Source organism: Tessaracoccus yangjingae (assembly GCF_055326235.1).
The window spans coordinates 1-226621 of sequence record NZ_JBUZNN010000001.1; the positions used below are offsets into that span (position 1 = coordinate 1).

The 226621-nt window shown below is 71.1% G+C and carries 205 protein-coding genes, 4 tRNA genes, 1 other RNA gene, 2 pseudogenes and 1 riboswitch; of the genes and pseudogenes, 123 read left to right on the forward strand and 89 right to left on the reverse strand.

Translation table 11 applies throughout. The features are described 5' to 3' along the window. Positions 1-247 precede the first annotated feature (247 nt). Positions 248-1726, forward strand: a complete 1479-nt coding sequence (locus tag ACZK5D_RS00005; protein WP_463663838.1) for a DUF6544 family protein — start codon at positions 248-250, stop codon at positions 1724-1726. A 60-nt stretch (positions 1727-1786) separates the two neighbouring features. Here ACZK5D_RS00005 and ACZK5D_RS00010 read toward each other — a convergent pair whose 3' ends face one another. Both ACZK5D_RS00010 and ACZK5D_RS00015 read right to left on the reverse strand, forming a co-directional pair. Next, entirely contained in the window at positions 1787-2887 is a 1101-nt protein-coding gene (locus ACZK5D_RS00010; protein ID WP_463663839.1) for an alkene reductase, read from the reverse strand. Positions 2888-2918: 31 nt separating this feature from the next. Next, the gene (locus ACZK5D_RS00015; protein ID WP_463663840.1) at positions 2919-3329 is read right to left on the reverse strand and encodes a DUF6069 family protein; all 411 of its coding nucleotides are present in this window, start codon (positions 3327-3329) and stop codon (positions 2919-2921) included. 96 nt (positions 3330-3425) lie between these two features. On the opposite strand from ACZK5D_RS00015, the gene ACZK5D_RS00020 reads away from it, so the two are divergent. Then, complete coding sequence (locus ACZK5D_RS00020; protein ID WP_463663841.1) at positions 3426-3851, forward strand: MarR family winged helix-turn-helix transcriptional regulator; 426 nt, start codon at positions 3426-3428, stop codon at positions 3849-3851. 24 nt (positions 3852-3875) lie between these two features. Here the strand turns inward: ACZK5D_RS00020 and ACZK5D_RS00025 are convergent, their stop codons facing one another. Beyond that, complete coding sequence (locus ACZK5D_RS00025) at positions 3876-4928, reverse strand: LacI family DNA-binding transcriptional regulator (protein WP_463663842.1); 1053 nt, start codon at positions 4926-4928, stop codon at positions 3876-3878. 146 nt (positions 4929-5074) lie between these two features. On the opposite strand from ACZK5D_RS00025, the gene ACZK5D_RS00030 reads away from it, so the two are divergent. The 7 genes from ACZK5D_RS00030 to ACZK5D_RS00060 all read left to right on the forward strand — a co-directional run bounded on the left by ACZK5D_RS00030 (position 5075) and on the right by ACZK5D_RS00060 (position 14993). After that, on the forward strand, positions 5075-6391 hold the full coding sequence (locus ACZK5D_RS00030) for an extracellular solute-binding protein (RefSeq protein WP_458994905.1): 1317 nt from the start codon (positions 5075-5077) through the stop codon (positions 6389-6391). Continuing rightward, positions 6388-7317: a carbohydrate ABC transporter permease gene (locus ACZK5D_RS00035; protein WP_458994904.1), complete on the forward strand. Its 930-nt coding sequence runs from the start codon at positions 6388-6390 to the stop codon at positions 7315-7317. Before ACZK5D_RS00030 ends, ACZK5D_RS00035 begins: the two co-directional genes overlap by 4 nt. After that, complete coding sequence (locus tag ACZK5D_RS00040; protein ID WP_458994903.1) at positions 7314-8135, forward strand: carbohydrate ABC transporter permease; 822 nt, start codon at positions 7314-7316, stop codon at positions 8133-8135. Before ACZK5D_RS00035 ends, ACZK5D_RS00040 begins: the two co-directional genes overlap by 4 nt. A 13-nt stretch (positions 8136-8148) precedes the next feature. Then, the gene (locus tag ACZK5D_RS00045; RefSeq protein ID WP_463663843.1) at positions 8149-10119 is read left to right on the forward strand and encodes a right-handed parallel beta-helix repeat-containing protein; all 1971 of its coding nucleotides are present in this window, start codon (positions 8149-8151) and stop codon (positions 10117-10119) included. Positions 10120-10483: 364 nt separating this feature from the next. Further along, a complete protein-coding gene (locus ACZK5D_RS00050) occupies positions 10484-12268 on the forward strand; it encodes a glycosyltransferase family 2 protein (protein WP_463663844.1) in 1785 nt (594 codons plus the stop codon). Continuing rightward, positions 12265-12999 carry an HlyD family efflux transporter periplasmic adaptor subunit gene (locus tag ACZK5D_RS00055; protein ID WP_463663845.1) on the forward strand — a complete coding sequence of 245 codons (735 nt, stop codon included), beginning with the start codon at positions 12265-12267 and terminating at the stop codon, positions 12997-12999. Before ACZK5D_RS00050 ends, ACZK5D_RS00055 begins: the two co-directional genes overlap by 4 nt. Continuing rightward, entirely contained in the window at positions 12999-14993 is a 1995-nt protein-coding gene (locus tag ACZK5D_RS00060) for a glycosyl hydrolase (protein ID WP_463663846.1), read from the forward strand. Before ACZK5D_RS00055 ends, ACZK5D_RS00060 begins: the two co-directional genes overlap by 1 nt. A 7-nt stretch (positions 14994-15000) precedes the next feature. Here ACZK5D_RS00060 and ACZK5D_RS00065 read toward each other — a convergent pair whose 3' ends face one another. Together ACZK5D_RS00065 and ACZK5D_RS00070 are read right to left on the reverse strand one after the other, a co-directional pair. Then, on the reverse strand, positions 15001-16527 hold the full coding sequence (locus tag ACZK5D_RS00065) for a DUF1593 domain-containing protein (RefSeq protein ID WP_463663847.1): 1527 nt from the start codon (positions 16525-16527) through the stop codon (positions 15001-15003). A gap of 51 nt (positions 16528-16578) precedes the next feature. Then, on the reverse strand, positions 16579-17478 hold the full coding sequence (locus ACZK5D_RS00070; RefSeq protein WP_463663848.1) for an alpha/beta hydrolase: 900 nt from the start codon (positions 17476-17478) through the stop codon (positions 16579-16581). 190 nt (positions 17479-17668) lie between these two features. Between ACZK5D_RS00070 and ACZK5D_RS00075 the strand changes: the two genes are divergently transcribed. Next, positions 17669-18121 carry a hypothetical protein gene (locus tag ACZK5D_RS00075; protein WP_463663849.1) on the forward strand — a complete coding sequence of 151 codons (453 nt, stop codon included), beginning with the start codon at positions 17669-17671 and terminating at the stop codon, positions 18119-18121. A gap of 38 nt (positions 18122-18159) precedes the next feature. After that, on the forward strand, positions 18160-18531 hold the full coding sequence (gene trxA, locus ACZK5D_RS00080) for a thioredoxin (protein WP_458994895.1): 372 nt from the start codon (positions 18160-18162) through the stop codon (positions 18529-18531). Between the two features lie 83 nt (positions 18532-18614). Here the strand turns inward: trxA and ACZK5D_RS00085 are convergent, their stop codons facing one another. Then, positions 18615-19460, reverse strand: coding sequence for a DUF2231 domain-containing protein (locus tag ACZK5D_RS00085; RefSeq protein WP_463663850.1), 846 nt, complete (start codon positions 19458-19460; stop codon positions 18615-18617). Between the two features lie 99 nt (positions 19461-19559). On the opposite strand from ACZK5D_RS00085, the gene ACZK5D_RS00090 reads away from it, so the two are divergent. After that, positions 19560-20618 (forward strand): LCP family protein, encoded by a 1059-nt coding sequence (locus ACZK5D_RS00090; RefSeq protein WP_463663851.1) that lies wholly within the window; start codon positions 19560-19562, stop codon positions 20616-20618. A gap of 26 nt (positions 20619-20644) precedes the next feature. Continuing rightward, positions 20645-20992: pseudogene (locus tag ACZK5D_RS00095) on the forward strand (VanZ family protein); the annotation flags it as partial. A gap of 45 nt (positions 20993-21037) precedes the next feature. Here the strand turns inward: ACZK5D_RS00095 and ACZK5D_RS00100 are convergent. Then, complete coding sequence (locus ACZK5D_RS00100; protein WP_463663852.1) at positions 21038-22405, reverse strand: MFS transporter; 1368 nt, start codon at positions 22403-22405, stop codon at positions 21038-21040. A gap of 90 nt (positions 22406-22495) precedes the next feature. On the opposite strand from ACZK5D_RS00100, the gene ACZK5D_RS00105 reads away from it, so the two are divergent. Continuing rightward, positions 22496-23104: a beta/alpha barrel domain-containing protein gene (locus ACZK5D_RS00105; RefSeq protein WP_458994891.1), complete on the forward strand. Its 609-nt coding sequence runs from the start codon at positions 22496-22498 to the stop codon at positions 23102-23104. A gap of 6 nt (positions 23105-23110) precedes the next feature. Here the strand turns inward: ACZK5D_RS00105 and ACZK5D_RS00110 are convergent, their stop codons facing one another. After that, positions 23111-24301 (reverse strand): hypothetical protein, encoded by a 1191-nt coding sequence (locus ACZK5D_RS00110; RefSeq protein ID WP_463663853.1) that lies wholly within the window; start codon positions 24299-24301, stop codon positions 23111-23113. A 168-nt stretch (positions 24302-24469) separates the two neighbouring features. Here ACZK5D_RS00110 and ACZK5D_RS00115 point away from each other — a divergent pair, with 168 nt between their 5' ends. From ACZK5D_RS00115 to ACZK5D_RS00130, 4 genes are all read left to right on the forward strand, one after another. Further along, positions 24470-25540, forward strand: a complete 1071-nt coding sequence (locus ACZK5D_RS00115) for a VldE C-terminal domain-containing protein (protein ID WP_463663854.1) — start codon at positions 24470-24472, stop codon at positions 25538-25540. 20 nt (positions 25541-25560) lie between these two features. Beyond that, a complete protein-coding gene (pgi, locus tag ACZK5D_RS00120) occupies positions 25561-27234 on the forward strand; it encodes a glucose-6-phosphate isomerase (RefSeq protein ID WP_463663855.1) in 1674 nt (557 codons plus the stop codon). A gap of 7 nt (positions 27235-27241) precedes the next feature. Then, positions 27242-27907 (forward strand): SanA/YdcF family protein, encoded by a 666-nt coding sequence (locus tag ACZK5D_RS00125; RefSeq protein WP_463663856.1) that lies wholly within the window; start codon positions 27242-27244, stop codon positions 27905-27907. Positions 27908-27997: 90 nt separating this feature from the next. Next, positions 27998-28723: an L-ribulose-5-phosphate 4-epimerase gene (locus ACZK5D_RS00130; protein ID WP_458994886.1), complete on the forward strand. Its 726-nt coding sequence runs from the start codon at positions 27998-28000 to the stop codon at positions 28721-28723. A gap of 21 nt (positions 28724-28744) precedes the next feature. On the opposite strand, the gene ACZK5D_RS00135 is transcribed toward ACZK5D_RS00130, so the two are convergent. Next, positions 28745-30088 (reverse strand): UDP-glucose dehydrogenase family protein, encoded by a 1344-nt coding sequence (locus tag ACZK5D_RS00135; protein ID WP_463663857.1) that lies wholly within the window; start codon positions 30086-30088, stop codon positions 28745-28747. Positions 30089-30283: 195 nt separating this feature from the next. Between ACZK5D_RS00135 and ACZK5D_RS00140 the strand changes: the two genes are divergently transcribed. Next, positions 30284-31879: a xylulokinase gene (locus ACZK5D_RS00140; protein WP_463663858.1), complete on the forward strand. Its 1596-nt coding sequence runs from the start codon at positions 30284-30286 to the stop codon at positions 31877-31879. A 304-nt stretch (positions 31880-32183) separates the two neighbouring features. Then, positions 32184-33818, forward strand: coding sequence for an arginine--tRNA ligase (argS, locus tag ACZK5D_RS00145; RefSeq protein ID WP_463663859.1), 1635 nt, complete (start codon positions 32184-32186; stop codon positions 33816-33818). A gap of 78 nt (positions 33819-33896) precedes the next feature. Here the strand turns inward: argS and ppgK are convergent, their stop codons facing one another. From ppgK to ACZK5D_RS00165, 4 genes are read right to left on the reverse strand one after another with little or no spacing between them, the layout of a single operon-like run. After that, a complete protein-coding gene (gene ppgK, locus ACZK5D_RS00150; protein ID WP_463663860.1) occupies positions 33897-34730 on the reverse strand; it encodes a polyphosphate--glucose phosphotransferase in 834 nt (277 codons plus the stop codon). A gap of 50 nt (positions 34731-34780) precedes the next feature. After that, complete coding sequence (locus ACZK5D_RS00155) at positions 34781-36154, reverse strand: PH domain-containing protein (RefSeq protein ID WP_463663861.1); 1374 nt, start codon at positions 36152-36154, stop codon at positions 34781-34783. Further along, a complete protein-coding gene (locus ACZK5D_RS00160; RefSeq protein ID WP_458994880.1) occupies positions 36154-36645 on the reverse strand; it encodes a PH domain-containing protein in 492 nt (163 codons plus the stop codon). Before ACZK5D_RS00160 ends, ACZK5D_RS00155 begins: the two co-directional genes overlap by 1 nt. Continuing rightward, positions 36642-37310, reverse strand: coding sequence for a DUF1707 SHOCT-like domain-containing protein (locus ACZK5D_RS00165; RefSeq protein WP_463663862.1), 669 nt, complete (start codon positions 37308-37310; stop codon positions 36642-36644). The genes ACZK5D_RS00160 and ACZK5D_RS00165 overlap by 4 nt, the downstream gene beginning before the upstream one ends. A 236-nt stretch (positions 37311-37546) precedes the next feature. Between ACZK5D_RS00165 and ACZK5D_RS00170 the strand changes: the two genes are divergently transcribed. Further along, positions 37547-38674 carry a 6-phosphofructokinase gene (locus ACZK5D_RS00170; protein ID WP_463663863.1) on the forward strand — a complete coding sequence of 376 codons (1128 nt, stop codon included), beginning with the start codon at positions 37547-37549 and terminating at the stop codon, positions 38672-38674. A gap of 72 nt (positions 38675-38746) precedes the next feature. Here the strand turns inward: ACZK5D_RS00170 and ACZK5D_RS00175 are convergent, their stop codons facing one another. Then, a complete protein-coding gene (locus ACZK5D_RS00175; protein WP_458994877.1) occupies positions 38747-41488 on the reverse strand; it encodes an FAD-binding and (Fe-S)-binding domain-containing protein in 2742 nt (913 codons plus the stop codon). Between the two features lie 83 nt (positions 41489-41571). On the opposite strand from ACZK5D_RS00175, the gene ACZK5D_RS00180 reads away from it, so the two are divergent. Further along, positions 41572-41645, forward strand: a tRNA-Gly gene (locus ACZK5D_RS00180). Between the two features lie 63 nt (positions 41646-41708). Here the strand turns inward: ACZK5D_RS00180 and ACZK5D_RS00185 are convergent. Continuing rightward, complete coding sequence (locus ACZK5D_RS00185) at positions 41709-42650, reverse strand: DUF368 domain-containing protein (RefSeq protein WP_458994876.1); 942 nt, start codon at positions 42648-42650, stop codon at positions 41709-41711. Between the two features lie 559 nt (positions 42651-43209). Here ACZK5D_RS00185 and ACZK5D_RS00190 point away from each other — a divergent pair. Continuing rightward, on the forward strand, positions 43210-44271 hold the full coding sequence (locus ACZK5D_RS00190) for a GNAT family N-acetyltransferase (protein WP_463663864.1): 1062 nt from the start codon (positions 43210-43212) through the stop codon (positions 44269-44271). Between the two features lie 13 nt (positions 44272-44284). Here the strand turns inward: ACZK5D_RS00190 and ACZK5D_RS00195 are convergent, their stop codons facing one another. The 8 genes from ACZK5D_RS00195 to ACZK5D_RS00230 form a co-directional block, all read right to left on the reverse strand. Next, entirely contained in the window at positions 44285-44845 is a 561-nt protein-coding gene (locus tag ACZK5D_RS00195) for a dihydrofolate reductase family protein (protein ID WP_458994874.1), read from the reverse strand. 9 nt (positions 44846-44854) lie between these two features. Continuing rightward, positions 44855-45514: an HAD family hydrolase gene (locus tag ACZK5D_RS00200; protein ID WP_458994873.1), complete on the reverse strand. Its 660-nt coding sequence runs from the start codon at positions 45512-45514 to the stop codon at positions 44855-44857. Positions 45515-45564: 50 nt separating this feature from the next. Further along, positions 45565-46632, reverse strand: coding sequence for a polysaccharide deacetylase family protein (locus tag ACZK5D_RS00205; protein ID WP_463663865.1), 1068 nt, complete (start codon positions 46630-46632; stop codon positions 45565-45567). 186 nt (positions 46633-46818) lie between these two features. Further along, positions 46819-47667, reverse strand: a complete 849-nt coding sequence (locus ACZK5D_RS00210) for a MetQ/NlpA family ABC transporter substrate-binding protein (protein WP_458994871.1) — start codon at positions 47665-47667, stop codon at positions 46819-46821. Between the two features lie 87 nt (positions 47668-47754). After that, on the reverse strand, positions 47755-48435 hold the full coding sequence (locus ACZK5D_RS00215) for a methionine ABC transporter permease (protein WP_458994870.1): 681 nt from the start codon (positions 48433-48435) through the stop codon (positions 47755-47757). Further along, entirely contained in the window at positions 48432-49475 is a 1044-nt protein-coding gene (locus ACZK5D_RS00220; protein WP_463663866.1) for a methionine ABC transporter ATP-binding protein, read from the reverse strand. Before ACZK5D_RS00220 ends, ACZK5D_RS00215 begins: the two co-directional genes overlap by 4 nt. A gap of 75 nt (positions 49476-49550) precedes the next feature. Then, positions 49551-50105, reverse strand: a complete 555-nt coding sequence (locus ACZK5D_RS00225; protein WP_463663867.1) for a type II toxin-antitoxin system PemK/MazF family toxin — start codon at positions 50103-50105, stop codon at positions 49551-49553. A 20-nt stretch (positions 50106-50125) separates the two neighbouring features. Continuing rightward, entirely contained in the window at positions 50126-50701 is a 576-nt protein-coding gene (locus tag ACZK5D_RS00230) for a hypothetical protein (protein ID WP_463663868.1), read from the reverse strand. A 68-nt stretch (positions 50702-50769) separates the two neighbouring features. Between ACZK5D_RS00230 and ACZK5D_RS00235 the strand changes: the two genes are divergently transcribed. Further along, positions 50770-51372 (forward strand): class I SAM-dependent methyltransferase, encoded by a 603-nt coding sequence (locus tag ACZK5D_RS00235; protein ID WP_458994866.1) that lies wholly within the window; start codon positions 50770-50772, stop codon positions 51370-51372. Positions 51373-51428: 56 nt separating this feature from the next. Here ACZK5D_RS00235 and ACZK5D_RS00240 read toward each other — a convergent pair whose 3' ends face one another. The 4 genes from ACZK5D_RS00240 to scpC all read right to left on the reverse strand — a co-directional run bounded on the left by ACZK5D_RS00240 (position 51429) and on the right by scpC (position 55967). Then, entirely contained in the window at positions 51429-52418 is a 990-nt protein-coding gene (locus tag ACZK5D_RS00240) for an ATP-dependent DNA ligase (RefSeq protein ID WP_463663869.1), read from the reverse strand. Positions 52419-52584: 166 nt separating this feature from the next. Further along, the gene (locus ACZK5D_RS00245) at positions 52585-53769 is read right to left on the reverse strand and encodes a M20 metallopeptidase family protein (RefSeq protein WP_463663870.1); all 1185 of its coding nucleotides are present in this window, start codon (positions 53767-53769) and stop codon (positions 52585-52587) included. Positions 53770-53782: 13 nt separating this feature from the next. Continuing rightward, positions 53783-54376 carry a MarC family protein gene (locus ACZK5D_RS00250; protein ID WP_463663871.1) on the reverse strand — a complete coding sequence of 198 codons (594 nt, stop codon included), beginning with the start codon at positions 54374-54376 and terminating at the stop codon, positions 53783-53785. Between the two features lie 76 nt (positions 54377-54452). Continuing rightward, positions 54453-55967, reverse strand: coding sequence for a succinyl-CoA:acetate CoA-transferase ScpC (gene scpC / locus ACZK5D_RS00255; protein WP_463663872.1), 1515 nt, complete (start codon positions 55965-55967; stop codon positions 54453-54455). Between the two features lie 245 nt (positions 55968-56212). On the opposite strand from scpC, the gene ACZK5D_RS00260 reads away from it, so the two are divergent. Then, positions 56213-56809: a histidine phosphatase family protein gene (locus ACZK5D_RS00260; protein ID WP_458994861.1), complete on the forward strand. Its 597-nt coding sequence runs from the start codon at positions 56213-56215 to the stop codon at positions 56807-56809. Here the strand turns inward: ACZK5D_RS00260 and serB are convergent, their stop codons facing one another. The 3 genes from serB to ACZK5D_RS00275 all read right to left on the reverse strand — a co-directional run bounded on the left by serB (position 56810) and on the right by ACZK5D_RS00275 (position 60338). Then, positions 56810-57685 (reverse strand): phosphoserine phosphatase SerB, encoded by an 876-nt coding sequence (gene serB, locus ACZK5D_RS00265; protein WP_458994860.1) that lies wholly within the window; start codon positions 57683-57685, stop codon positions 56810-56812. It lies immediately after the preceding gene. Between the two features lie 65 nt (positions 57686-57750). Beyond that, positions 57751-59169, reverse strand: a complete 1419-nt coding sequence (locus tag ACZK5D_RS00270; RefSeq protein WP_458994859.1) for a S1C family serine protease — start codon at positions 59167-59169, stop codon at positions 57751-57753. Between the two features lie 176 nt (positions 59170-59345). Beyond that, positions 59346-60338 carry a class I SAM-dependent methyltransferase gene (locus ACZK5D_RS00275; protein ID WP_463663873.1) on the reverse strand — a complete coding sequence of 331 codons (993 nt, stop codon included), beginning with the start codon at positions 60336-60338 and terminating at the stop codon, positions 59346-59348. A gap of 343 nt (positions 60339-60681) precedes the next feature. Here ACZK5D_RS00275 and cobA point away from each other — a divergent pair, with 343 nt between their 5' ends. The 6 genes from cobA to ACZK5D_RS00305 all read left to right on the forward strand — a co-directional run bounded on the left by cobA (position 60682) and on the right by ACZK5D_RS00305 (position 67181). Then, positions 60682-61428 carry a uroporphyrinogen-III C-methyltransferase gene (cobA, locus tag ACZK5D_RS00280; RefSeq protein WP_458994857.1) on the forward strand — a complete coding sequence of 249 codons (747 nt, stop codon included), beginning with the start codon at positions 60682-60684 and terminating at the stop codon, positions 61426-61428. Between the two features lies 1 nt (position 61429). Further along, positions 61430-62059 carry a bifunctional adenosylcobinamide kinase/adenosylcobinamide-phosphate guanylyltransferase gene (cobU, locus tag ACZK5D_RS00285; protein ID WP_463663874.1) on the forward strand — a complete coding sequence of 210 codons (630 nt, stop codon included), beginning with the start codon at positions 61430-61432 and terminating at the stop codon, positions 62057-62059. Next, complete coding sequence (locus ACZK5D_RS00290; protein WP_458994855.1) at positions 62056-62841, forward strand: adenosylcobinamide-GDP ribazoletransferase; 786 nt, start codon at positions 62056-62058, stop codon at positions 62839-62841. Before cobU ends, ACZK5D_RS00290 begins: the two co-directional genes overlap by 4 nt. Before the next feature lie 242 nt (positions 62842-63083). Continuing rightward, positions 63084-64445, forward strand: a complete 1362-nt coding sequence (locus ACZK5D_RS00295) for an ATP-binding protein (RefSeq protein ID WP_463663875.1) — start codon at positions 63084-63086, stop codon at positions 64443-64445. A 66-nt stretch (positions 64446-64511) separates the two neighbouring features. Next, a complete protein-coding gene (locus tag ACZK5D_RS00300; protein ID WP_463663876.1) occupies positions 64512-65714 on the forward strand; it encodes a cation:proton antiporter domain-containing protein in 1203 nt (400 codons plus the stop codon). Between the two features lie 159 nt (positions 65715-65873). After that, on the forward strand, positions 65874-67181 hold the full coding sequence (locus tag ACZK5D_RS00305) for a hypothetical protein (RefSeq protein ID WP_463663877.1): 1308 nt from the start codon (positions 65874-65876) through the stop codon (positions 67179-67181). A gap of 77 nt (positions 67182-67258) precedes the next feature. Here the strand turns inward: ACZK5D_RS00305 and ACZK5D_RS00310 are convergent, their stop codons facing one another. The 4 genes from ACZK5D_RS00310 to ACZK5D_RS00325 all read right to left on the reverse strand — a co-directional run bounded on the left by ACZK5D_RS00310 (position 67259) and on the right by ACZK5D_RS00325 (position 70099). Next, positions 67259-67669, reverse strand: a complete 411-nt coding sequence (locus ACZK5D_RS00310) for an Hsp20/alpha crystallin family protein (protein ID WP_463663878.1) — start codon at positions 67667-67669, stop codon at positions 67259-67261. Positions 67670-67797: 128 nt separating this feature from the next. Continuing rightward, entirely contained in the window at positions 67798-68451 is a 654-nt protein-coding gene (locus ACZK5D_RS00315) for a 2'-5' RNA ligase family protein (protein WP_463663879.1), read from the reverse strand. 113 nt (positions 68452-68564) lie between these two features. Then, entirely contained in the window at positions 68565-69125 is a 561-nt protein-coding gene (locus tag ACZK5D_RS00320; RefSeq protein ID WP_463663880.1) for a hypothetical protein, read from the reverse strand. A gap of 311 nt (positions 69126-69436) precedes the next feature. Continuing rightward, positions 69437-70099, reverse strand: coding sequence for a TetR/AcrR family transcriptional regulator (locus ACZK5D_RS00325; RefSeq protein ID WP_463663881.1), 663 nt, complete (start codon positions 70097-70099; stop codon positions 69437-69439). A 56-nt stretch (positions 70100-70155) separates the two neighbouring features. On the opposite strand from ACZK5D_RS00325, the gene ACZK5D_RS00330 reads away from it, so the two are divergent. The 3 genes from ACZK5D_RS00330 (at position 70156) to ACZK5D_RS00340 (ending at position 73171) form a co-directional block, all read left to right on the forward strand. Beyond that, complete coding sequence (locus ACZK5D_RS00330; protein WP_463663882.1) at positions 70156-71055, forward strand: class I SAM-dependent methyltransferase; 900 nt, start codon at positions 70156-70158, stop codon at positions 71053-71055. A 188-nt stretch (positions 71056-71243) separates the two neighbouring features. Next, positions 71244-71603 (forward strand): cupin domain-containing protein, encoded by a 360-nt coding sequence (locus tag ACZK5D_RS00335; RefSeq protein WP_463663883.1) that lies wholly within the window; start codon positions 71244-71246, stop codon positions 71601-71603. A gap of 95 nt (positions 71604-71698) precedes the next feature. Next, positions 71699-73171 carry a DUF1254 domain-containing protein gene (locus tag ACZK5D_RS00340; protein ID WP_463663884.1) on the forward strand — a complete coding sequence of 491 codons (1473 nt, stop codon included), beginning with the start codon at positions 71699-71701 and terminating at the stop codon, positions 73169-73171. A gap of 197 nt (positions 73172-73368) precedes the next feature. On the opposite strand, the gene ACZK5D_RS00345 is transcribed toward ACZK5D_RS00340, so the two are convergent. From ACZK5D_RS00345 to ACZK5D_RS00360, 4 genes are all read right to left on the reverse strand, one after another. Beyond that, positions 73369-73456 (reverse strand) — tRNA-Ser (locus tag ACZK5D_RS00345). An 80-nt stretch (positions 73457-73536) separates the two neighbouring features. Then, entirely contained in the window at positions 73537-74682 is a 1146-nt protein-coding gene (locus tag ACZK5D_RS00350; RefSeq protein ID WP_463663885.1) for a L,D-transpeptidase, read from the reverse strand. 126 nt (positions 74683-74808) lie between these two features. Continuing rightward, on the reverse strand, positions 74809-76158 hold the full coding sequence (locus ACZK5D_RS00355; protein WP_458994839.1) for a Na+/H+ antiporter family protein: 1350 nt from the start codon (positions 76156-76158) through the stop codon (positions 74809-74811). Positions 76159-76232: 74 nt separating this feature from the next. Continuing rightward, positions 76233-77213: an asparaginase gene (locus ACZK5D_RS00360; RefSeq protein WP_463663886.1), complete on the reverse strand. Its 981-nt coding sequence runs from the start codon at positions 77211-77213 to the stop codon at positions 76233-76235. 82 nt (positions 77214-77295) lie between these two features. Between ACZK5D_RS00360 and ffs the strand changes: the two genes are divergently transcribed. The 5 genes from ffs to ACZK5D_RS00385 all read left to right on the forward strand — a co-directional run bounded on the left by ffs (position 77296) and on the right by ACZK5D_RS00385 (position 81132). Then, an RNA gene (ffs, locus tag ACZK5D_RS00365) (signal recognition particle sRNA small type) lies at positions 77296-77392 on the forward strand. Between the two features lie 13 nt (positions 77393-77405). Continuing rightward, entirely contained in the window at positions 77406-79595 is a 2190-nt protein-coding gene (locus tag ACZK5D_RS00370) for a DNA polymerase III subunit gamma and tau (RefSeq protein ID WP_463663887.1), read from the forward strand. A 45-nt stretch (positions 79596-79640) separates the two neighbouring features. Further along, positions 79641-79955 carry a YbaB/EbfC family nucleoid-associated protein gene (locus tag ACZK5D_RS00375; protein WP_458994836.1) on the forward strand — a complete coding sequence of 105 codons (315 nt, stop codon included), beginning with the start codon at positions 79641-79643 and terminating at the stop codon, positions 79953-79955. Positions 79956-79963: 8 nt separating this feature from the next. Next, the gene (gene recR, locus ACZK5D_RS00380; protein WP_458994835.1) at positions 79964-80590 is read left to right on the forward strand and encodes a recombination mediator RecR; all 627 of its coding nucleotides are present in this window, start codon (positions 79964-79966) and stop codon (positions 80588-80590) included. A gap of 137 nt (positions 80591-80727) precedes the next feature. After that, entirely contained in the window at positions 80728-81132 is a 405-nt protein-coding gene (locus tag ACZK5D_RS00385) for a VOC family protein (RefSeq protein WP_458994834.1), read from the forward strand. A gap of 27 nt (positions 81133-81159) precedes the next feature. On the opposite strand, the gene pdxR is transcribed toward ACZK5D_RS00385, so the two are convergent. Continuing rightward, positions 81160-82551, reverse strand: coding sequence for a MocR-like pyridoxine biosynthesis transcription factor PdxR (gene pdxR / locus ACZK5D_RS00390; RefSeq protein WP_463663888.1), 1392 nt, complete (start codon positions 82549-82551; stop codon positions 81160-81162). A gap of 82 nt (positions 82552-82633) precedes the next feature. Here pdxR and pdxS point away from each other — a divergent pair, with 82 nt between their 5' ends. The 7 genes from pdxS to maeA all read left to right on the forward strand — a co-directional run bounded on the left by pdxS (position 82634) and on the right by maeA (position 90528). Then, the gene (pdxS, locus tag ACZK5D_RS00395; RefSeq protein WP_458994832.1) at positions 82634-83533 is read left to right on the forward strand and encodes a pyridoxal 5'-phosphate synthase lyase subunit PdxS; all 900 of its coding nucleotides are present in this window, start codon (positions 82634-82636) and stop codon (positions 83531-83533) included. After that, positions 83530-84177 carry a pyridoxal 5'-phosphate synthase glutaminase subunit PdxT gene (pdxT, locus tag ACZK5D_RS00400; protein WP_463663889.1) on the forward strand — a complete coding sequence of 216 codons (648 nt, stop codon included), beginning with the start codon at positions 83530-83532 and terminating at the stop codon, positions 84175-84177. The genes pdxS and pdxT overlap by 4 nt, the downstream gene beginning before the upstream one ends. Positions 84178-84348: 171 nt before the next feature. Beyond that, positions 84349-85275, forward strand: a complete 927-nt coding sequence (locus ACZK5D_RS00405) for an ABC transporter ATP-binding protein (RefSeq protein WP_463663890.1) — start codon at positions 84349-84351, stop codon at positions 85273-85275. Further along, positions 85272-86114 carry an ABC transporter permease gene (locus ACZK5D_RS00410; protein WP_463663891.1) on the forward strand — a complete coding sequence of 281 codons (843 nt, stop codon included), beginning with the start codon at positions 85272-85274 and terminating at the stop codon, positions 86112-86114. The genes ACZK5D_RS00405 and ACZK5D_RS00410 overlap by 4 nt, the downstream gene beginning before the upstream one ends. Further along, complete coding sequence (locus ACZK5D_RS00415) at positions 86111-86932, forward strand: ABC transporter permease (protein WP_463663892.1); 822 nt, start codon at positions 86111-86113, stop codon at positions 86930-86932. The genes ACZK5D_RS00410 and ACZK5D_RS00415 overlap by 4 nt, the downstream gene beginning before the upstream one ends. Before the next feature lie 89 nt (positions 86933-87021). Further along, positions 87022-88803 (forward strand): SulP family inorganic anion transporter, encoded by a 1782-nt coding sequence (locus ACZK5D_RS00420; RefSeq protein ID WP_463663893.1) that lies wholly within the window; start codon positions 87022-87024, stop codon positions 88801-88803. A 9-nt stretch (positions 88804-88812) separates the two neighbouring features. After that, positions 88813-90528 carry an NAD-dependent malic enzyme gene (gene maeA / locus ACZK5D_RS00425; protein ID WP_463663894.1) on the forward strand — a complete coding sequence of 572 codons (1716 nt, stop codon included), beginning with the start codon at positions 88813-88815 and terminating at the stop codon, positions 90526-90528. Between the two features lie 755 nt (positions 90529-91283). On the opposite strand, the gene ACZK5D_RS00430 is transcribed toward maeA, so the two are convergent. Then, positions 91284-92090 carry an HAD-IIA family hydrolase gene (locus ACZK5D_RS00430; protein ID WP_463663895.1) on the reverse strand — a complete coding sequence of 269 codons (807 nt, stop codon included), beginning with the start codon at positions 92088-92090 and terminating at the stop codon, positions 91284-91286. A gap of 218 nt (positions 92091-92308) precedes the next feature. Between ACZK5D_RS00430 and ACZK5D_RS00435 the strand changes: the two genes are divergently transcribed. The 9 genes from ACZK5D_RS00435 (at position 92309) to ACZK5D_RS00475 (ending at position 101175) form a co-directional block, all read left to right on the forward strand. After that, positions 92309-93382 carry an NAD(P)H-dependent glycerol-3-phosphate dehydrogenase gene (locus tag ACZK5D_RS00435; RefSeq protein ID WP_463663896.1) on the forward strand — a complete coding sequence of 358 codons (1074 nt, stop codon included), beginning with the start codon at positions 92309-92311 and terminating at the stop codon, positions 93380-93382. A gap of 48 nt (positions 93383-93430) precedes the next feature. Continuing rightward, a complete protein-coding gene (locus ACZK5D_RS00440; protein WP_463663897.1) occupies positions 93431-95332 on the forward strand; it encodes a BglG family transcription antiterminator in 1902 nt (633 codons plus the stop codon). Next, on the forward strand, positions 95332-95802 hold the full coding sequence (locus ACZK5D_RS00445) for a transcriptional regulator GutM (RefSeq protein WP_463663898.1): 471 nt from the start codon (positions 95332-95334) through the stop codon (positions 95800-95802). Before ACZK5D_RS00440 ends, ACZK5D_RS00445 begins: the two co-directional genes overlap by 1 nt. Positions 95803-95910: 108 nt before the next feature. After that, the gene (gene srlA, locus ACZK5D_RS00450) at positions 95911-96474 is read left to right on the forward strand and encodes a PTS glucitol/sorbitol transporter subunit IIC (protein ID WP_458994821.1); all 564 of its coding nucleotides are present in this window, start codon (positions 95911-95913) and stop codon (positions 96472-96474) included. Beyond that, on the forward strand, positions 96467-97519 hold the full coding sequence (srlE, locus tag ACZK5D_RS00455) for a PTS glucitol/sorbitol transporter subunit IIB (RefSeq protein ID WP_458994820.1): 1053 nt from the start codon (positions 96467-96469) through the stop codon (positions 97517-97519). Before srlA ends, srlE begins: the two co-directional genes overlap by 8 nt. A 25-nt stretch (positions 97520-97544) precedes the next feature. Further along, the gene (locus ACZK5D_RS00460) at positions 97545-97901 is read left to right on the forward strand and encodes a PTS glucitol/sorbitol transporter subunit IIA (protein ID WP_458994819.1); all 357 of its coding nucleotides are present in this window, start codon (positions 97545-97547) and stop codon (positions 97899-97901) included. After that, positions 97898-99226, forward strand: coding sequence for a sn-glycerol-1-phosphate dehydrogenase (locus ACZK5D_RS00465; RefSeq protein WP_458994818.1), 1329 nt, complete (start codon positions 97898-97900; stop codon positions 99224-99226). Before ACZK5D_RS00460 ends, ACZK5D_RS00465 begins: the two co-directional genes overlap by 4 nt. A 15-nt stretch (positions 99227-99241) precedes the next feature. Beyond that, positions 99242-99517, forward strand: a complete 276-nt coding sequence (locus ACZK5D_RS00470) for an HPr family phosphocarrier protein (RefSeq protein ID WP_458994817.1) — start codon at positions 99242-99244, stop codon at positions 99515-99517. After that, the gene (locus ACZK5D_RS00475; RefSeq protein WP_463663899.1) at positions 99514-101175 is read left to right on the forward strand and encodes a phosphoenolpyruvate--protein phosphotransferase; all 1662 of its coding nucleotides are present in this window, start codon (positions 99514-99516) and stop codon (positions 101173-101175) included. Before ACZK5D_RS00470 ends, ACZK5D_RS00475 begins: the two co-directional genes overlap by 4 nt. Here ACZK5D_RS00475 and ACZK5D_RS00480 read toward each other — a convergent pair. Then, entirely contained in the window at positions 101172-102218 is a 1047-nt protein-coding gene (locus tag ACZK5D_RS00480; RefSeq protein WP_463663900.1) for a Gfo/Idh/MocA family protein, read from the reverse strand. The two genes, ACZK5D_RS00475 and ACZK5D_RS00480, sit on opposite strands and share 4 nt — an antisense overlap. 156 nt (positions 102219-102374) lie before the next feature. Continuing rightward, positions 102375-103565, reverse strand: a complete 1191-nt coding sequence (locus ACZK5D_RS00485) for an MFS transporter (protein ID WP_463663901.1) — start codon at positions 103563-103565, stop codon at positions 102375-102377. A gap of 200 nt (positions 103566-103765) precedes the next feature. Between ACZK5D_RS00485 and ACZK5D_RS00490 the strand changes: the two genes are divergently transcribed. Next, a complete protein-coding gene (locus ACZK5D_RS00490; RefSeq protein WP_463663902.1) occupies positions 103766-105043 on the forward strand; it encodes a thymidine phosphorylase in 1278 nt (425 codons plus the stop codon). A gap of 70 nt (positions 105044-105113) precedes the next feature. Here the strand turns inward: ACZK5D_RS00490 and ACZK5D_RS00495 are convergent, their stop codons facing one another. After that, positions 105114-107000, reverse strand: a complete 1887-nt coding sequence (locus ACZK5D_RS00495; RefSeq protein WP_458994812.1) for a phosphoenolpyruvate carboxykinase (GTP) — start codon at positions 106998-107000, stop codon at positions 105114-105116. 128 nt (positions 107001-107128) lie between these two features. Here ACZK5D_RS00495 and ACZK5D_RS00500 point away from each other — a divergent pair, with 128 nt between their 5' ends. After that, positions 107129-107731, forward strand: coding sequence for a hypothetical protein (locus tag ACZK5D_RS00500; protein ID WP_463663903.1), 603 nt, complete (start codon positions 107129-107131; stop codon positions 107729-107731). A gap of 19 nt (positions 107732-107750) precedes the next feature. Here the strand turns inward: ACZK5D_RS00500 and ACZK5D_RS00505 are convergent, their stop codons facing one another. The 6 genes from ACZK5D_RS00505 to ACZK5D_RS00530 form a co-directional block, all read right to left on the reverse strand. Beyond that, positions 107751-109190 carry an NAD-dependent succinate-semialdehyde dehydrogenase gene (locus ACZK5D_RS00505; protein WP_463663904.1) on the reverse strand — a complete coding sequence of 480 codons (1440 nt, stop codon included), beginning with the start codon at positions 109188-109190 and terminating at the stop codon, positions 107751-107753. Between the two features lie 119 nt (positions 109191-109309). Continuing rightward, the gene (locus tag ACZK5D_RS00510) at positions 109310-110302 is read right to left on the reverse strand and encodes a trypsin-like serine peptidase (RefSeq protein WP_458994809.1); all 993 of its coding nucleotides are present in this window, start codon (positions 110300-110302) and stop codon (positions 109310-109312) included. Between the two features lie 94 nt (positions 110303-110396). Beyond that, positions 110397-111578 carry an AI-2E family transporter gene (locus tag ACZK5D_RS00515; protein WP_458994808.1) on the reverse strand — a complete coding sequence of 394 codons (1182 nt, stop codon included), beginning with the start codon at positions 111576-111578 and terminating at the stop codon, positions 110397-110399. 259 nt (positions 111579-111837) lie between these two features. Beyond that, a tRNA-Pro gene (locus tag ACZK5D_RS00520) sits at positions 111838-111911 on the reverse strand. Positions 111912-111953: 42 nt separating this feature from the next. Then, positions 111954-112862 carry a metallophosphoesterase gene (locus ACZK5D_RS00525; RefSeq protein ID WP_463663905.1) on the reverse strand — a complete coding sequence of 303 codons (909 nt, stop codon included), beginning with the start codon at positions 112860-112862 and terminating at the stop codon, positions 111954-111956. Then, positions 112859-115264 (reverse strand): transglycosylase domain-containing protein, encoded by a 2406-nt coding sequence (locus ACZK5D_RS00530; protein ID WP_458994806.1) that lies wholly within the window; start codon positions 115262-115264, stop codon positions 112859-112861. Before ACZK5D_RS00530 ends, ACZK5D_RS00525 begins: the two co-directional genes overlap by 4 nt. 146 nt (positions 115265-115410) lie before the next feature. Here ACZK5D_RS00530 and ACZK5D_RS00535 point away from each other — a divergent pair, with 146 nt between their 5' ends. Then, positions 115411-115731 carry a WhiB family transcriptional regulator gene (locus ACZK5D_RS00535; protein ID WP_458994805.1) on the forward strand — a complete coding sequence of 107 codons (321 nt, stop codon included), beginning with the start codon at positions 115411-115413 and terminating at the stop codon, positions 115729-115731. 51 nt (positions 115732-115782) lie between these two features. Here the strand turns inward: ACZK5D_RS00535 and ACZK5D_RS00540 are convergent, their stop codons facing one another. From ACZK5D_RS00540 to ACZK5D_RS00570, 7 genes are all read right to left on the reverse strand, one after another. Then, positions 115783-116418 (reverse strand): NUDIX hydrolase, encoded by a 636-nt coding sequence (locus tag ACZK5D_RS00540; RefSeq protein WP_458994804.1) that lies wholly within the window; start codon positions 116416-116418, stop codon positions 115783-115785. Beyond that, complete coding sequence (locus tag ACZK5D_RS00545) at positions 116415-117035, reverse strand: TlpA family protein disulfide reductase (protein ID WP_463663906.1); 621 nt, start codon at positions 117033-117035, stop codon at positions 116415-116417. The genes ACZK5D_RS00540 and ACZK5D_RS00545 overlap by 4 nt, the downstream gene beginning before the upstream one ends. 10 nt (positions 117036-117045) lie before the next feature. After that, positions 117046-117717: an endonuclease III gene (gene nth / locus ACZK5D_RS00550; protein WP_463663907.1), complete on the reverse strand. Its 672-nt coding sequence runs from the start codon at positions 117715-117717 to the stop codon at positions 117046-117048. Further along, positions 117717-118172: a RidA family protein gene (locus ACZK5D_RS00555; protein WP_463663908.1), complete on the reverse strand. Its 456-nt coding sequence runs from the start codon at positions 118170-118172 to the stop codon at positions 117717-117719. Before ACZK5D_RS00555 ends, nth begins: the two co-directional genes overlap by 1 nt. Further along, a complete protein-coding gene (gene sp36 / locus ACZK5D_RS00560) occupies positions 118172-118333 on the reverse strand; it encodes a Sp36 family protein (RefSeq protein WP_458994800.1) in 162 nt (53 codons plus the stop codon). Before sp36 ends, ACZK5D_RS00555 begins: the two co-directional genes overlap by 1 nt. Before the next feature lie 64 nt (positions 118334-118397). Beyond that, entirely contained in the window at positions 118398-118892 is a 495-nt protein-coding gene (locus tag ACZK5D_RS00565) for a phage holin family protein (RefSeq protein ID WP_458994799.1), read from the reverse strand. Between the two features lie 70 nt (positions 118893-118962). Then, a complete protein-coding gene (locus ACZK5D_RS00570) occupies positions 118963-119706 on the reverse strand; it encodes a class I SAM-dependent methyltransferase (RefSeq protein ID WP_458994798.1) in 744 nt (247 codons plus the stop codon). A gap of 125 nt (positions 119707-119831) precedes the next feature. On the opposite strand from ACZK5D_RS00570, the gene ssd reads away from it, so the two are divergent. The 4 genes from ssd (at position 119832) to ACZK5D_RS00590 (ending at position 123508) form a co-directional block, all read left to right on the forward strand. Then, complete coding sequence (gene ssd, locus ACZK5D_RS00575) at positions 119832-120842, forward strand: septum site-determining protein Ssd (protein ID WP_463663909.1); 1011 nt, start codon at positions 119832-119834, stop codon at positions 120840-120842. Beyond that, positions 120835-121977, forward strand: a complete 1143-nt coding sequence (locus ACZK5D_RS00580) for a TadA family conjugal transfer-associated ATPase (protein WP_463663910.1) — start codon at positions 120835-120837, stop codon at positions 121975-121977. Before ssd ends, ACZK5D_RS00580 begins: the two co-directional genes overlap by 8 nt. 143 nt (positions 121978-122120) lie before the next feature. Continuing rightward, the gene (locus ACZK5D_RS00585) at positions 122121-122783 is read left to right on the forward strand and encodes a type II secretion system F family protein (protein ID WP_463663911.1); all 663 of its coding nucleotides are present in this window, start codon (positions 122121-122123) and stop codon (positions 122781-122783) included. After that, positions 122780-123508, forward strand: a complete 729-nt coding sequence (locus ACZK5D_RS00590; RefSeq protein ID WP_458994794.1) for a type II secretion system F family protein — start codon at positions 122780-122782, stop codon at positions 123506-123508. Before ACZK5D_RS00585 ends, ACZK5D_RS00590 begins: the two co-directional genes overlap by 4 nt. Before the next feature lies 1 nt (position 123509). Here ACZK5D_RS00590 and ACZK5D_RS00595 read toward each other — a convergent pair whose 3' ends face one another. Then, positions 123510-124577: a polysaccharide deacetylase family protein gene (locus tag ACZK5D_RS00595; protein WP_458994793.1), complete on the reverse strand. Its 1068-nt coding sequence runs from the start codon at positions 124575-124577 to the stop codon at positions 123510-123512. 117 nt (positions 124578-124694) lie between these two features. Between ACZK5D_RS00595 and sftH the strand changes: the two genes are divergently transcribed. The 19 genes from sftH to ACZK5D_RS00690 all read left to right on the forward strand — a co-directional run bounded on the left by sftH (position 124695) and on the right by ACZK5D_RS00690 (position 147956). Further along, complete coding sequence (gene sftH, locus ACZK5D_RS00600) at positions 124695-126944, forward strand: DNA 3'-5' helicase SftH (RefSeq protein ID WP_458994792.1); 2250 nt, start codon at positions 124695-124697, stop codon at positions 126942-126944. Between the two features lie 143 nt (positions 126945-127087). Beyond that, on the forward strand, positions 127088-127288 hold the full coding sequence (locus ACZK5D_RS00605) for a DUF4244 domain-containing protein (RefSeq protein ID WP_458994791.1): 201 nt from the start codon (positions 127088-127090) through the stop codon (positions 127286-127288). A gap of 10 nt (positions 127289-127298) precedes the next feature. Beyond that, a complete protein-coding gene (locus ACZK5D_RS00610) occupies positions 127299-127658 on the forward strand; it encodes a TadE family type IV pilus minor pilin (RefSeq protein ID WP_458994790.1) in 360 nt (119 codons plus the stop codon). Beyond that, positions 127655-128017 carry an Rv3654c family TadE-like protein gene (locus tag ACZK5D_RS00615; protein ID WP_458994789.1) on the forward strand — a complete coding sequence of 121 codons (363 nt, stop codon included), beginning with the start codon at positions 127655-127657 and terminating at the stop codon, positions 128015-128017. The genes ACZK5D_RS00610 and ACZK5D_RS00615 overlap by 4 nt, the downstream gene beginning before the upstream one ends. Positions 128018-128056: 39 nt before the next feature. Continuing rightward, entirely contained in the window at positions 128057-129103 is a 1047-nt protein-coding gene (gene mgrA, locus ACZK5D_RS00620; RefSeq protein ID WP_458994788.1) for an L-glyceraldehyde 3-phosphate reductase, read from the forward strand. A gap of 215 nt (positions 129104-129318) precedes the next feature. Continuing rightward, a complete protein-coding gene (locus tag ACZK5D_RS00625; RefSeq protein WP_463663912.1) occupies positions 129319-131397 on the forward strand; it encodes a glycosyltransferase family 2 protein in 2079 nt (692 codons plus the stop codon). A 24-nt stretch (positions 131398-131421) separates the two neighbouring features. Beyond that, positions 131422-132885, forward strand: a complete 1464-nt coding sequence (locus tag ACZK5D_RS00630) for a DUF7059 domain-containing protein (protein WP_458994786.1) — start codon at positions 131422-131424, stop codon at positions 132883-132885. Positions 132886-132965: 80 nt separating this feature from the next. After that, the gene (topA, locus tag ACZK5D_RS00635) at positions 132966-135635 is read left to right on the forward strand and encodes a type I DNA topoisomerase (protein ID WP_463663913.1); all 2670 of its coding nucleotides are present in this window, start codon (positions 132966-132968) and stop codon (positions 135633-135635) included. A gap of 57 nt (positions 135636-135692) precedes the next feature. Beyond that, entirely contained in the window at positions 135693-137078 is a 1386-nt protein-coding gene (locus ACZK5D_RS00640; RefSeq protein WP_458994784.1) for a hypothetical protein, read from the forward strand. Continuing rightward, a complete protein-coding gene (gene tmk / locus ACZK5D_RS00645; RefSeq protein WP_463663914.1) occupies positions 137075-137701 on the forward strand; it encodes a dTMP kinase in 627 nt (208 codons plus the stop codon). The genes ACZK5D_RS00640 and tmk overlap by 4 nt, the downstream gene beginning before the upstream one ends. A 34-nt stretch (positions 137702-137735) precedes the next feature. After that, a complete protein-coding gene (locus ACZK5D_RS00650; RefSeq protein WP_458994782.1) occupies positions 137736-138884 on the forward strand; it encodes a DNA polymerase III subunit delta' in 1149 nt (382 codons plus the stop codon). An 82-nt stretch (positions 138885-138966) separates the two neighbouring features. Then, positions 138967-140436 (forward strand): DoxX family protein, encoded by a 1470-nt coding sequence (locus ACZK5D_RS00655; protein WP_463663915.1) that lies wholly within the window; start codon positions 138967-138969, stop codon positions 140434-140436. A 52-nt stretch (positions 140437-140488) separates the two neighbouring features. Further along, entirely contained in the window at positions 140489-141346 is an 858-nt protein-coding gene (locus tag ACZK5D_RS00660) for a PSP1 domain-containing protein (RefSeq protein ID WP_458994780.1), read from the forward strand. Continuing rightward, positions 141339-142991 carry an alpha/beta hydrolase gene (locus ACZK5D_RS00665; protein ID WP_458994779.1) on the forward strand — a complete coding sequence of 551 codons (1653 nt, stop codon included), beginning with the start codon at positions 141339-141341 and terminating at the stop codon, positions 142989-142991. The genes ACZK5D_RS00660 and ACZK5D_RS00665 overlap by 8 nt, the downstream gene beginning before the upstream one ends. A 75-nt stretch (positions 142992-143066) precedes the next feature. Continuing rightward, positions 143067-143142, forward strand: a tRNA-Thr gene (locus ACZK5D_RS00670). Positions 143143-143209: 67 nt separating this feature from the next. Beyond that, on the forward strand, positions 143210-144190 hold the full coding sequence (locus ACZK5D_RS00675; RefSeq protein ID WP_458994778.1) for an acetylxylan esterase: 981 nt from the start codon (positions 143210-143212) through the stop codon (positions 144188-144190). Positions 144191-144202: 12 nt separating this feature from the next. Then, on the forward strand, positions 144203-145450 hold the full coding sequence (locus ACZK5D_RS00680) for an AGE family epimerase/isomerase (protein ID WP_458994777.1): 1248 nt from the start codon (positions 144203-144205) through the stop codon (positions 145448-145450). Positions 145451-145534: 84 nt separating this feature from the next. Further along, the gene (locus ACZK5D_RS00685) at positions 145535-146884 is read left to right on the forward strand and encodes a flavin monoamine oxidase family protein (protein WP_458994776.1); all 1350 of its coding nucleotides are present in this window, start codon (positions 145535-145537) and stop codon (positions 146882-146884) included. Further along, positions 146862-147956: a winged helix DNA-binding domain-containing protein gene (locus tag ACZK5D_RS00690; RefSeq protein WP_463663916.1), complete on the forward strand. Its 1095-nt coding sequence runs from the start codon at positions 146862-146864 to the stop codon at positions 147954-147956. Before ACZK5D_RS00685 ends, ACZK5D_RS00690 begins: the two co-directional genes overlap by 23 nt. A 75-nt stretch (positions 147957-148031) precedes the next feature. On the opposite strand, the gene ACZK5D_RS00695 is transcribed toward ACZK5D_RS00690, so the two are convergent. From ACZK5D_RS00695 to ACZK5D_RS00715, 5 genes are all read right to left on the reverse strand, one after another. Then, a complete protein-coding gene (locus tag ACZK5D_RS00695; RefSeq protein WP_463663917.1) occupies positions 148032-148370 on the reverse strand; it encodes a P-II family nitrogen regulator in 339 nt (112 codons plus the stop codon). Beyond that, positions 148367-149698, reverse strand: coding sequence for an ammonium transporter (locus ACZK5D_RS00700; protein WP_458994773.1), 1332 nt, complete (start codon positions 149696-149698; stop codon positions 148367-148369). Before ACZK5D_RS00700 ends, ACZK5D_RS00695 begins: the two co-directional genes overlap by 4 nt. Before the next feature lie 110 nt (positions 149699-149808). Continuing rightward, positions 149809-150300, reverse strand: a complete 492-nt coding sequence (locus ACZK5D_RS00705; protein ID WP_463663918.1) for a SixA phosphatase family protein — start codon at positions 150298-150300, stop codon at positions 149809-149811. A 42-nt stretch (positions 150301-150342) separates the two neighbouring features. Further along, positions 150343-151347: a TRM11 family SAM-dependent methyltransferase gene (locus tag ACZK5D_RS00710; protein ID WP_463663919.1), complete on the reverse strand. Its 1005-nt coding sequence runs from the start codon at positions 151345-151347 to the stop codon at positions 150343-150345. 93 nt (positions 151348-151440) lie between these two features. Then, positions 151441-151980 carry an inorganic diphosphatase gene (locus tag ACZK5D_RS00715; RefSeq protein WP_458996578.1) on the reverse strand — a complete coding sequence of 180 codons (540 nt, stop codon included), beginning with the start codon at positions 151978-151980 and terminating at the stop codon, positions 151441-151443. Positions 151981-152087: 107 nt separating this feature from the next. On the opposite strand from ACZK5D_RS00715, the gene dacB reads away from it, so the two are divergent. The 11 genes from dacB (at position 152088) to ACZK5D_RS00770 (ending at position 161680) form a co-directional block, all read left to right on the forward strand. Beyond that, on the forward strand, positions 152088-153518 hold the full coding sequence (gene dacB / locus ACZK5D_RS00720; protein WP_463663920.1) for a D-alanyl-D-alanine carboxypeptidase/D-alanyl-D-alanine endopeptidase: 1431 nt from the start codon (positions 152088-152090) through the stop codon (positions 153516-153518). After that, positions 153518-154489 (forward strand): Rv3626c family coenzyme F420 biosynthesis-associated protein, encoded by a 972-nt coding sequence (locus ACZK5D_RS00725; RefSeq protein WP_463663921.1) that lies wholly within the window; start codon positions 153518-153520, stop codon positions 154487-154489. Before dacB ends, ACZK5D_RS00725 begins: the two co-directional genes overlap by 1 nt. Beyond that, positions 154482-155447 (forward strand): tRNA lysidine(34) synthetase TilS, encoded by a 966-nt coding sequence (gene tilS, locus ACZK5D_RS00730; RefSeq protein WP_463663922.1) that lies wholly within the window; start codon positions 154482-154484, stop codon positions 155445-155447. The genes ACZK5D_RS00725 and tilS overlap by 8 nt, the downstream gene beginning before the upstream one ends. Before the next feature lie 11 nt (positions 155448-155458). Continuing rightward, positions 155459-156010 carry a hypoxanthine phosphoribosyltransferase gene (hpt, locus tag ACZK5D_RS00735; protein ID WP_463663923.1) on the forward strand — a complete coding sequence of 184 codons (552 nt, stop codon included), beginning with the start codon at positions 155459-155461 and terminating at the stop codon, positions 156008-156010. Between the two features lie 125 nt (positions 156011-156135). Next, entirely contained in the window at positions 156136-158163 is a 2028-nt protein-coding gene (gene ftsH / locus ACZK5D_RS00740) for an ATP-dependent zinc metalloprotease FtsH (protein WP_463664178.1), read from the forward strand. 1 nt (position 158164) lies between these two features. Beyond that, positions 158165-158731, forward strand: coding sequence for a GTP cyclohydrolase I FolE (gene folE / locus ACZK5D_RS00745; protein ID WP_458994766.1), 567 nt, complete (start codon positions 158165-158167; stop codon positions 158729-158731). A 16-nt stretch (positions 158732-158747) separates the two neighbouring features. Further along, a complete protein-coding gene (gene folP, locus ACZK5D_RS00750; protein WP_463664179.1) occupies positions 158748-159545 on the forward strand; it encodes a dihydropteroate synthase in 798 nt (265 codons plus the stop codon). A gap of 78 nt (positions 159546-159623) precedes the next feature. Continuing rightward, positions 159624-159971, forward strand: coding sequence for a dihydroneopterin aldolase (gene folB / locus ACZK5D_RS00755; protein ID WP_463664180.1), 348 nt, complete (start codon positions 159624-159626; stop codon positions 159969-159971). Beyond that, positions 159964-160527 carry a 2-amino-4-hydroxy-6-hydroxymethyldihydropteridine diphosphokinase gene (gene folK / locus ACZK5D_RS00760; RefSeq protein WP_458994765.1) on the forward strand — a complete coding sequence of 188 codons (564 nt, stop codon included), beginning with the start codon at positions 159964-159966 and terminating at the stop codon, positions 160525-160527. Before folB ends, folK begins: the two co-directional genes overlap by 8 nt. Then, positions 160524-161018 carry a DUF3180 domain-containing protein gene (locus tag ACZK5D_RS00765; protein ID WP_458994764.1) on the forward strand — a complete coding sequence of 165 codons (495 nt, stop codon included), beginning with the start codon at positions 160524-160526 and terminating at the stop codon, positions 161016-161018. Before folK ends, ACZK5D_RS00765 begins: the two co-directional genes overlap by 4 nt. A gap of 59 nt (positions 161019-161077) precedes the next feature. Next, on the forward strand, positions 161078-161680 hold the full coding sequence (locus ACZK5D_RS00770) for a hypothetical protein (protein WP_463663924.1): 603 nt from the start codon (positions 161078-161080) through the stop codon (positions 161678-161680). Positions 161681-161694: 14 nt separating this feature from the next. On the opposite strand, the gene ACZK5D_RS00775 is transcribed toward ACZK5D_RS00770, so the two are convergent. Beyond that, entirely contained in the window at positions 161695-162567 is an 873-nt protein-coding gene (locus ACZK5D_RS00775) for an NADH-quinone oxidoreductase subunit D-related protein (RefSeq protein WP_463663925.1), read from the reverse strand. Positions 162568-162884: 317 nt separating this feature from the next. On the opposite strand from ACZK5D_RS00775, the gene ACZK5D_RS00780 reads away from it, so the two are divergent. Then, a complete protein-coding gene (locus ACZK5D_RS00780; RefSeq protein ID WP_458994761.1) occupies positions 162885-163205 on the forward strand; it encodes a histone-like nucleoid-structuring protein Lsr2 in 321 nt (106 codons plus the stop codon). Between the two features lie 112 nt (positions 163206-163317). Next, positions 163318-165828, forward strand: coding sequence for an ATP-dependent Clp protease ATP-binding subunit (locus ACZK5D_RS00785; protein WP_463663926.1), 2511 nt, complete (start codon positions 163318-163320; stop codon positions 165826-165828). A gap of 796 nt (positions 165829-166624) precedes the next feature. Here ACZK5D_RS00785 and ACZK5D_RS00790 read toward each other — a convergent pair. Both ACZK5D_RS00790 and ACZK5D_RS00795 read right to left on the reverse strand, forming a co-directional pair. Then, positions 166625-166969: a DUF202 domain-containing protein gene (locus tag ACZK5D_RS00790; RefSeq protein WP_463663927.1), complete on the reverse strand. Its 345-nt coding sequence runs from the start codon at positions 166967-166969 to the stop codon at positions 166625-166627. Then, entirely contained in the window at positions 166966-167328 is a 363-nt protein-coding gene (locus tag ACZK5D_RS00795) for a YidH family protein (RefSeq protein WP_458994758.1), read from the reverse strand. Before ACZK5D_RS00795 ends, ACZK5D_RS00790 begins: the two co-directional genes overlap by 4 nt. Before the next feature lie 343 nt (positions 167329-167671). Here ACZK5D_RS00795 and pgsA point away from each other — a divergent pair, with 343 nt between their 5' ends. Then, positions 167672-168304 (forward strand): phosphatidylinositol phosphate synthase, encoded by a 633-nt coding sequence (pgsA, locus tag ACZK5D_RS00800; protein WP_463663928.1) that lies wholly within the window; start codon positions 167672-167674, stop codon positions 168302-168304. Here pgsA and ACZK5D_RS00805 read toward each other — a convergent pair. The 3 genes from ACZK5D_RS00805 to ACZK5D_RS00815 are packed head-to-tail and all read right to left on the reverse strand — an operon-like array spanning position 168291 to position 171954. Next, positions 168291-169265 (reverse strand): ABC transporter ATP-binding protein, encoded by a 975-nt coding sequence (locus ACZK5D_RS00805; RefSeq protein ID WP_463663929.1) that lies wholly within the window; start codon positions 169263-169265, stop codon positions 168291-168293. The genes pgsA and ACZK5D_RS00805 overlap by 14 nt on opposite strands. After that, positions 169259-170923: an ABC transporter permease gene (locus ACZK5D_RS00810; protein ID WP_463663930.1), complete on the reverse strand. Its 1665-nt coding sequence runs from the start codon at positions 170921-170923 to the stop codon at positions 169259-169261. The genes ACZK5D_RS00805 and ACZK5D_RS00810 overlap by 7 nt, the downstream gene beginning before the upstream one ends. Next, on the reverse strand, positions 170902-171954 hold the full coding sequence (locus ACZK5D_RS00815) for a thiamine ABC transporter substrate-binding protein (protein ID WP_463663931.1): 1053 nt from the start codon (positions 171952-171954) through the stop codon (positions 170902-170904). The genes ACZK5D_RS00810 and ACZK5D_RS00815 overlap by 22 nt, the downstream gene beginning before the upstream one ends. Before the next feature lie 35 nt (positions 171955-171989). Next, a riboswitch (TPP riboswitch) is annotated at positions 171990-172096 on the reverse strand. A 179-nt stretch (positions 172097-172275) separates the two neighbouring features. Between ACZK5D_RS00815 and ACZK5D_RS00820 the strand changes: the two genes are divergently transcribed. Then, a complete protein-coding gene (locus ACZK5D_RS00820) occupies positions 172276-181245 on the forward strand; it encodes a SpvB/TcaC N-terminal domain-containing protein (RefSeq protein WP_463663932.1) in 8970 nt (2989 codons plus the stop codon). Between the two features lie 30 nt (positions 181246-181275). On the opposite strand, the gene ACZK5D_RS00825 is transcribed toward ACZK5D_RS00820, so the two are convergent. The 3 genes from ACZK5D_RS00825 to ACZK5D_RS00835 all read right to left on the reverse strand — a co-directional run bounded on the left by ACZK5D_RS00825 (position 181276) and on the right by ACZK5D_RS00835 (position 186444). After that, complete coding sequence (locus ACZK5D_RS00825; protein ID WP_463663933.1) at positions 181276-183612, reverse strand: LuxR C-terminal-related transcriptional regulator; 2337 nt, start codon at positions 183610-183612, stop codon at positions 181276-181278. An 81-nt stretch (positions 183613-183693) separates the two neighbouring features. Then, positions 183694-184731 (reverse strand): DNA integrity scanning diadenylate cyclase DisA, encoded by a 1038-nt coding sequence (disA, locus tag ACZK5D_RS00830; RefSeq protein WP_458994751.1) that lies wholly within the window; start codon positions 184729-184731, stop codon positions 183694-183696. A 27-nt stretch (positions 184732-184758) separates the two neighbouring features. Next, entirely contained in the window at positions 184759-186444 is a 1686-nt protein-coding gene (locus ACZK5D_RS00835; protein ID WP_458994750.1) for an ABC1 kinase family protein, read from the reverse strand. Positions 186445-186576: 132 nt separating this feature from the next. Here ACZK5D_RS00835 and ACZK5D_RS00840 point away from each other — a divergent pair, with 132 nt between their 5' ends. Continuing rightward, on the forward strand, positions 186577-187335 hold the full coding sequence (locus ACZK5D_RS00840; protein ID WP_458994749.1) for a HEAT repeat domain-containing protein: 759 nt from the start codon (positions 186577-186579) through the stop codon (positions 187333-187335). On the opposite strand, the gene ACZK5D_RS00845 is transcribed toward ACZK5D_RS00840, so the two are convergent. The 3 genes from ACZK5D_RS00845 to ACZK5D_RS00855 form a co-directional block, all read right to left on the reverse strand. Then, on the reverse strand, positions 187287-188402 hold the full coding sequence (locus ACZK5D_RS00845; protein WP_463663934.1) for a HEAT repeat domain-containing protein: 1116 nt from the start codon (positions 188400-188402) through the stop codon (positions 187287-187289). The two genes, ACZK5D_RS00840 and ACZK5D_RS00845, sit on opposite strands and share 49 nt — an antisense overlap. A 7-nt stretch (positions 188403-188409) precedes the next feature. Then, positions 188410-189792 (reverse strand): DNA repair protein RadA, encoded by a 1383-nt coding sequence (gene radA / locus ACZK5D_RS00850; RefSeq protein WP_463663935.1) that lies wholly within the window; start codon positions 189790-189792, stop codon positions 188410-188412. Positions 189793-189894: 102 nt separating this feature from the next. Further along, a complete protein-coding gene (locus ACZK5D_RS00855) occupies positions 189895-190530 on the reverse strand; it encodes a VOC family protein (RefSeq protein ID WP_458994746.1) in 636 nt (211 codons plus the stop codon). 80 nt (positions 190531-190610) lie between these two features. Between ACZK5D_RS00855 and ACZK5D_RS00860 the strand changes: the two genes are divergently transcribed. Genes ACZK5D_RS00860 through ACZK5D_RS00870 form a run of 3 tightly spaced genes read left to right on the forward strand, consistent with a single transcriptional unit; the run spans position 190611 to position 193109 of the window. Beyond that, the gene (locus ACZK5D_RS00860; RefSeq protein ID WP_458994745.1) at positions 190611-191423 is read left to right on the forward strand and encodes a sugar phosphate isomerase/epimerase family protein; all 813 of its coding nucleotides are present in this window, start codon (positions 190611-190613) and stop codon (positions 191421-191423) included. Then, positions 191410-192318, forward strand: a complete 909-nt coding sequence (locus ACZK5D_RS00865) for a proline dehydrogenase family protein (RefSeq protein WP_458994744.1) — start codon at positions 191410-191412, stop codon at positions 192316-192318. The genes ACZK5D_RS00860 and ACZK5D_RS00865 overlap by 14 nt, the downstream gene beginning before the upstream one ends. Then, positions 192315-193109, forward strand: coding sequence for a CPBP family intramembrane glutamic endopeptidase (locus tag ACZK5D_RS00870; RefSeq protein WP_458994743.1), 795 nt, complete (start codon positions 192315-192317; stop codon positions 193107-193109). The genes ACZK5D_RS00865 and ACZK5D_RS00870 overlap by 4 nt, the downstream gene beginning before the upstream one ends. A gap of 7 nt (positions 193110-193116) precedes the next feature. Here ACZK5D_RS00870 and ACZK5D_RS00875 read toward each other — a convergent pair whose 3' ends face one another. Genes ACZK5D_RS00875 through ACZK5D_RS00885 form a run of 3 tightly spaced genes read right to left on the reverse strand, consistent with a single transcriptional unit; the run spans position 193117 to position 194452 of the window. Continuing rightward, positions 193117-193485 carry a fluoride efflux transporter FluC gene (locus ACZK5D_RS00875; RefSeq protein ID WP_458994742.1) on the reverse strand — a complete coding sequence of 123 codons (369 nt, stop codon included), beginning with the start codon at positions 193483-193485 and terminating at the stop codon, positions 193117-193119. After that, positions 193482-193916 (reverse strand): FluC/FEX family fluoride channel, encoded by a 435-nt coding sequence (locus ACZK5D_RS00880; RefSeq protein ID WP_463663936.1) that lies wholly within the window; start codon positions 193914-193916, stop codon positions 193482-193484. Before ACZK5D_RS00880 ends, ACZK5D_RS00875 begins: the two co-directional genes overlap by 4 nt. Further along, positions 193913-194452: a universal stress protein gene (locus ACZK5D_RS00885; protein WP_458994740.1), complete on the reverse strand. Its 540-nt coding sequence runs from the start codon at positions 194450-194452 to the stop codon at positions 193913-193915. The genes ACZK5D_RS00880 and ACZK5D_RS00885 overlap by 4 nt, the downstream gene beginning before the upstream one ends. Positions 194453-194568: 116 nt before the next feature. On the opposite strand from ACZK5D_RS00885, the gene ACZK5D_RS00890 reads away from it, so the two are divergent. The 11 genes from ACZK5D_RS00890 (at position 194569) to ACZK5D_RS00940 (ending at position 204393) form a co-directional block, all read left to right on the forward strand. Continuing rightward, entirely contained in the window at positions 194569-195588 is a 1020-nt protein-coding gene (locus tag ACZK5D_RS00890; protein WP_463663937.1) for an aspartate-semialdehyde dehydrogenase, read from the forward strand. Next, entirely contained in the window at positions 195585-196379 is a 795-nt protein-coding gene (gene proC, locus ACZK5D_RS00895; protein WP_463663938.1) for a pyrroline-5-carboxylate reductase, read from the forward strand. The genes ACZK5D_RS00890 and proC overlap by 4 nt, the downstream gene beginning before the upstream one ends. Positions 196380-196485: 106 nt before the next feature. Beyond that, positions 196486-196587: a 30S ribosomal protein bS22 gene (locus tag ACZK5D_RS00900; RefSeq protein WP_002550589.1), complete on the forward strand. Its 102-nt coding sequence runs from the start codon at positions 196486-196488 to the stop codon at positions 196585-196587. Beyond that, positions 196587-196886, forward strand: a complete 300-nt coding sequence (locus tag ACZK5D_RS00905) for a glutaredoxin family protein (protein ID WP_463663939.1) — start codon at positions 196587-196589, stop codon at positions 196884-196886. Before ACZK5D_RS00900 ends, ACZK5D_RS00905 begins: the two co-directional genes overlap by 1 nt. A gap of 16 nt (positions 196887-196902) precedes the next feature. Beyond that, positions 196903-198501 (forward strand): uroporphyrinogen-III synthase, encoded by a 1599-nt coding sequence (locus tag ACZK5D_RS00910; RefSeq protein ID WP_463663940.1) that lies wholly within the window; start codon positions 196903-196905, stop codon positions 198499-198501. A gap of 4 nt (positions 198502-198505) precedes the next feature. Then, positions 198506-199168: a histidine phosphatase family protein gene (locus ACZK5D_RS00915; protein WP_458994735.1), complete on the forward strand. Its 663-nt coding sequence runs from the start codon at positions 198506-198508 to the stop codon at positions 199166-199168. Continuing rightward, entirely contained in the window at positions 199165-199716 is a 552-nt protein-coding gene (locus tag ACZK5D_RS00920) for a TlpA family protein disulfide reductase (RefSeq protein WP_458994734.1), read from the forward strand. Before ACZK5D_RS00915 ends, ACZK5D_RS00920 begins: the two co-directional genes overlap by 4 nt. 41 nt (positions 199717-199757) lie before the next feature. Continuing rightward, complete coding sequence (locus tag ACZK5D_RS00925) at positions 199758-200468, forward strand: cytochrome c biogenesis CcdA family protein (RefSeq protein WP_463664181.1); 711 nt, start codon at positions 199758-199760, stop codon at positions 200466-200468. Beyond that, entirely contained in the window at positions 200438-202027 is a 1590-nt protein-coding gene (gene resB, locus ACZK5D_RS00930; protein WP_463663941.1) for a cytochrome c biogenesis protein ResB, read from the forward strand. The genes ACZK5D_RS00925 and resB overlap by 31 nt, the downstream gene beginning before the upstream one ends. Further along, positions 202024-202935: a c-type cytochrome biogenesis protein CcsB gene (gene ccsB / locus ACZK5D_RS00935; RefSeq protein ID WP_458994732.1), complete on the forward strand. Its 912-nt coding sequence runs from the start codon at positions 202024-202026 to the stop codon at positions 202933-202935. The genes resB and ccsB overlap by 4 nt, the downstream gene beginning before the upstream one ends. A 3-nt stretch (positions 202936-202938) precedes the next feature. After that, positions 202939-204393, forward strand: a complete 1455-nt coding sequence (locus ACZK5D_RS00940; RefSeq protein WP_463663942.1) for a GerMN domain-containing protein — start codon at positions 202939-202941, stop codon at positions 204391-204393. Positions 204394-204400: 7 nt separating this feature from the next. Here the strand turns inward: ACZK5D_RS00940 and ACZK5D_RS00945 are convergent, their stop codons facing one another. After that, a complete protein-coding gene (locus tag ACZK5D_RS00945; protein ID WP_463663943.1) occupies positions 204401-205165 on the reverse strand; it encodes an SDR family NAD(P)-dependent oxidoreductase in 765 nt (254 codons plus the stop codon). An 80-nt stretch (positions 205166-205245) separates the two neighbouring features. On the opposite strand from ACZK5D_RS00945, the gene ACZK5D_RS00950 reads away from it, so the two are divergent. Genes ACZK5D_RS00950 through ACZK5D_RS00960 form a run of 3 tightly spaced genes read left to right on the forward strand, consistent with a single transcriptional unit; the run spans position 205246 to position 208796 of the window. Further along, positions 205246-206652 (forward strand): mycothione reductase, encoded by a 1407-nt coding sequence (locus tag ACZK5D_RS00950; protein ID WP_463663944.1) that lies wholly within the window; start codon positions 205246-205248, stop codon positions 206650-206652. Next, a complete protein-coding gene (locus tag ACZK5D_RS00955) occupies positions 206653-207858 on the forward strand; it encodes a glycoside hydrolase family 3 N-terminal domain-containing protein (protein WP_463663945.1) in 1206 nt (401 codons plus the stop codon). It begins immediately after the preceding gene. Between the two features lie 59 nt (positions 207859-207917). After that, positions 207918-208796: a ferredoxin family protein gene (locus ACZK5D_RS00960; RefSeq protein ID WP_463663946.1), complete on the forward strand. Its 879-nt coding sequence runs from the start codon at positions 207918-207920 to the stop codon at positions 208794-208796. Positions 208797-208863: 67 nt separating this feature from the next. Here ACZK5D_RS00960 and pstB read toward each other — a convergent pair whose 3' ends face one another. From pstB to ACZK5D_RS01000, 8 genes are all read right to left on the reverse strand, one after another. Next, the gene (pstB, locus tag ACZK5D_RS00965) at positions 208864-209643 is read right to left on the reverse strand and encodes a phosphate ABC transporter ATP-binding protein PstB (protein ID WP_458994726.1); all 780 of its coding nucleotides are present in this window, start codon (positions 209641-209643) and stop codon (positions 208864-208866) included. A gap of 15 nt (positions 209644-209658) precedes the next feature. Next, positions 209659-210723 carry a phosphate ABC transporter permease PstA gene (gene pstA, locus ACZK5D_RS00970; protein ID WP_463663947.1) on the reverse strand — a complete coding sequence of 355 codons (1065 nt, stop codon included), beginning with the start codon at positions 210721-210723 and terminating at the stop codon, positions 209659-209661. Then, a complete protein-coding gene (gene pstC, locus ACZK5D_RS00975) occupies positions 210723-211730 on the reverse strand; it encodes a phosphate ABC transporter permease subunit PstC (protein WP_458994724.1) in 1008 nt (335 codons plus the stop codon). Before pstC ends, pstA begins: the two co-directional genes overlap by 1 nt. Positions 211731-211839: 109 nt before the next feature. Further along, the gene (pstS, locus tag ACZK5D_RS00980) at positions 211840-212946 is read right to left on the reverse strand and encodes a phosphate ABC transporter substrate-binding protein PstS (RefSeq protein ID WP_463663948.1); all 1107 of its coding nucleotides are present in this window, start codon (positions 212944-212946) and stop codon (positions 211840-211842) included. A gap of 185 nt (positions 212947-213131) precedes the next feature. Beyond that, positions 213132-214004: an NUDIX hydrolase gene (locus tag ACZK5D_RS00985; RefSeq protein WP_463663949.1), complete on the reverse strand. Its 873-nt coding sequence runs from the start codon at positions 214002-214004 to the stop codon at positions 213132-213134. Continuing rightward, positions 214001-216079, reverse strand: coding sequence for an RNA degradosome polyphosphate kinase (locus tag ACZK5D_RS00990; protein WP_458994721.1), 2079 nt, complete (start codon positions 216077-216079; stop codon positions 214001-214003). Before ACZK5D_RS00990 ends, ACZK5D_RS00985 begins: the two co-directional genes overlap by 4 nt. A gap of 6 nt (positions 216080-216085) precedes the next feature. After that, positions 216086-216943: a mycothiol synthase gene (mshD, locus tag ACZK5D_RS00995; RefSeq protein WP_463663950.1), complete on the reverse strand. Its 858-nt coding sequence runs from the start codon at positions 216941-216943 to the stop codon at positions 216086-216088. Then, a complete protein-coding gene (locus ACZK5D_RS01000) occupies positions 216933-217586 on the reverse strand; it encodes a winged helix-turn-helix transcriptional regulator (RefSeq protein WP_458994719.1) in 654 nt (217 codons plus the stop codon). The genes mshD and ACZK5D_RS01000 overlap by 11 nt, the downstream gene beginning before the upstream one ends. Positions 217587-217676: 90 nt before the next feature. Here ACZK5D_RS01000 and ACZK5D_RS01005 point away from each other — a divergent pair, with 90 nt between their 5' ends. Then, positions 217677-218429, forward strand: a complete 753-nt coding sequence (locus ACZK5D_RS01005; protein WP_463663951.1) for an NADase-type glycan-binding domain-containing protein — start codon at positions 217677-217679, stop codon at positions 218427-218429. Positions 218430-218463: 34 nt separating this feature from the next. On the opposite strand, the gene dtd is transcribed toward ACZK5D_RS01005, so the two are convergent. Continuing rightward, a complete protein-coding gene (gene dtd, locus ACZK5D_RS01010; protein WP_463663952.1) occupies positions 218464-218901 on the reverse strand; it encodes a D-aminoacyl-tRNA deacylase in 438 nt (145 codons plus the stop codon). Positions 218902-218936: 35 nt separating this feature from the next. Between dtd and ACZK5D_RS01015 the strand changes: the two genes are divergently transcribed. Genes ACZK5D_RS01015 through ACZK5D_RS01030 form a run of 4 tightly spaced genes read left to right on the forward strand, consistent with a single transcriptional unit; the run spans position 218937 to position 221902 of the window. Beyond that, positions 218937-219059, forward strand: coding sequence for a hypothetical protein (locus ACZK5D_RS01015; RefSeq protein ID WP_458994716.1), 123 nt, complete (start codon positions 218937-218939; stop codon positions 219057-219059). Further along, positions 219056-219559, forward strand: a complete 504-nt coding sequence (locus tag ACZK5D_RS01020; RefSeq protein ID WP_458994715.1) for a heme-binding beta-barrel domain-containing protein — start codon at positions 219056-219058, stop codon at positions 219557-219559. Before ACZK5D_RS01015 ends, ACZK5D_RS01020 begins: the two co-directional genes overlap by 4 nt. A gap of 1 nt (position 219560) precedes the next feature. Further along, the gene (gene ygfZ / locus ACZK5D_RS01025) at positions 219561-220490 is read left to right on the forward strand and encodes a CAF17-like 4Fe-4S cluster assembly/insertion protein YgfZ (protein ID WP_463663953.1); all 930 of its coding nucleotides are present in this window, start codon (positions 219561-219563) and stop codon (positions 220488-220490) included. 32 nt (positions 220491-220522) lie between these two features. Beyond that, positions 220523-221902 carry an acyltransferase family protein gene (locus ACZK5D_RS01030; protein WP_463663954.1) on the forward strand — a complete coding sequence of 460 codons (1380 nt, stop codon included), beginning with the start codon at positions 220523-220525 and terminating at the stop codon, positions 221900-221902. On the opposite strand, the gene tpx is transcribed toward ACZK5D_RS01030, so the two are convergent. Continuing rightward, positions 221895-222392, reverse strand: coding sequence for a thiol peroxidase (gene tpx / locus ACZK5D_RS01035; protein ID WP_463663955.1), 498 nt, complete (start codon positions 222390-222392; stop codon positions 221895-221897). The two genes, ACZK5D_RS01030 and tpx, sit on opposite strands and share 8 nt — an antisense overlap. Before the next feature lie 955 nt (positions 222393-223347). On the opposite strand from tpx, the pseudogene ppk2 reads away from it, so the two are divergent. Next, a pseudogene (ppk2, locus tag ACZK5D_RS01040) lies at positions 223348-224220 on the forward strand (polyphosphate kinase 2); the annotation flags it as partial. 144 nt (positions 224221-224364) lie between these two features. Beyond that, the gene (locus ACZK5D_RS01045; protein ID WP_463664182.1) at positions 224365-224733 is read left to right on the forward strand and encodes an arsenate-mycothiol transferase ArsC; all 369 of its coding nucleotides are present in this window, start codon (positions 224365-224367) and stop codon (positions 224731-224733) included. Here ACZK5D_RS01045 and ACZK5D_RS01050 read toward each other — a convergent pair. Beyond that, a complete protein-coding gene (locus tag ACZK5D_RS01050; RefSeq protein WP_463663956.1) occupies positions 224730-225368 on the reverse strand; it encodes a SatD family protein in 639 nt (212 codons plus the stop codon). The two genes, ACZK5D_RS01045 and ACZK5D_RS01050, sit on opposite strands and share 4 nt — an antisense overlap. Before the next feature lie 261 nt (positions 225369-225629). Between ACZK5D_RS01050 and ACZK5D_RS01055 the strand changes: the two genes are divergently transcribed. Both ACZK5D_RS01055 and ACZK5D_RS01060 read left to right on the forward strand, forming a co-directional pair. Continuing rightward, positions 225630-226058 carry a hypothetical protein gene (locus ACZK5D_RS01055; RefSeq protein ID WP_458994709.1) on the forward strand — a complete coding sequence of 143 codons (429 nt, stop codon included), beginning with the start codon at positions 225630-225632 and terminating at the stop codon, positions 226056-226058. Beyond that, on the forward strand, positions 226052-226588 hold the full coding sequence (locus ACZK5D_RS01060; RefSeq protein WP_463663957.1) for an HD domain-containing protein: 537 nt from the start codon (positions 226052-226054) through the stop codon (positions 226586-226588). Before ACZK5D_RS01055 ends, ACZK5D_RS01060 begins: the two co-directional genes overlap by 7 nt. Positions 226589-226621 lie beyond the last annotated feature (33 nt).

Sequence of the window (226621 nt, forward strand, 5' to 3'; positions counted from 1 at the left end):
ACGCTCACGCCGGACATGTCCTGACCAAGGCACCCGGAGGGCCAGCTTCGAGGAGAGTCACGACGCGACCGTCGATCCCAACAACACCACCAATGAGGTGGTGACACCAGACTCACAGCTTCGAGGCCGCTACGCGGCACCTCAGCCAGCGGGTGGGGACACCGGCCAGAGGTGATGGGGGGTGCGTGGAGGCCGGCGGCCCACCGTCGTCCTACGATCGTCGTGGAGGTTGAACATGTGGGCCAGCATGACGGGTCGTGATCTGCGCGCACGCCTGGACCGTGACGCCGCGACCCTCGGAGCCGCGACGACGCCCGGGCCGGTCGTCACGGACGAACAGGTCGCCGCGTTGCCGCCGACGGTGCAGCGCTATCTGCGGTTCATGGGGGTGGTGGGGCGCCCGTCGGTGCGCTCGTTCCGGGCGCGCCTGCACGGCAGCTTCCGGCTACGGCAAGGACAGGCGTTCATGCCGGCCGAGGTCTGGCAGTTCAACACGGTGGCGCCGATCGCGCGGCTGTTCTGGATGCGGATCTCCATGGCGGGCGGACTCCTGCCCATGCTGGGCCGTGACAGCTACGTCCACGGCCGTGGCCGGATGCTCGGGAAGCTGCTCGACGCCATCGTCGTGGCCGACGGCCGGGGGGAGCCGTTCGACATCGGCGAGCTCACCACCTGGCTCAACGACGCCGTCCTCCTGGCTCCCTCGATGCTCTTGACCGCGGGGGCCGAGTTCCGGGAGATCGACGACAGGTCCTTCGGCGTGAGCGTCACCGACTCCGGCCGGATAGTCAGCGCGCGGGTGGTCGTCGACGACGACGGCGCCCCCGTCGACTTCCACACCGAAGACCGCTTCGCGGACCTGCCCGGCGGCCCCGTGCGGACGCCGTGGTCGACGCCCATCGACGGCTGGCGTGTCGCGGACGGGCGCCGCATCCCGACGCGGGGTTCGGCGGTGTGGCACCTCCCCGACGGCGACCTCACCTACGGGATCCTCGAGTTCGACGATGTGGAGGACAACCCCGCGCCGCCGCCGCGACCCTCGACCCCCGCCCGTTCCGAGAGCGTCCGGAGCGTCCTGGAGGCTGCCGGGGGAGCGGTGGGTGTTGCGTTGATGCTTGTCGGCTCACCGCTGCTGCGCGGACGGTACAACCGGTGGGGTGCCTCCGATCAGGAGTGTGACGCGGAGATGCCCGGAGACGAGCTCGTCCCGGACCCGGTGCTCAGTTCGACGAGGGCGGTCACGATCGGCGCACCCCCAGAGGCGGTGTGGCCGTGGCTGGCACAGATCGGGCAGGGCCGCGGCGGCCTCTACAGCTACGACGCGCTGGAGAACCTGCTCGGCCTCGACATCCATAGCGCGGACGAGATCCTGCCGGAGCACCAGGGCATCGCGCCTGGTGAGCTGATCCGGTTGGGCAAGAAGGGCTCGCCGTGCTTCCGCGCGGTCGCGGTGGATCGCGGCCGGTCGCTGGTGCTGATCAGCGCCGACCCGGCCACTGAGCAGGCGGTCGCCACCCCGGTGCGGGAGGGAACGGGCGCCACCTGGCAGTGGGAGCTGCATGCGATCGACGGCGGACACGCAACGCGGCTGATCAGCCGCCAGCTCAACACCCACCCGCCGTCGCAGTGCCTCCTGTGGCGGGCGGTGGAGGCGATCGGCTTCGTGATGGAGCGGCGGATGCTGCTGGGCATCAAGGAGCGGGCCGAGTCGAGCGCCGCCTACTGAGACGCCCTCTCGGTGCGGGGGCCCGGGGTGCGCCCCCAGCCCGCGCGCACCCCGGATCGCTCAGGCGACCCGGCCGGGCTCCCCGAACTCCTCGTCAAGGGTGGGATAGTCGGTGTACCCGTGCTCGCCGCCGCCGAATGAGGTCCTGCGGTCGACCTCGTTGAACGGCCCGCCCGCGGCGAGGCGCTCGGGAAGGTCGGGGTTGGCGATGAAGAGGGATCCGTAGGCGATGAGGTCGGCGGTGCCGTCGTCGATCAGCCCAAGCTCGGCAGGACCGGTCGGGTTGGGTCGGGTATCCGGGTTGAGGATCAGTGTGGACGGCCACAGCTGCCGCAGCGCATGTGTCGTCGGCCGTTGCCCGGGAACCTCCATGACGTGCAGGTATGCCAACCCGAGCTCCCCCAGCGCGGTGACGAGCGCAGTGTAGGTGGCTTCCAGGTCGCTTTCGACGATGTCGTGAAGTGCGTTGCCGGGCGAGACCCGGAAGCCCACCCGGTCGCCGCCGATCCTATCGGCCACCGCCTGCGCGATCTCGATCCCGAACCTGGCCCGGTTGGCGGGGGTGCCTCCCCAGCGATCGATTCGCTGGTTGGCGTTGCTGGAGAGGAATTGATGAATCAGGTAGCCGTTCGCGCCGTGCAGCTCCACCCCGTCGAAGCCGGCCTCGACAGCACTCTCCGCCGCGTCTGCGAAGTCCCGGATGGTCGCCTGGATGCCATCTTCATCAAGCGGGGTCGGCTCTGAGAAGGGTTTCGGCCCGGAGTGCGTGTAGATCTGGCCCTCGGCCGTCACCGCGGAGGCGCCCACGGGCAGCAGCCCGTCAGGCAGCAGGGCAGGGTCGGCGACGCGGCCGACGTGCATCAGTTGGGCGAAGATGTGCCCGCCCCGTGCATGCACTGCGGCGGTGACCTTGCGCCACGCCTCCACCTGGGCGTCGGTATGGAGGCCGGGGGTGTCTGGATACCCCTGCCCGACAACCGAAGGTTGGGTGCCCTCGGTGACGATGAGGCCGGCGCTCGCGCGCTGGGCGTAGTAGGTGGCCATCAGATCTGTGGCGGTGGCGCCAGGGCCGAAGGCGCGGCTGCGGGTCATGGGAGCCATCACGATGCGGTTGCGCAGGGTGATCGGACCCAGTGTGTACGGCTGGAACGGAGTGGACATGAGGGTCTCCTGATCTCGGGAGTTGGGCGGGTCAGTGCTGAGCGGGCTTGACGGCGAGGAACCACGCTGCCGACGTGGCGACGTGCATGGTGGCGAGCGCGACCGCCGTGGGAACATCAGCGGCCGCGACGAGCGAGAGTGAACTCACCAGGCCGAGGACCAGGCCGCCCCAGGCCACCACGCGGACCAGGGATGGGCGCCAACGGCTCACCAACCAGACGATCAGTGCGCCGAGCGTGAAGGCGACGAGTGTGGCGGCGAGCACGGCCCAGGCGGAGATCGGATACGGCTGGCCGACGCTGTAGGACGCCCCGGCGAGGGATCCGAGACCGAAGGCTGCGAGGTTGAGGGCGAGCGCGCCGAGGGCGAAGAGCAACGCCCGACGGGGGCGCAGGACGGTTTTAGGGGTGACGGGGCGGGTGGCGGTCGATGTGGCGGACATGCGTGACTCACTCCATGGTTGACTATCCGGACATTTTCGAGATTAACACAATGATTGACTGTGTCAACCATCGACCTGATCGCGTATCATGGCGGGATGAGTGCACAGGAGTTGCCCTTCGACGAGACGCGCGGGCTGGCGCAGCTGATCGTGCGCGTTTCCGAAGAGCTCAAGCTCGACTTCGCCGAGGCGGCGGAGGCGGCTGGATTGCCTGCCCACCTCGCGCGGGCGATCGTCGCACTCTCGGACCCTGCGCCCATGAGGGACCTCGCTGATCACCTCGCGTGCGACCGGTCCTACATCACCACCATCGCGGACCAGTTGGAGGAGCGGGGACTCGTCGAGCGAGCAGCCGGGGCCGATCGTCGCGTCAAGCTGCTGCAGCTCACCCCTGACGGGCTCGAGGTGCGGCACCGGCTCTCTGTCGAGGTGGCCGCACGCTCCCGGGTCATGAAGCGGTTGACGCCTCAACAGCGCGGATCGCTCGGCGCAATCCTCGAGGAACTCCTGGCCGACGACTGACTGTGGGCCCTAGGGGCCAACGGGTCAGCGCTTTGGGAAGGCCGTCGACTCGCGGACCACCAGTTGCGTCGCCAACTGGATGTGGTGGGAGTCCGGCTGTTCGCCCTTCGTCAGCTGCAGAAGGGTCCGCAGCGCCACGCGCCCTATGTCGGCGATGGGCTGGTGCACCGTCGTCAGGGGAGGGGCGGCCGAGACGGCGGCGTAGGTGTCGTCGAACCCCACCACCGACAGGTCCTCGGGGACCCGCAGTCCCCTCCTGCGAGCCACCTCGAGGACGGCCAGCGCGCTGGCGTCGCAGCCGGCGAAGATCGCGGTGGGTGGCTCGTCCAGGCCGAGCAGCTCCTCGGCCATCTCGGCTCCCGCCTCGTGGGTGAAGCCCCGTTGCACGACGAGCTCCCCGTCCAGCGGCACGCCCGCCGCCTCCAGCGCGTTCCGGTACCCCTGTAGCCGCTCCCGCGACGGAGCGGAGTTGGGCGGGCCGCCGGCGTAGGCGATCCGACGGTGCCCCAGGTCCAGCAGGTGCTGCGTGGCCTGCATCCCGCCGGCGAAGTTGGTGGACCCGATGCTGATGGTGTCGCCGTCGAGGGGGTTGAGGGGGTCCACCACGACGACGCTCAGCCCTGCCTGCCGGAACTGCCTGCGCTGCGCTGCGGTCAGCTCGGAGGTGACGACGATGACGCCGGCGCTCCCGCGCGCGCCCAGGTCCCGCACCCACGCCTCGCTCAGCGGCGCGGTGCGGGCCGACGGGGCGTGCTGGAGCACGTTGACCACGACGTCGATCCCCAGCTCCTCCGCCGAGGCGACGACGGCGTCGAGGACCTGCATGGAGTAGACGTTGATGAGGGTGTCGAACACCAGGTTGACCTGGTTGAGCTGGGAGCCGACGCGGGGGCCGGTGCTCGGGACGTAGCCCAAGCGCTGGATGGCGGCCTCGACGATGGCCCGAGTCTCCGCGGCGATGTTGGGCCGGTGATTCAGCACCTTCGACACCGTCGCCTTCGACACGCCCGCCTCGCGCGCGACAAGGTCCAGCGTCGGACGGCGCGGTGAGCGGGGGCTGCTGCGTTGCTCGGTCACATCCCAAGCCTACACGATCCGAAACTGTTTCTCAGTGCATGCGCGTTGACACGCGGCCAGGTCCCGTCTATCGTCGTATTTGTTCACGAAACGAACAGAAAAAGTTTCCGAGCCGGCGATGCAGCCGGCAGCGAAAGGACTCAGCAATGAAGCGACACAACAGACGCCGGTTCGCCGCAGTGGCAGCCGCCTCCCTTCTCTCCCTCGGGCTCGTCGCCTGCGGCGGCGGCACGCAGCCGGGCACCAACCCGTCGGCCAACGCCGACGCCGGGGCCAGCGCGTGGGCGCTCACCGGAGGCAGCGAGGCCGCCTTCCGCGCCGCGTTCGAGAAGTGGAACACGGAGAACCCGGACCGGCAGATCGCCACCGAGTGGTTCGCCAACGACGCCTACAAGGAGAAGATCCGCACCGCCGTCGGCTCGGGCAACGCTCCCACCCTCATCTACTCGTGGGGCGGCGGCACGCTCGCCGACTACGCCGCGAGCGGGCACGTCGTCGACCTCACCGGGTCCGTCGACGACCTCCTCGAGCGCGTGATCCCGTCCGTGGCCCAGAACGGCCAGGTCGACGGCAAGACCTACGCGGTGCCCAACACCCAGAGCCAGCCCGTGGTCCTGTACTACAACGCGGCCGTGCTGGAGGAGGCCGGCGTCGAGGTGCCCACCACCTACGACGAGCTCCTGGCCGTCTCCGAGACGCTCGAGGCGCAGGGCGTCATCCCGTTCGCCCTGGCCGGGCAGAGCCGCTGGCCGATGCTGATGTGGATCCAGTACCTCACCGACCGCATCGGCGGCCCCGAGGTGTTCCAGGCCATCCTCGACGGCGAGCCCGACGCATGGAAGGACCCCGCGATCATCGAGGCCACCACCAGGATCCAGGAGATGGTCGACGCGGGCGTCTTCGGTGACACCTTCGGCTCCGTCGTCGCCGACGCCTCTGCCGACGTCGCCCTCGTCCACACCGGCAAGGCCGCGATGCTCCTGCAGGGCAGCTGGGTCTACCCGACGTTCCTCAGCGACGCCCCGGATCTGGTGGCCGCCGGAGACCTGGGCTACACCACCTTCCCGGCCATCGACGGCGGCGCGGGTGACCCGGCCAACATCGTCGGAAACGCCTCCAACTTCTGGTCCGTCTCGGCCAGCGCCACGGAGGAGGAGCAGCAGATCGCCAAGGACTTCATCGCCTCCGAGGTGCTGTCCGACGACGCCGTCGAGGAGCTCCTCGCCATCGGCACCGTCCCGCCGATCACCGGTCTGGAGGATCAGATCGCCGAGACCGACAACGCCGAGTACCTGTCCTTCGTCTACGGCATGGTGCGCGACGCGCCCCACTTCCAGCTGTCGTGGGACCAGGCCCTTCCGGCCGCGGCCGCGCAGGAGCTGCTCAACAACCTGAGCCAGGTGTTCCTCGGTGAGATCACCCCGGAGCAGTTCTCCGAGAACATGAACGCGACGCTGGGATGAGTGCCAACCACGCCGTGGTCGGTCGGGCGGTGACGCCCGACCGGCCCCGCCGGGGCCTCCGCGCCTCCGGCCCCACGCTGTGGATGGCGGCGCCCGCCCTGGCGTTCTTCGTCGCCTTCGCGATCGTCCCGCTGCTGGGCGTGGTGGTGCTCTCGTTCATGGCGTGGGACGGCCTCGCCGACCCGGTCTGGGCCGGGCTGGACAACTGGACCCGGACGCTGGCGGACCCCATCACCTGGAACGCGGCCCGGCTGACGGCCATCGTGACGATCGTCTCGTGGCTGTTCCAGGCCCCCGTCTCGCTGCTGCTGGGCGTGTTCATGGCCGGACAGCAGCGCTACCGCGCGGTGCTCTCGGTCCTGTTCTTCCTGCCGCTGCTGTTCTCCTCGGCCGCCGTCGGCATCGCGTTCAAGGCGCTGCTGGACCCCAACTTCGGGCTCGGCTCCTCCCTGGACATCCATCTGCTGGCGCAGGACTGGCTGGGCGACCCGGACCTGGCGCTGTGGGTGGTGCTGTTCGTCATCGGCTGGTGCTTCGTGCCGTTCCACTCCCTGCTCTACCAGGCGGGCGTCCGGCAGATCCCGCAGAGCATGTACGAGGCGGCCCTCATCGACGGCGCCGGCCGCGTGCAGCAGTTCTTCTCCATCACGCTGCCGCAGCTCAAGCACACCATCATCACGTCCTCGACCCTGATGATCGTCGGCTCGCTGACCTACTTCGACCTCATCTTCGTGCTCACCGGCGGCGGCCCCGGCAACGCCACCCGGATCCTGCCCCTGGACATGTACCTGACCGGCTTCCGCAGCTACGACATGGGCCGCGCCAGCGTCATCGGCGTGATCCTCGTGGCGCTCGGGCTGGCGGTCTCGCTCGGACTCAACCGGTTGTCGGGTGGAAACCAGGGCAGCCAGATGGAAGGTGCATGATGCGCTCCCGCCCCAACCTCCTCGGTGGCCTCGGCGGCTGGCTGTGGCTGGCCGTCACCATCCTGCCCATCTACTACATCGTGGTGACCAGCCTGCGCCCGCAGTCCGACTACTACAGCGAGAACCCCCTGTCGCTGCCCAGCAACCCCACGCTCGACGCCTACGCGCAGGTGCTGGCCAACGACTTCCTGCGCTACTTCGCCAACTCCGTCATCGTGACCGTGGCGAGCGTCGCGGTGGTGCTGGCGGTCTCGCTGCTGGCGGCCTACGTGGTGGTCCGCTCCACCCGCCCGGCCGCGCAGAGGCTGTTCCGTGCGTTCCTGCTGGGCATCGCCATCCCCATCCAGGCGACGATCATCCCCGTCTACTACCTCATCGTCCAGATCGGGCTGTACGACACCCTGCTCGCCCTGATCCTGCCCTCGATCGCCTTCGCGATCCCGATCACGGTGCTCATCCTGTCCAACTTCCTCCGCGACGTGCCCGCCGAGCTGTTCGAGGCCATGCGCGTCGACGGCGCGGGCGAGTGGAAGACGCTCTGGCACCTGGCGCTGCCGCTGACCAGGCCGGCCATCGTCACCGTCGCCGTCTACAACGCCCTCAACGTGTGGAACGGGTTCCTCTTCCCGCTCATCCTCACCCAGAGCGCCGAGACGCGCGTGCTGCCGCTGTCGCTGTGGTCATTCCAGGGTGAGTTCTCCGTCAACATCCCGGCGGTGCTGGCCGCCGTCGTCCTCTCCGTCCTCCCCATCCTGGCCGCCTACATCGTGGGCCGCCGCCAGCTGGTCTCCGGCCTCACCGCCGGGTTCGGCAAGTAAGAAAGGTCCGTCCATGATCACCACCTACCACGTGTCCCCGCACGGGTCCGACGCCGCGGCGGGCACGCAGGAGGCACCCTTCCGCACCATCAACCGCGCGGCCGCCGTCGCCATGCCCGGCGACACCGTCGTCGTGCACGAGGGCGTCTACCGCGAGTGGGTCAAGCCCCGCCGCGGCGGACTCAGCGACACCAGGCGCATCACCTATGAGGCCGCCCCCGGCGAGCACGTGGTGATCACGGGGGCGGAGCGGGTCACCACCTGGGAGCAGGTCGACGCGACGGTCTGGAGGGCCGTGGTCGACAACTCGCTGTTCGGCGACTTCAACCCCTACGCGGAGACCGTCGACGGCGACTGGATCGTGTACCCCAAGGGAGCGCCCCGCAAGCACCTCGGCGACGTGTACCTCGACGGTCGCTCGTTCTACGAGGTGAGCACGCTGGCAGAGGTGGCGGACCCGCAGGTGCGCGCCACGATGATCGACGACTGGACCGGCGCCACCGACGCCGTGCGGGACCAGGATCAGACCCGCTACGTCTGGTACGCCGAGGTCGGCGAGGACGCCACCACCATCTGGGCCAACTTCCAGGGCGCCGACCCCAACGCGGAGCTGGTGGAGATCAACGTGCGCCGGTCGGTGTTCTTCCCCGATCGGCACCATCTCGACTGGATCACGGTGCGCGGGTTCGAGCTGGCCCAGGCGGCCTGCCCGTGGACGCCGCCGACGGCGGACCAGCCGGGGCTGATCGGCCCGAACTGGGCGAAGGGCTGGATCATCGAGGACAACCTGATCCACGACGCCAAGTGCTCAGCCATCTCGCTGGGCAAGGAGGCCTCTACCGGCCACAACTACGCCACCGAACGCGGTGACAAGCCCGGATACCAGTACCAGCTGGAGTCCGTCTTCTCCGCCCGCCAGATCGGCTGGGACAAGGAACACGTCGGATCCCACATCGTGCGGCGCAACACCATCCGCGACTGCGGGCAGAACGGCGTCGTCGGCCACCTCGGCTGCGTGTTCTCCACCATCGAGGACAACCACATCTACAACATCGCCATCAAGCGCGAGTTCTACGGCTACGAGATCGGCGGCATCAAGCTCCACGCAGCGATCGACGTGGTCATCCGCCACAACCGCATCCACGACTGCTCGCTCGGCACCTGGCTGGACTGGCAGACCCAGGGCACCCGGATCACGCGCAACCTGTTCTACAACAACAACCGCGACATCTTCATCGAGGTCAGCCACGGCCCCTACCTCGCCGACCACAACGTGTTCGGCTCGCCGGCGTCGGTGGAGCTGTTCAGCCAGGGCGGGGCGTTCGTGAACAACCTGGTCGCCGGCACGGTGTCGCTGGAGCCGGTGATCGACCGCCCGACGCCGTACCACGTGCCGCACAGCACGCAGGTGGCCGGATACGCGGCCATCATGGGCGGCGACGACCGCTGGATCGGCAACGTCTTCCTCGGCGGCGACCCCTCGGTGGCGTACGGCCCGACGGCGCGCGCGGGCCAGGTGGTGGGCCACGGGACGGCCGGCTATGACGGGCATCCCGCGTCGTTCGAGGCCTACATGGCCCAGCTCGACGACCCGAGCCGCGGGGACCACGAGCGGTTCGCAGGCGTCAGGCAGGCCGTGTACCTGAGCCGCAACGTCTACCTCGCCGGCGCCGCGGCGTTCGAGGGGGAGAGCGACGCCCGCGTGCTCGACGGGGTTGCGAGGGTGGCGGTCGTCGAGGAGGCCGACGGCGTGTACCTCGAGACCGAGTTGCCCGCCGGGTTCGAGGCGGACGTCGTGGGTCTCATCTCGGGACGGGACCTCGGCCGGGTCCGGTTCGTCGACGCGGAGTTCGAGGAGCGCGACGGCACCCCGGCGAGGCTCGACGCGGACCTCGTCGGTGGGCTCAAGGAGGAGGGCGGCTCGTACGCGGCCGGCCCCGTCGTGGGTCTCGGGGAGGGAACCTCGCGCACCCGGGTGTGGTGAAGTTGCGGCCCTCCGGTGGGTCCGGCGGCCTTGCGCCGCAGGGCCCACCGGCCTCGCGGAGTGCCGCGAGGCAGTGACCCAGCGGGCCCGACCCGAGTGGGCGGCACTGGGTGCGGATGACGCGTCACTTGGAAGTCCCAGTGGGAGAGAATTTTCTGGGGCCCCGAGGCTGCCGCATCACACCTTGTCAGCGCAGTGTCCAGGTGTGAGGCGGGACCGTTACCGGACAAGTGTCTCGACATCGTGAAATTGACTTTTCACTTTTCAAGGCGCAGTTTTGAATACGTACCCCGCCAATGGCCGCCGATCGGGAGGCCTCACGGGCGTACCCGGCACCTCGGCGTCCCTGACGTTTGGAGGCCTCGTGCCGACAAGACGAAACCACCCCAATGACTGGCGCCCAGCGCCCACCAACCTCTCCGACCTGAACATCGAGAACGAGCTGTCGGAGTCCGGCCCCGTCGAGGAGCGCCGGGAGGCCACCCGCAACCGGCACTCGCCGGCGGTGCTCGCGCTGACGATCCTCGCCACCATCGGCGTCGTCGCCTACACCGTCTTCCTGCTGCAGATCGACAACCGCGGAGACCTGCTCCCGTGGCTGCTCGTCATCGGCGCGGAGCTGATCCTGGTGTTCCTCGGGCTGATGAGCATGTGGACGATGCTGGCCGGCTACAACAAGCAGCCCCCCTACGCCTTCCACGAGGCGCAGCGCCGCCTGTACAACCCGCGCCTGAACGACGAGCTCGGCATCGCCGACGACGCCACCGCGTGGCCGATGTTCATCAACCGCCGCCAGGTGGACGTGGACGTGTTCATCACCGTGTTCGGCGAGGACCTCCACGTGATCCGCCAGACGGTCACCGCGGCGCTGGCCATGCACGGCCGCCACGAGACCTACGTGCTCGACGACGGCGACTCCGACGAGGTCCGCGACCTCGCCGCCGAGCTCGGGGCCGGCTACATCCGCCGCCTCGGCAGCTCCGGCGCGAAGGCCGGCAACGTCAATCACGCGCTGTCCATCACCCACGGCGAGTACTTCCTCATCCTCGACGCCGACTTCGTGGCCAAGCCCGAGATGCTCGAGGAGACGCTGCCCGCCATGGCCGACGACACCGTCGCCTTCGTGCAGACCCCGCAGGTCTACGGCAACCTCCACACCACCATCGCGCGTGGCGCGGCGTACATGCAGTCCATGTTCTACCGCTACATCCAGCCGGGCCGAAACGAGTTCAACGCGGCCTTCTGCGTGGGCACCAACGTGCTGTTCCGGCGCAAGGCCGTCAAGGAGATCGGCGGCATGTACACCGGCTCCAAGTCCGAGGACGTGTGGACGTCGCTGCTGCTGCACGAGCGCGGCTGGAAGTCGGTGTTCCTGCCGCAGACGCTCGCCGTCGGCGAGGCCCCGGAGACCGTCGAGGCCTACAGCAAGCAGCAGCTGCGCTGGGCCACCGGCGGGTTCGAGATCCTGCTGACCCACAACCCGTTCTCGCGCCGCCGTCGCCTCACCCTGGACCAGCGGCTGATGTACTTCGTCACCTCGACGCACTACCTGAGCGGCATCGCCACCGGTGTGCTGCTGTTCGTGCCCGCGCTGGAGATCTTCTTCGACCTGCGGCCCATCGCCGTCGCGGTCGGCCCGCTGGAGTGGGCGCTGTACTACTCGGGCTTCTACATCCTGCAGATCCTGCTGTCGGCGCTCATCCTGGGTACGTTCCGCCCCGAGGTGCTGCTGCTGTCGGCGGCGTCGTTCCCGATCTACATCAAGGCGTTCCGCAACGCGCTCTACGGCATCGACGTCAAGTGGTCGGTCACCGGCACCACGGGCGGACGCGCGTCGGCGTTCAACTTCATCATGCCGCAGGTGCTCACCTTCGTCTTCCTGGTCGTCACCTCGGCCGTGGGCATCTGGCGCGACCTGCTGATGTCCACGCTGAACGTCGCGACCTTCTGGTCCGTGGTCAACACCTTCGTGCTCGGTCTCTTCGTCTGGACCGCGTGGCGCGAGGACCGTCTGCGCGCCCGGCCCCAGGCCTCGCGCGCGCTCCACCCGGCCGCCCCCCGCGAGGCGGCGCAGCCCGCCCTCACCCCCGTTCTCGACCGCGACGCCCTCGTCGCGGCCCACGCCCACACCAAGGAGGCAGTCTCATGACCTGGCTGACCAGACTCAAGATGCTCGGCGGCGTGCTCGCCGTCCTCGCCCTCGCCTTCGCGCTGACCCTGCTCTTCAACCAGCGGATGACGCAGGCCCACAGCCTGTCCGCCTCCGTCACGGCCCCCACGTTCGACGTGGGCTCGGGCTACGGCGGCATCGTCACCGAGCAGCTCGTCAAGGACGGGGACGCCGTGTCCGCCGGAGACGTGCTGTTCGTGGTGAGCAGCAGCTCCCTGCAGCAGGCCGTGAGCCAGGGCTCGGCCCCCGGCTCGACCGTGGCCTACAACCTGGACCTGGAGACCGGCACCATCACCTACACCGCCGTCAGCGACGGATACGTGGTGGATCTCGCCGCGACCCACGGCTCATACATCCCCGACGGCGCCGTCCTGGCCCGCGTGGTCAGCGAGGAGCGCGCCGTCGAGGGCTACTACAAGCTCAGCCCCGTCGACTACGGGCGGGTGGAGGACGGCGCGTCCGCCACCATCGTGCTGCCCAACCTGCAGAAGCTCGACGCCACCGTCGAGAGCGTCCAGGTGGAGACCGAAGACGGGGAGGCCGTGGCCGTCATCCGGATGACCAGCGACACCCTCGTCGACCCCTCGCTCGCCTCCCTCACCCGCGACGGCACCCCCGTCACGGCCCAGGTGCACCTGCGCGACGACGGCATCCTGGCTGGGCCCACCGCCGCCGCCCTGGCGTTCCTCACCAAGATCGGCCTGCGCTGATGAGGGGCGCACGCGCCCTGGCCGCGGGGGTCGCGGCCACGCTGCTCCTGGCCGCCTGCACCGGCCCGCCGTCGGACGAGGGTTCCGTCGCCGCCGGTGAGGGCGTCGCCTGGGCGCCCGAGGGTATGGCGGAGACGATCGCGGGCATCGGCACCGTGCCGAGCAAGGACCTGAAGGCCGTCCGCCTGGCCGACGGTGTCATCCCGCCCACCAACCGCTGGTTCTCCGGGCTGGTGTTCGGCGACGCCCCGCAGCCGGTCTACCCGCTGCCCCTGTCGTTCGCGCTCACCGACGACGGGCTGACCTTCGGCCTGCCCGCGGTGACCACCACCGAGAAGACCATCATGGGCACCAACGCGCCCGTGGTGCAGGTGTCGCTGGGCGAGCGGCCGACGTGGCAGGTGGTCGCCTACGACGACCTGTCCGTCACCGCCGAGGCCTCGGCCGGCGGGTCGCCGCTGGGCCGGGTCACCATCGTGCAGGGGTCGCCCTACGTCACCTACACGGCGATCCGGGACCACGAGCTCAGCACGCAGGCGCCCTTCGAAGCCGCCGGCGAGCACGCCGAGCTGACCGTCGGCGACGACCAGTACGTGGCCGTGGCCGACGGCGGGTCCATCGACGGGGCGAGCGTGACTCTCCCCGAGGGCGCCTCCGTCACATGGGGCGCGGTGCCCGAGGGCGGCGACGCCGCCCGCATCGCGGAGCTGGCCGGACCGGTCACGGCCACGGGCGTGTCCTACGAGGTGGACGGCTCGGTGCGCACCACGCTGAGCTACGAGACCGACGAGCCCACCGCCGTGGCGCGGATGCCGCACCAGAGCGACGACTCCGCCACCTGCGACCTCGGCACGTACTCCAGCAGCTTCGGCACCATGCAGGCGTGCGAGGGCAACGAGATCTCGTGGGAGACCACCGCCTACGAGGCGCGCGGGGAGCTGGACCTGTCCGACCTCTCGGGGGAGGAGTCCGACGAGCTGCGGGCCGCCCTGACCGCAGACCTGGCCGCGGCGAAGGACTACCCGGCCGACACCTACTTCGGCGGCAAGGCCCTCTACCGCGACGCTCAGCTCTACTCGATCGCCCGACAGCTGGGTGCCGAGGAGGAGGCGACGGCGGTGCGCGAGCGCGTCCGCGAGACCCTCGTCCGCTGGGCCAACCCGGAGGGCTGCACGACGGAGGCCGCGTTCTGCTTCGGCTACGACGAGGTCAACCGCGGGATCGTGGGGCTCACGCCGTCGTTCGGGTCGGACGAGTTCAACGACCACCACTTCCACTACGGCTACTTCCTGTACGCCGCCGGGGTGCTGGGCGCCGACGACCCGGAGCTGGTGGAGGAGATCCGCCCCGTGATGGACCTGCTGGCCGCCGACATTGCGTCGTCGCCGGCCAACGAGTACTTCCCGGGCCGCCGGACGTTCGACGTGTACGCGTCCCACTCGTGGGCCTCGGGCACCTCGCCGTTCGCCGACGGGAACAACCAGGAGTCGTCGTCGGAGGCGGTGCTCGCCTGGGCGGGGCTGTCGCTGTGGGCGAAGGCGTCCGGGCAGGCGGACCTGGAGCGTGAGGCCACCTGGCTGCACGCGCTCGAGGCGCAGGCCGCGCGGGCGTACTGGACTGATTTCGACGAGTCGGATCCGGTCTACGACGGTTACGACCACACCGTGATCCCGCTGAACTTCGGAGGCAAGCGCGACTACGCCACCTGGTTCTCGCCCGAGCCTGCCGCCATGCTGGCCATCCTGCTCATCCCGGTGAGCCCTTCGTCGGACCACCTTGCGGGAGATCCCGAGCGGATCGCGCGCAACGTCGCCGAGGCCACGTCGACGGCGGGCTTCAACCAGACCTACGGCGACTACCTGCTCATGTACTCCGCCCTGGCGGGCGAGGAGGAGAGGGTCGCGGCGTTGGAGGAGGCGCGGGCGCTGGACGCCGTCGACGACGGCAACACCCGCACCTACCTCCTGGCCTGGCTGATGGCGCTGCGGAGCTGAGGCCGGCTCAGGCCACCGCGACGACGAACTGGGCGTAGCGGGTCAGCGGGGGAGTGCCGTCGTCGGTCACGGCGAGGACGACGACCACCCGCTGGCCCGGCTCGGCCGTGGCCGGGACGGTGAGGGTGGCCTCGAAGCCGTCCGGCCGGAGGACGGGCGCGTCGACGACGCTGCCGGCCTCGGCGTAGACGCTCCAGGAGGGGCTGAGGGTGTCGCCGTCGGGGTCTGTTGCTGTCGCGGCGAGCCGCACGGCCTGGCCCGGCGAGGCGCTGAGGTCCGGGGTGTCGGCCGTGACGACCGGCGCGTGGTTGGCGCCGTCGAAGGCCGGGGTCACGCCCCAGTCGGCGCGGGCCGCGAAGTCGTTCTGGATCTCGGGGATCCAGCGCAGGATCGTGTACAGGCGCTGCGCCTGCCCCGTGTGCGGATTGTGGTCCTCACCCGCGGTCAGCACGTGCGGTGTGTCGGTGGCCACCATGCGGCCCGCCCATCCGCCCAGCGTCGGGTCCTCGAGGAAGCGCAGGCCGGTGGGGATCAGGCACATGAACGCAGGCGTGTCGCCCTCGCCGGTGAAGTCCAGCCGCTCGAAGCCGCCGATGAGGTCGAACATCCGGAACGCCGACGGGTCCTTGGCCTGCCCCGGCTGCCAGCCGGGGTTGTCGCCCTCACCCTCGAACCAGGTGCCGTCCCCGATGAGCCCGTAGTTGGCCAGCACTGGGCCGTGTCCGTACTTGATGTTGTTGGCCCAGAATCCGCCCTTGAAGTAGGGCAGGACCTCGGGAGCGGCGTGGAGGCGCGAGAACGAGGTGTAGCCGGCGAAGGCCCCGTCGAAGTCCAGCATGGCGACCTCGGGCCAGGCGCCGGCGATGTAGTCGGCGTACGCGGTGTCCTGCTGGCCGATGCTGAGGATCACCGCCTTGCGCGACACCGCCTCCTTGATCCCGGCCCACTCCGGCGAGCCGGCGTGCTCGAGCTCGATGCTCAGCAGCGCCCGGGCGACGGTGTTCGTCCCGCCCCAGATCTGCAGGTAGAGCGGACGCGGGTCGTCGTCGAGCAGGGCCGCCTTGATCAGGTCGGAGCCCTCGGTGTCGGCGTGGAAGTCGCTCTCGAAGGCCACGTTGCCGACGGCGACGGTGGCCCACAGCTCGGCGGGCGACGGGTACCGCGCATCGTGCTGGAGGAGGTTGGGGTAGATGCGGCTGTAGTCGTCGAGGATGATCCGCTCCATCCAGCCCATCGGCTCCCAGCGCCACGTCAGCGCGTCGTCGGAGCGGGCCTCGCTGCCCGCGGTCTCGCCCATGTAGCCGGTGATCAGGCCGGCCTCCCGCGCCTCGCGGAGCGTGTGGACGCCGTCGCCCTGCCAGTGGTGCACCGACGAGTTGTAGATCAGCCCGATGAGGTCGAGCTCGTTGGCGTAGTGGAGCAGGCGGAGGAACGAGTTGATGTCGTCGGCCTCGCTGTCGGTGGTGACGATGGTCCTCGGCAGCGAGGCCCGGCCCGGCGACGCGGGGGCGGTGAGGGGAGTGTGCGTGGTCACGGCGTCAGAATATCACTGCATGGCCGAATATCTATGCCCGACAGCTGTCGGTCACAGGCCGTCGAGGAACGACAGCATCGCCGCGACCGTCGTGCCCTGCGCCGCCTCCCGCGACACCTCCGGGGTGCCGTCCCCGGCCTGCGGGCCGTAATCGCCGAAGAAGGCGTGCACGCCGCCGTCGATGACGACGAACGTCGCGTCGCCGGGGAGCGTCGCGCGGCTGGCCTCCACGTCGTCCGGCGTGGTGAGCATGTCGTTGCTCCCGGAGATGCTGAGCACCGGCAGGTCGGATGCGGACAGATCCCCGAGCGGGTAGGAGGCCAGCAGGATCAGCCCGGCCTCACCGCCAGAGTCGGCCTGGCTGGACGCCACCACCCCGCCGAGCGAGTGCCCGGACATCACCCACTGCGTGACGTCGGGGAACGCCTGCGAGGCCCCGGCCGCGACGCCCGGCGCCAGGAATGCGATGCCCAGCGGCGGCTTGGCGATGTAGACCGGATGCCCGGCCTCCGCCAGGGGCGCCAGGAGGGGGATGTAGGCGCGGGGGTCGACGAGCGCGCCAGGGATGAACGCCACGCCCGTGTCGTCCGCGCCGGCCGTGGGCGCGAGCCGGATCGCGCCTGCGTCGGACGTGACCACGACGCCGGGTGGGGCCTCGATGCTTGCCGGGTCCGCCACCTGGACGCGGTAGGGCGCCAACCAGAGCGTGGCGGCGGCGAGCCCGACGCCGAGTGCGGCGTACAGCCACCGTCGGATCGTTCTGGCCGTGCCCGGCCTCGGCTTCCGGCCCACGGCCGCCCACACGATCAGACCCGCACCGGCCACGACGGCGACGATGAGCCAGGCCAGATACGCCCAGTGCCCCGCGACGACGGCGTCGCCCGACTTCAGCACGCCCGCCAGCACGGCCAGCAGCAGCGCCGCACCCGGCACGATTCGAGTCCACACCACGGGCCAACGGTAGCCGCGGACAGGGTTGGCGGGCGGGGCCGGGCGCACGAAACGCCGTCGGAAGCGGCTGCCGATGACGTATGGGGCCACGAGGGCGGATTCCGACGGCGTGTCGTGCCCAGGGAGGAGGCGGGGGAGGGGAGGGCGTCGGGCGTTTTGGATACCCCCTGGGGTATGACATACTAGCCGAGTGAGCACCTCAGGACCCGACCTCGCGCCCCGCACCCAGCCCATCCTGGGCGCCGTGACGGTCCCGGCCGGCGGGCCCGCCTACTGGCGGGCCGCCTGGTCCGCCCGGCACACCGCCACCGCGGCGGTGAGCGCGATCGTGCTCCTTGCCGTGCTCGTCTCCGCCCGCCAGAACGCGCTCGGCGGCGGCCTGCCCCACGGCCTGGACACCACGGTCCTGGCATTGGCCGCCCTGGTCGGCGCTGTCACCCTCGCCACCTACGTGCCGCCGGCCGGCGTGCCGGCCCGGGAGCACCTCGCCGGGGGGTCGTGCGGGGTCATCCCGCTGGCCGCCACCGTCGTCGCCCCTGTCATGCTCGCCCAGGCCCCGGCCACGCTGCTACCGCTCGTGGCCCTCGTCGCCTGCTACGGCGTGGCGGCGGGCAAGCGCATCACCGATCACGCCTCCTGCTGACCCGCCTTGCCGATATCCCTCCCGAAAGGAACCGACACATGTCCACTCTTGAACTGACCGCCGAGAACTTCGAATCGACCGTGACCAGCGAGGGGATCACCTTCGTGGACTTCTGGGCCGACTGGTGCATGCCCTGCCGCGCCTTCGCCCCCGTCTTCGAGAAGGCTGCCGACGCCCACCCGGACGTCCGCTTCGGCAAGGTCGACACCGAGGCCGAGCGCGCCCTCGCCGGCGCGGCAGAGATCTCCGCCATCCCCACGCTGATGGCCTTCCGCGACGGCGTGCTGGTCTTCCGCCAGTCGGGCGCCCTGCCCGCGAAGGCGCTCGAGGAGGTCATCGAAGCCATCGAGGCCCTCGACATGGACGACGTCCGCCGCCAGATCGACGAGGCCGACGCCCAGGCCGTCTGACCACGACGAGACCGCCCGGTCCGCGAGTGCGGCCGGGCGGTCTCGCTGCGTCCACGGCCGGCGGGGCGGGGCGTCCGCGGGCCTCAGGCCAGGGGGCCGAGCAGGAACTGGCTCAGCCGCTGGTTCGGCAGTGCCGCGTCTCCGTGCTGGGTTCCGAAGGCGCTGGTGGCATCGCTCCCGCACAGGGGGATGATCCGCTCCGGTCCGCCGGGGTGCTGCGGGATCCAGTCGGTGACGTCGTAGACGAACCCGTTGACAGCCACCCAGCACGAGTCCGCGGTGGCATGCTCGGCCACCATGTCCATGGTGTAGCCCTCCTCGGGCACGTAGGTGTTGGTGGCGGGCGGGGTGCCGATCCGCGACGGCGAGGCGCTGGGCTCCGTCGACGGGGTGGCCTCGGCCGTGGTGCTGGGTGAGGCCGGCGCGGACGAGGATGCAGACGGCGGGGCCGAGGCGCTGGGGGTGGGCGAGCCTTCGGGCGTGGAGCCGACCCCGCCCCAGACGGCTGTGGCGCCGGAGTGCCCCACCAGCACCGTCAGTGCGATGATCGCGGCCGACAACCCGGCCGCGACCCACCCCGCGACATCGCGGGCCGTGGACGGCTCGTCGTCCTCCTCGCCGCGCACCCACCACAGCCACCCTCCCGCGAACACCAGATAGCCGACGGCGCTGAACGCCAGCGTGGTGCCCAGCGTCTGGTGCGTGGCCGGGATGCCGACGCGCTCGGCCAGCTCGTTGCCCGAGAGCATGGCCACCACCGCCGAGCCGGCCCCCACCACGAGCAGCCCCAGGAGCGGCAGCGCGAACCGCGCCCGCCACCTGGGAACCACCGCGAGCGCCATCACGCCCAGCGCCACGAGGGGGAGGAGCACGACGACAGCGTGCACGACGAGCGGGTGGAGAGGCAGCCCCAGCACGGTGTCCAACATGGATCGAGCGTAGTCGCGAGGGTGCCTCCACGAAACAGCACGGGGCGGACGGACGCGGCCTCCTTTGGTCCCGGTTCGCCGACGGTGGACAATGGGCCCATGAAGAGAGCAGCGGACGAGGGCCTGGACGTCCTGGACGACGACGCCACCCCCCGGCGGAAGCAGCGCCGCGGACCGCTGTTCGTCCTCCTGATGGCGTGCGTTGGCGTGCTGGTGCTGGCGCTTGCCGTCGGCGGTTACTACGCCGCGCGGAGCCTGTCGGCGCTCGATTCGATCTCCCGCGAGGAGCAACTCACCCCGCAGGACTACGAGGGCAGGCCGGACGCCGCCGTCCCCGCCCCTGCCACCACGCCCGGCGCCCCCGAGACCGCGGCCCCGATCAACTTCGTGCTCATGGGCAGCGACTCCCGGGGTGACGTGGAGGACGGCCGCAGCGATTCGCTGATGATCGCCCACGTCACGGGCGACCGCCAGGGCGTGTACCTCATCTCCTTCCCCCGCGACATGTGGGTGGACATCCCGGGCCATGGGAAGGGCAAGCTGAACTGGGCCTACGCCTTCGGCGGCCCTCAGCTGACCGTGCGCACCCTCGAGCAGCTGACGGGGGTCCGCATGGACCACACCGTGCTGATCGACTTCGAAGGGTTCATTCAACTCACCGACGCCGTCGGCGGTATCGACGTCTACAACCCCTGGGCCACCGAGCAAAACGCCGGGATGCGCTTCGGGGAGGGCCTGATCCACCTCGAAGGTGAACGGGCGCTGCAGTACGTGCGCGAGCGCTACCAGCTCCCCAACGGGGACCTCGACCGCGCCTACCGCCAGCGCACGGTGGTCAAGGAGATCATCCGCAAGATCATGACGCCCGCCACGCTGGCCAACCCGGTCACCTTCTCCGAGGTGGTGGGCAAGCTCGCGGACACGGTGAGCGTCGACGAGGCGATGACCAACCAGTTCGTCACCGAGCTGGCGCTCTCGATGCGGCTGACGGGAACCGGGTCCATCGGCATGCTGCAGGCGCCGGACAAGGGCACGGGGATGGTGGGCAGCCAGTCGGTGGTGGTGGTGGACACCGAGGGCCTGGCCGAGTTGTCGCGCGCGCTCGCCGAGGACGGGATGCACGAGTACCACGCGGCGCACCTCGGCGAGGACGGATAGGCACTGCCGCAGTGACGGGCCACAGGATGGTCCGGTGGTGGGCCTTCGCGCTCCTCGTCGCGCTCGCCGCGCCCATCGCCTGGCTGGTGTTCGTGGCCGACGGCTGGACGGTGAACAGGCTGGTTGTGGCCATCTGGAGCCGGGCCGAGGCGCTCGGCGTCAGGGCCACCCCCGAGCAGACCGACGGCGTGCTCAACCTCCTCATGCTGCTCCCGTCGACCCTGCTGGCCAGCCTGTGGCTGCCGCGGGTGCGGTGGTGGGTGTGGACGGCGGCGGGGGCGGCCACCTCGGCGGCGATCGAGACGGTCCAGTACTTCACCGCCCGCGACGCCAACGGCTACGACCTGGCGTTCAACACTCTCGGTGCCGCCGTCGGCGCGCTGGCAGGGGCATGGCTCAATCGGGCCCTCGCCGCTCGGTCAGGTCTCGTCGAGGGCCCTGTCGGTGTACTCGGGGAGGAACCAGGCGGCCACCATGGCCATGCCGAACATGACCCCGAACAGCAGGAAGAGGGTGGAACGGCCGGCGCCGGCCACGATCCACGGGACCAGTAGGGGCGCGAGCATCGCCGCGATCCGGCCGAACGCCGTCGCCGCACCGGCCCCTGAGGCGCGCATCGCCGTCGGGTATACCTCGGGGGTGATGGCGTAGAGCGCGCCCCAGGCGCCGAGGTTGAAGAACGACAGGACGCAGCCGGCGCCGAGCGTGATCGCGTACAGGGCGCTCTCGGAGCCGGGGGCCACCGCGGCCGCGACATCAGGGGCCATCCCGAAGGCGACGGCGCCCACCACCGAGCCGCCGAGGAACGTCACGAGCGTGGGCCGACGGCCCCACACCTCCACCAGCACCGCGGCCAGCGCGTAGCCGGGCAGCTGCGCCAGTGTCATGTAGAGGGTGAACTCGAACGAGCGCACAAGCGTCATGCCGCCCTCGTAGAGGAGGGTGGGCAGCCAGATGAAGGCGCCGTAGTAGGCGAAGTTGATGCCGAACCAGGTGAGCCACAGCGCCACCGTGCGGCGCCTGAAGCGGCTGCTCCAGAGCTCGCGGCGGGTGTCCGTCGCCGCCGGGGCGGGGGCGGAGTCCGGAGCCTTCTGCTCCTCCTCGACCGTGACGCACGCCTCCCGCTCGAAGTCCCGGACGATGGCCTCCGCCTGCGCGTGCCGGCCCTTGCCCTCGAGGAACCGGACGGACTCCGGCAGCCCGAACCGCACGATCAGCGAGTACGCCGCGGGGACGGCGCCGAGCGCCAGCGCCCACCGCCAGCCGTTCTGGTTGGGCACCACGAAGAATCCGACGGTGGCGGCCGCCAGCCAGCCCACCGCCCAGAACGACTCGAGCGCCACGACGACGCGGCCGCGGATCCTGCGTGGCGCGAACTCGCTCACCAGGGTGGAGGCCACGGGCAGTTCGGCTCCTAGCCCGAGGCCGACGATGAACCGGAAGATGATCAGCATCGCCAGCCCGGTGGACAGGGCGGAGAGCCCCGTCGCGATGCCGTAGACCAGCAGCGTGAGCGCGAACACCTGGCGGCGGCCGATCCGGTCCGCCAGCAGCCCTCCGAGGGAGGCGCCGAAGGCCATGCCGACGAACCCCACCGAGCCCAGCAGCGACAGCTCGCCGCCGGTGAGGCCCCATTCCTTCGCCAGCGCGGCCATGATGAACGAGATGAGCCCGATGTCCATGGCGTCGAGGGCCCAGCCGACGCCCGAGCCGAACAGGAGCTTGTTGTGCTTCCGCGTGTAGGGCAGCTCGTCGAGGCGCTGCGAGCGCGTCATGAGACCAGACATGCTGGCAGTCTAGGGAGGCTGAGGGCTCTGCGTGGGTCACCGCCCCCGGGCGCCGTCGCCCGGTCCGCCCGGTGCGGCAGAATGGGCGCCATGCCCTCCCTCACCGGCCTCATCGTGTGCCTGCCCGACGCCCCCGCCGACGACCTCGTCGCCGTGGTCGAGGTGCTGATCGAGGAGGGCTTCTCGACCTTCGCGCTGCCTGCGTCGGCGCCCGCCTACGGCGAGATCGCCGCCATCTTCGGGTCTCGCGCCACGCTGGGCGTGCTGAGGGTCTCGGCTGTGGACCAGCTGGTGGCCGCGTCGGCGGCCGGCGCCCGGTTCGCCCTGTGCGACGTGGCCTCCGCCCGGCTCGCCGAGGCCGCCGCCGCGCTGGACCTGCCCTGCTACCTGGGCGCGATGACCCCGACGGAGGTGCGGGCCGTCCTCGAGACCTCGGCCACCGGGGCCCTGCTGTACCCGGCGGACGTCATCGGACACGCCATGGCGCCGCGCCTCGCCGAGCTGGGGCTGGCGGACCGGGTGGTCCCCCTCGGCGGGCTGGGCGCCTACGCGGCGGGCGAGTGGAACAAGGCTGGCGCGCCCGCGGTGTGCGTGGACTCGGCGCTGCTGGGGGACGCGGTGACGGGAGGGTCGTTGTCGCTGTTGCGGGACCGCTGCGGCTCGTTCCGCACCGTCGAGAAGGCGATGACCGCCGGGTAGTGTCCGTCAGGCCTCGTCGTCCGGCATGGCGCGGGCGGGCCGGATGGGACGTGTGGGCTCGTCCTCCACGACCGCACCACCGAGCATGCCGTCGAGCACCTCGGTCTGGCTGACGCCGTCGGCGTCCGTGGCATTGTCGTCGTCGAGGAACGCGATGCCGCCCGCTTCCTCGGGCAGCAGGCGCGATCCCCTGGTGCTGCGGAACACCAGGAACGCCGTCGCCAGCAGGGCTGAGCCGCCCACCACCACGGACGTCAGGAGGAACCAGGAGACGGGGCCGGTGAGATCCTCCGGCGGCGTGGCGGGGGTGGTCCCGGCGTCGGCGCTGGGCGAGGCCGAGGCGGTGGGAGTGAGGGTCGCGCTCGGCGTGGGTGTCGCGGTGGGGGTGGGGCTGGGCGTGGCCGTGGGCACGACGGTGTGCTCGACGGCGATGCTGACCTGCGCGCTGGCGGGCTTGAGGCCGGAGGTCCCGGCGAAGGACAACGTCAGGGTGAGGGTGCCGGCGGGTTGCGCCTCCGGCACGGCGTAGAGGGCCTCGTAGGCGCCCGACGACGTGGTGACGGTGAACGACTCCTCCACCTCGCCGCCTGCGTCCGAGACGGTGATCCCCGCGTTGCCCACGCCGTCGCCGGACGGGCCGGTCAGGCGGCCCAGGATCCGCACCAGCGATCCGTTGACGGCGGTGGCCGGAGCCTCCGCCGTGAGCGTGAGCGCGGTGGGCTGCGCCGGCTCGTTGTCCTCGTCGGGGGCGGGCTTCGAGGGTGCGGCGGTGTCGGAGCCGCCGTTGTCGTTGCCCCCGCCGTTGTCATCGCCGCCGTCGGTGGGGGGCGGCGTGGAGCCGACGGTGATGGTGGTCTGGGCGCTCGCCGGGTCCGCGCCGCGCGACCCGCCGAACTCGACGGCCACCACGTGCTTGCCCGCCGGCAGGTCTGACGGGATGTCGAACGACATGCTGAACTCGCCGTCGCTGTCGGTCCTGTCCGAGTCCATCTCGCGGCCGTCGAGGGTGGCAACCACGTCCGCGCGCTTGACCGGGTCCCCGTCTGAGGTGAGGCTGCCCGAGATCTGGACCTCACCGCCATCGAAGTCGAAGGCGGCTTTCAGCGTGGAGGGGGCCGCGTGGGCCGGTGCTGCGATCAGCGCCAGGGCTGCCACGAGGGTCGCGGCGAGGGCTGTGCGCACGGAGGTGGGGAGCATCGACGATTCCATTCCTGCATCAGTGGAGCGAAGCGTAGCCCACACTGAGCGGATTCTGAGAGGGGGCAGGCCGAGCGGAGCCGAACCGACGGGTTGCATCTGGGCCGGAAACACGTATTCTGAGACTGGCCTTAAGAATTCTCAAGGTTCTCAGGAAAGAGGTGTGGGATGGCAGGAGCGCGACGCGCCGCCGGATTCGCTGACGACGGCGACGTGGCCGAGGCCCAGGTGGCGTCCGCACGCCGCGGCGTGCCGTCACGTCGGGGGGCCACCGTGCGCCACATCCTCGCCCCCGTGACCCTGCTCGCGGTGGTCGGCCTCGCGGCCGCCGCGACCGTGCTGCCCGGCACGGAGGCGGGGTTGGAGCACACCGATCCGAGCATGGCCGCGTCGAGCCCGTTCGGGGTGTCGCGCAACTTCGCCCGCCCCTCCCTCTCCCCGGCCGCGACCAGCAGCTCCGCGCTCCCGACGGCCAGCGCGTCCCCGTCGGTGTCGGCCTCCCCGTCGGCCAGCGCGTCCCCGTCCGCGGCCCCGAGTGTCACGGCCAGCCCGGCTGCCACGCCGGCCACCACGGTCGCCGCCGAGCCCGCCCCGGCGCCGGTGGACTACACGGCGCTCAGCGCCACGGCCGGCACCCGCTACACCACCGACCCCGTCAACGTGCGCGTCGGCCCCGGCGTCGGCTACGAGGCCCGCACCACTCTGGCCGAGGCCAAGGCGCTCGAGATCACCGAGTGGGCCGTCGACGGCTGGCGCCAGGTGGTCCTGTCCGACAAGTCGGGCTGGATCAAGGAGAGCTTCCTCACTGCGGACAAGCCGGTGGTCGCGTTGGCGAAGACGGCCACCTCGTCCGGGTCCGGCAGCAGCTCGTCGGGCTTCTCGTCGGAGGCCTGCGCGGCGGCGTCCGGCATCGAGTCCGGCCTCACCTCGCGCACCCGGGCGGTGCTGCGGGCGGTCTGCGCCGAGTTCCCGTCGGTCACCAGCTACGGCGGCTACCGGGCCGGCGGCGGTTCGTACCACAGCTCCGGCCAGGCGATCGACGTGATGGTCTCTGGCGAGGCCGGCTGGGAGATCGCCCGCTGGGCCCGCGCCAACGCGTCGTCCCTCGGCATCATCGAGGTGCTCTACTCGCAGCAGATCTGGACCGCGCAGCGCTCCGGCGACGGCTGGCGGGGCATGGAGGACCGCGGCAGCGTCAGCGCCAACCACTACGACCACGTTCACATCAGCGTCGGCTGACCCTGCCTTAGGCTGGGGGCATGATCACTCCGGTTGACGCCACCACCACCGAAGCCTGGACAGACCTCCGCATCCTGCGCGACGCCATCGTGCCGGACCTCCGCGGCTGGTTCGAGGCGGACCCACAACGAGCGCAGGAGCTCACCTTCGACATGGCCGACCTGCGCGTCGACCTGTCCAAGAACCTCATCAACGAGGACGTCGTGGCCGCGCTGGTGCGCCTGGCCGAGGAGATCAACCTCGCGGGCCGCCGCGACGCCATGTTCGACGGGGAGCGCATCAACGTCACCGAGAACCGCTCAGTGCTGCACACCGCCCTGCGTCTGCCCCGCGACGCCGAGCTGGTCGTCGACGGACGCGACTTGGTGGCGGACGTCCACGACGTGCTGGACCGGATGTACGCGTTCGCGGACCAGGTGCGCTCGGGCGAGTGGACCGGCGTCACCGGCAAGCGGATCGAGACGGTGGTCAACATCGGCATCGGCGGCTCGGACCTAGGGCCCGTCATGGTCTACGAGGCGCTGCTGCCCTACAAGCAGGACGGCCTGACCTGCCGGTTCATCTCCAACATCGACCCCAACGACTGCGCCGAGAAAGTCGCGGGCCTTGACCCCACCACCACGCTGTTCATCGTGGCGTCGAAGACGTTCACCACGCTCGAGACCCTCACCAACGCCCGCATGGCGCGCGACTGGTTCCTCGCTCAGCTGGCCGACGCCGGCGTCATCGACGACACCGAGGAGGCCCGCCGCGGCGCCATCGCGAAGCACTTCGTCGCCGTGTCCACCGCGCTGGACAAGGTGGCGGACTTCGGGATCGACCCGGCCAACGCGTTCGGCTTCTGGGACTGGGTGGGCGGCCGCTATTCCGTGGACTCCGCCGTCGGCCTGCCCGTCGCGATCGCCATCGGCCCCGACGGCTTCCGGGACTTCCTCGCCGGCTTCCACGCCGTCGACACGCACTTCCGCACCGAGATCCCCGAGCGCAACGTGCCGCTGCTCATGGGCCTGATGAACGTCTGGTACGTCAACTTCTGGGACGCCCACAGCCACGCGGTGCTGCCCTACGCGCAGTACCTGCACCGCTTCGCGGCGTACCTGCAGCAGCTCACCATGGAGTCCAACGGCAAGTCCGTGCGCTGGGACGGCACGCCCGTCACCACCGACACGGGGGAGATCTTCTGGGGTGAGCCCGGCACCAACGGCCAGCACGCGTTCTACCAGCTGATCCACCAGGGCACCCGCCTCATCCCGGCGGACTTCATCGCGGTCGCCAACCCGGCGCACCCCACCCTCGACGGCGACACGGACGTCCACGGCCTCTTCCTCGCCAACTTCTTCGCGCAGACCGCCGCGCTGGCGTTCGGCAAGACGGCCGACGAGGTGCGCGCGGAGGGCACGGCCGAGGCGATCGTCCCGGCCCGGGTCTTCGCGGGCAACAAGCCCACCACGTCGATCATGGCGCCCGCGCTCACGCCGTCGGTGGTGGGCCAGCTCATCGCGCTGTACGAGCACATCACGTTCGTCCAGGGCATCGTCTGGGGCATCGACTCGTTCGACCAGTGGGGCGTGGAGTTGGGCAAGAAGCTCGCCATGGAGATCGCGCCCGCCGTGCTGGGCGACGCCACGGCGCTGGCCAGCCAGGACCCGTCCACACAGTCGCTGGTGCGCTGGTACCGCGACCATCGCCTCTGACGCGCCGATGGATGGTCGTGGCCGCGGGGGCCGTGCCGCGCTGATCCTCGGCGTGCTGATGATCGTCGGGTTGGTCCCGGTGGCAGCCAGCGGCGCCCGCGTGGCGTGGGCGTCGTCGGGCCGGGTTCACGACGTGGAGACGGTTCCGGCCCGCGATGTGGGCATGGTGCTGGGGGCCAAGGCGGACCGGGGCAGGCCCTCGGCGTTCCTGGCCGCCCGCCTCGACCTGGCGCTGGAGCTCTTCGAGCAGGGCCGGATCAGGGCCATCCTGGTCAGCGGTGACGGCCTGGCCCGCGCCAACCACGAGACCGACGTGATGCGCGACTACCTCGTCGAGCGCGGCGTCCCCGCGGACAAGATCGTGGCGGACCCGGCCGGCTTCGACACCTACGACTCCTGTGTGCGCGCCCGCGACGTCTACGGCGTGCGGGAGCTCACGGTGATCACGCAGGACTACCACCTCGGCAGGGCGATCACGGTCTGCTCGATGGTGGGGGTCGACGCGGTGGGCGTGGGCGACACGTCCATGCGGGGCCGCTTCCCGCTCAACTGGATCAAGGGGGCGGGCCGCGAGTGGGCCGCCAACCTGAAGATGGAGTGGGACGTCGCGTCGCAGCGTGAGCCGCAGGCGGACCCGCCGGATCCGTCGCTGGAGCGCGCCGTCGAGGCGTGAGGCCGGCGCCGGCGTCCGAAGGCCGGGGTGCCGGCCCGCGCGGTGCGCATCTGGCTTAGGATCGACCTGACTTTCAACGATGGAGGAAATGTGACGCTCACCCTCACCGACCTGCCCGCCGACGTCCAGGAGGAGGTCGCCCGCACGCGCGAGGTCGTCGCCACGCTGCACGCCGAGCTGCCGCGCTGGGAGCTCGTGGTCTGGACCGCCGGCAACGTCAGCCAGCGCATCCGCTGCGCGGACCGGATCGGCGAGGAGCTGTTCGTGATCAAGCCCTCGGGCGTCTCCTACGACGACCTGTCCGCGGACACGATGGTGGTGTGCACCCTCGACGGGGTCAAGATCGACGACGGCACCCCTGACACCCTGCAGCCCTCGAGCGACACCGCCGCGCACGCCTACGTCTACCGCAACATGGAGCACATCGGCGGCGTGGTGCACACCCACTCCACCTACGCGACGGCGTGGGCAGCCCGCGGCGAGTCGGTGCCCTGCGTGCTCACCATGATGGCCGACGAGTTCGGCGGCGACATCCCCGTCGGCCCGTTCGCGCTCATCGGTGACGACTCGATCGGCCAGGGCATCGTCGAGACGCTCAAGGACTCCCGCAGCCGCGCCGTGCTGATGCAGAACCACGGCCCGTTCACCATCGGCAAGGACGCGCGCGACGCCGTCAAGGCCGCGGTGATGTGCGAGGAGGTTGCGCGGACGGTGCACATCGCCAAGCAGCTGGGCGAGCTCATCCCCATCCCGCAGGAGAAGATCGACTCGCTGTTCGACCGCTACCAGAACGTCTACGGCCAGCCCAAGGGCTGACCCGCAGGACCGGGGCGGTGGTCACCAGAGGGAGACGCCGCGCCCCATCCCGAAGTAGCGCCAGCCCGCGTCGCTCCAGCGGCGCGGGTTGAGCACGTTGCGGCCGTCGATCACGTTGGCGGCGGCCGGCAGCGACACCAGCTCCGCCGGGTCGAGCTCCACGAACTCCCTCCATTGCGTGAGCACCATCACCACGTGGGCGTCGCGCACGGCCTCTTCGACGGTGTCGCTCACGTTGAGCTCCGGCTGCCGCTCGCGCAGCAGGTCCCCGGCCGCGGGGTCGACGACGGCGAGCTCGGCCCCCCTGGACCACAGCCGGCCGGCGATGTCGAGGGCGGGGGAGTCGCGCAGGTCGTCGGTGTCGGGCTTGAACGTGATGCCGAGCACCGCCACCTTCTTCCCGGCCAGGCGCCCGCCGACGGCCTCCTCCGCCAGGGACACGGCGTGGTCGCGGCGGCGACGGTTGATGGCGTCCACCTCGCGCAGGAACGTGAGGGCCTCGTCGACCCCCAGCTCCCCGGCGCGGGCCATGAACGCCCGGATGTCCTTGGGCAGGCAGCCGCCGCCGAACCCGATGCCGGCCTGGAGGAACTTCTTCCCGATCCGGTCGTCGTAGCCGATGGCCTCGGCCAGCCTGGTCACGTCGCCGCCGGTCGCGTCGCACAGCTCGGCCATGGCGTTGATGAACGAGATCTTGGTGGCCAGGAACGAGTTGGCGGCCACCTTCACCAGCTCCGCCGTCGGGTAGTTCGCCACCACCAGCGGAGTGCCCTCGCCCAGCGGGACGGCGTAGCACTCGTCCAGGATCTCCTTCGCGACGGCGCCGCGTGCCAGGTCGTCCGGGAGCCCGTAGACGAGGCGGTCGGGGTGCAGGGTGTCGGCCACCGCGTAGCCCTCGCGGAGGAACTCGGGGTTCCACGCCAGCAGGAGGTCCTTGCCCGAGGCCGCGAGCGCCTGCTCGATCTCCTGTGCGGTGCCGACGGGGACGGTCGACTTGCCCGCCACCATCACCGGCCGCCCGCCGGGGGCCACCTGCGCGTGCTCGATGATGGTCGCGACGGCGGCCCGCACGTAGGTCATGTCTGCGCCGAGCCGGCCCTTGAGCTGGGGCGTGCCGACCCCGATGAAGTGGATCTCGGCGTCGCGGATTTCTGCGGGGTCGGTGGTGAAGCGGAGCCTGCCCGACTTCACGTGGCGGGCGAGGAGTGCGGGGAAGTCCGGCTCGTGGAAGGAGGGCTTCCCCTGCGCCAGCAGGGCCACCTTCGCCTCGTCGACGTCCAGGCCGACGACGTCGTGGCCGAGCTCCGCCATGCAGGCGGCGTGCACGGCCCCGAGGTAGCCACATCCGATCACAGAGATTCGCATGACCCCTAGGAAACCACTGATCAACCATGTCCTGGCTGCGGCGCACCGGATCGGGCGATCTGACGCCCCTCCACCTGGATATGGACGTCAAGCTATCCAGACCTCCCCTCTCCCCACCGAATTCGGACCCGCCGTGGCGTGGCGGCCCCGGGCAGGCAAAGATGGGGGTGGGGTACAACAACGGAGGTTTACATCGTGGAAAACGTGACCGCGCGCGACATCATCGTCGCTGGCAACACGTCGCTGGGTATCGAGCTCGGCTCGACCCGCATCAAGGCGGTCCTGATCGGGCCGGATCACCAGCCGCTGGCCACCGGCGGCCACGAGTGGAAGTCGAAGCTCGAGGGCGGGTTCTGGACCTACGACGTCGACGCCGTGTGGTCCGGCCTCCAGGCCGCGTACGCGGACCTCGCGGCCGCCGTCGAGGCCACCCATGGGGTGCAGCTGGAGACCGTCGGCTCGATGGGCTTCTCGGCCATGATGCACGGCTACATGGCGTTCGACGAGGCCGGCGCCCTGCTGGTGCCGTTCCGCACGTGGCAGAACACCACCACCGGTGAGTCGGCCCACGCGCTGACCAAGCTGTTCCAGTACAACATCCCGCAGCGCTGGAGCATCGCGCATCTGTATCAGGCGGTGTTGGGTGGTGAGGCGCATGTGGGCCGGATCGACTACCTGACCACGCTGGCCGGCTATGTGCACTGGCGGCTCACCGGCGAGCGGTCCCTGGGCGTCGGCGACGCCAGCGGCATGTTCCCGATCGACACCGCCACGGGCCAGTTCGACCAGGCGATGGTGGCGAAGTTCGACGCGCTGCTCGCGGACCGCGGCTACGGGTGGACGCTGGCCGACATCCTTCCCGCGGTGCTGCCCGCCGGTCAGCAGGCCGGCGCGCTCACTGAGGCGGGGGCGCGGCTGCTCGACCCGTCGGGCCGTCTCCGCGCGGGTGTTCCGTTCGCGCCGGCCGAGGGCGACGCGGGCACGGGCATGGTGGCCACCAACGCGGTGGCGCGCCGCACCGCCAACGTGTCGGCGGGCACGAGCATCTTCGCGATGGTGGTGTTGGAGGGCCCGCTGAAGGCTTTGCACGAGGAGATCGACCTGGTCACCACCCCGGCGGGGGACCTGGTGGCCATGGCGCACTGCAACAACGGCGCCGTGGATCTCCAGGCGTGGGTGGGGCTGTTCGGTGAGGCGGCGGCGGCCCTGGGGGCCCAGGTGGACACCAATGCCCTGTTCCAGACGCTGTATACGGCCGCGCTCGACGGGGACGCCGACGGCGGGGGCATGCTGGCCTACAACTACCTGGCCGGCGAGCACGTCGTCGGGCTCGAAGCCGGCCGCCCGATGTTCGTGCGGACCCCGCACAGCTCGTTCACCCTGGCGAACTTCATGCGCACGCATCTGTACGCGGCGCTGGGCGCGTTGCGGGTGGGTATGGACATCCTGCTCAAGGACGAGGGTGTCGAGCTGGACTCGATGTTCGCTCACGGTGGCCTGTTCAAGACCAAGGGTGTGGCGCAGCGGTTCCTGGCCGCCGCGATGAACACGCCGGTGTCGGTGGGCGAGATCGCGGGGGAGGGCGGCGCCTGGGGCATGGCGCTGCTGGCGTCGTTCCTGCGCTCGGGCGAGCCGTCTCTGGCCGGCTGGCTGGCGTCGTCGGTGTTCGGTGGGGCGGCGATCGACACCGTCGATCCGGTCCGGGCGGACGTGGAGGGCTTCGACCGCTTCATGGACCGCTACCGCGCCGGGCTGCCCATCGAGCGCGCCGCCGTGGACACGCTGCACTGATCACGGGAGCGGCGGAGTGACCTCCGCCGCGTCGTGGGGAAATGCGTTGAGCCGGATCTGGACCTCAAGATCGGCTTGATCGATCAAACCCGCTTCTCCAGGCGTCGAGCCTCGAATCAGGCTCAACCCACCTCCCCGAGACGCGCGTCAGGCTCAACCCACCTCCCCGAGACGCGCGTCAGGCTCAACCCACCTCCCCGAGACGCGCGTCAGGCTCAACGCGCGTCAGGCTCAACGCGCGACGGAGGGAGGAGGAGCGCGCCCGGGTTGGGGTCGCCACGCCGTCGATGCGAGAATGTCGCCCATGCAATCCCTCCCCGCGCTCCTGGACGCCCGGCTGCGTGACCTCACCGGCGTCGACCCCGAAATGCGTCCCGCCACCAAGCCCCAGTTCGGCCACTTCCAGTCCAACGTGGCGCTGCGCCTGGCCAAGCAGGAGGGGCGCCCGCCCCGCGAGGTCGCGGCGGACATCGTCGAGCGACTCGACGTGGAGGACCTGTGCGAGCCGCTGGAGATCGCGGGCCCGGGCTTCATCAACTTCCGCATGCGCTCGGACGTGCTGGCCGCCGCCGCCACCGCGCTGCTGGAGGACCCGCACGGCGGCATCAACCCCGTCGCCTACCCGCAGCGGGTGGTGATCGACTACTCGGCCCCGAACGTGGCCAAGCAGATGCACGTGGGCCACCTCCGCACCACGATCATCGGCGACTGTTTCAACCGGGTCCTCAGCGCGCTCGGCCACACCGTCATTCCCCAGAACCACATCGGAGACTGGGGCACGCAGTTCGGCATGCTCATCGAGCAGGTCCTCGACGAGGGCATCGACGCGGGCGCGCTGACCCTCGACGAGGCTGACGCCCTGTACAAGCGCGCCGCGGCCCGGTTCCGCGAGGACGAGGAGTTCGCCACCAGGGCCCGGGCCCGGGTGACGGTGTTCCAGGGCGGCGACGAGGAGTCGCTGGCCATCTGGCGCCAGCTCGTCGAGATCTCCAAGCCCGCCTTCAACGAGGCCTACCGCCGCCTGGGCATCCTGCTCACCGACGACGACCTGGCCGGCGAATCCACCTACAACGACGACCTGCCCGTGCTCGTGCGCGAGCTGGAGGACTCCGGAGTCGCCGTCGTCGACGACGGCGCCCTGTGCGTGTTCGTCGAGGGATTCGAGGCACCGCTCATCGTGCGCAAGCGCGACGGCGGCTACGGCTACGCCACCACGGACCTGGCCGCGATCCGTCGCCGGGTCCGCGAGCTCAAGGCGGACCGGATCATCTACGTCACCGACGCCCGGCAGGCGGGCCACTTCGCGCAGATGTTCGCGGCGGCCCGCAAGGCGGGATTCCTGCCCGGCGACGTCACCGCCCAGCACGTCGGCTACGGCATGGTGCTCGGCCGCGACGGCAAGCCGTTCAAGACCCGCGACGGCTCTGCCGCGACGCTCGGCTCGCTCCTGGACGCCGCCGAGGAGGTGGCCGCCCCCAACATCGCGCTGGCGGCCATCAAGTACGCGGATCTGTCCAACGGCCTGCAGAAGGACTACACCTTCGACGCCGAGCGCATGGTCCAGACCACGGGGGACACTGGCCCCTACCTGCAGTACGCGCACGCGCGCGTCAGCCAGATCCTGCGCAAGGCCGAGGCGGAGGGGATCCACTGGGGTTCGGTCTCGGTGCTGGACGAGCCCGCGGAGCATCAGCTCGCCCTGCTGCTGAGCGGGTTCGGCGAGGTGGTCGACGAGGTGGCCCAGAGCCTCCAGCCGCACAAGCTCTGCGCGTACCTCTACGACCTGGCCGGCGCGCTGGCCACCTTCTACGAGGCCTGCCCCGTGCTGCGCTCCGAGGGCGACGTGCGCTCCTCCCGGCTGGCTCTGTGCGCGGCCACGCAGCAGGTGCTCGCCCGGGGCCTGCACCTCCTGGGGATCGATGCCCCCGAGCGCATGTGAGGACGCCCTGAGCTGACCCGACACGGCACGGGGCCCGGTGGAATGAACCACCGGGCCCCGTGCCTTTGTCAGGTCAGCTCACTCGTCGGCGTCGATGTCCGCGACGTCCGCAGGGTTCGCGTCGGCGACCGCGGGGATCATCGACAGCACGTCCGGGTGCTCGACGGCGTCCTTGGCGGCCAGCGCCGCGCCGATGATGCCGGCGCGGTTGCGCAGCTTCGCGGGGACCATGGGGGTCTTGAGGTTCAGCAGGGGGCCCCACTTGTCCCAGTCCTTGGAGACGCCGCCGCCGGTGACGAACAGGTCCGGCGAGAAGAGCATCTCGACGTGGCTGTAGTACGGCTGGAGGCGCTTGGTGGTCCACTCCTCGTAGCTGAGCCCCTCCTTGTCCTTGATCGACGACGCGGCGCGCTTCTCCGCGTCGTAGCCGTCGAGCTCGAGATGGCCGAGCTCCGCGTTGGGGATCAGGACGCCGCGGTAGATGATGGCGGCGCCGATGCCGGTGCCCAGCGTGGTGAGGATCACCAGGCCCGGGTGGTCCTTCGCCGCGCCGAAGTGCACCTCGGCCAGGCCCGCGGCGTCGGCGTCGTTGACCAGGACCACCTTGCGGCCCAGCTTGTCCTCGAAGTACTCGTCGGCCTTGAAGCCGTTCCACTTCTCGTCCAGGTTGGCCATGAACGGCACCCGGCCGTGCAGCACGGGGGCGGGGATGGTGAGGCCCACCGGGTTGTCGCCGATGACGCCGGCGAAGTGCTCGATGATCTCCCCGACGACGCCGGCGACGGCCTTCGGGGTGGACTTCTCGGGGGTGGGGATGCGCAGGCGGTCGGCCGCGAAGTCTCCCTTGTCCAGATCAACGGGCGCGCCCTTGATGCCCGAACCGCCAACGTCGATACCCAGGAAGATGCTCATGCGCGAAATCGTAGCGCTAGCGGTGCGGGTGACGGCGTCGGCTTCGCCGATCACACGGGGACGGCAGAAGCGCGGGCGTCCCTGCCCCGCTCGAGCTGATCGTCGAACAGTTGCCGGGCCACCGACTCGTCGAGGTGGTAGGCCCGCAGCGAGACCGGCCCGTCGGTGGTGTGCACGGCGACGGTGGCGAGCCGGAGCCGCCTCTGGAGCGGGCCCTGGTGCAGGGAGAGCGACTGCATCCGGCGGTGCGGCACGATGGTCATCGCGTGCTCGATGAGCCCGTGATGCGCCACCAGCACGTCCTCGCCCACGCCCCAGGTGTGCCTGGCGTGGGAGAAGGGTGTGAGCCACCTGGCCCGCGCGGGTTGGGGCGTGGGGTGGATCAGGTTGAGGTCCACCCCGGGCCATATGGCGTGCAGCACCGTCAACACGTCGGCCCACCTGCCGAAGGGGAGCACCACCGAGTTCGAGGAGCTGCTCTCCTCGCCCGACGGATCGCCGTAGCCGAGCACGGTCACGGTGACGCGGTACAGCCCGGTCAGGCGCTGCAGCAGGTCCTGATGGACGACGACGCCCTGGATCCTGTCGGGGCGGAGGCCCTGCGCCGTGGTGGACGCCAGCCCGCGGGAGATCCGCAGCGTGTCCCCTCGCCGGGTCATCCGGAAGCCCCAGTTGCGCCCCACGTTGGACCAGGCCCAGCCGGCGAAGGCGAGCACGGCGCCGAAGAACGTGACGGGCGCCTCCGCCCAGACCGACGTGCCGATCACGACGCCCGCGACGAGCAGCGCCGCCACGGCCGGGGTGGACACCGCGGTGCCCAGGATGAGCGTGGCCGGCGAGACGGCGTGCACCAGCTCCTCCGGCTCGTCCGCTGTCGGGACCGGGGCGGCGGGGTCGTCCACCCCCGGCTCGCCCGGGGACAGCGCGACGACCGGGCCGCTCCTGGCCCGCGCCATGCGCGACAGGAGGTGCTCCCGCAGCGACTCGGCCCTCGCTCTGGTGAGGAACGCCAGGGTCAGGCCGCCCGCGCCGCCGACGTCGATGTGCACCTTCGCCAGCCCCAGCAGCCGCGCGACGAACGGCTGCGCGATGTCCACCGACTGCACCTTCGTGTAGTCCACCCGAGACGACGACCGCGAGATGAACGCGCGCTCCACCCGGAACTCCTCGTCGTCGACGATGAACGCGGTGGTGCGCCAGGCGAAGATGCCGTACACGCCTGCCACCAGGGCCGCGCCGAGCGCCATCAGCCCGAAGACCAGGGCCTGCGCGGTGAGCGCCTCGATGCCCTCGTCGAGTTCGCGGACCAGGAACACCACCGACGCCGCCAGCACGATCCCGCTGTGCGCGAGGCCGGTGAGCGGGCTGGGCCGCTCGACGACCTTCTCCGCGACCGCCGTGGCCACTGGGGTGGGGTCGGTCATCAGATCCCGGCCTGCTGCGTCTCTCCGCGCTCGATCAAGCGGTCGCGCAGCGCCGCGGCGTCGCTGGGGGAGAGGCCGGGGATGGAGACGCTGCCCTGCGTGGAGGAGGTGATCATCTCGACGGTGGCCAGCTTGAAGGCGCGGTCGATGGGTCCGGAGTGCAGCTGCACCAGCTGCATCCGCCCGTAGGGCACGCACACCAGCCGACGGCTGAACAACCCGCTGGTCAGGTACACGTCAGTGTCGCGCTCGGCGTAGCCCCACCGTCGGAACGCGCGGGGAGCGCGGATGAGCCGCCAGGCCAGCATCGCCGCCCACGCGGCCACCACCGCCCACCCCAGCCACGAGGGGCCGAACAGGAACGCGGGGACGGCGGGCACGGCGAACAGCGCGGTCCAGACGAGGGGGATGAGGGTCAGCTTCATCCGCAGATAGTTGGGGGAGAGGCGCTGCCACTGGGTGCCCGGAGGGGCGAACAGGGTGTCGGTCACCGGATGAACCGCTCGTAGCGACGGCGGTCCATGCCCGGTCCGACCACCTTCACCTCGCCCATGATGATGGTGCCGATCAGGTTGATGCGGATGCCGTCAGGGCGCGGGATCAGTCCCTGCACCTTGGACTCGGCCATGATCAGGCTGAGCCCGGAGAGGTTGACGTCCACGCCCTCGGGAACGCGGATCTTGACCTCGCACATGCCGCCGCCGACGTGGAGGTTGATGTCGCGCTGCTCGAAGGCGGCGCCGATCAGATCCAGGCGGATCTCGCCCAGCCAGGCGTTGAGGTTCACCGTCGAGGCCACCAGGCCCACCCGGCCCGGGCTGTAGGTGGACATGAACGAGTTGCCGCCCGTGAACGCCCCTGTGGCGAGGGGGCCGTAGGTGGGCGCGGCCGGAACGTGCGGGGAGGGCTGGGGCGTGGGTGCCGCGGCGTAGTGCGCCATCGGGGCGGGCGGAGCCGGCCTGTCGAACGCGACCAGGTCCGTGGTGAGCGAGTTGAGGTCCCCGAACGTCTTCGCGTCGTAGGCTCGCGCGATCCGCTCGGCGTGCTCGTCGAAGTTGAGCCGCCCGTCGGCGTAGGCGGTGTTGAGCAGCGTCGCGACGACCTCGCGGTCCTGGTCTGCGCAGCGCAGCACGTCGAGGCGGTTGGGTTCGGACATGCCCCCAGTCTAGGACCGTCTCACACCACCCCCCGCCCTGCTGATCCGTCGCGCCCTCGACGGTGTGGGGTGTGCACGACACGCCGTCGCGATCGGTGGTCGGATGCGTATAGGGCACCGAGGGTGGCTTCGTGCGGCGTTTCGTGCCACGGGACGGGGCCACGTCGGCGCGTGGAATCGCCCCGCGGTGCACTGCCCGCTCGGTAGGGTTTGCGCCAGAGACGAGGAGGCCTGTCATGGGTGCGACGAAGCGAGTGGGAATCCTGACCGCCGGCGGAGATTCGCCCGGCCTGAACGCCGCCATCCGGGGGTTCGGCAAGTCGGCGATCGGCGAGCACGGCATGGAGCTGATCGGGTTCCGCGACGGCATCCGTGGCCTAGCCGAGGACAGGTGGCAGGTGCTCGACGCCACCGCGCTGTCCGGCATCCTCACCATCGGCGGGACCGTGCTCGGCACGTCGCGGGACAAGCCGCACAAGATGGTGGTCGACGGCGAGGTCCGCGACATGGTGCCCACCATCATCGAGAACTTCGAGAAGAACAAGCTCGACGCCCTGGTGTGCATCGGCGGCGGCGGCACGGCCAAGAACGCCAACCGGCTGATGCAGGCGGGCCTCAACGTCATCCACCTGCCGAAGACCATCGACAACGACATCGCCCACACCGACACCAGCTTCGGCTTCTCCACGGCGCTGGGCATCGCGACGGAGGCGATCGACCGCCTGCACTCGACGGCTCACTCGCACCACCGCGTGATCATCGCCGAGATCATGGGCCACAAGGCCGGATGGCTGGCGCTCGGCTCCGGCATCGCCGGCGGCGCCGACATCATCCTCATCCCCGAGATCCCCTACGACATCGAGTCGATCGCCTCGTCGATCAAGAAGCGCGCCTCGTCGGGCCGCAACTTCTCCGTGATCGCCATCGCCGAGGGCGCCCGCGACATTCAGGACACCGCCGACATGCAGGCCGCCGAGGCGCTGGTGAAGGCGGCGTCGGGCGCTGATGCGAAGGCGGCGGCGGCCAAGCACAAGGCCGCCGTCGAGTTCAGCCACCGCGACAACGCCTTCAAGGTGGCCACGGCGCTGGAGGAGGCCACCGGGCTGGAGTCGCGGGTGACCATCCTCGGCTACGTGCAGCGCGGCGGGATCCCCGACGCGAACGACCGGCTCCTCGGCACGCTGCTGGGATCGGCGGGCGCGGATCTGGTCGCCGCCGGCGAGTACGGCGTCACCGTCGCGTCGCAGGCCGGCGAGGCGGTGCCCGTGCCGCTCGGCGAGGTGGCCGGGAACCTGAAGATCGTGCCGAAGGATCACGCCTGGATCAGGGCCGCCCGTGGGGTGGGCACGGGTCTCGGCGACTGACCGGCACCTTCTGGGTGGTTGGCCGGCGCGCGGGTGCGTGCACGGGCACTCCACAGGGGGCGGGAAGTGGGCTCAGCGGGTGGCCTGCGCCAGCAGCTCGAGGATGTGCACGTAGGTCCGGCCCGTCGCCCGCGACATCGCGATCTCGCACGTCCGGTTGAGCGACGCGTAGGCGAAGAACCCGCTGCTCACCTCCGCGGCCTCGTCCTGCGTGGCGCTGGCGGTGAGTTCCGGATGCAGCAGGCCGCGGTCGCCGGCGAAGCCGCAGCAGGCCCACGACGCAGGCACGGTCACGTCCTCGCTGATGAAGCCTGCGATGGTGAGCAGGTCGTCGTTGATGTCCATCCGCGTCGACGCGCACGTGGGGTGCAGGACCAGCGACGGCAGTGACCGGGTCACCTCGAGGTGGGGGAGCAGGCGTGCGACGGTGAACGCGACCACGTCGATCACCCGCAGGTCCAGCCCATCGGCCATGCGCGCGAGGGAGTCGGTGCAGCTGGCTGCGTCGACCACCACGGTGGCCTCCCCGTGCTCCGCGAGGGCGGTGCGCACCTGCGCCCGCATCGTCGCGTAGCCGTCGGTGAACCCCTTCGCCCGCCACGGCGATCCGCAGCACAGGTCTGAGGCGTCCAGCAGTGACACCGGCACGCCCGCCCGGCGGCACAGCTCGTTGAACGCCGAGAACACCCCCTGCTCCGAGGGCGCGAACATCGTCTGGAGGCAGGACGGGAAGTACATCGCCACGCCGCGCCGGTCGCGGTCCCGACGGCGCGGCCGTCGCCTCAGGCCTGAGCCCTTCGGAAGGTCGCTCTCGTAGTCGGGGACGGCGTCGTCGCCCAGCGCGCGCCGGCCGAGCCGGGTGGCCGCTGAGGCCAGGGGGGCGGTGGACTTGGCCATGGTCAGGGCGGCTGACCCCATCCGCGTCGCCAGCCCCCATGTCCGGGCAGCCTGATTCCACGCCGACTTCTCCACCGGGCCCGCGCGGTCCTCGCGCTGCCTGCGGACCAGATCCCCGGTGTTGATGCCGAGCGGGCAGACCACGGCGCACATCCCGTCGACGGCGCACGTCTCGATGGCCGCGTAGTCGTACTCCTCGGCCACCTGGCTGAGCAGTTCCGCGTCGTCCTTCCGGGCCGCCATCTCCCGGCGGAGCACGATCCGCTGCCTCGGAGTGAGCGTCAGGTCGCGCGACGGACACACCGGCTCGCAGAATCCGCACTCGATGCACGCGTCCACCTCGGGCTCGATGGTGGGCATCAGCTTGAGGTCCTTGAGGTGCGCGTCGGGGTCGTCGGAGATGAGCACCCCGGGGTTGAGGACGCCAGCGGGGTCGAAGAGGTGCTTGATCTCGCGCATCACCTCGTAGAGCTCGTCGCCGTACTGGTCGCGCAGGAAGGGGGCCATGGCCCGGCCCGTGCCGTGCTCCGCCTTCAGGACGCCATGGTGGCGAAGCGTGAGGCGCACCATCTGGCGGGTGAACTTGCGGTGCCGCAGCAGGCCGGCCGGGTCGTCGAACCGCTCGCTGATGAGGACGTGGATGTTGCCGTCGCGGGCGTGGGCGAAGAGGGGGGCGTCGTCGTAGCCGGAGCGGGTGAGGAGGTCGGCGAGGTCGCGGCAGGTGGCGGCGAACTCCGACGGCGGCACGCAGATGTCCTCGAGCAGCGTCGTCGAGCCGGACGGCCTGGCGCCCGCGACGAGCGCGTACAGCCCGCGCCGCAGCTCGACCAGCGCGTTGCGGTGGCGCACCTCGGTGGTCAGCGCCACCCGCCCGATCACGTCCAGGTCCTCCAGCGCCGCGGCCGCCGACGCGAGCCGGGCCGCGAGCACGCCCTCGTCCACCTCGTGCAGCTCGACCAGCAGCGCGGCCTCCGTGGTCAGTTCCCGTTCGAGCAGCAGCGCCGGCGCCCCGGGCTGCGTCCGGGCCACGCGAAGGGAGGCGGCGTCCATCAGCTCGATGGCCTCGAACCCGTGGCTGACGAGCCCGGTCGCGGCCTCGGCGGCGTCGTCGAGGGTGGGGAAGAGCGCCAGCGCGGCGGCGCTGTGGGGGGCCAGGGGCACGGTGCGGAAGGTGGCCTCGGCCACGAAGCCGAGGGTGCCCTCGCTGCCGATGAGCAGGTGGCGGATCAGGTCCACAGGGCGGTGGAACTCGAGCAGCGCGTTCAGGCCGTAGCCCATGGTGTTCTTCATGGCGAACAGCCGGTTGATGTCGGCGATCGACGACGGAGTGGTCCGCAGCCGTTTGCGCAACATGTGCAGCCCGCCCACGAGCGGCGTCTCCTCAAGCCTGAGCGTGATGTCCGCAGTCGGGTCAGCCGTGTCGACGATGCGGCCGCTCGGCAGCACGAAAACCATCGATTCGAGCGTGTGGTAGCTGTTCTGCGTCACCCCGGAGAGCATGCCGCTGGAGTTGTTGGCGATGATCCCGCCGATGGTGCAGGCCACGTCGCTGGTGGGGTCCGGGCCCAGCCGCCGGCCGTGGCGGGCAAGGCGGGCGTTGACCGCCCGGAGGGTCGCGCCCGCCCCCGCGCGGACCCTGAGCCCGTCGTCGAGCACCTCGATGTCGCGGAAGTTGCGGCGCACGTCGACCAGGAGCCCGGCGGTGACGGCCTGGCCGCAGAGGCTGGTGCCGCCAGCGCGGAAGGTGATCGCCTGGCGCGCCTTCGCGGCGTGCACCATCAGCGCGGCGACGTCCTCGACGCTCTCTGGAGTGACCACGCCCGAGGGCATGAGGAGGAAGGGGGAGGCGTCGTGGGCCATGGCCAGACGGGTGATGGCGCGCTCGTCCGGCTCATTCGCCGTCTGCGCCGTACCCACGCCGTCAGCCTACCCATCGGTGCTCCCGAGCCCGGGAGGCTGGTTGGAGGTGGCCCCGAAAACCCTGCTAACCTATGAGCCACGCGGGCGTAGCTCAATGGTAGAGCGCTAGCTTCCCAAGCTTGATACGCGGGTTCGATTCCCGTCGCCCGCTCCAACGCCACAACCGCAGGCCAGGACTCAAGTCCCGGGCCTGCGGTTGTTCGTTTTCTGTGCGGGATCAGGCGTCGACGGCCTTCGCCGCCTCCTCGATCTCATGGCGCTTGTCGCTCACCGTGTCCTCGAACTTGCTGAACAGGTACGACGCGACGGTGCCCACCACCAGCATCGCCACGGCGAACAGCACCGCCGCGGTGAGGCTGAGCCCGCTGGCGTCCAGACCCTCGGGGGAGAAGGCCGGGAACACGACGGTGGGGAAGATGGCCAGCGACGAGCCCACCACCATGCCCAGGATGAAGTGGTACATGCCGCCGTAATAGCGGTCGAACAGCCAGGCGGCGCCCTTGGCCAGCAGCAGGACGCACGCCACCACGCCGAGGAATAGCGGGATGGTCACGGCCAGGTCGAAATCCTTGATGCCGGTGGCCATCTTGTCGTAGAGCCCGAAGTAGATGAGGAAGTTCGACGGCGACATCCCCGGCACGATCACGCCGAGCCCGATCAACGCACCCGATAAGAACCACACCGGGATGCTCGGCGCAACCTGCACGAGCACCTGCCCGCCGGCCAGCATCAGCAGGAAGATGGCGATCGCCGCCGCGGCCATGATCATGAGATGCGTGGCGGAGCGCCCGTGCCGGCCCGCCTGGCGGTACAGCGACGGGAAGGTGCCGATCACGAAGCCGATGAACAGACAGGTGAACTGCGCGGCGTAGGAGGCGAACGCGGCCTCGACCACCACCGAGAAGCCCAACACCCCGAGCGCCATGCCGATGCCGATGGGGATGAAGAACAGGACGTTGCGCATGAAGTTGTGCCGGATGTTGGCGAGGAACCGGATCATCGGGTCGTAGAGCCCGAAGATCACGGCCAGGACTCCACCCGAGAGCCCTGGGAGGATGGCACCAACGCCGACCGCGGTTCCCTTCAACAGCCGCCCGATCCAGGAGCGTGGGGAGTCCGGTCGGTCGACGACCGACGCGCGGTGGGTGGGTGCCGTCATAGGTGCCTCTTTCTTCTGTGCTGCGGATCCACCCTACGTTCCGCGTCGCCGAGCACCAATCCGGCGCCCCACCGCCCGCCGTCGGCGCCGTCGGCGTTCCGGCCCCGGGGGGTGTGCACGACTCGCCGTTGGGACCGGTGGTCGGGTACGTGTGTGGCGTCGGGGTGGGGTTGAGGCGGTGGTTCGTGCACGCCGCCCCGTCGGCCTGCCCCGGGCGTGCGCACGACTCGCCGTCGGAACGGGTGGTCGGGTACGTATGTGGCGTTGGGGTGGGGTTGAGGCGGTGGTTCGTGCACGCCGCCCCGTCGGCGGTCCGGCCCCGGGGGGTGTGCACGACTCGCCGTCGGAACGGGTGGGCGGGTACGTATGGGGCGTCGGGGTGGGGTTGAGGCGGTGGTTCGTGCACGCCGCCCCGTCGGCGGTCCGGCCCCGGGGGGTGTGCACGACTCGCCGTCGGATCGGGTGGTCGGGTACGTATGTGGCGTCGGGGTGGGGTTGAGGCGGTGGTTCGTGCACGCCGCCCGACCCCCAGCGCCGTCGATGCGATTAGGCTCAACCCGTGCTCACGATCGTGCCGATGCCCTTGCCGGACGCCCCCACGGACGCGCGCTGGCGCGACTACTGCACTCTGGTGCGCGCGAACGAACGGGAGCTGATCGGCGGCCCGCAGTGGGACATCGACGACGAGGCGCAGCTCGTCTCCGAGCGCGAGGACGCCGAGTCCTCCCACCGGCGATGGCTGGCATACCTGGACGACGAGGCGGTGGGCTTCCTGTCCGCCGGTGTGTCGCTCGTCGATTCGCCGGAGAGCGCCACCGTGGCGGTGTACGTCCTGCCCGAGCACCGCTCCCGGGGAGTGGCCACCGGCCTGATCCAGGCGTTCAGCGCGGACCCGCCGCCCGGCCTGACCAGGGTGAAGGCATGGGTGGAGACCCCCATCACCGACGGCGCCACGCTCGCCCCTCCGTCGGGCCACGGCGCCGTCGATCCCGACCATCCGGGCGTGCGGCTGGCGCTCAAGCACGGACTGAGGCTCGGCCTGGTGGAACGCGTCAGCCGCTACGACTTTTCGGCGCCGCTGGTGGACCCGGCAGAGGCGCTCGCGACGGCGGAGGCCCACGCGGGCCCGGACTACGAGCTCATCACGTGGGAGGGCGAGTCCCCGGAGGACCTGCTGGCTGGTCAGGCCGTGCTGAAGGAGCGGATGGCGGTCGATCAGCCCTTGGGCGATCTGACGGTGGTGGAGGCCACGTGGGACGCAGCGCGGCTGAGGGAGCGCGAGCGCGTCACCCTGGTGTCCAACCGCATGTTCCACGCCGTCGTCCGGCACATTCCCACAGGGACGGTCGCGGCGGTGAGCGAGATGGCCCTGGACCGGAGCAACCCGGAGGCGTTCGTGGACCAGTACGACACCATCGTGCTGCCGGAGCACCGCGGCCGGCGGCTCGGCATGCTCGTGAAGGCAGCCAACCTGGTGCAGGTCCGGGAGGCGGTGCCGGACGCGACGTCAATCGTCACCTGGAACGCGGCCGAGAACCGCTACATGCTCGACGTCAACGAGGCGCTGGGCTTCTACCCCATCCTGATCAGCGGAGGCTTCGAGCGCGTCCTCGCACCCTGAGCCGGGGGCGCCGTCAGTCTGGACGCACCACCGCGTAGACCAGGCGCGCGAACTGCCCGAAAGCCGTGGCCGAGACGAGCCGCAGCCCCGTCGATTCCAGGCGCCGCGGGAACAGGGGCGCCCCTCCGGCCAGCGCGACGGGGGCCACGGACAGCGCGATCTCGTCGAGGGCGCCCGCGTCGAGGAACTGGCCCGCGAGGTCCCCGCCGCCGACCACCCAGATGTCGCCCTCGCCGGCCGCCGCGCGGATGGCGGGCAGCGCGTCGGCGACCGCGCCGGACACGAAACGGATGTCCGCCCCCTCAGGGGAGGGCAGGTCCCGCGTGGTGAACACGAACGTGGGCCGGTCTCCGTGGAACTCCGCCCACCTCTCGGGGTGCGCGAGGATGTCGGACTCGGCGAGCACCCATTCGTAGGTGGTGGATCCCTCCACCAGCACGGTGGCGCCGCTGGGGAACAGCCCCTCGTCCGGGTGCTCCCCACCGTCGACGGCGAAGAGCCAGCCCAGCGAGTTGTTCTCGTCGGCGATGAACCCGTTGATGCTGGTGGCGGTGTCGAACACGATGCGTCCCATGCCGCGACACTAACCCAGGATGAGGGCCCCCACCTCGGCCGCCGTGTCCACGACGACCTCCGCTCCCGCGTCGGCCAGCTCCTCGCGGGTGGCCGCGCCGGTGGTGATCCCCATGGCGCGCATGCCGGCGGCCAGCGCCATCTCCATGTCCGACATCGCGTCGCCGACGTACCAGGTCTCCGCGGCGACGGCGCCGAGCCGCTCCAGCCCGAGGAGCGCCGAATCGGGGGCGGGCTTGCCGCGGACCACGTCGTCGGTGCTCACCACAGCGTCGACCAGATGCCGCAGCTCGGTGATGGTCAGGAGGTGCTCGGCCTGCGGGCCGCCCTTGGCCGTGACCACCCCGACGGCGAACCCGGCCTCGCGCAGCCCGCGCAGCATCGCCCTCACGCCGGGCAGCACGAGATCCGTTCCGGCGGCGTTGACGGCCTCGTGCAGGGCCGCGCGGTACTCGACGATGACCGCCTCCATGCGGGCGCCGTCGGACGCGAACTCGTGCAGCTCGTGCATCGCGTCGACGATCGGCCGGCCGATCAGCGGGTACACGTCGCGCGGGGTGCAGGCGATGCCGTGGGCGTTGAGGGTGTCGCTGATGTGCTGGGCGATGAGCGGCACCGTGTCGGCCAGGGTGCCGTCGAGGTCGAAGAGGACTGCGCGCGAACTGTTCACCCGGCCAGCCTAACGGCCGGGTGAACGGTGGGTTCGCCGCGGAAGGACGGTCAGCAGATGATCGAGGCCGGCTTCTGCAGGGTTGTGACGCCCTGGTTCCGGCACACCTCGATGCCCTTGGCCGCGAGGCCGGACTTCATCTGGCTGATCGCCGAGGCGGTGAACCCGTTCCACTGCATGTGCATGAGGACGGAGTTGCCGGCCTTCGCGTTGGCCACGACGTAGTTCACCACCTGCGCGGTGGTCTTCCCCTCGAAGTCCTTCGTGTCGAGGTTCCACGTCCAGATCCGCATGCCCTTGGCGTCGTAGGCGTTCTTCACGGTGGTGTTCCAGGCGCCGTACGGCGGGCGCCCGTAGGTGGTCACCACGCCCGGCGAGCCCAGCTCCGTCAGCACACCCGAGTAGCTCAACTTGGTGAGGTCCGGGTGGGTGACGGAGTGGTTGAACACCGTGTGGCCGTTGGCGCGGGCGATCGCGAGATCGAACTTCCCGGACTTGAGGCAGTTGCCGGTGGGGAACAGCGCCAGCGCGACCCCGGCCTGGCGTGCGCCGGTCACGGTGGCCTTGAACGCGTCGAGGGACTTCGGGCAGTCGTCGAACGTCAGCAGCACCCGGTTCGTGGTGTTGGGCCCCTTGCTCATGCTGTAGTTGCTGATCGCCGGCGGATCCGTCGGCGGGCGGTACCAGTAGAGGTCCGCCAGATTGGGCCAGATGTCGCCGAACAGGATCAGGCTGTTGAAGACGTACTTCCCGCCGCTCCAGATGTAGTCGCGGCAGCCGTTGCGGCCCACCTCGGGCGTGTCGCAGGCGACGCGCCAGTTGCGGCCGGCGATCACGTGGTCCCCTGGTGTGGCAAGCGGGTTGCCCGCCCACAGATCGCGCGGGGAGGGCAGGTAGGTGAGGTTGTTGAACACCCACGCGCCGCCGCTGAGGATCTGGGTGGTGCAGCGTGCCGTCTGGGAGTACGGCTCACACCACGTGCGCCATTGACGCCCGTTGACGGTGTGCTCGCCCGGCGTGGTGTAGACGTTGACCTCGGCCCGCGCCGTCGGCGTGCCCGCGATGCCGAGCCCCAGGCCGAGTGCGACGGCCAGAAGGGCTATGAAGAACTTGCGCATGGTGAACCCCCAATTGACTCCGATGTCATCTCCCACGGTAACCCCGGGGACCGACGGTGGAGCGACGGCGCGCGGTGTCGGGGCACCGACGGCGTAGTCAGCAGCCTTCCCGCCGCCGTTCGCCCCGCCGCGACACAAAAAGGGGGGGCCGCCGAGCAGCGCTCGACGGCCCCCCGTGGTGCAGGGTCAGGCGTTGCCCGGGATCACGTCACCGGACGGCCAGGTCTCGGTGATGAAGTCGGCCACCTCGGCGGAGTGCAGGAGCTCCTCGAGCTTCTGGATGCCGGGGTTGTCGTCACCGGTGCGCCACACGAGCATGTTGGCGTACGGGTTGCCCTCAACCTCTTCCGACTCGATGGCCTCGTTCGGGTCGAGCCCGGCGGTGAGGATGAAGTTGGCGTTGATGACGGCCGCGTCGACGGCGGGATCGGACAGCTGCTGCACGACCACCTCCGGCTGGGTCTCCTCGAACTGGAGCCCCTTCGGGTTCTCGGCCTCGGTGAGCGTCAGCACCGTGGCGTCCTCCGCCACGTCGGTGAGCAGCCCGGCCTTCTCCAGCAGCTTCAGGCCGCGGTACTGGTTGGACACGTCGTTGGTGATCGCGATCTTCGCGCCGTCGGGGATGGCGTCGACCGAATCGTGCTTGTCCGAGAAGAGCTTCAGCGGCTCGATGTGCACGCCCTCGCCAGCGGTGAACTCGTAGCCCTTGTCCGCGATCTGGCTCTCCAGGTACGGCAGGTGCTGGAAGTAGTTGGCGTCCAGCTCCTCGGAGGCGAGCGCCTCGTTGGGGAGCACGTAGTCGTCGAACTCGCGGATCTCGATCTCGAGGCCGGCGTCCTCAGCGAGGTTGTCGCGGACGAACTCGAGGATCTTGGCGTGCGGCACCGGGCTGGCGCCGACGACGAGGGTCGTCACCTCGCCTGCGGGTGCGGAGGAGTCAGAGGCCGACGTCGACGGGGTGGCGTCGCCGCCGCAGGCGGTGAGCGCCATGGCGGCCGCGAGGGAGGCGGCGATGGCGGTGAGAATCTTTGGCATCAGGAGGTGTCCTTACTGCTCGGGGCCAACAACAAGTTGACCGGTTTCCTTGTGTCCAGCGAGATGCTGGTTCCCCTGGGGGAGGTCTTAACGGTGGTCGACGGCGCGGCTGATCCGGTCGCCGAGGAACTGGACGCCCTGCACGAGGATCACGATGAGGACCACCGTGATGACCATGACGTCCGGGGAGAAGCGCTGGAATCCGTAGTTGTAGGCGAGGCGCCCCAAGCCGCCGCCGCCCACCAGGCCGGCCATCGCCGAGTAGCCGATGATGGTCACCACAGTGGTGGTGATGCCCGCCACCAGCCCCGGCAGCGCCTCCGGGATGAGGACCTTCGTCACCGACTGCATCTTCGACGAGCCCATGGCGTGAGCCGCGTCGAGCTTGCCGGGGTGCACCTCGCGCAGCGCCGTCTCCACGAGGCGCGCGAAGAAGGGGATGGCCGCGATGGCCAGAGACACCGACGCGGCGATGGGCCCCAGCGAGGTGCCGACGATCCAGCGCGTGAACGGGATCAGTGCCAGCATCAGGATGGCGTAGGGGATGGAGCGGGTGATGTTGACCACGATGCTGGACAGCACGAAGTTGAGCGCCCGGTTCTCGCCCAGCGCCCCCTTCTGGGTGACGTACAGCACGACGCCGAGCGGCAGGCCGACGACGACCGTGGCCAGGCTGGAGATGCCCATCATGATGAGCGTCTCCCAGATGGCGGGGAGGAGCGCCTTCTGCAGGGCGGGGTTGTTGAACCAGGTCTCGAGGGGGATCACAGCTCGTCTCCCTGCGGTCCGTTGACGGTGGTGAGCTTCGCGTCGGCGCCCTGCTCGCGGAGGATGTCGATCACGCGCTGCGGATCCGTGCCCGGGGGCACCGAGATCCGCAGGTGGGAGAACGTGGTGCCGGCAAGGTGCTCGACGCTGCCGGCCACGATGTTGAGTTCGGCGTCCACCAGGTGCGAGGTGTGCGCCACCACCGGCATGGCGGCGCGGTCCCCCGAGGAGAGCACGTCGACGTAGGTGCCGCCGACGGCGTCGAGGGGCGCGTGGGGAGGGATGCCGAGCAGGGCCTCGGCCAGCCGGCTGTCGAGGCTGTTGACCACCTCGACCAGCGGGCCGGACTCGACGATCCGGCCACCGTCGAGCAGCGAGACCGAGTCGCAGATCTTCTTCACCACGTGCATTTCGTGTGTGATCACGAGCACGGCCAGGCCGTCGCGGCCCTTGAGGCTGAGGATGAGGTCGAGGATCTCGTCGGTGGTCCTGGGGTCCAGCGCCGAGGTGGGCTCGTCGAACAGCAGCACGTCCGGCTCGGTGGCCAGGGCCCGCGCGATGCCGACGCGCTGCCGCATGCCGCCGGAGAGTTGCGCCGGGTAGGCCGGGCCGGAGTCCGGCAGGCCCACGACGCGGAGCAGCTCGGCCACCTTCGCGTCGCGCTCCGCCTTCTTCATGCCGATCAGCTCGAGGGGGTAGCCGACGTTGTCGGCGATGGTGCGCGAGTCGAAGAGGTTGGCCTGCTGGAAGACGAGCCCGATCCGGCGGCGAGCGGTGCGCAGCGCGTCGGCCCGGGCGGCAGTCAGGTCCACGCCGTTGATCGCGACGGTGCCCGACGTGGGCCGGTCCAGGAGGGTGAGGCAGCGCACCAGCGTGGACTTGCCGGCGCCCGAGTGCCCGATGATGCCGTGGATGGATCCGGCGGGCACGGTGAGGGTGACCCCGTCCAGGGCGCGCACCTCGCGCTTCCCCTGGAGATAGACCTTGGTCAGGTCCGTCACGGTGATCATGAGCGCCTCTCGTTCCTGCTGGTCCACCATTCAATCAGGGCGGGCAGCTGAGACTCGAATCGGGTGGGCGATGTTCACCGCGGGCGGAAGGGTTGACGCAGGCCACTAGTAGTGGCGGAGCACCTCGCGGGCCACTGCGTCGAAGATCCGCTCGTCCAGGACGGCGCCCACGCGTCGGACCGTGTCCGGGTGGATCCTGATCAGGCGGTTGACGCGGACCTCGCTCGGGCGGCGCTGGTTGTCCCACTCGCCTGTCCCGATGTCGGTCCAGTAGCGCCCGACGGAGGCCTCCTGCGCGGCATCGCGATCGTGATCCTGCGAGGTGACCTGGAGGCCGAGCAGCCAGGGGCCGTCGTGACCGACCAGCAGGACGGGCCGGTCCTTGCCCTGGGTGTGGTCGTCCTCGTAGGGCACCCAGGTCCAGACCACCTCGCCCGGATCGGGTCGGCCGTCCGGGTGGGGGGTGTAGACGATGTCCGGGCGGCCGGTGTAGTCGCCGGGGTAGTCAGCGCCCGCCGTGAACGTCGGCGCCGACGGCTGCGGGCCCTGTGGCGTACGGGCGCGTCGTCGCTTCGGGGTCTGCGTCGCCCTGTCCAGCGCGCGGACCGCGACATCGCGGACCACCCGGAGGGCACTGTCGAGGAAGGGGTTGCGGGCCATGTCGGTAGAGCCTACTTCCGTCAGCGGAAGCGGGGCAGCCTGCCGTAGTGGATGGACTCCGGCCTGCGGTAAAGCACCGGACGCTCCGCGCGCACCTGGTCCCACTGCGCGAAGTAGCGGGTGGCCGGCGGAAGGAACAGGAGTACGACGGCGGGCACCGCCAGGCCGACGCCGATGAACGCCCAGTCGTTGAGGACGGTGGCGAATCCCCCCGCGAGCCCCAGGGCCACAAGCCCGCCCCATCGCGCCCAGCGCCAGCCGTTCCAGCCCTGGAAGCCGACGACGCCGCAGGCCCCGGCCGCGACGACGAGCGAGGCCGAAAAAACTCCCTCGAGCGTGAGCGACAGCCACTTCCCGGGCTCCGGGGCGGTCCACTGGATCAGCCGGGCCGACGTGGGGTAGCTCTCGGGATGCGCGGCCAGCCACCAGTGGACGCCGTACGCGACCGCCAGGGCCGCGGCGCCCAGGTAGAGCAGCACTGCGGCCACCAGGACGACGGCGGGCCGGCGGGGCTCTCCCGTCCTGGGGCTCCGCGGCACGACGCCCTGCACCTCCTCGATGGGCGGGAGGGTGGCGATGGGCTGTGGTTCGGTCATCGCCGCCCAGCCTACCGGGGGCTCCGGACTGTTGCCCGGCCACGGCGGGCGGCGGGATACTTCCGTCCATGGCACACGAGCACGACTGGGACCAGGCCTACCGCGACACCGACCGCCTCTGGAGCGGCGAGCCGAACGCGGCCCTCGTCGCCGAGGTGCCGAAGCTCCGCCGGGGGAGGGTGCTCGACGTCGGCTGCGGCGAGGGGGCGGACGCGATCTGGCTGGCCGCGCACGGTTGGGAGGTCACGGCGCTAGACCCGTCGATGGTGGCCATCGAGCGTGGTCAGCGCGCCGTGGAGGCCACCGGGCTCATCGTCGAGTGGGTGCGGGGCAACCTCGGCGAGGCGCCACTCCCGCACGACGACTTCGACCTCGTCTCGGCGTTCTACGTGCCCCTGCCCAAGGGCTCGCCCGCCGTCGAGGCGCTGGTGTCCGCCGTTGCCCCCGGGGGCTCGCTGCTCGTGGTCCACCACGCCGACTTCAAGCCGCAGCATTCGCACGTGGACCCGGCCACCCTCGCCTATCCCGACGACGTGGCCGCGAGTCTCGGCGAGGAGTGGACGGTGGTCGTGCACGAGCGGCGCGCGCGCCACGTGACGCAGGGCGCCGGGGCGCACCACCACGACGACATCGTGCTGGTGGCCCGCCGAGACCCGGCTACCGTGATGTGACGACAGTTCCCATGTCGGCTTGAGCTTCTGAGGCTTCGAGGCCGCTCCGCGGCTCCTCAGCCTGCGGTGATGCGGAGCAGAGGGGCATTGGCGGCGTCGACGGGCGACACGTCCGGGCGAAGCGCCCGCAGCACCGGCTGCCGGAGGGCGCCCTCGGGGGTGACCTCCAGGTAGCGCACCTGCACGCACAGCATGGGCTCCACCCAGCGCGCCCGCCGCGACACCGGATCCGCCGGCACCGGCTCGAAGGGGGGCGTGGAGCGCCCGGTGTCGCGGAGGACGGCCAGCAGGGTGTCGCGCTCGGCCCGTCCCAGCCCGGAGCCCACCCTGCCCATGGGGTAGAGCACCGGCCGCGACTCGAACGTGGCCTCGTCGCTCGGCTGCCCCACCAGCAGGGCGCCCAGCGCGTGCTCGTTGCCGGCCTCCGGGAGCCAGCCCCCGATGACCACCACGAGCTCGGAGCGGTGGGGGGTCTTGATCCAGTCCTCGCTGCGCACCCCGGGTCGGTAGATCGAGGCGCGGCGCTTGCTCATCACGCCCTCCAGCCCCGCCTCCCTCGTGAAGTGGGCCAGCTCGGCCCCGTCGTCGTAGGTCTCCGAGAGGCGCCACGCCGGACGGTCCAGGTCGATCGACTCCAGCGCGGCGCGGCGCTCGGTCAGTGGGCGCCGGGTGAGGTCCGTGCCGCCGAGGGCGAGGAGGTCGAACACGACGAAGGTGACGGGCCGCTCGGCCGCCCACCGGGCGGCGCGGCGGGCGTCGCGGACGGTCATGCGCGGCATGATCGCGTGGAACGACGGCGTGCCCTCGGGCCCCAGCGCCACCACCTCCCCGTCGAACACGGCCCCCTCCGGGAGCCCGACGGCGCCCGCCGCGACCTCCGGATACGCCACCGTGACGTCACCGCCCTTGCGGTTGGTCAGCACGAGGCGCCCGCCGCGGATCCCGCCCAGCGCCCGCACCCCGTCCCACTTGACCTCGTGCAGCCACGCCTCGCCCGTGGGCGGCACGCCCGGCGTGGGCGACGGTGTGGCGAGCATGGGACGCATGCCGACCATCATGCCCGCACCACCGGGCCCATCCCCGGGCGCGCACGAAACGCCGTCGCAACCGTGGGCCGGGGCATGGGCGTACTCGACGTGCGGATGCGACGGCGTGTCGTGCCAGGGGGGCAGGGGGCCTGGGGTGCCGGGGGGCCTGGCGTGGGGGCGGAGGTCAGGAACCGAGCTTGCGGAGGGTCAGCTCGGTGAACAGCGCGGCCCCGTCGGCCACGACGGCGTCGTCGAACCGCGCGTAGGCGGAATGGTTGAACGGGGCGGTGAGCGGATCGAGGTCCGGGGGACAGGCCGACAGGCCGATGAAGCACCCGGGCGCCTCCTGCAGGAGCCGGGAGAAGTCCTCGGCGCCGGCCAGCGGGTTCCTCCACCGCAGGTGACGCTCCCCACCGAACAGGTCCGTCACCGCGGCGGCCACCACGTCGGCCTCCTCGTCGTCGTTGACCGTGACGGGGTACTGCTCCAGCAGCTCGAACTCGCCGCGGACCCCGTGGGCCGACGCGATGCCTGCCACCACCTCGGGGATGATCGAGATCAGCTTCGAGCGCACCTCCGTGTCGAAGGTGCGCAGCGTCGCCTCGAGCCGCCCCTCCTCCGGAATGACGTTGGCGATGGTGCCGGCCTGCAGCAGCCCCACCGTGACCACGACGGGGTTCTGCACATCGAACCGCCTTGTCACCATGGTGTTGAGCGCGGTGGTGATCTCCGCCAGGGCCGGGACCGGGTCCGCGGCCAGCTGCGGGGTTGAGCCGTGCCCGCCGCGGCCCACCACGCGCACCTTGGCCACGTCCGAGCTGGCCATCACCGTGCCGGGCTTGGTGGAGAACACGCCGTGCGGGTCCAGCGCCGCCCACGCGTGGATGGCGTAGACCCAGTCCGGCCGCGACCCCGCCACATCCAGGAGCCCCTCCTCCAGCATGAACCGGGCGCCGTCGACGCCCTCCTCGCCGGGCTGGAACATGAAGATCACGTCCCCGGCCAGCTCGTCGCGCCTCGCGCACAGGGCATGCGCTGCGCCGACGAGCATGGCCATGTGCAGGTCGTGGCCGCACGCGTGCATCGCGCCGTTGGTGGAGGCGTACTCCAGCCCGGTCAGCTCCTCGACGGGGAGGGCATCCATGTCGCCTCGGAGCAGCACCACCGGCCGCTTTCCGGTGGTGGGCAGCCCTCCTCGCAGCACGCCCACCACGCTGGTGAGGCTCCGCCCGAGGGTGATCTCCAGCGGCAGCCCCTCGAGGGCCTCGAAGACCCGGGCCTGCGTCTGCGGCAGCTGCAGCCCCACCTCGGGGATCTGGTGCAGCTCGCGGCGCAGGGCGATGAGGTCAGGGGCGGGGCTGCTCGTCATGGACACATTCTTATCAGGCGACGAAGAACGCCCTGGTGCCGTCGAACATCATCTGGACGGCCATGATCACCAGGATCATGCCCATCAGCCGCTCCACCGCCACGAGCGCACGCGTGCCGACGACCCGCTGCAGGAACCCGGAGAAGTACAGCGTCACGGACGTGACCAGCCAGGCCAGGACCAGACCCCCGAGGAACCACGGCCAGTTGTCGGCGTCCTGGCTGACGAGCACCACGATGACCGCCAGCAGCGACGGCCCGGCGATGTAGGGCACCGCCAGCGGCACGATGAACGGCTCATCGTGGGTCATGGGTTCGGCCAGGTTCCGTTCGGGGGTGGGGAACACCATGCGGATCGAGATGAGCAGCAGGATCACGCCACCGGCGGCCTGCAGCGCCGCCCCGTCGATGTGCAGCACGCTCAACATCGACTGACCGAGGAACAGGAACGCCACCATCACCGCCAGGGCGATCAGGCACTCACGGAGGATCACCCACTGGCGCCGCTCCGGCTTGGTGTTCTTCAGCGAGGTGAGGAACAGGGGCACGTTGCCCAGGGCATCCATCACGAGCAGGAAAGTGATGAACGAGGAGAGCAGGACGGCCATATCCGGGATCCTAGTGGCCGACGACGAGGGCCCCACCGTCGAGACGGTGGGGCCCTCCAGAGGATCTCTGCTCAGGTCACGGGACCATGGTGCCGGTCTCAAGGAACCGCACGTGCCAGCCGAGCGCGGTGGCGAGGTCGTGCGGGGTGTGATGCCCGTTGGCCTTCTTCTCCGCCAGCTTGACGTACTCGCGCAGGGGCTCCTTGAAGTCCGGGTGCGCGCAGTTCTCGATGATCTTCAGCGCGCGCTGGCGGGGGGCCAGCCCGCGCAGGTCGGCAAGACCCTGCTCGGTGATCAGCACCTGCACGTCGTGCTCGGTGTGGTCCACGTGGTTGACCATCGGCACGATGCAGGAGATGGCGCCGCCCTTGGCCGTCGACGGGGTGACGAAGCTGGAGACCCAGCCGTTGCGGGTGAAGTCGCCCGAGCCGCCGATGCCGTTCTGCATGCGCGAGCCCATCACGTGGGTGGAGTTCACGTTGCCGTAGATGTCTGCCTCGATCATGCCGTTGCAGGCGATGACGCCCATGCGACGGATGGCCTCGGGGTGGTTCGACACGTCCTGGGGGCGGAGCACGATCTTGTTGCGGTACTCGGCCGCGTTGTCGTTCATCCGCTCGGCGGCGACCGGGCTGAGGGAGAAGGCGGTGGCCGAGGCCACGGTCAGCTTCCCCGAGTCCAGCAGGTCCACCATGCCGTCCTGGATCACCTCGGTGTAGGAGGTGAGGTTCTCGAACGGGCCGTGGAGGAGGCCGGCCAGCACGGCGTTGGCGATGTTGCCCACGCCCGACTGCAGCGGAAGGAGGTTCTCAGGGAGCCGGCCCGCCTTGACCTCCGCACCGAGGAAGTCGAGGAAGTAGCCGGCGATGGCGCGGGAGTCGTCGTCGAGCGCCTTGAACGGGGTGTTGCGGTCCGCCGAGTTGGTCTCGATGACCGCGATGACCTTGCTCGCGTCCACCTTGAGCACCTTGCCGCCGATGCGGTCACCGGCGTTCTGGATGGGCAGCGGCACCCGGTTGGGCGGCAGCGCGCCGATGGGGTAGTAGATGTCGTGCATGCCGAAGAGTTCCTCGGACTGCCACGAGTTGACCTCGATGATCACGTGGTCCGCGTGATCCAGGTAGGTGCGGTTCATGCCCACCGACGACGACGGGATGATGTCGCCCTCCGCGGTGATGGCGGTGGCCTCGACGACAGCCAGGTTGAGGTGGCCGAGGAAGCCCTGCGACACCTGCGGGCCCATGTGGGAGAGGTGGATGTCCTGGTAGTACGAGACGCCCGAGTTGATCGCGCTGCGCATGTCGGGGTCCGACTGGTAGGGCGCGCGGTATGAGATGCCGCCGGTGCGGGCCAGCGCGCCGTCGAGCTCGGGGGCCGTGGAGGCTCCGGTCCAGACGCCGATCCTGAACGTCTCGTCGTGGCCGTGGCGGGCGTCGATGATGGCCGCGAGGGCCTCCGGGAAAGCCTTGGGATAACCGGACCCGGTGAATCCCGAGAAGCCGATATTCCATCCGTTTTCGACGAGGGCGGCGGCGTCGTGGGCCGACATCACCTTCTGCTTGAACGCCTCGTTTCGGATGCGACCTGACATCTGTCCTCCTTGAAGATTTTCGGTGCGCTCTCACCTTAGCGGCGAACGCACGCCATTTCCGCCGCGCGGATGTTGTCCCGATCGGCGGGCAATCCGTCAGGTGCATCGACCTGACCGGGGTGGGCGGCCGGGTGTGCCGACCGTGGCTTCATCCTTGCACCTGGCCTTCTGCCGGCCGTCGGGGGGTGTCGCAACGTAGATTGGCCGACGACGGCCAGGCGGGGCCGCGACGACAGGAGAGCAGCATGACGAACCCCCGAACCCAGCTGTGGCTGGTGCGGCACGGCGCGACGGAATGGTCCCAGGCCGGTCGGCACACGTCGGTGACGGACCTGGCGCTCCTGCCCGAGGGGCGGCTCGACGCCGAGCGGATGGGCGGGCGCCTCGCGGGGGAGGACTTCGGCATGGTGCTCAGTTCCCCCCGCCGTCGCGCGCTGGAGACGGCCGAGCTCGCGGGCTTCCCCGAGCCGACGGTGGACCCGGACCTGGTGGAGTGGTCCTACGGGCCGGGCGAGGGGCTCACGAGCGTGCAGATCGCCGAGCTGCTGCCGGGGTGGCGGATCTGGACCCACGGCGCCCCTGACATCGCGCGGGAGGGGTTCCCGCGGGGCGAGACCAGGGAGCACGTGGTGGAGCGGCTGAGCCGCGTGATCGACAGGGCGCGGACCGGGGGCTCGGACCGGGTGCTGATCTTCGGCCACGGGCACGCCCTGCGGGTGTTGTCGATGCTGTGGCTGGGCGCGCCGGTGGAGATGGCGGCCAGTTTCCCGCTGCTGACGGGCTCCCTCAGCGTGCTCGGCTGGGAGAAGGACTCGCCGGCCATCGTGCGCTGGAACAGCTGATCAGGCCAGCGGGGCGCTCTTGAAGGCGAACGCGGCGACGGCGTCCAGCCGGGGGAACCCGATGGCCACGTCGGCGTGCGCCGCGGTGACGGGCTTGGCGCAGTAGGCGATGGAGAGGCCGGCCGCGTCGAACATGCCGAGGTCGTTGGCGCCGTCGCCCACCGCGACGGTCAGCGCGGGTTCGATGCCCTCGGCGTGGGCGAAGCGGAGCAGGTCCCGGGCCTTCTGGTCGCGGTCGACGATGGGGCCCGTGACGCGCCCGGTCAGCCGCTCCTCTCCGCCGACCATCTCGGTCTCGAGGGTGTTGGCGTTGAAGAAGTCCAGGCCGAGGCGCTCGGCCAGCGGGGCGACCAGCTGGGTGAAGCCGCCCGAGGTCACGCCCACCTTGGCGCCGCAGCCGTGCGCCGCGGCGATCAGCTCCGCCGCGCCGTTGGACAGGGTCATCGCCTCGCCCACGGCCGCGAAGATGCTGGTGGGGAGGTCCTTGAGGGTGGCCACGCGCTCCTCAAGGGACTGCGCGAAGTCCAGCTCGCCGCGCATCGCCCGCTCCGTGATCTCGGCCACCCGGGGCCCCACCCCGGCGTGGTGGGCCAGCAGGTCGATGGCCTCGGTGGTGGTCAGCGTGGAGTCCACGTCCATCAGCAGCAGCCTGGCGGGGACGCGGGCCAGGGGCCCCGTCACCACCCCCACGGCCACCGGCCCCGCCACGGCGCGGAGGGCGGAGCGCAGCGCCGGCGGATCGTCGTGCTCGGTGAACATGCTGATCCGCTGGCCGTAGAGGGTCTCGTCGCTGATCACGTGCCCGGTGGTGGGCACGAGCGCGACGAGCGACTCCGGGATGGGCCCCATGGCGGCCAGCGTGACGCGAATCTCCATGGCGCAAGGCTAACCGGGGGAGCCGGTCAGGACCCGCTCCCTTCCCGGCGGTGGGACGGCGCCGGTCACCGGGCGGCGGCGATGGGCGTGACCACGAACTCCAGGTCCTGGCCGCCGCGCACGACGCTGACGGTCATGTCGCGGCCCACCCGGCCGGCCCGCACGAGGGCCACCAGCGACTCGGTGGAGGTGACGGCTTTGCCGTCGACAGCGGTCACCAGGTCACCCACCTGGAGCCCGGCCGCCTCCGCGGGGGAGCCCGCCACCACCTCGGCGACGGCGGCGCCCAGCTGGCCGGTGCTGTTGATGTCGGAGGCGCTGATCCCGATCTGGGGATGCTGGGCCACCCCCGTCGCGATGAGCTGCTCGGCCACGTACTGCACCTGGTCCGCGCCGATCGCGAAGCCGATGCCGATGTTGCCGGCGGTGTCGCTGGACGAGGCCAGGGAGGCGATCGAGGACGTGATGCCCACGAGTTCGCCGGAGGCGTTGACCAGGGCGCCGCCCGAGTTGCCGGGGTTGATGGCCGCGTTGGTCTGGATGGCGGCGGTGACCACCACGTCCTGCTGTCCCTGGCCGACTGTGTTGTTGGTCACGGCGCGGGTGGTGACCGGCCGGTTGAGGGCCGAGACGATGCCGGTGGTGACCGTGTCCGCCAGGCCGAGCGGGTTGCCGATGGCCATCACCGGGTCACCGACGGCCAACTGGGACTCGTCGGCGTACGACATCACGGTGAGGTCCGACGGCGGGTCGACGAGCTTGATCACGGCCAGGTCCGTCGACGGGTCGGCGCCGACGATCTCGGCCACGTAGGACATGTCGCCCAGGAGGACGACGATCTGGGCGCCGCTGCCGCTGCCGGAGACCACGTGGTTGTTGGTGACGATGTAGCCGGCGCCGTCGATCACGACGCCCGAGCCCTGGCCGCCGGAGCCGTCCTGACCGGTGACCTGGATGGCCACGACCGCGTCCGAGGCGGCCGCGGCCACCGCGGTCCAGTTGGGATTGTTCGGGTCCGCCTGGACCACCTGGGTCTCGGTGGGGACCGTCGAGGCGGAGGCGGAGGTTGTCGCGGCGTCCATCGTAGAGAGCCGGGCGGCGGTGAAGCCCGCGCCGCCCCCCACCCCTGCGGCCAGCACCGCGACGGCGAGGGCGCCGGCGATCCGGGAGCGGCCCCGTGCCTTGGTCACCGCGGGGGAGGGGCTGCTGACCGGCTGACCGTAGGGGTACGACGGCGGCGGGTAGTTCGGCGGGGGGACGCTGCCAGGGGTGGGCCCGGACTGCGTGGAGAACTGCTGCGCGAGGAACCCCTGCGCCGGTGAGGGCTGAGGCTGCGCGGCCGGGACGGGCCGGGGCTGAGCGGGCTGGGGGTACTGCTGGCCCGGGGCGGACGAGAGGGAGGTGGTGGGCTCGTCAGCGCGCGGCTCGTCGATCGCCTTCCAGGCGTCGCGGCTCCAGGGGTTGGGGTGCTGCTCGTTGCTCATCGTGGCTCCTCAGGTAGGTACGCACCCAGGTAACCCTTCGAGTCTATGAGGTACCTGTGAAAGCGCTGAGGTGTCTCTGATAGCCGGCGGCGCGATAGGGCGGCGCCCAAGCCTGTCGGATCCGCGGCGGCAGACCGTCCGGGATCCGACACTCGGGAAGGGCCGCCCGGCCCGGGTCAGCGGGCGGTCGTGACCGTCACGGTGTAGCGCGGGTCCTGCGCCGCGACCCTCGTGGGGCCCACCCGTTCGTTCAGCTCCTTGCGCCAGGGGAGGTGGGAGTTGAACACGCACCAGACCTGGCCGCCCGGGCGCAGCACCCGGCGGGCGTCGTCGAACATCTCGAGGGTGTCCGCGGACTCCTTGGCCATCCCCTGGTGGAACGGGGGATTGGTGACGATGGCGTCCACGCTGTGGTCCTCGTAGCCGGCCAGGCCGGCGCCCCACGTGACGTCCACGGTCAGGCTGTTGACCTCGGCGGCGATGGCTGTCGCGGCCGCCGCCGACCAGCTGACGTCGCGGGCCACGACGGCCTTGCCCTGCCTCGCCAGCCACATGGACAGCGTGCCGTTGCCGCAGCCGAAGTCCAGGACGTCGTCGGCCTGCAGGCCCTCGACGCGGCCTCCGCCGGCGAGCGCGGAGATCAGGAGGCGGGAACCCGGGTCCACCTTGGTCCCCCCGAAGGTGGCGCCGTGCGCCGCGACGGCGAATCCCAGGTCCGCGTGCTCGCGCACCTTCGGCCACTCCGATTCCCTGCCCTCAGGCCCCCAGGCGCGCAGCACGCGCGACTTCGCCCTGCCCAGGCTGGCGGACACGGCCGTGAAGTGCCGGCCCAGCACCTCGTTCATGGAGTGGTTCATGTGCCTGACCCGTGCCCCGCCGAGGAAGCTCACGTCCGCGGCGCCCTGCACCAGCGCGGCCATCTCGTCGAGCGCGCCCAGCGACTTCGGAAGACGCGCCAGCGCCAGGTCCACGCCCGCCAGGTCCGTCGGATGCTCGACGAGGAGCTCGGCCGGCACCAGGGCGGCGTCGCGCCAGTCGTCGCACCACACCCGGACGTCGGAGGTGAGGGTGAGGGCGTCGTCGACGAGGGCAGGGGCGTCGAGCAGGGCCACCGCCCCGGCTTGCTTGGGGGCCTCGTCCCAGATCAGGTCATCCACGGCGTCACGCATGGGGTGAGTCTACGGACACATCGATTCCGGGGCGCCCTCATGCTCCGAGGCGGATCCCACCTCCGTCCCCCTGCCCTGCTGGGGGGACGGTTTGAGCCGGATCTGGATGTCAACGGGCGCCCGCGTCGGTTTGAACGATCCACAGCCAATCGAGACCCGGATCAGGCTCAACGCCCGTCCGCGAGAGCCGTGTCAGGCTCAACGCGGCCCAACGAGAGGCGTGTCAGGCTCAACGCCTGACGGCGGAGGGCACGGCCGAGGGGCGATTCAGCGGGGAGCGGACCGCGGCGGTCATGTCCCCCTCGCGCACTAGGGTGTGACGCGTACCTAGCGAGGAGTGCGCATGCAGCATGACTTCCCTCCCGGCAGCGTCGTGCTGGTCGGCGGCGGCCCCGGGGACCCGGGCCTCATGACGGTGGCCGGACTCGCCGCGATCCGCGACGCCGACGTCATCGTCCACGACAGGCTCGGCGCCCTCCAGTGCCTGGAGGAGGCGCGGCCGGGCGCGGAGATCATCAACGTCGGCAAGATCCCGCGCGGCGCGTTCACCCCGCAGGAGGAGATCAACGCCATCCTCGTCGACCGGGCCCGGCAGGGGCTCCGCGTCGTGCGTCTCAAGGGCGGCGACAACTACGTGTTCGGGCGCGGCGGCGAGGAGTGGCTGGCCTGCCGCGACGCCGGAATCTCCGTGCGCGTCATCCCCGGGGTCACGTCGGCCGTGTCGGTGCCCGCCCTGGCGGGCATTCCGGTCACGCATCGCGGTCTCACTCAGGGCTTCGTCGTCGTCTCCGGGCACGTCCCGCCGTCGGACCCTCGCAGCGAGGTCAACTGGGCCGCGCTGGCCGCCGCCAACCTGACTCTCGTCGTGCTGATGGGGGTGCAGAACCTGCCGGAGATCGCGGACGAGCTCCGCAGGCACGGGCTCCCGGAGGACACGCCCGCCGCCGTCGTGGCCGACGGCACCACCCACGAGCAGTTCACCCTGCGGGCCCCGCTGTCGAGCATCGCCGACGCCGCGGCCCGCGCCGGGATCAGGCCCCCGGCCATCGTCGTGATCGGCCAGGTGGCCGCGCTGGAGCTCGAGGACTGACGTGGAGTTCTCCGTCCGGATCGACCCGGCCGACGCCGAGGCCGCCTCACTGCTGGCCCGGCTCGCGGAGCGGGCGGAGGTGACCCCCCTGGCGCACGCCCCCGGGACGGCCCTGGTGCTCGGCGGCGCGCGCTCGGGCAAGTCCTCCTGGGCCGAGGCGCAGCTCTCCGGCGCTGTGGACGTGGAGTACGTGGCCACCTCCGAGGTGGTCGACGGCGACGCCGAGTGGGCCCAGCGCGTCGCGCTCCACGTGGCTCGCCGGCCCCCGTCGTGGCGGACCACCGAGACCAAGGACCTGGCCGCCGTACTGGGCCGCGACGACCCCGCCCCCGTCCTCATCGACTGCGCCGCCGTCTGGCTGGACCGCGTGCTCATGGACGCCGGGGCCTGGGAGGACGCCGCCGGATGGCGGGAGCGGCTGGAGACGGAGGTGTCGCGGCTGGTGGAGGCCGTCGCGGGCACCTCGCGTGACGTGATCATCGTGAGCAACGAGGTGGGCTCAGGCATCGTCCCGGCGACGGCGTCCGGCCGCCTCTACCGCGACGAGCTCGGACGGCTGAACACCCGCCTCGCCGGTGCGTGCCGTGAGGTCTGGCTCTGCACGGCGGGCATCGCGCGGCGGCTGAAGTGAGGGGCGTCGTCGCCGCCCTCGGCCTCTTCACGGTGATCCCCGTGCCTCCCGTCGCCGAGATCGACCGCGCGCTGGCCGGCCGGGCCATGGCGGCCTTCCCGTGGGTGGGCCTTCTGGTGGGGTCTCTCGCCGGGGCGGTGCTGTGGGGCGTGGTCGCGCTGGGCGCGGGCGGGTTGCTGGGGGCAGCGCTGGCGCTCGCGGTCGTCGCCCTGCTGACGGGCGCCCTGCACCTCGACGGGCTGGCGGACACGGCCGACGGACTGGGGTCGCGGAAGCCCGCGGCCGACGCGCTGGTCATCATGCGGAAGTCCGACATCGGGCCCATGGGCGTCGCGGCCCTGGTTCTGGCGCTGCTCGTCGACGCCGCGGCCCTCGGCTCGCTCTCCGAAGCGGGTGGCGGTGCGGCGGCGGGGGCGCTGGCGGTGGCCGCCATGGTGGGTCGCGCCGTCGTGACGCTGGCGACCGTACCGACGGCGTCCGCGCGCCAGTCGGGCTTCGGGGCCCTGTTCATCGGGTCGACGTCACGCATGACGGCCGTGCTGACGGGGGCCGCGGTGCTTGCCGTGTCGGCCGGGGTGGGCGCGCTGGTCGACGGGGTCCCCGGAGCCGCCGTCTTCGCCGGCGCAGCGGCCGTCGCCGGCGCGATCGGCTCGCTGTGGGCGGCCCACGTCCGGCGCAGGTTGGCGGGCATGACCGGCGATGTGTTCGGCTCGATCGTCGAGGTGGCGCAGACGGCCTTCCTGGTCCTCGCCGCCCTGTGCGCGGGGGCGCTGCGGGTCTGATTCCGGGCCCTGCCGGCTGCGGACTGTCTCCCACTCCGTCGGAGGCCGGCATCACCCCGCAAGGGTGATCCGCGAGGGCACCAGCTGGGGCAAGGATGGTGGAGGGCCTCTGCCAAGGCTCTCCCCGACTCCGGCGCCGTCGCCCGGGCCGAGTTCGAGGCGATGAGGCCAAGGCGCTGGCCTGAGCCGTCGGCCGGAGAGCCGGCCGCGGCTCCGGCAACCATCATGAGAGGCACGACCGTATGGCAAGCCAGGAGACGCAGTTCGGGTTCGCGAGGTCCTCGGACGGCCGGACGTTCCGGGTTCAGGTGGTCGCCGACGAGCTGCAGGTAGGCGCCCTCGTGGCGCTCCGGACGACGGGCGCCACCTTCGTCGGACAGGTGCTCAGCGCGGGCGAGGACCTCCCCGCCATGGGGGTGGTCCTCGGTGAACTCACCGATGAAGGGCTCGCGAAGGAACGGCGTCCCTTCGCAGACGCCGCCGTGTTCGGACTCACCGCCGGGCAGGTGGAGTCACTGCAGGCGTCCGGGGGCGCGTCGCTTCCCGTCGGCCGATGGCAGCTGCCGGGTAATGCCGGCGTCCTGAAGCTGAAGCCCCAGGGGTTCAACCGCCACACCTTCCTCTGTGGGCAGAGCGGGTCGGGCAAGACGTACGCACTGGGGGTCATCCTTGAACAACTGATCCTCGCGACCAGGCTGCCCATGGTGGTCCTGGACCCGAACGGCGACTACGTCAGCCTCGGCGCTCCCCGCGCGGACGCACCGGCGGCGCCGGCCGAAGCCATTCGATCGACGCCGATGGAGGTGCGGGGCGCGAACGGCCCGGACCGGCTCACCGTCACCTTCATGGACCTTCCTCCCCGCATCCAGGCGGCCGTGCTGGAGCTGGACCCGATCCGCGACCGCAGCGAGTATGCGGCGTGGATGGAGATGGATGTGTCCAGCATGCGGCAGGACTCCGCCGGCACTATCGAGCAGCTGCTGACCGGCGACGAGGAGCACCGGGCGTTCGGACAGCGCCTGACCAATCTCGGTGTCGCGTCCTGGCCGGTCTGGTCGAAGGGGGTGGTCGAGCCGACACCGGAGCGGGAGCCTCGGGTGCGCATCTTCGACCTGTCCGAGTTCGAGAACCGCTCCGAGGCGCTGATCGCGGCGATCGCGATGGTGGAGACCCTCTGGATGAACAGGGCCGACCGCCGACCCACCCTGCTGGTGATCGACGAGGCGCACAACCTGTGCCCGGCGGACCCCTCGACTCCCCTGGAGCGGGCTCTCGTGGACCGGCTGATCCAGATCGCGGCCGAGGGCCGCAAGTACGGCCTCTGGCTGCTGCTGTCCACCCAGCGCCCCTCGAAGGTTCACCCGCAGGTGGTCTCCCAGTGCGACAACCTGGTGTTGATGCGGATGAACTCACCCGCGGACCTCGATGAGCTGGGCAGGTTCTTCGGGTTCGTGCCGCGCGGCATGCTCGACGCCTCGCCGTACTTCACTCAGGGCGAGATGCTCGTCGCGGGGGGTTTCGTCCCCGTTCCCAGCTTCGGCCGGGTCGGCCAGCGCCTCACGGTCGAGCCGGGCACCGACGTGCGGGTGCCCATGCCCGAGTGAGCGGGGCGCCGTCGCCAGTCGCGGCGGAGTAACGCCGGACCCGGTACAGGAAGGACGCAGAGACCCATGGAGACAGGTGTGGACCTCCTCGTAGTAGCGGCCGTCGCCGGCGCGTTGGTGCTGTGGGCGCTGCTGTCGGGCCGCCTGGAGCACTGGAACATCTCGGCACCGATGTGGTTCGTCGCGATCGGGTTCGTCCTGGCCAACGGGCCCGGCTGGATCGACGTCGGCCTGGGGAGCCTCGCACTCCGCGAGCTGGCGGAGATCACGCTGGCCCTGGTGCTCTTCAGCGACGCCGCCCGAGTCAACGTCGGTGGCCTGCGCCGCGACGCCGGCCTGCCGACCCGCCTGCTGGTGCTCGGCCTGCCGTTGACGATCGCGCTCGGGACCCTGCTCGCCCACCTCGTGTTCCCGACGCTCAGCTGGTGGGTCTGCGCCGTGATCGGTGCTGCCGTCGCCCCTACCGACGCGGCCCTGGGGGCGGCCATCATGGCCGACGAGCGTGTGCCGGAGCGGATCCGGGTCCTCCTCAACGTCGAGAGCGGGCTGAACGACGGCATCGCCACTCCTTTCGTGAAGTTCTTCCTGGTGATGGCCGTGGTGGGGACGACGCTCGAGACCGAGTCCGAGGGGGGTGCCCTGCTCGAGCTGGCGGTCGGTGCGGCGGGGGGTGCGGCGATCGGGTTTGCCGCGGGCCGGCTGCTCCAGGCGGCAGGCAGGGCCGGGTGGGCCTCGTCGGCCTACCGGTCCGTGGCCGTGCTGGCCACGGCCCTCCTGGCCTACGCGGCGGTGATCGAGGTGGGCGGCAACGGCTTCGTCGGTGCCTTCGTGGCCGGCCTGGGCTTCGGGGCCGCGACCGATGAACACGTCGAGTCGTCAGTCGAGTTCACCCACTCCGCCGCCGACATGGCCTCCCTCGTGGTGTGGTTCATGTTCGGTGCCGTCATGCTGCCGGTCCTCCGATTCGCGCAGTGGCAGGACTTCCTGTTCGCGGCCCTCGCGCTCACTCTCGCCCGGATGCTGCCGGTCGCGATCGCGCTGATCGGGGCCAAGCTGGACCTGCCGACCGTCGCGGTGATCGGCTGGTTCGGCCCGCGCGGCCTCGCCTCGGTCGTCTTCGCCCTCCTCGCCTTCGACGGACTGCTGCCCGAGGATGGGGTCCGGGTGGTCAGCATCATCACCGCGACCGTGGTGATGAGCGTGGTCCTGCACGGTGCCACCGCGGCTCCGATCAGTTGGCGGTACAGCCGCGGCGCGACGGTTGCCTGACGACGGCGAAGTCCGGCAAGTAGAGCCGACATGCCGTTCACGTCCATGCAGCCCACAGGCTCGTCCAGTGCCCGGATCCACGGGGCAACCACCCCGGTGGGGGGAAGCACACTCCTTCGTCGCAGGCGAGAATCAGGCATCACCCTAGAGGAGGATCCGATGGCGGCAGAGCGTGAACCAGGTCCGGACCCGCAGGCGCACCCCACCGGGCCGGGGGCAGTTGAGTCGGAGTCGACGGCGCAGCGCAAGCACCGCTCGCGCCGACACTGGCCGCGTACGATGCTGGCGACGCTGCTGATCCTGCTGGGCACTCTTCTGACCCCCGTCGCGGCTGTCGGTGCATGGTCGCAGGTCGCGCTGACCGACACCGACGCGTTCGTCGCCACCCTGGCGCCGCTCGCGGAGAATCCGCGGGTGCAGGACTACATCACCGACCAGGCGATGGTCGCGATCGAGGAACGGGTCGACATCGACGGCCTCGTGGACGAGGTGGTCGACGGTCTCTCCGACCTGGTGACGCGCCCGGTCGCGATCGCGGCCCTGGAGGCCGTGCGTGAGCCGGCGGTCGCGGGCGTGCGGTCGAGCATCCGGCAGGCCGCTGAGCGGGTGATCCGCTCGGAGGAGTTCGCCGTCGTGTGGGAGCGGACCCTACGGCTCTCGCACGGGCAGCTCATCGCCGGCCTGCAGGGCGACCCGTCGGCGACCGTCAGCATCTCGGAGCAGGGCCTGGGCCTGCGCGTCGGACCGATCGTGGAGGAGGTTCGATCCGCCCTGACGAGGGAGGGGTTCGCGCTGGCCGCCCGGATTCCCGAGGTCGACAGGACGATCGTCCTCGTCCAGCCCGAATGGCTCGGGGAGGCCGTTGTGGCATACCGGGCCACCGTCATTCTCGGCTCCTGGCTGCCGGTGGCTGTCGTCCTGCTGATGGCCGGCGGCATTCTTGCGGCCGTGAGCCGCCGTCGCGCCGCGGTGTGGGCGGCCGCCGGGCTGGGTGTCGGCACCCTCGTGCTCATGATCGCTCTGTCGATGGGGCGCACCGTCGCAGCGCTCGCGGTCCCGCCGAGCCGGATGCCGCAGGACGTGCTGGGGCTGTCGTACGACACGCTGGTGCAGGGGTTGTCCGACATCGCGGCGGCGCTGCTGACGCTCGCGACGGTGGTGGGGCTCACCCTCTGGCTGACCGGCCCGTTCTCCGGCGCCGGGAGGCTCCGCGCCGTCGGCACGAACGTTCAGCGCGGGGCGCACGCCTGGGCCGACCGGCACGGGCTCTCGACGGGTGGGTTCGGGGTGTGGCTGCACCGTCGACGGACATGGCTCCGGGTGGGCGTCGCGGCGCTGGCCGTCGTCGCGCTGCTGGCGGTGCGGCCCATCTCGGTCGGCGACGTGCTCGTGGTCACAGGGGTGTCGCTGGGGGTGCTCATCCTGCTTGCCCTGGCCGAGCGGCCCGGACCTGAGGGCGGGCTCTGAGCATCTGAGGATCGCATGATCGCCTCGCCGTCGCGGCGGTCATGCGATCCGTCAGGGGCGCCCGACGGCGCGGCCGTTCACCCTCGGGTGATCGGGATCTTCGACGGCTCCGGCGCGGCCACCTCGGCCACCGGAACCCGGACCTCCAGCACACCGTCCTTGTAGGTGGCGGTGACGTCGTCGGGGCTCGCGCCCGGCGGGAGCTTCACCGACCGGTAGAAGGATCCGTACTGGAACTCCGAGCGGTAGCTGTCCTTGTCCTTGTGCTCGGACTTGGCCTGCCGGTGCGCCTTGATGCGCAGCTCACCGTCGGCGATGGCGATGTCCACATCCTTGTCCGGGTCGATGTCGGGCAGCTCCGCCCGGACGACAAGGGTCTTGTCCTCCTGGAACTCCTCGACGCGCAGCCACGACTTGTCCACGTCACTTTCGAACCACCGCTGGACCATCTCCTGGAAGTCTGGCCACTCACGGCGTACCAGTGCCATGACGAACTCCTCTCCTCACCGGGGTGACCGGGTGTCACCCCGCTCACCTCCGCGTCTGTGCAGGAGGCTCTGATTCGATTCTGCGCCGGTCCCAGGGCAGTGTCAACGAGGTACGGGAGTCTCCGTCGTCAGAGGTCCAGACCCGGGATCCGGGCCTCAACCGACCACGTGCCGCCGGCGAGCGAGAGCCGTCCCACGGTGGTGAGTGGGCCGGCGATGTCGTGCGTCTCGTAGGCCATCAACGCCCACTCGCGCACCTCGAGAATCACATCCGGGGGCCCCCAGGCGTCGGCGCGGGCGGCCATCTCGGCCAGTGGCCGCGACACCGAGTAGTGCCCGACGGTGACGTGCGGCACGTATCCGCCCGCGTACGGTGAGCCGGCCATGAGCGCGGTGTTCGCCGCGGCCAGCGCGGGGGCGGAGGCGCGCAGGTACGGCACCATCGGGAAGGTGCCCCAGCCGCCGACGGCGACCTCGAACGGGCGTTGCGCGAGGCCGCGCAGCCTGGCGAGGTCGTCGGCGAGCCTGGCACGGGAATAGGGCTCGTCGACCGGGCGGGTTCCCGGCAGCGCGACCGGGCCGGCGTAGGCCAGCGTGATGTGGGGTTGGCGCTCATGCCGGGGGAGCAGCACGTCGCCCCAGTGCCCCCGGGCGGAGGACACGGCCGCGCGCACCTCGTCGACGTCGGCCTCGACGGCCCACACCAGCGCATGACGACAGCCGCCGTGCCATTCCACGAAGTCGCGGTCCTCGCACGCGACACTCTGATCAGGCGCGTTCATGGCGCAGAACCTACCCACCCTTGTGGCCGGATGTGCACTCCGCCGCCGCTCTCCCCGCCGCTCGCGCGGCTCCGCGCCCCGGCGGCGTCCCCGATCTCCCGACGCGGCGTCGCTCAGGCCGTCGGCTCCGAGTCGGCGACCAGCGTCATCAGGCCCCGCCGCGCCTCCTCCACCTGCGCACGGGCGGAGCGGAGGCGGTCTGATCCTTCGGTCGGCGGGAGGCGGGTCTCCGCGTCGACGGCGGTGACCAGCGTGGCCAGTGCCGAACGCCACTCGGTCGCCGCGGCCTGGCGTTGACCGCTCGCCTTGACGACGGCGAGCTGGCGCAGCTCCTCCTCGACCACCAGCAGCCTCGGGCGCCCGGCCTGCCACAGCTCGGCCGCCTCCGCCGCCGTGGAGGCGGCCAACACCCGCGGGAGCAGCTCGGTGTCCGTCCAGGTGAGCTCGCTGCGGACCAGCTCGAAGCGCCTGTCGATCACGTTCGCCGCGGCCCTGCTGCGCGACCACATCATGGCGGCCATCGCCAGGCCGCCGCCGACGGCGAGCAGGACGAGCAGCCACCACAGGCCGCCGTCGTCGGTCTCGCTCGGGGCGGGCTCGGGGGACGCTTCAGGGGCGGGTGAGGCGGCAGGGGTGGTCTCCGCGGGCGGGTCGCTCGACGGCGAGACCGTCACGGTTGCCGTTGCCGTTGCCGTTGCCGTTGCGGTGGTCGTTGCCGTTGCGGTGGCCGTCGGGCGGGAGAGCGAAGGAAGCGCCGTCGGCCTGGCCGGTAGGGAGATCGACGGCAGGGAGGTGACTTCGGGTAGCGAGCCTGATCCGCATCCGGCAGTCAGCGCCAAGACGATGAGGACGGCCGCGGCTGACACCCGGCGGCCCGTCAACCCTTGAATTGTCATGTCCGCTCCGCTCCGAGGCGCCTCCGCCGGCCTCGCGCCGGTGATCGACAGCTAAGGGTGGCACAGTTGCGGTGGTTGAGGCCGCCGGTTCAGGCCGGTGGCAGGAGCTGGTCCCGACAGGCCTGGACGAACCACGCCTCCCACTCCTCGGGGGACCAGAGGCACCGGTCCACGAGGAGGAGCCAGACGTCCGGGTGGTTGAGCGTCCACAGCACGTCGGTGGCGCGCCGGACGTCCAAGCCGGGGCGCAACCCGCCGTGGGCCTCGATGCTCTCGACGATGACCCGCTGATTGGCCCAGTAGTCGGTCTGGATCAGTTCCCAGAGCGCGGCCAGGTCCTCGTCGACCGGCGCTGAGTCGCGGATCACCTTGAGCAGGAGCCCGATGCGGGTCTTGATCACCCGTGAGCTCTCGGCGGTCATCTCGAGTTGGCGTCGCGGATCAGGCTCTGACAGAACCGCCTGGTACCAGCCGCGCTGGGCCACAGGGGTGTCGTCGAGATCGCCCTTCAGGGAGAGATCCCAGACGGCTCGCAGGAGCCCGGACTTGCTGGCGAAGGCGTTGTAGACCGTCTTCAGCGAAATGCCCGCCCGGGCCGCGACCGCGTCCATGGTGGTGGCGACGTAGCCCTGCTCGATGAACAGGGCGCGAGCGGCGACAGCCACCGCGATCCGGCGGTCCGCGGCCGCCCGCGAACGTCCGGACGAGTCGTAGGGGCGGGGGGTCTTGACTTCGTCGGGCAAGGAGCGCACGCTTTCAGTATTCGTTACTCATGGAGTGTAACGAATTATCGGGAAGCAGGTGTGACATGTCATCAGAGTCTGCCCGGGAACCGTCGGGCCAGCAGGTCCGGGCTCGGATCCACCACATGTGGGGGACGGTCGCGGCCTCGTGGGACCGCCATTCGGACCAGGTGGAGCAACGGGCGGCGGTGGTGAGCCGCATCATGGTCGAGGCCGTCGCTCCGGCGCCCGGCGACGATGTGCTCGAACTCGCCTGTGGGGCGGGAGGCCTCGGGCTCGCCATCGCAGAGCGGGTCGCGCCCGGAGGCAGCGTCGTCCTCTCCGACGTGGCGCCCGCGATGGTCGAGATCGCCGCCGCCCGGGCCGGTGCCCTCCCGCGCGGCGGCGAAGCGCCCGTCCCGGTCCGTGCGCGGGTCATCGATCTGGAGCAGATGGACCTGCCGGACGCCTCGTTCGACGTCGTGGTGTGCCGCGAGGGATTGATGTTCGCGCTGGACCCGGCCCGGGCGGTCAGCGAGATCGCCCGCGTCCTCCGGCCCACGGGGCGTGTGGCCATCGCGGTGTGGGGGTCACGGGACCGCAACCCCTGGCTCGGGGTGCTGGCGGATGCCGTCCAGGAGCACACCGGAACCCCGGTTCCTCCGCCTGGGGTGCCCGGACCCTTCTCCCTGGGCAGGGAGGGCGCGCTGGCAGGGCTGCTGGCCGGCGCCGGCTTCGAGGAGATCAGGGTGGACGCGGTCGAGTCGCCGACTCACGACGACTCCTTCGAGGACTACTGGCAGCTCCGCACGGCGCTGGCCGGGCCCCTGAAGTCGCGCCTGGACGCACTGCCACCCAATCGCCTGGCTGCGGTCAAGGAGACGGTCCGCGAGGGGGTGTCGCGGTACCGTCACGTCGACGGGCTCACCATTCCCGGCCTGGCCTATGTCGCCTCCGCCCGTCGTCCCGCGGGAGTGTCCCGCTGAGCGCCGCCGTCGTGGCTGGGAGTGGACTGCGGCGAGACAATCCGCCCCACCGGCCGGGGCTTCCAATCAGCGTCTGACAACGCTTGGGATGCACTTTCCGCGGCTGCCGCCGCACGAGGTCATCGTGCCCTTGACAGTGGGCGGCGCCGTCGTACATTGAGGTCGTCGTCAACCAGAAGGAGCCTGCGATGGCCGGTGCGGAGTTGAAGAATTTCAGCAATCCTGACGAGGTCCGGGAGTTCCCCCTGGGACGGGCGGACATCGTCTCGATCGGGGGCGGCCAGGTAGCGCTGCTCACCCTTCAGCCCGGCTGGAGATGGTCCGAGCACGTCAAGCCGGTGGCTGGAACGGAGCTCTGCGAGGCGCCCCACTTCCAGTACGTGATCTCCGGCCGGCTGCGCGCGCGGATGGCCGACGGCGCCGAGTTCGAGGTGGGCGCCGGCGACGTGAACCTGCTGCCACCAGGGCACGACGGTTGGGTCGTGGGCGACGAACCCGCCGTGGTGGTCGACTGGGGTGGCGCTCACGTCTGGGGCAAGCCGGCCTGACAACCGCCTGACTGGAGACATCACCCCCTGAGGGTGAGGCCGGGCGCGGCGGCAGGTAGGAGAGTGTTGTCCATCGGCGTCGACGGAGGTCTCTGATGAATGACCGTATGGGTGTCCCGGTTGGATACAACACTCCGATCCCGCGGCCGCTCCTGACGCCGGACGTGGTCGAGACGCGAGTCGGCCGCCTGGAGTTCGCCGATGGCGTGCCGACGCAGCAGACGGCGCGCGCGTTGTGGGATCACATCGACTTCGTCCGTGGCGTCGAGGTGTTCCTCAACTGCATCCCGGCGGCGTCGCTGGAGGCGATGAACATCGGGATGCAGTCAGTGGGCCTGGACGGGTGCCACAAGGTCGCCATAGCCGACGGGCTGCTGGGCTCCGATCCACTTTTCCTGACCGGAAATACTGACACGGTGTACGCGTCGGCCATGATCGACCTGGAACGCGACGGTCCGACCGTGGTCGAGGTGCCCCCGGGGTGTGGACCTGGGACGGTCAACGACGCGTGGTTCCGGTTCGTTGTCGACATGGGTGCGCCCGGACCGGATCGCGGCGCCGGCGGGCGCTATCTGATCGTCCGGGAGGACGACGACTGCGAGGTCCCGGAGGGGATGTTCCAGGCGCGGACGCCGAGTTCGGTGAACTGGCTGATTCTGCGGGGCTTCCTCGTCGGTGGCCGCCCGGACGCCTCGGCCGCCATGTTCCGTGAGGGCCTGCGGATCTTCCCGCTGGCGGCGATGGACGACCCGCCTGAGATGGAGTTCACGTCGATCAGCGGACGGGCGTTCAACACGATCCACGCCAACGACTTCTCCTTCTACGAGGAGGTCGACGCGGTGATCCAGCGCGAGCCGATCGCTCTGATCGATCCGGAGACCCGCGGCCTTCTCGCTTCGATCGGCATCGAGAAGGGCCGGCCGTTCGCCCCGGACGACCGGATGCGGGCCATCCTCGGCGACGCCGCGGCGGTGGCCAACGCGACCGCCCGGGCAATCATGTTCCGCAACCGGGACCCCGAGGCCCTCCTCTACCACGACCGGCGCTGGGTCACCGCGTTCGTCGGAGGTGACTACCGCTGGCTACGAGACGCCGGCAACGGGGGGCGCCACCTCGATGCCCGGACGCTCTTCTTCTACCTGGCGACGGTGAACACCCCGGCGATGGCGGCGAAGATGGTCGGAGTGGGATCGCAGTACGCCGGGGCGATGGTCGACGTCAACGGAGACGCCCTGGACGGCGCGCGGCAGTACCGGCTGCGCATCCCCGCTGAGGTTCCGGCCAAGGACTTCTGGTCGGTCGTCGTGTACGACCCGCAGACCCGATCGGAGTTACAGACCGGCCAGCCATTCCCCAGCCGCAACAGCGAACGCGACGACCTCCGCTCCAACGACGACGGGTCGGTCGATCTCTACTTCGGACCCGCCCCCCAGAGCGGATATGAGAACAACTGGATCCAGACCGTCCCCGGCAAGAGTTGGTTCACGATCCTGAGGCTGTACGGCCCGCTCGACGCCTGGTTCGACCAGACCTGGCGCCCCGGCGACATCGAGCCCATCACGACCTGACGAGTCTCTGACCCAAGGGATCGGGACATCTGCCCATCGCCGATAGGGTTCGGTATGCGGCACACGCGACCGCTTCGGCGGTGTCCGGGTGGCCTCGGCCCGCTTCCGAGGACGCCTCACGCGGCACGAAACATGTACAGATGCCGAACCTGTCCAGAGACAGCGATTCCCGCCCTGCGCAGGGCGGGAATCGAAGGTGGCGGAGGATACGAGATTCGAACTCGTGAGGGCGTTAACCCAACCCGCTTTCCAAGCGAGCGCCATAGGCCTCTAGGCGAATCCTCCAAGAGGAGACCCTACCGGAGCGGGTGACGCTCGCTCAAATCGCAGGCCGGACCTGAACCGGGCCCGGCCTGCGATGACGATCAGTTGTAGACGATGACCTTGTCACCGACGCGGGCGAGGTCGAACAGGCGGGCGATCGCCGCCTTGTCGCGGACGTTCACACAGCCGTGGGACGCGCCGTTGTACCCGTTGCGGGCGAAGTCCGCCGAGTAGTGGATGGCCTGGCCGCCGCTGAAGAACATCGCGTACGGCATGGGGGTGTGGTACAGGCTGGACACGTGATCCCGCGACTTCCAGTTCACCTGGAATGCGCCGTTGCGCGTCGGCGTCAGCTCGGAGCCGAACCGCACGTCGACCACCACGTCCACCTGGCCGTTGACCACCCAGGCCATCTTCCGCTGGTTCTTCGACACGCAGAAGGCGCGGCCGGTCATGCAGCGGGAGTCGAGGCGGAAGCCCTTCTGGGTCAGCGAGTTGCCGACGATGGGCTGCGGCGTCGAGGGCGACGGCACACCCGACGGGGTGGGCACGGCGGCGGGGATGGTGGTGACGGCCGGGCGCGCGTCCGAGGAGAAGTTGACGAAGCCGTTGAACCGCCAGTCGTAGACCTGCTGGACCTGGCCACCGACCAGCGTGGGAAGCGCGCCCCAGATGTAGGAGCGGCAGGCCCCGGTGCCGGTGGCAGCGGTGTTGCACTCGTTCTTCCAGCGGCGGCCGTCCTCGGCGTACCAGGAGTTGGTGGAGGCCAGCCGGTTCCCCGCCCACATGCTCTCGGGGGAGGGCAGGTAGGTGAGGTTGTTGAACGTCCAGGTGTTCTGCTTGTACCACTTGTTGTTGATCCGGACGATCACCGTGGCATAGATGTCGGTGAAGCAGCGCACGATCGTCGAGGAGTACATCTCGCAGCGGGTCTTCCACCAGCGGCCGTTGACGTTGTGATAGCCGGGGGTGACGTAGAGGGCCTGCGCAGGTGTGAGCGCGGCGGGCGTGGTGGAGGGGGCCGGCGCCGCGGTGGTGGGGGCCGCCGTGGTGCTGGTGACGGTGGTCTCCGGATCCGGCGTGGCGGACTCGGTGCCCGGGTCCACGGACTCCTCGGCCGGCGTCGCGGCCGCGGTGGTCTGGACCACCGGACCGTCGGTCGGCGCCAGGGTCTCCGCCTGCGCCAAGGGCGCGATCATCATCAGGCCGAGCGCGGCCACGGCCGCCCGCCTCAGAACTGTACGCATATCGATCAGGTCCCCCTTGTGTGTCGACCACCGGGAGTCATGCTAAACCCGCCCCCGGTGCGAGCCGAAAACGGCGGCTCGTCAGTCCTACGCCTCGGACCCTCGGGTTGGTTGCACCGGATCGCGTCAGAGCACCATGGCCGCGACCCAGCCCGCCGCCAGCAGGGGAAGGTTGAAGTGCAGGAAGGTGGGGATGACGGTGTCGCGGATGTGGTCGTGCTGACCGTCGGCGTTGAGGCCGGCCGTGGGGCCCAGTGTCGAGTCGGAGGCGGGCGAGCCGGCGTCGCCGAGCGCGCCCGCGGTGCCGATGATGGCCACCGTCGCGACGGGGGAGAAGCCGAGGGACACGCAGAGCGGCACGTAGATCGCGGTGATGATCGGCAGCGTCGAGAACGAGCTGCCGATGCCCATGGTCACCAGCAGGCCCACGAGCAGCATGATGAACGCCGCCATGCCCCGGTTTCCGCCGAAGAGCGCCGCGGAGCCCTCGACCAGGGGCGCGATCTGGTCCGTGGCCCGCATCACGGAGGCGAAGCCCTGCGCCGCGATCATGATGAGCCCGATGAGCGCCATCATGCGCATGCCGCCGGTGAACACCTCGTCGGCGTCGCGCCACTTCACGGCCCCGGTGATGATGAAGAGGCACAGGCCCAGCAGCGCGCCGACCAGGAGCGGGTCGGCGTCCGAACCGGCGAACGTCAGCCAGGCCTGGACGCCGAACGAGACCACGATCGCGGCCAGCGCGACGACGATGCGGAAACCCTTGATCTCCTTGGGCGCGTCGTGGTCCACGACGGCGTCCCGGTCGTAGTCCCTCGGCCGGCGGTAGGTGACGAACACCGCCAGGAGAAGGCCGACCACCATGCCCAGCGCGGGGATCCCCATCGCCGACATCACGTTGACGCCGCTCACGTCGAGGCCGGAGGCGATGATGTTGCCGTAGAGGATGTCGCTGAGGAAGATCTTGCCGAACCCGATGGGCAGGAACATGTAGGTGGTGACCAGGCCGAACGTCAGCACGCTGGCCACCGCCCTGCGGTCGAGACGCAGGCGGTTCATGATGATCAGGAGCGGCGGGATCAGCAGCGGGATGAACGCGATGTGCACCGGGATCAGGTTCTGGCTCATGATCGACATCACGAGGGTGCCGCCCAGCAGGCCCGCCGTCGTCCAGCGGGTCACCTTCTGCGACGTGGTGAGGTCGTCGCCGTCGAGCCTGCGGATGAGCCAGTTGGCGAGCAGCTGCGGCAGGCCTGAGTGAGCCACCGCCATGGCGAAGGCGCCCAGAAGGGCGTAACTGAGCGCGATCCGCGCCCCGCCGGCCAGGCCGTCCTGGAACGCCACCATCGTGGCCTCCAGCCCCAGGCCGGCCGCCAGGCCGCCCACGAGCGCGCCCAGGAACAGGGCGAGGACCACGTGCACGCGTGCCACGGAGAGCACGAGCATCACGACAACGGAGAGCACGACGGCGTTCACGGCAGACCTCAGGGGAGACGGCGGGGCGCGCGCAGACTATCGGACGCGCCGACGCGGCCGGGGACCGGGACGGGTCAGCCCAGGCCGTCGCGCAGGGACGCGACGAGCTCCGGGTCCGCGATCACCCGCCCTGCGAGCTTCCCGTGCCCCAGGACCGGCTCGGGGTCCAGACCCCTCAGGCCGGGCGTGTCGTGACCCAGGGCGGCCAGAGCCGCCACGAGCGCGGCGACGGCGGCCCTATGGTGCCCGTCGCCGGCCTTCACCGCGACACCCGTGCCGTCCGCCAGCCCGACGGCGAAGCACCCCTCGGCGCCCACCTTGGCCACCATGCCGGGCACCTCGCGATGCAGGACCACCTCGTCGCGCCTGCTGCCCGACGCGTACTCGGGGTGCGCCCGGAAGGCCTCGGCCACGCGGCGCTCCGGCCCCGACCGGGCCCCCGCCAGGCGTCCGAACGCGCGCGCCAGGCCCGTCAGGCTGATCGCGAACGCCGGAGCGCCGCAGCCGTCGACCACCGGCTCGCCCACGGGCTCGCCGGCGAACTCGGCGATGGCGTCGCGGCAGACGTGCTGCAACGGATGGGCCGCGTCCAGGTAGGAGTCCTGCGGCCATCCCGATCGGACGCAGGTGCGCAGCATTCCCGCGTGCTTGCCGGAGCAGTTGTGCGCGAGCGGTTCGGGGCCGTGCCCGGCCGCGAGCCAGGCCGCCTGCGCCTCCTCGTCGAGCGGCAGGCCGGGTGTGGTCTGCAGGTCGGCGGGGGAGAGGCCGGCCCCGTCGAGGATGCGGCGCACGCCATCGAGGTGGAGGCTCTCGCCCGAGTGGGAGGCGCCGACCAGGGCGAGGTCCGCGCCGTCGACGTCGAGGCCGTGACGCAGCATCGCCACCGCCTGCAGCGGCTTGAGGGAGGAGCGGGGGAGGATCTGCATGACCGCGTCCCCGGCCGCGAACCGGACGTCCCCTCCGGGCGCCGTGACCACCAGCGCGCCGTGGTGCAGGCACTCGACGTACCCGCCCCGCCACACCTGCGCGATCACCGGGTCCAAGCTGCTCACCATGGCGCGAGCCTACTGTTCCCGCGCGGGACCCCGGTCCGACGCGGGCCGCGACGATCCTCGCCGACGATGCGGTAGACTTGGCCAAGGTTCCTCGCGCGGCGGTATCTCGCCCAACTCCCCCAGGGTCGGAAGGCAGCAAGGGTAAGTGAGCTCTTCCGGGTGCGCGAGGGGCCCTTTTCTTTGCCGCTGGACATGTCGGGGCTCTGGAATAGGGTGGGGCGCGTGGACGACGAGTACGACGAGGACGAGTACGCCCCCCTGGGCGACGAGGGGTCCGGTGCGGCCGACCTGCCCGGCTTCGAGCCCATGGACGGCCCCGGACTCTTCGACGATTATCCCCCTGAGCCCGCCACGCAGCCCGGCCCCGGCCTGTTCGACACCCCAGTGGCGCTCGAGGAGGATGCCCCGGCGCTGCACGTGCCGCCGTCGAGGCTGAGCACCGCACCTCGCGTCGAGTCCCCGGCCGCGCCGCTGGCGCTGTACCGCCGGTACCGCCCAGATGCCTTCTCTGACGTCATCGGGCAGGACCACGTCACGGTTCCTCTCCAGCGCGCGCTGGCCAACAACCGGGTCAACCACGCCTACCTCTTCTCGGGGCCGCGCGGCTGCGGGAAGACCACCTCGGCCCGGATCCTCGCCCGCTGCCTGAACTGCGCGGAGGGCTCCACCGCCACGCCGTGTGGGGTGTGCGACTCCTGTCAGGATCTGGCCCGCGGCGGCCCCGGCTCGATCGACGTCATCGAGATCGACGCGGCGTCGCACGGCGGCGTGGACGACGCGAGAGACCTGCGCGAGCGCGCGTACTTCGCGCCGGTTGCCAGCCGCTACAAGATCTACATCATCGACGAGGCGCACATGGTGACGCCGCAGGGCTTCAACGCGCTGCTCAAGCTCGTCGAGGAGCCGCCGCCGCACACCAAGTTCATCTTCGCCACCACCGAACCCGAGAAGGTCATCGGCACCATCCGGTCACGCACCCATCACTACCCCTTCAGGCTCGTGCCGCCGCGCCTCCTGGCGGACTACCTGGCGCAGATCTGCCGCACGGAGGGCGTCCAGGTTGACCAGACGGCCATCCCCCTGGTGGTCCGCGCGGGCGGTGGGTCTGTCCGGGACTCGCTGTCGGTCCTGGACCAACTGCTGGGCGGCGCGGGGGAGGAGGGCGTGAGCTACACCCAGGCCGCCGCCCTGCTCGGATACACGCCGGACGCGCTGCTCGACGAGATCATGGACGCCTTCGCCGCCGGTGACTCGGCCGGTGTGTTCCGCACGGTGGATAAGGTGATTGAGGTGGGCCAGGACCCGCGCCGGTTCGCCGAGGACCTGCTGCGCCGCCTCCGTGACCTGGTCATCCTCTCGGCCGTCCCCGATGCGGCCACCAACGGGCTGCTCGACGTGGCCGCGGACCAGGCGCAGCGCCTCCAGACCCAGGTGGCCGGCATGGGCGCGGGGGAGCTGACCCGCGCCGCAGAGGTGATCGCCACCGGCCTGACCGACATGCGCGGCACCACCGCCCCCCGGCTCCACCTTGAGCTCATGTGCGCGCGCGTGCTGCTGCCCGGCGCGGACGCGGACGAGCGCGGCCTGCACGCCCGGATGGACCGCCTGGAGCGCCGCGTGGGCATGATGGGCGCAGGCGAGCACCAGCAGCCGGTGGCGGACTGGGACGACGTCGGCGAGCCCACCCAGCGCATCGAACCCCCCGCCCCGGCCCCGCAGCCGCGCGCCCAACGGTCCGCCGCTTCCGCCCAGCCGGCGCAGGACGCGCCGCGGGAGCCCGCCCAGCGCCGCCCGGCCGGGGAGCCGCCGAGGCAACGCCCCGCCGGCGCGGCACCCGCCCCGCAGCCCACCCCACCGCCGGCCGCTCCTGCGCCCGCGCCCGCGGCTGCGTCGGCCCGCCCGAGCCAGCTGTCGGCCGCCGAGCTGCGCCGCGTCTGGCCCAACGTGCTGGAGGAGGTCAAGCGCCGCCGCCGCTTCACGTTCATGCTGCTCAGCCAGCACGCCCAGGTGCTCGACGTGGCCGACGGCGTGCTGCACCTCGGCTTCACCCAGTCCGGCCCGAAGGACAACTTCGGCACGGGCGGCAGCCAGGACGTGTTGGCCGATTCCCTGATCCAGGTGATCGGGGTCGAGCTGCGCATCCAGCCGGTGCTGACCTCCGGGGACGAGCCTGCCGCCACGCCCAGGCAGCGCCCGTCCGGCGCCCCCGTCGCCCAGCCCCCAGCGCCCGAGCCCCAGCCCCAGGCGGCCCCGGACCCCAGCCCGGAGCCCGAGGTCTCCGTCGACGACGAGGTGCTGGACTCCGCGCACAACGCAGAGGAGCTGCTGAGCGCCACCTTCGGCGCCGAGGTCATCGCCGTCAGAGACATCAACGAGCCCTGAGGCGCGGCCTCAGCCCATCCCGCACCCCCACCCCAGGAGACCAACATGTTCGGAGATTTCGACATCAACGCGCTGATGGCGCAGGCCCAGCAGCTGCAGGAGGACCTGGCGCGCGCCCAGGCCGAACTGGCGGAGAAGACATTCACCGCCACTGCCGGCGGGGAGCTCGTCACCGTCACCATCAGCGGCGGCGGGGACATCGAGCGCATCGACATCTTGCCCGAAGCCTGGGACCCGGAGGACCCGGAGACGCTGTCGGCGCTGATCATCGCGGCCTTCCGCTCCGCCAAGGCCGAGGCTGACGCGGCCACCGCGGCCGCGATGCCAGACCTGCCCTCGATGCCCAACCTCGGAGGCTGATCCCTACCGTGTACGAAGGCCCCATCCAGGACCTCATCGATGAGCTGAGCCGCCTGCCGGGCATCGGCCCGCGCGGTGCGCAGCGCATCGCCTTCTACCTCCTCGACGCTCCTGAGGAGGAGGTCTACCTCCTCGCGGACACCATCCGGAGGGTGAAGGAGTCGTCCCGGTTCTGCGAGGTGTGCTTCAACATCTCGCAGGAGGAGCGGTGCCGCGTCTGCCGGGACCCTCGCCGGGACCGGAGCCAGCTGTGCGTGGTGGAGGAGTCGAAGGACGTGGTGGCCATCGAGCGCACCAACGAGTTCCGGGGGCTCTACCACGTGCTGGGCGGCTCCATCTCGCCCATCGACGGCCGCGGCCCGGCGGACCTGCGCACGCGCGAGCTCTTCCAGCGCCTCGCCGACGGCGCGGTCACCGAGGTGATCATCGCCACGGACCCGGACACGCAGGGAGAGGCCACCGCCGCGTACCTCAGCCGCATGCTGCGCGACTTCGGGGTGCGCGTCACCCGCCCCGCAAGCGGGCTGCCGGTGGGCGGTGACCTCGAGTACGCGGACCAGGTCACCCTCGGCAGGGCGTTCGAGGGCCGACGCTCCATGTTCGAGCCCGCGGACCAGGCCGGCCTGGCGCCGTGACGGCGCCGGCGGAGCCGCGCGGCTGAGGGACGCGGCTACCCCTCCGGGGTAGCTGTTCCCCCCTGACAACCGGCCCCGACGAGCCTACGCTTGGCCGTGGGCCGCCAGGCCCGCTCCGGCTCGCGAAGGGAACCCGCATGGCCTCCACCCTCAACCCGTACCTCGCCCTCGACGGCACCTGCCGGCAGGCGATGGAGTTCTACCAGTCCGTCCTCGGGGGCGAGCTGGACATCAGCACCTTCGGCGAATCCGGGGTGCCCGGCGTCGATCCCGACGGCATCATGCACGCCCAACTCACTACGCCGGAGGGCCACGTGATCATGGGCAGCGACTCCGGCGGCATGGGGCTCCAGCCGGGGGACACCGTCGGCATGTCCCTGTCCGGGGACGAGGAGAAGCTCGCGGACGTCTTCGCCGCGCTCGCCGAGGGCGGCCAGGTGGTGGTGCCGTTCGAGCGCCAGATGTGGGGCGACGACTACGGCCAGGTCCGCGACAGGTTCGGCGTCGTCTGGCACGTCAACCGGGCCGGCGGCGCCGCCTGAGCCCGGCCGGCACGGTGATGGTGACGATCATCCGGAGGTGAGCAGTGGCGGTCCGGCGGCCGCGTCGATGAGCATGTCGACGGCCCGGCGCACCGCTGCCGGCTCGTGCCCGCCGTAGTTGAGCAGGAGTCCGGTGAGCCCCGGGTTCCCGGCCCATCCGTCGGCGAGGTCCGTCAAGATGAGGCCGCGCCGCCGGCAGTCGTCGCGGACCCGGGCCGCGGCGTCGGCGGGCATCTCGAGCACGAGCAGGTGGCCGGTGTCCGTGACGCCCGTCATGTGCGGTTGGGCGCGCAGGGTGTCGATCCTCTGTTTGACCTCGGCCTGGGCGGTGTCCGCGCGACGGCGGGCGCGAGCCAGGCGCCGGCGCAGACCGCCGGCCTGGAGGTAACGCGCCAGCGCCCGCTGCACGATGGGCGCCACACCGCCGCCCAGGGCCGAGCGCGCCTCCAGCAACTCGTCCTGCCAAGCCGGCGGGGCCACCAGGTAGCCCGTGCCGACGTCGCGGCCCAGGACCGCCGCGAACGTGCCGAGGTGGGCCACCACGTCTGGTGCGAGGCTCCACAGCGGGGGGAGTGGGGGCCCGAGGTGCCGGTACTCCGAGTCGTAGTCGTCCTCCACCAGCAGCACCCCGGTGCGGGTGGCCCAGCCGATGAGCGCCTGCCGCCCGGCCGCGTGCAGGGCCGTGCCGGCGGGGAACTGGTGATTGGGGGTGACCAGGACCAGGTCCAGCGGAAGGGCCCGGTCCAGCGCTGCCAGGTCCACGCCGTCGGCGCCGACGGGGACGGGGACGACCTCGACGCCGAGAACCTCCAGGACGCGGCGGAGACCCGGGAATCCAGGGCTCTCGACGCCCACGCGGGGCCTGCTTCCCGTCCGGCGGGCCACCGCCCCGAGCAGCAGGGCCAGCCCGGAGCGGGCCCCGGCGGTGACGATCACCGACGCCGGGTCCACGGCCATGGCCCGCATGAGCCTCAGGTGCTGCGCGATCGCCTCGGCGAGGGCGGGGCCGCCAGGGGAGACGGCGGCGCGCAGCGACGAGCGCCAGAGGGCGTCGTCGAGGGGGCGGGACGTCTCGTGGCCCGAGCCGAAGTCGAGCGGAGGCGGGGGAGGGGCCGGCCGCCGCCTCGCCGGCGGGACCGCGCGGGGTGGCGCCGCGGACAGGTTGGGGGCGACACGCACTCCGGAGCGGTCCCTCGTGACCAGGTATCCCTCCGCCACCAGTTGCTCGTATGCCGCGCTGACGGTGCCTCGCGCCACGCCCAGGGTCTCCGCGGCGGACCTGCTGGAGGCCAGCACGTCCCCGCTGGCCAGCGCCCCCGAGGCGATGAGCCCGCGGACCCCGGCCGCGATCTGCGCCGGCAGCGGTGCCGCGCCGGGCGTGCGGTCGAGCGGGAGCGTGGAGAGCGCGTCGGACTCCATTGACCCAGGGTACAACTGGCCCAACAAACTGGGAAGCGTCTGGCCCTTGCCTGGTCCAGTGCGGCGGGCGAAGATCGAGCCCATGACTGCTACCGATACACCCGTGTCCCCCCGCGCCCTCGTCAACACCGGCCTGGCCGAGATGCTGAAGGGTGGCGTGATCATGGACGTGGTGACGCCCGAGCAGGCCAGGATCGCGGAGGAGGCCGGCGCCGTGGCGGTCATGGCGCTGGAGCGCGTGCCCGCGGACATCCGCGCCCAGGGCGGCGTGGCGCGCATGAGCGATCCGGACCTCATCTCGCGCATCATCGAGACCGTGTCCATCCCGGTGATGGCCAAGGCCCGCATCGGCCACTTCGTCGAGGCGCAGGTGCTGCAGGCTCTGGGCGTGGACTACATCGACGAGTCCGAGGTGCTGTCGCCCGCGGACTTCGTCAACCACATCGACAAGACTCGCTTCGACGTGCCGTTCGTGTGCGGCGCCACCAACCTGGGCGAGGCCCTGCGCCGGATCACGGAGGGCGCCTCGATGATCCGCAGCAAGGGCGAGGCCGGCACCGGCGACGTGTCCGAGGCCATGAAGCACCTGCGCACCATCAAGGGCGAGATCCGCGCGCTGGGCGCGAAGTCCGACGACGAGCTGTACGTCGCCGCGAAGGAGCTCGCCGCGCCGTATGAGCTGGTGGCCCGGGTGGCGCGTGAGGGCAAGCTGCCCGTGGTGCTCTTCGTGGCCGGCGGCATCGCCACCCCCGCGGACGCCGCGATGATGATGCAGCTCGGCGCCGACGGCGTGTTCGTGGGCTCCGGCATCTTCAAGTCCGGCAACCCCGAGCGCCGCGCCAAGGCCATCGTCGCCGCCACCGCGCACTACGACGACCCGGCTGCCATCGCTGAGGCGTCGCGGGGCCTGGGCGAGGCCATGGTGGGCATCAACGTGGCGGACGTGCCGGCCCCGCACCGGCTGGCCGAGCGCGGCTGGTGACGGTCGGGATCCTCGCTCTCCAGGGCGCGGTGCGGGAGCACGCGGCGGTCCTGGAGCGGCTCGGGCGTCGGGTGTCGCTGGTGCGCAGGCCCGACGACCTCGTCGGCCTTGAGGGGCTGGTGCTGCCCGGGGGCGAGTCCACCGCCATCGCGCGGCTGGCTCGGCCCACCGGGCTGCTCTCGGCCATCCGGGACCGGGCCGACGGCGGGTTGCCGGTGTTCGGCACGTGCGCGGGCCTGATCCTGCTGGCCGACGAGGTGGCCGACCCGGCGGCGCTGACGGGCCTGCCCACCATCGGCGGGCTGAACGTGACGGTGCGGCGCAACGCGTTCGGGGCCCAGCTGGCCTCCGGCGAGGCCGACGTCGAGCTGACCGCCGCGGCAGTCAGGGCGGGGGCGGCAGTGGCCGCGGGGCATGGGCGGCTCGAGCCACCGTCGGGCGTTCCGGGCGGGGCGCACCCTCGCATGCGGGGGGTGTTCATCCGTGCCCCGAGGATCGAGCGGGTCGGCGCCGGCGTCGAGGTGCTGGCCACCAGGGGCGACGAGCCGGTCGCGGTCCGCCAGGGCGCCGTCGTGGCGTGCACCTTCCACCCCGAGCTCGTCCCCGACCCGACCCTCCACCACCTGTGGCTGGGAGGGGTTTGAGCCGATGGATCGGGTCGCGGTGAGTATGAACGATCAAATCGGTCTTTTCGCGCGTTGACCCCATCCATCGGCTCAAACCCCCCAGTGCAGACGCCCGGCGGATGCTGCGCACGGTGAGGCCCGGGCGCAAGGCCCTCGGAATCGTCGGTGGGGTGTCGTAGTGTGTCGCGGGTGACTGAGCCAGTGATCACCGCCCGCGCGCTTACCAAGCGCTACGGCACCCTCACCGCCGTCGACGGGATCGATTTCGAGATCGCGCCGGGGGAGTCGTTCGGCTTCCTCGGGCCCAACGGCGCGGGCAAGTCCACCACCATGCGGATGATCGCGGCCACGTCCACCCGCACCGACGGCCAACTCACCGTGCTCGGCCTGGACACCAACCACCACGGCCCCCAGATTCGCGCGCAGCTCGGCATCGTCCCCCAGGGGGACCTCCTCGACGAGGAGCTCAGGGTGATCGACAACCTCACCGTCTACGGCCGCTACTTCGGGCTCCCGCGCGCCTACGTGAGGCAGCGCGCGGAGGAGCTGCTGGACTTCGCCCAGCTCAAGGACAAGCGCCTCGCGCGCGTCGACGGGCTCTCCGGCGGCATGAAGCGCCGCCTCACCATCGCGCGGGGACTGATCAACAACCCCAAGATCATGCTGCTCGACGAGCCCACCACCGGACTGGACCCGCAGGCCCGCCACGTGCTGTGGGACCGCCTCTTCCGGCTCAAGGAGGAGGGCGTGACGCTGGTGGTCACCACGCATTTCATGGACGAGGCCGAGCAGCTGTGCGACAGGCTCGTGGTGGTCGACAAGGGCCGCATCGTCGCGGAGGGGAGCCCGCCGTCGCTCATCCGGCAGTACTCCACCCGCGAGGTGCTGGAGGTGCGCTTCGGCTCCTCCCGCAACGAGGAGGCGGCCCGGGTGCTCGCGGGCATCGGAGAGCGGCAGGAGGTGCTGCCGGACCGGGTGCTCATCTACGCCGACAACGGCGAGCACGCCCTCCAGTCCGTCATCGAGCGGGGGATGGAGCCGGTCACCTCGCTGGTGCGCCGCTCGTCGCTGGAGGACGTGTTCCTGCGCCTGACGGGGCGGAGCCTCATCGAATGAGCGCGGATCTCACCACACCGGCCCGCGTCATCGACAGGGGAATGACCGCGGACCACCGCGTCGTCGCCAGGTGGGGCTGGTGGGCCGTCGTCGAGCACCACCTGCACCGGATGCGGCGCTACCTCGCCACGCTGCTCATCACCGGCATCGGCTCCCCGGTGGTCTACCTGCTGGGCCTCGGCGCCGGGCTGGGCGTCCTCGTCGACGGCGGCGAGGGCATCGAGGGCGTGCCCTACCTCACCTTCATCGCGCCGGCGCTGGTGATGTCGACGGCGATGCTCACCGCCGCGCAGGAGAACACCTACGGCGTGTTCGGTGGCTTCAAGTGGTTCAACACCTTCCCGGCGATGCGCCTGACGCCCATCAGCCCGGCGCAGATGGCCGTCGGGGTCCAGGTGGCCGCCCTGATCCGGGTGCTGCCGGTGCTGCTGTTCTACTTGGTCGCGCTGGTGCTGTTCGGCATCGCGGACCCGCTGCGGGCGCTGGCGTTGGTCCCTGTCGGGCTGCTGCTGTCGGTGTCGGTCGGGTTCGCGGTCATGGCCTGGGTGGCCACCCAGAAGGACGACCGCGGCCAGCTGTCCTTCATCGAGCGGTTCGTCGTCGTCCCGCTCACGCTGTTCTCCGGCACCTACTTCCCGCTCGAGACCCTGCCCGGCTACCTGCAGCCCATGGGCTGGGTCTCGCCGCTGTGGCACTCGGCCGAGCTCGGCCGGTGGGCCATGTACGGCCAGCCGCTGTCGGTGCGCATGCTGGCGCTCCACGTCGGGTTCCTCGTCGCGCTGGCCGGGGTGTGCGCATGGTCCTCGGTCCGCACCTTCAGGCGGAGGCTCGACGAATGACCGCCCCTCTCCAGGCGCCCGCGCCACGCGTGCCGCGCGTCCTCGCAGGCCTGTACGGCGGCAACACCCGCTCGGTGGTGGCCCGCGGCATGAGGGTGGTGGCCCGCAACAACTGGCTGATCATCCTGACCGGGTTCTTCGAGCCGGTGTTCTACCTGCTCTCGATGGGGTTGGGGCTGGGGGCGCTCATCGGCTCCGTGGAGTTCTACGGCCGCGACGTGCCCTACGCCGCCTACATCGCGCCGGCCCTGATGGCCGTGTCCGCGATGAACGGCGCGCTGTACGACTCGACGATGAACGTGTTCTTCCGGATGCGCTACGGGAAGATCTACGACCAGATGCTCTCCACCTCGCTGGGCCCGATGGACGTCGCGCTGGGGGAGATCATCATGGCGCTGTTCAGGGGGCTGCTGTACGCGTGCGGGTTCATGGTGGTCACCACTGCGCTCGGGCTGAACCTGTCGTGGACCGCGGTGCTGGCCATCCCCGCGGCCCTCATGGTGGCGTTCGGGTTCGCCGCCGTCGGCCTGGCCGCCACCAGCTTCATGACCTCGTTCCAGCACCTGGACATCGTCTATTTCGTCATGCTGCCGATGTTCCTGCTGTCGGCCACCTTCTTCCCCATCACCGTCTACCCGGAGTCCGTGCAGTGGGTGATCATGGCTATGCCGCTGTGGCACGCGGTGGACATGGTCCGGCAGCTGACCACCGGCCTGATCCAGCCGTCGATCTGGGGCCACCTGGCCTACTTCGCGGTGATGATCGCGGTGGGCACGACGGCGGCCACGCTGAGGCTGAAGGCGCTCTTCCTGCGCTGACCCGCCCCCGCCCGGTCTACCTGCCGCCGACCCCGCCCCGACGGCCGGGCACGGGCGGGCGTAATCTAGGGGCCCGGAGAGGGTGAGGCGTGGGCAACAGGGATTTCAGGATCGAAGCGGCTCGGCTCACCCCCAAGGAGCAGTTCGAGCGCTACCGCGGCATGGTGGGGGACCACCTGATCAGCTTCAAGGGCCTCTGGCCCACCCCGTCGGACTACGCGGGGCTGCGCTCCTCCTGGGCCAAGGACCTTCTCGCAGGCGTGACCGTGGGCGTGGTGGCGCTGCCGCTGGCGCTCGGCTTCGGCGTGGCCTCCGGGGTGGGGGCGGCGGCCGGGCTGGTCACCGCCATCATCGCCGGCGTGGTCGCGGCCGTCTTCGGGGGCAGCCACCTGCAGGTGTCCGGGCCGACGGGGGCGATGACGGTGGTGCTGCTGCCGCTCATCGCCAAGCACGGCGTCCCGGTGGTGCCCCTGCTCGCCATCATCGCCGGGGTCCTGGTGGTGGTCATGGCGCTGACCGCCGTCGGACGCGCCGTCGAGTTCATCCCGTTGTCCGTGGTGGAGGGGTTCACCATCGGCATCGGCGTGATCATCGCGCTGCAGCAGCTCCCGCTCGTGCTCGGGACCGAGCGCGGGGAGGCGGAGTCCACGCTGGTGTCGTCGTGGCTCACCCTGTCCGCCACCGACTGGTCACGCGCCTGGCAACCGCTGCTGGTCGCCGCGGGCGTCGTGCTCCTGCATCTCATCGGGCACCGGTTCTTCCGACACCTGCCGTTGTCGCTGATCGCCATCGTGGTGGCGACGCTCGCCGTGGAGCTGGCCGGCGCCGACGTGGACCGCATCGGGGCACTGCCCACGGGCCTGCCTATGCCCGTGCTGCCGCAGCTCAGCCTCACGCTGGTCCAGGACCTCGCCGCCCCGGCGCTGGCGGTGGCCGCGCTGGCCGCGCTCGAGTCGCTGCTGTCCGCCCGGGTGGCCGACGGGATGCGGCCCGACGTGACCCCGACGAGCCCGGACCGCGAGCTGATGGGACAGGGCTTGGCCAACATCGCCTCGGGGCTGTTCGGAGGACTCCCTGCCACCGGCGCCATCGCCCGCACCGCCGTGAACGTGCGCTCCGGCGCGAAGACCCGCCTGGCCTCGATCTCCCACGCCGTCGTCCTGCTCGCGGTGATGCTGCTGCTGGCGCCGCTCGTGTCGCGGATTCCGATGGCGGCGCTGGGCGGGGTCCTGCTGGTCACCGCCGGCCGCATGATCAACCTGAGGCTGGTGCGCACCCTCACCAGCGTGACGCGGGCGGACCGCAACACCTTCCTCCTCACCCTCGGCGCCACCGTCCTGCTGGATCTGGTGGCCGCCGTGCTCCTGGGGATCGGCATGGCGGCGCTCATGAGCCTGCGCCACATGGCGTCCTACTCCGCCGTCGCGCGCCAGTGGCTGCCCACCAACACCCGCGAGGGCGACGTTGACTTCACGCCCGAGCAGGAGCACCTGCGCTCCCGGGTGGCGCTGTTCCGCGTCGACGGTGCCCTCTTCTACGGCGACGCCCGCCGCTTCGTCGACGAGGTCACCTCCGTCGGCGACGACATCGACGCCGTGATCCTGCGCTGCCACCGGATGCGCATTCTCGACGCGTCCGGGGCGGACGCCATCAAGGCGGTGTCGCGGCAGTTCAGGGCCCGCGGCGTGGAGTTCGTGGTGCAGGGCATGACCGAGTCGCAGCAGCGCACCTGCCGGCTCATGCACGTGTTCGACGAGGACCAGCACGTCCGGGAGCTCTCCGAGGCGGTGGCCTGGGTGGATCGCGCGCTGGCACGCCCCGACACTGCCGACTCGTCCCCCGATTCACCGGAGGAGGGGCCCGCCCGGTAGGTTTGGCCCGTGCCCGAACAACGTCGTTACGAGGTCCTCCCCGGCAACCACGGCTCACGAGTCAAGGTGAAGATCCGCGGCAGAGCCATCCTGAGAACGCCCCGACTCAACCGGGGCACGGCCTTCACCCCGGAGGAACGCCAACTCCTCGGGCTGATCGGGCTGCTGCCGACGGGGGTCACCCCCATCGACGCGCAGGTCCACCGCGCCTACGAGCAGTACCTGGAGGCGCGGCTGCCGATGGCGAAGTTCCGTCGCCTCGCCGCACTCAAGGACCGCAACACCGTGCTGTTCTACCGGTTGCTCAGCGAGCACCTGGACGAGATGATGCCCATCGTCTACACCCCCACCATCGGCGACGCCATCGAGCAGTTCAGCCGGCAGTTCACCCGCCTCGACGGGGTGTTCCTGTCCATCGACTCGCCGGAGGACATCGAGGAGTCGTTGCGCGCCAGCGGCCGCACCGCCGACGACATCGACATCATCGTCGTGACCGACTCCGAGGGGATCCTCGGCATCGGCGACCAGGGCGTGGGCGGGATCCTGATCTGCCACGGCAAGATGAGCCTCTACACCGCCGCGGCAGGCGTGGACCCGGACCGCATGATCGCCGTCGGGCTCGATGTGGGCACCGACAACCTGGGCCTGCTCAACGACGACCTGTATCCCGGGCTGCGGCACGCCCGGGTGCGCGGCCGCCGCTACGACGAGTTCGTGGACGCCTTCGTCACGGCGGCCCAGCGCGTCTTCCCGCGGGCGATGATCCACTGGGAGGACTTCGGGGCCGCCAACGCGCACCGCATCCTCACCCGGTACCGCGACGAGGTGTGCACCTTCAACGACGACGTCCAGGGCACGGCCGCCGTCGTCGGGGCCGCCGCCCTGGCGGCCGTCCGGGCGAAGGGGGAGCGGCTGAGCGATCAGCGCATCGTCATCCACGGGGCCGGCACGGCGGGCGTCGGGATCGCGGACCTCATGCGCGACATGATGGCGGGGGAGGGGCTCGACAACCGGGCGGCACATGAGCGCTTCTGGTGCCTGAACAGCCGCGGCCTCATCACCGATTCGTCGTCGGGCGTGCGAGACTTCCAGCGCCCCTACGCCCGGGACGCCGCCGAGGTGGCCGCCTGGGAGGTGGACCGACGCGGCGCGGTGTCGCTGGCCGACGTGGTGCGCAACGTGCACCCCACCATCCTCATCGGAACCTCCGGGCAGCCGGGCTCGTTCACCGAGCCCATGGTGCGCGACATGGCGGCCCACGTGAACCAGCCCATCATCATGCCCCTGTCCAACCCGACGGCGCTAGCCGAGGCCACGCCGGCGGACCTGCTCGAATGGACCGAGGGCAGGGCGTTGCTCGCCACCGGATCGCCGTTCGATCCGGTGCTGCGCGACGACGTCGAGTACGTCATCGCCCAGGCCAACAACGCGCTCGTCTTCCCGGGCCTCGGCCTGGGGGTGGCGGTGTGTGGCGCCACGCGGGTGACGGACCACATGATCGCGGCGGCCGCCCGGGCCGTCGCGTCGATGGTGGGCATCCGGAGCGCCGGCGCCCCGCTGCTGCCGCGGATCAGCGACCTCCGCCGGGTGTCGGCCACGGTCGCGATCGCGGTGGCGAAGGCCGCGGCGGACGACGGCGTGGCCGCCATCGAGCTGGAGAGCCCGGTCCAGGACGTGTTCGACCGCATGTGGCAGCCGAACTACCCGGAACTCATCCTCGACTGACCTCGGTGCCCCTACCGTTGGCTGACGTGCCGCGGCCGCCCTTGCTGTCACGAGCGGCCCTTCACCGCTGGCTGAGGAGCCGAACACCGCTGGCTGAGGTGCCGCGTAGCGGCCTCGAAGCCTAAGAAACGCGAGTTGACTAGGGACTCTGCTGGTGGTGTCTGTGGTTGGGTTGGGCGGTGCGTGGTGGGGGCCGGGCCGCCCATGCTTCCGGCGGTGGCGCTTCGCGCTTGCGCCGTCAGCAACGCCCGCCCAACCTGCCCCGGCCCCCACCACCCACCGCCCTGCAGTCCCCGCCGCTACTGTTTCCCCCTTCCCGCTGGCTGAGGTGCCCACTTCCGTCGGCTGAGGTGCCGCCACCCGCTGGCTGAGGTGCCGCCACCCGCTGGCTGAGGTGCCGCCACCCGCTGGCTGAGGTGCCGCCACCCGCTGGCTGAGGTGCCGCCACCCGCTGGCTGAGGTGCCGCCACCCGCTGGCTGAGGTGCCGCGTAGCGGCCTCGAAGCCTAGAAAAAGTGAGCTGACAAGGAACGTTTCTGAGGCTTCGAGGCTCGTCGCTTCGCTCCTCGCACCTCAGCCAGCGGGGGTGGGGTTGTCGCTTCGCTGCGTGCGCTTCGGGCAGCGGGGGTGGGGTTGTCGCTTCGCTGCGTGCGCTTCGGGCAGCGGGGGTGTGGTTGTCGCTTCGCTGCGTGCGCCTCGGGCAGCGGGGGCGGGGTTGTCGCTTCGCTCCTCGCACCTCAGCCAACGTCGGGGAGGTCAGCTGGGGAGGAGTTCGTCGATCCGGTCGAGGACGTGCGTGGGGCGCTGGTCCTCCGGCAACGCCGCGACATCGGCCGCCGTCGATTCCCCCGTCAGCACGAGGGCCGATGCCATGCCGGCCTCCACGGCCATCCGGATGTCGGTGTGCAGCCGGTCTCCCACCATCACGCACCGCGACAGCTCCAGTCCCAGCCCACCCAGCGCCGCCTCCAGCATCAGCGGCGACGGCTTCCCCAGGCTCACCGAGCACGTCACGCCCGTGCAGGCCTCGATGGCCGCTGTGATCGCCGCGCAGTCCGGCTCGCCGCGACCCCCGGGGAACGGGCAGAACCGGTCCGGGTTGGTCTGGATGAGGATGGCGCGCTTGTGGAACCACAACGCGTCGAACGCGATCTGCAGCTTGCGGTAGTCGAAGGTGCGGTCGTAGGAGGCGACGACGACGTCGATCTCGGCCGGATCCTCGGTCAGGCGGAACCCGGCCTCCCGGAGCGCCCGCTTGAGCGGCTCCTCTCCCACCACGAACAGGGCGGCGTCAGGGTGGTGGTCCAGCAGCCACCGGGTGGTGGTGACGACGGTGTTGGCGATGTCCTCCAGCGCCGTCGGCAGCCCCAGCGCCTGCAGCTTGGCCTGGTACTGCTGGGGGTCCTTGGTGGCGTTGTTGGAGAGGAACTTCACCGTCTTCCCCTCCGCCCGGAGCCCCTCGATGAGCCTGCGCGCGCCGGGGAGCAGCTCGTCTCCCAGGTAGATGGTGCCGTCGAGATCGAACACGTAGGCGTCGTACCACTGGGTGGGGGTGGTGATCATTGGGGTCTCCTTGCGGGCCGGCCACGCTGTCCGGGTGCTGCCCCAACCCTGCCACGTGCGGCCGCGGGCGGTTGACGCAATTAGGCCGCCCGAGAGCGGGCAATCGGAAGAAAGCCGACTCGTTCGGAAGCGAAATCCAACCTGAACGCAGGTAGCGTCAGCCTCACCTTCAGTAACAACGGTGTCGCGCAGTGGAGCGCGAAGGAATGAGAGCTCACATGGCTACAGTCGTCGTCCTCGGTTCAGGCATCATGGCCAGCGCCCTGACCACGCCCCTGACCGACAACGGGCATGAGGTGCGGCTCGTGGGCACCCACCTGGACCGCGACATCATCGACTCCATCAAGGCCACCGGCGTCCACCCCAACCTGGGGCTGGCGCTGCCGGAGGGCACCACCGCGTACCAGCTCGAGGAAGCCGCCGAGGCGTTCGACGGCGTCGACCTCGTCATGAGCGGCGTCAACTCCTTCGGCGTCCGCTGGGCCGGCGATCAGCTGGCCGACCTGCTCCGACCCGGCATGCACGTCATCGCGCTCGCCAAGGGCATGGAGGCCGACGACGAGGGCAACCTCACCATCCTGCCCCGCGTGCTCGCCGGCCGGATCCCCGCCGCGCTCCGCGAGCAGCTGACCTTCTCCGCCATCGCCGGCCCCTCGATCGCCGGCGAGGTCGCCATCCGCCGCCACACCTCCGTGGTGTTCACCGGCGACGACGAAGGCGTCCTGAACATGTGGCGCGACCTGTTCGCCACCGACCACTACCACGTGTGGACCAACACCGACTTCGTCGGCGTCGAGGTGTGCGCCGCGACCAAGAACTGCTACGCCTTCGGGGCCGGATTCATGTCCGGCATCCTCGACGCCATGGGCGACGCGGCCGGGGACCGCTACGTCAACTTCAACTACGGCGCCGCGCTCTTCGGGCAGGCCTCGATCGAGATGGTCGACTTCATGGACCTCCTCGGCGGCCAGCCCACCACGCCCATGGGCCTCCCGGGCATCGGCGACTGCTTCGTCACGTCCATGGGCGGCCGCAACGTCAAGTGCGGCAGGCTTGTCGGCTCGGGGCTCACGTTCAGCGAGGCCGCCGCCCAGATGCCGGGCGTGACCCTCGAGGGCGCGGCCGCGATCAGGGTGATCGGGGAGGCCATGATCCGCCTGACCGAGCGTGGCGTCGTGGCTCCCGGACGGTTCCCGCTGCTGCGCCACCTCCACGAGGTGGTGGGCCTGGACCAGAGCGTCAACGTGCCCTGGGACGCCTTCTTCGGGAGCAACGGATCCGGCGTCGCCTGATCCCCCGCCACAGCCCCCTGACGACCATGAATGAGATGAGGTGATGACATGAACCGGCCAGCAGCCATCCTCGCGCAGCTCGAAGCCGCGCGGACCGTGAACGCCGACGACCTGGCCGCGGAGCTCGAGGTGAGCCGCCGGACCATCTCCACGGACGTCGCCGGGCTGCAGGACCTCCTGGGAACGGCGGCCTCGATCACCGTCGACGACGGGCGCTACCGCCTGCTCATCGCCGACCCGGCCCGCTACCGCGCCGTCAAGGCGAGCGTCGCCGACGACGTGTCCTTCAACGACCCGGCCGCCCGCGCGTCGTACATCGTCTCAAGGGTCTTCCGGTCGCTCGTGCCCGTGCGGATCGAGGAGCTGGCCACGCGGATGTCGGTGGGTCGCACCACCGTCGTCGGAGACCTGGCGCGCGTCCGGGCGATGGTCGCGGAGTCGGACCTCGCCATCACCGGCCGGCCCAACGTCGGCCTTCAACTCGAGGGGCCCGAACTCCAGCAGCGCCTGCACGTCCTGCGCTGGCACTTCCCGATGGCCTACCCGCTCGAGCCGTGGCAGGAGCGGGTGGAACAGATCGTCCGGGCCATGGCGGCGGACGCCGGCCTGGACCGGGCCCACGCGCCGGAGCTGGCGCGGTGGGCCACCGTCGCGGTGGACCGGGCGCGGATGGGCCGCGACATCGACTACCTTCCGCAGCGCTACTCGGGTCTCGCCGCGACCCCCGCGCACGCCTTCGCGGCGTCCGTCGCGGAGCGGCTCGGGGCGGAGCTGAGCGTGGAGCTCACCGGCGACGAGGTCACCTTCCTGACCCTGCCGGTCGCAGGGATGCGGGCGCCCGAGGACGCAGTGGCGGCCGCCCGCTTCACCGCGACCGGCGACGGCGAGACCCTGGTCCGCGAGGTGCTTGCCGCGGTCAACTCCGAGATGGACATCGACCTCGCCGGCCGCAGGTTCATGTCCGAGTTCGCCCGCCACGTGGCCTACATGATCAACCGCATGCGCTACCGGATCTGGGTCGACGACTCCGCAGTCGGCGACATCCGCGACGAGTACCCCGTCGCCTACCAGATGGCCACCGTGGCCTCGCAGGTGATCGCATCGCAGGTCGGCCTCCCCGTCGACGACGCGGAGGTGGCGCTGCTCGCCGCCTACTTCCAGGTGTTCCTCGACGGCGGAGAGGCCGAGCCGCCCGCCTTCCTCCGCGTGGCGATCGTCACCACCACGGGCCGCGTGACCGCCGAACTCCTCCGCCAGCAGCTGAGCCGGCTCCTGCCGGCCTCGACCCGGTACGAGGTGGTCAACCTGGCGGACGCGACCCAGGAGGCGCTCGAGGGCGTCGACCTGGTGGTCGTGAACGGCGACGACGAGGTGGCCGCGGCGGTCCCCGTCCTGCGGGTGACCCGGATCCTCGACCGGACCGGACTCGAGCGGCAGCTGGGCAGGCTCCAACTCCACATCCCGCTCGACCCCGGGGGGCACCGCAGCGGATCGGTGCTCGCCGGCGCGCTCGACGAGGCCCACTTCTTCGCCCTCCCGGCAGGGACGGCCTACGAGGACGCCGTGGACTACATGACCGGGCACCTGGAGGCCCGCGGCCTGGTCGAGCAGGGCTTCGGCGACCGGATCCGCGAGCGCGAGGCCCAGTCGCAGACCCGGCTGGATCCGTGGCTGGGATTCCCGCACGCCCCGGTCGAGACCCGCACCAGCGTCATGCTCTCGATCGGCGTCGTCGCCCCCGACGGGAGCGACGACGGCGTGCGGCTCATCGTCCTGCTGGGTGTCCCCTCGGATCCGGGCAGGAGCGAGGGCGTCCTGGTGCAGGTCTACGACGAGGTGCTCAGGCTCGGCTCCCGGCGCGACCTCATCGACCAACTGAGCCGGGTCACCACGTTCGAACAGTTCTACTACTTCCTCGAGAGACACCCCCTGACAGAGAGAGAACGCTGATGTTCTGGATCCTCATCATCGCCCTGGGCCTGGCCTGGATCGTGCAGTCGGTTCTGTCCTTCAAGCAGACGCAGGCGTTCACCAAGCTGTTCGTGGCCCTGCGGCGGCGCGGACGCGTCGCCATGGGCAAGTTCCGCGGCGGCCTCGTCCAAGGCGCGATCGTCATGTTCGTCATCGACGAGGACGGCGTCATCACGGAAGGGCAGCGGCTGCACGGCGTCACCGTGCTCGCCCGCTTCCGGGCCTTCGACGAGTTCACCGGCTCGCACATCGCCGACCTCGACCCGGCCCTGGCGAGCCACTGGGGCAGGTCGATGGTCAAGGCCGTCGCCAACGCCCGCGACAACTACCGCATCATCACCGGAGGCGGCACCGCCCCGGAGCCGCCCACGGCCCTGACCCGGGCGCTCGGCAGGGTCTCGGGCGTCGCGTCCAGGTTGAGACGCAGGCCCGCCCCCATCCCTAGCTGACATCAATCCATCCGGGCACAGTCGCCCATCACCCCGCAGCCCCACCGTGGGGCTGTGTAGACGGGGCTGCCTCGCGCTGCCCCGATCCGAACCCTGAAAGGAGTTGAGATGAACATTCTCGACTATCTCGTGCACGGTGCGGAGTGGTTCATCGGTCTCTTCCGCGAAGGTGCAGACACCTTCGTCGCGTGGATGACCGGCATCGTTCCGCTCGTGCTCGTCCTGCTCATCGCGATGAACTCGTTGATCGCCCTCATCGGTGAGGACCGGATCAACCGGCTCGCCGCCAAGGCGGGCGGGAACGTGGTCAGCCGCTACCTGATCCTCCCGTTCTTCGGCTCGTTCTTCCTCACCAACCCCATGGCATTCACGCTGGGCCGGTTCCTGCCAGAGGCGCACAAGCCTGGCTACTACGCCTCGGTGGCGCAGATGATGCACACCAGCAACGGCCTCTTCCCCCACAACAACCCGGCGGAGCTGTTCGTCTGGATGGGCATCGCCCAGGGAATCATGTCGCTCGGCCTCAACACGGGCGACCTCGCGATCCGCTACCTCCTGCTGGGGGCGGTGCTCAACTTCGTCGGCGGGTGGGTCACCGACTTCACGACGAAGTACGTCGCCAAGCAGCAGGGCGTCACCCTCTCGACCACAGTGAAGGCCTCCCATGTCTGAGTACCGCACCATCACCATCTCCCGCGGCGCCGGCGGCTACGGCGGCCCCCTCACCATCACCCCTGATGCCAAGCGCAACAAGATCGTCTACATCGTCGGCGGCGGGTCACGGCCCGAGGTGGTCGACAGGATCGCCGAGCTGTCCGGCGCCGAGCCGGTCAACGGGTTCACCACCTCGGTGCCGGACGACGAGCACTTCGTGGCCATCATCGACTGTGGGGGGTCGCTGCGCTGCGGCCTCTACCCGAAGAAGAACATCCCCACGGTCAACGTCGTCCCCACCGGCAAGACGGGGCCGCTGGCCCAGTACATCAACGAGGGGATCTACGTCTCGGCAGTCGGCTCCAACCAGGTCTCGCTCGCCGACGAGCGCGAGCTGGTCAGCGTGGGGGCCGCCGCGGCCACCGCGTCCGGATCCGCGCCGCACGCGGCGCCGTCCCCCTCCGCCACGGCCTCGCCCGCCGAGGCGCGGCCGTTGAAGCTGACGGAGCAGATGGCCCGCCAGCCCCGCAAGAGCATCCTGCAGAAGGTCGGCCTCGGCGCCGGGCACGTCATCGCGGTGTTCTACCAGGCCGCCCGCAACGCCGTGCAGACGATGCTGCAGACCATCATCCCGTTCATGGGCTTCGTCGCCATGCTCATCGGGATCATCCAGGCGTCGGGCCTGGGCGTGTGGTTCTCGAACCTGCTCACCCCGCTGGCCGGCACGGGCTGGGGTCTGCTGCTGCTCGGATTCATCTGCTCGTTGCCCTTCCTCTCGCCGCTGCTCGGTCCCGGTGCCGTCATCGCCCAGATCATCGGCACGCTGATCGGCGTGGAGATCGGCAAGGGCAACGTCCCGCCGCACCTCGCGCTCCCTGCCCTGTTCGCGATCAACACGCAGAACGCCTGCGACTTCATCCCCGTGGGCATGGGCCTGGCCGAGGCCGAGCCGGAGACCATCGAGGTGGGCGTCCCGGCGGTCCTGTACTCGCGCTTCCTCAACGGGGTCCCGCGCGTCGCGGTGGCCTGGCTGGCCAGCATCGGCCTGTACTCGGCCGCCTGAGCACCCACAGACAAGGAGAAACACCATGGCGTACGCCACGACCATCCTCGAGGTCGGTCCCGAGGCCCAGGCATTCCTCGCCGAGTCGATGGCCATCACCTTCGCAGGCGATGCGCCGGAGGCCCTGCGTCCCTACTGCTTCCTCATCGGGAAGGCAGAGCTCACCGGCGACCTCGCCGTCGGCCAGACCGTGAGGATCTCAGAGCAGGCGTGGACCATCACGGCGCTCGGCGAGGTGGCGCAGCAGAACCTGGCCAACCTCGGCCACGTCACCCTCGTCTTCGACGGCGAGGCCGAGCCGAGGATGCCCGGGGCAATCCACCTCACCGGCGTCGACGGGGAGCCCGCCCTGGTGCTGGGCGCGCAGCTGGTGTTCGGGTGACCAGCCAGGCGCTCGCCGACGCCCTGGCCCGCGCCGTCGACACCCGTGCCGCCGCCGTGGGCCGGGGGGTGGTGGCCGACGCCGGCCGCCACCTCGCGGCCCACCTGGGCAACGGTCCCTACATCGTCGTCGCCGACCAGAACACCTGGGCGGCCGCGGGGCCGCAGCTGGCGTTCTCGCTGCAGGACGCCGGCTGCGCCACGGTTGCCCCGCTGATCTTCCCGGGCAGGCCCACGCTCTACGCCTCCTACGAGAACTGCGAGGCCATCAAGGAGGCGATGGGGGAGGCCACCCCCATCGCGCTCGGATCCGGCACCCTCAACGACCTGGTCAAGCTGGCCGCGTTCGAGATGGGCCGCGACTACGCGGTGGTCGGGACCGCCGCCTCCATGGACGGATACACCGGCGCCGGCGCCCCGATGAGCGAGCACGGCGTCAAGGTCACCCGCAACTGCAAGGCCCCGGTCGTGGTCGTCATGGACCTCGACGTGGTGGCCGCGGCGCCGGGCTTCCTCACCGCCTCGGGCTACGGCGACCTGGTGGCCAAGATCCCGGGCGGGGCGGACTGGATCCTGGCCGACGTCACCGGCGTCGAGCCCGTCGACCAGGACGTGTGGTCCATGGTCCAGTCCGGGGTGACTGCGGCGCTGTCGCGGCCCGCTGCGCTGGCAGCAGGCGACCCGGATGCCTTCGAGGGCCTGGTCGAGGGCCTGTGCCTGTCCGGACTGGCCATGCAGGCCTATGGCGGCACCCGACCGGCCTCCGGGGCCGAGCACTACTTCTCCCACCTGTGGGAGCTCGCCCACCTCGGCGCAGACCGGGAGCCGCCGCTGTCGCACGGGGACAAGGTGGCCATCGGGTCTCTGGCCATGTGCGCCTTCTACGAGGCGCTGCTGGCCCGCGACCTCACCACGCTCGACCTCCGTGCGGCCGTCGACGCTCGGCAGCCGTGGCACGAGATCGAGGCGGACATCCGCGCCCGGTTCGACGGGGCGCTCGCGGACCACGCCGTGCGCGAGACCAGGGCCAAGTACGCGTCGGGCGACGAGTTGTACCGCAGGTTGCGGCCGCTGGTGGACCAGTGGCCCGCGGTGGCCGACCGGCTCCGTGCGCAGCTGATCACCACCGCGCAGCTGAGCGACCAGCTCCGCCAGGCCGGGGCACCCTCCCGCCCTGCAGACATCGGGCTAACCCCCTACGACGTGCGGGCCACCTTCCCGCGCGCCATGTACTACCGCTCCCGCTACACCGCACTCGACGTGGCGTGGGAGCTCGGCATCGTCGACGACCTCGTCGACGACGTTTTCGACCACATCTGGATCTAGAGAAGGACCCCCCAAATGCCAAGCCGTGAAGTGACCATCGCCTCCGCCTCGGGCCTGCATGCCCGCCCCGCCAACCTGTTCGTCCAGGCGGTGAACCGCCTCGGCATGCGCGTGACCATCCAGAAGGAGGGCCGGCCCCCCGTCGACGCGCGCAGCATGCTGGGCGTCATGACGCTCGGCGCGAAGCACGGCGAGGTCGTTACCCTGGCCGCCAGCGGCGACGGAGCCGAGGCCGCCCTGGACACCCTCGCCGCGTTCCTCACGATCGACCACGACCAACCGGCGGCATGAGCATCCGCGGGATCGGCGTCAGCCCGGGCTCGGCGCACGGCCCGGCGGTCATCGTCACCACCAGTCAGATCACACCCCCCGGCGTGCGCACCGACGACCCGGCCGCGGCCGAGGCCGCCGTCGCGGAGGCGCTCGATGCGGTCGCGGCGGACATGGAGCTGCGCGCCCGCCGGGCCGACGGCCACGCCCGGCCGGTGCTCGAGGCCACGGCGATGATGGCCCGCGACCCGGGGCTTCTGTTCGCGGTCGGCTCGTTCACCGGCGAGGGCCACGGCCCCGTCGACGCGCTGTACCTGGCGGTCGAGCAGTACTGCGAGCTCCTCGCGGGGCTCGACGCCTACATGGCCGAGAGGCAGAGCGACCTGCGTGACGTCTTCCAGAGGGCCGCCGCACGACTGCTCGGCCGCCCTGCACCTGGGGTGCCGGAGTTCGACGAGCCCAGCATCATCGTGGCGCTCGACCTTGCGCCGGCGGACACCGCGACCCTTGATCCGGCCCGCGTGCTCGGCATCGTCACCGAGGCGGGCGGGGTCACCTCCCACACCGCGATCCTCGCGGCGCAGTTGGGCATCCCCGCCGTCGTCCAGGCCACCGGCGTGCTGGCGGCCGGACCGGAGACGCTCGGTCTCGACGGGGCCACCGGCGAGGTCATCATCAATCCGGACGCCGCGATGACCGCGGTGCTCGGCGCGCGCAACGAGCACCGGCTCGCGCTGCAGGCCTTGTCACAGGGGCCCGGCGCCACGCGCGACGGTCACCGGATCCAGATCCTGGCCAACATCGGCACGGCCGACGACGCGCAGCGCGCGGCGAAGGCCGACGTGGAGGGCTCCGGGCTGTTCCGCACCGAGTTCCTGTTCCTGGAGCGCACCACCGCCCCCTCCGTCGAGGAGCAGACGGCCACGTACACGGCGGTCTTCGAGGCGTTCACCGGCCGCAAGGTGGTTGTCCGCACCCTCGACGCCGGCGCCGACAAGCCCCTGGCCTTCGCCGACCTGGGGCGCGAGGAGAATCCGGCCCTCGGAGTGAGGGGACTTCGCCTGCAGCGCGAGCGCGACGACCTGCTCACGGACCAGCTGACCGCACTCGCGACGGCGCGGGAGGCCACCGGCGCCGAGGTCTGGGTGATGGCGCCCATGGTGGCCACGGCGGAGGAGGCGGCCTGGTTCGCGACCCGGTGCCGCGACGCCGGTCTCCCGACGGCCGGCACCATGGTGGAGGTCCCGGCGGCCGCGCTGCGGTCCGGGCACGTGCTGGAGGCCTGCGACTTCGCCTCCATCGGCACCAACGACCTCTCCCAGTACCTGTTCGCCGCCGACCGCATGAACGGCTCCCTGGCGCACCTGCTCAGCGGCTGGCAGCCCGCCCTGTGGGACCTCGTCGCCGCCACCGTCCGCGGCGCCGACGGCAAGCCTGTCGGCATCTGCGGCGAGGTTGGCGGGGACCCGCTGCTCGCCCTGGTGGCGGCCGGCGCGGGCGTCTCGTCGCTGTCCATGGCCGTGGGCAAGGTGGGCTCGGTGAAAGCCTCGCTGGCCCGCCACGACCTGGACACCTGCCGCGCGATGCTCGACGCCGTGCTCGCCAGCCCCGGACCGGAGCAGGCGCGCGCCGCCGTCGTCGGGATGCTCGACGCGGAGGTCGCGGAGGCCCTCGCCTAGAGGGTTTCGCCGGGGAGAGTGACGCCCACCTGGCGGCGCAGCTCGTCCATCGTCGCCATCACCGCGAGCGTCTCGTCCAGCGGCAGCAGATCCGACTCGGGCCTGCCCTCCGAGATCACCGTGGCGAGGTGCGCGGCCTGGTAGCACAGCCCCGCGTGGTCGCGGATGGCCGGCTCGTCGGAGGATGCGATCCCGCCGTCGCGACGGCGGACCGTGACCACCTGCGGGCCGTAGAAGGGGCCGGGGATCTCGAGGCGCGCCTCGTCGCCGGCGATGAAGGCGCTGGTCGGTGTCGGGGCCGCCAGCGTCGTGGTCACGATGCCGTGCGCCATGGGGTGCCGCTCGAAGCCGGTCAGCACGGCGGAGATCTGACGGTCCACCCCGGTGAACGCCCTGGTGCCGGCCGCCACGGCCGCCCCGGGGGTGCCCAGCGCGAAGTGCGCGAAGCTGACCGGGTAGACGCCGAGGTCCAGCATGGCGCCGCCGGCCTTGGCCGGGTCGAAGAGGCGGAAGTCGGGATCCTTGGGGAACCACTGCCCGTGGTCGGCGAAGGCGGTCTCGATCTCACCGAGCGCGCCGTCGGCCAGCACCTGGCGTACCACGTCCATGTGGGGGAGGAAGCGGGCCCACATGGCCTCCATGGCGGCGACGCCGGCCGCGCGGGCCGCGTCGACCACCTCGGTGGCCTCGGCGAGGTTGCGGGTGAAGGCCTTCTCGACCAGCACGGGCTTGCCGGCGGCGATCGCGAGGAGCGCGTTGTCGCGGTGCTCGCTGTGGGGGGTGGCCACGTAGACGACGTCCACCTGCGCGTCGGACACCACCGCCTCGTAGCCCACGAGACTCCGCTCGATCCCGTGCCGGGCGGCGAACTCCGCGCCCTTCCCGGCGGTGCGGGAGCCGACCGCCACCACCCGTTGCCGGGTGTGGGCGTGCAGCGCCTCGACGAAGCGTCCGGCGATCCAGCCGGTGCCGAGTACCCCCCACCGCAGTGGAGGGGCGGTCATCGGGTCAGCGGTGCGGGGGGAGGGCAGGTGCAGCGTCATGCGCCCCAGTCAACCACGCTCCCCGTCGTGTCACCTTCGCGTCGAGCCGGATCTGGCTCTCAAGAGCCGTGGAACGATCAAATCCCTGATTCTCGCGGTTGAGGCCCAGATCAGGCTCAACGTGCCGTGTCGAGAGCCGTGTCAGGCTCAACTCCCTCACAGGACGGTGGGGCGCGCGTTCCGGGGCGGGGTGAGGGCCGGGGTCAGCGCCAGCGCCAGCAGCGCGGCGATGGGCACGACGATCAGCGCCCAGCGCAGGCTGACGGTGTCGCCGACGATGCCGATCAACGGCGGGCCGGCGAAGAAGCCGAGCCGCATCAGCCACGTGACGAAGGTCAACCCCGAGCCGTGCGCCATGCCCGGGAGCTCGTCGGCGGCGTGCATGGCCGACGGGATGGCGGTGGCGATGCCCCAGCCCGCGCAGGCGAAGCCCAGGATGGTGGTGACCGGGTGCGGGAACGCCACCGCGACACCCATGCCGGCCGCCGCGATGCTCACGCCCAGCGTCACAGCCGGGCGGGCGCCGATCCGGTTGACCAGCGCGTCGCCCGTGAACCGGCCGATCATCTGGGCGCCCTGCAGCGCCACGAAGGCGAGGCCGGCGACGAACGGGATCACCGTGAACATGCCGTCCATGTAGATGGCGCCCCACGACGCGGCGCTCTCCTCCACCAGGCCCACCGACGCGCCCAGCAGGCCGAGCGCGATGAGCCGCAGCCACAGCGAGGCCGGGATGCGGCGCTGCGGACGGACCTCGGCCGCCGCCTCCTCGTCGACCGGCTCCTGATCCTTGCCGGGCAGCAGCAGCGTGCGGGCAAACAGCGCCATGGCGCCGAAGACCGCCGTCGCCATCAGGGCCTGCAGCCACAGCGCCATGCCGATCTGGGCCGCGATCGAGCCGAGGAAGCCGCCGCAGACCGCGCCGATGGACCACCAGCCGTGGAACGAGTTGAGGATGGTGCGCCCGTACAGCTTCTGCACCCGCAACCCGTGGGCGTTCATCGAGATGTCGGTGATGGCGTCCATGGCCGCCATGGTCGCCAGCGAGGCCGAGAACAGCAGAAGCGTCGGCGCGTTTGCCACGGCGTTGAGCATGGCGATGCCCGCGATGAGCGTGACCCCCGCCACCGTCGCCGACGAGAACCGGCGCACCAGCCGGGCGGTGAACAGGCCGGCGATCAGTCCGCCGACCGGCCCCAGGCCCACCGCGACACCGAACGCCGTGTTCGACGCCTCCAACGCCACCTTGATCTCCGGGTAGCGGGGCAGGATCGAGGACCAGGCCACCCCGTTGAGCCAGAACAGCAGGATGACGCCCCAGCGGGCGCGAAGAACTTCCTTCGACATGTGGATCTTCCGATGTGGGGTGGGCGCCGGGGGCTGTGAGCCGGGGCCGGGCGCGGGAGGCGTAGCGCTTCGATCCTGCCAGATCGCCGACCGGGCACCAAAGTCCGGCCGCGCGGGGGCCCGCGGCCCGCTTTCTCGCCCAGGGGCGAGTTCGACGGCGTGTCGTGCCCGCATGCACGGGCGCGGCTAGCCTGAGCGACATGAACTTCGACGTCGTTGACCTCATCCGGACCAAGCGCGACGGCGGCAGGCTGAGCCCCGCCGAGATCGACTGGGTGATCGACGCCTACACGCGGGGCGCCGTCGCCGACTACCAGATGTCCGCGCTGGCCATGGCCATCCTGATCCGCGGCATGGAGCGCGACGAGATCGCCCGGTGGACCGCGGCCATGATCGCCTCCGGCGAGCGGATGGACTTCTCCACGCTCAGCCGGCCGACCGCCGACAAGCATTCCACCGGGGGAGTGGGGGACAAGATCACGCTTCCGCTCGCGCCTCTTGTGGCGGTGTTCGACGTGGCGGTCCCGCAGCTGTCCGGCCGCGGGCTCGGCCACACGGGCGGCACCCTCGACAAGTTGGAGGCCATCCCCGGCTGGCGCGCGGCGCTGAGCAACGAGGAGATCTTCGCGCAGCTGGAGGACGTGGGCGCCGTGATCTGCGCGGCCGGCTCGGGCCTGGCGCCCGCGGACAAGAAGCTCTACGCCCTCCGCGACACCACCGGCACCGTCGAGGCCATCCCGCTGATCGCCAGCTCCATCATGAGCAAGAAGATCGCCGAGGGCACCGGGGCGCTGGTGCTCGACGTGAAGGTGGGCTCCGGCGCGTTCATGAAGTCGCTGGACCAGGCCACCGAGCTGGCCCGCACCATGGTGGACCTCGGCAAGGATGCCGGCGTCACCACCGTCGCGCTCCTCACGGGCATGGACACGCCGCTCGGGCTCACGGCCGGCAACGCGTTGGAGGTGCGGGAGTCCATCGAGGTGCTGGCCGGCGGTGGCCCGGCCGACGTGGTGGAGCTGACCGTCCAGCTCGCCCGCGAGATGCTCGCCGCCGCGGGAAGGCCGGACGTGGACCCTGCCCCCGCGCTGCGGGACGGGCGGGCCATGGACGTGTGGCGGCGCATGATCGCGGCGCAGGGCGGCGACCCCGACGCTCCCCTGCCCGTGGCCGAGCATCAGCACACCATCGCCGCCCAGGGCGACGGCTACCTCAGCCGGATGGACGCGTACGCCGTCGGTGTCGCGGCATGGCGGCTCGGCGCCGGTCGTGCCCGGAAGGAGGACGATGTCCAGGCGGTGGCAGGGGTGGAGATGCATGCCAAGCCGGGCGACCGCGTCGTCGCCGGCCAGCCGCTGTTCACCCTCCACACCGCCACCCCGGAGCGCTTCGACCGCGCGGTGGAGGCGCTCGACGGCGCCGTCGACTACTCGGAGGCCGCCCCCGACCTGCCCGGCATCGTCCTGGGGCGGGTGGACTGAACCGGAAGTTGAGAAACCGGGAGCCGGCCACCCCAGCGGCCGGCTCCCGGATTCCGATCGTGCAGGCCCGTCAGAGCTCCGTCTGCGTCCTCCCGAAGGCGGTCTCCAGCGTGCGCAGCTCGTCGACGAGCTCCCGGGGGAGGCGCCACCCGAACGTGTCGAACCAGCGCCCGATGCGCGGCACCTCGTCGCGCCACTCGCTCTCGGTGTAGGAGACCACGTCGCGCAGGTCGTCCTCGTCGATGTCCAGCCCGTCGACGTCCAGGCTGCCCTCTGCGGGCAGGAACCCGATCGGGGTCTCCACCGCCTCGGCGAGACCGTCGACGCGCTGCGCCACCCACTTGAGGACCCGGCAGTTCTCGCCGAACCCGGGCCACATGAAGCGGCCGTCGGCGTCGCGCCGGAACCAGTTGACGTAGAACACCTTCGGCAGCTTGTCCGCGTCGGCGTGCCGGCCGATGCTGATCCAGTGCTGGACGTAGTCAGCCACGTGATAGCCGATGAAAGGCAGCATGGCCATCGGGTCGCGGCGGAGGACGCCCACCGCCCCCGCAGCGGCGGCGGTGGTCTCCGACGAGCACGTGGCGCCCATGAACACCCCGTGCTGCCAGTCCCGGGACTGGGTGACCAGCGGGATGGTGTTCTCGCGACGGCCGCCGAAGATGATCGCGTCGAGCGGGACCCCCTGAGGCGAGTAGTAGTCCTCCGAGAGGATGGGGCACTGGGCGATCGGGGTGCAGAACCGGCTGTTGGGGTGGGCGGCCTTCTCGTTGGGGCGGCCACCGACGGGGCCCGTCCCGGCGCGCCACTCGCGGCCCTTCCAGTCCGTCACCACCTCCGGGGGCTCCCGAGTCATGCCCTCCCACCACACGTCGCCGTCGGGGGTGAGCGCCACGTTGGTGAAGATCGTGTTGCCGGCCTCGAGCGTGCGCATCGCGTTGGGATTGGTCTCGTAGCTGGTACCCGGCGCCACCCCGAAGAACCCGGTCTCCGGATTCGTGGCGTAGAGGCGTCCGTCGGCGCCGAAACGCAGCCAGGCGATGTCGTCGCCCAGGGTCTGCACCGTCCACCCAGGGATGGTGGGCTCGAGCATGGCGAGGTTGGTCTTGCCGCAGGCCGACGGGAAGGCCGCGGCCACGTGGTACTGCCGGCCCTCGGGCGAGGTGAGTTTGAGGATCAGCATGTGCTCGGCCAGCCAGCCCTCGTCGTGGGCCATCGCCGACGCGATCCGCAGCGCGTAGCACTTCTTCCCCAGCAGGGAGTTGCCGCCGTAGCCGGAGCCGTAGGACCAGATGAGCCGCTCGTCCGGGAAGTGGACGATGTACTTGATCTCGTTGCACGGCCACGGCACGTCCTCATGGCCATCGCCCAGCGGCATGCCGACGGAGTGCAGCGCCGGCACGAAGTCCGCGTCCGTCTCCTCCATGCGGGCCAGGGTCTCGGCGCCCATGCGGGTCATGATCTTCATCGAGAGCGCCACGTAGGCCGAATCGGAGACCTCGACGCCGAACTTGGGGTCCTCGGCGTCGAGGCTGCCCATGCAGAACGGCATCACGTACATGGTGCGGCCCACCATGGCGCCGTCGTAGAGCGGCCTCATGATCCGCTTCATCTGCTCCGGGTCCATCCAGTTGTTCGTGGGGCCGGCGTTGCGCTCGTCCACCGAACAGATGAAGGTCTGGTCCTCCACACGGGCCACGTCGTCGGGGTCGGTGCGGGCCAGGATCGAGTTGGGCTTCAGCTTCTCGTTCAGCCGGATGATCGTGCCCTTGGCCTCGAGCTCTCGGACGAGGCGGTCCCACTCGGCGTCGGACCCGTCGCAGTAGTGGATAGCGTCCGGCCTGCACAGCCCGACCACTTCGTCGAGCCAGGCCAGGAGCCTGGGGTGGGTGGGTGCGATGCCGGTGGCGGGAAGGTCGGAGCGGGTCAGGGAACGGGTTTCGGTTGCGGTTGACATGGGTCTCCTCATTGCGACACTGCCTCGGGTGTACGCATCGTCATTGAGCGTTTCCGCCTCCACCGTAGCCCCGAGGGGCCGAGCCCTGCAGGCACCCCGTTCTATGGACCCCTGATACCGTCGATGGCATGCGCAGTGCCATCCTGGCCGTTGGGGCCGTCGTCGTCGTGTCCGGGCTCACCTCGTGCACCGGAGCGGCGCAGACGCCACTGCAGCCCACCGCCGGCCAGACGACGCCCGCGGCCTCCCCGATGCCGTCGACCACCGCCGCGCCGGCGGAGTCCGCCCAGCCCGCCCCGGAACCGGAGCCGTCGCTGGAGTTGGCGCCGACGGCGTCGCTCAGCCCCGTCGAACAGCCCACCCCCGAGGGAGGCCCGTGGTCCGCGGTGGCCGCCTCGCTCAGCAGCCCCGAGCAGGCGCGCGCCCAGGCCGGCCTGCCCGCGTCGTTCCAGGAGTTCCTGGGCGTCCGCCTGGGCTACGCCGACGAGACGGGGTGCGTCACCACCCAGGTGGACGTCAGGGCGGTCCACCGCGACGGGTTCGTCTTCGGCGAGGAGCAGACCACCTGCGGCGACAGCCTCACCGTGTGGGGCATCACCGAGCAGCGGTGGCACTACATCGTCGCGTTTCAGGACGCGATGCCGTGCGCGGACCTGACCCAGAACGGTGTCCCCACGGGAGTTCCCGGCCTGCGCTGCCTGGACGCCAACGGCGCCGCCACCGACTACTGACGTCGGCCGGGTGGGTTCCCTATGCCAGAGCCATCCCGATGTACTTGATCTCGAGGAACTCCTCGATGCCCTCGGGCCCGCCTTCGCGCCCCAACCCGGAGCTCTTCACCCCTCCGAAGGGGGCGGCCGGGTTGGACACCAGCCCGGAGTTGAGCCCCACCATGCCTGACTCCAATCGCTCGGCGGTGGTGAGCGCCTCGGTGAGGTCCTCGGCGAAGACGTAGCTCATCAGGCCGAAGTCGGTGTCGTTGGCCAGCGCCACGGCCTCGTCGACGGAGTCGACGGACACCACGGGCGCGACGGGGCCGAAGATCTCCTCGCGGAAGCAGCGCGACGACGGCGCCACGTCCGCCAGCACCGTCGGCTGCATGAAGTGGCCCGGCCCCTCGACCCGCGAGCCGCCCACCACCACGCGGGCACCGTCGGCGACGGCCTCCCGGACCATGGCCTCCACGTCGTCGAGCGCCGAGGCGGACACCAACGGCCCCACCTCGGTCCCGGACGCCATGCCGTCGCCCACGCGCATGGCGCCGACGCGGGCGGCCAGCTTGGCCGTGAACTCGTCGGCCAGGCTGCTGTGCACGATCATCCGGTTCGCGGCGGTGCAGGCCTGCCCGATGTTGCGCATCTTCGCCACGAGCGCGCCCTCCACGGCGCGGTCCACGTCCGCGCTCGGCAGCACCAGGAACGGCGCGTTGCCGCCGAGCTCCATCGAGGTCTTCAGCACGTTGGCCGCGGCCTGCTCCAGCAGCCTCACGCCCACGCTCGTGGACCCGGTGAAGGTCAGCTTCCGCAGCCGCCTGTCTGCGATGAGGGGGCCGGTGGTGGCGGAGGCCGAGGACGACACGAAGCAGTTCACCACGCCGGCGGGCACGCCCACCTCGTCGAAGACGTCCATCAACAACAGCGACGTGAGGGGAGTGAGCTGGGCCGGCTTCAGGACCGCGGTGCAGCCGGCCGCCAGGGCGGGCCCCAGCTTCCGGGTGGCCATGGCGAGGGGAAAGTTCCACGGGGTGATGGCCAGCACCGGCCCCACGGGCTGCTTCGTGGTGAGCAGCCGCTGCCCGCCGACGGGGGCGACGGTGTAGCGGCCGTGGATGCGAGGGGTCTCCTCGGCGAACCAGCGCAGGAACTCCGCGCCGTAGGTGACCTCGCCGCGGGCCTCGGCCAGGGGCTTGCCCATCTCGCGCGTCATCGTCTCGGCGAACTCGTCGGCCCGCTCCAGGATCCTGGCCCAGGCGGCCCGGAGCAGCTCGCCACGGAAGCGCGGCTCGGTGGCGGCCCATCCGGCGGCCGCGTCGACGGCGGCGTCGAGGCATGCCATCGCCGTCGCGGCATCCGCGTCCGCCACCCTGGCGAGCTCCTCGCCGGTGGCGGGGTTCTCGACGCTCAGCGTGGGCTCGTCGTCGGTGAACCGGCCGTTGACGTAGTGGGTGGTGCGCAGCGCGTTCCAGGTCATCGTCGCTCCTGAGATCGGTGGTCCCCCCAGCTTAGGGAACCACCGATCCGCCTCCTCGCCGAGGGCGTGTATTGACCGGTACCTGCTGAGGACCGGTGCTCTGGGGCGACGGGGGTAGGTCAGCCGACGATCGTGTTGCCCGCCGCGGTGGTGGCGGCGTCGTACACCGCGGCTGTCTTGGCGTCGAACTTCGGCCCGTGCATGGCGGCGATGCCGGAGTAGCCGTAGGAGTTCACCGACATCGTGACGCCGGCGCCCTTGGCGAACTCGACGTACCAGGGTCCACCGGAGGATCCGCCGGTCATGTCGCTGGGGACGCGGTAGGTCAGGTCGTCGTTGAGGGGGTCCGTGCCGAGCGGGCCCTGGGAGTAGATGAGCTCCCTGCCCTCGTAGGGCGCCCCCGCGGGATAGCCGAACAGGTGGGTGTCCGCGCCGGCGGCCTGGGTCTCGAAGACGATCTCCTGGTCCCCGACCGTCTGGTCCAGCTGCGCCGGCGCCTTGCCGTTCCCGCCCAGTCCGACGACGGCGAAGGCGTAGTCGTGCAGGGTTGCCTCTGTGTTGAACCTCCGCTGCGAGGTGAAGCCGCGGTGGGCGACGAGGGCGGTGGCGGTCCAGCAGCCGAACTGGGTCTCGGCGCAGAAGGACCCGCTGCGCGTCAGGTCGACGGGCTTCGAGTCATAGTCGGGGACGAACAGCCAGTTGGTCGCGAACTGCGCCTTCTTGTTGTCGAAGACGCAGTGCGCCGCGGTCACCACGATCGACCTGCCGCTGACGGCGTCCTCGACGACGGAGGCGGAGCACACGTAGTAGGACTTGCCCATCGCGAAGAGCACCTTGCCCGTGGTCTTCTGGACCAGACCGGCGTCCACCCACGGAGCGCCGAGCGCGGCGGCGGTGGGCTCGGCCACCTGGGTGAAGGTCCCGGTGGCCGGGTCGCGGACGAAGTCGCGTGGCTTGGCCTGGGCCACCTTGTCCTTCGTCCAGAAGTCGACGATCCGCTGGTGCTCTGCCCTGGAGCTGCTGTCAGCCGAGGCCTGCGTGGCGGGCATCACGGTGAGGGCGAGCAGCATGCCCGCTGCCAGCGCCGCCGATCGAAGTAGCTTCACGTTCATGGTCCCGCTCCTTTGCGCGATACGTCCCCGATACCGCGACGGGGAACGCTGCGCCGATCGTATGCCCCGAACGGGGCACGACAGGGCCGGTCTCTCAGGATTCCCGGTGGAGCTTCGCGTTCTGCCTGGGGATGTGGATCTCCTTGAGGATCATGAGCAGCGAGGCCGTGACGGGAACCGCCACGAGGGCGCCGAGGAGGCCGAGGAGGCTACCGCCGACCATCGCGCCGATCAGCACCAGGGATCCGGGGACGTCGACGGCCTTGGTCATCACCTTGGGCGTGAACACGTAGGCCTCCAACTGCATGTAGGCGAACATGACGACGGCGAAGATCAGCGCCGAGACCGGCGAGCTGAAGAGGGTCACCACCGTGATCAACAGCCAGGAGATGACCGGACCCACCATGGGGATGAAGGTGATGAACAGGGCCAGGAACCCCAGCAGCGCGGCGAACGGCGCCCCGAGGATGGTCAGCAGGAGGAACGTGAAAACGGCGTTGGCGGCCGCCAGGATGGCCATACCGGAGACGTAACCGCCGACGGCCTCGCTGATCTGCTCGGTCATCTCGCCCAGCTTCGGCCGCGAGTAGGCCGGGGCGAGCTGCAGGAGGGCGGACTTCATCGCCCGCATCGAGGCGAGGAAGTACAGGGTCAGGACCAGGACGATCAGGCTGGTGGAGATCAGCTGGACGACGCCGGTGCCCACCGCCAGGGCGCCCCCGCCGATAGCAAGGATGTTCTCCGGGTTCGACAGCCAGGCCTGCGCCTGCGCCAGGAGCGCGGCATACAAGTCGCCCTGCCCTGTGGCCTGGCTGATCGCCTTGAACCAGTCCGCGTTCTGCAGGTTGGCGATGTAGCCGGGCATGGCCCCGGCCAGCGCGGCCACCTGACCCACCGCCACGGGGGCCACGATGGCGACGACGGCGCTGAGGATGAGGGCGAACGCCGCGAAGACCACGCCGATCGCCAGCCCGCGCGACATCCGGTGGTTCTCCAGCCACTGGACGAGCGGCTCCAGCGCCATGGCGATGAACAGGGCGGCCCCGATCGAGACCAGGACCGTCGACAGTGAAGCCAGCGAACCGCCAAGCGCGATCGCGACGAGCCCGCCGGCCGTGACTGTGAAGCCCCAGGCGAACGGGCGCCTGAGGTCGACCGCCACGCGGCGGGTCGCCCGCGGCGGCGGGGGAGCGGGTACGGCCGTGGCGTGAGCATCCGGCGTGGTGAGGGCATCGTCCCGGGACAGTGTGTCTGCGGTCGGGTCTGTGTCGGCCATGGGTGCAGCGTAGGGCCCGTGCCCGAGTGGTGCGTCACCCCCGACGGGGGATGGACCGCAGGGTGAACAAGCTCCAAGTCCCCGGAAAGCAACAAGTCCGAGGAAGGGAGCAAGCTCCACTTCTCTCGGACTTCGTCGGGGTGTTCCGGGACTTCGTCCCTCCAACCCCTTCCTTGGCCTCGGAAGTGAACAAGCGCCGAGTCCCCAGAAAGACAAAAGTCGAGAGGCATGGGCGCTTGCCCACTTCTCTCGACCTGCGTCGGGGTGACAGGATTTGAACCTGCGGCCTCGTCGTCCCGAACGACGCGCGCTACCAAGCTGCGCCACACCCCGATTGGCCCTGGGGCCAACGGAGATACTAGCCCATCGGCACGGTCAGTGTGAAACCGGAACAAGCGTCAGCAGGGTGACCTCGGGGCGGCACGCGAACCGGTACGGAGCGTACGGGGAGGTGCCCACCCCGGCCGACACGTGGAGTTGCGAGGTGCGCCCGCCGAAGCTGTGCGAGGACAACCCCTTGACCCGGGCGGCGTCCAGGTCGCAGTTGGTGACGAGCGCGCCGTAGCCGGGCACGCAGACCTGGCCGCCGTGGGTGTGCCCGGCGAAGATGAGGTCCATCCCATCGGCGGTCATGGCGTCCAGGAGGCGCAGGTAGGGGGCGTGGGTGACGCCGATGTTGAGATCCGCCTGGGGGTCCGCCGGCCCCGCTACCGTCGGGTAGTCGTCGCGGCCCAGGTGGGCGTCGTCGACCCCGCGGAAGGCCAGCGTGTACCCGTTGACCTCCAGGGTCGCCCGACGGTGGGTGAGGTCCACCCAGCCGTGCTTGGCCATACCGTCGCGCAGCTTCTCCCAGGGAAGGTTGGGCGAGGAGGGCCCCGTCGCTTCAGACGCGCCGTGCGTGAGGTATCGCAGCGGGTTGCGGAAGGAGGGCTTGTAGTAGTCGTTCGAGCCGAACACGAACACGCCCGGCACGGACCGGAGCCTGTTCCAGGCCGCGAGGAGCGGGAACACCGCCTCCGCCTGGGCGATGTTGTCACCGGTGTTGACCACGAGGTCCGGCTCGAGCTCGGCCAGCGACCGCATGAAGTCGAGCTTGAAGTGTTGGCTGGTGGTCAGGTGGATGTCGGAGACGTGCAGAATCCGCAGCGGCCGCCCGCCGGCCGGCAGAATGGGCACGTCCACCCGCCGCACCGTGAACATCGCGGCCTCGGCGAGGCCCCAGCCGAAGCAGGCGGCGCCGACGGCGGCGGTGGCGCCGAGGGCGCGCAGCACCGGCCGCCTCATCGGTTGGGGTTGCCCGGCGGGTTGGGGGCAGCCGGTGCGGCGGCCTCCTCCGCCGGCGCCTCCGTCGCGGGAGGAGCGACGGGTTCCGGCGCCACGGGTTCAGGCTTGGGCTCGGGCCGTGGGCCCTGCGAGACCTTCAGCTGCACCGTCGAGAACTTGATGGCGGATCCGGTCGGCGAGATGCCCAGGAACGTGCCCTCCGGGCGGCTGCTGTAGACGCTCCACCGCTCCGTCTGGAAGCCGGCCGCCTCGAGCGTGCGCTTGGCCTCGTTGTAGCCCATGCCGGAGACGTCCGGCAGCGGAACCTTCACGCCCTCGAGCACCTCGGAGGTGGGGGTGGTGAAGGCGGTCTTCGGCTTGTCCGCGAGGGCCGCCGCCATCGCGGCCTTCCAGATCAGGCCGGCGTCGCCGCCGCCGGAGCCGCGCAGGTAGGTGCCGCTGGGGAGCCGGACGTTCTTCAGCGTCTTGTTCCTGGTCTCGTACCACGGGTTGGTCTTGTCGATCGCGATCCAAGCCGCGCCGGCCATCTCGGGGGTGTAGCCCGCGAACCAGACGGCCTGGTTGTCGTTGATGGTGCCGGTCTTGCCTGCCTGGGGACGGCGGTCGGCCAGCCGCGCCGGGCGGCCGGTGCCGTTGTTGATGACGCTCTGGAGGATGTGGTTGACGCCGTCGGCGATCTCGGGGCGGATCACCTGCTGGCAGTCGGCCGGCGGAACCGCCAACTCGGAGCCGTCCTTCGTGACGACCGACTCGAGGACGATGGGCGTGCAGTGGATGCCACGGTTGGCGAAGGTGGCGTACGCCTCGGCCATCGACAGGGGAGTCACCTCCGCGGTACCCAGCACGAACGTGGGGTAGTTCTGGTTGATCCGGAGGTCCTGGCCCGTCGACATCTTGACGCCGGCCGCGACTGCCTTGTCGATCGACGCACAGATGCCCGCGTCGGCCTCCAGCTGCAGGAAGTAGGTGTTGACGGAGTCCTCAGCGGCGCGGATCATGTCGATCTGGCCGTAGCCGCGGTTGTAGTTGCGCACCGTGTGGTCCTGCTTGAACACGAACGGGCCGGTGCAGTTCTTGAAGGTCATGCCCTCCAGGGGCAATGATTCCGGCGCGGTGTACTCGCGCCCCGGGGTCATACCCAGGTCCAGCGCGGCGGCCATGGTGAACGTCTTGAACGTCGAACCGGCCTGGTAACCCTCGGCGCCGCCCATGGAGCGTTCGACGTTGTAGTTGTAGTAGGTCTCCCCGGGGTCCGTGCCCATGTCCGGCCTCGACTGGGCAAGGGCCACGATCAGCCCCGTGCTGGGCTGGATCAGCGCCGCGCCGGCGAGGACGGGATCCGTGGGGGCGATGAGGTCGGCAACGGCCGCCTCGGCCGAGGCCTGCGCGGAGGGGTCGATCAGCGTCTGGATGGTCAGACCGCCGCGGTTGAGCAGGTTCTCGCGCTCCTCCTGCGTGTCGCCCATCGTGGGCATCTGGTCGCTCAGGAGCGTGCGCCGCACGTAGTCACACAGGAAGGGGTACGGCGACGAAGTGCAGCCGTTCGCGGTCCGGGTCACCTTCGCCGGGTCGAACGGGACCGCCTTGGCCTCGGCCGCGCGCTCCTCGCTGATGATGCCAAGCTCTGCCATGCGGTTCAGCACGAAGTTGCGGCGCTCGATGGCCTTGTCCGGGTTCTTCACCGGATTCAGAGCAACCGGGTTCTGCACGAGCCCAGCCAGCATCGCCGCCTGGTCCAGCGTCAGGTCCTTGGCCGTCGTGCCCCAATAGTGCTGCGCGGCGGCTTCGACGCCGTAGGCGCCCTCACCGTAGTAGGCGATGTTGAGGTAACGCTCGAGGATCTCGTCCTTGGTGAGGCGCTCCTCCAGAGCCATGGCGTAGCGGGCCTCGATGATCTTGCGGTCGATCGTCACCTCGGTGGCCTTGCGGACGGCCTCCTTGTCGCCCGCGGCGACGGCGGACTCGACGCGGACCAGCTTGACGTACTGCTGCGTCAGCGTCGACGCGCCCTGCGTGTCGCCGGTCATCGTCTTGACGAAGGCCCTGCCGAAGCCCTGGAAGTCGATGGCGCCGTGCTCGTAGAAGCGGTGGTCCTCAATAGCGATCTGAGCGTCCTGCATGGCCGGGGCGATCTCGGAGAGCGGCACGTAGACGCGGTTCTCGTTGAAGAAGGTGGCCAGCACCGAGCCGTCGGCCATGAGCACGCGGGAGCGCTCCGACTGTGGCGGCGTCTCCAGATCAGCCGGGAGGAACTCCAGCGAGTCCGCCGCCATCTTCGCGCTGCCGCCCGCGAGCGCGGCGAACGGCACCGCGAGACCCGACAGGAGCAGGCCGGCGAGCACGCTCACCGCGAGGAACATGAGGACGGAGTACGCCTTCTGGCTGAGGGAGGCAGACTTCATGGGCCCAAGTTTACGTGAAGGGTCCCAAGAGCCCATGGTCCGCGCGCTGGCTTGCGTTTTTGCGTCCTTTACCCCCTGTTGCGCATGGCCGTTCATGCGCTAGCGTCAGCGTTATCTGACAGTGACTGCGCAAGGGAGGGCAGCTGATGTCACTCGCTGAAGTGAGCGAATGGACGCTCCACGCCAAGTGCCGCGACATGGCCGATGCTCTGTTTCCAGAGGGCAAAGACCAGAAGCGTGCAAGATCGGTGTGCGTCGGGTGCCCTGTGCGCTCGGAGTGCCTGGCCGAGGCCTTGGACAACCGGATCGAGTGGGGTGTCTGGGGCGGCATGACGGAACGCGAGCGGCGCGCGCTGCTGCGTTCACGCCCAGATATCGACTCGTGGCACGACGTCCTGGTGGACTATCACGACACCGCGGACGCCAACATCTCAGTCCTTCCCACCCGGGCCGGCGTCCGGCCCTGAGAAACCACTGACCAGTCAGGTCTTCGTCGTGAGCGGCACTGGTCGGAACTCCTAATCGCGCATGTACCGGGCCGGGATATCGGCGATCCTTGCCCGGTCCCATGGTCTCGCCCAGCCTCCCAGGTCGAGCACCCAGTCCACCAGGTGCGCGGTGAGCCCCCAGATGAACTGTTCGCCCAGCACGAACGCGGGCCCCTCGAATCCGCTCGGGTGATGCCCGGTCACGCGGACCTCGGGGGACGTCAGCGCAGACACGGCGAAGGCGTGGACCGCCCCGGTCTCGGCGGGGTCCCGCGCGTGCAGCGGATGCCCGCCGGGCCACACCGCCACCACCGTGGTCACGTCGTAGCGTGACGCGGGCACCCACAGCGGTGGGAGCTCGCCGAGGATGGTGACGTGTTCGGCGGCCAGCCCGATCTCCTCGTTCGCCTCGCGGAGCGCGGTGTGCCGACGGTCTGCGTCGGTGGTGTCGACGGCCCCCCCGGGCAGGGCGATCTGGCCCGCGTGGCGGCGCATGGTCTCGGCCCGGGTGACGAACGTCAGAGCCGGATCCGCCTCGTCGGTGAACAGCATCAGGACCGCCGCCGCGCGTTCGCCCCGCGGCGTCCTGTCCATGCCGATGTGCCGGACGCCTGGCCCGTGGACCAGCTCCCGGCTCAGTTGCTCGAAGGCCTCGGGGTGCCTCATCGCACCCCTAGATACTCGTCGGCGAGCGCCGTCAGCTGCTGGGTGGACTCGAACGGACCGGCGTGGACGCCTGCGATCCTGCCGTCGGCGTCGACGAAGTAGGTGGTGGGGAGCCCTGGCACCCGGAGCGGCACCTGCAGGGTCTTGTCCTCGTCCACGACGTGGGGGTAGTTCCATCCCACGAGCCCCGCGAACTCGATGGCCCAGTCCGGCTTGGGATCGTTGTAGTTGACGCCGACGAAGGACACGCCGTCGAGTTCGGCCAGGCCCTCGCGCAGGTAGGGCGACTCCTCACGGCACGGTCCGCACCACTGCGCCCACAGGTTGACGATCGTGGGGGTCCGGGGGAGTCCGGCCAGGTTGACCGCACCGTCGCCGCCGAGGCAGGCGAGCTGGGTCTGCGGGAGACCTCCGGGGACCTGCGTGGCCTCGGGATCCGTGGCGGGACACTCCGGCAGCCCGAACTGCCGGCGCAGCGCCTCGAGGTCCGTCGGCGCGGAGGAGGACTGCCCGGGCGAGGGCGGCGTTGTCGAACCTGCCGGGGATGCGGGGATGCTGCCGCAGGCCGCGAGCACGAGTGTCGCGGCGAGGGCCGGAAGCAGGCGCACGTGGGTCACACGGCCGAGATTACCCGCGTGGTTCCCGGATGAGACGGCGAGCCAGCTCCGGATCCTGTTCTCCGAGGCCGCGCGAGGGGCATAACTCCCGGACTGGGCAGGCGCCGCAGGCCGGTCTCCTGGCGTGGCAGCAGCGCCGACCGTGCCAGATCACACGGTGACACAGCATGACCCATTCCTCGGGCGGGAACAGGGCCGCGACGTCGCGCTCCACATCGTCGGGGCGGCTCGAGGCGGTCCACCCCAGCCGGCCCGAGACCCGGATCAGGTGGGTGTCAGGCGTCACCCCGGGCACGCCGAAGGCGTTGCCCAGCACCACGTTCGCGGTCTTGCGGCCCACACCCGGGAGCGTGATCAGCTCCTCAAGGGTCGCGGGGACCACGCCGTCGAAGTTGTCGACGATCTGCTTGGCGAGGCCGAGGATGGCGGTGGTCTTGTTCCGGAAGAAGCCCACCGGGCCGATCAGTGCCTCCACCTCGGCGCGATCCGCCGCGGCGAGGGCCTCCGGGGTGGGGTACCGCCTGAACAACTCCGGCGTGACCGAGTTCACCCGCCGATCGGTGGATTGGGCGGACAGCACGGTTGCCACCAGCAGCTCGAACGCCGAGGTGAAGTCCAGTTCGCATTCGGCGTCCGGATAGGCCTCGGCGAGGGCGCGGTGGACGGCGGCGGGGCCGCCCATCAGACCTCGACGATCAGCTCGACCTCGACGGGCGCGTCGAGCGGGAGGACCGACACTCCGACGGCGGACCGGACGTGGGCCCCGGCGTCGCCGAACACCTCTCCGAAGAGCGCCGAGGCGCCGTTGGCCACGGCGGGTTGTGCCGTGAAGCCGGGCTCGCTCGCCACGAAGACCACCACCTTGACGACCCTGCGGATCCTGTCCACGCCGCCTGCGACAGCGGCTGCGGCCGCGAGGGCGTTGAGGGCCGCGACTCGGGCTGCCTGGGCGCCCGCCTCCGGCGAGACGGCTCCGCCCAGCTTGCCGGTGGTGACGAGAGCTCCGGCCACGCTGGGGAGCTGGCCGGAGGTCCAGACCTGGTCCCCGACGCGGGTGGCCGGCACGTAGGCCGCCACGGGCGTGGCGACAGGCGGCAGCTCGATCCCGAGGTGGGCCAGGCGCTCGGACGCCGACATCAGTGGGCCTGGACGGGCCGCTTGAAGTATCCGACGAGGGTGTCGGGGTTGGGGCCGGGGGCCAGCTGGATCAGCTCCCAGCCGTCCGAGCCGAAGTTGTTGAGGATCTGCTGCGCCACGTGCGAGAGGATGGGCGCCACGAAGTATTCCCACTTGGTCATGGGGCCAAGCCTGCCATGTCCCCGGCCCCGGTGGGTACCTGGCGCAGGCCGCGCCGGGTGAAGGTCAGGGACGTCCGAACGTGTTCTCGAGGTCCGCGTCACGGAACCTCGGCAGGTCCTCGGGCCTGATCGTGACATCGGTGCCGCCGGTGCGCGAGGCGATTGCGGCCACGACGGCGTCCAGCGTGGCCTTGGCCTCGCTGATGGTGGCCTCCGGCATCTTCACCTGCTTGAACTTGTTGCGGCCGAGGACGGCCAGGACGGCCGCGATCGCGAGGGACAGCAGCACGCTGGCCAGGAAACCGAGTGTGAAGGATGACCACGGCCCGAGCGGGGTGACGGCGTACAGCAGCAGCCCTATCGCCAGCGCCACCAGGATGACGAGCATCCAGATGGCGTGGAAGGCGAACACGGCCGCACCGGCGAGGTAGCCGGTGCCGATCCCCGCGGCCTTGGCGGCGGGCTTGAGCTCGGCGGCCGCCAGCTCGGATTCGCGGGCGACGAAATCCGAGACGGCGTCCTTGATGTCGACCAGCGGGTGACTGGGCTCAATAGGCATGGTGCTCCTTTCGGCACTGGCCAGCCTAGTGCCAGCCCTGGCTGCCGGGGCGAGGACCCGGCGTGCAGACTCAGAGGTGGATGGCCAGCGCGTTGTCGGGCAGCACCACGGGTCCGGTCAGTTCGGCATGATCCACCCAGGCACGCCAGCACAGGAGCTGGAAGGGGAGCTTGAGGGTCTCCCCTGGGCGGACCGCCCCGTCGTAGAGGTCCGCCACCTGGCCCAGGAGCGGCGCCAGCTGGGTGTCGTCGAGGTTGGCCGCCAGCGGCTGGGCCTTGACCAGACGCTGGAGCTCGTCGCGGCTCACGGACTGCCAGACGCGGAACGCGCGCTCCTCCACCTCCGGGAAGTACTTGCTCGCGCTGAGGGCGTCGAGGCTGTGATGGCCGTACTCGCCCTTCATGGCCAGCGGGTCGTAGCGGCGCAGAAGGGCGGCGAGACGCCGGACCCACGGGACGGTGTCGTCGCGCACCAGGTACGAGGCGCTGATGCACCCCCCGGGCCGGAGCACGCGGGCCAGCTGCGGGAGGGCGAGGTCCAGGTCGTAGAGGTGCAGCCCCTGATGCACGAAGACCACTTCGAAGGAGTAGGGGTCCATGGGGATGGCCTCAGGGCGGGCCAGCACCGGTGTGACGTTGCGCAGGCCGCGGAGACGCGACAGCCGCCCGGGGTCGTCCGTCAGGGCGAAGAGCGAGTGTCCGGCGTCCGTCAGCCGCCTGGCGAGGTGCGGATCGGGGCCGAGGGCCAGGGCCCGCACGCCGCGCCACACCGCAAGCCAGTCGAGGGCCTCGGTGGGAAGGGTGGCTCGGCTCATGGGTTCCTCTCGTGCGCGCGGTCGCACCAAGGGTAACGGGGGTCGACGGCGTCCCGGGCCACCGGAGTTGTCCACAGGCGCGCAGTGGGGTGGGATCTGCGGGGGTCTCCTCGCGATCAAGGGGCATGGATCCGATCGCCCACGCGCTGCTGTGCTCCCGTGACCCGGCCGTCATCGAGGCCGTCGAGGTGACCGCGGCGGCCATGGACGTGCCGCTGCGCGTCGCCAGGGATGCCGAGGCGGCGCGCGCCCAATGGCCGACGGCGAAACTCAGGTTGGTCTCCACCGAGATGGCCGCGCGGTGGACGTCGGCGCCTCCCGGCAGGGCCTTCCTGATCGGCACCGCTCCGGCAGAACTCGCCCGGTGTTCAGCCGAACTCGAACTGCCGGTCCTGCCACTGCCGGACGTCGGGGGCCGGTTGGCCGAGGCGCTCATGCAGGCCTCACTGGCGGGGCGCGAGCGGGGAGTCACCGTGGCGTTGATCGGCGCGTCCGGAGGGTTGGGGGTGAGCACTCTGACCGTGGGGTTGGCGCTCGGCGCACGGAGGGCCGGGTCCTCGGCGGCGGTGGTGGACCTTGCACCGTGCGGCGGTGGCCTGGACCTCGTCGCTGGGGCGGAGACGTCCGAGGGGATGCGCTGGTCAGACCTGGGCAACGCGCGCGGGGAGCTCGGCGACGTCGCGCGGAGTCTGCCCTCGGTCGGGGGCGTGCCGCTGCTCGCGCACTCCAGGGACGCGCAGGCCGCGCCGTCGCCGGGTGCGGTGTCCGCGGTCATGACCGCCCTAGCGCGAGGACACAGGATCGTGCTGGCGGATTGCGGCCGGGAGTCCCCGTCGGTGGCGGCTGATCACACCGTGCTCGTGGTCGGCGCCGATGTGCGCTCCGTCGCCGCGGCACGGATGCTCGCGCAGGCGAACTCCCTCACGCCCACCGCGATCGTCGTCAGGAGGGGCCCGGGACGCAGCCTGCCGGAGCAGGTGGTGGCGCGGACGCTCGGGGCGCCCAGCCTCGGACAGGTCGGGCACCATCGTTGCCTACCCAGGTTGGCGGAGTTGGGGCTCCTTCCGGTTGCCGGTCCGGCTAGGGCCTTCGCGCGGCAGATCGCCCCCATCCTGGCGGGCCTGACCGGTGCCTGAGTTGGAGCTCGACCGGCTCCAGGGGTCTCTGGCTGCGCTGGGTCGTCCCTACACGCCGGTGGACGTGGCGGCGGCACTGAGGGGCCTGGGAGTGGTGGTGACGGACTCCGCCGTGCACGAGGTCCTGGAGAACCTACGTAGGCACAGCGTCGGCGCCGGCCCGCTGGAGGAGCTGTTGCGTGCGCCGGGGGTCTCCGACGTGGTGGTCAACGGACCGCGGGACGTGTTCGTGGACAGCGGTTCAGGCCTGGAGCGGGCGAACGTGTCGTTCGTCGACGACGAGCAGGTGCGGCGCCTCGCCATCCGACTCGCCGCGGCGGCGGGACGGCGGCTCGACGACGCGGCGCCCTTCGTCGACGGCCGCCTCGCCAGCGGTGTGCGGCTGCACGCCGTGCTGGCCCCTGTGGCGGCACCGGGGACGTGCATCTCGCTCAGGGTGCCCGCCTCGCGGACATTCTCGCTGACGGACCTCGTCGCCGCCGGGTCGCTCCCGGCGGAAGGGGCTGAGTTGCTGCGCGCGGTCGTGCAGCGGCGCGTGGCCTATCTCGTCTCCGGAGGTACGGGCAGCGGGAAGACCACTCTTCTCGCCGCCATGCTGGCTCTGGTCCCCGCAGAGGAGCGCATTGTGTTGGTGGAGGACGCGCGCGAGTTGGTCCCCGCGCATCCGCACTGCGTGCGGCTCGAGGCCCGGCCTCCGAATGCGGAGGGTGCCGGCGCCATCACCCTGACCACCCTGGTGCGGCAGGCGCTCCGGATGAGGCCGGACCGGGTGGTCCTCGGCGAGGTCCGGGGCGCTGAGCTCACGGACCTGCTCACCGCGCTGAACACCGGCCATGAGGGCGGCTGCGGCACCATCCACGCCAACTCGGTCGAGGATGTCCCCGCAAGGCTGGAGGCGCTCGCGGCGCTCGGTGGCATGGGCCGCGACGCCTGCCACGCCCAGGTGGCGGCCGCGCTCCACCTGGTGATCCACGTCGCGAGGGACTCCGGAGGACGTCGGCGTGTCGCCCAGGTGGGGGTGTTCCGGCGACGGCCCGACGGGTCGGTCGACATCCTTCCGGGCGCCACGATGACGGGCTCCGGTGTCAGCTACGGCGCCGGTGAGGCGCTGCTGCGTGCGGCGGTGGGGTGGTGATCGGCGCAGCCGTCGCCGCGGCCCTTGCCGGGGCGCTTCTGCTTGGCCACCCTGCCGCACACGCCTTGAGGCGGCTGGGTGATCGCCGGCGGCCCGCGCCAACGGCTGCGCGCGGCGTGGGATGGGTGGCGGTAGCGGGGGCGGTGGTCCTCTGCACGACCGCGCTGCTCGGCGTGCGACCGCTGCTGTGGGGCGTCGCTGTCGTGATCGCGGGCGCCACACTGTGGCGGCTCGCCGTCGCTCGGCGCACCCGGCTGGTCGAGACCAGGGCGGCCGACGAGTGCGCCCAGGCGGCCCGCGTGCTGTCGTCGCTGATGCGTTCAGGCAGCATCCCGCACGTGGCCCTCTCCGAGGCTGCGGTGGACTATCCGGTCCTGGCTCAAGCCGCCGCCGCCGCGCGTCTCGGGGGAGATGTCGGGCAGGAGCTGGCCAGAGCCGCCGAGGGGCCGGGCAGGCTCGGGATGCGGTGCGTCGCGGCCGCGTGGCAGCTGAGCGAGCGCACCGGCGCGCCCGTGGCCGACGTGCTGGCCCGGGTCTCGGACAACCTGAGACGGCAACGCCAGCTGGACGCCGTCGTGGCGACGGAGTTGGCAGCCGCCCGCACCAGCGGTCACATCATGGCGATGCTGCCGTTCCTGGCCGTGGGGCTCGGGCTCGCCGCCGGCGTCAACACGGTTGGTTACCTGCTGCGGGAGCCTGTCGGGCAGGTGCTCGTGCTCACCTCCGTGACACTCACCTCCGCCGGGGTGCTGTGGGTGGACAGGCTCGCGCGGACCGGCGCACAGGCACCCCGGCGGCGGTCATGAACTCGGTCCTCGTCGCCGCGGTCATGTGCGCCATGGCCTCGTTGCTGCTCGTGCGGGGCCCGTCGGGCCGGCTGTCGCGCCTCGACGGCGGGTCGTTCACACTGGTCCCCCCGCTCCGAGGCCGGCCGGGCGCTCCGCCCTGGTCCCAGCGCGTCATCGTGGGGGTGGCCGTCTCGGTGGTCCTCGCATTGCTGATCGAGGGGCCGCCCGGGTGGGTCGCGGGCGTCGCCGTCGGCTCGGCGGCGGCCGTGGGCCTCGGCTGGGCGGCGCCGCGGCCCACCTGGTGGGCCCTGGCGGATGAGCTCCCAGACGCGCTGGACTTCCTGGCGGTCTGCCTGGAGGCCGGACTCCCGACGGCGCACGCCGTCGCGGAGGTGGCGAAGGTGTCCCCGCCGGGCACCCGCGAGCTGCTCGGCGAGGTCGCGGCGCAGCTGGAGCTGGGGCGCACCGGGCCGGCGGCATGGGAGTCGCTGAGGGGGCACCCAGTGTGGGGAGCCACCGCCACAGACATCGGGAGGGCCGAACGCACCGGGACCGCGCTCGCCGGGGTACTGCGGGATCACGCCGAGGACGCGAGGCAGGAGGCCAGGGACCGCGCGGCCAGACGCGCCCGCACGGTGGGCGTCAGGTCGGTGCTGCCGCTCATGGCCTGCTTTCTCCCTGCGTTCATGGCCATCGGGGTGGTCCCCATCATCGCGAGCCTCATGACGGACTTCTTCGGGTGAGTCAGAGCACGTCGTCCAGCAGGTCCGGCACCGTGACGAAGGAGTATCCCCGTGTTCGGAGGTCCTGGATCACGCCAGGCAGGGCGTCGGCGTCCAGCGTCGAGTGATCGTCCGGATGGGCACCTACGTGCATGAGCACGATCTGGCCCGGGCGGAGCCGGTCGAGTACCCGCTGCCTGATGATCGCGGTGGTGATTCCCCCGCTGGTGCCCTTCCACCCGAGGGTGTCGACCGTCCATCGGACCGGGATGTAGCCGGCCGCGTTGACCACCCGGATGTCGAGGTCCTCCCGGTCGCCGAACGGGAACCGGAACAGCGGCGCGGTGGTGCTCCCGGTGAGTGCCGAGATCGCCTTCTCCGCGGCGGCCAACTCGGCCCGGATCTCCTCGTTCGTGGTCTGGGTGAAGTAGGGGTGCGTGTCGCTGTGATTGCCCACCGGATGACCGGCCGCGTCGATCGCGGTCACGTAGCGCGGATAGGCCCGGGCGAAGGCGCCGGTGACGAAGAAGGTGGCCGGCACGTCGTATGCCTTCAGGGTCGCGAGGATCGACTCCACGGCATCCCCTGACGCCCCGCCGTCGAACGTCAGGGCCACCACCTTCCGCTGGGTGTCGAAGGCCTCGATGTCCTGCCCCGCCCACGCCTTGACCAGGGCCCCCGGGGCGGTTGGAGCCGTCGCCGTTGTGGTTCCGGCGGGTGGAGCCGTGGAGGGAGCCGGCCAACTCGAAGGTGCGGGGGGTTGGGTGGTGGAGGCGGCGATGGACCGGCTGGGCGTCGGTGTCGCGGTGGGCGACGGCGTCGCCGTGGGCGTTGAGGTCGCCGTGCCGGCGGGAGCCGAGGAGGTGGCGGGCCCGCCGGTGGCGGTGGACGTGCCGTCGGCGGGGGAGGCCGGTCCGGCGGTGGCCGGCTCACCAGGAGTGGGGTAGGGAGGAGTACCTGGGGAGACGGACGGGGCGGCTCCCGGCTGTGGGGCGCATCCCGTCAGGGCGATCGCGAGAACCCCCGCGACCACCGTCCCGAACCGGACGTGGCGGCGGACCGATCTCCGCAGGCCGATCGACGGGCGCATCGCCGCGCCTCCTCACTCTCTCCCGATTCTACGCCCGGCCCCCCGTTGGAGCGCCGCAGGAGAGGGGGCGGATCCTCCGGTGCAGGGTTCGTCGGAGGTGGCTGGCAGAGTTGGAGCGTGAAGTACGACTGGTTGCTCGGGAGGGATGAGGCGGTCGCCGTCTCGCGCCGTGAGCCGACGCCCGGCCTCACGTCGTCCTGGCCCGCCTGGTTGTCCGCGGAGACGGTCTCGCGGATCGAGCGGTCCGGGGTCCCGGCGCCCTGGCGGCATCAGGTGGAGTTCGCCCAGGCACTGTTCGACGGCCGGCACGCGATCGTGTGCACGCCTACAGGTTCGGGTAAGACGCTGGGCTACCTGATGCCCATCATCGCCGCCACCGCCGAGGGCACGCTGGGCGTCGCCGTCGACTCCACCCGGGCCCGCCTCACCGGGCCGCGACACACCGCCCTCTACCTGGCCCCCACCAAGGCGCTCGCCCACGACCAGGCACGGGCAGCCGCCGCGCTCGGGCCCAAGGGGTGGCGGCTCACCGCGCTCGACGGTGACTCCGACGATGCCGAGCGCAGATTCGCGCGCGACCACGCGGACCTCGTGCTGACGAACCCGGACATGCTGCACTTCTCCGTGCTGCCCAACCATCAGCGCTGGGCGTCCTTCCTCGGCTCGCTCCGCTACATCGTGCTGGACGAGGCACACCGCTACCAGGGCGTCTTCGGCGCGCATGTCGCCCAGGTGGTCCGGCGCCTTCGACGGCTGGCCTCGCAGTACGGGTCGGATCCGGTCGTCGCCCTGTCGTCGGCCACCGCACCCAACGCCGGAGAGTTCGCAGGCCGGCTCATCGGCGCCGAGGGCGTCGAGGTGATCCACCACGACACGTCCCCCAGCGGCAGGCGGACGGCGGTGTTGTGGCAGCCCGCCTCGTCGCTCCGGTCGGACACGGCCGAGCTCCTGGCGCGCCTGACCGACCACGACGCCCAGACCATCGCCTTCGTCCCGTCCAGGCAGGGGGCCGAACTGGTCTCGCTCGCCGCGCAGGAACTCTCCGCCCAGCCCACCCGCATCGCGTCCTATCGCGGCGGGTACCTGGCGCTGGACCGCCGGTCGCTCGAGGCCGGCCTGCACAGCGGCGAGCTCCGTGGGCTGGCCAGCACCAATGCATTGGAGCTGGGCGTGGACATCGCCGGCATGGACGCGGTGCTCGTCTCCGGGTATCCGGGCAAGCTGTCCTCCTTCTGGCAGCAGGCGGGCAGGGCGGGCCGGCGCGGTCAGGACGCCGTCGTGGTGCTCCTCGCGCGGGAGGACCCCCTCGACGCCTACCTGCTGGAGCACCCCGAGCTGGTGTTCGACGCGCCGGTGGAGCGCGCGGTGCTCCACCCGGACAACCCGCGGGTCCTCGGTCCGCATCTCGCCGCCGCCGCACAGGAGCTGCCACTGTCGGACGAGGACCAGCGGTGGTTCGGCCCCACCGCGCCGGCCATGGCCAGGGCTCTGGCCGCTCAGGGGGTGCTGCGCCACCGCAGGGACCGCTTCTACTGGACCCGCCCTGATCGGGCGGTGGACTTCATCAACCTCCGTTCCATGGGGGCGCGCCCCATCGACATCATCGAGCGCGACTCGGGGCGCATCGTGGGCGTGGTCGACGTCGCGGCGGCGGATCGCACCGTCCATCCCGGGGCCGTGTACCTGCACCAGGGGGAGAGCTTCACAGTGGAGGACCTGGACCTCGACGAGCACCAGGCGCTGGTTGTTGCATCGAGGCCCCGCTACTACACGCAGGCACAGTCGTCGTTCGACATCCAGATCGTGCAGGAGTCCGAGAGCAGGCCGGTGGGCATCACCCGGGTACATCGCGGCGACGTGCGCCTGGACTCACAGGTCCTGGGGTACCTCCGCAGGGACGAGGTGACCCACGAGGTGTGGGACTCGACGCCGCTGGACCTTCCCCGCCACCGGATGACCACGCAGGCGGTGTGGTGGACGGTGCCGGAGCACCTGGCACGCAGGCTCGGATGGGCGGAGCTTCAGATGGGCGCGGCGGCCCACGCGATGGAACACACGGCCATCGGCCTGCTGCCGGCCTTCGCGCCGTGCGACCGGTGGGACATCGGCGGCGTGAGTACGGCGCTCCACCCGGACACGGGCCTGGCCACGGTCTTCGTCCACGACGGCATGGCAGGAGGTGCAGGTTTCGCCCACCGCGGGTTCGAGGTGGTGGAGCAGTGGCTGCGCGCCACGCTCGACCGGCTCACCCGGTGCTCGTGCGAGTCAGGCTGCCCGGCGTGCGTCGTGTCACCCAAGTGCGGCAACGCCAACCAGGTGCTGCACAAGGGTGATGCGGCCGAGCTCCTGGGGCTCCTGCTCGACTGAGGGCTTCCCGCGCTCCACAGGCATGGGTGTTGTCCGTGGACGGCTGTCCACAGCTCCGGTGGGCGGCCGGAAAACGGCGGGGGCGGTTTGCGATCAAGGGGGTGACCGGCCAACAGGGCGCCGGCGCACCGAAAGGACCTCCCATGGCCACCCTCCTTCCCGCCCGCAAGGCACGGGCCCGAGCCCTCGCGCAGCGCGGACTCACCACGGTCGAGTACGCGCTGGGCCTGCTCGCCGCGGCCACTGTCGCCCTCGTGCTCCTGCGCATCTTCGGGGACAACCAGTTCTACAAGACCCTCTTCGACTGGGTGGTCAACGTGTTCACCCACATGGCGAACGGGTGATCCCGGTCCCATGAGCAGGCAGTCGAGGTGCCGGCGTGGCGAGCGCGGCATGGTCACCGTTGAACTGGCCATCGGACTGGTGACGGCGGTGGCACTTGCCGCGGCCCTCGCCGGGATCTCGCTGCTTGGGGTGGCGCAGGCCGGCGTCGCCGAGTCAAGCGCCCAACTGGCCCGGCAGACCGCCCGCGGGGACGACGGCGCAGTGCGTCAGGCGCGCCAGAGGGTCCCGGCGGGAGCCGAGGTGGATGTCCGTCGTGAGGCGGACGGGGTCACCGCGACCGTCCGCATGGCGGTGCGCATCGCCGGGCTGGGACCCGTCGAGGTGGAGGCCAGCTCGTGGGCGGCCTACGAGCCGGGGGTAGGGCGGTGAGCGCCGCTCGGAGCCAGCGAGGAGCTGCGGGCTCGGTGCTGGTGGCCGCCGTCTGCCTGATCCTGGTCAGCGCGTTCATGGTGTCGGCGGTTCTCATCCAGTGGTTCTTCATCGCCCGGCGTGCCGAGCAGGTGGCCGAGATCTCGGCGTTGGCCGCCGTCGGCGCGTCTGTGCGAGGGGACTCACCCTGCCCGGCCGCCGCAGACGCCGCCGGGCGCAACGCGGCCTCCGTGGTCGGCTGCGATGTGCAGGGAGGCGGAAGATCCGTGGTGGTGGAGGTGGTGGTCCGCGCACAACTGCGTCCGCAGCTGGGATGGGGCCCCTCAGAGATCGACAGGGCGGCGACGGCCGGAACCTGAGACGCCCGGGGCGGGGGTGGACGGGGATACAGTGCGGAGATGACCTACATCGCCGCCGAAGACCGCTACTCCAGCATGCCGTACCGCCGCCTGGGCGCCTCCGGCCTCAAGCTCCCGGCCATCTCGCTCGGGCTCTGGCACAACTTCGGTGACGACAAGCCGCTGCAGGCGCAGCGCGACATTCTCCGCCGCGCCTTCGACCGCGGGGTCACCCATTTCGATCTGGCGAACAACTACGGCCCCCCGTACGGCGCCTCAGAAGCCAACTTCGGCCGCCTCATGGCCGAGGACTTCGCGTCGTACCGCCATGAGCTGGTCATCTCGTCCAAGGCGGGCTGGGACATGTGGCCGGGGCCCTACGGGTTCGGCGGCTCACGCAAGTACCTGCTGAGTTCCCTGGACGACTCGCTGCGCCGCATGCGGCTCGACTACGTCGACATCTTCTACCACCACCGGCCGGACCCGGAGACCCCGCTCGAGGAGACGATGGCAGCCCTGGACCAGGCTGTACGGTCGGGCAAGGCCCTCTACGCAGGCATCTCGTCCTACTCGGCCACCCTGACGGCCAGGGCGCAGGAGATCGCCAGAGCGCTGGGCACGCCGCTCGTGATCCACCAACCCTCCTACTCCGTCCTCAACCGGTGGATCGAGGAGGGCGAACCGTCGCTGCTGGAGGCATGCCGCGCGGCAGGGATGGGCGTGATCGCCTTTTCGCCGCTCGCCCAGGGCATGCTCACGGACCGCTACCTGGAGGGCATCCCCGCAGATTCGCGGGCCGCCCAGGGCAAGTCCCTCGACACGGGCCTGTTGTCCGCAGAGAACATCGCGCACCTGCGGGCGCTCAACGACATCGCGGAGAACCGCGGGCAGAGTCTCGCCCAGATGGCGATCGCGTGGGCGCTGCGCGATCAGGGAGAAGCCTCGGTCACCTCCGTGGTGCTCGGCGCCTCGTCGGTGCGCCAGCTCGACGACAACCTGGCCGCGCTCGCGGACCTGGACTTCACCCCGGACGAACTTGCCTCCATCGACCTCCACGCGGGCGTGGCCGGGGTCAACCTCTGGCAGGGCGCCACAGACTCCGTCTGAGCCGTCAAGCTGAGCGCCCCACCTCCGGCGGGGGATGGCTTTCGAGGGGGAGGGGTAGGCCTTTCGGCCGGTGAGGCAGGGCTTTCGGGTCCACGGGAATCGCCGTTGGTCGGACGGATCCTTCCGATCGGGGGCTGTGGTGAACGACGACGCGGCGCGATCCTGCCTAGCGGGCGGATGGATCGCCGCCCAGACACTTTCCCCCGGAGGTCCCCGTGGCTCGACGAGCCGTCCCATCGCGCCCGGATTCGCGGCCCGAAGCCCTGCTCACCCTCGCCATGATGGCCCTGACCGCGCTCGCTGCCGTGATGCTGACGCTGGATCTCATCGCCGTCGCGCGCCATGAGCTCTGGGGCGTGTGGACGGTGGTGAGGCTCACCGCCCTGGCGGGGGTCCTGGCCATCCTGGTCGCGGGCAATCTGGTGTACCAGGTGGCACGGCTCGGGTTCCTCATCCGAACCGCGAACCACGACGTGCAGCCGCTGGCCGAGCTGGTCGGGGAGCACTGGGACGACGCTCAGCCCATCGCGGTGCTGGTGCCGTCGTACAAGGAGGACGAGCGCACCATCCGCCAGACGCTCACCTCGGCGGCTCTCCAGCATCACCCCCGTAAGCGGGTGGCGCTCCTGCTCGATGATCCGCCGGACCCGTCCGACGACGACAGCCTCGCGCTGCTCGAGGCCGCTCTCCGCCTCCCGGCAGAGGTTCAGGCGGTGCTTGCCGAGGCCCGCTCCATCGTGGAGGCAGGCCGCGTCCGCGTCCTCGCGCTGGCACCAGGCGACGGCAGGGACTTCGGCGAACTCCTGCGGGTGATGGACTCGCTCGCCTCCTGGGCCCGCCACCGGGCAGCCCACGAGACGCCGGCCGATCACACGGACGCGCACTTCGTCGAGGTGACCTGGCGGCGGCAGGCCCAACTCCTCGAGGAGAGGGTGCGCTGGCTGGCGGGCCGTGCGCACAGCACCACCCGCGACCAGATCCTCCATGAACTGGACCGGCTCCGCGATGCCTACACCTGTGACATCACCGTCTTTCAGCGCAAGCGCTACGTCAACCTCACCCACGAGCCCAACAAGGCCGCCAATCTGAACGCGTACATCGACCTGCTCGGCGCCCACGTCCGGGAGGTGACGGGAGCCGAGGGCCGTGTGCTCGAGCGCACCAACGAGGCCAATGGCACCCTCATCCCGGACGCCGCGTTCGTGCTCACCCTCGACGCGGACAGCATGCTGGATCCGGAGTACGCACTGCGTCTGGCCGCGACACTCGAGGCCCCCGGCAACGAGCGGCTGGCCGTGGTCCAGACCCCCTACACCTCCGTCCCGGGTGCCTCCGGCCTGGTGGAGCGGATCGCCGGCGCCACCACCGACATCCAGTTCATCGTCCACCAGGGCTTCACCTGGTGCCGAGCGACCTTCTGGGTGGGGGCCAACGCACTGCTCCGTAAGGAGGCGCTCGACGACATCCGCGTGGAGGACACGGAGCGGGGGCACGTCATCGCGCGCTACATCCAGGACCGGACGGTGATCGAGGACACCGAGTCCACCCTGGACCTGGCAGAGCGCGGCTGGGACCTGCACAACGTCCCCTCGCGCCTGGCGTGGAGCGCCACGCCGCCGGACTTCGGCTCCCTGCTCATCCAACGGAGCAGGTGGGCAAACGGCGGTCTCCTCATCGCGCCCAAGGCTGTGCGCAGGCTGATCGCGGCGCCCAGGGACCGGCTCGCGGTACCCGCGTTCCTGATCCGGATGCACTACCTCACCTCGATCGCCACCGGCAGCCTCGGCCTGCTGGCGCTGCTCTTCCTCCCGCTCGGCGGCGACGAGCTGCGCAGCCTGTGGCTTCCGATCCTGTCGGTTCCCTACTTCTTCCTCTACACCCGCGACCTCATGCGCTGCGGCTACCGACTCAGCGACATGGGCAGGGTCTTCGCCCTCAACCTCATGCTGGTGCCGGTGCACCTGGCGGGGGTCCTGAAGTCCGTGCAGCAGGGCCTGACCGGCAGGCGCATCCCGTTCGGGCGGACGCCCAAGGTGAGCGGCCGGACGGCCGCCCCCGCGTGGGCGGTCCTGTCGATCTGGGTCATGACGCTGTGGTGCCTCGTCTCGGTCCTCGTCGGCGTGGCCTCCGGCCGCTGGGTCAACGTGGCGGCCTCACTGCTCACAGGCGCGGCCCTGTCCTACGCCGCGGTGGCGTTCATCGGGCTTCGAGAGGGGATGGCGGACGTCGGACTGGCCCGGCGGCCCTCGAGGTTGACGGTCGGGAGGCGGCGTCAGGCCCTGCAGCCGCACTAGCCGTCGGCCGCCTACGATGACCCCATGCGCCTAGACCCGTCACACCTGCGTGCCAGCCTGCTCACAGCAGGCTTCACGGTCGACGCGGTGCTGGACCGCATCGGAGAGCCGGGGCAGGCGGGGCTGGGCCGCAACTCGACGGTGCCCGCGGACGTGGCACTCGGCCGCGACACTGACCCGATCGCCACCCTGACCAGGCTCTTCGTGCTCCAGCAGGCCGTCGCGGAGGAGCACCTGGCCGCGACACTCGACGTGTCGGCGCTGATGGAGGCCGGCTACCTGGAGCGCACCGCCGACGGTGTCCGGGCCCTGATCGACATCCGGCCGTACGGCTCGCCGGACGACGACGCCTCAGGGTGGATCGTGGCCGACCCCACCCCGGGGCTCGACGGCGAGATCGTGCCGACTCGTCCCGACTACGTCCTCGGCGTCTCCCCGGCCTCCACCACGCTGGCGCAGCTGACGATGCGGCGCCCCGTCGGCACGGCCCTGGACCTGGGGACGGGCTGCGGGGTGCAGTCGCTGCACCTCGCCAGGCATGCGTCGCGCATCGTCGCCACCGACGTCAACGCGCGGGCGCTGGAGCTGGCCCGCCTCACCCTGGCCCTCAACGAGGTCGACGCGGAGGTCCGCGAGGGGTCGCTGTACGAGCCGCTGGGCGGGGACCGGTTCGACCTGATCGTGTCCAACCCGCCCTTCGTGATGAGCCCGCCCCGGACCGAGGCGGAGACGCTCGCCTACCGGGAGACCAACTACGAGGGCGACGCGCTCGTCGAGACACTCATCCGCGGGGCGGCGGATCGGCTGACCCCGGGAGGCAGCCTGCAGCTGCTGACCAACTGGGCCGTCCTCGACGGGCCCTGGCAGGAGCGGCTCGACTCGTGGATCCCCGACGGCTGCGACGCCTGGGTGATCGAGCGCGAGCGGCTGGACGTGTTCAGCTACATCGAGATGTGGCTGGCGGATGCGGGCCTCGCCGGCTCGCGCGGCTGGCGGGGGGCGTACGACGAGTGGCTCGCCTACTTCGACCGGCTGGGCGTGCGCGCCGTCGGGATGGGCTGGATCCTCGTCACCCGGGCGGACAGGGCCGTTCCCCACCGCCGCTACGAGACGTGGCCGCACGCGGTCGCCCAGCCGGTGGGGGAGACGTTCGCCCGCCACGCCGAGGCCGTGGACGCCTTCCAGCTGTCCACCGCCGCCCTGCTCGCCTCGTGTCCGAGGCTCGTCGACGTCGATCAGGAGACCATCGGGGTCCCGGGCGCCGAGCACCCCGAGCACATCGTGTTCCGACAGCGCACGGGGCTGCGCCGGGCGGTCAAGGCCGACACGGCGCTGGCCGCGGCCGTGGGCGCCCTGGACGGCGAGCTGACCGTCGGCCAGGTGATCGGAGCCGTCTCCCAGGTCCTCGACGTCGACGCGGCGGACCTGGCGGCGTCGGTCCTTCCGGAGGTGCGTGGGATGCTGCTGGACCAGATGCTCCGCCTGTAGGCGGGCCACCGCGCGAGCGGTCACGTTGACAGCACAGGCTATTGTTCGATGAGTTTCCCGACTGGAGGACTGATCCGACCATGGCTCTCAAGCGTCTGGTGATTGTCGAGTCGCCGACCAAGGCGACCAAGATCGCCGGCTATCTCGGCTCCGACTACATCGTCGAGTCCAGCCGGGGGCACGTCCGCGACCTCCCCACGTCCGCCTCCGAGGTGCCCGCCAAGTACAAGGGCGAGAAGTGGGCCCGCACCGGCGTGGACGTCGACAACAACTTCCAGGCCATCTACGTGGTCTCTCCGGACAAGAAGTCCACCATCAAGGATCTGAAGGCCAAGCTCGCCGGCGTCGACGAGCTCCTGCTGGCCACCGACGGTGACCGCGAGGGCGAGGCCATCGCGTGGCACCTGATGGAGGAGCTGAAGCCCAAGGTCCCCGTGAAGCGGATGGTCTTCCACGAGATCACCAAGTCCGCGATCGACGAGGCCGTGACCAACCCCCGCACGCTGGACGTGGATCTCGTCGACGCGCAGGAGACCCGCCGCATCCTCGACAGGCTCTACGGCTACGAGGTCTCGCCGGTGCTGTGGAAGAAGGTCATGCCGAGGCTGTCGGCGGGCCGCGTGCAGTCCGTCGCCACCCGGCTGGTGGTCGATCGTGAGCGCGAGCGCATCGCGTTCGTCCCCGCCTCCTACTGGGACCTGGACACCCACCTCGACGCCGGTCCCGACGCGGACCCCCGCACCTTCCCGGCGCGTCTGGCCACCGTCGGCGACGCGAGGGTGGCTCAAGGCCGCGACTTCAACTCCTCGGGCGAGCTCACCTCCCAGGACGCGCTGATCCTCGACGAGGCATCTGCCCGCACCCTGGCCGAGGCGCTCCGGGGCGCGGCGCTCACCGTGGGGGCGGTGGAGGCCAAGCCCTACACCCGCAAGCCCTACGAGCCCTTCCGGACCACCACGCTGCAGCAGGAGGCCGGGCGCAAGCTGGGCTTCACCTCCGAGCGGGCGATGCGCGTGGCTCAGGAGCTCTACGAGAAGGGCTTCATCACCTACATGCGTACGGACTCCGTGACGCTCGCGGGGCAGGCCATCCAGGCCGCCCGCAAGCAGGTCAGGGAGTTGTTCGGCGAGAAGTACCTCCCGGCCCAGCCGCGCGTCTACGCGTCCAAGGTGAAGAACGCGCAGGAGGCGCACGAGGCCATCCGGCCGGCGGGCGACACCTTCCGCCACCCGGACGAGACCGGCCTCGTGGGGGACCCGTTCAGGCTCTACCAGCTCATCTGGCGCCGCACGCTGGCCTCCCAGATGGCAGACGCCAAGGGCGAGTCGCTGACCATCCGCGTGGACGCGGCCTTCCCGGCCGCCCAGGTGGGTGGGGGTGAGGTGACCGCGGCGGGGCTGGTGGCCTCTGGCCGCACCATCACCTTCCCGGGCTTCCTCAAGGCCTACGTGGTCAGCGTCGACGACGACTCGGCCTCGGACGACCAGCAGACCCGCCTGCCCATCCTCACCAGGGGGCAGGCCCTTGAGGTGGCCGACGTGGAGGCCTCCGGTCACGAGACGCGCCCGCCGGCCCGGTACACCGAGCCCTCGCTCGTGGCGAAGCTGGAAGAGCTGGAGATCGGCCGCCCCTCCACCTACGCGTCGATCATCCGCACCATCACGGCCCGCGACTACGTCTTCAAGAAGGGCTCGGCCCTGGTGCCCACCTGGCTCGCGTTCGCGGTGACCCGCCTGCTGGAGGAGCACTTCTCCGAGCTGGTGGATTACGCGTTCACGGCCCAGCTGGAGGACCAGCTCGACGAGATCGCCAGCGGCAAGGCAAAGCGGCTCAAGGTGCTCTCGGAGTTCTACCGCGGGCCGGAGGGCAGCGCGCATCACGGCCTCGAGGCGCTGGTGACTGAGCTCGGCGAGATCGACGCCCGGGCGCTGTCCACGTTCCCCCTCCGGGACTCGGGCATCGACGTGCGGGTGGGCCGCTACGGCACCTACGTCGAGTCCTCCGACGGGCGCCGCGCAAACGTGCCCGAGGACATGGCCCCGGACGCGCTGACCGTCGAGGTCGCGGAGGAGCTGCTGAGCAAGCCCCTGGATGAGGAGCGGGAGCTCGGCGTCGACGAGGCCAGCGGCCACATGGTGGTGGCGAAGAACGGGCGCTACGGCCCCTACGTCACCGAGGTTCTCCCCGAGGACGCGCCCAAGTCGGCCAAGGCGCGCACGGGGTCGCTGTTCTCGTCGATGTCGCTGGACTCCATCGACCTGCCCACGGCGCTCCAGCTGATGAGCCTTCCGCGGGTGGTCGGCGTGGATCCTGACGGCACCGAGATCACGGCGCAGAACGGGCGCTACGGCCCCTATCTCAAGCGTGGGACGGACTCTCGTTCGCTCACCTCGGAGGACCAGATCTTCTCCATCTCGTTGGAGGAGGCCCTGGCCATCTACGCGCAGCCGAAGACGCGTGGCCGGGCCGCGGCAGCGGCACCCCTCAAGGAGTTCGGCGCTGACCCGGTGTCGGGCAAGCCGGTGGTGCTCAAGTCCGGCCGGTTCGGGCCCTACGTCACCGACGGGGAGACCAACGCCACCCTGCGCCGCGACGATCCCCCGGAGACGCTCACCTCGGAGCGGGCCTTCGAGCTGATCGCGGAGAAGCGCGCCAAGGGGCCGGCCACCAAGCCCGCCGCCAAGCGCGCCCCCGCCCGCAAGACCACCGCGACGAAGAAGCCCGCCACCCGGGCTCCCAAGAAGGCCTGACGAGGGACGCCTGGTGCCGGGCGTCCGCAGGGGGTGACGGCCACTAGGGTGGCCCCCATGGGTAAGAAGCGTCGCGCCGTGCTCCGGCTGGAGGTCCCCTTCACCTCCGATCCGCCACGGCTGACTTCGGAGGCGGTCGGCCTGCCACGGATACTGCGTCGCCCCGCCGCCTCCTACACGATGGACGTGACGGTCCTCGACGTCGACGACGCCCGGCTCCTGCGGGCCGGCGTGACCGTGGCGCACCGGGTGATCGACGGGCTGGGGGAGTGGTACCTGGCGGGCCCGTCCTGGGCGCCTCACCTGCCGGTCGAGCAGGTTGAGCCGCTCGGCGCGTCCGGAGACCTCCCGGAGCAGTACGCCCGCCTGCTGCGCCCCCTGGTGCGCCGTGGCGTGCTCGGCACCATGGCCGCCCTGCACTGCGAACGCGACGAGTGGGCGCTGCGCACCACCGAGGGACAGGTCGCCGCCGTCGTCCGAGACGAGCGCGTCCGGATCCGCCGCAGCGGCATCACCACGGCGCGCTACCGCGAGATCACCATCACCCCCACCGAGCACCTGACCGGCCAGCAGCGGGACTTCCTGGTCAGCGCGGCCATGTCGGTCAATGCGACGGTCGTCGACGGGTACCCCAGCATCCGCCAGCGCCTCGGCGCCCCCGCCACCGGCTTGACGAGCTTCCCCCTCCCGCGCGAGACCAACCGCGATTCGACGCTGGAGGAGTTCGTGGCGTCGCTCTTCGCCGAGCACCTTCAGGGGATCGTCAGGGCAGACCTTGCACGTCGGGCGTCGGGCGGTGAGGACCTGTCCGAGCTCAACGCCCGGTTGTGGGCCTTCGGGCGGGACCTCCGAGGGCTGGCCCCGGTGCTGGAGCCGTCCTGGCGGGAGGCCACGGAACGGGCGCTCGGTGGGCTGCCGTTCGGATCGCCCGCCGAGGTGGAGACCCCCTTGCTGGACGTGATCGACGCCCTCGTCGGCGCGGCCCGGGCACCGCGCCTGGGTGACCTGGCGCACAAGCCCGCGGCGGAGCTGCTCTATCAGCGCGCCGAGCAGGCCACCTTCATCCTGGCGGACCGCTGCCGCGCCCTCCGCGCGGACTCCACCGACGAGCAGTGGCAGGGCGCGCTGGGCGCCGCCGAGCAGCTCGAGGTGGTGGTGGCCGTCGCGGCTCCGCTGTTCCCGAAGGTGGTCACCCGGATCCTCCGCCGCCTCGGCGACGTGACCCAGGAGTTGCGGAGGTGCGCGCTCGGCGCGTTCGCGGGGGAGCCCGCGCTGGACGGGCTGAGTGCCGCGCAGGCGTTCGCCCTCGGCCGCGACACCGAACGCAAGCGCGCCGAGGTCAGGCGCCACCGGGAGGCATTCATCGAACGCTGGCCGGACCGGGTCACGGAGGCGCGCAAGCTGATGCGTCGGGCCGCGAAGCACGAGGCCAGGAAGAAGTGACCGGCCTATTCGTCGTGTTCGAGGGTGGCGACGGGGTGGGCAAGTCGACGCAGGTCGAGCGGCTCGCCGGCTGGCTGGCCGATCGGGGCGTGCCCCACGTGGTGACCCGCCAGCCCGGCGGCACGCCCGTGGGGGCGGAGCTGAGGCGGCTCGTGCTGGACCCGGCGATGGGCCACGTCGATCCGAGGGCCGAGGCGCTCATGTACGCCGCGGACAAGGCCCAACACGTGCACGAGGTCATCCGTCCCGCGCTTGCCCGCGGCGAGGTGGTGGTGTGCGACCGCTACGTCGATTCGATGATCGCCTACCAGGGGGCGGGGCGGGCGCTGGACATCGACAACGTTGCGCGCATCGCCTGGTGGGCGGTGGGCGGACTCAAGCCGCATCTGACCGTGCTGCTCGACGCCGACCCGACCGACGCCGTCGAGGCGATCTCGGACAAGGACCGACTCGAGGGCGCCGGGATCGGGTTGCACCACCGGGCGCGGGACTTCTTCCTCGACCTGGCCGCCCGGGAGCGGGACCGCTACGTGGTCCTCGACGCCCGCGGCACCCGCGAGGATCTGGGGGAGGCCATCGCCGGGGAGCTGGCCCGGCGGCTGGGTCCGCTGAGGACGGCCTGAGCGCCGCGTCGGCGGCGCATGGCAGGATGGCCGCATGGGTGACGTGTGGTCTGAGCTGATCGGGCAGGAGCGGGCCGTCGGCACCCTCCGCCGCGCCGTCGAGGGCCACAGCCACGCCATGACGCACGCCTGGCTGTTCGTCGGCCCACCTGGATCCGGACGCTCCAACGCGGCCAAGGCCTTCGCCGCTGCGCTGCAGTGCCCCACGGGCGGCTGCGGTCGCTGCGAGGCCTGCCGCACCACCCTGTCGGGCGCCCATCCTGACGTGACCCTCCTCCGCACCGAACAGCTTTCGATCGGTGTGGACGAGGTGCGCGCGCTGGTCGGCCGGGCGTCGATGGCCCCGGTGAAGAACCGGCACCAGATCGTCGTCGTGGAGGACGCGGACCGGATCACCGAACGCGGTGCCGACGCGCTCCTCAAGGGCCTGGAGGAGCCGGCCCGCCGGACGGTGTGGCTCCTCTGCGCGCCCAGCGCGGACGACGTCATCATCACCATCCGCTCGCGCTGCAGGGTCATCAAGCTGGTCACGCCCGGCGACGACGCGGTGACCGAGCTGCTGATCACCCGCGACGGCATTTCGCCCGCCCTCGCGGCCCACGCGGCGCGCGCCGCGCAGGGGCACGTGGGCAGGGCCCGCATGCTCGCCCGTTCGGAGGACGCAAGGATCCGGCGGCGCGAGATCCTCTCGCTCCCCGGCAGGCTCACGTCGGTCACCGCGTGCCTCGACGCCGCCGAGAACCTGGTCTCCTCCAGCGCCGACGAGGCGGCGCAGGCCACGGCGGATCTCGACGCCCGGGAGATGACCGCGTTGCAGGAGGCGCTGGGCGTGGGTGGCCGCGGAGCCAAGCCGCGCAACGCCCAGGCCGCGCTGCGCGAGCTCGAGGAGCAGCAGAAGGCCCGAGGCAAGCGGCTCCAGCGGGACGCCCTGGATCGGGTGCTGACCGAGTTCACCGGCTACTACCGTGACGTCCTGGCCCGCCAGACGGCCCCGGAGGTGCCCCTGGTCAACGCGGATCTGGCTGACGAGATCGAGCCCGTGGCCCGTCGGTCGACCCCCGAGCAGACGGTCCGCGCGCTGGACGCCATCCTGCAGGCGCGCACCGCGCTCGAGGGCAACGTGGCCCCCCTGCTGGCGCTTGAGGCGTTGTTGATCAGCCTCTCCCTGGCCGCCCGGACCTGACCCCGGCGGGCGTGTCACCCCGGCCCCGGCATGGCCCGGGTGCCAAGATGGCAGGCAAGACTGCCCACTGATAGGGGAACCGATGTCCAACAACGATTGGATCCAGGAAGGCACACCTCGCGACGAGGAGTGGACGGCCGAACAGGACGACTACGGAGTGCCCGTGGAGCCAGCCGAGTGGGACGACTACGCGTCTGAGCAGACGGTGCCGGTGCCGCCGGCGCCCAGCCAGCCCGCGCCCGAGCTGGTGCCCGCCGAGGAGCATGACGAGCCCGCGGACGAGTGGGAGAGCGTCGAGACCGAGCGCGTAGTGGCCGGCGACGCGCAGCCCGCGGCGGAGTCCTTCGAGGAGGCCGAACCCGCCGTCGACGAGGTTGAGCCGTCCGCGGTGGAGCCCGACGCGGCCGTCGACGAGGGCGAGCCGTTCTCCGGGGAGCCCGAACCGGGCGTCACCGAGGAGGAGCAGCCCGCAGGGGAGGCGGAAGTTGTCGTCGCCGAGGAACCGTCCGGGGGAGAGCCCGGCCTGGTCGATGAGCAGGAGTGGACGGTCGAGGAGCCGGCCGCCGCCCAGGACGGCGATGAGACGCAGACCCCGCCGGCCCTGGAGGACGAGTGGGCCGCCGAGGAGCCGATGCCCGTCCCTTCGGGTGATACAGAGCCTGTCGACGCCGAGCCTGCGGCGGTCGTGGACGACGAGGAGACCCCGGCGGTCGTCGACGACCAGGAGACCCCGGCGGTCGTGGACAACCAGGAGACCCCGGCGGAGGAGGCCGGCGCTGCCGCGTCCTTCGGGTGGCCCGTCCGGCCGGAGCCCGGAGAGGACAAAACGGAGGATCCCCAGGCCACGCAGGCGATGCCGCTGCTAGCCCCGGCTCCGGCGGCCGTCGCCGCGGGCGCTGCCGGCACGGCCGCCCTAGCGGGCCTCTACCGCGGGGGCCGCGACCAGACGAGGGTCATCGACCCGTCGCAGCGGCAGAGCCTGGACGACGAGATGGCGGAGGAGGAGCGGGTCGCGCACCAGCTCCGGGCTGAGAAGGAGGCGCGTGACCAGCGCCTCGGGCTGGTCCAGACCTCCGATGCCAACGCGGTGCGCCACCTGCCCCAGGGCCGGCGGGGCGTGGGCCATTTCGGCAGCTTCGGGCTGTTCGTGCTGCGGCTGGTGACGGCCGCCATCCTGGGCGTCGTCGGCTACCAGGTGTTGAGCGCACTGGACGCCACGACAGAGTTCCTCGGCCGCACGCTGATCCCGGAGCCGGAGCTCGTGGCCTGGATCGTCGGGATCGGCCTGGCGGTCATGGCTGTCCTGCTGTTGATTGGCCTTGCCGTGCGGGTGGTCGGCGTCCTGCTCGTCGTCGTCGCGGCGGGGTCGCTGGCGTTCATCCGGTGGGGCCAGTTCAGCCCCTTCGTGGCTGGGATGGAGGGCTTCCTCGGAGACCTCGACCTGCTGCTGTTCGCGGTGGGGATCGTGTTCCTGTCGCTGGGCGGCGGGCGCTGGGGCATCGACGGCGCCTTCGTGAAGGCACGCGAGAACGCCCGCGAGGCCAGGCACTGACGAGCCCGAGCCCGCGGGCCGCGTGGCTTGGCGGGCTTACTAGGCTGTGCGCATGGCACGGGTGATGGCTGTCGCCTTCGAGCGGTACGGCCAACTGCACTATCTGGACCCTGGGGACCGGCAGTACGCCGTCGGAGACTGGGTCAGGTTCCCCACGCCCGACGGCGAGGAGGTCGCGCAGTGCGTCTGGGCGCCTGAGAGTGTGCAGGAGGGCTTCGACGCCCTGCCCGTGTGCCCGGGCCCGGCCACCGACGCGGACCTGCAGCGGGACCGGGCGAACCGGGACATCCGTGCCAACGCGGTCCGGGTGGCGAAGGACCTGATCGCCAAGCACCGCCTGCCCATGAAGGTGGTGGGGGTGGACTTCCTCGACAGGTCGCCCCAGTTCGACAGGCTCGTCGCCGTCTACTACACCGCCCCCCACCGCGTGGACTTCCGCGGGCTGCTCGGGGACCTCGCGCGCGCGCTCGACTCCAGGATCGACCTGCGGCAGGTGGGCGCCCGCGACGCCGCACGCCTGATCGGTGGCGTCGGCAGCTGCGGGCGCGAGCTGTGCTGCACCACCTTCCTCACTGACTTCGAGCCCGTCGGAATGCGCCTGGCCCGCGTGCAGGGCCTGCCGCCCAACCCGCTGCAGATCGCCGGCGCCTGCGGTCGGCTCATGTGCTGCCTCAAGTACGAGCACCCCCTCTACGTTGACTTCGTGCAGCGCGCGCCCGCCGTCGGGGACCATGTCACCGTCGACGGCGAGGAGGGCGTGGTCACCGGCCACAACGTCCCCTCGCAGACGGTCACGGTGCGCCAGGGCAACGGCGAGGTCGTGCGGTGTCCGTTGGAGTCGGTATGTTCTACGGCCAGGGCGCGCCGGACGTTCGCGCAGGAGTCGGCCGGGAAGGGCGCGGATGAGTAGGAGGGTCAACCTCATCCAGGGGGTGTTGACGCTGATCGCGATCGCGTTGGTGACCACCCTGTTCCTGGGCGGCTTCGTGGGCGGAACCAACCGGGACCAGCCCGCCTCCCCCAACACGCCCGGCCCGGCCACGCCGTCGCCGCTGCCCACCGGTGCCCGGATGCCAGGGGTGCCGGAGGTGCCGGTGGACCAGCACGAGACCTTCCCCGAGGAGCCCTCGCACAACGCGGACCGCCAACTGGGCTACGAGGCGTCGGGCGCGCCGCAGGTCTCGTTCCTCGCCTCCGAAGGAGATCTGGCGGCCTACGCGAGCCAGGTCGTCGAGTGGAAGCGGTGCGACGAGGGCGCCGGCCAATGTGCCACCGTCAAGGTGCCCCTGGACTGGGATAACCCCGCCGGCGACGCCATCGAGATCGCGGTGCGCCGCGTCATCGACGGAGACTCGTCGCGCGGCCCGTTGTTCGTCAACCCGGGGGGCCCCGGATTCGGCGGTCAGGACTTCGCCCAGCAGATCGCGGGCAGGTGGACCAACTACGACACGGTGGGCTGGGACCCCCGGGGCACGGGGAAGTCCACCAGCGTGGTCTGCGGCACGCTCGAGGAGACCGACGAGATCTTCGAGCTCGACGGCAGCCCCGACGACGCCGCCGAGGACCTGGCGCTGCAGGACGGAGCCACGGACTTCGCCCAGCAGTGCCGGGACTCCTCGGGGGACCTGCTGGACCACCTCACCACCATCGACGTGGTGCGTGACCTCGATCTCCTGCGCCACCTCCTCGGTGCCGAGAAGCTCAACTACGTGGGCGTGTCCTACGGCACATACGTGGGTGCCATGTACGCCGAGCTGTTCCCCAACTCGGTCGGCAGGCTGGTGCTGGACGCCGCCGTCGACATCACCGGCGAGGACGAGACGCCTCAGACGCAGGGCTTCGAGCGGGCCATGGGCAACTTCACCGCGTGGTGCGCCGGGTCGGACCTGTGCAGCCTCGGCGACGACCAGCAGGAGATCACCGACGCCATCGACGCCTTCCTCACCGAGCTGGACGCCGCGCCGCTCGAGGTGGGCGACCGCATCCTCACCCAGACGATGGCCGCCACGGGCATCGCGCTGTACCTGTACGAGGACGAGGAGGCGTACCGCACCCTGGACGTGGTCATCGCCAACGGCATGGCCGGCGACGGCGAGGCCCTCCTGTACTCCGCGGACCTGCTCAACGGCCGTGGGCCGGCCGCCTATGACACCATCGCCTACGCCTTCCCCGCCATGATCTGCGCGGACTGGGCGGACGAGGGGGTGGCGCCCGTCCCGCAGGAGTGGCGCGACACCTTCGAGGTGGCCCCTCTGATGGCACCGCACATGGGGATGAGCTACAACTGCCAGCTGTGGACGGTCGACTCCGCGCCCGAGATCCGGATCACGGCCCAGGGCGCTCCCACCATCCTGGTTGTCGGCACGACGGGGGATTCGGCCACGCCGTACGAGCAGGCGCAGTCCATGGCTGCACAGCTGGAGTCCGGGACGCTGCTCACGCTCGACGGCGCCGGACACGGCGCGGTCACCGGGGACAACGGCTGCATCGCCGACGCCGTGGACGGGTTCCTCTACGACGGCGTGGCACCCGAGGACGGCACCACCTGCTCGTGACCCCGGCCCGCGCCGAGCCGGGGCTCGATGGGCTTTTGCCGAGGGGAAGCGGCGCCGGTATAGTTCCCACGTGCTGCCGCCCTAGCTCAGTCGGTAGAGCGACGCTCTCGTAAAGCGTAGGTCACGGGTTCGATTCCCGTGGGCGGCTCCAGCGGAAGGCCCCGGTCCCAGACCGGGGCCTTCCCGCGTTTCCGGGCCACCTCGATAGAGTCTCCGCCATGGCCCAGTTCGACCTCCCCCTCGACGTCATCCGCACCTACCGACCCGACGTGCCGGAGTCTGCGGACTTCGACGCGTTCTGGGCGGACACCCTCGCGGCGGACGCGCCCGTTCAGCTGCTCGACGAGGCTCCTCTCGACAACCGGCAGGCGCTCATCGACACGTTCGACCTCACCTTCACCGGCTTCGGTGGAGCGCCGATCAAGGCCTGGCTGCATGTCCCGGCGGGCGCCACAGGGCCGTTGCCCACCGTCGTGCGCTACCACGGGTACTCCGTCTCGCGCGGCATGCCGCTCGCGCCCCTGTACGCCGCGGCCGGCTACGCCCAGTTCGACCTCGACAACCGCGGCCAGGGCTGGCACGCGGCAAGCATCTTCGAGCGCAGCCCCGACCCGCACGACGACGCCGGGGCCTTCGGGCCGCCCGGCCCCATGACCAAGGGCATCGCGTCGCGTGAGACGTACTACTACCGCCGCCTCATCACCGACGCGGCGCGACTGCTCCAGCTGGCGGCCGGGCACCGGCTCGTCGACGCATCGCGCCTGGTGGTCTCGGGGATCTCCCAGGGCGGCTACCTCACGCTCGCGGCGGCAGGGCTCGCGCCCTCGCTGGGGATCCAGCTGGCCGGCGCGATGCCCGACGTGGCGTTCATGTGCCACATCCGCCGCGCCGTGGGGCTCATCGACGACGCGCCGTTCTCGGACGTCGCGCGCTTCATCCGCGCCGCGCCGCACCTCGAGGACGCCGTCTGGGAGACCCTCAGCAGCTTCGACGGCGTCTCCTTCGCCCGCCGCGCCACCTGCCCCGCCCTGTTCTCGGCGGCGCTGGCCGACACCGTCTGCCCCCCGTCGACGGTGTTCGCCGCCCACAACGCCTACGGCGGCCCCCGCGACATCGTCGTCTACCCGCACAGCGGCCACGAGGGTGGACAGGACGTGCAGCTGTGGCGTCAACTCGGCTGGCTCGCCGAGAACCTCTGATAAGGAAGCACCATGACAGACCTCTTCGGCGACCACGCAGACCCGTTCACGGACCCCACGCACCGGCGCTTCCTCATCGAGCACCGCCGGGAGCTGCTGGACTTCTACCAGCCGGAGGTCTGCCTCCCCTCGGGCGGGTTCGCGTGGATCGGCAACGAGGGGCACGCCATGCCCGAGATGGGCGCGCAGCTCTTCATCGGCGCCAGGATGACCCACGTGTTCTCGCTGGCCGCCATGGAGGGGCGCCCCGGCGCGCGCGACGTGGTGGAGCACGGGCTGGCCTTCTACCTCGACGGCCCCGGCCGCGACCCCGAGTTCGACGGCTGGGTGCCGTCCGTCGGCGGCGACCAGCCGCAGGACCGCAAGGAGCTGTACGGGACCGCGCAGCTGCTGCTCGCCGCCAGCTCCGCCACCGCCGCGGGCTTCGCCCGGGGTCGCGAGCTGCTGGAGGCCGCGTCGTCCGTCATCGACAGCCACTACTGGCGCGAGGAGGACGGCATCTGCGTGGAGGGCTACGACCGGTCCTTCACCGAGCTGGACGACTACCGCGGGCAGAACGCCAACATGCATCTCACCGAGGCCTACCTCGCCGCCTTCGAGGCCACGGGTGAACAGAAATACCTGACCAGGGCCGCGTCCATCGCGCGCAGGATCGCATCGGCGGCCGCCGAGCCCGTGGAGGGCGCGTGGCGGCTGCCCGAGCACTTCACCGCGGACTGGGAGCCGCTGCCGGAGTACAACGCGGAGGACCCCCGCCACCCCTTCCGGCCCTACGGGTCCCAGCCCGGGCACTGGCTGGAGTGGACCAAGCTGCTGCTTCAGCTGCGCGGCCTCGGCGTGGACGAGCCGTGGCTGCTGCCCGCGGCGGCCGCCCTGTTCGACGGCGCGGTCCGCGACGCGTGGAAGGAGGGCTTCGTCTACACGGTCGACTGGGAAGGCCGGCCCGTTGTGGAGGAGCGCTTCTTCTGGGAGGTGGCCGAGGGCATCGGTGCGGCGCGGTACCTGTGGCTCGCCACGGGCGATCACGCGTACCAGGAGTGGTACGAGAGGTTCTGGCGCTTCGCCGACGAGCATTTCGTCGACCATGGGCGGGGCAGCTGGCACTCGGAGCTCGACGCGTCCCTGGCCCCGGTGACACACACCTGGGACGGCAAGCCGGATCTCTACCACGTCTACCAGGCCACCCTCTACGCCTTCCTGCCCGCCGATCAGGGCTTCGCGGCATGGCTGTCGGCGGGCAACTCGAAAGCCCTGGCTTAGACGACTCCCGGCCATCGGCATGGAATCGGCCTTGTAGGCTGGTCCTCGCTTCCCCGACCCGGGGATTCGTCTAGGAGGAACACGGTGTTCGACTGCGCCATCATCGGGGCTGGGCTGGCTGGGCTCGTCGCCGCGCAATACCTCACGGACCGCGGGCTCGATGTCACGGTGCTCGAGGCGCGGGAACGCGTCGGCGGCCGGGTCGAGAACAAGGTGCTGAGCGACGGCTCGTACGTCGAGCTGGGCGGTCAGTGGATCGGCCCCGGCTTCGACGAGCTGCTCGAGATCATCGATTCGCTGGGGCTGGAGACCATCGGCCTGCCCGCCCGGGGCAACCTCGTGGTCCGGCTCCGCGGTCAGGCGCTCCAGGTGCCCTCCAAGGAGGACACCCCAGCGCTCACCCCGTTCGAGGTCTCCGACCTCGGCCAGGGCCTGCTGCGCCTGCGCCGGCTGGCCGAGCGCCTGCGCGACGACCCCGCCTGGCGGAAGGCCAACGACGCCTGGCTGAAGCAGGATCTGCGCCGGTGGGTCACCACCAACCTGCGCACCCACGGCGCGCAGCGGCGCTTCGCCGAGGTCTACGCCGCCGCGTTCGGACCCATGCCCAAGGAGGCCACGCTCGTCGAGGGCCTGCACCAGGTCAACTCGGGGCCGGATCTGGAGTCCATGCTCGCCAGCAACGGCGGCCTCCACCAGCAGCGCGTCCACGGCGGGATGGCCGCGGTGGCAGAGGCACTCGCCGCCCGCCTGGGTGACGTCGTGCGGCTCGGCGCCGAGGTGACCATGGTGGAGCACGCGGACCGGTCCGCGCGCCTGAGGCTCGCCAACGGCGAGGTGGTCGAGGCCCGGCAGGTCATCTCGACGCTGCCGCCGCGGCTGGCCGTCTCCCTGCCGCATCAGCCGGCCCTCGCCCCCTGGCGCGCCGAGGCGGCAGACCGGGTGGCGCCCGGCAACGTGATCAAGGCCTTCCTCATCTACTCGCGGCCGTTCTGGCGCGAGCTCGGGTACTCCGGCCAGTCCAGCGCGGACGAGGGCGCCGTGCGCGTCACCTTCGACACCACGTCGGACAACTCCGAGCGGGGGCACCTGATGGGCTTCTTCGAGGGCGCGGACGCGGACAGCCTCTCGCGTCGCTCCGTCACGCTGCGCGAGCGCGCGTTCGTGGATTCGGTGGTCCGCACGTTCGGGGACGTGGCGGCCTTCCCACTGTCCTACATCGAGCGGGACTGGTCCTCCGAGAAGTTCACGGGCGGCTGCCACGGCGCGCACTTCGCCCCGGGCGTCTGGACCACCAACGGCCCGGTGCTGGCCGAGCCCGACGGCGTGCTGCACTGGGCGGGCGCCGAGTACGCCACGCGCTTCAACGGATACATGGAGGGTGCGGTCCGCTCGGGCCGCGAGGTGGCCGCCGTTGTCGCCCGCAACCTCGCCTGACGCTCGCCTCGGCCGGCTGCGCCTCGTGGCGCAGGGCCTCATCACGAGGCCGTTTGCGACGCCCACCGCCGCCGTGCGGGCACTCGGGGCGATGCAGGGGCAGGACCTGCCCGGCGTGCTGGCCTCGGCGGCGCTGCGCACCCCGCTGGGGGCCGACGCTGTGCTCGCGGACCTCGACGCCGGCGCTCTGGTGCGCGGCTATCCCATGCGCGGCACCGTCTTCCTGCTTCCTGCCGACGACGCCGCGTGGATCACCGAGCTCTGCGCCAGGCCGTCGGTGCGCGCCGCCTCCGCGCGGAGCCATCAGCTGGAGCTCGATGTCCCCCAGATCGAGCGCGCCAGCGCTTTGGCGCTCGACACCCTTGACGCAGGGCCCATGTCCAGGGCGGCGCTGTTCGAGCGGTGGGACGCCCACGGCCTCGCGCCCCGTGGGGGGAGGGGCTACCACCTGCTCTTCCACCTCATCGCCGGCGGCACCGTCTGCTACGGGCCGTGGAACGGCACCGAACAGGACCTGGTGCTCACGTCGCGCTGGCTTCCGCAGGGATCCACCCTCGAGGGGCGCTTCAACGGGGACCGGGTGGCGGCCGCAGCCGAGTTTCTGCGCCGCTACCTGACCAGCCATGGCCCCGCGACCGTCAGGGACTTCGCCTGGTGGACCAAGCTCGGCCTCGGTGAGATCCGCGCCGCATCGGGGCTGGTGGCCGACGCGCTGGAGACCGACGGGGCCGCCGAGGCGAGCTACTGGCGCCCCGGGCTGCTCGAGGAGGCGGCGGACCTGGGGCGGAGGGCGTCCGCGCCGCTGCTGCTGCCGGGCTTCGACGAGTTCGTGCTGGGGTACCAGGACCGGCTCTTCGCCCTGACCGAGGAGGACCACCACCGCCTCGTCCCAGGCAACAACGGAGTGTTCAAGAAGTCGATCGTCGCCGGGGGGCTGGTGCGGGGAAGTTGGAACCGGGCCGGCCGGCCGGGGAGGCGGACGTTGGAGACCGACGAGTTCGCCCCGCTCAGCGCCACGGTCCGGGCGAGGCTGGACGCGTCGTTCCGGGCCTTCCCCTTCGTCGCGCCCTGACGGAGCACCCGACACCGCAGACAGGGGGAGGGCGACGCATGTCTGCGTCGCCCTCCCCCTGACAGTGCCGTCCGATCAGATGGCAGCGGAGCCCTTCTCGCCGGTGCGGATCCGGACGATCTCGTCGACCGGGGTGGACCAGACCTTGCCGTCGCCGACCGCGCCGGTCCTGGCCGCCTTGGAGATGACCTCGATCACTTCCTCCGCCTCGTCGTCCTCGACCACGACCTCGATCTTCGCCTTGGAGATGAAGTCGATGGTGTACTCGGCGCCGCGGTAGAACTCCTTGTGGCCCCGCTGGCGGGCGTAGCCGGAGCATTCGGTGACGGTCATTCCGGCCACGCCGTGCTGGGCGAGCGCGATCTGAACCTGGGTCAACATGGTGGGCTGAACGATTGCCGTGACAAGCCTCATGCCTTCACGTCCTCTCGGGGGATGGGAACGATCAGCGTCTGCCGAACGCCGTAGGTGGAGTAGCCGACGGCACTGAGGTCGTAGCCGGTCTCAGCGTGCTCCGCGGTGTCGATGCCCTGCGTCTCGGCCGCCTCGGGGACCCGCAGGCCCATGGTCTTGTCCATGACCTTGGCGATCACGAAGGTGACCACGAAGGAGTAGATCATGACCACCACGGCGCCCAGCGCCTGGCGCCACAGCTGATCGACGCCGCCGCCGTAGAAGAGGCCGGCGACACCGGCGGGGGAGTTGGGATCGGCCAGGAAGCCGATGGCCAGGGTGCCGACGAGGCCACCGACGAGGTGGACGCCCACCACGTCGAGCGAGTCGTCGTAGCCGAGGCGCGACTTCAGGCCGATGGCGAAGGCGCAAGCCACACCGGCGAGGACGCCGATGACGAGCGCGCCCAGCGGGCTGACGGAGTGCGCGGCGGGGGTGACACCGACGAGGCCCGCCACGATGCCGGAGGCGGCGCCGAGGCTGGTGGCGTGCCCGTCGCGGAGACGCTCAACCAGCAGCCAGCCGAGCATGGCCGCCGCGCCGCCGGCGAGGGTGTTGATCCAGGCCACACCGGCCATGGAGCCGGCGCCGAGGGCCGAGCCCGCGTTGAAGCCGAACCAGCCGAACCAGAGGAGGCCGGCGCCGAGCATGACCAGCGTCAGGTTGTGGGGGCGCATCGGGGTGCGACCGAAGCCCATGCGGGGGCCGATCACGATGGCCAGCGCGAGTGCCGCGGCGCCTGCGTTGATGTGGATGGCGGTGCCGCCGGCGAAGTCGATGGCCTGGATGCTGTTGGCGATGAACCCGCCCTTCTCAGCCGTGCCGCCGTCGAAGCTGAACACCCAGTGGGCGGCGGGGAAGTACACCAGCAGCGCCCACACGGCGGCGAACACCGCCCATGCGGAGAACTTCATGCGGTCGGCGACCGCGCCGGAGATGAGCGCCACCGCGATGATGGCGAAGGCCGCCTGGAACCCCGCGAAGACCATCGCCGGCACCGTGAAGGTGGCCAGCTCGGGATCCATGAGGCCGTTGAGGAAGAGGAACTCAAGCGGGTTGCCGATGAGGCCGCCGATGGAGTTGCCGAAGGCCATGGAGTAGCCGACGATCACCCAGAGGACCCCGACGATGCCCATCGTCGTGACGGACATCATGAGCATGTTGAGCACGCTCTTGGCGCGGACCATGCCGCCGTAGAAGAACGCGAGACCGGGGGTCATGAGGAGCACCATGGCCGCGCTCACCAGGACCCAAGCGGTATCGCCTGCACTGATTTCGAGAACTGTCATGGCCGAAATCTTGCAGGGCCCGCATTTCGGAAGATTCGTCGCCGGGTAACGGTTGGGTAAGGGAAATCGCGGCGCGCGTTTCAGCCGGGCGTCGGCACGTTACCGCCCTGTTAAGGGCGTCGTCGGACGCCTTCGAGGCGCACGGTTGAGAAGTCACCTTCGGCCAGATCCGACCAGTCGCCGTCGAAGGTGAAGGCGCTGAAGGCCGAGGTCGGGAACCAGCACTGCGCCTGGTCCGCCTCCGCCCGGTCACTGGCGTAGGCCAACTCGGCGACGAGGCTGGGGATGGTGGGGGCATGCCCCACGACCAGCAGGCCTGAGACGTTCGGGTCCGTCTCGCCGATCCGCTGGAGCATGGTCTCGGTGCCCTGGTAGTAGAGGGCGTCCTGGTACTCGACGGGGATGTCGAGGCCCAGCGCGGCGAACGTCTCGCGGGTGCGCTGCGCGGTGGAGACCAGCGCGTACTGCAGGCCGAGCCCGGCCAACTCCCGGCCCGCCTCCTGCGAGTCCTGGACGCCGCTGGGCTTGAGGCGCCGCGCCTTGTCGCCGCCCACGTTGTTGGCCTCTGTCTTGGCGTGGCGCATCAGCACGAGTCGTCTCATGGGCCGAGCCTACGCCCCGTCACCGCGGGGCGCACGGGCATGTCAGGGGCGGGTGGCGACGATCAGGTCACGCTTGATGGAGGAGTCCACCCGGTGCGCGAACCGCTCCCACGGCCCCCCGGCGCGCACCTCGAGCCCGGCGTCGGTGAGCATCGCGGCGAGGTCCTGGCGGGACAGCCCGAAGGTGTTCCAGCTGATCCCCAGCGCTCCGCCGTGCATGAGCTGGCCCGCCCAGACGGGGATCGCCTCACCCAGGAGGCCGGCGGGCGAGCGGTCGCGCTTGCCCGCGACTCCCCGCACGTCCGTGGAGGAACCGTGCGCGATGCCGTAGGGGGCGTCGGTGACGATGGCGTCGAACCTCTTCTTCCCGAACAGGGCGGCGGAGTCGCGGGTGTCGCCGACGAACGCGGTGACGTGGAGGGCCGGGCCCTCTCCCCGGATCTCGGCGTCGAACCGCCTGCCGATGGCCTTGCCGTCGCGGCGCACGGGCGTGGTGTCCGCCGTGTGCTTGAGCCGTTTGCGCCTCAGGTAGGTGGTGTAGAAGGAGGCCATCTGCTCGAAGGCCTTCGCGTCGCCCTCCACCCCGTACGCGTCGTGGCCGAGCAGCAGCGCGGTGGAGAGCGTGGTGCCGCGGCCGGCGAGCGGGTCGAGGATCTGCCTGGGGCCGGTGGCCTCACGGGTCACCGCGGCGAGCGTGACGCCCACGAGCAGCTGGGTGAACTGCTCGTTGGTCTTGCCCTGGTACTTCGGGATGGTCACCAGGTCGTCGTCGAGCGCGAAGGCGCGGGGGAGCGGGACGGGGCGGAGCAGGTCCCCCTCCGCCTCGAACAGGGCGAAGCACGCGGACTGCCGCGACACCGTCTCCGCCTGGGCCTCGCTCAACTCCGCGGCCTCGAAGGACAGGTACCCGACGCCCGCCACGTCGATGTCGGCGATGCCGGCGGCGAAGGGCGCGGTGAGCTCCAGTTCGGCGGCCGTCAGTGGGCCGGACTCGCCGGCGTAGACACGGTTGGCCGACGGCGTACGCAGCATGAGATAGCGGGGCATTGGGTCAGTCTCCCACACGCCCGAGAGGGCCAGGGGCAGCGAAAAGGCCCCGCCGGAGCGGGGCCTCGCGGGACGCGGTGGTCCGGCGGCCTGTCAGGCCAGGTTCATGTGGTGATGCTCGTACGGGGTGCCCTTGGCGCGTTCGAACGACGCGGCGACCTCGGCCTCGGCCTCCTCGCGGCCGGTCCAGGTGGCGCCCTCGACCGACTTGCCCGGCTCCAGGTCCTTGTAGACGGAGAAGAAGTGCTCGATCTCCAGCAGCATGTGCTCGGGCACCGACGACAGATCCGAGATGTGCTTGCGTCGGGTGTCCGCGGTGGCCACGCACAGGACCTTGTCGTCCCCGCCCATCTCGTCGGTCATGCGGAACATCGCGACGGCGTAGCACTCGATCAGGCAGCCCGGGAAGGTGGGGTCCGCGCCGATCACCATGGCGTCCAGCGGGTCCCCGTCCTGGCCGAGGGTGCCCTCGACGAAGCCGTAGTCGTACGGGTACTGGGTGGAGGTGAACAGCGTGCGGTCCAGGCGGATGCGGCCCGTGTTGTGGTCCATCTCGTACTTGTTCTTGGTGCCCTTGGGGATCTCCACCGTCACGTCGAACAGGATGCGGCGTCCGAGGTCCACCGGGGCCATGCCGACTGGTGCGTCTTCGCTCACGGGGGCACTCCTATGATTGGGGTTGATACCCGCGGGTCGGCGCGGGCCGGATACCCCTGCAGGATACAGGCTCGGAGGACACCTTGCGGACACGCACCAGGACGCTCAACGGGGTCCTGGCGTGGCTTCTGGTAGGGCTTCTGGCCGCTGGGGGCTTCGTCGTCGCCGTGTTCCAGCAGCCCATCCTGGCCGCCACCGGCGTGGTCCGGGCCGGCGCGCCGACCACGGTGCCGCCCACCCTCTTCTCCCCGTCCCCCACGCCCAGCCCGGATCCGGGAGCGGCCGGCCCGGGGCTCGCGGACCGCGCCCAAACCCCTGCCGAGGGCACGCTTCCCGACCGGACGGTCCTGGACGCCAGGCTGGGTGGCCTCGACCGCTCGAAGCTCCTCACCGCCGACGGAGGCGCCGCGCAGATCGCCTGGGAGGTCGTCGACGTCGCGTCGGGCGAGGTGGTCGCGGCCAACTCCGCGACCACGGCACTCACCCCCGCCTCCAACACCAAGACGCTGACCACCCTGGCGGTCATGAACGCATTCACCGGTTCCGAGCGGTTCGCCACCACCGTCGTGCAGCCCGCGCCCGGCCAGATCGTGCTGGTCGGCGGGGGTGACCCGATGCTCCTCAGCGTCCCTGCGGACCCGGGCGCCTACCCGCAGCCGGCCACCACGCAGCAGCTGGCGGCGGACACGGCCGCCGCGCTGAAGGCGGCGGGGCAGGCCACCGTCAGCCTCGGCTTCGACGCGACGCTCTTCAGCGACCCGGGCTGGAACGACACCTGGCCCGGGAACTACCGCGACCAGGTCACCCAGCTGTCCGCGCTGTGGGTGGACGAGGGCCGCGTGGGCGGCGTCCGGAGCCGCACCCCCGCGCTCGACGCCGCCAGGATCTTCGCCGCCCAGCTGGCCGCGGCCGGGATCACGGTGACCGGCGCGCCCGCCGCGGCGGCGGCCGCCGGCGTGGAACTGGCCCGCGTCGAGTCGCTGCCGGTCCACGTCCTCGTCGAGACCGCCATGAACCGGTCGAACAACTCCTTCACCGAGGTGCTCGGGTTCCAGCTGGCGCTCGCCACCGGCCACCCCTCGACGTTCGCTGGATCCGTGGCCGCCATCGAAGAGCAGCTCACCGCGCTCGGCCTGTGGGACGACGGGGCGGTGCTCCTCGACGCGTCGGGCCTCTCCCGCAGCAATCTCGTCACGGCGAACATGCTGGCCAGGGCGCTCAGGGTGATGACCACGGATGCCCGCCTGTCGGTGGTCCTCGACGGCCTCCCCACGGCCGGGGTGACCGGCACGCTCGCCGACCGCTTCACCGACCAGATCTCGCGGCCCGCCCGCGGGGTGGCCCGGGCCAAGACGGGTACCCTGTCGTTCGTCTCCACGCTCGCCGGCACCACTCTCACCGCCGACGGACGACAGGTGACGTTCGCGTTCCTCATCAATGGGCCCCCGGACGGCTTCGCCGCCAAGCTGTGGACGGACCAGGCCACGGGCGTCGTCGCGGCCTGCGGCTGCTGATGGAGCACGCCCCGATCGTCGACTGGGCGCTTGCCCGCCGCGTCGCGGTGGCCGCGGCCGGCGATCTCCCCGCCCTCACCCGCCCCGAGGCCGAACAGCTGGTGGCCGATCTCCGGGTGACCGCGCGCCGGGCCGGCGGGATCGCGGCGCGCCACCTCGGGTTGGACGGCGCGGGGGCGGATCAGATCCGCGTCGTGGACTGGGCGGGATGGGGCCGGGCGGTCCGCCGGATGGCAGACGGCGCCGTCGCGGAGCTCGGGCTGAGGGCCCGGGAACCGCACCCTCTCAACGCGCTGCGCGGGGCCGGCAACGGGATCCTGGCGGGCCTGGGCATCGGGGTGGTGAGCCGCCGGATGCTGGGGCAGTTCGACGCGTTCACCGGCAGCCGCGCCCTCTACCTGGTGGCGCCCACCATCGTCGCGCACGAGCGGGCCCATCGGTTCGTGCCGGCGGACTTCCGGCTCTGGATCTCCCTGCACGAGCAGACCCATGCGCTGCAGTTCCAGGCCGCGCCCTGGCTGCGGGAGCACCTCCGAGCGCTCATGGCGCGCCTGGCCGACGACGACGCCCACCTCCTCGACGGGCTGGCCGGGCTGCGGTCCGCGAGGGACGTGACGGCGCTGATGATCTCGCCGGGCGCCCGCGGCGACCTCGCGGCCCTGACCGCCGCCATGACTTTCCTCGAGGGCCACGCCGACCACGTCGCGGACCGGGCCGGTCGCGGCCACATCAAGACGGTCCCGGCCCTTCGGCGCGCCTTCCACCGCCCTGAGCGAGCATCGCTGCTGAGCCGCCTCGCCGGGCCGCTGAGCAAGAACGCCCAGTACCGCGACGGGCTGGCGTTCTGCACGGCGGTCCAACGCTCCGGTGGGAAGCGGGCCCTGGCCGCGGCCTTCGAGGCGCCGGAGGCGCTCCCCACCGCCTCCGAGATCGCGGACCCGGCAGCCTGGCTCCGCAGGGTCCGTGGCTAGGCGCGAGCTGGGGCCGGCCGCGCTGAAGGTGGCGCAGGCGGTGGCCGCGATGCTGCCGGACGGCCCCGCGATCGTCGGCTGTTCGGGCGGGGCGGACTCGACGGCGCTCGCCCTGGGGGCGCGGTGGGCGTCGGCGCGGGCGGGCACGACGGTGTCCGCCGTCGTCGTCGACCACGGGCTGCAGCCCGGCTCGAGGGAGGCGGCCGAGGCCGCGGCTGGGCGGCTGTCGGCCCGGGGGATCGACGCGGCTGTCATCCCGGTGGCGGTGGGCGGCGACCACGACGGGGGGCTGGAGGCCGCCGCCCGGGATGCCCGGCTGGCGGCCCTGGCCGGGCCCGGGCTACCGGTGCTGCTGGGGCACACCATGGACGACCAGGCCGAGACGGTGCTCCTCGGCCTGCTCCGCGGGTCGGGAACCCGGTCACTGGCCGGCATGGCGCCGGTGCGGGGACAGTTCGTCCGCCCCCTCCTCGGCCTGCGCAGGGCCGACACGGAGCAGGCGTGCCGGGAGTGGGGCGTCGAGGTCTGGGCGGACCCCATGAACGAGGATCCCCGCTTCGCGAGGGTGCGGGTGCGGGGCGTGCTGGGCGAGCTGTCGGCCGCGCTCGGCCGCGACGTGGCCCCGTCGCTGGCGCGCACCGCCACCCTGGCCAGGGCCGACGCCGACCTGCTGGACGCTCTGGCGGCCGAGGCCTGGCCCGGGTCGCAGGATCTACGGGTCAGCGACCTGGAGCCGCTGCCCGACGCGCTCCGCTGGCGGGTGGTCCACCGGTGGCTGAGGCGCCACGCCCCGGAGGCCGCGATGGTCCACGTCACGGCGGCGCTCGAGCTCGTGGAGCGCTGGCGTGGGCAGGGCGCCGTCGCGGTGCCTGGAGGGCGGGTGAGCCGACGCTCCGGCGCCCTCGTGTTCCTCCCCGGGGACGGGAGCGGGGCTGCGGACCAGGGCCGCGCGCGATAGGCTGACGAACCGTGGATGCTGCTGACGTTGCCCAGGACCTTGAGAAGGTGCTCTTCACCTCGGACACGATCCAGGCCCGGGTGGCCGAGATCGCCGCACAGATAGACGCGGACTACCAGGGCCGCCAGGTGCTCCTGGTCGGGGTGCTCAACGGCGCGGTGATGGTGATGAGCGACCTGCAGCGCGCCATGCACAGCCACGTGGAGATGGACTGGATGGCCGTGTCGTCGTACGGCTCCGGCACGCAGTCCAGCGGTGTGGTGCGCATCCTCAAGGATCTGAGCGTGGACCTGGAGGGCCGCGACGTCATCGTCGTGGAGGACATCATCGACACCGGCCTGACGCTGTCCTACCTCATGAGCAACCTCGCGTCCCGCGGCCCCGCCTCGCTGGAGATCATGGCTATGTTCCGCAAGCCAGACGCCGCCCAGATCGCCGTGCCCGTCCGGTACGTGGGCTTCGAGATCCCCAACGAGTTCGTCGTCGGGTACGGGCTGGACTACGCGGGCCGGTACCGCAACCTGCGCGACGTGGGCACGCTGTCGCCCCACGTCTACAGCTGACCAGGTCACCCGGCGCCCGCGTGAGCGCGGGCGGGCGCGGTTGAGGCCGCTGGTAGTGTTTCGGTGCGCCTCACTGTCGCCCTACTAGATCGGCTTTGCCTGTGCAGAAGTTCTTCAAGAGCCCGATGGCCTGGATCCTGATCAGCCTGCTCTTCCTGCTGCTCGGCATGCAGGTGCTCAGCAGCATCACCGGGTTCCAGACCGTTCCCACGTCGGAGACGCTCGCGCTGCTCAACAGCGACACCAAGCTGCAGGAGGTCGTCCTCGTCGACGGCGAGCAGATGATCCAGGTCACCGATGAGCAGGGCGTCAAGACCCAGTCCGCCTGGGTGGGCAACCAGGTCGACGACATCGTCCCCATCCTTGAGGAGCGCGAAGCCGCCGGCACCATCGAGCGCTGGTCGGCGAGCAATCCCAGCCCCAGCCTCCTGTCGATGTTCCTCTACACCGGCCTGCCGTTCATCATCCTGCTGCTGGTCTTCTTCTGGATCATGCGCTCGGTCTCCGGCGGCGGTCAGGGCGGTCCGCTGTCGTTCGGGAAGTCGAAGGCCAAGCTGGTCAGCAAGGACACGCCGAAGACCACGTTCAAGGACGTGGCCGGCGCCGTCGAGGCCGTCGAGGAGCTCGAGGAGATCAAGGAGTTCCTCGCCGAGCCCGCGAAGTTCCAGAAGCTCGGCGCGAAGATCCCCAAGGGCGTCCTCCTCTACGGTCCGCCCGGCACCGGCAAGACGCTTCTGGCCCGCGCCGTCGCGGGCGAGGCGGGCGTGCCCTTCTTCTCCATCTCCGGCTCGGACTTCGTCGAGATGTTCGTCGGCGTTGGCGCCTCCCGGGTCCGTGACCTGTTCAACCAGGCCAAGGAGAACGCGCCGGCCATCATCTTCATCGACGAGATCGACGCCGTCGGGCGCCACCGCGGGGCCGGCCTCGGCGGCGGCCACGACGAGCGCGAACAGACCCTCAACCAGCTGCTCGTCGAGATGGACGGCTTCGACGTGCGGGGCGGAGTCATCCTCATCGCGGCCACCAACCGTCCCGATGTGCTGGACCCGGCGCTGCTGCGCCCCGGGCGCTTCGACCGCCAGATCGGCGTGGAGGCCCCGGACGTGGAGGGGCGCCAGAAGATCCTCCAGGTGCATGCCAAGGGCAAGCCGTTGGCCAGCGACGTGGACCTGGCCTCCATCGCCCGGCGCACCCCCGGCTTCTCCGGCGCGGACCTCGCCAACGTGCTCAACGAGGCGGCCCTGCTGTCGGCGCGCATGAACCAGGAGATGATCCGCCAGCCGCAGCTGGACGAGGCCATCGACAGGGTCATCGCCGGTCCGCAGAAGCGGACCCGCCTCATGAACGACCGTGAGCGCCTCATCACGGCCTACCACGAGGGCGGCCACGCCCTCGTCGCGGCGGCCATGCCCGGCAACGACCCGGTGCAGAAGGTCACCATCCTTCCCCGCGGCCGGGCGCTCGGCTACACCATGGTGATGCCGGACGCGGACAAGTACTCCCAGACCCGCGGCGAACTGCTGGACCAGATGGCCTACATGATGGGCGGCAGGGCGGCCGAGGAGCTGGTCTTCCACGACCCGACAACGGGCGCCTCGAACGACATCGAGAAGGCCACCAAGGTGGCCCGGGCCATGGTCATGCAATTCGGCATGAGCGAGCGCGTGGGCGCCGTCAAGCTCGGCGGAGGGGACTCGGAGCCCTTCATGGGCATGCGGGGCACCGACTCCAGCCAGGAGTACTCGCAGGCCATGGCCGCCGTCGTCGACGACGAGGTCACCAAGCTCATCCACACCGCCCACCAGGAGGCGTTCGATGTCCTCCAGGAGAACCGCGACGTGCTCGACGAGCTGGTGCGGCAGCTGTTCGCCAGGGAGACGCTGAACAAGACAGAGGTGGCCGAGGTGTTCAAGGCCCTCCGCCGGCGCGACAAGCGCCCCGCCTGGACGGGCTCGGAGCTGCGCCAGCCGTCGCAGCTGCCCCCCGTCGACGTTCCCCCCGCGCCCGAGGGGCCGGCGGACCTGCCGCCCGTGCTGCAGTCGCCGCCCGCGCCTCCCGCGGCCGGCCCCGAGTACTGGCCCGGATCGGCGCCCCAGCCCCCGGAGACGGGGCCCTCCCCCTGGGGTCCCCCAACCCCGCCGGCCGGGCACTGACATGGCCGTCGACGAGGCACGCGCAGCGGCCGCCGTCCGCGAGCTGCTGGCCGCCATTGGAGAGGACCCGGAACGCGACGGCCTCCAGGAGACGCCGGACCGCGTGGCCCGCGCCTGGGGCGAGCTGCTGGCGGGCCACGGCGCCGACCCCTCCGGCATCCTCGGCAAGACCTTCGACATCGCCCACGACGAGATGGTCCTGGTCAAGGACATCGAGCTGGTCAGCACCTGCGAACACCACCTGCTCCCGTTCACCGGCGTGGCCCACGTGGGCTACATCCCGTCCGCGGACGGCCGGGTCACGGGCCTGTCGAAGCTCGCCAGGCTGGTGGACGTCTACGCCCGCCGGCTCCAGGTCCAGGAGCGCCTCACCACCCAGATCGCCGACGCCCTCGTCGAGCACCTGGATGCGCGCGGCGTGATCGTCGTCGTCGAGGCCGAGCACACCTGCATGACCATGCGGGGGGTGCGCAAGCCCGGGAGCCGGACCGTGACGTCCGCCGTGCGTGGCCTCCTCAGGCACCCCGCCACCAGGGCGGAGGCGATGAGCCTCATCATCGGGCGGTGACCGCGTGACCCTCGTGATGGGGATCGTCAACGTGACCCCTGACTCGTTCTCCGACGGCGGGCGCTTCCTGGACCCGGAGGAGGCCGTCAGGCACGCCAGGCGGATGCTGGCCGAAGGGGCCTCGCTCATCGACGTCGGGGGCGAGTCCACCCGCCCGGGGGCGCAGCGCGTGACCCTTCAGGAGGAGCTGGACCGCGTCGTGCCGGTGGTTCGGGCGCTGGCGGCCGACGGGGTCAGCGTCTCGGTGGACACCATGCGCGCCGGTGTGGCGAGCGCGGCCATCGATGCCGGCGCGGCCATCATCAACGACGTCTCAGGCGGGCAGGCGGACCCGGAGATGGTCGACGTCATGGCCGCCTCGACCGCGGACTTCATCGTCATGCACTGGCGTGAGCACTCGGTGCGGATGCAGGAGCAGGCCCACTACACCGACGTGGTGACCGATGTCATCGCGGAGCTGCTGGTGCAGCGCGACGCCGCGCTCGCCGCGGGGATCCCGGGGGAGCGCATCATCCTCGATCCGGGCCTCGGCTTCTCGAAGTCCTGGGACCACAACTGGACCCTGCTCAGGCATCTGGGCCGGATGCAGGAGCTCGGGCACCGCGTCCTCGTGGGTGCGTCACGCAAGGCGTTCCTGGGGGAGCTCCTCGGCGGGAGGCAGCCCGAGGGGAGGGACGCCGCCACGGCTGCGATCTCCTTCTGGTCCGCGCTGCACGGCGTGTGGGCGGTGCGGACGCACGACGTCCAGGGGCAGGGCGACGCGATCGCCGTCGCCAGGCGGCTGGGTCACGAGGCGCCCGTCGTGATCGGCTGAGGCAGCCAACCCCTGCCGGCCGCCTGGAGGGCTTGCGGTAGGGTCGGAGCCAACCGAAAGGGGACCACAATCGACCGCATCACGCTCACCGGACTCACCGCGACGGGGTTTCACGGGGTGTTCCCCCACGAGCGCCGCGACGGCCAACCCTTCGTCGTCGACGTGGTGCTCGAGTTGCCGCTCGAGACCGGCTCGGACCAGTTGGACGACACCGTCAGCTATGCCGACATCGCGGATACGGTGGAGCGCGTGATCACGGGAGAGCCGCGCAACCTGATTGAGACGGTGGCTGGTGAGATTGCTCAGAGGTGCCTGGTCCATGGCAGAGTGGAGCGCGTCACGGTCACCGTGCACAAGCCCCTGGCGCCCTTGAGCCAGAGCTTCACGGATGTTGCCGTCACGATCAGCAGGAGTAGAGATGACTAACGGACCATTCGATATCGATGTAGACACGCTGGGCAATCTGCGCCCCATCGCGAAGGTGGTGCTGAGCCTCGGATCGAACATGGGGGACTCGGCCTCGATCCTCCAGGAGGCGGTGGATTTCCTCGCCGAGACGCCGGACCTGATCCTGGTTGACGTCTCCCCGGTCTACGAGACCAAGCCTCACGGGGACGTCCAGGACCAGGACGACTTCCTCAACCTCATCGTCGTGGCCGAGTCCACGCTCGAGCCGCTCACGCTGCTCGACAGGGCGCAGGCCATCGAGGAGAACTTCGGCCGCACCCGCGAGCTGCGGCACGGCCCCCGCACTCTGGACATCGACATCATCATGGTGGGCAAGCGGATCTCCGAGGACAGCATCGAGCTGCCGCACCCCCGCGCCCACGAGCGGGCGTTCGTCCTGGTGCCGTGGCTGGACATCGACCCCAACGCCGAGATCGCCGGCCACGGGCCCATCGCGGACCTCGTCGAGGAGCTGGACACCTCCACGGTCACCCGCCGCGACGACGTCGTGGTGACGGCTGCCACGGGATTTTGAGCGCGGGCCCGCGCCTCGGCCTGACCACCGCCCGTCAGGCCGTCGTCTCGGTGCTCGCGGGCGCCGTGGTGTGCGCGCTCATCCTCCTCGCCTTCGGTGCTGCCGGCTCCTTTCCGCCGGTGGTGCCGTGGTCGGTGCCGATCCTGATGTTCGTGCTGGCGGTGGGTGTCGCGGTGTACGCGCGGATCCTGCCCAGGCGCATCGAGCAGCACCGCGTCGAGCCGCCCGAGTCGGTGGCGGCGCTCGCCATCGGCAAGTCGATGATCATGACCGGCGCGGTGCTCGCCGGAGCGCACGTGGTCTACGTGGTCCGCTATCTGCAGCTGTTCGACGCACCCCTCCCCTCGGCGAGGGTGATCCAGGGCGCGGCGACCATCGTCGCGTCGCTCCTGCTGGCCGGGGCCGGTGCGCTCCTCGAGCGGGCCTGCGTGGTGCACGACGACGACGGCGACGACGAGCATCCCAACGGCGGCGTGACTTCCCCCGCGTGATGGCGACACGCCCGCGCGCCTGACGGGGAGAGCGGCCCTCGCGGCTTACTGTGGGCGGCATGGCTGGTCGACGCGCTTCTCAGAAGTCCTCCGAGCGCACCCTTGCGCTCACGATCCTGGGCGTGGGCACCGCTGTCTCCGTCGCCTCCCTCGTGGGGGACGTGTGGATTGTGCGTGCGGGGCTGCTCATCGCTGTGGTGATGGCGTTCGCCGCCGTCCGGGTGGCGTGGCGCGAGCTCAAGGTCGAGCGCGAGCGGCACGCGCTGGAGATGAAGCACGAAGTGGCGCTGCGGTCGCAGCAGGCCATGCGGTTCCACGAGGAGTCCGTGGCCATGATCGGCCGGTTCAATGCCAGGTCGGAGAACCTGCAGTCGGTGATCGCCAAGCTCCGCAGCCAGCTGGGTTCCGCCAAGGCCGAGCTGAGCTCCATGCGCGGCAACGCGGTCTGGTTGCGCGCGGAGGTGGCCGAACGCCAGGCGCGCATCGAGGCACTAGAGACGCGGATCGCGGAGCTCGAGGCCGAGGACACGGCCAACATCGTCGATCTGCCCCGCCGGGTCTCTCCCAGCATCGAGGACATCTGGGGCCAGGATGAGCATCCCACCATGGTGGACCTGGCCAAGCTCAACCTGGACGGCCTCCCCGCGCTGCGCCAGGCCTGACCCGCCTTCCTGACCTACTTGTCCGCATCGCCGACGGTGTAGCCCAACGAGGCCACCACGTCGGCGATGCTGTCTGTCGGGGCGCCCTCGAGGGCGCGGGCCAGGGCGGACAGGTTGCTGAACGACGGGGTGCGCAGGCCCACCCGCCACGGCGTCGGCCCCCCGCGGGAGACCATGTGGCAGGCGGCGATCCCCCAGGGCGCCTCGATCTGGGTGACGTGTTCCCCCTCGGGCACCTTGAGCCGGCGCGATAGCCGGATCCCGACCTCCCCTGGCGTCTCGTGGGCGACGGCGCGCGCGACGCGGATCATGTCGACGCTGGTGCCCAGCTCATCGATGAGGACGGAGAGGCGTGCCTCGGCGTCGCCGGAGGTGCGGACGTCGACGGGGCGGAAGATCGTCCCGTACGCCAGATAGCCGCCGTGGCGCCGGTCCAGGTCCATGCCCGCGGCGCGCGCCACAGGGCCGGACAGCCCGTAGCCCAGGCAGGTGTCCGCGTCCAGGACGGCCAGGCCGTTGAAGCGTGTGGTCGCTGCCAGCGTCGCGCGCAGGTCCGCGGAGAGCCGGGCCACGTCGTCGAGCAGGGGGTCCAGCGAGTCCAGCCAGCCGTCCGGGGCATCCGAGGCCAGCCCGCCGACCCGGCACAGCATGGGGTGGACCCTGTTGCCGGTCCAGGCCAGCATCGCGTCGCGCAGGGCGTCGACGGTGCCCCACAAGTTGGCGGAGGTCCCGCCCTCTGCCAGGTAACTGAGGAAGCAGAGGTGACTGTGCAGCCGGGCGCACTCCGCCATCAGGGTGCGCAGCACGGTTGCGCGCGGCGGGGGAGTCAGCCGCATGGCATTTTCAACCGTGAGCACCAGGCTCAATTCACCGCTGAACGCAGCCATCCAATCATGCCGATCCGCGAGCATGATCATGGATCGGAAATCTCGCACCTCGAATAGTTTCTCCGCGGCGCGATGTCCGTATCCGCTTGTCACGTCCGCGTCGGTGACGCACCCGTCGACCGCGCGATAGGAGACGCGCACCAATCCCGCCGTGGTGGGATGTCTAGGGCCGAGAAATACATGCTCATGGCCGGGGAGGGAAAGCCCGCCAATGGTGCAGGAGACCGGTGCAGACATGAATTTCATCGCCCCTTTCGTTCGGCGCCGTGAAGCGGTAATCTCTTCGAGGAATCTCATCCCCCCACCAAGGAGTTTTCATGGCACGACAGATCCGCGTATTCCTCGTCGACGACATCGACGGCACAACCGACGCCCGGACGATCGAGTTCTCGCTCGGACGCGACGCTTACACCATCGATCTCTCCGAGAAGAATGCCAGCAAGCTGGAGGCGGCGCTCGCCCCCTTCATCGAGAAGGCCACCAAGGCCGGACGCAAGACCGCGCGCAAGGCCGGGACCCGCTCGTCGGCCAAGGACACAAACGCGATCCGTGAATGGGCACGCGCCAACGGAATGAAGGTCTCGGACCGCGGTCGGGTGCCCGGCAACGTCGTCGCCGCCTACGAAGCCGCGCAGTAGTCCGTCCGCGTTCGCGGCGGGTGAACCGCGGATCGTTGGTTCCCTCGGCGGCATCAGTAAGCTAGAAGCGGTTGCCCGGCGCGCGTCGTCGGGCCGCAGGAGGGAAAGTCACATGTTCGAACGGTTCACGGATCGCGCCCGCCGCGTCATCGTCCTGGCCCAGGACGAGGCGAAGCTGCTCAACCACAACTTCATCGGCACCGAGCACATCCTGCTCGGGCTCATCCACGAGGGTGAGGGTGTGGCCGCGAAGGCGCTCGAATCCCTCGGTATCGCCCTCGAGGCGGTGCGGGAACAGGTTGAGGAGATCATCGGCCAGGGCCAGCAGGTGCCTACGGGTCATATCCCGTTCACGCCCCGCGCAAAGAAGGTGCTGGAGCTCTCGCTGCGCGAGGCGCTCCAGATGAATCACAACTACATCGGCACCGAGCACATCCTGCTGGGCCTCATCCGCGAGGGCGAGGGTGTCGCGGCCCAGGTGCTGATCAAGCTGGGCGCGGATCTCAACCGCGTCCGCAACACGGTGCTGCAGCTCATCACGGGCTACCAGGGCCGCGAGGCGTCGATGTCCGGTGCCCCAGAGACCGGCCCCGAGAAGGGCAGCTCGCAGGTGCTGGACCAGTTCGGCCGCAACCTCACCCAGGCCGCCCGCGAGAACGCGCTGGACCCGGTGATCGGTCGCGCCCACGAGATCGAGCGCGTCATGACGGTCCTCAGCCGCCGCACCAAGAACAACCCGGTGCTGATCGGCGAGCCGGGCGTCGGGAAGACGGCCGTCGTCGAGGGCCTGGCGCAGGCCATCGTCCGCGGAGACGTCCCCGAGACCCTGCGCGACAAGCAGATCTACACGCTGGACCTCGGCGCCTTGGTGGCCGGTTCCCGGTACCGCGGTGACTTCGAGGAGCGCCTCAAGAAGGTCCTCAAGGAGATCAAGACCCGCGGCGACATCATGCTGTTCATCGACGAGATCCACACCCTCGTGGGTGCCGGAGCCGCCGAGGGCGCCATCGACGCCGCCAGCATCCTGAAGCCCATGCTGGCCCGCGGCGAGCTGCAGACCATCGGCGCCACCACGCTGGACGAGTACCGCAAGCACATTGAGAAGGACGCGGCGCTGGAGCGCCGGTTCCAGCCCATCCAGGTGGCGGAGCCGTCGGTGGCGCTGACGGTGGACATCCTCAAGGGCCTGCGTGACCGCTACGAGGCCCATCACCGCATCACCATCACCGACGAGGCCCTCGTGGCCGCGGCCACCATGGCAGACCGCTACATCCAGGACCGGTTCCTGCCGGACAAGGCCATCGACCTGATCGACGAGGCCGGCGCCCGCCTGCGCATCCAGCGCATGACCGCCCCGCCGGACCTGCGCGAGTTCGACGACGCCATCGCCGCGAACAAGCTGGAGAAGGACGCCGCCATCGACGCCCAGGACTTCGAGCGGGCGGCCCGCCTGCGCGACGAGGAGCAGAAGCTCCGCGCGCAGCGCGCCGAGCGCGAGGAGGCCTGGAAGCAGGGAGACTCGGACATCCCCGCCGTGGTCGGCGAGGAGGAGATCGCCGTCGTGCTCTCCGGCTCGACGGGCATCCCGGTGTTCAAGCTCACCGAGGAGGAGTCGCAGCGGCTGCTCCGCATGGAGGATGAGCTGGGCAAGCGCTACATCGGCCAGACCGATGCGGTCAAGGCGCTGTCGCGCTCCATCCGACGCACCCGCGCCGGCCTGAAGGACCCCAAGCGGCCCAGCGGGTCGTTCATCTTCGCCGGCCCCTCGGGCGTCGGCAAGACGGAGCTCACGAAGGCGCTCACCGAGTTCCTCTTCGGCGACGAAGACGCCCTCATCACGCTGGACATGAGCGAGTACTCGGAGAAGCACACCGCTTCCCGGATGTTCGGCTCCCCGCCCGGATACGTCGGCTACGAAGAAGGCGGGCAGCTCACCGAGAAGGTGCGTCGCAAGCCGTTCTCGGTGGTCCTGTTCGACGAGATCGAAAAGGCGCATCCGGACATCTTCAACTCGCTCTTGCAGATCCTCGACGAGGGGCGCCTCACGGACGCCCAGGGTCGAGTGGTGGACTTCAAGAACACCGTCATCGTGATGACCACCAACCTCGGTTCCCGGGACATCTCGAAGAGCGTGAATCTCGGCTTCTCCCGCGCAGGTGATGAGGAGTCGAGCTACGAGAAGATGAAGGCGAAGGTCTCGGACGAGCTGAAGCAGCATTTCCGTCCGGAGTTCCTCAACCGGGTCGACGAGATCGTGGTGTTCCATCAGCTCACGCAGGCCGATATCGAGCGGATCGTGGACCTGATGGTGGCGCAGATCGAGATGCGTCTGAAGGACAAGGACATGGGCATCGAGCTCACGCCCGCGGCCAAGACGCTCATCGCCAAGCGCGGCTTCGATCCGGTGCTCGGCGCCCGCCCGCTTCGTCGCGCCATCCAGCGCGACATCGAGGACCTCCTGGCCGAGAAGATCCTCTTCGGGGAGCTTCAGGCCGGCCAGATCGTCCAGGTGGACGTCAGCGAGGAGGGCGCGGAACTGCCCTTCAAGTTCACCGGCGTGGCGAAGGCGGACCTGCCCGAGCTCGCGCGCGCCGCGGACGGCGACGGCGCGGCTTCGGCCTGAGCGGCACACGACAATGGGGCGGACCTTCGGGTCCGCCCCATTTTTCGTTGGGGGCTGCGACGGGGTCGGACTCGGCTGTCGGTGCCGGGAGCCCTGACACGGAGGCGGTTCCGCTGATTGAGCCGCGCCGAGCTGGCCCCTTTCCGCGGGTTGAGCCGCGCCGAGCCGCCTGCGGCTCAGCGCGTGTCGACTTGGGTTGAGCCGGGCCGAGCCGCGAAGCGGCCTAGCCCGCGCCGAAACCAACCAACTGACGCCTGTCCATGGAGTTGGCCGAGGTTCTCGCGATTGGAGTTCTCGCTGTGTGGTGCCGGGAGCCCTGACACGAGGCCCGTGCGGCCCTTGTCCACTGTCTGCTTGTTGGCCGCGTGTTGGTCTTGGGTTGGGTGGTTGAGGCCGCCCGGGCCTCGTCTCACGTCTCCCGTCATTGGTGTGCCTGTGGTGTGGTCGGTCCCGGGCGTGTGCCGGCAGGGCGGCCCTGGCTCAAGCCTGCTTCAGGCGGGTTGTTCTGGGTGCCCCTCGGGCTGGGCATCCCTGCGCCCAGCCGCCCTGCCGTCCCCCACCCTCGCGGTCACCTCACGCCCCTCTCGCCTCGAGGCCTGGCCGTTTCCGCTGGTTGAGCCGCGCCGAGCCGCCTGCGGCTCAGCGCGTGTCGAAACCTACCTGCACAGGTGTGTGGACTCAGCACGAAACACCACACGAAACCACGCTCGGTGCCCTATGCGCACCCCACCCCCAATCCCGACGGCGTGTCGTGCACACCCCCTGGCATGAGACGTCGTTGGGCCCGAGATCAGGGTCAGGGGATGGGGAGGGGGCCGGTCAGCACCGACACGACGAGGGCGACGAGGCCGGCGGCGGCCACCGTCGCCGCGACCACGGCGGGCAGCAGCCCGTCTGCGAGGCGACTTCCTCCGCCGCTGAGGGTGCGATGGGTGTGGCCGTACCGCCGTCGTGACCAGACCCCGATGAGGACGGCCAGTGCGAGGCCCGCCCCGGCGAGGGCCCAGGACCACAGCCCCACGGCGGAGGCCTCGATGCGCGCGAAGACGAGCGCCCCGAGCCCGATCGACAGCCCCGTTCGTTGCCAGGCGAGAATGGTGCGCTCGGCAGCCAAGCCGGGATCCGACGGGGCCTCGCTCATCGGACGAGGAAGCCGACGAATACCAGGATCCCGCTGAGCGTCACGGCGGACGCGACGGGGAGCGCGAACCGGGACGAAGGGAGGGGAGCGTTGTTGCGGAGCGCGCGCTCGTACCGGGCCCAGCCCCACCAGGCGAAGGGGGCCGCGACGATCCCCGTCACCATCAGCACCACGGACGCGGCGACACGGAAGTCCTCGTGGATGCCCAACCCCAGCACCTCGAGGGCGATCCCGCCGGCCAGGAGAGCGAGGGACGTGCGGATCCACGCGAGGAAGGTGCGCTCGTTGGCCAGCGTGAAGCGCGGATCAGGATCGTCGCCTGCTTGGTAGACGGATCTGGGGAATCGCTCTCGGGCCACGGCTCCACCCTAGTCGCCGACCGCCCACAGGCCGCCCGCCTGCGGCGGGGGGGACTCGCGCCTGCCCTTCGTCGTCTGGTCTGCTCTCCAGGACGGGCGCCTTCGGACGGGAGGCGCCTGCCTTACGTCATCTGGCCTGCTCTCCAGTACAGGCAGCTGCAATGAGCGCGGGCGCCTGACCAAAGAGGGCAGGTGTCGTGACGTGGGGCAGGCGTGGTGACGTGGGGCAGGCGTGGTGACGTGGGGCAGGCGTGGTGACGTGAGGCAGGCGTCGGGAGGTGTGCAGGCCTGCGAGGCTGAGGGGCCTGGTGGGTGGCGCGCGGACGGCCGTTAGTCTGGAGGGGTGCTTTCCTTCCTCCGCGGCGCATACGGGCGCGCCCTGACTCCCGTGGCGGCACTGCTGCTCCGTCTCGGGGTCTCGCCCAGCACCGTCACCGTCACCGGCACCGTCGGGGTGACGGCAGCCGCGCTCTGGTTCTTCCCCCGCGACCAGTTGGCCACGGGAGTGGCGGTGATCGCCGTGTTCCTGCTGGCCGACGGCCTCGACGGCACCATGGCCCGCCGCGACGGTCGGGTCACGAGGTTCGGCGCCTTCCTCGACTCGACCCTCGACCGGGTGGCCGACGGCGCCGTGTTCGCCGGCCTGGCGCTCTGGGCAGCCGGCCGCGACACCCTGGCTCTGTGGATGGCTCTCGCCTGCCTCGTGGGGGGATTCGTCGTCTCGTACGCCCGCGCCCGGGCGGAGGCAGAGGGGTGGGACGCGTCCGTGGGGCTGTTCGAACGCTCGGACCGCCTCGCAGTGGCGGGGCTGGCCGCCCTGGTGGTGGGGCTGGGCGGACCCACGTGGGTGATGGCAGTGGGGCTGGGGATCGTCGCCCTGGGCAGCGCCGTCACCGTCGGCCAGCGGGTCCGTGCGGCCTTGACGGCGTCGAGGCAGGCAGGTGCCGAGCCGGACGTCTCCCTCAGGCAGGCGTGACGGCCCCTCCGACCAGCCGGACGCTCACCGTCGGGGTGTGGACCCGCTCGGGCGACGACACGGTGGCCCGCTGGCCGTCCGGCAGCCTGACCCCGATCTCCACGTCGTCCGGGGTGTAGCCCTGGTCCACCACCTCGACCTCCACGCCCGCCTCGTCGAGCACCAGCGAGCTCGCACCCACGCCGAGGACCGAGCCGACGGGCAGGCTCCCGTGCCACCCGAGGCTCCTGGCCTGATGTTCCGTCAGGAACGCGCGGTAGCCGAGGAAGGCGGCCACCTGCCTGGAGGCGGGGGCGTGGCGCAGCGACTCCGGGGCGTCGAACTGCAGGAGGGCGCCGTCGTGCAGCACGGCCACCGTGTCGGCGATGGTGTAGGCCTCCTGATGGTCGTGGGTGACGTAGACCGCCGTCGTGTGGGTCTCCCGCAGGATCCTTGCCAGGTCCTCCGCGAGCCGACGGCGCAGCCTGGTGTCCAGCGCCGACAGCGGCTCGTCGAGGAGGAGAGCGCGGGGCGACGGCGCCAGCGAGCGGGCCAGCGCCACCCGCTGGGCCTGCCCCCCGGAGAGCTCGGTGATGCGCCGGCCCTCGAAACCCGGGAGCCCGACGAGGTCCAGCATCTCCGCCACCCGGGCGCGCTGCGCCTCCCGGCCCAGGCCGGTCAGGCCGTAGGCGATGTTGCGCCCCACCGTCATGGTGGGGAACAGCTGGGCGTCCTGGAAGACCATCCCGAAGTTGCGCCGGTGCACCTTGACGCCGACGAGGTCTTCACCATCCCAGGAGATGGTCCCCGCCACGAGCGGCTCGAGCCCGGCCACCGCCCGCAGCAGCGTCGACTTGCCAGAGCCGGAGGGCCCGAGAAGCCCCACCACGCTGCCGCGCGGGACGGTGAGGGAGACGCCGTCGACGGCGGTGGTCTGCCCGTAGCGCACGACGGCGCCGTGGACCTCCAGCCCTGCTACCACGTGGCTACCTCCTTCGGCCGCACGCGTTCCGCGAGCGCCATGGTGATTCCCGCCAATCCTGCCAGGACCACGGAAGCCGCCAGCGCGAGGCCGTAGTTCTCGGCGCCGGGCCGCCCGAAGGCGCGGAAGATCAGGACGGGGAGGGTGGGGTTGTCGGGCCGGGCGAGGAACGACGTGGCGCCGAACTCCCCGAGCGAGGTCGCGAACGCGAAGCCGGCGGCGAGCCCCAGGCCGCGGCCGAGGTGGGGGAACTCGATGCGCCGGAGGACCTGGAGCGGGCTGGAGCCGAGGGTCGCGGCCGCCTCCAGCTGACGGGGGTCGATGGCCCGGAGGGTGGGGAGCAGCGTCCGCACCACGAGCGGCAGCGCCACCACCGCCTGCGCGATCGGGATGAGCACAATGCTCGAACGCAGGTCCAACGGGGGCCGGTTGAGCGTGATGAGGTAGCCGAAGCCGACGGTCACCGCCGAGATCCCGAGCGGCAGCAGGAACAGCCCCTCCAGCGCCGCGAGCGCGTGCCGGGCGTCGCGACGCCGCGGCCGTCGCGAGGCCACCAACGCCACGAGGACGCCGAGCGTGAGGGCGAGCGCCGTGGCGGCGGAGGCGGTGACCATCGTGGTGCGCAGCGCCTCCCACACGCTGGCGCCGAGGTCCCCGGCCGTCGCCAGGCGGGAGAAGTTGTCGAGCCCGAGGCGCCCCTGGAAGTGCAGCGAGCGCCACAGCAGGTTCGCCATGGGCAGGCCGAGCAACAGCACGATCACGGCCGCCGTCACGGTAGCCGCGGGCCAGTCGCGGGACAGCGTGAGCGGGCGTGCCCCGGCGACGTCCGGCTGGAGCCTCAGAGCCCTGGTCATGGTGCTCTGCGCGTGTCCGCTGAGCCAGAGGGTCGCGGTCACGATCACCAGCTGCGCCACCGACAGCGCCGCCGCGGCGGGCAGGTCCAGCAGCTGCGTGGTGAGGAACCAGATCTCGGTCTCGATGGTCTGGAACCTCGTCTCGCCCAGGACCATGACGATGCCGTAGGACGATGCGCTGAACAGGAACACCAGCGACGCGGCCGACAGGAGCGCGGGCGCGAGGGTGGGCAGGGTGACGGTCATGAGCACGCGGGCCGGGGAGGCGCCGAGTGTCGCGGCCGCCTGCGCGAGCCGGGGGTCCAGCCGGGCCCAGAACGTGCCCACCGTGCGCACGACGACGGAGTAGTTGAAGAAGACCATGGCCGCGAGGATGGCGGCCACGGAGCCGCCGAGGCCGAGCCCGCCCAGCAGGCCGTCTTCACGCAGCAGCGACCCGAACGCCACGCCCACCACCACCGTCGGCAGCACGAACGGGACGGCGACCAGAGCGCGGAGAGTGTCGCGGCCGGTGAAGCTGCACCGGTAGAGGAGGTAGGCGCCCGGCAGCCCGAGGACCAGGCAGGCCGCCGTCGTGGACAGGGCGGAGCCCAGGGTGAAGCGGACCGCGCTCCACGTCCTGGGGGAGCCGAAGACCGCGGCGAACCCGTCCAGTGTCCAGCTCGTGCCGTCGTGGAAGCCGCGCGCGATGAGGCTGGCGGCGGGCCAGGCGAAGAACAGCGCCAGGAAGGCGGCGGGGATCGCGGCCGCGATCACCCAGCCGGCCCTCCAGAGCGCACGGTTCAACTCGTGGCGTCCGTCCACGCGCGGATCCACTCGTCACGCGACGCGCCGATCAGGTCCTGCGGCACGTCGATGGGCGCGTCCGGGAGCACCGCGAACCTCTGCCAGACCTCGGGCAGTGGGGTCCCGGGGACGGCCGGGAACATGTACAGGTTCTCCGGGATCGCGGCCTGCACCTCGGGGGTGAGCAGGAAGTCGATGAACTTGGCCGCCCCCACCTCGTTCTCGGCCCCGGCGATCACGCCGGCGTACTCCACCTGCCGGAAGCAGGTGTCCAGGAGGGCCACGGTGGTCGAGGTGTCGCCGGTCACGGTGAAGGCGGGGGAGGTGGCGTAGGAGAGCACGAGGGGGCGGGGGCCCTTGCCGTCGGCGCCGGAGAAGTCCGTGTAGTAGGCGTCGGTCCAGCCGGCGGCCACCTTGGTGCCGTTGTCCATGAGGGCCCGCCAGTAGTCGAGGTAGCCCTCGCCCTTCGCGCCCACCGTCGCGATGAGGAACGCCAGGCCGGGCGACGACGAGGCGGGGTTGGTCACCACCAGCAGGTCCTTGTAGCGCGGGTCGGTCAGGTCGTCCAGCGTCTGGGGCAGCGGGAGGTCGTTGGCCTCGAACCACACCGTGTCGGCGTTGATGCAGACGTCGCCGTAGTCGACGGCGGTGAGGCCCGGGGCCCGCAGCTCCTCAGGGACGGAGGAGGCCGCCTCCGACTCGTAGGGGGCCAGGACGCCGGCCTCGGCGGCGCGGGACGCGAACGTGTTGTCCACGCCGAACACCACGTCGCCCAGCGGCGAGTCCTTCGTGAGGATGAGCTGGTTGACCAGGGCCCCGCCGTCGCCGGGGGTGGTGTAGGTCACCTCGTAGCCCGTCTCCTCGGCGAACTTCGCCTTGAGTTCGTCGGGGAGGGTGAAGGCGTCGTGGGTCAACACCGTGAGGGTGTCGGTCTCGCGGAGCTCGGCGGGGGCCGAGGACGACGAGCCGGTCTCCGGCTGCGGTGACCCGCAGGCGACGAGGGTCAGCGCCACGGCGCCGGCCGCGAGGGTCTTGACGATGGTCTGCATGGTGATGCTCGCTCCTTTCGGAGGCTCGGCGGCAGCCGAGGAGAATTCTCACTCCCTACGCCGGTGCTAACCGGATCAGGTTTGAGGGTCTGCGGCTTGCCCGCACTCTCAGCGCCCGAGTGGCGCTCCCCTGTGTGTGGCCACAAGGCTATACCCAACGCGGGGACGTCCGCGCACCGGTCCGGGAGGGGCGGTGCGACAGTGGTCCTCCAGCGTGGCTCCGCTCAGGCCGGCGGTGAGATAGGGCATTTGCCCGATATCCGTGGGCCGAGGATCTGGGGTGGGGTGTGTCCTAGTCAATGGTTCAACCAGGAGACCTCCATGCCCATGCCCCGCCGTGCGCTCGCCGTGATGTCCATCTTCGCCCTGATCGTCACCAGCGTCGGCGTGGTGCCCGCCACGTCGGTGGAGTCCGGCGGCTCCGGTGACGACGGCATCGCCGCGAGCCAGCTGGCCACCGACACGCTCTCGCCACAGCAGCCGATCTCGCCCCAGGCGTTCGGCGAGGACGACAAGACGGGCCTTGCCCAGCCGGACCCGACGGAGGGACTGTCGCTCATCGAGGCGCCGATCGCCAACAACACCGGCTCGATGGACCTCTCGTACCCGATCGACATCCCCCCGGGTCACGGGATCACGCCGGAGCTGTCGCTGTCCTACACCTCGGGCGGCGGCAACGGGTGGCTGGGCCTCGGGTGGGATCTCGGGGTGGGGGAGGTCGTCGTCGACACCTCCTTCGGCGCGCCGCACTTCGACCAGGCGAAGGAGAGCGAGTCCTACCTCCTCGACGGGGACCTGTTGACCCCCAACGCCAACGGCTCCGCCTGGGAGAACCGCGTGGACGGTTCCAGGGCGGACTATGCGCGGCAGGTGGAGACCGACTTCGACGAGATCATCCGGCACCGTGAGGGGTCCGGCTGGCCCGCCAACTACTTCTGGGAGGTCAGGAGCCAGGATGGCAAGGTGCGCTGGTACGGCGGGAAGCCCGACAGCGGCGGCCCGGCGGTCGCCACCCCGGCCTCGTTCGACGAGGCGTCCGTCGTGCGCAACGAGGCGGGCCACATCGTCGAATGGAAGCTCTCCGCCCAGCGCGACGTGGGCGTCAACCTCATCCGCTACGAGTACCAGAAGGTCGTCTACCAGTTCGACGGCTCGGCCTGGATCGTCAACCAGGGCTGCACCCCGTCCGCAAGCCTCTGCGGTCAGCACACGTTTCTCAGGCAGATCCTCTACACCGACGCCACCGCGAGCGTGACCGACTTCAACGGCGCGCCCTACCGCGTCGAGTTCATCCGCGAGTCCCAGATGCCCGCTCCGGGCGCCGTCCGCCGCGACCCCGTCATCGACGCGGGCCTCGGCTACGTCGACGTCCTCGTCGACCGACTCGCCCGCGTGGAGGTCAGGCACGGGCCCGCGCCCGCCTCCGGCGCCGTGCGCACCTACACCGACATCGCCGCCCGGTACACGTTCGGCTACGCCGAGGGCCGGTTCGGCAAGTCCCTGCTGCGCACCATCACCCAGGGCGTCGACGACCCGCACGTGCACGAGATCGACTGGTACGACGACCTGACCGGCAGCGGCAGCAGCATCGACGGACTCACCGCCCAGTCGACGCAGGACACCAAGTCCGACGTGCGGGACCGCACCTTCCTCGACGAAATCGCGGACGTGTCCGCCCTCGGCGGCGGCGAGTCGAACGGCGGGTCCGGCAACATCTACATCGGCTTCAACGCCGCCGTCCCGCTGAAGACGGGATCCTTCGGCGCGGGGATCGAGTTGAGCGGGGCCGACTCCGCCTCGCTTGTCGAGTGGATCGACCTCAACGGAGACAACCTTCCCGACAAGGTCTTCCAGGCCGACGACGGGGGCATCAAGTTCAGGCTCAACACGAGCGGGCCGGGTGGGCCGAAGACGTGGGACGCCTCGGATGCGGTCAATCTGCCGAGCCTGTCGAAGGACTCGAACTTCGGCTTCCAGGTGTCGTTCGAGGCGTACCCGCTGGTCGCCATCGGCGTGGGCACCGGGCTTGCCTTCTCCTGGAGCCGCGCCTACTTCGCCGACGTCAACGCCGACGGCCTCGTGGACTTCGTCAACAACGGCACCGTGCTGTTCAACCGCCTCGTGGGTGGCATCCCCACGTTCCAGGGCGACAGCGAGGGCACCCCGGTTCCGCTCGGCTCGTCGGCTCTGCCGTCCACCAGCAGCCAGGAGTTGGACGACCTGGTCGAGAAGATGGAGAAGCAGTCCCCGCCCGTCGACACCGTGCGCCGCTTCGTCGCCCCCTACACGGGCAGCGTGCTGATCACAGCCCCCGTGGCCCTGCGCGCCGGGGCCGGCAGCACCGACGGTGTCCGGGTGGCCATCCAGCACGACGGGGACGAGCTGGTCAACGCCACCCTCCCGGTCGGCAGCAGCGCCCCGGCGCTCACCGCGCCGATCCCGCGCTCGGTGACGGCCGGCGACCGTCTCTACTTCCGTGTCGGCTCCATCGACGACGGCGTGGGCGACATCGTCGACTGGGAGCCGGTCGTCGAATACGTGAGCCCGACGTGGCCCGAGTTCGACGCCAACGGGCAGTCCCAGCACCGCTTTGAGGCAGCCGAGGACTTCACCCTCGCCGGCCGCCCGGGCGACTTCGTGGCCCTGCCGCTGGCGGGCACCGTCAACATCGACGCCGCCGTCGAGACGTTGCGGACGCTCAGCGACGACATCAGGATCGTCGCGGTCAGGCGCAGCCCTGACGGCACCCTCACCAGGACCGTCCTCGGCACCGTGCCGTTCGACGCAACCCCTGGTCCGCGTCAGTTCAGCGGCCAGGTCGCGGTGCAGTTCCATCCCAGCCCCGACGACGCCGACGTCAAACTCCCTGACCAGGTGTCGGTGTTCGCCGAGGCCGACTCCCAGGTGGACCTGTCCGCCCTGGCCTGGGGCGCCAACCTGACCTTCGACGACGGCTCACCCGCCACGGACGAGGCGGGCGATCCGGTGGAGCTCAGGGACGCCAACGGCGACCTGATCTTCGAACACCGGGTGCGCCCCCACGTCGAGATCTACCCCTACGCGGACTCCGACTCCGGCGTCAGCCCCGCCGCGCTGCAGAGCGGCGAATCCACCTACCGGTTCAGCCTCACGACGGCGGCCGAGCGCCCGGACGGCGTGACCTCCGTCGATGCCGTCGTGACGGTGAAGTCCGCAGACGCGCTGCTGGCGAAGCAGACCGTGAGCGTGGCCTGGGCGTCGAACGGCGACGCAACCTCGGCCGACTTCGAGCTCGACCTGCCCGCCAGCGTCGGAAGCGGCGACGAGTGGCTGGAGATCATGTTCCGCGACCCCCAGTTCAGCCGCAGCGGCCTGTCGCTCACCGAGTTCGTGAAGGTGGTCACCAACGCAGGGGTGGAGACCACCACCGATGTGCCCGACGCCGTCCTGCGGTGGAGCGGCCAGCAGGGCATCTTCCCGCTGCCGTACCGCGGATGGGCCGTCGCCGGCTACACCAGCAGCGACGACCTTGGCGCAACGAGGATGGAGGAGTCCGCCTTCGAGATCCAGACGGGCGGCAGCACCCCGCAGAACCCGCAGCGCAGCGACATCTCGCTGGACACGGAGACGGCGGAGCCGTCGTACGCGTTCGTCCCGGTGGTGCCCGAGACCGGCCCCGGCCGGTGGGAGGGCCCGCGCGGGGAGTCGCTGTGGGCCGAGGCCACCGGCGCCCAGACGTCGCGGCTCGCCGTCGACACGCTCCGCTTCGACACGCAGACCGCGGCCGGGCCCGGCCGGCAGGCGCCCACGCGCCTGGGCATCTCGGGGCCCGGGCTGAACCTCAGTTTCGGCATCGCGATCCTCGGCGCCTCGGCATCGCTCTCGCCCTCGTGGGGGATCACCGACTTCGAGGACCTGAACGGCGACGGCTACCCCGACGTGGTCTCGGCGGGGAGCGTGTCCTACACCGACCAGCTGGGTGACTACCTGGGCAGCCGCGGAGTCAACCGGACGAGCGTCACCAACCAGGACCTGACCATCTCCGTCAACGGCGGACTCAGCAGCGGCATGGTCGACATCGTGCCCAACGCCAAGGGCGGCACCAATGCCGTCGGCGGGAACTCGGCGAACAAGGGGCAGGGCGCGAGCGACTCGGGCCCGAACTACAGCCTGGGCATCTCCGGCAGCGGCGGCTACTCGTGGAGCTCGCCCAATGCCTCCGGCAACGACACCACCGGGGACTCGGACTACTCCAGCCAGATCTCGACGCTCCGCAGCGACTTCGGGGCTGCCGAGGGGGCCGAGATCCAGCGCGCCCTCGCCGACATCAACGGCGACGGGCTCCCGGACAGCGTCTACACCACGGCCGGCGGCGTCTACGCCTTCTACAACCTCGGATACGGGTTCACGGCGCGCGCGGTGAAGCTCGGCTCGGGTGGGTTCGAGAGCAAGGAGTCGGCAACCGCGGGCGCAGGGCTGGGCTTCAGCCTCCCGTACGGGGAGTTCGGCGGCGGCGTCAACTTCATGTGGAACTGGGACTGGTCCACCTACGCCTGGCGCGACCTCAACGGTGACGGCATCCTCGACCGGCTCCGCAAGGACGGCAGCAGCAGCATTAAGGTGGCCTTCGGCACCGGGAGCGGGCTCCTCTCCGAGGTCACCTACGGTGAGTTCCCGACGGTGGAGGGCAGCCAGCACATCGCCTTCGATCGCGGCAGTGGCATCGGCGGCGGCGTCAGCGCCACGGCCTATATCGGCCCGCTGTGCCTGGTGGCGTGCTACCTCGTCATCGGCGGCGGCGGAGGCTACAACAACGCCGTCAGCTCCACCAACGTCAGCGTCGAGGACGTCGACGGCGACGGCTACGCCGACGTGCTGCAGAGCATGAACGACAACGACCTCAAGGTCCAGCTCAACCAGCACCGCCGCACCAACCTGATCCAGGGCGTGACCAACCCGTTGGGCGGCTCGTTCACCGTGGACTACCGCAGGATGGGCAACACCACCGAGCATCCTGACTCGGTGATGGTCATGTCCCGCGTGGACATCAAGGACGGGCGCTCGACCAGCCAGGAGATCGACGGCGCCAGCACCACCGGTCACTACGCCAGCTCGTTCACGTACGAGGGCGTGGCTTACGACCGTGCGCACCGGGCGTCGCTCGGGTTCGCGACGGTGACGTCGGTGGAGCTCGACACGACCGACGGCGACGCAGCCTTGCGCACCACGGTGCAGAAGTACGAGAACGAGAACGTGTTCGTCTCGGGTCTTCTCCGCGAGGTGACGATGCTCGAGGGCGGCGGAGCCACGGCGGAGAACATCCGGGGCTCCTTCATCGAGTGGGGGGCCCGCGTGGTGCGCGGCCCAGCCGGCACCATCGACGTGGACTCCCGCGGCCCTGCCACGTTCTTGGGGTTGGGCGCCGACCTGGGCGACCTGCACAGCGTCGCGTCGCGAGGCTGGTCCATCGCACCGGCCCCGCTCGCCAGCGACGAGTACTGGTACGACGGCGACCCGCGCACCTTCGAGCGCAGGACTGAGCGCACGTTCGACGGGCGCGGCAACGTCCTGACCGAACGCGACCTGGGCGCGCCTGACGATGACTTCGACGACCTGACCACGGAGATCACCTACACCGACTGCGGGAGTGCCGGCCAGTCCGGCCTGCCGTGCCGGCCGAAGACCACCCCCGCCCAGCCCTACTGGTCGGCGGGCACCTGCTCGACCGGGGTCCACCTCCCCGTGGGCATCTCGGTCACCGGGGTCGACGCCGAGGGTGACTCGGTGCTGCTGCGCGAGCGCCTGGCCCCCAAGGGCATGTGCGACAACGCGGCCCCCCTCGAGATCGAGGAGCTGGTCTCGCCCGGGGTCTACGCCACGACCACCATGGTGTTCAACCAGTTCGGCGACTACGGGCTGGTGATGGCCCCGGAGGACGCCCAGGGCAACCGCTACACGGTGCGCTACACCTACGACGCGGACCGGCACACCGACATCGCCGAGGTCTCGGAGTTCGACGTGCCGGCGGCGAACGCAGCCGCGGTGCTGAGCGGCGGACCCAACGCCTCCAACTCGACGCCCGGCGTGTCGTCGTCGGCCACGTTCGACCCCCTCTCCGGCAACGTCGCGTCCCGCATCGACGCCAACGGCGCCGTCAGGGAGTTCTCCTACGACGAGCTGGGCCGCATCGTCACCGCGTCCGCGGTGAAGCCACCGAGCGTCCCCGGGCCCGCGCCGCTGCTGGTGACCTACGAGTACCACGCCACGGCCGACGACTACGCCTACGCCGTCGCCCGCCACGTCGATGAGCTGGACGGCAACCCCACCCCCGCGGCCACCGACGCCGCCGGGCTGGACGCCACCGCAACGATCGACACGATCGTGTTCGTCGACGGCATGGGGCGCGTGCGGCAGACCAAGCGGGACGCCGGGATCCTGACGGGGTCCGCCCCCGTCGCCGGGCGTCAGGTCAGCGACACCGTCGAGTTCGACCCCCTCGCCAGGCCGGTCGTGACGTACGGCCCGACGGCGGACCCCGGTCCCGCGGCCGCCTTCAGCGCCGCCGCCTCCGGCGGGGCCCGCACGGTCGTGACCTGGACGTCCTACGACCTGCTGGAGCAGGTCGTCGAGCCCGGCAACCGGGTCTCCACCTACGAGTACCCGTGGGAGAAGTTCGAGGGGGCCGGCCCCCTGCTGGCCTGGACCGTGGTCACCGATCCGCAGGGCCGGGTGACCTGGCTGGGCCAGGACGTGAGGGACGTGGTGCGGGCGCACATCGACCAGGCCGCGCCCCGCCCCAACCAGACCGCGCCGGAGGACCTGGCCACGGCCTACCGGGTCAACAGCCTCGGCGAGCTGCTCGCAGTGGTCGACTCCGCGGGCAACGAGTCCACCTACGCCTACGACCTCGCCGGACGCATGACGAGCGCGACCACCCCCGACGGCGGCTCTGTCGAGTCCACCTTCGACCTCGCGGGCCACAGGCGCGTCATGACCACGCCGGCCATGCGCGACGCGGGGGAGCAGACCTCCTACCGCTACCTCCTCAACAGGCTCGTCGCGGTGGACCACCCGGGCAGCGTCGACGACGTCGAGTACGTCTACGGGCTCGACAACGCCGACGGCCGGTTCGCCGCCGGACGGGTGTCCTACCAGACCGACCGCACGCGGCTCGTCACCAACAGCTACGACGCGGCCGGCAACCTGGCGGTGCAGACCGCGACCATGAAGCGCCAGAACTGGGCCCCCGACCTCTCGGCGGCCGAGCTCGTGGACTTCACCTACACCACGAAGTGGCGCTACGACGCACTCGGGCGCGTCGAGACCGTCGAGTACCCGGACGCCAAGACCCTCCGGTACGTGCCTGACGGGACCAGCGTGGACCAGCTCGCCGACCCGGCCGACCTGGCGGGACTCCTCACGCCGGAGGACGCCACCGGTGAGGTGGTCACCTACGGCTACGACTCGGGAGGTCTCCTCCGCGCGCTCACGGGCGTGGAGATCGGCCTGACGAGCTCGCTCGAGGCGATCACACCGGACGCCGAGGGCAACCCCCGGAGCATCCAGGTGCCGCGCCGCACCACGCACGCCTACACCTACCTCGCGGACCGGGCGTACGACCCGTGGCTCTACCCGGTGCGTGACGAGCTGGGCAACGGAGCGGTCACCGCCACGTCCTTCGATCCGGAGACGCGTTGGCTCACCACACGTGACACCACCAGCCCCGCCGGTGCCCTGCAGCGGTTGAGCTACACCTACGACGAGGTGGGCCGGCCCGTGACCTACCTCAACGACCTGCCTCGGGCCAACCGCGCGATCAACGGCGGCAGGGCAGAGCAGAAGCACGTCCACGACGGCTTCGGGCGCGTGGTCGGTTCCGAAGGCACCTTCGACATCAAGGCGGGCGAGCAGCGTCGCTACAGCTATGGCGTCGAGTTCCCCGGCGAGACGCCGTGGAGCATCATCGCGAAGAAGCAGGCCGACGCGCTGTTCCCCACGAAGGGCAAGAGCAAGCCCGTGGAGAACACCACGTACAGCTTCACCCGGGACATAGGAACCCAGAACGGGCCGTTGCACGTGGCGAAGGACGAGGTGACGACGGCCGACGGCAAGAAGCGGGTCTACGACTCCAGCTACACCGCCAACGGGGAGGTGTCGTCGGTGCTCCGGTCCGGTGGCGCCAAGCCGAGCACCACCAACGTCTGGGACCGCAGCTACTCGTGGACGTTGGCCGGGCTCATGACCTCGGCAGAGCGCGGCGCGGAGCTCAAGACCTACGCCTATGACGACACCGGCGTCCTGCGCATCAAGGACGGCTCGCTCCTCACGCGTGACGGTGACGTCGTCGAGCAGCACGGCGGTGGTCCGGAGACCCTCTTCCTCAACCCCTGGGTGACCGTCCGCTCGCAGAAGATCTACAAGCACGTCACCGACGGCACCGACACGCTGGTGACGAAGATGGACGCGGGCTCCTCCGAGGAGACCACCCAGATGTTCGTCCACCGCGACGTCGTGGGCTCGACCAACATGGTCAGCGACGTGCAGGGCCGCGGGTTCCAACGCCACGAGTACTTCCCCTCGGGCGAGATGTGGATCGTCGACAACAAGGAGACCATCAGGACCCCGTTCCAGTACGGCGACGGCTACTACGAGGACACCCTCGACATGATCCTGTTCGGCCCGCGCTGGTACGACTCCCAGCGGGAGCTGTTCCTCGCGCCCGACCCGATCCTCGTCGACGTGCCCCGTGCCCTGATCGATCAGCCGGCCCTCGGCGGCGCCTACACCTACGCGGGTGCCTCGCCGTTGACCAACGTGGACCCGAGCGGCCTGGCGTTCTTCTCGGCGCATCAACGCGTCGGGGTGAAGGCCAAGGCGAGCGCGGCCTTCGATGCGAGGTTCCAGCAGCTTCAGGCCGACGGCAAGCAGGCGGAGGCCCAGGCCATGCTGGACAAGCACCAGAAGCAGGAGGCCGGGCAGCTCCGGTCGGAGACGCTCCTGGAGGCCAACGCGCTGATCACCATCGATCCGGGTGAGGGAACCGTCTCGGTGGGCCTTCCCTACGGGCCACGGAAGGAGTGGAAGACGTCCGACGCGTCGGACCAGGCCGGCGGCGACGCCGCGACAGGCGATGACGCGACCAACGGGCAGGGCGCGCCGGACTTGGCCAACCCCGCCTCGGACCAGGGGTCGACGACACCCTCGGTGTCGACCAGCGACAGCTCCGATTCGGACGACGACCAGGCGGCGGTGTCACGGACCGCGACGCTCGACGCCGACTCCGACGCGGCGGCCTCGCGCTCGGACGAGTAGGCAGGGGGTCTGGGTCGCCGGCCGTCGGCCTCAGCGACCCAGGCCCAGCCTCACGGCGGTGACGGCCGCCTCGGCCCTGCCTCGGACGCCCAGCTTCCGGTAGATCGCGCTGGTGTGATGCATCACGGTCTTCGGCGCGATGAACAACTGGTCAGCGATCTCCTTGTTGCGGTGCCCGCTCACGATGAGGCTCAGCACGTCCCGCTCGCGGGCGGTCAGTTCGGAGTCGGCCGACGGCGACGCCGAGTAGGGCCCGCGGACGGAGGGGTCTGCGATTCGATGGACGTAGTCGATGGCTTCGGCCGCGGCCCCGTCCAGGGTGAGTTGCGCGCCCTCCCGTGACCGTCGCTCGAAGTCCGGCCCGAGCGCATCCCGGGCCTGCGCCACCGCCCGGTGGTAGCCGTCCCTGAGGATCCCGGGCAGCGGCGTCAGGATGAGCTGGGACCACTGGAGCAGGGCGCCGTGGAGCCGGGCGGTGGCATGGGGGTGACCCAGGCGGGCGCTCAACGCGATCGTGAGGAGAATGTGGGGCACCAGTGCGTGCCAACTGCGTTGCCTGGCCACCAGGCGGTACCGCTCGATGAGCCACGTGGCCGCACTGGCCGGCGCCTCCGTCTCGAGGCTGTGCAGCGCGAGCATGACCAGCGTGGACGACTGCAGCCGCCTGTTGTCCAGCCTGCGGGCGCTGTCCAGCGCCGCGCGCAGCGAGGCGATGCCCCCCGGGCCCTCGGGCGTAGCGGCGGCGGGGTGGCGCGACAGCAGCAGAGTGGCGTAGACGCGGCAGTGCTCGTCCGAGGTACCGGCGACGTGCTCCCACGCGGCCAGCCCGATCTGGAGCGCACCGCCATGGTCTCCCAGCACGTGACAGACCTGCGCCCGCCCGAACTCGAACCGGGTCCGCCAGCCTGCATGGCCGGCTCGCCCGGCGATGTCGGCCCCGGTCCTCACCGCGTGTCCGGCGCGCTCGTAGTCGCGCAGGAGGCCCAACGACAGCAGCTCGGCCATCAGCGCCGGGAGCTGATCCTCGGCGCTGGGCGACCGCTCCGCCAGCGCGCGCCCCTCGGTGAGGTTCCGAAGGACCATGGGGGCGCGCTCGGCGGCGTCCTGGGCCGCGCCGTCGATCAACGCGAGCCAGACGTGGCCGTCCCTGCGGACGTCCTCGGGTGTCGCGTCGTGCGCGAGGAGCCGCTGGGCGAGGGGGACGAGGACGGCTTCGTCGCCGCGCCGGTCCGCCTCGGGCAGCAGGTCGACGGCCATCCTTGCCGCGCGGCCGGGGTCGGTGAGCGTCAGCCGGGGCAGCGCCGTCAGGGCCTCCTCGTACTCGTCGTGCAGAAGGGCGATCGCAGCCAGATCGTCGCACGCGTTGCGGAGGGTGGCCGCCCGGCGCGCCAACGCGGAGAAGTGCGCGGCGTGACGCCGGCGCAGGTCGGTCTCCTGCGCGGCCCAGGCGGCCTGGCCGCGCAGGAACTCCCTGACCAGCCGGGGCAGGCGGAATCTTGCGGTGTGCGTGACGCCGGGGGCCGCCGAGTCGTCGAGGTGGATCAGGCTCAGATCCATCAGCGAGCCGAGGCGGCCCTCCAGGCTGGGGAGTGGAAGCCCGGACACGTCACCCGCCGCCTCCGCGGTGAAGGAGGCGGAGAAGGTGGCCAGGGACGGCAGGAGGGCGGTGGCATGGCCGGCGTCGGGGGCGGCCGTCAGCACGCCGAGAGGGGACTGCTCCCCGGCCAGGAGCGCCACGAGCTCGGCCGGCGCGGTCGTCGTCAGCCTGGAGGCGAGGAGCCCGATGAGCAGTGGACTGCCCAGGGAGGCGGCGGCGAGCTGATGGAGCCAGGGAGCGTCCTCGCCCTCCTCCGGCCGGCCCACCCCCGCGAGCTCCGCGCGCCGCAGCAGCAGCCGCCGGGACTCCGTGTGGGTGAGTGGCCTGACCGACAAGCCGGCGAGAAGGGGGCCACTCATGGGCACGGTGGACATGGCGAGGATCGTCACGCCCTCCAGCTTCGCGATGGCATCGGCCGCGGCCTCTGCGCCGGCAAGCGCCTCCGCGTGGTCGACGATCATCAGCTCCGGCTCCCAGGGGCACTCCCGCTCCGGGTTCGAGCCGCGACGGGCCGGCACGCGCTGCACCGCGGAGCGCAGCCTCGCCACGGCGCCGTCCCGGTCGGTTCCGGCCAGGTCGACGAAGTGCGCACCGCTGAACCGCTGGGCGACAAGGGGTAAGGCGGCGGCCACCAGTGCGGACTTCCCCACGCCGGAGGGACCCGCGAGGCAGATGACGCCGTCGGAGGCCCCGGTGAGTATCGAGGCGAGGCGGCGCAACTGCGCGGCTCGGCCCACAAGATTGGAGTCGGGGTTGAGGCCTGGATCCATGCTCAGCTCCCTCGTGGCTGGCTCACCGTCGCGGGTCCCGGAGGATCGGGATGCCACACCCTAGCCCAGCAGGGCCCGGGCTCAGTTGATCTCGGCGATGCGGGTCATCGCGTCGCGGACCTGGCGGGCCCTGAGCTGTCCGATGCCCTCCACCTCGAGGAGCGCGCTGAGGGGGGCGGCGAACAGCTCCTGGATGGTGAAACGGTCCACCAGCCTGGTCACGAGAGGCGAGGGCAGGCGGCCCACCTTCGTCAGAAGCCTGATCCCCCGGGTGGTGACACCCTGCTCCATGTTGGGGTTGGGGCCGAAGCCGAGCCGTTGAGCCACGAGCTGGCCGCTGAAGAGCTCCTCGGTGGAGAAGTTGTGCAGCCGCGACAGGTCGAACTCCGCGGGGTCCTCGAGGTTGGGCGCGTAGTCCTCCGTCAGGAGCTCGGCCACACCGTCGAAGCTGGAGGCCAGCTCCGCGTGCTGCATGGCCACCATGCGCCCCTCGACGCCCAGCACGTCGGCGTGGAACTGCATCTCGGCGGAGAGCCGACGGGTCAGCTCGAGCCGGTGGACCACGTGGGTGAGGTCCCGCAGCGCCACCTGCTCGCCGATCTCGAGCGCGGTGAACTGATCCATGAGGTCGCTCAGGCGGGTGACCACCCGCGACAGGGTGGCGAGCGTCTGGTTCGCCCTGCTGATCACCTGGGACACGGTCTCGACCACGTGGCGCCGCCCGTCGAGGAACAGCGAGACCGTGGACATCGACGCGGACACCGTCACCACCGGCACCCCTGCGGCCTGAGCGGTCCTGTCGGCCGAGCGGTGGCGGGTGCCCGTCTCGGCGGTGGGGAGGTCTCCGGCGGGGACCAGGTGCACTCCGGCGGCGATGATCCGGGTCAGGTCCGTGGACAGCACGATGGCGCCGTCGAGCTTCGCCAGCTCGCGCAGGGCCTGCTCGGTGCACTCGACCCCGATCTGGAACCCGCCGGAACACACCTGCTGAACCCTGGAGTTGTTGCCCAGCACGATCAGCGCGCCGGTGCGGCCCGACAGGATGCGGTCCAGGCCCGCGCGCAGCGGGGTGCCGGGAGCGAGCAGCTTCAGATAGCGGCGAACGGTGGACTTCGACAAACGCACCTCCCCAGGGACCAGGCCAGTCTAGGCGTGCAGGGAGCCGCCCGCGTCGTCGGAGAGGCGGGCGCGGCGGTCGCTGCGCTTGACGGTCCGCCGGACAGGGCGGTCGTGCCAGAGGATGCGTCCCACCATGAACAGTCCGCCCACGGCGGCCAGGAGGAAGAAGATCATCCCCAGCGCCGGGTAGCCCAGCAGGCGGGGGCCCACATCGGCGAACATCAGCAGCGCCGCGGCGATGGTGATCGCCGCCAGGATCAGCGCCGTCGCCAGCCTGTTGGCCACCTGCTGCAGCACCATGAGGGCGCGGCTCTCGTCGAAGGCGTCCACCTTGAGGGTGAGCTCGCCGTCGCTCAGGGCGTCCAGGAGCCGGTTGGCGCGTCGGGGCAGGCGCTCGAGGAACTCCTTGCCCTCGATGCCGCCGAGGAGCGTCTGGCCGGGGCTCGGCGTCAGCCCGGCCGCGATGATGGTGGGGAGGTTGTCCCGGATCGCCTCCACCGGGGTGAATGCGGGGTCGAGGTGCTGGGTGGCCTGGTCGAGGTTGAGCAGGGCTTTCGCCACCAGCGTCATCTCCGCCGGCGGCCGGAGCCCGTGGGCGCCGGAGATGCGCGCCAGCTGCATGAGCACCGCGCCGGCCTGGAGGTCTGCGCCCATGGAGAGCGTCGTGGACACCAGGTGGGCCACGTCGTCGCGGAAGGCGGCCGCGTCGTACTCGTCGGTGGGATGGCCCATGCCTGCGAGCACGGCCGCGGCCCCCTCGCCGTCGCCGTCGCCGATCGCGATGAGGAGCTTGACGATCGAGCTGCGCAGCCGGCCGGGCAGCCGCACCACCATGCCCACGTCCAGCAGCGCGACACGGTGGTCCGGGGTGAGGAAGAGGTTGCCCGGGTGGGGATCTGCGTGCAGGATGCCGTCGACCAGCATGGCCTTGAGCATGAACCGGAACAGCGCCGCCGCCAGGCGCGCCCCGTCGACGTCCAGCATCGTCAGCGGTCCGACGTCGGTGATCTTCCTGCCGGGAACGAACTCCAGCGTGAGCACGTCGTCGGTGGAGTAGTCGGGCACGTAGCCGGGCACCAGCAGGTCGGGCTCGTCGCCGACCAGCTCGCGGAACAGGTCGAGGTTCGCGGCCTCCTTGCGGTAGTCCAGCTCGTCTGCCATCGAGCGGCGGAACTGGGCCAGCATCCGGGCCGCGCCCAGCCTGGGGCCGACGGGGGTGTTGGCGTCGGCGAACTCCGCCAGCTCCGAGAGGGAGGCCAGGTCGCTGCGGACCCGGTCCCGTACTCCTGGCCGCAGCACCTTGACCACCACGTCGCGGCCGGAGCGCGTGACGGCCCGGTGGGCCTGCGCCAGCGAGGCGGAGGCCAGGGGCGTGTCGTCGAACTCGGAGAACAGGGTGCTGACCGGCGCCCCGAGCGACTCCTCGATCCTGGCCCTGATGTCCTCGGCCGGCACGGGGTCGACGTCGTCCTGCAGCCGGGTGAGCGCGTCGGTGTAGGCGCCCGGCAGGAGGTCCTGCCGTGTGGAGAGCAGCTGCCCGAACTTGATGAACGTGGGGCCCAACCGCTCAAGCCCGGCGGTGAAGTGCTCGGCATCCTCCTGCTCCGCTTGAGGGCGGCTCTCGCCGGGCAGCGGTGACGCGTCGGTGTTGAAGGCCTTCAGGTGCCTGATCAGCAGGCCGCCGAGCTGGGTCATCATGGCGATGTCGGGCATGGCGCTCCTTCCTTTCGGTACAGGCGCTCTTGGGTCACGGTAACCCAGCCGGTCCCGCGTTCGCTGACGGATGAGCGCCGCGAGCCGCGCGGGCTTGACCTTCACGTTGCGTCAAGGTTTACGGTCAAGGACATGACCGATGTCCAGACCCTCATCACCGCACTCACCCACACCGACGGCACCGCACGGCGCCACGCAGCCCTCGCCCTCGGCGCAGCCCGGGACCCGCAGGTTGCGCCCGCTCTCCTGGGCCGGCTGCGGACCGAGCACGATCCGCGGGTCCGAGAGGACCTCACCTGGGCGCTGGTGCAGCACGCCGACTCCGCGGAGGACGAGCTGCTCGCCATGCTGACCGACGAGGATCCCTCGCTGCGACGCACCGCCGCCCACGTGCTGAGCAAGATCGGGGACCCGGCGCACTTCGAGCACGTGCGCCCCCTGGTGGGAGACGAGCACACCGACGTGGCCATCAAGGCCTACCGCGCGGTGGCCAACACCGGCCATCCCGAGGCCGCCGAGACGCTCGCCGGGCGTCTGGGTGACGGCGACGCGCTCCAGCGTGACGCGCTGACCACCGCCATGCACGGGCTCGGCGAGGCGGCAGTCGCCCCGCTGACCAGGGCCCTGGGTGACCCGGACCCGGAGGTGCGGTCGCACGCCGCCGAGGCGCTGGGGCACCTCGGGGGCCCCGCGGCCGACCCTGCCGCGGACGCGCTCGAGCTGGCCGCGGGCGACGGCGATGCCGACGTGCGGCTGGCGGCGGTGTCCGCGCTGGGGCAGCTGACCGAAGCAGCCGACGGTGCGCTGGCCCGGCTCGAGGCCACCGGTGCCCCGGTGGTGGCTCAGGTGGCCGCGCGCTTCCGGCTGTCCAGGGAGGCCGCCGAGGCCTGACGGTCCGCGACCAGCCGCCGGGCCAGGAGCCGCGTGCGCTCGTCGGGGGAGTCCACCATCCCCTCGACCGCGCGCGCGGCTTCCGGCACGTCCAGGCCGCCGAGCGAGAGGAGAGCGGCGAACCGCACCTCCTCATCCGGGTCCGTCAGCGCCCGCGCGAGGGGAGCCGCCGCCGAGGGGTCCTGCATGAGCCCCAGCGCCTCCGCCGCGAGCGCCCGCACCGGGGCGCGCTGATCCGAGAGGGCGACGACGAGGGGCGTCACGGCGCCGTCGAGCCGGGCGAGCGAGGCCGCCACCTCGTCGCGGACCACGGGCCGGGGATCTCCCAGCGCGACGACCAGGGCCTCCAGCGCACCCGCCCCGCCCACCTGGCCCAGGCCGAACGCGGCCTTGGCGGCGACGGCGGCGTCCTCGTCAGCCAGCAGCCCCTCAAGGACCGGCACCGCGGCCGGGTCCCGCAGCTTGCCGAGCACGTGCGCCAGGGCGTGCCGGGCGCGCGAGTCGCCGGTGGCCAGCGCCGAGTCCAGCCTGCCTGCCACCCCGTCTCCCCGCTGTGTGATGGCCCAGGTGGCGGCCTCCCGCACGCCGGGCTCCGGATCGGAGCGCAGCACCTCCACGAGGTCCTCGAAGGGGGCCGACGCGTGGCCGGTCAGGGCGGCGCGGAACCGGACCGCTGGAGCCGGGTGGCGCAGCCGCTCGCTGAGCGCGATGGCGTCGAGGACCTCCTCCCAGCCCGCTTCGGCGGCCTGCTGCAACCCCCTGAGCCGGGCAAGGAGTTCCTGCTCGGCGGCGATCCGGGCCTCCACCGCCTCGGTGTGCTGCCGCAGGAGCGCGGAGGCGTCCGTGGCGGGGTCGTCTAGGGCACTGCCCACCTCGCCGAGCGACAGCCCCAGCGACTTCAGGTGCTGGATGGCCAGGAGGCGGACCAGGTCCTCATGGGAGTACAGCCGGTAGTCCCCCGACGACCGCCCGCTCGGGACCAGCAGCCCCAGCTCGTCGTAGTGCCGAAGCGTCCGCTGCGACAGGCCCGTGCGGCGGGCCACCTCCCCGATCCGCAGCGCCTCCATGACCGCCTCAGCCCTTCCCGTTGTGCAGTGCGAGCTTGACCATCGCTTCCTCCAGCGAGCCCACCTCGAGCACCCTCAGGCCCCCGAGCCGGGGGACCTTCACCGTCACGTCCCGTGAGCCCTTCGGCACCAGGGCAAGCTCGAATCCCAGCCGCGCCGCCTCGGCGAGCCGGCGCTCCACGCCGGGCACCCGCCGCAGGTCACCCGCGAGGCCCACCTCGCCCAGCGCGAGCAGGCGGCCAGGGTACTGCCAGTCCACGGCCGCCGAGGTGATCGCGATCGCGGCCGCCAGATCCACCGACGGGTCTGTGACCCTCGCCCCGCCCACGGTGGACACGTAGACGTCCTGCTGGGACAGGGGTAGGCGGACCTTCCGCTCCAGGACGGCCAGCACCATCGCGATGCGCGAGTTGTCCAGCCCGTGCGTGGTGCGCCTCGGCGACGACTGATTGGGCGACGGCGCCACGAGCGCCTGGATCTCGGCGAGCAGCGGCCTCCTGCCCTCCATGGTCACCGTGATGCACGTGCCCGGCGTGGGCTCGCTGTGCTCGGTGGTGAACAGCCCTGACGGGTCCGGCACCTCGACGATGCCCGTCTCGCTCATCTCGAAGCAGCCCACCTCGTCGGCCGGCCCGAAGCGGTTCTTCGTGGCGCGCACCATGCGGAACCCGGAGTGACGGTCCCCCTCGAAGGTCAGCACCACGTCGACGAGGTGCTCCAGCGTGCGCGGCCCGGCGATAGAGCCGTCCTTGGTGACGTGGCCGATGATGATCACCGCCATGTCCTCGCGCTTGGCCACCCTCGCCAGGGCGCCCGTCACCTCGCGCACCTGCGACGGCCCTCCCGGCGCGCCGTCGGCCTCCGCCGTGGCGATGGTCTGCACGGAGTCCACCACCAGCAGCGACGGGCGGACGGTCTCCACGTGGCCCAGCACGGTGCCCAGGTCGTTCTCGGAGGCGAGGTAGAGGCCCTCGTGGATGGCGCCGGTGCGCTCCGCCCTGAGGCGGACCTGCGACGCGGACTCCTCGCCGGAGATGTACAGCGTGGTCTGCCCGGATCTGGCCCACTTGGCCGCGACGTCGAGCAGGAGCGTCGACTTGCCAACCCCCGGCTCCCCGGCCAGCAGCACCACCGCGCCCGGCACGAGCCCCTTGCCCAGCACGCGGTCCAGCTCGGCGATGGTGGTGAGCCGGCGCTGCGCCCCGTCGGTGGGCACCTGGGTGATGGGGATCGCGGCGTCCACAGGCGCCGACGACGCCACCTGCCTCAGCTTGGGTGCGCCGCGCTCGACGACCGAGCCCCAGCTCTGGCACTCGCCGCACTTGCCGACCCACCGCACCGACGTCCAGCCGCACTCGGTGCAGTGGTACGTGTCCTGTTTCTTCGCCACGCCCGTGAGCTTAGGCGGCGCCACCGACAGGACCGCGCGCGGCCGCCGTCGGCCCATCGCGACGGGATGCCCAGCGCGGGCCTGCCGCGCAGGGAGAGATGGTCAGATGGTGACGGGGCCGTTGGCGGTCTCGAACGTGACGTTCGAGATGCCGGGGGTGCCGTGCGGGGCCACGAGGTCCAGGCGGATGCCGTCGATCTCGTCGGCCACCGGCATGGCGAGCCATTCCGAGAGGCGGTCGGCGGAGCCGGAGATCTGCAGCGACGTCAGCTTCACGTCACCCTGGAGCGCGGCAGGGCGCAACGAGTCGTCGCTCTTCCACTCCAGGAAGTACGGCAGCTGAGGATCGGCGATGAGGCCGCGGATGCCGATCTGCACCCACTCGAGCCGACGCCCGTCCGGGAAGTGACGAAGGCCGGGGACCGCGGCGCGCTCGAGGCGAGTCTCGTACGGCGCGATGTCCGGAACGCTGATCACCCAGCCCATCCATCCACCGCCCATGGCGGAGCGGGCACGGACCGCCTGCCCGAAGGCCGCCTTGTCCGCGGCCGGGTGGTCGAGCACCTCGACCACCTCGATGTAGCGCGCATCCGCCAGCGGGATGATGTGGTTGCGGGTGCCGAACCGCGGATGGAAGCCGCCGTCCTTGTAGTCAGTGCCCAGCGCCTCGGCGAGCCGGGATGCCTCAGCCTTGAGGCCGTCGGGGCCGGTCGCGAAGATCAGATGGTCGACGTGCATGGAGCCATTCTTGCCCTCATCAGGGCCAAACAACTAATCGGGCTGAGCCGCCCCGGCGTTCGGCGGGTAGGGTTGCGGTTGTGTCCACGTCGAAGGTCCTGCTGTCGACCACCTCCGTGTTTCCGGAGGCATCGGCGAGCGCATTCGAGCTCGCCGCCTCGCTCGGATACGACGGCATCGAACTGATGGTGGGCGTCGACGCCCTCTCCACCGACATCGGCGCCATCGAGAAGCTCTCCTCCTATCACGGCGTGCCCGTGCTGTCGGTGCACGCGCCTACGCTGCTCGTCACGCAGAGCACGTGGGGCTCGGACCCGTGGGACAAGCTGAGGCGCTCGGGCGAGGCCGTGCAGCAGTTCGGCGGCGACACGGTCGTGGTCCACCCCCCGTTCCGGTGGCAGAAGGAGTACGGGGCGGGGTTCGTCGCCGGGATCAAGCGCCTCAACGCAGAGACCAGCGTGAAGTTCGCCGTCGAGAACATGTATCCCTGGCGGACGCCGGCGGGGCACTTCCAGGCCTATCTTCCCGGATGGGACCCCACGTCCTACGACTACGACCATCTGACGCTGGACCTCAGCCACGCGTCCACCTCCCAGCGTCAGTCGCTGGACCTGGTCCACGCCTGGGGGGACCGGCTGGCGCACGTCCACCTCACGGACGGCCGCGGGTCCCTCAAGGACGAGCATCTGATGCCGGGCGAGGGGGACCAGGCGGCCTGGACCGTGGTCGAGGAACTGGCGGCCTCGGGCTTCGGGGGCCACATGGTGCTGGAGGTCTCGTCGCGGCGGGCGCGGTCGCGCCACGAGCGCGAGGTGCTGCTGGGCGAATCCCTGGACTCCATCCGTGCCGTGCTGGCCAAGGGTGCGGCGAGGAGAGTGGATGTCGCGTCTTAACAGTGCGGTGCGGTCGCTGATCAGGTCGCGCCGGGTGCAGTCGTCCGCCATGGCCTCGGGTGCGGCCGAGGAGTTCGCGAAGGCCTATGTCGCGGGGGAGCGCATCGACGACGCGGTCCGGGTGGTGCGCACCCTCCACGGACAAGGCCTGCTGGCCTCGCTGGCCTACCTGCCCAGCTCGGACGACGAGGCCGAGACCACAGGGGTGCTGTGCGGGGCGCTGGAGGCCCTGGGGGAGGACGCCCGCGGGGTCGAGATCTCGGTCAAGCCGTCGTCGCTGGGCCTCCGCGAGAGCGTGGAGAGCGCCCAGGCGCGGCTGGACGACCTGTGCGGCGCCACCGAGGCCCACGGGGCGAGGGTCACGCTCGAGATGCAGGGCACTGAGGACTACGACGGGGTGCTTCAGCTGTGGAGGGGCGCGCGGGAGCGGTGCGACCGGATCGGGCTCACCCTGCCGGCCGACATCCGCCGCTCCGAGCGCGAGGCGGAGCGGCTGGCGGACGGGGGAGCCCACCTGCGGGTGTGCGTCGGCTCCTATCCGGTGCCGCAGGGCGCCGGGTACCGCAGCGAGCGGGAGAAGTCGCTGGCGATGGTGCGGTGCGTGCGGCGCGCCATGGAGAACGGCGCCTACACCATGGTCGCCTCCCACGACCCGACGATCATCGCGATCGCCCAGGACCTGGCGCGCCGCAACGCCGTGGGCCGCGACGGCTTCGAGTTCCAGATGTTCTACGGCGTGCGTCCCCTGGAGCAGCGCCGGCTGAGCGACATCGGCTACCGCTCGCGCACCTACGTCCCGTTCGGGCCGGCCTGGTTCGAGTACCTGACCACGCGCATCGCGGCGCGGCCGCGCACGCTGTACAGCTACCTGCGGGCCATCTCGGACAAGCGATGACGGCCGCCACAACGCTCGCCGTCGAGCCCGCCACGCGCCGCCTCCTGCGCACCGAGATGGCCATCGTGCTGCTGCTGTCGCTCGGACAGTCGGCCGTCTACGCGCTTCTGTCGATCATCGAGAAGGTCACCCGGCCCATCCCGCTCAATCAGCAGACCACGTCGATCAACAACAGCGCGACGCCCGACCGTCCCTGGCTGGACCTTGCCTACCAGTTGGCGTGGATGACGTTCCCCCTTGTCCCCGTGGCATTGGCCCTGTACCTGCTCGCCACGCAGCATCGGCCTGCCGAGGGGCCTTGGCGGGTGATGGGCTTCGACCTCCGGCGCCCCGGCTCCGACCTGGCCTGGGGCTTCGGCGTGTTCGCCGTGATCGGGGTGGCGGGCCTGGCGTTCTACCTGTTCGCCGTCGAGATCGGGATCAACACCCAGGTCAGCACGGCCAACCTGGCCGCCAACTGGTGGACCGTGCCGGTGCTGGTCCTGCGCGCCGTGATGAACGGCGTGCTGGAGGAGGTGCTGATGATCGGCTACCTCTTCACCCGGTGGGCCCAGACGGGCGGGCGGATGTGGGTGATCCTGGTGGCCAGCGCGGTCATCCGAGGCGGATACCACCTGTACCAGGGGTTCGGCGGCTTCGTCGGCAACCTCGTCATGGGCTTGGCGTTCGGCTGGCTGTACCTGAGGATCAAGCGGGTGATGCCGCTGGTGATCACGCATTCGCTGCTGGACATCGTCGCGTTCGTCGGCGCACCGCTGCTGCCGGTGCTGCTGTCCGCGCTCGGTCGCTGACCCAGGGTCAGGGCAACGCCAGGCCGAGCGCGACGCCGAGGGAGGCGGCCGCCAGGCCCAGGACGAGCATCATCACGGCCAGCCCCGCTGCTGCCAGGGGGCGCTCCGCCCGGACCAGCCGCACCAGCTCGACGCTCGCGGTGCTGAACGTGGTGAACCCGCCCAGGAAGCCCACCCCCGCGACCGCGGCCACGCCGGCCGGGCCGCCGTCGGCCACCCACCCGGTCACCGCCCCGAGCAGGAACGAGCCGAGGACGTTGATCACCAGTGTCGCGGTGGGGAGGGTCCGGGGCAGGCGGGACGTCAGGACCCCGTCGGCGACGAAGCGGGAGGCGGCGCCCAGACCGCCCGCGAGCGCCACCCAGACCGGAATCACGTCCGCCTCGCGGAGGCCACCAGGCGGTACACCAGGGTCATCGCGGCGAGCGCGGCGACGAAGCCCGCCGCGAGGGACGCGACGGCGTAGGCCGCGGCGAGGACCAGGTCGCCGGCCCTCCCCAGGGCAAGGGTCTCGAGGACGAAGGTGCTGTAGGTGGTGTAGCCGCCGAGCAGGCCGGTGCCCAGCGTCAGCTGCAGCGCACGGCGGCGGCCCCCCTCGGCCGGCACCAGGGTCAGCGATTCCAGCAGCGCGCCGAGGATGAGGGCCCCCGTGACGTTGATCGCGAACGTGGCCCAGGGGAACTCGCCGGGCGAGGCGCCGAAGGCGGACTCGATGGCGTGCCTGAGCGCGGTCCCGGCCGCGCCGCCGAGGGCGACCATGCCGATGAGCGACGGGCGCAGGTAGGCGGGCGGGGGAGCGGGGCTCACCTCCATTCCAACGGCGTCTTCCAGTCCACCACCGAGGTGGGCACCACGAGCACCGGCCGGTGCTGGTGGTGGGCCAGGTGGGTGCCGACGGCCGCGTCCAGGAGGCCGTGGAACCGCCCGCTGCGCCCCGGCCGCCCCGTCCCGACGACGATCACGGCCGCGTCGACGGCGCGCGCCAGGTGCGTCAGCGCGCGATCCGCCCGCCCCGCCAGGTAGCGGAACTCCCAGGTCACGTCCGAGCCGGCCAACGCCTGCCCGATGGCCGCGACGATCCCGGCCTGCCGCTGACGCCACTCCTCGTCGTCGGACAGGTCCGGGTCCATGTCGCTGTGCTCGACGCTGCCGTCGGGGAACTCGCGCTCGACGACGCGACCGGGATCCGCGTAGGCGCAGAACAGGGTGCCCCCCTGGGCGCGGGCCAGCTCGGCCGCGGTCAGCAGGACGACGTCGGGCTGCTCGGCGGTGACCCCGACGACGACCGCGTGGCCCGCGAACGGCGTGATGCGTGAGGGGTGGGGTTGTGGGACCTGGGTCATCGTCGGCCTTCCGCTCGTCGGGGACGCTTGAACATTACCCATCGGCGTCCCCGCGCAGGCGGGCCGCATGGACAAGGGAGGTGGGGGTCGGGCGCGGGCGTCGTAGACTTCCGCCCATGCGTGTTGGAGTATTCGGCGCGACCGGACAGGTGGGCGGCGTCATGCGTCGCCTCCTCGAGGAGCGCTTTTTCCCGGTTGACCAGATCCGCTACTTCGCCTCCGCGAGGTCGGCGGGAAAGGTGCTGCCCTGGGGCGGGACGGACGTGGTGGTGGAGGACATCGAGACGGCGGACTTCGCCGGCCTCGACGTGGCCCTCTTCTCGGCCGGCGGATCGACGTCGAAGCTGTGGGCCCCGCGTGTCGCGGAGGCCGGCGCCACCGTCGTGGACAACTCCTCCGCGTGGCGGATGGACGACCGGGTCCCGCTGGTGGTCTCCGAGGTGAACCCGGGGGACGTGGCGAAGGCGGAGCTCGGCATCGTCGCCAACCCCAACTGCACCACCATGGCCGCCATGCCGGTCCTCAAGCCGCTGCACGACCTGGCCGGGCTCGAGGCGCTGCAGGTCACCACCTTCCAGGCCGTGTCCGGGTCCGGCGTCAAGGGAGTCGAGGCCCTGGCCTCCCAGCTGGGCCAGGTCGAGGACCCCCGCGCCCTGGCGCTCGACGGCTCGGTCTTCCAGCCCACCGACACCGCCCCCTACGTCGCGCCCATCGCCTTCAACGTGGTGCCGCTGGCCGGCAACCTCGTCGACGACGGGGAGGGCGAGACGGACGAGGAGAAGAAGCTGCGCAACGAGTCGCGCAAGATCCTCCACATCCCCGGGCTCCTCGTCGCGGGCACCTGCGTGCGAGTCCCCGTGTTCTCCGGGCACTCGCTGTCCGTCCACGCCCGGTTCGCCGGCGACATCACGCCGGAGGAGGCCCGGGCCGCGCTGGCCGGCGCGCCGGGCGTCCGGCTGGTGGACGTGCCAACGCCGCTGGAGGCGGCCGGGGCGGATCCTTCGCTGGTGGGGCGGATCCGCCAGGACCGCAGCGTCGAGGGCAACCGCGGGCTGGTGCTGTTCATCAGCAACGACAACCTGCGCAAGGGTGCCGCCCTCAACGCCATCCAGATCGCGGAGCTGCTGATCCCATGAGGATCGCCCTGATCGGAGCCGGCGCCATGGGCGAGGCCCTCCTCGCGGGCTGGCTCGCGGCCGGGCACCCCGCGCACGAGCTCAGCATCGTCGAGCCCTCCCGGGAGCGCTCCGACGCCATCCGCGCCCGCCACGGCGTCCGGGCCGTCCAGACGGCGCAGGCCGCCACGGCCGATGTCGTGGTGCTCGCCGTCAAGCCCCACCAGATCGACGGCGTGCTGGCCGAGTTGTCGGCGTGCCTGGGTGCCTCGTCGGCCCCCCTGGTGGTCTCCATCGCCGCCGGCACCCCGATCGCGCAGCTCGAGGCGGGCCTGCCGCCCGGCGCCGCCGTGGTCCGGGTCATGCCCAACACCCCCGCCCTGGTGGGCAAGGGGATGGCGGGCGTCGTGCCGGGCACCACCGCCTCGGCGGACCAGGTGGCAATGGTCACGGGCCTGATGGACGCCGTCGGGCGCAGCATCGTGATCCCCGAGAAGCAGATCGACGCGCTCACCGCGGTCTCAGGCTCAGGCCCGGCCTACCTCTTCTACGTGGCCGACGCGATGATCGAGGCCGGGGTGCACCAGGGCCTGACGCGCGGGGAGGCCACGGACCTGGTGGTGCAGACCTTCGTGGGCTCGGCCGCCCTCCTGGCCACCGGCGCACGGGCCTCGGAGCTGCGCGAGCAGGTCACCTCGCCGGCCGGAACCACCGCCGCCGCGCTCCGGGTCCTGGACGAGCGCGGGGTCCGCGCGGCGTTCCTCGCGGCCATGGAGGCATGCGCCGAGCGCGGCCGGGCCATGGCCCTCTGAGTGGGGATTGGTCGATCCTCCCCAGGAACAGTTAAGATTCAGAGTCTGGCCCAGCGCGGTCAGACACATTGAACCACCCGGATCATCCGGTTAGGAAAGGCGAACAGTGGGCTCTGTCATCAAGAAGCGTCGCAAGCGTATGGCCAAGAAGAAGCACCGCAAGCTGCTGAAGAAGACGCGCATCCAGCGTCGTCGCGCCGGCAAGTAGTGGCACCACCCTCGCGGGTACTGCTGCTCACCCGCTCCGGATGCCACCTCTGCGTGGACGCCGAGGCGGTCGTGCGCAGCGCCTGCGAGGACCTCGGGGTGCACTGGCGCACGGTGGACGTCGACTCAGACGAGACCCTCCGTGCCAGATTCACCGACCACGTGCCCGTCACCTTCGTGGACCAGCGGCTGCTCAGCTATTGGTTCGTCGACGACGGCGCGCTCCGTGGGACGTTGAGCGGCCAGGCCCCCCGGGACATGCCAGCCGATTGGATCCCGTCGCTCGTCGACCAGCCCTGAACGGATACAGATCGCAGTGACCGACTCCCTGGAACCGACTTCACCGGCCACACCGCCGGAGTTCGAGCCGACCGGTGGGTCCGTCACGTTCGTGGGGTCCGGCCCGGCTGATCTCGGGCTCCTCACGCTCTCAGGGTCGCGGGCGATGCGCTTCGCGGACCTCCTCATCGTGGACCCGACGGCGGACGTCGAGCAGGTCCGGGCCCTCGCCCCCGCGCACGCCGAGGTGAGGATCGCCGGCGGGGACGACGAGGTGGCAGAGATCCTCGGCGCCGTCGCCCGTGGCCGTCGCGTGGTCCGCCTGCACTCGGGGGACTACTTCACCGACGCGGACTCCGCCGGTGTGCTGCCCGATGTGCTGACCGAGGCCGGCATCCGGGCCAACGTGGTGCCCGGGGTCAACCGCTGGAGCGCGGCCCTGTCCTTCGGCGGGGTGTCCGCGACGGCGGCGTTCGCGGCGTTGGACGCCAAGGTCCACGTGCCGGACATCGAGTCATGGCCCTCTGCGGACACCCTGGTGGTGCGCGCCGCAGGGAACCTGGCGCGCGAGGTGGCCGCCCAGGCCGCCATCCGCTACGGCCGCGACGGCCAGTGCCTCAGCCTCGTGGGCGTCGGCACCACCTCCCAGGTCAGCGAGGTCCTCACCTGGGGCGAGATCGACGACGTCGACGCCCCGGAGTGCTACTTCATCGTCGGCCCGGGCATCGAGGACGTCCGTCGTCAGCGCTACGCCTGGTTCGAGGGCAAGCCGCTGTTCGACTGGCGGGTCATCGCCCCGCGCACCAAGGACGACCTGAGCTCCCTGATCGAGGAGCTGGCGCACTACGGGGCGGGCACCGAGCTGGTGGCCACCATGTCGATCGAGCCGCCGCGCACGGAGCAGGGCATGGAGAAGGCCGTCCGCGGCCTCGTCGACGGGCGCTACCTGTGGCTGGTGCTGACCTCCCCGCACGCCGTGGCCGCAATCGCCGAACGGCTGACCGAGTACGGGCTGGACTCGCGGGCCCTCTCGGGGATCAGCCTGGCGGCCGTGGGCCGCGGCACCATCGAGGCGCTGGCGCGGCTGGGCCTCGTCGCGGACCTGACGCCCGTGGTCGAGAACACCACAGGGGCCCTCGCCACCGAGTTCCCCGCCTACGACGACCTCATCGACCCGCTCAACCGCGTGCTCGTGCCGTCCGCCGACGTGTCGGTCGAGCCCCTTCTCGTGGGCCTCAGCCGCCTCGGCTGGGAGGTGGAGGAGGTCACCGCGTACCGCACGGTCCGCGCCGCGCCGCCGCCCCCGGAGGTCCGCGACGACATCAAGACCGGCATGTACGACGCCGTCGTGTTCACCTCCGCCACGGCGGTGCGCAACATGATCGGCATCGCGGGCAAGCCGCACCCGGCCACCGTGGTCGCGGCCATCGGGCCGGCCACGGCCGCCGCCTGCGAGATGCACGGGCTTCGGGTGGACGTCATCGCGGACGCGCCCACCTTCGAGTCGCTGGCCGAGGCCCTCGCCCGCTTCGCGGACCGCCGCAGGGCGGACCAGGTGGCCGCCGGCCTCCCCGTGACCAAGCCGTCGCAGCGCAAGCGCCGGAAGCGCCGCAAGGCAGTTGCCCCGGCAGACTAGGGTGATGAGCGTGACAGAGGCGACGAAGGTGCACGTCATGCGGCACGGCCAGGTGGAGAACCCCGGCGGTGTCCTTTACGGCCGGCTTCCCGGCTTCGGGCTCTCCGAGCTGGGGCAACGGATGGCCCAGCGGATGGCCACCTACTGGCGGGACGTCCCGCTGACCCACCTCCGCTGCTCGCCGTTGCAGCGGGCCCAGGAGACGATGGCCCCCACTGCCGCGCTGTTCTCCGATCTCGAGATCACCACCGACGACCGGGTGATCGAGGCTGACAACAGGTTCGAGGGCATGGTGTTCGGGAAGGACAACCGGGCGCTGCGCGACCCACGGATGTTCTGGCACATGCGCAACCCCCTGCAGCCCAGCTGGGGCGAGCCGTACAAGGACGTGGCGGCCAGGATGCGTGCCGCCATCCAGGACGCGGCCGCCGCCGCCGGCCCCGGTGGGCAGGCGCTCGTCGTCAGCCACCAGCTGCCCATCTGGATCGCCCGCAGCGACGCGGAGGGTCGGCCGCTGGTCCACGACCCGCGCCGCCGCCAGTGCACCCTGTGTTCGGTCACCAGCTTCACCCTGCGCGACGGCCAGGTGACGGCCGTGGACTACGCCGAGCCGGTCGCCGATCTCCTTCCCGCCGTTCGCAACCGGCGGTTCAAGGTCGGCACGTGAGGCTGCTGCTCGCGGCCTCCGCATCACTCCTGCTGCTGGCGGGCTGCGGTGCGCAGGCAGGGTCCGACGGCGTCGGGTTCGAGGGCGGGGACGGCACCGTCACGATCGTGCCGGCGGCCGAACGCCAACCGGCCCCCACGCTCAGCGGCGCCGCCCTCAACGGGGACCAGGTCTCGACGGCGGACCACGCGGGGAGGATCGTGGTGGTCAACGTGTGGGGCTCCTGGTGCGCCCCCTGCCGCGCAGAGGCCCCGGAGCTCGTCGAGGCCCACCGGGAGCTGGGCGAGGATGTGGCCTTCCTCGGCGTCAACACCAGGGACCTCGACGTGGCCCCCGCGCAGGCGTTCGAGCGGGCGTTCGGCCTCACCTACCCCAGCATCTTCGACCCCGACGGCAGGCTGCTCCTGGGCTTCGGCCAGCTGCCGCCCAAGGCCATCCCCAGCACCGTCGTGATCGACGCCGACGGCAGGGTGGCCGCCCGGGTGCTCGGCACCGTCGACGCGTCCACGCTCAGCGGCATCGTCTCCGACGTGGCGGCCGGCTCGTGATCCTGCTCGAGTCCTGGGCGGGGCAGGCCCTGACCTCCTCCATGCTCGTGGCCATCCCCGTCGCGATGCTGGCCGGCCTGGTGTCGTTCCTCTCGCCCTGCGTGCTGCCCCTGCTGCCCGGCTACCTGTCCTACGCGTCGGGGCTCGGGTCTGCGCAGATCACCGACGGCAGCGCCTCCAAGCGCCTGCTCGTGGGCGGGACGCTGGGATTCATCCTCGGCTTCTCCGTGGTGTTCGTGCTCACCGGGGCGCTGCTCGGCGGCATCGGGGCGGCGCTGCTGACCAACGCGCGCCTCATCACCGTCGTCCTGGGCCTCGTCATCCTCGTGCTGGGGGCCGGCTTCGCCGGCTGGCTGCCCGTCCCGTCCGGGTGGCGCCCGGCCGTCGCGCCCCGCCTCGGCGTCTGGGCATCGCCCCTGCTCGGCATGGTGTTCGGGCTCGGCTGGACGCCCTGTATCGGTCCGGCCCTGTCCGTGGTGCTGACGCTTGCCCTCAACGAGGGCTCGGCGACGCGTGGGGGGATCCTCGCGTTCGCCTACGCCCTCGGACTCGGCCTGCCGTTCCTCGCGTTCGCCGTCGCGTTCACCGCGCTGGCGCCCCGCTTCGACTGGCTGAAGCGCCACGGGCTGCTGCTCCAGCGCATCGGCGGCGTGTCGATGATGCTGGTGGGGCTGGCCATGGTGATCGGGTGGTGGGACGCCCTCATCGCGGTGCTGCGCCAATGGGCCGCCGACTACGGGACCATCCTGTGACGACGGACTCGGGGCGCGCGCTCGGCCCCATGCAGCTGCTGCGCTGGGCCTGGGGCCAGCTGACCTCCATGCGCACCGCCCTGATGCTGCTCTTCCTGCTGGCGCTCGCGACGGTGCCTGGCTCGATGATCCCGCAGCAGAGCATCTCGCCCATCTCGGTGCTGGACTTCAAGCGCGACAACCCGTTCTGGGACTCGATCTTCGAGCCGCTCGGCTTCTACGACGTGTACACCTCGCCCGCCTTCTCGGCGGTCTACCTGCTGCTGTTCGTCTCGCTCATCGGCTGCATCCTGCCCCGCATCTCCAAGTACCTGGGCGCCGTCAGGAAGCCGCCGCCGCCCCTGCCCGCCCGCATCGAGCGGCTCCCGGCCGTGGCCCGCGGCGCCGTCGACGGGGCTCAGGCAGACCCGCTCGCCGCCGCGGAGGCGTGGCTGCGGTCCAGGCGCTACCGGACCCGGCGGTCCGCCGACGGCGTCTCGGCCGAGCGGGGCTATGCCCGCGAGGCGGGCAACCTCGTCTTCCACATCTCGCTGATCGCCATGCTGATCGGCATGGCCTGGTCCAACCTCTGGGGGTTCCACGGCACCGTCGTCGTCGTCGAGGGCCGCGGCTTCGCCAACGTGATCACGCAGTACGACGACTTCACCTCCGGATCGCTCGTCGACACGGACTCCCTGGAGGCGTTCGCCGTCGGGATCGACGAGTTCCGCGCCTCGTTCGAGACCGGCGAGGTGCAGCGCGGGGCGGCCCGCCAGTTCGACGCGGACGTGACCCTCACCGACGCCGCCGGGACGCGGGCGGCGCTGCTCACCGTCAACGAGCCACTGATCACCGACGGCGGCACGCAGATCAACCTCATCGGCCACGGCTACGCACCCCTCTTCACGGTCACCGACGGCAACGGCGACGTCGCCTACAGCGGCCCCGTGGTATTCCTGCCCCAGGACGGCAACTTCTCCTCGGTGGGCGTCGTCAAGGCCCCCGACGCGCGCCCCGACCGCCTCGCCTTCGAGGCGTTCTTCTTCCCGACGGCGGTGCTGGACGAGACCGGCCCCCACTCGGTGTTCCCGGACGCGCTGAACCCCGAGGTCTACCTCAACGCGTGGTCGGGACCGCCCGCGGAGGAGACCGGGATACCCTCCAGCGTCTACACCCTCGACACGGCCGGCCTCACGCCCGTCCCGGGCGACGACGGCCAGGTACTGCGGGCCAGGATGCTGCCGGGCGCCGGCTTCACCCTGCCGGACGGGCTCGGCTCGATCAGCTTCGACGGCTACCAGAGGTGGGTGAAGCTGCAGGTCAGCCAGACCCCGGGCAACACCATGACGCTGATCTCGCTGTTGCTCGGCGTCGCCGGGCTGTGCGTCTCCCTCTTCGTGCGGCCGCGGCGTCTCTTCGTCAGGATCGCCGACGGTGAGGCCGTCGCGGGGGGCCTCGACAGGGCAGACGCCGCCACCGGACTCGACGACGAGGTTGCCGCGCTGTTGGCCTCGGTGGCGGTTCCTGGGCACAATGGGGGCGCGCCGGCCCAGGAGATGAAGGAGGGACCCCAGACGTGACGCTGTCCGAATGGTCCTACACCGCGATCGTGGTCGCGGCCGTTGGCTACCTCGTGGCCTTCGGGCTGCATGCCCTGGAATGGTCGTCCGCCAGGGGGCTCGCCTCGGTCCGGCCGGACGACGGCTCGGAGGACAGGCAGCGGATCCGCGTGGACCTGTGGGGCCGCCTCGCGGTGGCCGCGACCCTCGTCTCGGCGGTGGTGCATGTGGCCGGGGTGGTGCTGCGGGGCGTCTCGGCCCAGCGCCCCCCGTGGGGCAACATGTACGAGTTCATCACGTCGGCGCTGGCGTTCGCCGCCATCATCTACCTCGTCGGCGTGGCGAGATTCGGGATGCGGTGGCTGGGCCTCGGCCTGACCCTCCTGTTCACCGTGGGCCTGGGCCTGGCCGTGACCGAGTTCTACGTGGAGGTGGCGCCTCTGGTGCCGGCCCTCCACAGCGTGTGGTTCATCATCCACATCGTCGCGGCCGCCATCTCCGGCGCGGCCTTCAACGTCGGGGCCGTCACGGCCGCCCTCTTCCTGATCCGTGACTCGGCGGAGCGCCGCGCCGCGGCCCGCGGCACCGTGATCGACGGCTACCTGGCCAAGGTCCCTCCCGCGAAGACGCTGGACCTCATCTCCTACCGGCTCCACGCGTTCGCGGTGCCGCTGTGGACCTTCACCATCGCCGCCGGCGCCATCTGGGCGCAGTACGCCTGGGGCCGGTTCTGGAACTGGGACCCCAAGGAGACCTGGTCCTTCATCACCTGGATCGTCTACGTGGCCTACCTCCACGCGCGGGCCACTGCCGGGTGGCGGGGCCGCCCCGTCGCGATCATCGCGCTGGTCGGCGTGGTGACCTTCTGGTTCAACTTCATCGGCGTCAACCTGCTGTTCAGCGGCCTCCACTCCTACGCGGGCATCTGAGCGGTGGCAGCCGAGGAGGCGCCGGACTGGCTGGTCCGGCTGTACGAGGAGCAGGGGGGCACCCTGCACCGGCTGGTCGTGCTCCTCGGCGCTGAGGAGCAGTCCGGCCGCATCGTCCGCAGCGCGCTCCTCGCGCTGCACCGGCGGGGCCATCGCCTGATCGACCCGGCGGAGCGCGTGGAGTTCCTGCACGAGCATGTGGTCCACCTCGCCAGGGCCGTGCGGCCCGCCCAGGCCGCCATCACGATGCCTGAGGTGCCGGAGTCGCGCCAGAGGGAGATCCTGACCGCGGTCTCCTCCCTCCCGCCGCGCACCGCCGAGCTGATCATCGTCAGCCACTACCTCTCGGTCTTCGGCCCCGAGCTGGCGGCCATCATGCGGATGTCCGTCAGAGGCTGCAACCAGAGGCTCGAGGTGGCGCTCGAGGCGCTGCGCCGTCGGGTGGGCGCGCCGACGCCGGGGAGCCTCCCCGGGGTCCTGGAGTCGCTCTCCCAGGAGGTGACCGCCGCGCTGCGCTCGGCCGCCCGGCTGGTCCAGGCCCCCGGCACGGAGACACTGGAGGGGGAGCTGCTCAACCTCACCGCCCGTCGGTCCGGAAGCCTCAGGCCCCGGATGGTGGCGCTCATCACCGTCGTGGCGGTCGTGGCCGGCCTCGGGCTGGCCGCGCTGACCCGCCCGACGGCCGCCACGCCGGATTCGGCCACGCAGGGCCCCACCGCGGCGCCGACGATCATCGCCGCGAAGTCGCTGCCTGCGCAGGTGCGCGGCATCCCGCTCTACTACGTGAGCAGGCAGGACGGCCGGTTGTACCGCGAACTGCGCGACCTCCCGGCCACCACCGATCTGGTCCAGGGGGCGTTGGACGCGGTGCTCTCGCTCGCCCCGCTGGACCCGGACTACAAGTCGGCCTGGGGGCCGGGCACGCTCAACGGCATCGAGACCTCCGATGACACGCTCACCGTAGACCTCTCCTCGGAGGCCTACGCCGACCTCACCACCGCCTCCCTGGCGGCGCAGGCGCGCAACCAGGTGGTCTACACGGCGTCGGAGATCATCGGCAACCCCGACCTGCGGGTCCTTTTCCTGTCCGACGGCGGACCGCCCCCGGCGGACTTCATCAGCGAGACCGGGTTCACCCGCGAGGGGCTGACCCCGATGCCCGCCCTGTGGATCGACTCGCCCAAGAACGCGGCGCAGCTCCCGGCCGGCCAGGTGGTGATCATCGGCACCGTGAAGCCGGACGTGGGTGAGCCCATCGTCCGCATCACCGACATCGACACCGACGTCGTCGTGGCCGAGACCTCGGCGCAGACGTCGACGGGCCTCAACGCCGAGGGCTGGCGCGTGTGGTCCGTGAGCGTGCCGCTCGAGCCCGGCAGTTACGACGTGCGCGCCAGCGTCACCGGGGGAACCCCGCCGACGACCTCCTCGGAGAACAAGTCCATCCAGGTGGGCTGAGACCGCCCTAGTTCGTGGCCACGAGCCGGGCGACCCGGGCCTGCATGTGCATGGGGACGAGCCGTGTGGCGGCCGCCATGAGCGCGTTCACCGGGCCGTCCACCACCATGGGACGGTGCGCCTTCAGGCCGGCGAAGGTGGTCTCGACCACCTGGTCGATCGTGCGGCGCCGCTTCATCACCCCGTCGTCGCCGGCGTTGGCGAAGAACTCCGTGTCCGTGGGGCCGGGGCAGATGACGATGGCGCGGACCCCCGTCGAGTACAGCTCCTCCCACAGCGCGATGGTGAACCGCATCACGTACGCCTTCGACGCCGCGTAGACGGCCATGGTGGGGATGGGCTGGAACGCCGCGGTGGAGGCCACGTTGACGATCGCGCCGGCCCCCCGGCTGACCATGTGCGGGAGGACCGCGCGGGTCAGCTCGGTCAGCGCGACCATGTTGAGCTCCATCTCGTCGCTCACCCGGTCAGGAGACGCGTCCTTGAAGTGGCCCATCGTGCCGAAGCCGGCGTTGTTGACCAGGTGGCTGACGTCGAGCTCCGCCATGCGGGCCGCCAGCCGCGACCGCTCGTCCCTGATGGTGAGGTCTGCCGGCCACACCTCCGCCTCCACGCCGTGCGTGCTGCGGATCGTCTCGGCGACCGACTCCAGGAGGTCGCGGCGGCGGGCCACCAGCAGCACGTTGACTCCCTCGGACGCCAGCCGCTGGGCGTAGCCCACGCCCAGGCCGCTCGAAGCGCCGGTGACCACTGCCCACGTGTTGCTGCTCATGGCCACAGCTTAGGCGCCCCGCGCCGACCCCCCCGCGGCCGCGACGTCGGCGGCGCCGCGGTCCATGGAACAATGGCGCCATGCAGCATTTTGACCTGGTGGTGATCGGTTCCGGCTCCGGGAACTCGCTGATCGACGAGCGGTTCGCCACCTGGAACGTGGCGTTGATCGAGCGGGACGAGACCTTCGGCGGCACCTGCCTCAACCGCGGCTGCATCCCCACGAAGATGTTCGTGCTGCCGGCGGACCACGCCGCCGCGCCCGCCGAGGCCAGGCGCCTCGGCGTGGACCTGCAGTACCGGGGCTCCGACTGGAAGGCGATCAGGGACCGGATCTTCGGCCGGATCGACCCGATCTCCGTCGGCGGCCTGGACTGGAGGCGTCGCTCGTCCAACGTGACCGTGTTCCAGGGGGAGGCCCGGTTCGTCGGGCCCAAGACGCTCCAGGTGGGCGACGACACCATCAGCGCGGACCACATCGTCATCGCCACCGGCTCGCGCCCCCGCTCGGTAGAGGTTCCCGGCCTCGAGGAGGTCGAGGGCCTGGTATTCACGTCCGACACGATCATGCGCGTCGACGAGCGGCCCCGCCGCCTGGTCATCGTCGGCGGCGGATACATCGCGGCCGAGTTCGCGCACATCTTCTCCGCGCTCGGCACCGAGGTCACGCTCATCAACCGCTCCGACGTGCTGCTGCGCCACCACGACCGGGAGGTGGCCGAGCACTTCGCCGCGCTGCTCTCCAAGCGGGTGCACGTGCGCCTCAACCAGCAGCTCAGCTCGCTCGAGCGCTCGGACGACGGCGGGGTCACGGTCATCACGCGGGACCGCAACGGCGTCGAGTACGAGTACTTCGCCGACGCGCTGCTGCTGGCCGTCGGGCGGGTCCGCAACTGGGAGGCGCTGGACCTCCCGGCCGCCGGCATCAACGTCCGGGCCGGCGGACAGATCCAGGTCGACGCCCGCCAGGCCACGAACGTCCCGGGCGTCTGGGCGATCGGGGACGCGTCCTCGGACTACCTGCTCAAGCACGTGGCGAACGCCGAGATGCGCACCGTCCAGCACAACCTGCTCCATCCCGACCAGCCTGTCGAGACGGACCACCGGTATGTCCCCAGCGCGGTGTTCAGCGATCCCCAACTCGCCAGCGTGGGCGCCACCGAGGAGCAGCTGAGGGAGTGGGGAGTGCCCTACGTGGTGGCCCGGCAGCGCTATGCGGACGTGGCCTACGGCTGGGCGCTCGAGGACGAGGGGCACTTCGTCAAGCTGCTCGCAGACCCGCACAGCTGGCACCTGCTCGGCGCCCACATCATCGGGCCGCAGGCGCCCACGCTGATCCAGCCGCTGATCCAGGCGATGACCTTCGGCCTCCCGGTCACGCAGATGGCGCGCGGCCAGTACTGGATCCACCCCGCCCTCCCGGAGGTGGTGGAGAACGCACTGCTGGGGCTCGTCGACGCGCACCACCCCGTCTACCTGGACCGCTGAATGGGGGAGCGTACCTCTGTCCTGATCGCGTCCGCGGCCCTTCTCGCCGTCGGGTGCGCGCCCGGGCCGATCCTGCCGCCGGGCGCCACCGCCACCGGGCCGGCCAGCATCGCGGAGGCGAGTCCCTCGGCGATCCCTCCGTCGCCCACGGTCGAGCCCGAACCCAGCGTGACCACCTGCCGGTCCCTCGCCGAGGGCCTGGACGACCGCACCAGGGTGGGCCAGCTCTTCATGGTGGGCGTCTCCACAGTCGGCCTGGATGAGACCACACGCTCGGCCATCACGCTCGGCCGCGTGGGCTCGGTGGTGCTGCTCGGCAACACCACCTCTGGGGTCGCCGCGGTCCGGGAGCTGACGGCGGAGCTGGGCAGCCTGGGCACCGCGGACCTGCCCCTGTTGATCGCCGTGGACCAGGAGGGCGGGCAGGTGCAGCGGCTGCGCGGCGAGGGCTTCGACCGCATCCCGCCGGCCACCGAGCAGGGACAGATGGCGACGGGCGAGCTCCGGGATGCCAGCCTCCGCTGGGGCGAGCAGCTCGGCGCTGCGGGCGTCCACTACAACCTGGCCCCGGTGGCAGACGTGGTGCCGGCGGCCAAGCAGGGCAGCAACGCGCCGATCGGCCTGTTGTCGCGCAACTACGGCAACGACGCCGGCGCGGTGTCGCGTTCCCTCACCGAGTTCGTGGAAGGGATGACCCAGGCGGGCGTGGCCACCTCACTCAAGCACTTCCCAGGCCTGGGCGAGGTGGACACCAACACCGACTTCGACGCCGCCGTCGACCATGACACCACCGTCGACAGCGCCTCGCTCGACGCGTTCCGGGCGGGGATCGACGCCGGAGCCGGCTCCGTCATGGTGTCCTCGGCCGTCTTCAGCCTCATCGACCCTGACGTGGAGGGCGTGTTCAGCCGCGCAGTCATCACCGACCTCCTCCGCTCGGACCTCGGCTTCGACGGGGTGGTCATCGCCGATGACCTGGGCGCGGCCCGGGCGGTGGCCGGCGTGGCGCCGGAGGACCGCGGGGTGCGGTTCCTGGCGGCCGGTGGAGACCTCGTCATCAACGCGGACCCGACGCTGATGGCCGCCATGATCGACGCCACGGCGGCAGAGGCGGAGTCGGACGAGGCGTTCGCCGGCCAGGTCCTGGACTCCGCCGAGCGGGTCCTGCGGCTCAAGGCCTCGGTGGGCCTCGTCGACTGCGCCTGACCCCTCCCGGCCGTGGCGGACGGGCCGCGCGCGCCCCGGCGAGGGCTAGGCTGGCGGACATGTCGCGTTGCTCTGTGCTGTGGTCCGAGGCCGGTCCCGCGGCCTGGGGCACGGCCCCGCGCGCCGGCTTCTGGCTGTGTCTCGAGGCGCCCGGACCCTGGGGGGCCAAGGCGGCCACCAGCGCCCGGGCCGTCGATCCGGGGGTGGGGTCCCGCCTCGACGCCCTCGTCGAGGCGATGGGGGGCCGGCTGCTCCTGATCCGCCAGGCATCCCGCAACACCGTCGGCGACGAGCCCCTCACCGTGCTGCTCTCCGGCGGCTTCGACCAGGGCGGATGGGTGGCCCGCTTCGAGGTGGACGACGCCGCCGAGCTGCTGGCGTGGGTGACGCTCTGGCGGGCCGCCGGGGCTCCGCGGCCCGACTCAGCCGGCTCCGATCCGGTGCTGCTGGTCTGCACGCACGCCAAGCGTGACCGGTGCTGCGCGCTGGAGGGACGCCCCATCCTGGACGCGCTCGCCGACGAGCTGGGGCCGGACGCGCTCTGGGAGTGCTCGCACCTCGGCGGGCACAGGTTCGCACCCACCACCCTGCTGCTCCCCACTGGTCAGGTGCTGGGCCGCGTCGAGCCCGGCGACGCCGCGGCCGCCCACCGCGACGCCGGCGTGGGGCTGCTGTGGCCCGGCGGGGCGCGGAAGGACCGCGGCCGCAGCCATCTCCCGCCGGAGCGGCAGGCCGCCGAGGCGTGGGCGCTGAGCGCCTTCGGCGCGGCCCGGGCCGAGGACCTGGGGAGCGAGGAGGCCGACGGCCTGGTGCGGGTCCGGCACGGACAGACCCGCGTCGATGTACGGGTGACCAGGATCGACACCGGCGACGAGGTGCCGCTCAGCTGCGGCAAGGCCGCCGAGCCGGTCACCTACTGGTCCGTCGATCCGCTGTAGCGGTCTGTCAACGCAGCGAACGGCGGCACCCCGCGGGGCGCCGCCGTCCAAGCGGTGGGGGAGGGGATCAGCCGAAACGGCCGGTGATGTAGTCCTCCGTCGCCTTCTGGTCCGGGTTGTGGAAGATCTTTTCGGTGGGGCCGTACTCGATCAGCTCGCCGGGCTGGCCGTGCGCCTTGAGGTTGAAGAAGGCCGTCGAGTCCGACACGCGCGCCGCCTGCTGCATGTTGTGCGTGACGATGACGACGGTGTAGGTCTCCTTCAGCTCCTTGATCAGGTCCTCGATGGCCAGCGTCGAGATCGGATCCAGCGCGGAGCAGGGCTCGTCCATGAGCAGCACGTCCGGGGACACGGCGATGGCGCGCGCGATGCACAGACGCTGCTGCTGACCGCCGGACAGCCCGGAGCCCGGCTTGTCCAGGCGGTCCTTGACCTCGTTCCACAGGTTGGCGCCGCGCAGCGACTGCTCGACCAGCGCGTCCGACTCGGACCTGGTCAACTTGGCGTTGTTGAGCCGCACCCCCGCCAGGATGTTCTCGCGGATCGACATGGTGGGGAACGGGTTGGGGCGCTGGAACACCATGCCGATGTGCCGGCGCACGCGCACCGGGTCCACGGCCTTGTCGTAGAGGTCCACGCCGTCGAGGAGCACCTGTCCGTCGACGTAGGCGCCGTCGATGACCTCGTGCATGCGGTTGATCGAGCGCAGCACCGTGGACTTGCCGCACCCGGAGGAACCGATGAAGGCGGTGACGGCCCGGGGCTCGATGGTCATGCTGACCGACTTCACGGCGTGGAACTTGCCGTAGTAGATGTCGAGATCCTTGAGCTCAATTCGCTTGGACATGTGTGATCTTCCTGGTCAGCGGCCGGACTTGGGGGCGAACTTCCACGCGATGAGCCGACCGATCGCGTTGAGGCCCATGACGATGAGAATGAGGGTGAGCGCTCCTGCCCACGCCCGGGCGTAGAACGGGTCCTGCGGGATGCCCGGGGTCACGTACTGGTAGTACACGAACACCGGCAGCGTGGCCATCGGATCCGAGAACGGGTTGATGTTCATCGAGGCCGTGATGCCGGCGGTGACCAGCAGCGGGGCCGTCTCGCCGATGACGCGCGCGATGGACAGCACGATGCCGGTGACGATGCCCGCCAGCGCCGTCGGGAGGACCACCTTGGCGATGGTGCGCCACTTCGGCACCCCCAGCGCGTAGGAGGCCTCGCGCAGCTCGTTGGGCACGAGACGCAGCATCTCCTCGACGGAGCGCACCACCGTCGGGATCATCAGGACCGACAGCGCGACGGCGCCGGAGAGGCCGTTGTTGGTGCCGGGGCCGAAGAGCAGGCTGAAGACCGTGTAGGCGAACAGGCCCGCCACGATGGACGGGATCCCCGTCATGACGTCCACGAAGAACCGGATGGCGGAGGCCAGCCTGCTGCCCCCGCTGTACTCGACGAGGTAAATGGCGGTGAACAGGCCGATCGGCACGGAGATGAGGCTAGCGATGCCGGTGATGATGAGGGTGCCCCAGATGGCGTGGATGGCGCCTCCGCCCTCACCGATGACGTTGCGCATCGAGTAGGTGAGGAACTGGGCGTCCATGCGTTCGAGGCCCTTGGCCACCGTCTGCCAGATCAGCGACACCAGCGGCAGCAGGGCGACCAGGAAGGCGCCGGTGACGATGTAGCGGGCGTTGCGGTCCTTGGCCTTGCGCATGCCCTCGACCGCCCAGGAGAGGGCGAACATGGCGGCCAGGAAGATCAGCACGCCGACGATCGCGACGCTGCCGAGGCTCGCCGCACCGAACAGGGACAGCACGCCGGCGGTGACCGCGGCGGCGACGACGAGCATGGCGAGGGCGGTGAAGCGGGGGAGCTGGCCGGCGGTCAGCTCGCTGCTGCGCGGGGCGAGGGTGGTGGCGCTCATCAGTTGGCTCCCGAGAAGTCCTTGCGCAGGGACAGGACCCAGCGCGCCGTCATGTTCACGGCCAGCGTGATCACGAACAGGACCAGGCCCGTGGCGATCAGCTGGTTGATGCCCAGGCCGAACGCCTCGGGGAACGCCAGCGCGATGTTGCCCGCGATGGTGTTGGGGTTGCTGGAGGTGAGCATCTGGAAGTGGATGACGGCCGCTGGGGACAGCACCATGGCGATCGCCATCGTCTCGCCGAGCGCGCGGCCGAGGCCGAGCATGCACGCGGACACGATGCCGGGGGTGCCGAACGGCAGCACCGCCTGGCGGATCATCTCCCAACGTGTGGCGCCCAGCGCGAGCGACGCCTCCTCGTGCAGGCGGGGGGTCTGGAGGAAGACCTCGCGCGAGATGGCGGTGATGATCGGCAGCACCATGACCGCCAGCACGACGGCGGCGGTGAGGATGGTGCGGCCGGTGCCCGACACCGGGCCGGCGAAGAACCAACCGAACACCGGTAGCCCGCCGAGGTTGTCGGCGAGCCACACGAACAGCGGACGCATCAGCGGGGCGAGCGTGTTGATGCCCCACAGGCCGAACACCACCGACGGCACGGCCGCGAGGAGATCGATGATGTAGCCGAGACCCTGGGCGAGCCTCCGCGGGGCGTAGTGGCTGATGAACAGCGCGATGCCGATGGCCACCGGCACGGCGAACACCATCGCCAGGGCGGCGGCCCACACGGTGCCGAAGGCGAAGGGGAGCGCGTAGCTCCAGAACTCGCCGTACTGGAGTTCCTCCGCATCGGCGGTGAGCGCCGGCAGCGAGAGACCGACGAGGAACGTGGCGACGGCCGCGAGGATGATCAGGATCAGGGTGCCGGAGCCGGTGGCGATGCCCTTGTAGAGCTTGTCCCCGAACCGCCTGCTGCTGTGCTTGAGGGCGTGGCTCTCGTCGTCCTGACGGTGCAGCGGGTCCGTCGGCTGCGGCGGTGTCGTCGCCTCCGTGTCGGTCGTCGACATGGTTCTCCTGGGTGTGCCGGTGGAGGCCGGGCGGATGCCCTGAGCCCGGTTCAGTCGCGCCCTCCTTCAGGGGAGGGCGCGACTGAGGGGTGTTACTGGGATCCTACGATCACTTGATCGCGTCGATGGCAGCGAGCACCTTGTCGCGCAGCGCGGGGGCCAGCGGCGCGGAGCCCGCGCCCTCGGCGGCGTCGGCCTGGCCCTGCTCCGAGGCGAGGTAGCCCAGGTAGGCCTTCACGAGCTCGGCCTTGGCGGGGTCGGCGTACTCGGCGCACGCCATGCCGTAGGCCACCAGCACGATGCCGTAGCCCTCGGCCTCGCGGTCGAGCGCGATGGCCAGGTCGTTGGCCTCGCGGCCCTCCTCCATCGGGGAGGCGTCGACGGCGGCGGCGGCGTCCTCGGCGGTGGGGCCGAAGTAGTTGCCGTCCTTGCCGATCATGGCGACGGCGAGGTCACCGGCCTGGGAGGCGTCGGCGTAGCCGATGGTCCCGGTGCCGTTGGTGACCGCGGCCACCACGCCGGAGGTGCCCTTGGCCGCCTCGCCGCCCTCGTAGCTCCACTCGCCGTCGGCCTCGTTGGTCCACACGGAGGGGGCCGTCTTGTTGAGGTAGTCGGTGAAGTTCTCCGTGGTGCCCGAGTCGTCGGAGCGGTGCACGGCGGTGATGTCCATGTCCGGCAGGGCGGCGCCCTCGTTGAGCGCGGCGATGGCCGGATCGTTCCACTTGGTGATGGAGCCGTTGAAGATGCCGGCCAGGGTGTCGGGATCCAGGTTGAGGTCGGTCACGCCCTCGACGTTGAAGATCACAGCGATCGGCGAGACGTAGATGGGGAGGTTGTAGGCGATCGAGGTGTCGGCGCACAGCGACGAGGCGCCGGCGACGTTCTCCTCCAGCGTGAACGCGCGGTCGGAGCCGGCGAAGTCCACGCCGGCGCCCATGAAGGCCTCGCGGCCGGCGCCGGAGCCGTCGGGCGCGTAGTTGACCGTGACGCCGGGGTTGGCCTCCTGGAACTTCGCGATCCAGGTGGTCTGGGCCGAGTTCATGGCCGACGAGCCCTTGCCCGCGAGGGTGCCCTCGAGCGTGGACGCCGCCGACTCTCCCGCGGTGGCCGCGGCGGAGCCCGTGGAGTCCGGCGTGGTGGTGCCCTCGTTGGCGGCGCAGGCCGACAGGAGGAGCGCGGCCGAGAGGCCGAGAGCGGCGGTCAGACGAATCTTCATCCGGGATTACCTTCCGAGTGGGTGGAGCCGTGAACGTCCCTGACCGGATGGCCGGGTTTCGTTCCTGACCCGGACGTTAAGGAACCGAAGTAACGCGTCTGCGCTGGTTGGGTGAACGACAGGTGAACGACAGTGGAGTTCTGCCCCGCGGAAGCGACTTTCGGGTATTCCTGGGCGGTTGACTCCTACGCCGTGGGCTTGTGGACCTCCACCGACACCTTCGCGCCCTCGTCGTCCCTGTGCACCACGATGACCTCGCCGACCACCATGGGCCGGGCCGGCAGATCCAGCCCCTTGAACATCGCCGGGAGGACCGGCCGGTGCCCGCACACCGCCGTCGGCGCCTCGAAGCCACGGAAGAGGTCCGCCGTGAAGCGGGTCACGTCGTGCGGGTGCACGGTGCCCTCCTCTTCGGTCAGGACGTCCACCGTCTGGATCACCAGGCCACGCCTGCCCGCGTAGGGCTTGAGGGTCTCGACGCACCGCGTCGACGACGACGACACCAGCTCCTCGACGCCGTAGGCCGTGAACAGCTGGGACATCTCGCGGGCCTGCCTGCGGCCGCGGCCCGACAGCCGGCGGTCCTGGTCGGGACCGGTCCAGTCCTTGCGCAGCATGGCCTTGGCGTGCCGGACCAGGAGCAGCGGGGTGGTCCTGGGCGTCAGGAGGGCCGCGGACAGGACGCGGCGCTCGTCGGCGTAGGTGAGGCGGCGCATGGCCTTGTCGACGGTGAGCCACTTCACGGCGTCCACCTCCGCGCACGGCGCCCAGGGGCGCTCCTCGACCACCTCGGCGCGCCAGTACTGGACGGTCTTGGGGCCCTTGGCCAACTGGTAGCGGATGGTGGGCAGCCGCAGGCCCAGTCGGACCACCATGCCCGTCTCCTCGAGCACCTCACGGACCGCGGTCTGCGGGGCCAGTTCGTCGGCCTCACCCTTGCCCTTGGGCAAGGACCAGTCGTCGTAGCGGGGCCGGTGGATGACCAGCACCTCGGTGTCGTCGCCGGTGCCGCGCAGCACGACGGCGCCGGCCGCCCGGATCTTGGTACGCCTGGTCATCGCGAGGAGCGGCGGGCGGCTGTCTGCTGGATGAGCGTCTCCTGGAGGTCCGTCAGCGGCTTGCCCGCGTCGTCGGTGGTGTGCGCGGTCCACGTGGCGTCCGAGAGCTCCCAGTGCACGGTGGTGGGCGCGAACGCCATCTCGAACAGGTCCTCCACCTGCTGGACGTGCGCCGGGTTGTTGATGCCGACGATCGCCTCGACACGCCGGTCCAGGTTCCGGTGCATCATGTCCGCCGAACCGATGCCGACGATGGGTCGCCCTCCGCCGGCGAACCACAGGACCCGCGAGTGCTCCAGGAAGCGCCCCAGGATCGAACGCACCCGGATGTTGTCGCTGAGCCCCGGCACCCCGGGGCGGATGGTGCAGATGCCCCGGACCCAGATGTCGACGCTCACGCCGGCCTGCGAGGCCCGGTACAGGGCGTCGATGAGGGCCTCGTCGACCAGCGAGTTGACCTTGATCTTGACGCCCGAGACCTTGCCCGCCCGGTGGTTGGCGATCTCGCCGTCGATGTACTCGAGCAGCCCCTTGCGGATGCCGTGCGGCGCGACGAGGAGCCGTCGGTAGTTGGTCTCCTGGGTCATGCCGGACAGGTGGTTGAACAGCCGGGCCACGTCGTCGGTGATGATCGGGTTGGAGGTGAGCAGGCCCATGTCCTCGTACTGGCGGGCGGTCTTCGGGTTGTAGTTGCCGGTGCCGATGTGCGCGTACCGCCGGAGCCCGTCGGACTCCTCCCGCACCACGAGGGACAGCTTGCAGTGGGTCTTGAGCCCCAGCATGCCGTAGACGACGTGCACGCCGGACTTCTCCAGCTTCCGCGCCCAGCCGATGTTGGCCTGCTCGTCGAAGCGCGCCTTGATCTCCACGACGGCGAGCACCTGCTTGCCCGCCTGAGCGGCCTCGATGAGCGCGTCGACGATGGGCGAGTCTCCCGAGGTGCGGTACAGGGTCTGCTTGATGGCCAGCACGGCCGGGTCCGCCGCGGACTGCTCGATGAACCGCTGCACGGAGGTGGCGAACGAGTCGTAGGGGTGCTGCACCAGGACGTCGCGCAGCTTGAGGGCCTTGAACATGTCCGCCGGGCTGGCGCTCTCCACCTCCGCCAGGTCCGGGTGGGTGATCGGGAGGAAGTTGGGGTACTTGAGGTCCTCGCGCTGCGAGTCCGCGAGCGAGAACAGGCCGGTGAGGTCCAGCGGCGCGGAGAGCCGGAACACCTCGTTGTCGTGCACGTCCAGCTCGGCCATGAGCATGGACAGCATGTGCTCGTCGATGCCCTCCTCCACCTCGAGGCGGACGGGCGGGCGGCCCACCTTGCTGCGCAGCAACTCCTTCTCGAGGGCGAAGAGGAGGTTCTCGGCGTCGTCCTCCTCCACCTCGATGTCCTCGTTCCGGGTCACCCGGAAGGTGGTGTACGAGATCACCTGCATGCCCGTGAACAGCTGGCCGAGGTGGCGGGCGATGATCTCCTCCAGCGGCAGGAAGCGACCCTCGGCGAGCTTGACCAGCCGCGACAGCACCGGCGGGACCTTGACGCGGGCGAACTGCCTGCCCCCGGTCTGCGGGTTCTTCAGCAGGACGGCCAGATTGATCGACAGGCCCGAGATGTAGGGGAAGGGGTGCGACGGGTCCACCGCCAGCGGGGTGAGGACCGGGAAGATGCGCTCGGCGAACAGCGCGCGCATCTTGTCCTTCTCCGACGCGGTGAGCTGGTCCCAGCGCAGGATCTGGATCCCCTCCTCGGCGAGCTCCGGGCGGATCTCCTCCTGGAAGACGCGCGACTGCTCCGCGACCAGCTCGGACACCTTGCCCAGCAGCTCCGCGTGCAGCTCGCCGGGCATCTTCCCGTTGACCGTCGGCACCGCGACGCCCGCCGCGATGCGACGCTTCAGGCCGGCCACGCGCACCATGAAGAACTCGTCGAGGTTGGAGGAGAAGATGGCCAGGAACTTCGCGCGTTCGATCAGCGGGATGCGCTTCCGGTCCCGGGCGAGGTCGAGGACGCGGTCGTTGAACTGGAGCCAGGAGATCTCGCGATCGAGGTACCGGTCCGTCGGCAGCGGGGTCTCACTCAATGTCTCTTACCTCTCGCGGCGGTAGCTGGTGTCTGTCTGAACGATCTCGAACCCGGCGTTGGCGTACATCCGGACGACGCGTTCCTCGTCGCCCTCGACGTAGAGCTGGACCCGGTCGTCGCCGAGGCCGGCCAGGTGGGCCAGGCCGCGCGCCAGCAGGGCGCGCCCCAGGCCCTTGCCCTCGTGCTCTTGGGCGACCGCGATGAGGTACACCTCGCCCAGGCCGCCGTCGTGCTGCTTGGTCCAGTGGAGCCCCGCCACCTGGTCGCCGTGCATGGCGACGAAGAAGCCCGCCGGATCGAACCACGGCTGGCGGGTGAGGTCCTCGAACTCCTTGCGGGTGAGCCGTCCCTGCTCAGGGTGGTGCGCGAACGCCTGGGCGTTCAGGGCGAGCAGCGCGTCCGTCAGGTCCGGGGTGAACGTGACGATGCGGTAGCCCTCAGGCACCTCGGCGGTGAGCTCCGCGCCGGCCAGCGGACGCTCCATGCGCAGCAGGGTGCGGACGGGATGCAGGCCGAGGCGCCGGGCGAGCGAGTCCCCGCCGGGCAGGGTGCCGAAGGCCCACACCGCCGAGTCGGGGTGGGCGCGGAGGGCCTCCCGAAGCAGCTCGGCCCCCACGCCCTCCGAGCGGTGCGCGGGGTGCACGCCGAGCAGCAGCGTGCCGTCGCGCTCGTCGCACACCACGAACCCGTACGGGTCCGACCGGAGGCCCATGAAGAAGAAGTCCGCCTCGCGGAGCCCTTCGATGCCCATCGAGGCAGACTCGTTGATGGGGGAGACGCCGTCGTGTTCGGTGATGGCGGCGACGAGCCGGCGCAGGGCGTCGCGCATCGTCGGGGTGAGGGTGGTCAGGCTAACCAGCACGGTGCACCTCTCTGGAGTTGGCGAATCGGTAGCCTACGTTGCGGACGGTGCCGATGTAGTAGTCGAACTGGCCCAGCTTGGCCCGCAGGCGCCGGACGTGGACGTCCACCGTGCGCGTGCCGCCGTAGTAGTCGTAGCCCCAGACCTGGCTGACCAGCGTCTCCCGCGACAGCACCCGCCCCGGGTGCTGCATCAGGTAGCGCAGCAACTCGAACTCGGTGTAGGTGAGGTCCAGCGGCGCGCCGTCGAGGCTGGCGGAGTAGGCGGCGCCGTCGACGCGGAGGGGGCCGGCGGAGAGCACGTCGGGATCCACGTTGGCCTTGGCCAGGATCCGCAGGCGGGCGTCGAGCTCGGCGGGTTCGCTGCCGGCGGCGACGAAGTCCGAGAAGCCCCAGTCAGGCGAGAGGACGGCCAGCCCCGACGGCGCCACGAGCAGCAGGACCGGGGTGCCGCCGCTCTTGGCCAGGGTCTGGCACGCGGACCGGGCGCCGGCGAGATCCGAGCGGCCGTCCACCATCACGACGTCCACGGCCTCCGCCTCGACGAGGGCCTGGGCGGCGGACGTCACGTGGGCCAGGTGGTGGCTGAGCAGGCTCAGCTCGACGGGCGGCTCCGAGTCGGAGACGAAGAGGACGTTGCTCACGTGCGGCACCTCCTTCTCGACTGGGCCCGCCCATCGTATCGCCGCAGGTCCCAGCCAGCGATATCCCTGGTGACTTGTAGCATGGCGGCCATGGAACAGCGCGTTCCGGACGAGTACTTCCGCCCCACGGCGGAGTCCGACGATGTGCGGGCCGACGACGCCCCCCGCGGCCTGCCGGACACGGCGGCCGTCAAGGCCGTCGCGCCCACCGATGTCCGCGACGGCTGGACCCCGCGCGCCGTCGCGAGCCTCGCCGTCGTGGTGCTGGGGGTGGCGTTCACCGTCGGGCGGCTCTGGGTGTTCCCGCCCGAGGCGCCCGCCGGCCCCTCGCCCAGCCCCTCGCCCAGCGCCCCTGTGTCCGCGTCGCCCACCCCGTCGGCTGCACTGGCTCCCTTCGACGGTCCGGTGGTCGCGGTCCGCGCCATCGACGCGGAGGGGCGATGCCTGGAGGGTGGAAGCAGGGAGGCGCCGCTGGCGCTGGTCGACAACAATCCCGACACGCTGTGGCGGTGTCGCGGCGAGGGCCTGGGGGAGAGCGTCACGATCCGGTTCCCCGGTCCCCGCGTCGTCGTGGGGCTGCGGGTGGTCAACGGCAACACGGTGTGGACGGACAGGTACCTCGCCGAGCGCCGCATCACGGCCATCCGGTGGACCTTCGCCGACGGCTCGTTCCTCGAGCAGGGGCTGGCCGCCAACGACCGCACCCCGCAGGAGGTGCGCTTCCCGGAGGTCAGGACGGACACCGTGACCCTCACCGTGCTGCACACCACGCCCCCGGGCGGCACCGGCACCTCGGTGGACGCGGTCTCCATCGGCTCCCTGGAGTTCCTGGCCCCGGCCTGAGCGCGTGCCGGCGCCCGTGCGGTTCGGCCGGGTGTCACTCCCAGTCGTGGGTGTCGATCAGGATGGTGACCGGGCCGTCGTTGACCGACGACACGAGCATGTGGGCGCCGAAGCGCCCCCGCTCCACCGTCGCGCCGAGGAGTTCGAGCTGTCGGCACAGCTCCTCGACGAGGGGCTCGCCCACCTCGCCGGGCGCGGCCCTGCTCCAGGAGGGCCGCCGGCCCTTCCTGGTGGAGGCGTACAGCGTGAACTGGCTGACCACCAGGAGGGGCGCGCCGACGTCGCTGGCGGAGGTCTCGCCGTCGAGGATCCTCAGCCCCCAGATCTTGCGGGCCAGCGCGGCCGCGTGCTCCGGCCCGTCGTCGTGCCCGACACCGGCCAGCACCAGGAGGCCCGGGGCGTCCAGCCGTCCCACCACCTCGCCGTCGACCTCCACGGAGGCCGTCAGTACCCTCGTCACCACTGCGCGCATGGGCCCCATTCTCGCCGGTTCGTATACTTGCCCGCATGGCCGCGGTCCTGGTGTGGGTGCTGATAGTCGCCACCGTCGCGCTGGGCGTCGGTGCGCTCGTCGCGCTGGCCGTGACCCTGAGAGGGCTGTGGAAGCAGCTGCGAGGAGATGAGTCGTGAACTTTGACATCGAGGTCCCCGAGGGCCTGAATCCGGCACTGACGGCGCTGGGCTGGCTCGTGGGCCGCTGGGAGGGCACCGGCAACGGTACGGACCACGAGGGCAACGGCTTCGAGTTCGAGCAGCGCATCGAGTTCAACCACAACGGGGGCGAGTACCTGTACTACGCCTCGCAGACGTTCCTGCTCGGCGGCGAGGGCGCGGACCAGGTGCCCCTCAGCATGGAGACTGGCTTCTGGCGCCCCAAGTCCGATGCCTCGCTCGAGGTGGTGCTGACCAGCGCCGACGGATGGACCGAGGTCCTGGTGGGCCGGATCCAGGTCACCCGCATCGACCTGCTCACAGACGCGGTGGTGCGCACCGAGTCGGCCGCCGTCTCGCACTCGGCGGGCCAACGCCTCTACGGCAAGGTGGAGGGTGACCTGATGTACGCGCTGGACCGCGCCACCACCGAGCACGAGCTGCGCCCCCACATGTGGGCCCGCCTGAAGCGGATCTGACATGCCCGTCATGGTGGAGACCGGCCCTGACGCGGGCCTGCCCTGGCACTTCGGCAACCCCGTCGCCGAGGCGCGGGCGCTGGAGGCCGGCGAGGGGGTGGTGGACCTGGGCAACCGCGAGGTCGTCGAGATCAGCGGGGCAGACCGCCTCGGGTGGCTCCACTCCATCACCAGCCAGCACCTCAGCGGCCTGCGCCCCGGGGAGGCCACCACTGCACTGATCCTCTCGCCCACCGGTCACATTGAGCACGTGCTGCACGGCGTCGACGACGGCACGTCCTTCCTGGCCTGGACCGAGCCCGGCCGCGCCGAGGCCCTGGTGGGGTTCCTGGAGCGGATGCGGTTCGCGATGCGGGTGGAGGTGTCGCGGAGACCGGACCTCAGGATGGCCTGGGTGGGCCATCGGATCCCAGTGGACCCGTCGTGGCGCGTGCGCGACTCCGAGGTGGGCGGGCTGGACGTGTTCCTGCCCGTCGAGGCGGAGTTGGCGGGCACCGTCGGCACCTGGGCCTACGAGGCCATGCGGATCGCCGCCGGCATCCCGAGGATCTTCGTCGACACGGACTTCAAGACCATCCCCAACGAGATCGGCCTCGTGGGCACGCACCTGGACAAGGGCTGCTACCGCGGCCAGGAGACGGTGGCCCGGGTGCACACGCTGGGCCGGCCGCCCCGTCGCCTGGTGCAGCTGCACCTCGACGGCACCATGTCGACGCTGCCCGAACAGGGCGCGCCGGTGGAGCTGGAGGGTAGGACGGTGGGCTTCGTCGGCTCCTCCGCGCGGCACCACGAGCTGGGACCGATCGCGCTCGGGCTCATCAAGCGGTCCGTTCCGGTGGACGCCGAGATGCTGGCCGGCGGGATCCCCGCCGCGCAGGAGGCGCTCGTGGACCCGGACGTGGGCCTCCACGTGCGCCCGGTCCTCGGCTGAGGGGGCGCTCTCCGGGTGGCATCATTGCCACCGTGCAGACCGAGCCCCCGCGCAACCACACGATCGACGTGGCCCGCGCGTTGTCGGTCCTCGTCGTCGTCATCTTCCACGGGTTCATCTACAAGGCGTCCATGAAGCCCGACGGCACCCTGGAGGCCGGCCTCTGGACGCCGCCCACCTGGGTCTGGGGGCTCTCGTGGGTGCTGATGTCCATGCCGCTGTTCTTCGCGTGCGGGGGCTTCTCCAACGCGCTGATCGTCGACAAGATGCGACGGCGCGGCACCGGCTTCTCGCACTATCTCGCCAACCGCGGGCGCCGGCTCACCGGCGGGCTGGCGCTGTTCGTCACGTTCTTCGCGGTGATCGCGAGTGTCGCGGCGTGGCTGGGCTACGGGCTCCTGGCGGCCGAGCTCAGCAGGTCGCTGATGTTCCTGCTGTGGTTCATCTCGGTGTACCTCGTGATCGTGCTGTTCGCCCCGCTGATGGTGACCCTCCACGACCGGTTCGGGGCGTGGGTCATCGTGGCCATGCTGGTCGGCATCGTGGTGGTGGACCGGGCCTGGCTCGGCTTCGGGCGCAACGACATCGGCCAGATCAACATGTTCCTGGTGTGGCCGCTGTGCCATCAACTCGGCATCGGCTACCAGCGCGGATGGTTCCGCCAGGGGCCGAGGCGGTACGCGTGGGGCGTGCTGCTCGGCTCGGCGCTGGCCATCGGCGTACTGATCGCCTTCTTCGGCTACCCCGCCTCCGCCGTCGGCTTCGCCAACGCGCCGATCGCCAACCACCTCCCCCCGACGCTCGCGATGGCGCTGCTCGGCGCCGCCCAGGTGGCGGGGATGGGGCTCGTGGAGCGCTCTGGCGTGTTCGCGTCGGTGCCCGCGAGGACGGAGGCGGCCCTCGCCAAGCTCAGCGCCCTGATGATGACGGTCTACCTCTGGCACGTGCCCTGCATGCTCGTGGGCGGCGCGGGCCTGATCCTGCTGGCGCGCCTGATGCCGGGCGCCGCGCCGGTGCTGCTGTCGCAGTTCACCGTGCTGGCCGTGGGGATGCTGATGATCTCGGTGCTGGTGCCGCTGATCGGCCTCGTCGAGTACCGACTCATCCCGCCGCTGGGCACGGTGCAGGACCGCTACCTGGCGTTGCTGAGCTTCGTGCTGATGATCGCCGGGACGATGCTCGTCTTCACCCACGGCACCGTCGTGCATCCCCTGCAGCCCGGGTCGTCGGTGGGTGTCGTCGCGGTGTGGGCCGGGGCGTGGACGATGGTGCGGGCGTCGCGCCCGGCGGGCGTCGAGAAGAGCAGCGCCGACGCGCTGAAGCCTGTCCGGCCACCCCGTCGCGCCAGGCGGGCGGGGCGCTCCCCGGAGGCGGAGCCCGCACCCGGGGAGTTGACCGGACCCGTCAGGTGAGGGCGGCCAGCGCGGCGTCGTAGTCCGGCTCGTGCCTGGTCTCGGCGACCTGCTCGGTGTAGACCACCGTCCCGTCCCCGTCGATCACCACGACGGAGCGGGCCAGGAGCCCGCGCAGGGGACCGTCGGTGTACGTGACGCCGTAGGCGCCGCCGAAGTCGGTGCGGAAGTCCGAGGCCACCTCCACGTTCTCGATGCCCTCGGCGCCGCAGAAGCGCTTGAGCGCGAACGGGAGGTCCTTGGACACGCACAGGACCGTGGTGCCCTCCAGCCCGGCCGCCCGCTCGTTGAAGGCGCGCACGCTGAGGGCGCAGGTGCCCGTGTCCAGCGAGTGGAAGATGTTGAGCACGAGGTTGCCCCCGGCGTAGTCGGCCAGCGACACCGGCGACAGGTCCTCCCGCGCCAGTTCGAAGTCCGGGGCCTTGGTGCCGACGGCCGGCAGCTCGCCGACGGTGTGGACCGGGGTTCCCTTGTATGTGATGTCAGCCATGCCCCGATCCTTGCCGATCCGTCGCCCGCAGGCCAGCGCCCGGCACCTCTCCGCTGCCGGCGGAGGTGCCGCCCCACCGTTGGCTGAGGTGCCGCGAAGCGGCGTCGCCCTCCGCTGGCTGAGGTGCCGCGAAGCGGCCTCGAAGCCTAAGAAACGCGAGTTGACCAGGGGCTTTGGCCCCTTTTCCTTGTGGTGTCTGGGGTCGGGTTTGGCGGGGTGTGGTGGGGGCCGGGCCGCCCATGATGCCGGTCGGCGGCGCTTCGCGCTGCCGCGTACCGTCATCAACGCCCACCCAACCTGCCCCGTCCCCCACCACCCCCCGCCCTGCTGATCCATCGCGGGTCCTGGCGGGGCGGTGAGGGGTGTGCACGACACGCCGTCGGGGTCGGTGGTCGGGTGCGTATGGGGCGCCGAGGTGCGATTCGTGCGGCGATTCGTGCCACCCGCCGCCCTGCTGATCCATCGCGGGTCCTGGTGGGGCGGTGAGGGGTGTGCACGACACGCCGTCGGGGTCGGTGGTCGGGTGCGTATAGGGCGCCGAGGTGCGATTCGTGCGGCGATTCGTGCCACCCGCCGCCCTGCTGATCCATCGCGGGTCCTGGTGGGGCGGTGAGGGGCGTGCACGACACGCCGTCGGGGTCGGTGGTCGTGTACGTATGGGGCGCCGAGGTGCGATTCGTACGGCGCTTCGTGCCACCCGCCGCCCTGCTGATCCATCGCGGGTCCTGGTGAGGCGGGAAGAGTGTGCACGACACGCGCCCTCACCGCTGGCTGAGGTGCCGCGTAGCGGCCTCGAAGCCTAAGAAACGTGGGCTGACAAGGTGCGTTTCTTAGGCTTCGAGGCTCGTCGCTTCGCTCCTCGCACCTCAGCCAGCGATGGGGGGCGTCGCTTCGCCCTCTCTCGGCTTTCGGGCGAGTTCAACTCGCGTTCACCCGGAGGTGGTGAACTACTCCCATGAGCCAGAACCTCCGCGAGTACATCGACAAGCTGCGCGAAGAGGGGTATGCCGTGGCTGATGTCCACGGCGAGGATCCGTACCTGATCGACCCGCTCGGCCAGGCCGTCGAGACGTGGCGCGACCGACATCCGTACGACGAGTTGCTCGGCCGCGACGAGTACGAGGCGGAGAAGCGGCAGCTGCAGATCGAGCTGCTCAAGTTCCAGTACGCCGCCCAGGACGCGGGCACCAAGCACGTGATCATCTTCGAGGGCCGCGACGCCGCGGGGAAGGGCGGCGCCATCAAGCGGTTCACCGAGCACCTCAACCCCCGGACCGCGCGGGTGGTGGCGCTGGCGGCGCCCACCGAACGGGAGAGGGGGCAGTGGTACTTCCAGCGCTACGTCCAGCACCTCCCGACGGCGGGCGAGATCGTGCTGTTCGACCGCTCCTGGTACAACCGCGCCGGCGTGGAGCGCGTGATGGGCTTCTGCACCGACGAGCAGTACGAGATCTTCATCCGCCAGGCGCCGATGTTCGAGCAGATGCTGATCGATTCCGGGATCACCGTGACCAAGCTGTGGTTCTCGGTGACGCAGCGCGAGCAGCGCACCCGGTTCGCGATCCGGCAGATCGATCCGGTGCGGCAGTGGAAGCTCTCGCCGATGGACCTCGAGTCGCTCGGCCGCTGGGAGGACTACACGGCCGCCAAGACCGCGATGCTCAAGCACACCGACACCGAGATCGCCCCCTGGTACCGGATCAAGTCCAACGACAAGAAGCGCGCCCGGCTCAACGCCATGCGCCTCTTCCTGGACCTCCACGACTATGAGGGCAAGGACGCGAGCGCCATTCAGGCCACGGATCCGCTGATCGTTCAGCGCGGCAGGAAGAAGTGGATGAAGGCCGACGAGGACCACACGGCGCCCCCGGCGCCCGGCCTAGACCGTGAGCAGGTCGAGCTCCGCGGAGATGCCACGGGCGCGAAGCCCAGCGTCCTGTTCGTGTGCGTGAAGAACGGCGGGAAGAGCCAGATGGCGGCCGCCCTGGCCAGGCTGCACGCGGGCGACGCCGTCGACGTGTACTCCGCCGGCACCAGGCCAGGAGCGTCGCTCAACGAGGAGTCCCGCGCCAGCGTCGAGCAGCTGGGCGGCACCTTCGACGGTGAGCACCCCAAGCCGATCGACCCCGGGCTGCTGCGCTCCGTTGACCGCATCGTGCTGGTGGGCGGCGAGGCGGAGGTGGAGCCGGTCGAGGGCATGCGCGGCACCATCGAGACCTGGGAGACGGACGAGCCGTCGCTGCGAGGGATCGAGGGCGAGGAGCGCATGAGGCTGGTCCGCGACGACATCGACGCGCGGGTCCTGGCCCTGCTCGACGAACTGCTCCCGGACGCCGACTAGGGCAGTTGACCCAGGGCGCGCATGGCGTCTGCCAGGGGCCGCAGCCCGTTGTTGCGCACCCGCTGCGAGTTGGCCGAGGCGCTGATGCCCTCACGCTCGGCGATCTCGGCGTTGTCCAGGCCGTCGAGCATCCCGCGCAGCGTGGCGAGGGCGCCGGGCCGGAGCCCGGCCAGGTGCACGTCCACCAGCCGCGACAACGCGTCTGCGGGCGCCGTCGCCTCAGGGCGCTCGTCACGAACCGCCGTGCGGACCGCCTCGTAGCCGGGCCTGGTGGCCTGGGCCCTGACCCAGTCGATCGCCTCGCGTGCCAGCCACCACGCCGAGCCGTCCTGGATGCCCCGCGCCTCGTCCACCACCACCAGCTCGCCGCCGCCGATGCCGCAGCGGGCCTCCCATCTCGGCGCGAGCTCGAGCCGCAGCGTGAATCCGGCCGTGAGTGCCTCGCCGAGGGTGCGGTAGACGGCCTGAAGCTCGTCACCGACGGTGGGGCGCAACGCGTACACAGGGGTGACGGCGGCGTTGACCGCGTCGAGCGCCCGGAGCACGTCGGCATGGAGGAGGTCTCGGGGCGCGGAGCGCGACGCCACGATGTCGACGAGCAACGCGACGACGGGGCCGGCCTTCATTGCACTCATATGTAGATACTAGCTTCATTTGATTAGGATGAAGTGATTACCTTTACCGGGGAGTGGTCGTGTGCCAGGTGCCGGCGCCCCGGCTGAGCACGAATCGCCGTCGCGGTAGAGCCTCAGGCACGTATGGGGCGCCGGGCTGGACATGCGACGGCGTGTCGTGCACAGCCCTGGGGGCGGGGCGCGGGCGATGGGTCGGGTCGGCCCGGGCCCGTCGTGGCTGTGTGGGGCGGGACTGTCGGGTCCGGTGGGTAGGGTGACGCCATGGACTGGGCACTGGCGGGACGGGCGGCGATCATCCTTGCCGCCGGGGTGTTCGCCGCGCTCGGCAACCCCGTCGTCAGGGCGCTCCTGCGCCGGATCGACCGCGCGGCCGTGGCCTCCGGGGACGACGAGGTGGCGAGGACGCGGGCCAGCCTGGGCCTGGTGGAGGCACAGAAGGAGCTTCCCGGAGGCCGGTGGATCGGCATCCTGGAGCGGGTCGCGGTGTATGCCTGCATCGTCGCGGAGTTCCCGGCGGGGATCGCCATCGTGCTGGCGGTCAAGGGGTTGGGCCGGTACGCGGACCTGGCCACCGAGTCGGAGTCGGGCACCTCGCGCAAGGGGGAGCTGTTCATCATCGGCACCTTCGCCAGCCTGCTGTGGGCCGGATTCTGGGCGGGTGTGGCCTACTTCGCCGTGCGCGCGTGGTGAACCAGGACGGCCTGCCGCGACACGTGCAGGAGGAGCTTCTCCGGCGCTGGGGCGAGCCGCACCGCCGCTATCACGCTGAAGTGCATCTGAGGGCCGGGCTGGAGACGCTCGATCTCCTTGGCGCGGGGAGGCTGGAGCGGATCGCCTTCTGGTTCCACGACGCGGTGCACACGGGGGAGAGCCCGGCCGACGAATGCGCCTCCGCGGACCTCGCGCGTCACCTGTTGGGGGGCCACCTCGGCGACGCCGAGATCGGCGAGGTGTGCCGGTTGGTGCTGCTCACGGTCGATCACGCCCCTGAGGCCGGCGACTCCCCGGGCGCGAGGGTCGCGGACGCGGATCTGCGGGGGCTCGGGCTCCCCTGGGGGAGCTACGTGGCGAACCTGGAGGCCATCCGCGCGGAGCACCCGGGCATGCCGCCGGCCGAGTGGGCCGCGCGGCGCCGGCGGTTCGTCGATCGGATGCTCGAGCGCGCCACGGTCTTCCACACGCACACGGGCCTGGGGGTCTGGGGGCGCCAAGCACCTTAAAAACCTCCACGTCAGGCGGGGCAGACCTTCGCG

Excerpts from the sequence above, each read along its gene's own strand:
- ACZK5D_RS00480 (WP_463663900.1), bottom strand. The coding sequence starts at position 102,218 with ATGACGCTGCACCTGCCCTCCCCCCGCACCGCTGACCCGATGACCGCC.
- scpC (WP_463663872.1), bottom strand. The coding sequence starts at position 55,967 with ATGTCAGGTCGCATCCGAAACGAGGCGTTCAAGCAGAAGGTGATGTCG.
- pdxR (WP_463663888.1), bottom strand. The coding sequence starts at position 82,551 with ATGGAGTCCGACGCGCTCTCCACGCTCCCGCTCGACCGCACGCCCGGC.
- srlA (WP_458994821.1), top strand. The coding sequence starts at position 95,911 with ATGAACATTCTCGACTATCTCGTGCACGGTGCGGAGTGGTTCATCGGT.
- ACZK5D_RS00250 (WP_463663871.1), bottom strand. The coding sequence starts at position 54,376 with ATGGCCGTCCTGCTCTCCTCGTTCATCACTTTCCTGCTCGTGATGGAT.
- ppgK (WP_463663860.1), bottom strand. The coding sequence starts at position 34,730 with ATGAGCATCTTCCTGGGTATCGACGTTGGCGGTTCGGGCATCAAGGGC.
- ACZK5D_RS00665 (WP_458994779.1), top strand. The coding sequence starts at position 141,339 with ATGAGTAGGAGGGTCAACCTCATCCAGGGGGTGTTGACGCTGATCGCG.
- ACZK5D_RS00125 (WP_463663856.1), top strand. The coding sequence starts at position 27,242 with ATGGATGGTCGTGGCCGCGGGGGCCGTGCCGCGCTGATCCTCGGCGTG.
- ACZK5D_RS00820 (WP_463663932.1), top strand. The coding sequence starts at position 172,276 with ATGCCCATGCCCCGCCGTGCGCTCGCCGTGATGTCCATCTTCGCCCTG.
- ACZK5D_RS00100 (WP_463663852.1), bottom strand. The coding sequence starts at position 22,405 with ATGTCTGGTCTCATGACGCGCTCGCAGCGCCTCGACGAGCTGCCCTAC.
- ACZK5D_RS00890 (WP_463663937.1), top strand. The coding sequence starts at position 194,569 with ATGCGTGTTGGAGTATTCGGCGCGACCGGACAGGTGGGCGGCGTCATG.
- ACZK5D_RS00110 (WP_463663853.1), bottom strand. The coding sequence starts at position 24,301 with ATGCTCCCCACCTCCGTGCGCACAGCCCTCGCCGCGACCCTCGTGGCA.
- ACZK5D_RS00445 (WP_463663898.1), top strand. The coding sequence starts at position 95,332 with ATGTTCTGGATCCTCATCATCGCCCTGGGCCTGGCCTGGATCGTGCAG.
- ACZK5D_RS00035 (WP_458994904.1), top strand. The coding sequence starts at position 6,388 with ATGAGTGCCAACCACGCCGTGGTCGGTCGGGCGGTGACGCCCGACCGG.
- ACZK5D_RS00375 (WP_458994836.1), top strand. The coding sequence starts at position 79,641 with ATGTTCGGAGATTTCGACATCAACGCGCTGATGGCGCAGGCCCAGCAG.
- ACZK5D_RS00430 (WP_463663895.1), bottom strand. The coding sequence starts at position 92,090 with ATGATCACCACCCCCACCCAGTGGTACGACGCCTACGTGTTCGATCTC.
- resB (WP_463663941.1), top strand. The coding sequence starts at position 200,438 with ATGGGCCGCCGACTACGGGACCATCCTGTGACGACGGACTCGGGGCGC.
- proC (WP_463663938.1), top strand. The coding sequence starts at position 195,585 with ATGAGGATCGCCCTGATCGGAGCCGGCGCCATGGGCGAGGCCCTCCTC.
- ACZK5D_RS00010 (WP_463663839.1), bottom strand. The coding sequence starts at position 2,887 with ATGTCCACTCCGTTCCAGCCGTACACACTGGGTCCGATCACCCTGCGC.
- ACZK5D_RS00675 (WP_458994778.1), top strand. The coding sequence starts at position 143,210 with ATGGCCCAGTTCGACCTCCCCCTCGACGTCATCCGCACCTACCGACCC.
- ACZK5D_RS00845 (WP_463663934.1), bottom strand. The coding sequence starts at position 188,402 with ATGGAGGCGCTGCGGATCGGGGAGGTGGCCCGCCGCACGGGCCTGTCG.
- pstA (WP_463663947.1), bottom strand. The coding sequence starts at position 210,723 with ATGAGCGCCACCACCCTCGCCCCGCGCAGCAGCGAGCTGACCGCCGGC.
- ACZK5D_RS00105 (WP_458994891.1), top strand. The coding sequence starts at position 22,496 with ATGCCCTCCCTCACCGGCCTCATCGTGTGCCTGCCCGACGCCCCCGCC.
- ACZK5D_RS00470 (WP_458994817.1), top strand. The coding sequence starts at position 99,242 with ATGCCAAGCCGTGAAGTGACCATCGCCTCCGCCTCGGGCCTGCATGCC.
- ACZK5D_RS00540 (WP_458994804.1), bottom strand. The coding sequence starts at position 116,418 with ATGAGGCACCCCGAGGCCTTCGAGCAACTGAGCCGGGAGCTGGTCCAC.
- ACZK5D_RS00005 (WP_463663838.1), top strand. The coding sequence starts at position 248 with ATGACGGGTCGTGATCTGCGCGCACGCCTGGACCGTGACGCCGCGACC.
- cobA (WP_458994857.1), top strand. The coding sequence starts at position 60,682 with ATGCAGCATGACTTCCCTCCCGGCAGCGTCGTGCTGGTCGGCGGCGGC.
- ACZK5D_RS00305 (WP_463663877.1), top strand. The coding sequence starts at position 65,874 with ATGGCGGCAGAGCGTGAACCAGGTCCGGACCCGCAGGCGCACCCCACC.
- ACZK5D_RS00825 (WP_463663933.1), bottom strand. The coding sequence starts at position 183,612 with ATGGATCCAGGCCTCAACCCCGACTCCAATCTTGTGGGCCGAGCCGCG.
- pstS (WP_463663948.1), bottom strand. The coding sequence starts at position 212,946 with ATGAAGATTCGTCTGACCGCCGCTCTCGGCCTCTCGGCCGCGCTCCTC.
- ACZK5D_RS00500 (WP_463663903.1), top strand. The coding sequence starts at position 107,129 with ATGCGCAGTGCCATCCTGGCCGTTGGGGCCGTCGTCGTCGTGTCCGGG.
- ACZK5D_RS00210 (WP_458994871.1), bottom strand. The coding sequence starts at position 47,667 with ATGCCAAAGATTCTCACCGCCATCGCCGCCTCCCTCGCGGCCGCCATG.
- ACZK5D_RS01045 (WP_463664182.1), top strand. The coding sequence starts at position 224,365 with ATGGCGGCCGCCCTGGCCAGGCTGCACGCGGGCGACGCCGTCGACGTG.
- ACZK5D_RS00855 (WP_458994746.1), bottom strand. The coding sequence starts at position 190,530 with ATGCACGTCGACCATCTGATCTTCGCGACCGGCCCCGACGGCCTCAAG.
- ACZK5D_RS00015 (WP_463663840.1), bottom strand. The coding sequence starts at position 3,329 with ATGTCCGCCACATCGACCGCCACCCGCCCCGTCACCCCTAAAACCGTC.
- ACZK5D_RS00705 (WP_463663918.1), bottom strand. The coding sequence starts at position 150,300 with ATGAGACGACTCGTGCTGATGCGCCACGCCAAGACAGAGGCCAACAAC.
- serB (WP_458994860.1), bottom strand. The coding sequence starts at position 57,685 with ATGGAGATTCGCGTCACGCTGGCCGCCATGGGGCCCATCCCGGAGTCG.
- ACZK5D_RS00680 (WP_458994777.1), top strand. The coding sequence starts at position 144,203 with ATGACAGACCTCTTCGGCGACCACGCAGACCCGTTCACGGACCCCACG.
- ACZK5D_RS00170 (WP_463663863.1), top strand. The coding sequence starts at position 37,547 with ATGGGTGCGACGAAGCGAGTGGGAATCCTGACCGCCGGCGGAGATTCG.
- ACZK5D_RS00020 (WP_463663841.1), top strand. The coding sequence starts at position 3,426 with ATGAGTGCACAGGAGTTGCCCTTCGACGAGACGCGCGGGCTGGCGCAG.
- ACZK5D_RS00785 (WP_463663926.1), top strand. The coding sequence starts at position 163,318 with ATGTTCGAACGGTTCACGGATCGCGCCCGCCGCGTCATCGTCCTGGCC.
- ACZK5D_RS00815 (WP_463663931.1), bottom strand. The coding sequence starts at position 171,954 with ATGCAGACCATCGTCAAGACCCTCGCGGCCGGCGCCGTGGCGCTGACC.
- ACZK5D_RS00570 (WP_458994798.1), bottom strand. The coding sequence starts at position 119,706 with ATGAGCCGAGCCACCCTTCCCACCGAGGCCCTCGACTGGCTTGCGGTG.
- ACZK5D_RS00510 (WP_458994809.1), bottom strand. The coding sequence starts at position 110,302 with ATGAACGTGAAGCTACTTCGATCGGCGGCGCTGGCAGCGGGCATGCTG.
- ACZK5D_RS00950 (WP_463663944.1), top strand. The coding sequence starts at position 205,246 with ATGCAGCATTTTGACCTGGTGGTGATCGGTTCCGGCTCCGGGAACTCG.
- ACZK5D_RS00295 (WP_463663875.1), top strand. The coding sequence starts at position 63,084 with ATGGCAAGCCAGGAGACGCAGTTCGGGTTCGCGAGGTCCTCGGACGGC.
- ACZK5D_RS00605 (WP_458994791.1), top strand. The coding sequence starts at position 127,088 with ATGGCCACCCTCCTTCCCGCCCGCAAGGCACGGGCCCGAGCCCTCGCG.
- ACZK5D_RS00040 (WP_458994903.1), top strand. The coding sequence starts at position 7,314 with ATGATGCGCTCCCGCCCCAACCTCCTCGGTGGCCTCGGCGGCTGGCTG.
- srlE (WP_458994820.1), top strand. The coding sequence starts at position 96,467 with ATGTCTGAGTACCGCACCATCACCATCTCCCGCGGCGCCGGCGGCTAC.
- ACZK5D_RS00260 (WP_458994861.1), top strand. The coding sequence starts at position 56,213 with ATGACGAACCCCCGAACCCAGCTGTGGCTGGTGCGGCACGGCGCGACG.
- ACZK5D_RS00490 (WP_463663902.1), top strand. The coding sequence starts at position 103,766 with ATGAACTTCGACGTCGTTGACCTCATCCGGACCAAGCGCGACGGCGGC.
- ACZK5D_RS00115 (WP_463663854.1), top strand. The coding sequence starts at position 24,470 with ATGGCAGGAGCGCGACGCGCCGCCGGATTCGCTGACGACGGCGACGTG.
- sp36 (WP_458994800.1), bottom strand. The coding sequence starts at position 118,333 with ATGACCAAGTGGGAATACTTCGTGGCGCCCATCCTCTCGCACGTGGCG.
- pdxS (WP_458994832.1), top strand. The coding sequence starts at position 82,634 with ATGACTGCTACCGATACACCCGTGTCCCCCCGCGCCCTCGTCAACACC.
- ACZK5D_RS00590 (WP_458994794.1), top strand. The coding sequence starts at position 122,780 with ATGAACTCGGTCCTCGTCGCCGCGGTCATGTGCGCCATGGCCTCGTTG.
- ACZK5D_RS00535 (WP_458994805.1), top strand. The coding sequence starts at position 115,411 with ATGTCACTCGCTGAAGTGAGCGAATGGACGCTCCACGCCAAGTGCCGC.
- ACZK5D_RS00885 (WP_458994740.1), bottom strand. The coding sequence starts at position 194,452 with ATGACCCAGGTCCCACAACCCCACCCCTCACGCATCACGCCGTTCGCG.
- ACZK5D_RS00225 (WP_463663867.1), bottom strand. The coding sequence starts at position 50,105 with ATGGCCCGCAACCCCTTCCTCGACAGTGCCCTCCGGGTGGTCCGCGAT.
- pstB (WP_458994726.1), bottom strand. The coding sequence starts at position 209,643 with ATGTCCAAGCGAATTGAGCTCAAGGATCTCGACATCTACTACGGCAAG.
- ACZK5D_RS00595 (WP_458994793.1), bottom strand. The coding sequence starts at position 124,577 with ATGCGCCCGTCGATCGGCCTGCGGAGATCGGTCCGCCGCCACGTCCGG.
- ACZK5D_RS00245 (WP_463663870.1), bottom strand. The coding sequence starts at position 53,769 with ATGACGAGCAGCCCCGCCCCTGACCTCATCGCCCTGCGCCGCGAGCTG.
- ACZK5D_RS00415 (WP_463663892.1), top strand. The coding sequence starts at position 86,111 with ATGACCGCCCCTCTCCAGGCGCCCGCGCCACGCGTGCCGCGCGTCCTC.
- ACZK5D_RS00650 (WP_458994782.1), top strand. The coding sequence starts at position 137,736 with ATGGGTGACGTGTGGTCTGAGCTGATCGGGCAGGAGCGGGCCGTCGGC.
- ACZK5D_RS00700 (WP_458994773.1), bottom strand. The coding sequence starts at position 149,698 with ATGACAGTTCTCGAAATCAGTGCAGGCGATACCGCTTGGGTCCTGGTG.
- ACZK5D_RS00300 (WP_463663876.1), top strand. The coding sequence starts at position 64,512 with ATGGAGACAGGTGTGGACCTCCTCGTAGTAGCGGCCGTCGCCGGCGCG.
- tpx (WP_463663955.1), bottom strand. The coding sequence starts at position 222,392 with ATGGCTGACATCACATACAAGGGAACCCCGGTCCACACCGTCGGCGAG.
- ACZK5D_RS00660 (WP_458994780.1), top strand. The coding sequence starts at position 140,489 with ATGGCACGGGTGATGGCTGTCGCCTTCGAGCGGTACGGCCAACTGCAC.
- ACZK5D_RS00555 (WP_463663908.1), bottom strand. The coding sequence starts at position 118,172 with ATGTCGGCGTCCGAGCGCCTGGCCCACCTCGGGATCGAGCTGCCGCCT.
- pstC (WP_458994724.1), bottom strand. The coding sequence starts at position 211,730 with ATGTCGACGACCGACACGGAGGCGACGACACCGCCGCAGCCGACGGAC.
- ACZK5D_RS00315 (WP_463663879.1), bottom strand. The coding sequence starts at position 68,451 with ATGAACGCGCCTGATCAGAGTGTCGCGTGCGAGGACCGCGACTTCGTG.
- ACZK5D_RS00640 (WP_458994784.1), top strand. The coding sequence starts at position 135,693 with ATGGGTAAGAAGCGTCGCGCCGTGCTCCGGCTGGAGGTCCCCTTCACC.
- ACZK5D_RS00945 (WP_463663943.1), bottom strand. The coding sequence starts at position 205,165 with ATGAGCAGCAACACGTGGGCAGTGGTCACCGGCGCTTCGAGCGGCCTG.
- ACZK5D_RS00485 (WP_463663901.1), bottom strand. The coding sequence starts at position 103,565 with ATGTCGAAGGAAGTTCTTCGCGCCCGCTGGGGCGTCATCCTGCTGTTC.
- ACZK5D_RS00370 (WP_463663887.1), top strand. The coding sequence starts at position 77,406 with ATGTCGGGGCTCTGGAATAGGGTGGGGCGCGTGGACGACGAGTACGAC.
- ACZK5D_RS00270 (WP_458994859.1), bottom strand. The coding sequence starts at position 59,169 with ATGAGCAACGAGCAGCACCCCAACCCCTGGAGCCGCGACGCCTGGAAG.
- ACZK5D_RS00220 (WP_463663866.1), bottom strand. The coding sequence starts at position 49,475 with ATGGTGGACCAGCAGGAACGAGAGGCGCTCATGATCACCGTGACGGAC.
- ACZK5D_RS00775 (WP_463663925.1), bottom strand. The coding sequence starts at position 162,567 with ATGGCTGCGTTCAGCGGTGAATTGAGCCTGGTGCTCACGGTTGAAAAT.
- nth (WP_463663907.1), bottom strand. The coding sequence starts at position 117,717 with ATGGGCGGCCCCGCCGCCGTCCACCGCGCCCTCGCCGAGGCCTATCCG.
- ygfZ (WP_463663953.1), top strand. The coding sequence starts at position 219,561 with ATGCCCGTCATGGTGGAGACCGGCCCTGACGCGGGCCTGCCCTGGCAC.
- ACZK5D_RS00610 (WP_458994790.1), top strand. The coding sequence starts at position 127,299 with ATGAGCAGGCAGTCGAGGTGCCGGCGTGGCGAGCGCGGCATGGTCACC.
- ftsH (WP_463664178.1), top strand. The coding sequence starts at position 156,136 with ATGGCCTGGATCCTGATCAGCCTGCTCTTCCTGCTGCTCGGCATGCAG.
- ACZK5D_RS00565 (WP_458994799.1), bottom strand. The coding sequence starts at position 118,892 with ATGCCTATTGAGCCCAGTCACCCGCTGGTCGACATCAAGGACGCCGTC.
- ACZK5D_RS00515 (WP_458994808.1), bottom strand. The coding sequence starts at position 111,578 with ATGGCCGACACAGACCCGACCGCAGACACACTGTCCCGGGACGATGCC.
- dtd (WP_463663952.1), bottom strand. The coding sequence starts at position 218,901 with ATGCGCGCAGTGGTGACGAGGGTACTGACGGCCTCCGTGGAGGTCGAC.
- ACZK5D_RS00155 (WP_463663861.1), bottom strand. The coding sequence starts at position 36,154 with ATGACCGACCCCACCCCAGTGGCCACGGCGGTCGCGGAGAAGGTCGTC.
- ACZK5D_RS00310 (WP_463663878.1), bottom strand. The coding sequence starts at position 67,669 with ATGGCACTGGTACGCCGTGAGTGGCCAGACTTCCAGGAGATGGTCCAG.
- ACZK5D_RS00165 (WP_463663862.1), bottom strand. The coding sequence starts at position 37,310 with ATGTCCGAACCCAACCGCCTCGACGTGCTGCGCTGCGCAGACCAGGAC.
- ACZK5D_RS00955 (WP_463663945.1), top strand. The coding sequence starts at position 206,653 with ATGGGGGAGCGTACCTCTGTCCTGATCGCGTCCGCGGCCCTTCTCGCC.
- topA (WP_463663913.1), top strand. The coding sequence starts at position 132,966 with ATGGCTCTCAAGCGTCTGGTGATTGTCGAGTCGCCGACCAAGGCGACC.
- ACZK5D_RS00715 (WP_458996578.1), bottom strand. The coding sequence starts at position 151,980 with ATGGCCCCGGTGGACCTCGGACGCCGCATCCTGTTCGACGTGACGGTG.
- ACZK5D_RS00335 (WP_463663883.1), top strand. The coding sequence starts at position 71,244 with ATGGCCGGTGCGGAGTTGAAGAATTTCAGCAATCCTGACGAGGTCCGG.
- ACZK5D_RS00045 (WP_463663843.1), top strand. The coding sequence starts at position 8,149 with ATGATCACCACCTACCACGTGTCCCCGCACGGGTCCGACGCCGCGGCG.
- ACZK5D_RS01005 (WP_463663951.1), top strand. The coding sequence starts at position 217,677 with ATGGAACAGCGCGTTCCGGACGAGTACTTCCGCCCCACGGCGGAGTCC.
- folP (WP_463664179.1), top strand. The coding sequence starts at position 158,748 with ATGGGGATCGTCAACGTGACCCCTGACTCGTTCTCCGACGGCGGGCGC.
- ACZK5D_RS00925 (WP_463664181.1), top strand. The coding sequence starts at position 199,758 with ATGCTCGTGGCCATCCCCGTCGCGATGCTGGCCGGCCTGGTGTCGTTC.
- ACZK5D_RS00695 (WP_463663917.1), bottom strand. The coding sequence starts at position 148,370 with ATGAGGCTTGTCACGGCAATCGTTCAGCCCACCATGTTGACCCAGGTT.
- ACZK5D_RS00060 (WP_463663846.1), top strand. The coding sequence starts at position 12,999 with ATGAGGGGCGCACGCGCCCTGGCCGCGGGGGTCGCGGCCACGCTGCTC.
- ACZK5D_RS00790 (WP_463663927.1), bottom strand. The coding sequence starts at position 166,969 with ATGAGCGAGGCCCCGTCGGATCCCGGCTTGGCTGCCGAGCGCACCATT.
- ACZK5D_RS00835 (WP_458994750.1), bottom strand. The coding sequence starts at position 186,444 with ATGCCCGACATCGCCATGATGACCCAGCTCGGCGGCCTGCTGATCAGG.
- ACZK5D_RS00205 (WP_463663865.1), bottom strand. The coding sequence starts at position 46,632 with ATGCGCAAGTTCTTCATAGCCCTTCTGGCCGTCGCACTCGGCCTGGGG.
- ACZK5D_RS00460 (WP_458994819.1), top strand. The coding sequence starts at position 97,545 with ATGGCGTACGCCACGACCATCCTCGAGGTCGGTCCCGAGGCCCAGGCA.
- ACZK5D_RS00055 (WP_463663845.1), top strand. The coding sequence starts at position 12,265 with ATGACCTGGCTGACCAGACTCAAGATGCTCGGCGGCGTGCTCGCCGTC.
- ACZK5D_RS00495 (WP_458994812.1), bottom strand. The coding sequence starts at position 107,000 with ATGTCAACCGCAACCGAAACCCGTTCCCTGACCCGCTCCGACCTTCCC.
- ACZK5D_RS00870 (WP_458994743.1), top strand. The coding sequence starts at position 192,315 with ATGACGGCCGCCACAACGCTCGCCGTCGAGCCCGCCACGCGCCGCCTC.
- folE (WP_458994766.1), top strand. The coding sequence starts at position 158,165 with ATGGCCGTCGACGAGGCACGCGCAGCGGCCGCCGTCCGCGAGCTGCTG.
- ACZK5D_RS00725 (WP_463663921.1), top strand. The coding sequence starts at position 153,518 with ATGGAGCACGCCCCGATCGTCGACTGGGCGCTTGCCCGCCGCGTCGCG.
- ACZK5D_RS00330 (WP_463663882.1), top strand. The coding sequence starts at position 70,156 with ATGTCATCAGAGTCTGCCCGGGAACCGTCGGGCCAGCAGGTCCGGGCT.
- ACZK5D_RS00655 (WP_463663915.1), top strand. The coding sequence starts at position 138,967 with ATGTCCAACAACGATTGGATCCAGGAAGGCACACCTCGCGACGAGGAG.
- ACZK5D_RS00780 (WP_458994761.1), top strand. The coding sequence starts at position 162,885 with ATGGCACGACAGATCCGCGTATTCCTCGTCGACGACATCGACGGCACA.
- folK (WP_458994765.1), top strand. The coding sequence starts at position 159,964 with ATGACTAACGGACCATTCGATATCGATGTAGACACGCTGGGCAATCTG.
- ACZK5D_RS00915 (WP_458994735.1), top strand. The coding sequence starts at position 198,506 with ATGAGCGTGACAGAGGCGACGAAGGTGCACGTCATGCGGCACGGCCAG.
- ACZK5D_RS00240 (WP_463663869.1), bottom strand. The coding sequence starts at position 52,418 with ATGCGTCCCATGCTCGCCACACCGTCGCCCACGCCGGGCGTGCCGCCC.
- ACZK5D_RS00770 (WP_463663924.1), top strand. The coding sequence starts at position 161,078 with ATGGCTGGTCGACGCGCTTCTCAGAAGTCCTCCGAGCGCACCCTTGCG.
- ACZK5D_RS01055 (WP_458994709.1), top strand. The coding sequence starts at position 225,630 with ATGGACTGGGCACTGGCGGGACGGGCGGCGATCATCCTTGCCGCCGGG.
- ACZK5D_RS00840 (WP_458994749.1), top strand. The coding sequence starts at position 186,577 with ATGACCGATGTCCAGACCCTCATCACCGCACTCACCCACACCGACGGC.
- ACZK5D_RS00440 (WP_463663897.1), top strand. The coding sequence starts at position 93,431 with ATGAACCGGCCAGCAGCCATCCTCGCGCAGCTCGAAGCCGCGCGGACC.
- ACZK5D_RS01015 (WP_458994716.1), top strand. The coding sequence starts at position 218,937 with ATGGCCGCGGTCCTGGTGTGGGTGCTGATAGTCGCCACCGTCGCGCTG.
- ACZK5D_RS00435 (WP_463663896.1), top strand. The coding sequence starts at position 92,309 with ATGGCTACAGTCGTCGTCCTCGGTTCAGGCATCATGGCCAGCGCCCTG.
- ACZK5D_RS00410 (WP_463663891.1), top strand. The coding sequence starts at position 85,272 with ATGAGCGCGGATCTCACCACACCGGCCCGCGTCATCGACAGGGGAATG.
- ACZK5D_RS00505 (WP_463663904.1), bottom strand. The coding sequence starts at position 109,190 with ATGACCTGGAACGCGCTGCGCACCACCCACTACGTCAACGGCCGGTTC.
- ACZK5D_RS00230 (WP_463663868.1), bottom strand. The coding sequence starts at position 50,701 with ATGACCGAACCACAGCCCATCGCCACCCTCCCGCCCATCGAGGAGGTG.
- ACZK5D_RS00525 (WP_463663905.1), bottom strand. The coding sequence starts at position 112,862 with ATGAGGCGGCCGGTGCTGCGCGCCCTCGGCGCCACCGCCGCCGTCGGC.
- ACZK5D_RS00090 (WP_463663851.1), top strand. The coding sequence starts at position 19,560 with ATGAAGAGAGCAGCGGACGAGGGCCTGGACGTCCTGGACGACGACGCC.
- ACZK5D_RS00275 (WP_463663873.1), bottom strand. The coding sequence starts at position 60,338 with ATGCGTGACGCCGTGGATGACCTGATCTGGGACGAGGCCCCCAAGCAA.
- ACZK5D_RS00360 (WP_463663886.1), bottom strand. The coding sequence starts at position 77,213 with ATGGTGAGCAGCTTGGACCCGGTGATCGCGCAGGTGTGGCGGGGCGGG.
- ACZK5D_RS00985 (WP_463663949.1), bottom strand. The coding sequence starts at position 214,004 with ATGACCAGGCGTACCAAGATCCGGGCGGCCGGCGCCGTCGTGCTGCGC.
- argS (WP_463663859.1), top strand. The coding sequence starts at position 32,184 with ATGCAATCCCTCCCCGCGCTCCTGGACGCCCGGCTGCGTGACCTCACC.
- ACZK5D_RS00710 (WP_463663919.1), bottom strand. The coding sequence starts at position 151,347 with ATGCCCCGCTATCTCATGCTGCGTACGCCGTCGGCCAACCGTGTCTAC.
- mgrA (WP_458994788.1), top strand. The coding sequence starts at position 128,057 with ATGACCTACATCGCCGCCGAAGACCGCTACTCCAGCATGCCGTACCGC.
- pgi (WP_463663855.1), top strand. The coding sequence starts at position 25,561 with ATGATCACTCCGGTTGACGCCACCACCACCGAAGCCTGGACAGACCTC.
- trxA (WP_458994895.1), top strand. The coding sequence starts at position 18,160 with ATGTCCACTCTTGAACTGACCGCCGAGAACTTCGAATCGACCGTGACC.
- ACZK5D_RS01050 (WP_463663956.1), bottom strand. The coding sequence starts at position 225,368 with ATGAGTGCAATGAAGGCCGGCCCCGTCGTCGCGTTGCTCGTCGACATC.
- ACZK5D_RS00135 (WP_463663857.1), bottom strand. The coding sequence starts at position 30,088 with ATGCGAATCTCTGTGATCGGATGTGGCTACCTCGGGGCCGTGCACGCC.
- ACZK5D_RS00085 (WP_463663850.1), bottom strand. The coding sequence starts at position 19,460 with ATGTTGGACACCGTGCTGGGGCTGCCTCTCCACCCGCTCGTCGTGCAC.
- ssd (WP_463663909.1), top strand. The coding sequence starts at position 119,832 with ATGGATCCGATCGCCCACGCGCTGCTGTGCTCCCGTGACCCGGCCGTC.
- ACZK5D_RS00385 (WP_458994834.1), top strand. The coding sequence starts at position 80,728 with ATGGCCTCCACCCTCAACCCGTACCTCGCCCTCGACGGCACCTGCCGG.
- ACZK5D_RS00530 (WP_458994806.1), bottom strand. The coding sequence starts at position 115,264 with ATGAAGTCTGCCTCCCTCAGCCAGAAGGCGTACTCCGTCCTCATGTTC.
- ACZK5D_RS00960 (WP_463663946.1), top strand. The coding sequence starts at position 207,918 with ATGTCGCGTTGCTCTGTGCTGTGGTCCGAGGCCGGTCCCGCGGCCTGG.
- ACZK5D_RS00030 (WP_458994905.1), top strand. The coding sequence starts at position 5,075 with ATGAAGCGACACAACAGACGCCGGTTCGCCGCAGTGGCAGCCGCCTCC.
- ACZK5D_RS00865 (WP_458994744.1), top strand. The coding sequence starts at position 191,410 with ATGTCGCGTCTTAACAGTGCGGTGCGGTCGCTGATCAGGTCGCGCCGG.
- ACZK5D_RS00475 (WP_463663899.1), top strand. The coding sequence starts at position 99,514 with ATGAGCATCCGCGGGATCGGCGTCAGCCCGGGCTCGGCGCACGGCCCG.
- ACZK5D_RS00630 (WP_458994786.1), top strand. The coding sequence starts at position 131,422 with ATGCGCCTAGACCCGTCACACCTGCGTGCCAGCCTGCTCACAGCAGGC.
- ACZK5D_RS00340 (WP_463663884.1), top strand. The coding sequence starts at position 71,699 with ATGAATGACCGTATGGGTGTCCCGGTTGGATACAACACTCCGATCCCG.
- ACZK5D_RS00195 (WP_458994874.1), bottom strand. The coding sequence starts at position 44,845 with ATGGGACGCATCGTGTTCGACACCGCCACCAGCATCAACGGGTTCATC.
- ACZK5D_RS00185 (WP_458994876.1), bottom strand. The coding sequence starts at position 42,650 with ATGACGGCACCCACCCACCGCGCGTCGGTCGTCGACCGACCGGACTCC.
- ACZK5D_RS00235 (WP_458994866.1), top strand. The coding sequence starts at position 50,770 with ATGGCACACGAGCACGACTGGGACCAGGCCTACCGCGACACCGACCGC.
- ACZK5D_RS00350 (WP_463663885.1), bottom strand. The coding sequence starts at position 74,682 with ATGCGTACAGTTCTGAGGCGGGCGGCCGTGGCCGCGCTCGGCCTGATG.